Here is a 169,807-nt window from a genome sequence, read left to right as displayed (position 1 = left end):
CACCTGACCCCATGCCGAACTCAGAAGTGAAACGCCGTAGCGCCGATGGTAGTGTGGGGTCTCCCCATGCGAGAGTAGGGAACTGCCAGGCATCAAATTAGAAGTATGGCATTAACTTTCGGGGCAGTTCACTACTCGACAGAGAGTAGGACAAAAGCGAAAGCTTTTGAACGTTGCGAAGCAACGGCCCGAAGGGTGAATCACGAAGTGATTCATAAACTGCCAGGCATCAAATTAAGCAGTAAACTGATGTAAAAATCAGTGGTTGTAAAAGAATTCGGTGGAGCGGTAGTTCAGTTGGTTAGAATACCTGCCTGTCACGCAGGGGGTCGCGGGTTCGAGTCCCGTCCGTTCCGCCACTTATTAAGAGCCCTGAGCATTAGCTCAGGGCTTTTTCTTTGCATGTCATTTAATTATTGCTCAATTCGCAAAAATCCTCTGCATTTCTCGCTCTTTTTCTGCAAAGCGCTGAAGGTCATAATCCCCTCAGTTAACGAACATAGTGATTAAAAAGAGGAATTCTATGACTATCCCTGCATTCGGTTTAGGTACTTTTCGCCTGAAAGACGACGTGGTTATCGCTTCTGTTAAAACGGCGCTTGAACTAGGCTACCGTGCTGTCGACACTGCGCAAATCTATGATAATGAAGCGGCTGTTGGACAGGCGATTGCTGAGAGCGGCGTACCGCGTAATGAGCTGTACATCACCACCAAGATCTGGATTGAAAATCTTAGCAAAGACAAGCTAATCCCAAGCCTGAAAGAGAGCCTGAAAAAACTGCGTACCGATTATGTCGATCTGACGCTGATCCACTGGCCATCTCCGGGTGATGCCGTGCCTGTCGAAGAATTTATGCAGGCATTGCTGGAAGCTAAAAAACAAGGGCTGACTCGCGAAATTGGCATTTCAAACTTCACCATTCCGTTGATGGAAAAGGCTATTGCCGCGGTGGGCGCAGACCATATCGCCACCAACCAGATTGAGCTATCTCCGTATTTGCAGAGTCGTAAGGTGGTTGACTGGGCGAAAGCGCACGGTATCCATATCACCTCTTACATGACGCTGGCATACGGTAAGGCGCTGAAAGATGAAGTGATTGCACGCATTGCGGCTAAACATAATGCGACCCCGGCGCAGGTTATTCTGGCATGGGCTATGGGTGAAGGTTACTCGGTGATCCCTTCATCCACCAGGCGTGAAAACCTGGCAAGCAACCTGCTGGCACTGGAACTGCATCTGGATGCCGAAGATAGAGCAGCGATCGCGGCACTGGACTGCAACGACCGCCTGGTTAGTCCGGAAGGTTTGGCCCCTGAGTGGGATTAATTGCCTGACCCTTTGTACCCTTTACCCCTCTTTCACAGCTCCTGCGGGGGCTGTTCTTATATATTCGCTCAAAAAGTCGATAAATGCCCGAATGCGTGTGCTGACGGCGCGATCGCTGTAGTAAACGGCGCTGAAAGGCATTTCTACCGGCAGACGTTTATCGGCCAGCAGTTCCACCAGTTCTCCCCGCGCGATCTCTTTATCAATCATATAATCTGAAAGACATGCAATGCCGTTACCGTTCAGGCAAAGTTGTTTTAACGTTTCCCCGCTATTGGAAGAAATCCCACATTTGATCTCATGGAGCTGCCCATCGCTACAGGCAATCGGCCAGGTATTGAGCGAGATGGGTTCAGAAAACCCCAGGCACAGATGCCGTTTTAACTCTTCAACGCTCTCAGGCTTGCCAAAGCGGGCAATATAGTCAGGTGAAGCGATAATCTTGCGATAGCTGGTAAATAACGGACGCGCGCGCAGACTTGAATCTGTCAACGTGCCTGCGCGTATCGCAACATCCACTTTTCGTTCAATAAGATTGATGAACGTTTCTGAGGAGACAAGAGACAACGTCATTTCCGGATACCGTTCACGAAAAGGTTTAATCAGCGGCATCAGGAAATGCAGCATTACCGGCGTTGCCGCATCGATACGCAGTAAGCCGCGCGGGGTATTACGCGACTCCATGATTTCCGTTTCTGCGGCGGCCATTTCTTGTAGTATCTGCTGCACGCGCCTGAAGTATCGCTCTCCTTCTTCAGTCAGGCTCAGTTGCCGGGTCGTACGATTAAGTAGACTGACGCCGAGCTTCATCTCCAGCTTTTTAACTGCCCGGCTGACAGCGGAATTGGCCTGTCCAAGCTGCTCTGCCGCCCGGCTGAAGCTGCCGCTTTCCACGACAGCGACAAAAATTGCAAGTTCTTCGGAGGTGGCTTTCATTTTTGCTCCTGAAGCAAAATTAAATTGATATTTTGGCTATTTTTGTCATTAAAACATCCAGGCATACTGCGTGTCATCTGATTACTGCTGTTATGGAGTTATGTATGCCTCTCGCTTTATTTGCACTGACAATAAGTGCTTTCGCTATCGGTACGACTGAGTTTGTGATTGTCGGCCTGGTGCCGACCATTGCTCAACAACTGGCTATCTCGTTACCTTCCGCCGGAATGCTGGTTTCAATCTATGCGCTGGGTGTGGCTATTGGCGCGCCGGTGCTAACCGCGCTGACCGGACGCCTGCCGCGTAAACAGTTACTGGTCGCGCTGATGGTCTTGTTTACGGCGGGGAATTTGCTGGCATGGCAGGCACCGGGCTATATGACATTAATCGTCGCCCGTCTGCTGACGGGCCTGGCGCACGGCGTGTTCTTCTCGATTGGATCTACCATCGCGACAAGTCTGGTGCCAAAAGAGAAAGCGGCTTCTGCTATCGCTATTATGTTTGGTGGCTTAACGGTAGCGCTGGTCACGGGCGTGCCGCTGGGAACATTTATCGGTCAGCATTTTGGCTGGCGTGAGACCTTCCTTGCGGTATCACTGTTAGGCGTGATTGCGCTGATGAGCAGTCAACTGCTGATCCCTGCCAATATTCCCGGTCGGGCGGCCGCCAGCATTCGTGACCAGGTGAAAGTACTGACTCATCCTCGTCTGTTACTGATTTACGCCGTTACGGCGCTGGGCTACGGCGGGGTATTCACGGCATTCACCTTCCTGGCGCCGATGATGCAGGATCTGGCGGGATTCTCCCCGGCAGCAGTAAGCTGGATCCTACTGGGTTATGGCGTATCTGTGGCTATCGGCAATATCTGGGGCGGTAAACTGGCGGATAAGCATGGTGCCGTGCCGGCTCTGAAATTCATTTTCGCCGCGCTGTTTGTTCTGCTGATGGTCTTCCAGGTGACGGCTTCCACGCAGTATGCCGCGCTGGCTACCATTCTGGTGATGGGGATCTTTGCCTTCGGTAACGTACCGGGGTTGCAGGTCTACGTGGTACAGAAAGCGGAACAATTCACGCCTAATGCGGTAGATGTGGCGTCAGGTCTGAACATTGCGGCGTTTAACATTGGTATTGCGCTGGGCTCCGTGATCGGCGGGCAAACGGTGGCGCATTACGGTTTGGCGCAGACGCCGTGGATTGGCGCCCTCATTGTTCTGGTGGCTTTCCTGCTGATGGGTGTCAGCGGACGTCTTGATAAACCTGTACGCATTGCTCTGGAGTAAATTATTGATGTAAGCGCCTACTTACAAAACAAACTGCAATTGTTCGTTGAAAGTGAGTGCTAAAATCCCTATAACAGAAGAACCAGTCCGGTTGAGGACTGGTTGACGTTACAGAGGTTTGAAAGTCAAAAGTGCGAAAAAACACCTATGCGATGCGCTATGTTGCCGGACAGCCCGCCGAGCGGATTTTGCCGCCAGGGTCGTTTGCGAGCATTGGCCAGGCATTGCCCGCCGGGGAACCGCTAAGCAGTGAAGAGCGGATCCGTATCCTCGTGTGGAATATATTCAAGCAGCAGCGAGCCGAATGGTTATCGGTGCTGAAGAACTACGGCAAAGATGCGCATCTGGTCCTGTTGCAGGAGGCACAGACGACGCCTGAACTGGTACAGTTTGCCACCGCTAACTATCTTGCCGCCGACCAGGTCCCCGCTTTTGTATTACCTCAGCATCCGTCTGGCGTCATGACGCTGTCTGCCGCCCATCCTGTTTACTGCTGCCCTTTACGGGAAAGAGAACCAATTTTACGTTTGGCGAAATCAGCCCTGGTGACGGTATATCCCTTGCCGGATACCCGTTTATTAATGGTAGTAAATGTTCATGCGGTAAATTTTAGTCTGGGCGTGGACGTATACAGTAAGCAGTTACTTCCGATCGGCGACCAGATTGCGCACCATAGCGGCCCTGTCATTATGGCGGGTGATTTTAATGCCTGGAGCCGCCCACGTATGAATGCGTTGTACCGCTTTGCACGTGAGATGTCGCTGCGCCAGGTGCGTTTCACTGACGATCAGCGCCGTCGTGCGTTTGGACGACCGCTGGATTTTGTTTTTTATCGTGGGTTAAACGTGAATGAAGCCTCCGTACTGGTGACGCGCGCTTCCGATCACAATCCGCTACTCGTTGAATTCAGTCCCGGCAAACCTGAGCAATAAAGGTGCGTCAGGTCTGCCGTGGGGCAGGCCTCTTCGGGTGCTGCCCTCTATTTTTCTCATAACAGAAGGGCACTACCATGACAACGCATTCCCATCATGACAATGTTGAAAAGCAGTTTGGTTCACAGGCGAACGCCTATTTACATAGCGCCGTTCACGCATCGGGTCGTGACTTAGCGCGGCTGGCGCAAAGGCTGTCTGATTTTTCCCACGCGAACGTACTGGATATGGGATGTGGGGCTGGACACGCGAGTTTTGTCGCTGCGCAACATGCCAACTCGGTCGTGGCATACGATTTATCCGCCAGCATGCTTGAGGTTGTCGCTGGAGCGGCGGAAGAAAGACATTTAAGTAATATTACTCTCCGCCAAGGCTATGCCGAAAAACTGCCCTTTGAAGATGCATCGTTTGAGGTGGTGATTAGCCGCTATTCCGCGCATCACTGGCACGACGTTGGTCAGGCATTGCGTGAGGTTTATCGTGTATTAAAACCCGGCGGCGTGCTGATTATCATGGATGTCATGTCGCCTGGACATCCTGTACGCGATATCTGGCTGCAAACGGTGGAGGCGTTACGCGACACGTCGCATGTCCGTAACTATTCCAGTGGCGAATGGCTGGCGATGGTCAATAATGCGATGCTGGTAACGAATACCGTGATAACCGATCGTTTATCGCTGGAGTTTCGCTCATGGGTAACGCGGATGCGTACGCCAGCGCCGTTGGTTGAGGCGATTCGATTATATCAGGCGAGCGCCCCGGTAGAGGTGAAGCGTTATTTTGAGTTGCAGGATGACGGCTCGTTTAGCAGCGATACTATCATGCTGGAAGCGCATAAAGCGGTATAGCAATTTAAAAGGCGCCGGGGGAAGCGGCGCCTTTTGGCTTTTTCGTCGGACAATATCAGGAGTCTGGCGTGCTATTGTCCTTCACAAACAACGTAAGCTGATCGCCCGGTTGTAGATTATCCGTATCATGGTTCCAGCGCATCACATCTTTGATATTTACCCCGTGACGTCTGGCGATACTGGAAAGCGAATCGCCTTTACGGACACGATAGGTAATGCTATCGCTATTGTTTGCCAGTCGTTGTGCGCTGCTGCCAGCGCCTACGGTCAGGCTTTGCCCGATTTTCAGGCGCGAACCACGCAGGTTGTTCCACTGCTGCAAGTCCTTCGTGCTTACGCCAAGCCGCGAAGCGATACCGGAAAGCGTATCGCCAGAGCGCACCTTATAGCTACGGCTATTCAACGGCGTATTGTCGGCGATCAGTTGGGACTGAACGGCGTCAATCTCACCGGAAGCCAGCGACTCACGCAACTGCTCGGCATGCTTTTTGGGCACCATAACATATTGCGGACCGCTTACGCCTAAGGTAGACCCTTTTACACCGGCATTAAACGTCTTCAGCTTGCTGATAGACATGCCCGCCATATCCGCAACCTGGGCCATTTCAACTGGACTGTTTAAACGAACTCGTGCCAGCGCTCGGCTTTCATCTGTTGTTGGCAGACGTACGCCGTAGCGTTTGCTGTTTTTGAGAATTTCACTCAATGCCAGCATCTTAGGTACGTAGAGTTTCGTTTCTCTGGGCAAAGAAAGCGACCAGAAATCCGTCGGTTTTCCACGCGCTTTGTTTGCTTTAATTGCCCGCATAACACGGCCTTCGCCGCTGTTATACGCTGCAACGGTTAACAGCCAGTCGCCGTCAAACATTTTGTTCAGACGCTGCATCATGTCTAACGCGGCGGTCGTAGAGGCTACAACATCGCGACGCGCGTCATAATTACGGGTCTGCTTTAAACCATAATTGCGCCCTGTGCTCGGTATGATCTGCCAGATGCCTGCGGCATTGGCGCCAGACGTTGCGTGAGGATCAAAAGCGCTCTCCACTATGGGTAGTAGTACCAGCTCCATAGGCATGTTACGTTTCTTAACCTGCCCCGCTATCCAGTACATATACGGCTCTGCCCGTAAAGTTACATCGTGGAGATAGCTCTTATTGCGTAAATACTTCTGTTTCTGTTCGCGAATCCGGCTGTTTTCCGGAATTCCCATCTTTAGCTCGTCGCCAATGAAAGCCCACAAGTCCTGATCTGGCGCGATAGACGTTCCGTCGTCCATCCATCGTGCCTGACTCGTAAACTTTCCTGCTTCCCCTTGACCAGCTGCAGAAAGGCTCTGTGCGTGCTGTTGGACGTTGCCAGTGTTCTGAGACGTCTGGCACCCCACAAGCAGGACAGAGGCGAGTAATATCGCTTTTGCCTTCATGTGTGTGTCAATAGTTGCTTAAAAGACGACCGATCATAACGGCGAAGTTAGCGAATGACAAGTAAGAATTATCAGAACGTGTCTTTCTTTGACCTTAACCATGCAAAACGCGCTTCTGGTTGTTGCAATATTGTTTCTTTGTTTATTTCGTTAATTAAATCAATATCTTCAGTTCTTAAAAAAAGATTAATCTTACGCTCATTTTTAAGAATAACGGGTAATGTCATTTGTTTTTTTACACGTAACTCTTTAACTTTACGATAATATTCATTTATGAACGAATCGTGCGGAAGTATGCTCAATGCGAACTTAATGTTAGCTAAAGTGTATTCGTGAGCGCAGCAAATGAGTGTGTCGTCAGGCAGAGAGTTAATTTTCATAAGTGACTGATACATCTGTGATGGCGTGCCTTCAAACAGTCGACCACAGCCGCCGGAAAACAGCGTGTCGCCGCAGAATAAGTAAGGGTGGCTAAAGTAACAGACGTGTCCTAACGTGTGGCCCGGCGTGGCAAAAAGAGTAAATTTCTCGCCTAAAACGCGAATAGTATCGCCATCGCCAACAAGATGGGTTGCTCCCTTGTCTTGCGTTTCCACCGGTCCATAAACCGTCATTTGCGGGAAGTGTTGCAACAGCTCTTTGACTCCGCCAACATGGTCGTGATGGTGATGCGTCAGAAAAATCGCCTCCGGCATCCACTTATGTTCAGCAATGGCCTTTAAGACGGGGGCCGCTTCGCCGGGATCAACAATCACACAGCGGCCTTCATCATTGGTCAGCACCCAGATGTAATTGTCCTGAAATGCGGGAATACTGTTAAGATTCATATATTACCTCTCAAATAATTAGCGGAAGGTTGCGATGAAACCGGCAAGGCTCTCTCAAACTGTCGTTGCGCCCGGATGTTGGGGTGAGTTGCCCTGGGGCAATTACTACCGTGAGGCGCTGGAACAGCAGCTAAATCCGTGGTTTGCAAAAATGTATGGTTTCCATTTGCTTAAAATCGGTAATTTAAGCGCAGAAATCAATTCCGAAGCGTGCGCGGTCTCTCATCAGGTGAATGTTTCATCGCAGGGCTCACCGATGCAGGTTCTGGCCGATCCGCTACATCTTCCTTTTGCAGATAAATCCGTCGATGTTTGTCTGCTGGCGCATACTTTGCCGTGGTGTACCGACCCGCACCGTTTATTGCGGGAAGCCGACCGCGTATTGATTGATGACGGTTGGCTGGTCATTAGTGGATTTAACCCGCTGAGTTTGATGGGGTTACGTAAACTGGTACCCGTTTTACGTAAAACACCGCCCTATAATAGTCGGATGTTTACCCTTATGCGGCAACTGGACTGGCTGTCTTTACTCAATTTTGAAGTGCTACATTATAGCCGTTTTCATGTCTTACCCTGGAAAAAGCAGGGGGGGCGGCTTTTAAATACGCATATCCCGGCGCTGGGCTGTTTACAGCTTATTGTGGCCCGTAAGCGGACCATCCCGCTTACGCTTAATCCGCTGCGACATAATAAAAGTAAAACCCCTATCCGCCAGACCGTTGGCGCCACCCGGCAATATCGCAAACCGGATGGCTAAGCCTCCGCCTGGTAGCCACTATCTTCCTGCGTGGGGTTCATTGCCGCGGCGCGCGCCAGTTCATCACAACGCTCGTTTTCGGGATGGCCTGCATGGCCTTTGACCCATACCCATTTGATCTGATGCTGACCTAACGCAGCATCGAGACGTTTCCACAGATCGACATTTTTTACGGGTTTCTTTTCCGCTGTTTTCCAGCCGCGTTTCTTCCAGTTATGAATCCATTGGGTAATTCCTTGTCGCACATATTGACTGTCGGTGCTCAATGTCACTTCGCAATGTTCTTTTAACGCTTCAAGCGCGACGATCGCCGCCATCAGTTCCATACGGTTATTGGTGGTCAGCATGTAACCTTCACTAAACGTTTTTTCATGACCGCGATAGCGTAAGATAGCGCCATAACCGCCAGGCCCTGGATTCCCCAGGCAAGAGCCATCGGTGAAAATTTCTACCTGTTTAAGCATCTCTGGTAGACTTCCTGTAATTGAAATCGATAACAAAACGCAAGTCTGACATAAATGACCGATATGAGCACTGCAATTACACGACAGATTGTCCTCGATACCGAAACCACCGGTATGAACCAGATAGGCGCGCACTATGAAGGTCACAAGATTATTGAGATCGGTGCGGTTGAGGTGATAAACCGTCGTCTGACCGGCAACAATTTTCATGTTTACCTGAAGCCGGATCGGCTGGTGGATCCGGAGGCGTTTGGCGTACACGGTATTGCCGATGAGTTTCTGCTGGATAAGCCGGTTTTTGCTGATGTGGTCGATGAGTTTCTTGATTATATCCGCGGCGCGGAGCTGGTCATCCATAACGCATCGTTCGATATCGGCTTTATGGATTATGAGTTTGGTCTGCTTAAACGCGATATTCCTAAAACCAATACTTTCTGCAAAGTTACCGATAGCCTGGCGTTGGCGCGGAAAATGTTCCCCGGCAAGCGTAACAGCCTTGATGCGCTGTGTTCGCGTTATGAGATAGATAATAGCAAACGTACTTTGCACGGCGCATTGCTCGATGCCCAGATCCTTGCCGAAGTGTATCTGGCGATGACGGGCGGACAAACGTCCATGACGTTTGCGATGGAAGGAGAGACGCAACGGCAGCAAGGTGAAGCGACCATTCAGCGAATCGTTCGCCAGGCCAGCCGGTTACGGGTCGTTTTTGCCTCTGAGGAAGAGCTGGCTGCGCATGAATCGCGGCTTGATCTGGTGCAGAAAAAGGGCGGAAGTTGCCTTTGGCGGGCGTAATTTATTCCTTTTTAGGCTATAAAAATCATCCTTCGGGCGATTTTTGCAGCAACTGATTCAAAAGGTGAGAAAAAGCGTTGACGGGCGACACCGCAAACCGTAATATTCGCCTCGTTCCCAGCGGGAACATCACGGAGCGGTAGTTCAGTTGGTTAGAATACCTGCCTGTCACGCAGGGGGTCGCGGGTTCGAGTCCCGTCCGTTCCGCCAGATACAAATCTCAGGGTGTTTTTATACATCCTGTGAAGTAAAAAAACCGTATCACTGTAAAAGGGATGCGGTTTTTTTTTGTCTTCAGCAGTGCCACCGCCTATCGTGGAATCTGACGCAAATGGGCCTACGCCTGGATGACGAACAGGATATTACCGCCACTTCTTTCACTGTCATGGTTATTTTGTCCCACTGACATTTAAGGCGCGGCCTCATGGCGGTGCTTAACCGGGATCGGGACATGTTCAGCGCAGAAGCAGACTGCGTAATGTTGATGTCACTCAGATAATCACGGAGAACCGCCAGACATGCGCATCATCACTCCAGGGCATCCCACTTCTCCAGCAACTCCACCGGGATCTCATTGATCACCTCCGAGAACCGTTTTCCCACCAGTCTTTCAGCCTGGCGTAACAGTGGGATGGTCGGGCTACTGGGTTCACTGCTCTCAAACCAGCGACGAATACACCGCAGGCGTTCCAGCGCATCATTACGATCGCGAATTGGCCCCGGTTCAGCATTGTGTGGGAGGGATATACCGGGTGGCGCGTTGACAGGCGGCACATCCTCTGCCCGTGCCGGAACGGCATTATCCATAACCGTGCCTGCGGGGTCTGGCACTGGCGCTGGCGACGGAGGGATTTCCGGTGTGGTTGTCTGTACCACGTCAGGCAGCAGCGCTAACAACTGCCGCAGGCGTGAAAAATCTGGAGCCAGATCGCCTAATGTCTCACGCGCCCACACTTGCAGGCGTTCTGCGCTTTCCTGCGCTTCGCGAAACGCTGCCAGCGGTAATGCCCCACGGGCTTCGAGGTCGGCCAGTTGCTGGCGGACGGATTCGGGGGCCAGCGCATCAGCCGGGCGAGGGGCGGATAACGCGCGCTCGACATCCCGTACCTGCAGGCGCAGGGCGGCGCTGTTTGACAGCGTGATACCGCGAATGTCTGCCATCACGCCTTCGTGATCCAGCAGCGCCGCCAGGGCATTACTGCGCGCCAGCGCCGCATCTTCAATAGATTCTGCGGATGCGCCTTCGCCGGTAAGCAGCTGTGGATGGAGTGCATCGGACCAGATTACGCTCAGTTCTGCCAGTTGCGTGAGCATTTCCGCCAGTCCCTGTGCGCCAGCCTGCTGGATGCGACTGCGCAGCAGCAGGATCAACACCCGGATATCCTTACTGCGCGTGAGCAGACGGCGCGCATCACGCTCAATTTCCGGCCAGTTCACGGCTTCCGGCGTACTGACAAAATCACCATATTGCGCCTCCGCCTGGGGGGCGGCGCGACTGAACAGCAGCAGGTACTCCGGATCGTACTCCGGATCGGGGCCGCAGGGTTGTTCCGCGCTTACCGGTTTAGTCAGGGACATGTCCATATCATTACTCTCAGTGGGTTAAGCCGTGTTCAGGTTCAAAAATCATGCCTGTCACCGGACGGTCATGCATGGCTTTACCTGCCCAGGCCGTCCAGCCAAGCCGCTGCGCGCCGCCGATCACCGCAGGCGGTGCGGCATGGGGCTTCAACTGCAGCTCAATTTCCCAGCAATATTCAAAACCGATGAACGTACGCACCAGTTCTGTCAGCACGGGCAGATTGTTGCCGCCGGGCAGAAAACGCAGGTAATCCTCCAGCGTGAGCGGGCCGATAATTAGCCGGAATTTGTACTGCATATCCGGTACGGCCTGGCCGATAAGCGCCCCGTTGCCCAGCACCGAAGACTGCGCGGGCGTGCCCAGACGGGTGATTTCATCATCCGCCACCGTTATCCAGTGCAGGGCGAACTCTTTCACCGCAAAAGGCACGCTGAAATAGTGCGCCAGCGTGGCGGCCAGCCCGTCAGGATTGCGCGATTCGCGTACCAGATGGGCGGAGGCCGCCAGGCGAACATGATCTGACAGCGGGCTTTCGGCGCTTTCCCGTAGATCCTGCCCGCTGATACTGGCGATATAAAACGCAAAACGGTCGTGTTCCGGTTTGTCCAGCCCGCCACCAGCGGACTGGGCGCTGCGCCATGCCTGCCAGAACTGCGTCAGCCAGCGGTGGTGAAAAATATTGGAAAAATGAACCAGCGTCGGATCGTGACGACTCTCTGAGCGGTTTAGTGCCAGCTCGGTATAGTGCAGCGGCAACGGGCCGTTTGGCCCCCATAGTCCGAGGCTGTACAGGCTCAGGTGCAGGCGTCCATCCTGCCAGCTGACCTGGGCGATTTCCCGTGGCGCAAAGGTCATCGTCGGCGTCTGTCCCAGACGGAATTTTTCCATCCGTGGCTGCCAGATACTGCCTGCCGGAGTATCACAGAGCTGGGCATCCACGCGCCGCATCAGGTTCAGGAATCCGTAACGCCAGGGGGTTTTCTGCGCCTGGTCGAGAGCGCCGGTCATACGCTCCCCCGTTGCCCGGTTCTGACCGGCCAGGTCATGACATGCCCGCGTTGCATCGAGTGCAGCGTCATCTGCGAGAAGGTATTAATGGAAACATGGCGGGCAATATAGTGTTCCAGCACCAGACCGAACAGGTAAGGACTGATACCGGAAAATCCCTCTTCGTCCACGGTCAGTTCGCAACTGACGCCCCGGCCATAGACTAACAGGCCGGAGCCGGGCAGGCGGCGGGTCACCGGGGTGGTTTTGCAGCCAATCAGGCTGCGCACCTGGCGCGACTGCGGGCTGTCGTGAGCCGGGATAAACAGATTCAGCAGATCGCGCAGCGCCTGGCCGCCGGTGCGGTGATCCAGATCGGCCAGCGGCAGATAATTAAACGACAACTGCCGGATCAGCCGCCAGGCCATTTCGCGTTCAGCCAGCGGCGGCTGCGGCGGGCGCGGCGGTCTGATAAGACCCACGCCCGCCACCGGAATCGCCGCATCTACGGTCAGATCATCCCGGCCATTACGTGGAATAAGGCAGGGCAGATCGCGGTTAGTCACCATTGCCGTGACGGTGATATGGCGCAGATTTTCCGGGTAGGGCGCTTCATGCTGATCAACCAGCGAGAGGAAGACTTCCGAGCCGGTATAGGGGGTTCGGGTGCCATAGCGGCGGGCGCTTTCTGACGATCGGCGCGGCTCACGACGCAGTGAAAAATAACGCCCGTGGTTGCCTTCGTCATTATTACGGGTGTGATACAGCGGACGAAAAATCATCTTCCGTGTGGTTTCCGCTTCCAGGCCTTCGACTTCCTGGACAGAAAACACCTCGTAATCCAGCGGACGGGTACGATCCACCACCAGATGCTGTTCCGTCACGCTGTGAGTGACTTCAATCCGGGTGGTGGTGCGGGGAAACAGGTTGATCACCGGCGTACAGAACAGGCTGAACTGTGCGGCGTCCGTCTGATGAATCAGCCAGTCCGGCGGCAGGCGGTTAAGCAGTATGACAATTTCCGCCACATTGCCCTGCACCTTTTGTAACCCGGCAGACAATCCGGTCGGGGTGAAGAAGTAAAACCGTTCCGGACAGGCGAAAAATTCATGCAGCAGATTATGGCCGTGAAACACGTTCCAGGCGAGCGGCAGCAGCCCCTGCCCTGGCTCCAGCCCTTCGTGCGCCACCGGGTGTTGAAGATTCACATTCAGTTCGCCGTCAAAGTGACCGGGTTCACCGGCCAGTGTGGCGACGGCGCTGGTATGCAGCAGCTCAAACAGGTGTGACGCAATGCGTTCTTCGCCGCAGAGGTAAAAGGGCAGCCGTGCCGGACCGGCCAGCTCGCTGAAAGTCAGTTCCCCGAAGGTTCGCAGGGTGATGCGCAATGCCCCGGCGACATGAATATTAGGCGGCAGATAGCGGTGCAGGGCGGGCATATCCGGCGGCGCGGCGGTCAGGCGTACCTCCTCGATGGAAAGCGGCCACAGCGTGACGTCCTGGCTGCTGCGAAACTGGCAGGCGGTATTTTCGCCTTCCGGGATGGGGGAAACGAACGCGGTATCGCGCGGCACGGTGACCCCTTTCGCCAGGTCGCCTTCCTGCGTATCGGGATACAGCTTTACCACTGCCATCGATGGCGTGGGGGTGACGTAATTGGGGCTGACGACTTCCAGTAACCGCTGTGTGAAGCGGGGAAACTCGGCGTCAATTTTTAGCTGAGTACGGGCGCTCAGAAAGCTGAACGCCTCGATCATGCGTTCCACATACGGGTCGGCAATATCGCTTCCCTGCATCCCCAGTCGGGCGGCAATTTTGGGATGGAGGGTGGCGAACTCAGCACCGGTCTCCCGCAGGTAGCTCAGTTCGCGGTTGTAATACTCCAGTAGCCGTGGATCCATGAATAATGACCTGTATTAAAAGAACGTAATGCGGCTCAGTTCCATATCCAGCGCGCTGCGTACCAGAAACTCCGTGGGATACGGCTGCGTCAGAATTTGTCCGCGAATTTCAAACTGTAGCGTGTTATAGCTACCCTGCCGGGTTTTATCGAGCAAGGGCGTGACCCTGAGTGTGGCGGCGTTCAGCCGGGGTTCGAAACGGATAATGGCGCGCCGGATCGCCTCGCTGATATCGTCCCACTTATGCTCATACATAAAGCTGCCCGCCAGCGGCGGCAGGCCATAGTTGAGCACTGACGCCGCCGCCTGCGGATAGCGCCGGGCGTCGATGTCACCCTCGTGGCTAATGGTATTGAGCAAAAAGGAGAGATCCCGACGAATGATCTCCTTCAGTTGTACCGGCGTGACGCTGATATCCCGGTCAATTTTCTGATACGGAGCATTGTCACACAGCCGATCAAATAGGGTGGGCAGCAGGTGGTTAGCGGGTGTAAAACGAGACGTGCTCATGCGCCATCGTTTTCCTGAGCATGAAAGGTACAATGGGCCATGTCCAGCAGGCTGATATCGCCGTGGCTGGTCAGCCACACTTTCTGCCCCAGCGCCCGCACGGTGGTTTCGCCGGGGCCATCCTGCCAGGCGGTTTCCCGGCACAGACGCAGGGCGTCAGATGCACTTTCCGAACCGCTGTAACGGGTAAAGAGCCAGGCGCCGTGCGTATCGCCATTTATCAGGGTGATATTAACGGGTTTCCACAGCAGATCGGTCAGGCGCGTCGGTTGCGGCGATTCCAGCGAGCGTATTTGCGAAAACGGCAGCCAGATATACACGCCGCCGGTGACCAGCTCAAGTACTGGGCCAAGGCGGGAATCGCTGTCGCTCGCCCAGTCAAATGCGCCGCCGTTCCACTGCCCGCCCGTGTCTGTTATGGCTTCCAGTGCGGTATTACGGTGTTTATCAACCTCACCGGTATCGTCATGACAGGCGAGTGCCGCCAGCAGTGACTCCACCCAAACGGGCTGCGGCAGAAGAAAACCGGGTCGTTGTTCACCCTGAAAAACGGTGCGGCGGAACATTTCGCAGCGAACCAGCTCCCGGTACAGCCGGGCCTCCTGGGTATAATTGGCCTCCATCCTGGCGCATAGCTGAAGCTGGTGTAGCGCCCGCGACCAGTCTCCGGCCACACACAGCAACTGAAACAGGCTGTGGCGGCAGAGCGCTTTCGCCGGATTTTCCCGAACCTGCTGCTCCGCCATCTGAATCCCCTCCGCAATAGAGTATTCCTGTATCAGCGCGGACAGGGTAGCAGGAAGCGTGTCAGTTTTTTTCATGGGCGGTATTTCCATTTTTCTGTGTCGGAGTGATTCGGTAGTGGCTGTCGATGCCAATAATACGATGCTCGCGGCGGGTCAGATCGGGCAGTATCTCGCTATGTGCGGTTTTCCCCGCCTGTTCCGGCGAGAGCAGTTGCAGGATATCGGGCATTGATTCCATCGCCAGCCAGTGCATTTCACCCTCACCGGTCGTGTCCAGCGTATCCAGAATGGCATCAATACCGGGCGCGCCTGCCACCATATCCTGTAACGTGTCGGTGTCGCCCTTTTTATCGTATAACGACGTCAAATCCTGGGTGACAGCGTCTTCATTTCGGGGAAACGGTTTAGGACGGAGGGGCTTTTCCTGCCCGGAGGGCCGCAATGCCTGCTGATATTCCTGGTAAAGCTGGTGTAGCGTGCTATCCGCTTCATGGCCGGTGTAAGAGGGCGCGGTTTCCCGGACGGGAATAATATCGAACGGGTTCTGCGGATTGAGCTGTTGTTGTTTAAACCAGCCCAGATCCAGGTACTCAGCAACGGATTCAGATGACTGAACCAACTGAGGAAACGAAACATCGGGACGGGACTCATCATTGGTGCGGGCAAGGCACCAGGATGACAGACCCCATTCAATCGTATCTCCATCATTCAGCCGCATACGGTGATGAGGTTCCATCACCTGCTCATTGACGGCACAGCACAGTTCAGCAGAGTGATTAACAATCCACCACGCCTCTTCGTGGCGAACAAGACTGAGCGCGATATCGTCTTTCCCATGTTGCTCAAAAAGCGGAATGTAGGGGGCGGCGGCAGTAAATACGATGTATGTCCCTGCGGGATACTGTGCGTTATCCGTTATACCCTGCGACTGTATTTTCCGTAATTCCCACATGTCTTGTTTCATTATGTCCCTTAAATGTATTTATTTTTCTGGAGGAAACGTTTAGGGAGTTTTAATTCATAAATAATTTTAACTAAATTCATAGGGAGTCATTATTGATGACACCCTTTTTATTATTTTCGTCGTGAATGCATTGTTGTATGCATAGATGTCTTTTTTGAAATATTATTCCTTTTAATTCTGCAATTGCGATTTTTATCTTGCTGTTCATTGATTATTTAATATTAACGGCTTAGTTGCTAATTAATCCCTGATCTGTATCATTGTTTTGTTTCGATATTTTTTCGAGGCTATCAATAAAGAATTGTTTATATATTTATATGCATTGATGCATTATTTTTATGAATTTTTATGTCACAAGGCATAACACATGGAAACTCCTGTTTCACGCAGTGCGTTGTATGGAAAACTGGCCGGCCCACTATTCCGGTCGCTGGAATCGGCAACGGCATTTTGCAAACTACGCTCTAATCCCTGGGTTGAGCTGACTCACTGGCTGCACCAGTTAACACAGCAGCCCGATAACGATATTCTCCACGTTCTTCGGCATTACCAGATCCCTCTTTCTGATGTGGAGAAAGCGTTACTCCGGCAACTGGATATGCTGCCCGCCGGGGCCAGCGCCATTAGTGATTTTTCTCACCATATCGATCTCAGCGTTGAAAAGGCCTGGATGCTGGCGAGCGTCCGTTACGGCGATAACAAAATTCGCAGCGGCTGGTTGCTGCTGGCCTTGTTGACCACGCCAGAACTGCGTCGGGTACTGAGCAGTATCTGCGCGCCGCTGGCCACGCTTCCGGTTGATGAACTGACGGAAATACTGCCCTCGTTGATCGAAACATCGCCGGAAGCGCAGGAGCGCCCTTACGACGGCTCCGGCCTGGCATCAGCCATTCCCGGTGAAAGCAGTCAGGCGATTCCCAACGGCGGGCAGGACGGTAAATCCGCGCTGGCAAAATACTGTCAGGACATGACGGCACAGGCGCGCGACGGCAAAATCGACCCGGTGACGGGGCGTGAGCATGAAATCCGCACCATGACGGATATTCTGCTGCGCCGTCGCCAGAATAATCCACTACTGACTGGTGAGGCGGGCGTCGGAAAGACGGCGGTCGTCGAAGGTTTTGCCCTCGCGATTGCGCAGGGGGAAGTGCCGCCCGCGCTGCGGGAAGTACGGCTGCTGGCGCTGGACGTTGGCGCTCTGTTGGCCGGAGCCAGCATGAAAGGCGAGTTTGAATCGCGTCTGAAAGGGTTACTGGAAGAGGCCGGGCGCTCGCCGCAGCCGGTTATTCTGTTTGTCGATGAAGTTCACACTCTGGTGGGCGCGGGCGGCGCATCCGGCACGGGCGATGCCGCTAACCTGCTGAAACCGGCGCTGGCGCGCGGCACCCTGCGGACTATCGGCGCCACCACCTGGAGCGAATACAAGCGCCATATTGAGAAAGATCCGGCGCTGACCCGTCGTTTTCAGGTGTTGCAGATTGCCGAACCGGAAGAGATCCCCGCAATGGAAATGGTGCGTGGTCTGGTGGATACGCTGGAAAAACACCATAACGTACTGATTCTGGATGAGGCGGTACGTGCGGCGGTACAGCTTTCTCACCGCTACATTCCCGCCCGGCAGTTGCCGGATAAGGCTATCAGCCTGCTGGATACCGCCGCGGCCCGCGTGGCGCTGACGCTGCACACGCCGCCTGCCAGCGTACAGTTCCTGCGCCAGCAGCTAAAAGCGGCGGAAATGGAACGGTCGCTGTTGCAGAAGCAGGAAAAAATGGGGATTCAGTCAGATGAGCGGCGCGATGCGCTGACGGCGCGAATTTTCTCGCTCAACAATGAACTGACTGCATCCGAATCTCGCTGGCAGCGGGAGCTGGAACTGGTACATACGTTGCAGGAACTGCGTGTCGCAGAGTCTGATGCTGATGACAAAACCACGCTGCAACAGGCCGAAATGGCGCTAAGGGAGTGGCAGGGCGACGCGCCGGTGGTGTTCCCGGAAGTCAGCGCGGCGGTTGTCGCGGCGATTGTCGCCGACTGGACCGGTATTCCTGCCGGGCGCATGGTGAAAGATGAGGCCAGCCAGGTGCTGGAACTGCCTGCCCGACTGGCGCAACGCGTTACCGGGCAAGACGGCGCGCTGGCGCAGATTGGTGAACGTATTCAGACCGCCAGAGCGGGACTGGGCGATCCACGCAAACCGGTGGGCGTGTTTATGCTGGCCGGGCCGTCCGGTGTCGGTAAAACCGAAACCGCGCTGGCGCTGGCGGAGGCTATCTACGGCGGTGAGCAGAACCTGGTAACCATCAATATGAGCGAGTTCCAGGAGGCTCACACCGTTTCCACGCTGAAAGGCGCGCCCCCCGGCTATGTGGGCTATGGCGAGGGTGGTGTGCTGACGGAAGCAGTGCGTCGCCACCCCTGGAGTGTAGTGCTGCTCGACGAGATCGAAAAAGCGCACCATGACGTCCACGAACTCTTCTATCAGGTGTTTGACAAGGGTGGGATGGAGGACGGCGAGGGTACACATGTCGATTTCAAAAACACCACGCTATTACTCACCACCAACGTGGGTTCCGACCTCATCAGCCAGATGTGTGAAGATCCGGCTTTAATGCCCGACGCTACGGGGCTTAAAGAGGCGCTAATGCCGGAATTACGCAAGCATTTCCCGGCGGCATTTCTGGGCCGCGTGACGGTGATCCCTTACCTGCCGCTGGACGAAACGTCGCGTGGCGTGATTGCCCGTCTGCACCTTGACCGGCTGGTGGCGCGGATGAGTGAACAGCACGGCGTGACGCTGACGTATAGCGAGGAACTGGTCGCACATATTGTGGCGTGCTGTCCAATGCATGAAACGGGCGCGCGGTTGCTGATTGGCTACATCGAACAGCACATCCTGCCGCAACTGTCGCGCTACTGGTTGCAGGCCATGACGGAAAAAGCCGCTATCAGGCAAATTGATATCGGCGTTAATGGTGATGAGCAGATTGTTTTTGAGATCGTTTGCTGAAACCGGCCGTTCGAAGTGTCCGTAGTGCGATTTTAAAAACTGTACCGGTATACCGCTCCCCTTGCGGCAACCAGTTGACTAAAAAGGAAATGAAGGATTATGGCTATCAACAATAGCGCGCAGAAATTCATCGCGCGCAACCGCGCGCCGCGCGTGCAGATTGAATATGACGTAGAGATTTACGGCTCTGAGAAAAAAATCGAGCTGCCGTTCGTGATGGCGGTGCTGGCCGATCTGGCCGGGAAACCGCGTGAAGAACTGCCGCCGGTGACGGATCGCAAATTCCTCGATATTGATATTGATAACTTCAATGAGCGCATGAAAGCCATTGCGCCGCGCGTGGCGTTCGCTGTGCCGAATACGCTGACGGGTGAAGGTCAGTTGATGGTCGATATCACGCTGGAAAATATGGACGACTTTTCGCCGGCACAGATTGCCCGCAAGGTGGACGCCCTGAACCAGTTACTGGAAGCCCGCACCCAACTGGCGAACCTCCAGACCTACATGGATGGCAAGGCCGGGGCGGAAAATCTGGTCAATAAACTGTTGCAGGACCCGACTCTGCTGAAAACGCTGGCGAATGCGCCGAAACCGGCCGCTACCCAGCAAGGTGTGTCAGCGGATAATGAATCAGCGGAATAACGTCGAATTTTTAAGGAATTTTCATGGCAAACAGTAATATGCAGGCAACCGACGCGGTTGCTCAGGATACCGTCTCCGCATCCGGTGAATTTGATGCGTTGCTGAATCAGGCCTTCCGACCCAAGACTACCCAGGCGGCAAAAGCCGTGGAAGCCGCGGTGCAGACGCTGGCGCAACAGGCGCTGGCAAACACGATCACCGTCAGCGATGACGCCTATAAAAGCATCAGCGCTATTATTGCGCAGATCGACTTTAAACTGACCGAACAGATCAAACTGATCCTGCAACATCCCGACTGGCAGAAGCTGGAATCCTCGTGGCGCGGTATGGAGCATCTGGTTTACAACACCGAGACCGACGAAAAGCTGAAAATTCGCTTCATGAATCTGTCAAAAGATGAATTGCGGCGCAACATGAAGCGTTACAAGGGCATCGCCTGGGATCAAAGCCCGATGTTCAAGAAACTGTATGAAGCTGAATACGGCCAGTTAGGCGGCGAACCTTATGGCTGTATCATTGCGGATTACTACTTCGACCATACACCACCCGATGTGGATCTGCTTGGCTCTATCGCCAAAGTCGCCGCGTCGGCCCATGCGCCGTTTATTGCCGGGGCTTCCCCCTCGGTACTGCAAATGGACTCCTGGCAGGAGCTGGCGAATCCCCGCGACCTGACCAAAATCGTCACCCAGAACCTGGAATATGCGCCGTGGAACTCGCTGCGGGCTAGCGAAGACTCCCGTTATATTGGCCTGACGATGCCGCGTTTTCTTGCCCGCCTGCCGTATGGCGCAAAAACCAACCCGGTGGACGAGTTTGATTTTGAAGAAGATGCGGATGGTTCTGACCATACCAAATACGTCTGGAGCAACGCGGCCTACGCGATGGGCGTAAACATCAACCGTTCCTTCAAACACTACGGCTGGTGTACGTTGATTCGCGGTGTGGAATCAGGCGGTGCGGTGGAAAATCTTCCCTGCCATACCTTCCCGACTGACGATGGCGGCGTGGACATGAAATGCCCGACCGAAATCGCCATCTCTGACCGCCGCGAGGCTGAACTGGCGAAAAACGGTTTTATCCCGTTGATCCACCGTAAAAACTCAGACTATGCCGCCTTTATCAGCGCACAATCGCTGCAAAAACCACAGGAATACTACGATCCGGACGCGACGGCCAACGCCAACCTGTCCGCCCGTCTGCCGTACCTGTTCGCCTGCTCGCGCTTCGCTCACTTCCTCAAATGTATCGTCCGCGACAAAATCGGTTCCTTTAAAGAGCGTGAGGATATGCAGCGCTGGCTAAATGAATGGATTATGAATTACGTCGACGCCGATCCGGTGAACTCCTCGCAAGAAACTAAAGCCCGTCGTCCGCTGGCTGCCGCTGAAGTAGTGGTGGAAGAGGTCGAAGGCAATCCAGGTTATTACGACGCGAAATTCTTCCTGCGTCCGCATTTCCAGCTTGAAGGGCTGACGGGATCGCTGCGCCTGGTGACAAAACTGCCGTCAGTGAAGCAGGGCAATGCCTGATGCATTTATTTTGTGAATATATAAATAATATCAGAGGATATTAAGAGAATATATGCCATATGTTTATGCTAATGCAAAGGCTTTACAGGATACAGAAAAGGTAGGAAACCACCATCAGTGTGTTGAACTTATTCAACACTATATACGAGTAGGACAAACGAGTACATGGCAGCAAGGGGCCGCAGTATTTGGAAACAAAAACATTGAAGTCGGGACAGTTATCGCTACTTTTGTGAATGGGCGATATCCGAACCACAATAGTGGCAACCATGCTGCATTTTTTCTGGGGCAAGATGCTGGCGGGATATGGGTGATGGATCAATGGAAAGATGATATCGCAAAACCCCGTGTGTCCAAACGTTATATAAGAAAGTTGCATAATGGAAGTGTTCGTAGTGACGGGACTTATATAAGGATGAGTAATAATGCAGAAGCCTATTTTATCGTTGAATAGCACCTGTATTGTCGGGGGCATTCTGTGGTTACTTCCGGTAATAGTTGTTCATGCCGATGAGATTGTCTGCCCTGCGGTTATTCATTTTTCTCAGGCTCCAATAATTTCCTCAGCGGAAGGATGGAATGTCTCATCCCGTGCAGCGCGTATGTTGAATGATGGTGGTTTTCTTTCGTCTGGCGATCCCAAAGAGCAGGCAGATCTGAAAGGTGAAGATGCAGTCGTTGATGGGAAAAAGGGGCGTCTGTGGGAGATAGACCCGGAGGATAATCGCCGGGGGATCTGGTTCTCATGTAGTTATGGACAGTGGGCTGTTCTGCTTGCCAGAAAAGTTCAGGGAACGGTCGCGACATGCTGGAGCCCGGATGTCTTACCGGCAAAATTGATTTGTAAATAAAATATATAATCTTTATATGAATACTCTGATGCCAGAATACGCATAAAAGATGCCTGTTAATGTTTAAGATTTATTCGTGAAGTAAATACTTCAATAATATTGGCAACGGAAAAAGACAGCCTTCTGTTCTCCTGAAATTACGGGGAAGGGGATTCTGTACGGCAACGGTTTATTTCTGCGCAAATTATCAGGATAAACCAGGTTTATTTTAAGTAAAACTTAATAAGGATATAAAAATGGCTTATGACATTTTTCTGAAAATTGACGGCATCGACGGTGAGTCGATGGATGACAAACACAAAAATGAAATTGAAGTACTGAGCTGGCGCTGGAATATTCATCAGGAATCCACCATGCACGCCGGTAGCGGCCTCGGCTCCGGTAAGGTCTCCGTCACCAACCTGGATTTTGATCACTATATCGACCGCGCCAGCCCGAACCTGTTCAAATACTGCGCCTCCGGCAAGCACATTCCGCAGGCCATTCTGGTTATGCGTAAGGCTGGCGGCAATCCGCTGGAGTACCTCAAGTATACCTTCACCGACCTGATTGTCGCCGTGGTTTCCCCGAGCGGCAGCCACGATGGTGAAATCGCCTCCCGTGAAACGGTCGAGCTTTCTTTCAGCACCGTGAAACAGGAATACGTGGTGCAGAACCAGCAGGGCGGCAGCGGCGGCACTATCACCGCAGGTTACGACTTCAAGGCGAACAAAGAAATTTAACGGCTGTTTTTCCGGCCAGATTTATATCTGGCCGGATTTATTGTTTTGATTTTAAAGGAATTTACAGTGAATAAATGGCGTAACCCCACTCGGCGGTTATGTGCGGTAGCTATGCCTTTTGTACTGCTCCTGCTTTCCGGATGCGGCAGTAGCGATTCGCTACCTGACCCCTAATCGCAGCGGCCTGACTTGAGCGTGAAAGCGTTTTACAAGGTGAATTCTGACAATCAGAAGAAAGCGGCGTCCATGAAGATACGTGTTGAGAATTAATGACCTACACAGAATTTTTAGAGGGTAAGCAAAATGAACAGACCTTCATTCAATGAAGCGTGGTTAGCTTTTAGGAAGGTGAATCATTCCGTCGCTGATGTGGGTAGCATTATTGGTGGAAACGTTGGGAAAAATATAACTGGTGGTTATTTTCAAAATGCCTGCCCTATTCGAATGAGCTATGTTTTGAATGCGACAGGATTCCCAATAGCCCGTAACTCTCCGTATGCAAAGGTTAGTGGTGCCGATAATAAATTCTATATTTATCGCGTGAATGATATGATTGATTATCTTACTCATACTATGGGCAAGCCTGATCTTATTGTTAATAATCCGAAACAGAGTGACTTTATAGGGAAGAAAGGAATTATCGTAGTAAAAGGGCATGGCTGGAGCAATGCCAGAGGACACGTTACATTATGGAATGGCAGTATCTGTTCAGATCAGTGCCACTTATTAAATGATCCAGATAATGGACCATTTGTTCCTGAAGTTGGGACTCTGTGGATACTGCCGTGAAATGGTTAATATTAGTTACTTTCAGCATAAGTGGAATGCTGGTATGGCAGCCATCCTTTGCACAAGAAGCATTGACCACACAATATTCACAGTCGGAACTCTTAAAAAATTGGGCGCTGAGTCATTGTCTGGCATTAGTATACAAAGATGATGTCGTTAAAAACGATGCCAGAGCTACGGCCAGTGCTTACCTTGAATATGGTAAACAATCTGTGGAGATTTACCATGAAATTGATGAGATTGCGAAAAAATATTCAGGGTTGAAATATAACGGTTCGATATCATCAGATTTTAATACCATGAAGTGCATAGATTTTATCCATGACAGGGAATTAAATGAATTAATTAAAAGGCGTGTCGAGAAGTAAAATTCAAAGATATTAAAAGCATACGTTCTCTTGCTCTGATGAATTTATGGGTAAGAAAGAGCTGTACAGGAATAGTTAATCTGTTCACCTAATAAAGCAGATAAATCAGGGCTTAATTTAGGTAGTTAAAAGGATAGTAGATATGTCTTATGACATTTTTCTGAAAATTGACGGCATTGACGGCGAGTCAATGGATGACAAACACAAAAATGAAATTGAAGTACTGAGCTGGCGCTGGAATATTCATCAGGAATCCACCATGCACGCCGGTAGCGGTCTCGGTTCCGGTAAGGTCTCCGTCACTAATCTTTCATTTGAACATTACATCGATCGCGCCAGCCCGAACCTGTTCAAATACTGCTCTTCCGGTAAGCACATTCCGCAGGCCATTCTGGTTATGCGTAAGGCTGGCGGCAATCCGCTGGAGTACCTCAAGTACACTTTCACAGATCTGATTATTGCAATGGTATCGCCCAGCGGAAGCCAGGGAGGGGAAATTGCGTCTCGCGAATCAATTGAACTCTCCTTCAGCACCGTGAAGCAGGAATACGTGGTGCAGAACCAGCAGGGCGGCAGCGGCGGCACCATCACCGCAGGCTACGACTTCAAGGCCAACAAAGAAATTTAACGGCTGTTTTTCCGGCCAGATTTATATCTGGCCGGATTTATTGTTTTGATTTTAAAGGAATTTACAGTGAATAAATGGCGTAACCCCACTCGGCGGTTATGTGCGGTAGCTATGCCTTTTGTACTGCTCCTGCTTTCCGGATGCGGCAGTAGCGATGCGTTACCTGACCTCGAATCACAGCGACTCGACCTGAGCGTGAAAGCCTCCGATAAGGTGAATCCTGACAATCAGAAGAAGGCCGCGCCCATTGAGATTCGTGTTTATGAACTAAAAAATGACGCCGCTTTCACGACAGCCGATTACTGGTCGCTCCATGACAACGACAAATCCGTCCTTACCGACGATTTAGTGCGTCGCGACAGCTTTATTTTGCGTCCCGGCGAAGAGAAAAAACTGCGTCGCCCGCTGAATGCGCAGACCACGGCAATCGGCGTACTGGCCGGATACCGTAACCTGGCCAAATCGGTCTGGCGGGTAACCTACAAAATCCCGGAAGCCCCGGAAAAAGCCTGGTACAGCAGCTTCGTACCGGGGAAAGGAAAAGTGCAGTTGGAGGCGGAACTGGAACAAAGCGCCATTGTAATTACGGAACGGGATAAATGAATTATGAGCTGGAATGACTGCGTAGTCTGGAGTGAAGGACAGTTTTTACTGCCGCAGATGTTTCAGCAGCAAGAGCGTTATCTGGAACACGTCATGCATTACCGCAGCCTGCCGCTGACCCCCTTTTTCTGGGGATTCAGCCACTACAATATTGATGGCGAAGCGCTGAACATCGGTAAACTGATACTGAAAGAGGCATCAGGGATTTTCCCTGACGGCACGCCGTTTAACGCACCGGACCACACCCCGCTGCCGCCGCCGCTGACCATCCTGCCGGAGCACCTGAACCAGCAGATTTGTCTGGCGGTACCGGTACGCGCGCCGAACAGCGAAGAAACCACGTTTGACAATAACCCGGAATCACTGGCGCGTTTCTCGGTACATGAACACGACATCCGCGACGCCAACTCGCTGGGACGTGGCGCGCAGTTATTACAGCTCAGTCACCTGCGCCTGCGGCTGCTGCCGGAAAAAGCGGTGACGGGCGCCTGGATTGGCCTGCCGTTGACCCGCATCACCGGGTTGAACCCTGACGGGCGGATAGATATCGACCACGACCTGATCCCGCCCATCATTAATTATCAGGCCAGTTCACTGATGTGTACCTGGCTGTCGTGGATCAACGATCTCATCCGGATGCGGGCCGATTCGCTGGCGGAACGGCTGACAGGCAGCGACAACCACGGCCATGAAGCAGCGGAGGTCTCCGATTACCTGCTGTTGCAAATTCTCAATCGCTTTGAGCCGCTGTTGACCCACCTGGCGAAAACCCCGCTGGCCCCGGAAGTGTTGTATCGCTACCTGTCCGAACTGGCCGGGGAACTCTCCACCTATGTGCGTCCACAAACGCGACGGCCCGCTGAATACAAAGAGTACAAACACCTGACGCCCTATGCCGGGTTGAAATCGCTGGTTGATGAGGTGCAGTTCCTGCTGAATGCGGTACTGATCCGGGGCGCGCAGCGCATCGAACTGAAAGAGGGGACTTACGGCATCCTGAATGCGGTGGTGGCTCCTTCCGATCTTGCCGATTTCAGCACGCTGGTACTGGCGATAAAGGCTTCAATGCCGACCGATGTGCTACTGCAACATTTTGCCGCCCAGACCAAAATCGGGCCATCCGATCGCCTGCCGGAACTGATCCGCTCGCATCTGCCGGGGCTGGCTTTGCAGGTTCTGCCTGTACCACCGCGCCAAATCCCGTTTCAGGCCGGATACATCTATTACGACATCCGCCGCGAGGGAGCATTGTGGGAACACATTGCCCGTTACGGCGGGATGGCCATGCATACCGCCGGGGAATTTCCGGGGCTGGAGACAGAACTGTGGGGAGTGCGCGATAAATGACAGACAGTACCCTGACGCCGCCAGCGGCGGACATGATGTCCTTTTTGTCCACCACGCCGGAGCATAAGGACAGTGAATATGAAACGCCGGTACACACCAGCCAGCGCACGGAACTCAATGTCATCGTTGAAGACGGTCCGGACAGCAAACTCCGGCTGGCTGAAATCAGCGCGGCGGCTAACCCGTTGCTCGCCGCTGCCCGGCCTTTATTGTGCGCTCTCGCAGCCATGCCCGCTAAACTGGATGCGGCCCTGGTAGAGCCTTACCGTAATCTGTTGGTACGCGAGATGCATCTGTACCAGACATTATGCGATCAGGCGAACCTGCGGCGCGAGCACGTACTGGCGGTACGTTACTGCCTGTGTACGGCGCTTGATGAAGCCGCCAATAACACAACCTGGGGACGGCGCGGCGTCTGGGCCGGAAAAAGCCTGCTGGTAACATTTCATGGTGAAAGCGAAGGCGGGATAAAACTTTTCCAGATCATCGGGCGTCTGGCGGCCAGCTTCCAGGAACATGGCAACGTACTGGAGGTTATCTACCACCTGCTGGGGCTGGGATTTGAAGGCCGCTACAGCGTGCAGCCAGACGGGCGTAAGCAACTGGACAATATTCGTCAGCAATTGCTGACACAGCTTTCACAGCGTCGCGATCCGGTTATGCCCGCGCTCTCGCCTGACTTTCAGGGGGCGATAAGCGGACGACTGCGGCGGATGCGCCGGGTGCCGGTCTGGCTGAGCGCCGGGATAGCCCTGTTGGCGATGCTGACGCTGTTTGGCCTTTACAGCCACCGGATGGATGTGCAGACCGTCACCGTACAACAGCATATTGATGCGATTGGTATAAAACTGCCGCCGCCGCCCGTGCCGGTTCATAAGCTGCGGCTGAAAATCCTGCTGGCAAACGAAATCGCCCGTGGCCTGCTGACCGTGGACGAAGATGACCAGCACAGCCGTGTCGTCTTCCGTGGCGACGCCATGTTTGTGCCGGGACAGAAAACGGTGAGTGACGCAATCCGGCCAGTGATTAACAAAGCGGCGCGGGAAATCGCCCGCGTGGGCGGCGCAGTCACTGTAACGGGTCACACTGACAGCCAGCCCATTCATTCGGCTGAATTCCCATCCAACCTGGTGCTGTCGGAAAAACGGGCGGCGGAAGTTGCGGCGTTGCTGACCTCCGGCGGCGTACCTGCCGGACGGGTACATATCGTCGGCAAGGGCGATACGGTGCCGGTGGCGGATAACGGCAGTAAAGCCGGGCGGGCGAAAAACCGTCGGGTGGAAATTCTGGTAGTGGAGTGAATGAATGATGAAAAAATCAACCTATGATGTGTCTCATCATTCGGCAGTATGTGGCGTGACGGGGGATTATTATCGGATCTCAGCGACATATCACATAAAACGATCTATCCGTGTTTTTTTGATCATTTTATGTTGTTTATTACCCGGTGGCGTTTTTGCCGGGTCCCTGATTAACGCAGGATTCATTTCCCCCGATAATGTCAACCTCAGTATACGGGATTTTCTGGGATTTTATGCCAGTGATAACTTACAGGAAAAAGATAATACACTGATGTATGTGTTGGGGGTAGCGGATGCCACAGAAGGTAAGACGTGGTGTGGATATGGTCAGGTTGACAGTATAACAATAAACCATACTGTGCTGGCCTGGCTTGATCGGTACTCTGTGAAAAAGCCTGATGCAAGAGCTTCGGTGCTGATAGAGGAAGCATTAGTTAAAAATTTCCCCTGTCAGGGGACTGAACCCTCCGTAAAAATTGCTTCCCGGTCATCTCCTGTGTTATCCCTGACGCCGGATGCGCTTAATCTTTCAGGTAATGACTTTTTTAAATTTTGGGTATCTGGTAATCAACGGGATAAACTCAGGGCGGGTATCTATCTGCTTGGCGTGGAGGATGCAACGGAGAAAAAACTATGGTGTGGATACGATTTATTTAAGACGCTAACATTAAATGAAATTGTCTATGTTTTTCTTAAAAATAAAACACATAAAGAACTTAATTCTCGCGCGGCTGAACTTATCATAAATAAATTAATAGAGTATCCCTGTAATATATAAAATCATTCAAGTTGCATCAAGGCGGCAAGGGAGTGAATCCCCAGGAACGTACATTAGTTCGTGACTGGGGTGAGCGAGGAAAGCCAGCGCACATGTAGCCTGAAATGTGACAGGTATACCCTGTGATAATGTTATCGCTGCCAGTTCAGATAAAGTCTTGGTGGTAAAGTCTTGGTAGTAAGGGATTGATATGTTTAAGATAATGGTCTGTCTGTTGGTGGGTATTCCTGCCATTTCTTATGCGCACGATTATGGGTGTGCTACGGTTGGAGCATCAATGGAGTCATCATTATTTGATGCCATAAAAAATGACCTGAATATAGATGTCGCTACTATTATAAAGGATAAAACAAAGGTAGAGATTCTTGATATCTCACCTGTATCTAAGGTCTATGCAGAATCTCTGGCCAGGATGGATTATGAAAAAGATAAGGCCAAAAATAAAGTGGCAATATTAGATAAAAAATCCTATTTCGATAGTTACTATGAAAATCAGGTTAAATCTATCGTGGCAAAATATACCTATATTAACAAAGATAAAGAAAAAGACATTTTCATTGCATCCAGCTTCATGAATGCTGATGAGTGTTCTGTAAGATTTAATGGTTATATTACTTTATCCAGGGAATTTTAAAATATTGATTATTGGGTGGCGAGTCGAAATATAATGCAAAAATTTCTTAGTCTGCTTTTTTCCCGGCGCGCGCTGGCGGTTGTGGGCGTTCTGGTTCTGGCGCTGCTGGTCTGGTTTGTCGGGCCACTGGTGTCATTTGATACCCTGCGCCCGCTGGCCTCCGTGGGTAGCCGGGTAGTGACCATTGCCCTGTTACTGATGCTGCTGGTACTGTGGCTGGTCAACTGGTCGATGAGTATCATCGGCATCAGTGTCCTGTGCCTGGCGATTGGCTTCGTCACACCGCTGCTGGCCCTGGGCGATGTCCATCCGTTTGCACCGCTGTGGGTCCGCCTGACATTAATTGGTTTCATCCTGCTGATGTACGCGCTGTACGGCCTGTACCGGCTGTGGCGTGCGCTGCGTATGGATGAACAACTGCTGCGTCGCTTCCTGCATCCGCGCGGGGAAGAGGTACCGGTGGCAGGCGAGATCAAAGCCGACCTGCGCACCGTCAACCATATTGTCACGCAGGCCATCCGGCAGCTGCGGCAGTTGCGGGTGGATATGCCTGGCTGGCGTAAAATCTTCGAGGGAAAACGCTTTCTGTATGAGCTGCCGTGGTTCATGGTGGTCGGCAGTCCCGGCGACGGCAAAACCACGGCCCTGCTGAACACCGGATTGCAGTTCCCGCTGGCGGAGCAAATGGAGCAGACCTCGCGTATCCTGACAGTACCGGGTGGCGGCACGCTACACTGCGACTGGTGGTTTACCAACGAAGCGGTGTTGATTGACACCGCCGGACGCTACGCCCGCCACGATGACGGCGGAGAAGTGAGCGCCGCGCAGCGTAACGCCGGAGAGTGGCAGGGGTTTCTCGGTCTGCTGCGTAAACATCGCCCCGGCGCGCCGCTTAACGGCGTGATCCTGACGCTAAACGTGGCGGATTTAACCGCACAGTCACCGGCGGAACGCCTGGCGGCCTGCGCCGCTCTGCGGGCGCGACTGGCAGAACTGCGCGAGACCCTGGGGATTCGCTTTCCGGTCTATCTGGTGGTCACCAAAATGGATTTGTTGCCGGGGTTCAGCGAGTATTTTCGCACGCTGACCAGCCATCTTCGCGCACAAATCTGGGGCTTCACGTTGCCGTACAGCCGCAGGCGAAAAGCGGGCGACCCGCAGGCGCTGCACGCCGCCTGCGCGCAGGAGCTGGCGCGCCTGACGCTGCGGCTGGATCAGGGACTGGATACCCGGTTACAGGAAGAGTACGACCTTAAAAGCCGCCAGCGGCTGTATACCTTCCCGCGTGAGTTCGCCGCCCTCGGCGAGCCGTTGCTGGAGGCTATTGAACAGATCTTCCTCGATTCAAAATTCGATGCCACGCAACTGAATAACACGCTGCGCGGGGTGTTTTTCACCAGCGCCGCGCAGGCGCAGGCCGACGCCGTGGCCGACCAGTTGAGTATCTGGCAGCGCTTTGTCCGGGCGATAAAAACCGCCCGTGGCGAATCCTCCGCCTCTCTCCCGCACGCTCTGCCGGACGGCAACCGCAGCTACTTCCTGCATGACCTGCTGACACAGTTTATTTTCCGTGAAGCGCACCTGGTGGAGCCAAACCTCCAGTGGGCCTGGCGTTACCGCCTGCTGCGCCTCGGCGGGCACCTGCTGGTACTGGTGCTGGCATTCCTGTTGTGGCAGGGGATGCAGACCAGCCAGCAGACCAACGGCGACTATCTGAATGAAATCAGCGCCCGCGCGACCCGGCTGGACGGTGATGTGAAAGCCTACACCGGTAAACCGGCGATGGCTCCCGTCCCGGCACTGCTGGACAGCGCAAGGGAACTGTCCGCCTGGCCGGAACTGGACCCGGACGCGCCGCCGCTGACCTGGCGCTACGGCCTGTACAGCGTACCGCCGGTAACCGACAGCGTGGCGTCGCTGTACAACCGCCTGCTGGATCAACTGCTGCTGCCGCCGCTGGTGAAACGGATGGAGTATGTGCTGGCGGACGCCATTGCCCGTCAGGACAGTAAAGCGGCCTACGATGCCCTGCGCATCTATCTGCTACTGAATCTGGATAAAGATCACGAAGATAAATACAACGCGGCGGAGATCCAGTCGTGGGTGATTAACGATCTGGGGAACAGCGACAGCGTGGCCGGGTTCGGCGGGCGCGCCGCCGTGCTGACGCATATCGAAGCGCTGTTTGACGGCAGCCGGGTGGTGCATTCACCGTATGAGAAAAATGAGGCGCTGATCCGTCAGGCGCGGGCATTCCTCGACGGTCACACCAGTACCGAGCGTATCTATGCGCGGGCGCTGGCGGCAATGGAGAGCGAAGCGCCGCAGGAGTTCACGCTGGTACGCGCCGTCGGCGCGGATGCGGGAACGGTGTTTGTGCGTAGCAACGGCGCGCCGCTGGATCGGGGCGTGCCGGGTATTTTTACCCATGAAGGATACCGGGAGCTGTTCGACAAACGATTACCGGAATTTGTGGCGGCGGCGACGGCGAACGATGGCTGGGTGATGGGCCGGGAGAGTACGCCAAAAAAGCTGACTGACAGCCTGCGCAGCCAGATACCGGGGCAGGAGCAGTCTGTCGCCCGCGAAGTCCGCCGTTTGTACCTGACGGAATATGCCCGCCGCTGGCAGGATTTTCTGGACAGTATCCATAGTATCAACAGTGCCGGGGAAGAGGGCAGTTCCGGCCTGGCCTATGATTTACAGGTGCTGCGCACCCTGGCGTCGCCGGACTCACCGCTGATGCGGCTGGGAAAAGCGGTGGTGGAGCAGACCACGCTGGTGCCGCCGCCGGATCCGCAGGCCAGACAGAAACAGCTGGCGCAGCGCGCGTCCGGTAACGCGGGGAAAGTGGTACAGACGGCAAAACTGTTCCAGGATATTCACCCGGAAGAACGGCTGGAAAAAACGCTGGTGGATGATCGTTTCGCCGCGCTGCGCGAGGTCATTGCCGGGCGGACGGACGGCGGACAGAGCGGCGGTGGGACGATGCAGATCGCTTCGCTGCTGACCATGCTCAACGAGTATTACACCCAACTGACCATTGCTGATAGTGCGCTGGCGGCAGGGACGTTGCCAGCGCGCATTACTGCCGCAGACAAGTTGCAACTGGAGGCGGCGAAACTGCCCGCGCCGCTGAAAAACATCCTGCTGGATCTGACGAAGCAGGGAACGCGCAAAATCAACGCCGGGACCGGCGATGTGCTGAACACCCAGATGGAGGCGATGATGGGCGACGACTGCCGTGACGCCATCGACGGGCGCTATCCGTTCGCCGACAGCCCGCAGGAGGTCAGCGCCGAGGACTTTAACCGCATCTTCGCCAGCGGCGGCGTACTGGATGCCTTCTGGAGCAAACAACTGGCTCCGCTGGCGGACACCGCCAGCGACCCGTGGCGCTACAAACCGACCGAAGGCAACATGACATTGCAGGGGCCGGATCTGACGCCGTTTCAGCAGGCGAAGCAGATCCGCAGCGTGTTTTTTAACAGCGAGGGCGGGAAAAAATTTTCCTGGTCGATGCAGATTAGCGTGGTGGATATGGACCCGGCCATCACGGAACTGGTGATTGATATCGACGGTCAGGTGCTGCGCTACGCCCATGGTCCGGACCGGCCCCTGAAAGTGACGTGGCCGGGACCGCGCAACGGCTCGATGGCGGAAATCACCGCCAGCCCGCGTATTCGCCAGGACACCTCAACGCTACTGACCGGCGGGCCGTGGGCGCTGTTTCATCTGCTGGACGCCGGAAAGGTGCAGGAAACGGCGGTGCGGGGGCGACAACTGGTGGAATATGATTTTGACGGTCGCCGGGTGGTGCTGGAAATCACCGCCGGGCGGGATTTTAACCCGGTCAGCCGGGAGCTGTTGCAGAACTTCAGTTGCCCGGCGAGGGCGTTGTAATGCGCCGGCCAGCGGTGGTATCAGCCCCGGCGATGTTCGGCAGGCTGCCGGACCAGCGCGACTATGTGCGCTGGCGGGTGGGCGCTGAAGAGGGACGAATATGGCAGGACTGGCTGAACCGCCAGACGTGGGTGGGCAGCGGGCGGCATATCGTGTTGCCTGAAGGCCAGACGACAGATGAAGAGCGTGACGGCTGGATGCACCTGTCGCCGCGTGGCGAACATGATATGCCCGCGCCGGAACACCATCCGCTGCCGTGGAGCTTTGTGATGTCGCCGGGATTTTTGCCGATGGGTGGGACGACTGACTGGCTGACCGGAGTGCTGATGGCGTCACGGGATAGCGTGGGACGCCCGTGGCCGCTGGTGATTTACCAGCGCTGCGGTCGGGAGTGGCTGGACGAGAGTTTGCAGGAGACGCAGGGCTGGCTGTACTGGCTGGCGAGGCTGGCGGCGCAGCATATCACGCCGGACACGATGCGGCGCGGGCGGCTGACGGAGCAGGTGGACCAGCTATGGGCGATGTGGCAGCCGGGGCCGTGGTGGGCGCAGTGGCTGCGCGGGTTACGACGTACATCGCAACGCAGCCGGGAACTGACCGGGCTGCCGGATGAAGCACCGGTAGTAGAACTGCCGGGCGTGCGTTATCTGCCGTGGCCGGGCTGGCCGGGTAAGACGCTGGGGCAGGCAACACCGGGGCAAGGCTGGTTCTGGCAGCAGAACAGTGAAGGGCGGTATGTGGATGCGCTGCGGCTGGTGGAGAAATAATGAACATGGTGGTTTTAAAAACACCTGCTAAGGAATGAAGAAATGGGTGCTTATGATAAAGCGTGTAATAACACAGAGGCGGTAAGGTTTATTCAAAAATATAAGAATGATTGTGAGATAATCGCTAATCAACTTGAAGTGCCAGTGGAATTTATACTGGCGGTTGCAGCAAAGGAAAGTCTTTATGGGCAGGGAAGGATTGCAACTGAATATAATAATTTTTTTTCAATGCATGGTCCGGCACCATTGCAGTTGAGTAAAGTTCATCCTCAGGGAAGTCACGACGTGTGGGTTGCCACCTATACGTCTTTTTTAAATTGCGCGAAATCATTCGCCATCAGGTTTGGTAGTGCAGTCAGAAAGATAAAGGACCCTAAACAATTTGCACAAGCATTGATTGAGTCACGATTTAATTCAGGTAAAAGTAGTAATGGAGGGCATACCGGATACGCCAGTGAACTGGTGGCTATGATTGGTATGGTTAAGCGGAGAATGGCATGTTCAGTAAAATAGTGTCATTGCTTTTGTTTACTATTTTATCCGTGAGCAGTTATGCCCAGGTTCTTGTATCAAATATCCCGGTGTTTGATTTGACTAAATTAAATGAGGAAGGGCTTACCGAGACACAGGCTCAGGCATTATTGGTTTTATCATTAAAAAATAAAAAATATAATATTACATTGCCTGGCGTTTTTATGGACGAGGCCTTAAAAAATGATCAGGGTAAACCATTTCATTCTGGATATTATAGCTTTGGTGTGGGCTATGACTCTCCTTCTGCCGGTGCTACGGATATCTGGGGATTATTCTCCGTCAGTCCGAAAACAGGAGATATCTGGGAAGAATATTCATGTGAGAGAATATCATTTCCGGCGCTACAAAAAATACAACAAGAAATAATGAAAAAAACTGGCGCGACATTTGCCAGTGAAGTGGTACAGCGCCGGGGGCTGGGCTGTACAGATGAATAGCGGGGTAGTTGGAGCTATCGGGCATACGTTACTTGTCAGGGCAAGGCTGGCGGAGAAATAATGAGCATGGTGGTTTTAAAAACACCTGCTAAGGAATGAAGAAATGGGTAATTATGATAAAGCGTGTAATAACGTGGGCGCGGTAAGATTTGTCCAGGAGCACATGAAGGTTTGTGAGATAATTGCAAAAGAGCTTGACGTACCGGTAGAGAATATACTGGGTCTTGCTGCTGCCGAAAGTCAATATGGTACAGGTCGTATTGCCAGGGAATATAATAATTACTTTTCTCTCCAGGCTCCTGCATCATTTCAGTCAGGTCGGGTTCATCCAAAGGATAGTAACAAAACTTGGGTGGCTATTTTTCTTCGTTTTCAGTTTGTGCGCGATCTTTTGCTGTCAAGTATGGTGACGCTGTTCGGGGGAAAAAAGATGCTCTGGCCTTCTCTGAAGCTCTGGTAGCTGCTGGGTTTAATTCAGGATCTCATATTACTGGTGGTACGGATAATTACGCCAGGATAACTGCTGGAATAATTATTATGGTCGGACGGAGAATAGCATGCCCCGTAAAATAATGCTTGTTTTTTTTCTCTTTATATCTGAGTTCTGTTATGCCCAAGTGGTTGTATCTGAATTTAATTTGTCAGATATAAATCGTGGTGGAATGACGAAAGCACAGGCAGAAAAACTACTCATTATTGCACTTAAATATCAAAAATATGATTTATCGCTGGATGGCGTTTTTGTTGACGGTGATTTGCAGGATAAACACGGAAATCCTCCCCATCCGGGATATTATGATTTTAGCCTTGGCTATGATACACTGACTGCCGGAGCAATAGATTATTGGGGGCTGTTTTCAGTAAGTTCTCAAACTGGTGATATATGGGAAATAAATAAATGTGAGAGAGTTATATTTCCGCAGTTGCAAAAAATACAACAAGAAATAATGAAAAAAACTGGCGCGACATTTGCCAGTGAAGTGGTACAGCGCCGGGGGCTGGGCTGTACAGATGAATAGCGGGATAGTTGGATCTACCGGGCATACGTTACCTGCCAGGGCAAGGCTGGTTCTGGCAGCAGAACAGTGAAGGGCGGTATATGGATGCGCTGCGACTGGTGGAGGAAAACAGGTAAAGGATTTTATATGAGTAAACGTGAAGAAATTAAAGGTAATCAGAAGTTTGATGAACTCAAATTTGGCATTGTATATACCGAAGTGTTGGGTTGGCTTGATATGGGACATGCCGGTGGTGACGATATTTCCTTGCTAAAACAGCAATTTGATGCGGGTGAAAGCTCCGGTAATAAATATTACTCAGTGATATATAAACAGAATATGCGAATCAGAAGTAAAACACTGAGGCAGGAAATGGGGACAGGAAAATTCACTCGCTGGGAAATCCAAAGAGGACGTACTCAGGATGAAATTAATAGCATCATGCTGGCGATGATGATGAATACAGCATTGAAGTTTGAGGCGTATCAAAGCTTGAAAGCATTTTCATGGCATACAGATAGTGGATTTAGTGGTGAAGATTTGGTTTCAGATCTTTTTGGTTTTTATCGTTTTATGATCCCGGGGAAATACAGTAGTTTGGTTCGTCCCGTCAGTTATAATGATGCGGTTAGTCGCTGGGATTTTTACGGACCTGTTGGCAGTTTTAAAAATGATGGGTTTCGACCCATTCTGTTTCCTGATCCGAAGGATCCCTGTGTCAAATATAAACCTTATAAGGTAAATTTGCCACATTTTATGACATGGATCCAACCGTGGAGTGATTTTACATCGGGTAAGATAAGAATCATAACTAATGATGGAACATCATTTTCTTTTTTACCCATATAGGATGTATATAAACATGCAAGGGATGAGAATTTTCAGACGTCTTTTTTTATGGTTTATCCTTGCCGTATTTTCTATGCTTTTTATCGCTTGTATTTTTATATATATGATTTCATCAGGAATGAATGATGGTGGAGTTTATACGGAAAATGATTTTTTAAAATACCACATGCTTACTGATCCTGACATATTAAATAGTCCTAAAGTATCTGAGAAATATTATTTTGAATACCATCCAGGTGATGGTTATCCACTTTCAAACTCCATAGTATTTAGTGGGGGGACAGATGTGGAGCCTTTGAAAAGATATCTCTCAGAACTGGGGTATAAATTACATAAGCGCATTCTCAATAAGAATGAAATTGTATGGGAGAGTCGTTGTTCGATAAATCAGTCATCATCGTTTTATCTTTCAGTTAACTATACAGAAAATAGTGTTCAGCTTGAAAAAGAAATTTGTTATTAGCAGATGACTACATTCTTCAGAAGGATCCATTATGAGTTTTGTATCCACGGGTAATAAAACTGTCGGGAGCGATGGGCCAGCTATCACTACGCCGCCAATTGTCGGAGAAAATAACGGTGTTAGTTCAGGTGCCGCCGTAGCCAGCGTTACTGACGCAGCCGAACAAATGGCAGAACAGGCAGTGGAATTGTTGTTTGGCGAGTTGCCGGAACCATCAGGACTGGTAAAAGCCGCGGTGGCAGCGGCGCAGGCCGCCGCTGTGGCGGCAGGGATATCGGATATAGCTGGTGCCGCACAGGACGTAATGTCATCCCTTATCTCCGGACCGGGAGTGCATAACGTTACGGTAAGCGGCAGTGCCGTGCCGCCGCAGATGTTGTTGTTTGCCAGCCTTAATGGCTCGGAAACACTGGGAGCCTTGTTTACTTATGTGGTACAGCTAAAAACGCCCGACACCCTGAATCTGGGCTATGTCTCCCCGGCGGCCAACCTGCCGCTCAAACCGATGGTGGGCAAAGATCTGTGCGTCAACATCGAACTGGATGGTGGCGGTAAACGACATATCAGCGGGCTGGTCACGGCGGCGCGGGTGGTGGGCCATGAAGGGCGTTCGGTTACCTATGAGCTGCGTATGGAGCCGTGGCTGAAACTGCTGACCCACACCAGCGACTACAAAGCATTCCAGAATAAAACCGTGGTGGATATTCTGGATGAGGTTCTGGCGGAATATCCCTACCCGGTGGAAAAGCGACTGGTGGAAAGCTACCCGGTACGCACCTGGCAGGTGCAGTACGGTGAAACTGATTTTGATTTTCTTCAGCGACTGATGCAGGAGTGGGGCATCTACTGGTGGTTTGAACACAGCGAGGACAGCCACACGCTGGTGCTGGCGGATGCCATCAGCGCCCACAAAGCATGTCCGGACTCGCCGCTGGTCGAGTGGCACCAGGAAGGGCTGAAGCTGGACAAGGAGTTTATCCACACTATCACGGCAAACGAGAGTCTGCGGACTGGCCAGTGGGTGCTGGATGATTTCGATTTTACGAAGCCACGTTCATTGCTGGCAAACACGGTGGCAAACCCGCGTGAAACCGGTCATGCCACCTACGAGCATTATGAGTGGCCGGGAGACTACTTCGACAAGAGTGAAGGCGAGATGCTGACGCGCATTCGTATGGAAGCGCAGCGCAGCCCCGGCAGTCGGGTGCTGGGGGGAGGGAATATCCGCACACTCATGACCGGTTATACCTTCACGCTGGAAAACTATCCCACCGCCGAAGTCAATCAGGAATACCTGCTGATGCAGACCTTGCTGTTTGTACAGGACAACGCGCAGCACAGCGGGCAGGACCAGCACTTTACCTTTTCCACCCGTTTTGAACTGCACCCCACCCGCGAGGTGTTCCGCCCGCAGCGGACGGTGAGCAAACCCCACACCAAAGGGCCGCAGAGCGCCATCGTCACCGGCCCGGCGGGGCAGGAAATCTGGACGGATCAGTACGGGCGGGTAAAGGTACAGTTTGGCTGGGATCGCTACGGCAAAATGGATGAAAACAGCTCCTGCTGGATACGCGTCAGCTACCCATGGGCGGGCAAAGGCTTCGGGATGATCCAGATCCCGCGTATCGGCCAGGAAGTGCTGGTGGATTTCAAAAACGGCGATCCGGATCTGCCGATCATCGTGGGGCGCACCTACAACCAGGACACCATGCCGCCGTGGGGACTGCCGGGAATGGCGTCGCAGAGCGGGATCTTCAGCCACTCGCTGTATGGCGGGCCAACGAACGGCAACATGCTGCGTTTTGATGATAAAACGGGCGCGGAGGAAGTGAAGTTCCACGCGGAAAAAGATCTCAACACCACGGTGAAGAATAATGAAACGCATACGGTTATGGTGGATCGCACTAAAACCATTATTAAAAATGAAACCAACAGTATTGGTGAGGACAGAAACACCACGGTAACGAAGAATGACGGCCTTTCCGTAAAACTGGCGCAGACGATCAATATCGGCACCACTTATCGTTTAGATGTTGGCGATCAATTCACGCTTCGCTGCGGCAATGCGGCGCTTGTTTTACATAAGGACGGCTCCATTGAGTTTTGTGGCAAGCAACTGATGTTACATACCAGCGATGTCATGCAACTGATTGGTAAAGGTATTGATATGAACCCGGATGGCGGCACAGCCGTAACCGCCGATGATATTGCCCCCCTTCCCACCTCTGAGTGATCTGAATTAAACCTGGAGTTCTCATGGATCGACCATACCGCATACAGGAAGGGTGTTTTGTCCTGCCTGAAACATTTACGGATCGCAGCGTTAATATTTTTATCCTGGAGGGCAATGAACGAACATCGCCCAGCCTGAATATTTCCCGCGATACGCTAAAACCTGATGAAGACCTGCCCGCCTATATTGACCGCCAGATTGCACTGATGAAAAAAAATCTCGGTCAGCACCGGGTATTGTCGCGAGCGCCTGCACAGGCAGGAACGGGCAATGATGCCCTTATGGGGGAACAAATTGCCGCCACCCATAAATCCGGGAAAACGGAAGTGTACCAGCGTCAGGCCGGGTTTATTGCAACCCCTGGCAAGGTACTGGTCTTCACCCTGACCAGTCCCCGTCCTTTTGATGATAAAGCAGACCTACTCTGGAACACCTGGCTGGCAGGCTTTCAGCCGGATAAAAACGAATAATCACACGGAGGTGTGACCATGTATGAAGCAGCCCGTGTGGATGACCCTATCTACCACACCAGTGCGCTCGCCGGGTTTCTTATCGGCGCTATCATCGGCATCGCCATTATCGCGCTTGCCGCCTTTGCCTTCTTTAGCTGCGGTTTTCTTGCCGGGCTGATTCTGGGTTTTATGGCCGATCAAATAGCCTCCGGGGTATTGCAACTGGGCGAGGCCATCGGGCGCTCCATCCACCACACGGCAGGAAAAATCCTCACCGGTTCGGAGAATGTCAGCACCAACAGTCGCCCGGCGGCGCGCGCGGTACTGAGTACGGTGAAATGCGATAACCATATCGCAGAAAAACGCATCGCCCAGGGGTCGGAAAATATCTACATCAACAGCCAGCCCGCCGCCCGTAAGGATGACCACACCGAATGCGACGCGGTGATTGAAGACGGTTCGCCGAATGTGTTTCTCGGCGGCGGCACACAGACGGTACTGGAAATCAGTTCTGAAATTCCGGACTGGCTGCGCAAGGTGGTGGATGTATTGTTTGTCGTGGCGAGTCTGCTCGGCGGGCTGGCCGGGGCGTGGCGGCAGGCGGCAAAGCTGGGGACGAAATTTGGCACTAAATGTGCCGCTAAGTTTATCGGCGGGGAGCTTGTCGGGATGGCCGTGGGTGAGGCTATCAGCGGGCTGTTCAGCAATCCGGTGGATGTGACCACCGGGCAGAAAATCCTGCTGCCGGAAACGGACTTCACTCTGCCCGGTCGCCTGCCGGTCATCTGCTCGCGTTTTTACGCCAGCCACCTGGAAACTGTGGGACTGTTGGGACGGGGCTGGCGGTTGAACTGGGAAACCAGCCTGCGCGAGGACGATGAACACATCACGCTGACCGGCGTACAGGGGCGGGAACTGCGTTACCCGAAAACGATGCTGACGCCCGGCCACCAGATATTTGACCCGGAAGAACAGTTATACCTCAGCCGCCTGCATGACGGGCGTTACGTGCTGCATTACACCGATCGCAGCTATTACGTATTTGGTGATTTTGACAGTGACGGCATGGCATACCTGCTGTTTATGGAGACGCCGCACCGCCAGCGCATTGTCTTCGGGCACGAAGGAGGCAGACTGGTACGGATAGCCTCCAGCAGCGGGCATCACCTGTTACTGCACCGCACACAGACCCCGGCAGGGGAGCGGCTGTCGCGAATTGAACTGGTGCAGGGCGGCACCCGTGGCAATCTGGTGGAGTACCGGTATGACGATAACGGTCAACTGACCGGCGTGGTGAACCGGGCGGGAACGCAGGTGCGGCAGTTTGCTTATGAAAACGGGCTGATGACGGCGCACAGCAATGCGGCGGGGTTCACCTGCCGCTACCGCTGGCAGGAACTCGACGGCGCGCCGCGCGTGACGGAGCACGACACCAGTGACGGTGAACATTACCGCTTTGACTATGATTTTGCCGCAGGCACCACCATCGTCACCGGCAGGCAGGGGGAGTCATGGCAGTGGTGGTACGACAGGGAGACGTATATCACCGCGCACCGGACGCCGGGCGGTGGAATGTACCGCTTCACGTACAACGAAGACCACTTCCCTGTCAACATTGAGCTGCCCGGCGGTCGCACGGTGGCGTATGAATATGACATCCAGAACCGGGTGGTGAAGACGACAGATCCGGAAGGCCGGGTGACGCAGACGCAGTGGAACGGCGAGTTCGACGAAATCACGCGCACGGCGCTGGACGATGACGCTGTCTGGAAAACGCAGTACAACGCCCACGGCCAGCCAGTGCAGGAGACGGACCCGGAAGGGCGGGTGACGCAGTACGCTTACGATGAACAGGGGCAGATGTGCAGCCGGACGGATGCGGCGGGCGGCACGGTGGTGACGGCGTTCGACAGCCGGGGGCAGATGACGCGGTACACCGACTGTTCAGGGCGCAGCACAGGATATGACCACGATGAGGACGGCAACCTGACGCGGGTGACGGACGCGGAAGGGAAGGTGGTACGCATCAGCTACAACCGACTTGGGTTGCCGGAGACGGTAAACTCACCGGGGAAACAGCAGGACAGGTATACCTGGAATGCGCTGGGGCTGATGAGCAGCCACCGGCGCATCACGGGGAGCGTGGAGAGCTGGCGGTATACGCCGCGCGGTCTGCTGGCGGCGCACACGGATGAGGAGAAGCGCGAGACGCGCTGGCAGTACACGCCGGAAGGCCGGGTGACCGCGCTGACCAACAGCAACGGGGCGCAGTACCGGTTCAGTCACGATGCGGACGGCAGGCTGGTGCGTGAGGTGCGCCCGGACGGACTGAGCCGTACTTTTATCCTGGACGACAGCGGTTATCTGACGGCGATACAGACCACGGGCACGCAGGGCGGCGTGCGGCGGGAGACGCAGCAGCGGGATGCGCTGGGCCGTCTGTTACGGACGGAGAATGAACACGGCCAGCGGACGTTCAGCTACAACCGGCTGGACCAGATAACGGCAGTGACGCTCACGCCCACGGAGGCGGGGCAACAGCAGCACCGGATGCAGGCCGACACGGTGCGTTTTGAGTATGACCGTAGCGGCTGGCTGACGGCGGAGCACGCGGGGAACGGCAGCATACGTTATCAGCGCGACGCGCTGGGCAACCCGACGGACATCACGCTGCCGGACGGGCAGCACCTGACGCATCTGTATTACGGGAGCGGGCATCTGTTACAGACGGCGCTGGACGGCCTGACGGTGAGCGAGTATGAGCGCGACAGCCTGCACCGTCAGATAATGCGCACGCAGGGGCAGCTTGCGACGTACAGCGGCTATGACGACGACGGGCTGCTGAGCTGGCAGCGCAGCCTGGCGCCCGGCAGTGCCCCTGTTCTTCCCGGCCAGCGCCCGGCGCGGCAGGGCTGCGTGACGTCGAGGGACTATTACTGGAACAACCACGGCGAGGTGGGCACGATTGACGACGGCCTGCGTGGCAGCGTGGTGTACAGCTATGACAGAAGCGGTTACCTGACCGGGCGCTCAGGTCAGATGTATGACCATGACCGTTATTATTACGATAAGGCGGGCAACCTGCTGGATAACGAAGGGCAGGGTCCGGTGATGAACAACCGGCTGCCGGGCTGTGGTCGTGACCGTTACGGTTATAACGAGTGGGGCGAGCTGACCACGCGGCGCGACCAGCAACTGGAGTGGAACGCGCAGGGGCAGCTGACGCGGGTCATCAGCGGCAACACGGAGACGCACTACGGCTACGATGCGCTGGGGAGGCGAATCCGCAAGGCGACGTACGGGCGGCACACGGGCCATACGGCGCGGAGCCGGACGGACTTTGTGTGGGAGGGGGTCAGGCTGTTGCAGGAGAACGTGCAGCAGCAGGGCTGGCGGACATATCTGTACGATGCGGAACAGCCGTACACGCCGGTGGCGAGCGTGACGGGGCGGGGAGAAAACAGGCAGGTGTGGTATTACCACACGGACGTGACGGGCACGCCGCAGGAGGTGACGGCGGCGGACGGAACGCTGGTGTGGGCGGGGTATATCAGGGGGTTTGGAGAGAATGCGGCGGACATCAGCAACAGCGGGGCGTACTTTCACCAGCCGCTGCGGCTGCCGGGGCAGTATTTTGACGACGAGACAGGGCTGCATTACAATCTGTTCAGATATTATGCACCGGAGTGTGGCAGGTTCGTCAGTCAGGATCCGATTGGGCTAAGGGGCGGGATAAACCTTTATCAGTATGCGCCGAATCCGTTAAGTTGGATCGATCCATGGGGATTGACAGGGACATATATTTTCACTGACGGTACTACATATTATATTGGCAAAGGGCCTGAATCCAGAATGTATGATTCGATGGACTATCGTATAGGTGGTAGGGCTAATGCGATACAATTTGCGCATATGGATTTTGGTGATGATAAATTAGGTTTTATGGTCGAGCATCGTTTAATGGAAAAATATAATGCTCGGTATTCTCCTGATTTCGCGAATAGCGAACGTATAAGCTCACCTGGTAAGATATTATATGATGCTGCCGATGCTAAGACACAAAGAAAAGTTAATCGATTAGCTAATAAATTAGATAGTAAATATAGAGCATCTAAGGGTTGTTAAGGAGGTATTATGAATTCAATTTATTATAACGAGAATACAGGCGATCTTGAAATACCGTTGGATATTCTATCCAAGGGAATATCTTATGCTGCAAAAAAGAAATTACATAACATAAAAATAGTCAGCCCAATAAAAAAAAGCAATGACAAACTTGATTTATCGCCATTGACTGAAAATGATAATATTCATTCACTTCATATTATTGATGATATCGATCTAAAAAAAATTGACTTATCGCCATTATATGAAATGAAAAATATAAAAAAAATAACAATGAAGTATTTAAAAGGAAGTATTGATTTTTCTAAATTTCAGAAGTTGGAAACTCTTTATATAACAAAGGCCGATGCCGAAATAGATATTTTAAATATCGATACCCTGGTAGATCTTTTACTGGTTTCAATAAAAAACACTAATTGTGAATTTATATCTTCGCTTAGGAGCTTGAATACGCTGAGAATAAGTAGTGTCAGTATAGAAACTCTATCTGGGATAGAGCTTCTCAGTAATTTAAAGTCATTAAAAATTACCTACTCCCCCAACGTTATTGATATATCAAGTATAAATAAAATAAAAACCTTATCTTATCTGCATGTTGAGAAGTGTAAAAAATTAACTGAATTTTCTTTCCTAAGGGATAACGAATCTATATGTGATCTTTTTTTGTCAGATGTTGATTCACTCTCTTTTATTCCAGAAATGAAAAGTATTAAAAATCTTAAATTTTGGAACTTAAAAGATGGAGATTTAAGCTATTTGCTTAACTCTTCGACACTTAAAACTGTTGATTTTCACCCCGATAAGAAAAGTTATAGTCACAGGAAAGACGAAATAAATAAGAAAATAGGTAAATGAGAGGGGGCAATTATTGATATTTGCCGGGAACCATTGAAATTTGCCCAGCCTTTTTATTACTTAACTTTCAGAGCACCTTCATGGTTCCAGTCGTAACGGGCCCCGGCACCCGCGATGGCGTTTCTCACCCCGGTACGCCGCCTGCGTGGCAGCGTGGTGTACAGCTATGACAGAAGTGGTTACCTGACTGGGCGCTCTGGGCAGATGTACGACCACCACCGTTATTATTACGATAATAATCTGTTCAGATATTATGCACCGGAGTGTGGACGGTTTATAAGCCAGGGCCCCATAGGGTTAGCGGGGGGAATAAACCTCTACCAATATGCGCCGAATCCGTTAAGCTGGGTTGATCCGTGGGGGTTAATTTCCAAAGATGGACGGTATCATGGACCTAAACCAACATACGAGAATCCAGGACATCATGAGCCATCCTCTGGTAAATTCAGAGGCGGCGGTTCTCAAACGTCAATATTACCGAGCAACGCTGAAGAATTGTACAAACATGCAATACCTGATGCAGAAGGCAAACATTGGTATGCGATGGATAAAGATGGCGTTATTCACCGATATGGTAATAGTAATGATGGAAAAGCTCACTGGAACGGTGATACATCCCAAAATAGAGGCGTCCCAGTACCTAAAGAGGTTCAGAGGAGGTTCGAACAGATGAAAAAAGATGGTTTCTTTAAACGCATTTGGGGATGCTAATGAATAATTCCTTTAAAATTAAAACATTCCTTTCGACAGATAAAAAATATTTGTTTTGTAATTGTTGTTTTTCGTTTGGTGATGTAGTTGTTGGTGATTATAATCAAGTTGTGTTAGCCAGCACATTAAGGCTCTCCTTGGAGGATTTACTCTTCAAATTAAGGAGGTATAAATCAATACATATCGATGAGTATAATCTTGCGGAAACCTTTTGTTCTATTTCAGATGACATAAAAAATTCTATTCTACCTACTTTTATTGAATCATTTGATGGGGATTTTGGTATATTGTGCTATGTTAATGGAAAGGAGTTTTTAATATTAAAAAAATGGCAGTGCTCGGATTTAATAAAAATAGAGATAAATAAAGATGCTTACATTAATTTGATTGTTAATGCATTGAAAGAAATTCCGATATAAATTTACTAAATAATTTTCATGCTAGATATGTATTGAGCTACGGGACGCAGGGCGGCGTGCGGCGGGAGACACAGCCGCGTGATGGAGGTGGAGGGTGAGCACAGTAAACGGACGTTCAGTTACAATCGGCTTGACCAACTGACGGAGGTGATACTGACGCCGACGGCGGCGGGGCAGAAACACGGAATGCAGGCGGACAGGGTGCGGCTGGGCTACGACCGCAGCGGCTGGCTGACGGCGGAGCACGCGGGGAACGGCAGCATATGTTATCAGCGCGATGCGCTGGGCAACCCGACGGACATCACGCTGCCGGACGGGCAGCACCTGACGCATCTGTATTACGGGAGCGGGCATCTGTTACAGACGGCGCTGGACGGCCTGACGGTGAGCGAGTACGGGTGCGACAGCCTTGTTGATTGTTGAATTTCTAATAGGTGCTTTTATGGATGAGAAAATCAGAGTTTTAATATGTACCGAAGTTCCACGTATTGACGATAATATTGATATGCGCTCTATATGGATGGAGCTAAACACTTATGTGAAGACTCTTGAGTCTAATATCAACCTTCAAGACTTGGGGGAGTGGAGGATTTTAATTAATGTGCTTGCTCAACGAACGGATGCAATCGGTGTTGCAAAGCGTGTTGCAAGATTTCCTTCCGACAAAGAGTATGTGATTTATATATCAACACCAATTCCAGATAACGAACAGGTAAGTTATGGTATTTCTAATGTAAAAGAAGCATTTTTTAAAGAAAATAACGAAAAATACTCCTACATTCTTGAGTCTGGTTTTGATAGTTACGATAATTTATATAATTATATGTTAGAGACAAGTAAAAAAACAATACATTGGATTCTTACTCGTGGTATTTCATATAATGGAATAAAAATAAAGCTACGGTCGTAACTCCAATCCGTAGATTTATGTAGGAATCCGTGATTCTGGGCAGGGTCTTTGTTGGCTATATTTTTAGTCGGTTTGTGAGCAAACCGTCAATTTGTAGTAACCATTGTAAATCCCGATTTATCACCGGGATCATTCAGTTATCTGCCACGTTTGATCACCGGGATATCCCCGGTATCATTCAGCGCCCCCGGAAAATTTTTCAACCATGCTTTAACGTTTCGCTGATTGATATAGGTCACGCTCATACCTTCAATACAGCCCCACAGTTTACGGGTATTTTGCGGCGTGATCACGACGCAGTCTTTCATCACCCGAATTTTCACAGGCATCCCGTTAATAAATCCGGCCTGCGCCATCCAGTCGCCGCATAAACGAACCGAGCGTCCTTCAACTCGTGAGTAAAACTCACAGTGGCTGAAATTCGGCACGGTATCAGCGCGAGTTTGCGTACGACGACAACGACTGCATGACGATGCACCGGGAGCCGGGCGGCGAACGGTATTACTACACCTGGGCGTGGTTTGAAGGCCCGGACGATGCGGCGTGGCGGGTGGCGGGCCATCATACGGACAGCGGCGAGCAGTACCGTCTGGACAGGAATCTGGCAGAACGTTCGCTGTGCGTGACGGATAGTCTGGGGCGTACGCGCTGCCACTGGTGGGATGCGCAGGGCCTGGTGACGGCGTACCGGGACGAGGCCGGGCAGATGACCACTTTCCGCTGGAGCGATGAAGAGCGGTTACTGCTGGGGATGACGGACGCGCAGGGCGGCAAATGGCGTTATGTCTATGACCGTCTCGGCCACCTGACGGAGACGCATGACCCGCTGGGCCGGGTTGAGCAGACGCAGTGGCATCCGGTGTGGCACCAGCCGGAAACGGAGGTGGATGCCGCGGGGGCGGCGTGGCGTTATGAGTATGATGAGCGGGGCAACCTGCAGGCGGTCAGCGACCCGCTGCACCAGCGCACGGTATACGGGTATGACCGGCACGGCCAGGTGGTGCGGATAACCGACGCGCGGGGCGGAGATAAATACCTGCAGTGGAACGAAGACGGGCAGCTTATGCGCCACACGGACTGTTCTGGCTCGCAGACGGCATGGTTTTATGATGAACGCACGCGGCTGGAAAGGGTGACGGACGCGGAGAGTAACAGTACGCGTTACAGCTATGACGGCAACGGACATCTGACGGAGGTCATGTTCGCGGACGGGCGTACGGAGCGTTACCAGCCGGATGCGGCGGGACGGCTGGTGAAATACACCAGCCCGGCGGGGCAGATAACACGCTGGCAGCGGGACGGCCAGGGGCGGGTGCGCAGGCAGACGGATGCGACGGGGCGCAGGACGGCGTATGAGTACGACGCTTACGGGCGGCTGACCACGCTCACGAACGAGAACGGGGAAAGCTACCGGTTCCGGTACGATGTTCTGGACCGGGTGACGGAACAGACGGACCCCGGCGGCAGCCGCCGGGTATACGGGTATAACGCGCTGAATGCGGTGACGGCAGTGATATACGGCGGGGAGCGCGGGGGCGAAATCCGCCACGGTCTGGAGCGTGATGCGGCGGGGAGGCTGACGGCGAAAACCACGCCGGAGACGCGCACGGAATACCGGTACGACGCGGCGGACCGTCTGCTGGAAATCCGCCGCAGGCAGCATGATGCGGCGGAAGGCGGAGAGCCGGAAGTTATCCGGTTCAGCTACGACAGTGCGGGTAACCTGCTGAGCGAGGAGACGGCGCAGGGCGTGCTGCAGCACCGGTACGATGTTCAGGGCAACCGCACAGAAACGCAGATGCCGGACGGGCGGACGCTGCGGTACCTGTACTACGGGAGCGGCCATCTCCAGCAAATCAACCTGGGGCGTGATGTCATCAGCGAGTTCACGCGCGACCACCTGCACCGTGAGGTGCAGCGGAGCCAGGGGCGGCTGGACACGCGGCGGATGTACGACCGGACGGGCCGGTTAACGCGGAAACTGACCTGTAAAGGAATGCGCGGTGTGGTGCCGGAGACGTTTATTGACCGGGAATATGCGTACAGCGGCCAGGATGAGCTGCTGAAAAAGCGGCACAGCCGGCAGGGGGTGACGGATTATTTTTACGACACGACGGGGCGCATCACGGCGTGCCGGAATGAGGCATACCTGGACAGCTGGCAGTACGACGCGGCGGCGAACCTGCTGGACAGGCGGCAGGGAGAGACCGCGCAGGCGGGTGCAGGCAGCGTGGTGCCGTTCAACCGGATAACGTCATACCGTGGGCTGCATTACCGTTACGATGAATATGGCCGGGTGGTGGAAAAGCGGGGCCGCAACGGCACGCAGCACTACCGCTGGGACGCGGAGCACCGGCTGACGGAAGTGGCGGTCATCCGGGGGAGCACCGTACGGCGTTACGGGTACGTGTACGACGCGCCGGGCAGGCGGGTGGAGAAGCACGAGCTGGATGCGGAAGGAAAGCCGTATAACCGGACGACGTTTTTATGGGACGGAATGCGGCTGGCACAGGAGTGCAGGCTGGGAAGAAGCAGCAGCCTGTATATCTACAGCGACCAGGGGAGCCACGAGCCGCTGGCGCGGGTGGACAGGGCGGCGCCGGGCGAAGCGGATGAGGTGCTGTATTACCATACGGACGTAAACGGCGCGCCGGAGGAGATGACGGACGGCGGGGGCAATATTGTCTGGGAAGCGGGCTATCAGGTATGGGGGAACCTGACGCATGAAAAAGAAACCCGGCCCGTACAGCAGAACCTGCGTTTCCAGGGGCAATATCTGGACAGGGAAACGGGGCTGCATTACAATTTGTACAGATTTTATGATCCGGATATCGGGAAGTTTATATCGGGCGATCCAATCTCGCTGAAGGGTGGAATAAACTTATATGCGTATGCACCGAATCCGTTAAGCTGGATCGATCCGTTAGGTCTTAAATGCTGGGATTCAGCCAGACGTGATTACTGGAAAGCAGAAGCTAAAGCTGCGCCAAAGGGCATGTATTCACCAGTAAATATGTTAAGAATGCGTTTAGGATTGGCTCCAAAAATAAGAGTTAGAGAGTTTCACTTTAAAACTCGAACAGAAAGGGTAAGAAATGTGTCATTGGAGTTGAACCATCGTCATTGGCCTCAACGTGATGGTAAGCATGTGGATATTCCATATAATCTTGAGAAAGTTACGCCCTGGGAACATGCCGCTAAGGATCCCTATAGATATCCGGGTAGTGAGTTACTTGAAATATTACAAGGTATTGGAAACTATAAGGGATTTTAAAATGAAACTAACTGAATTTATGCGATCAGATTTTTATTTGAGTTATCTTGATGATTTAGATAAGAAAATGCCAGTTAAAATTGATCGCGTCTCAATAGTGCAAGATATTATTCTAAAAATAGAACTAGATTCTTTAAATTATGCATCATTGACCTTATGTGATATAAAATGGCTAATTGAAAATTACAGATTTAAAACAATGCATTATATATTGAAAAAACAAGTAAAATATACTGAACCAGATGGCGGCAAGGATAATATTGTCAATCTAGCACCTAAGGTAAATTTTCCTATTGGTCATCTGATTGAATATTATTTATTATCGAAAAGACCGAGTGATTTGCTTGAGTATGTAAAAAAAATTCGGATTCCCGGCCCTAATAAATATGTAAAGGAAATTGAAAAGATATTTTCTGAAATACAAGAATCATAAGTTAAAAAGCCGGAAAGAAAATTAAATCTTCCCGGCTTTTTGTTTATTTAATCCCCGTTCAGTCCACTAAACAATCATGTCCCACATCCCCTTAACTACCTGTTCAGCCTGATAAAGCTGTTCGCACAGCTTCTGCACCTCGTTACCGTCCGCCATTAGCACAATACACCCGTCCGAAATCTTCACCGTCACGCTGCGCCCGGTCTCAAATCCCGCTTCTTCCTGGCAGTCGCCGCTGGGGATTTGTGAGTAACAGGCGGTCATGCAGGTTTCGCTGTTGATGTGGCGGACGCTGACGCCGGAGGCATTCATATTTGCTGACTAAATAAATTCTTATTTATCCGCCGGATGCTGGCTGATTGTGGAGCTCAGGGTGAGTGAGTATGGGCGCGACATCCTGGCACCGCGCCTCCCTCTCCCCGGCCAGTACCGGGCGGTGATGAGCAACCGGCTACCGGGGCCGTATTTTGACGATGAAACGGGCCTGCATTAAAATCTGTTCAGATATTATGCACCGGAGTGTGGCAGGTTCGTCAGTCAGGCCCGACAGGGCTGAAAGGGGGATTAAATCCTTACCACTATCCGTTGAATCCCGTCATAGATATAGATTCGCTGGGATTGTTTACATGTGAAATATGTAGTCGCATGATAGATGAGACTAATAATAGTCTGGATAGTCTTCCATTTAATCCGGCAAAAATGTTAACGGCTAGTTTAAATATAGCTAATTCTGCAAGATTGCACACAAGTGGGGTAGCCAAACTCGGGATAGGTATTGCTGCTGATGGATTTATTACATTGTCTCCAGTGGGCAATGTTTCTCTGGCAGGGGGGAATATCACATTAGCAACTGCTTCATATAACAGGGCAAATTTATGATTATCAGAATCACTTAATGAAACCGACAAGGATAGGTGCTGCAAAAATTTATTAGGTGTATTGCCTTATAGTGAACAGTTTGACGATCCAGATGAGCCATCAATTAGCGATGTGTATAAAGAGAAATTCCATAACATGATGGATTCTCCAATGAATTTCATCAAAAAGATAGGGACATTGATGTTTGATGAATATGATTAATAAAATATCCATGTTGATCTTTATTATTGGAAGTGTAATCGCGATAATATGGATGTTATATGCCACTTTATCGAAAAGAGGGATGTTTAGAGATAATCTTAAAAAAATAATCAAGATAATATGTGATTTATTTTGGGGGATAGGCTGATAACTCTGAGTAAAGAATATCAGAGACTGTACATGAAATTATTAATCCTTCGTTGAATAAAAGCCGGGAAATCATTATGGGCGGATAACCGCATCACGGAAGATATGCAGTAACTGTACCGGTATGACCGTTACGGGAGGCTGACGCCAGAGCAGATGGCGGGGTAACTGGAGCCGGAGTACACACCCCAAAGGAAAGAGAGGTTTGTGCGTATTATTCATTGTGTGATCATAGCGGTACAGGTACTTCTGCTGGTTTGTTATTCACACTATCAGCCCCTGATGCTGATTTATCACCAGGAATATCAGAGTCTGGAGGGGATTCTTATGGGGCACTTCTTGCGGGAGTGGCTTATACAGATGCTCGTAATAAAAATGATAGTTATAAATATACAAAAGGTGTGAGTATGGGACCCGGATTTGGAGACTGGGGGGAACTCACATGCTCCCGGCATTCGAGGTGTCTATCGGAGATTTTCGATCTGATGGATAAGGAATATGATTGGTTATCAGGTGAATTCAAGTGAAAAGAAATAGATTTTTTCTATCGTTACTATTTATGGTGTTGATTGTGTTGTTCGTTATTCTATTTTTTACATGGTTAGGTAGAGAGAATATTAAAAATGATAGCGCTATTCGAGAAGTTGCGAAAGAAGAAGTTGATAAGCTTTTTTCTCTTTATAATAAAGGGGAGTATGCTGAGATATATGATTTGTCATGTGACTCTTTCAAAAATGCCTCTGCGAGAAAAGATTTTTTAACAGTTATGGGAACTAAAATGAAAATACTCGGTGAATTTAAAGGGCGAAAACTTCAATATAGTAATGTCATTAATTCAAAATCCGTGGGGTTATATTATAGAGTGGACTATATTAACTATTCTTTAATTGAAGAATTTAACTATATTAAAAATGATGGACAAAAAATATGCTTGCAAGCAATGTATACGGATGATGCGGGGAAACATGGGGAGGTAATTAAATTACATTAATGTGTGATAACTCCAGTTAGAACCTATCCCAATGCGATGAAGAATTGGGGCTGTATTATAACTAGCGCCGTTTCTATAATCCGGGACTGGGAAGGTATATTACGTAGATCCAATAGGGCTGAAAGGGGGATGGACCGATATTATTATCCTCTGAATCCTATTACAGATAGTGATCTTCTTGGTCTTATTACTTGTGGTACTGATAGAGATGATCCTGGCAAGTTATTAAGATGAAAAATGGTTGAAAATAATTGCGTTAGTGAATGCTCATTTATGTCTTTACCTACAAAAAGTAACGGATTTGCTTGCTGGAATTGTGTTAACGAATGCAAATAAAATCAAGGCTGTTGATGTTTTTACTACAGGAATAAGTATGGTTAACGATAAGGATACAGCTATATTAATTAGTGATTTAATGTTGAGATTCGGTAAGGAACTTGATGAATCTGTTGCTGTTGTTCAGTCCCGTTGTGATGAGGATGAATTTAAGGTATATCGAGAAGCGGTTGGTTTGATCATGGGTGAAATGCTTATTAAAATAATGAATCCATTATATGAAAAACATCCAGAAATAAAACCAAAAGGATTGAAATAAAACATCTGGAACCGGATGAATAATGTGTAAAAGCCGGAGGGGTTATCTTTTCCCGGCTTTTTATTATCAATTACTCATTAACTCCTGTTCCGTTCTTTTGCGTTTAATCACCGGAATATCTCCGGTATTGTTCAGCGCCCCGGAAATGTTTTTAACCACTGTTCTGCACTCCGTTTATTAATGCGGGTTACGCCCATCCCTTCAATACAGCCAAAGAGTCCGTGGGTATGCTGCGGCGTGATCACGATGCAATCCCTCATTACCCGCACCTTGACGGGCATCCCGTTAATAAACCCCGCCTGCGGCATCCATTCACCGTACAAACGAACTGAAAGTCTCTCAATGCGTGAGTATGTAAGTATCCCGCATAATCGAGCCATTCACATTTAGAGATCATCCGACATAATCAATATGCCAACGCAGGAGATCGCTGTGCGTAAAGCCCGTATTACTGCGCACCAGATCATCGCTGTGATTAGATCAGTCGAATCCGGACAGACTGTTAAAGATGTCTACCGGGAGGCCGGTATTTCTGAAGCCACCAGGGACAACTGGAGGTCTGGATACGGCGGCAGGGATACGCGTGGAATCACAAAAGGCTCCACCGTATTTACTGTCTGCTCAAGCTGAATTTTCGCCGTAAGGGTAAACAACGGCTGCCGGTACGCAATCCCTCGCCACTGGTCACGCCGGAAGCGCTGAACCAGAGCTGGTTTATGGGCGTCGTTTTCGCACGTTCAATGTTGTTGATGACTGTAATCGTAAAGCGTTGTCGATAGAAATCGATCTGAATCTGCCAGCTCTGCGAGTGGTCCGTGTACTCGACAGGATTACAGCAACCGCGGTTATCTGGCCATGCTGCGTATGGATAAGGGACCGGAATTTATCTCGCTGGCACTGGCTGAATGGGCAAAGAAACATGCAGTAAAGCTGGCGTTTATCCAGCCGGGTAAGCCGAAGAAAAACGTTTTCATCACGCGCTTTAACCGGACATACCGTACAGAAATACTCAATTCTTATCTGTTCAGAACGCTGAATGAGGTGCGGGAAATTGCGGATAAAGGTTTATCAGAATATAACTGCGAACGTCCATATGAATCGCGGAACAATATGATGCCGGAGGAATACCGCCAATAACGTTATCTGGCCGGAATCTTAAAAATGCATGGAACTAAAACGGGTCTATTTACAGGGGCACCTGCGATGAATTTCGCTGCACTGAAAAGCGATACCGGATGAGAGCTGCTTCAAATTAATGTGCCATGTTCACGGGGAGGTGGTGCGACGTTTGCATAATCCAGCAAGAACTGAAAGGAAGGGGAGAGCTTTTTCATGCCTGTATAATCAGTCTGGCCTGTGTCAGTCAGCTCTTAGTGTTGAGACTCTCGTTGGAGCGTTATAATTGCTTTTCCGTTTCGGAAAACAAGATTTTCCATTAAAGATCTTCCCTGCGAGGAAAAGTTAACTAATAATCTTACCGTCGAGTTAGGAGATGTATGTTTAAATATAAACAATGTTGCAACGATGCCTGATAATTATCCTCTCTTCGAAGATAAGTTTCCCACACCCAGTGTGGTGGGTGTCATTGTAATGTTATCACTTGAATGTAAATGGAAGGTATAGTTGCTTTTTGACTAGTATTCTATTCCACCCTGACAACACGATGTTAACATCAACACTGTTTATATTGGCAATAACGCAATTTTTTTCAGATTAAGAGGTGCTCTGATATATAGATTTTTATAACATTACTTATTTGAATTGGTAACAAACACCAATAAGTACAAGCTGTTATTACCAGCCACGGATCTTTCCATACGGTAAGATTTGTTATTGCATCATAACATTCTGGATGTGCGATTTTAACTTAGTTTTAAAGAGGTTTATTTTCAATGAAAAACGTAAAAAAATTAATTATCGCAAGTGCATTAAGCATTATGGCTGCTAGTTGTTATGCCGGCTCGCTCGTGCCGAATACAAGCACTGGCGTGTCGGCGGATGTAAATTTCAGTAATCCTGGACAACTACAAGCACAGCTTACTCCAGTGTCTGGCTTGGTGGCAGGGCCTCATAAGGGTGATGAGGCTATTGCTATGCTTTCGGTAAGCGGTTCGAGCAAACAATACGCGGTAACGGGAGATTATTCTAAACCTGAAGTAGTGGGCAACGACAGCGATGTGTGGACGGTAACTGGTAAAGGTGGTAATACCATTAAAGTTAACTTTGGGGGGGTAGGCTGTGCCAATAAAGGTTCATTAGTGGATGGTGCTTCGCATAAGTGGTGGGTATATAACATGGCAGATAAAGTCGCTGTGAAATTGTCTGGATCACAAACGGTAAAGGCTGATACTTATCCAGTGACGCTAAACATAGCGGCGTATCAAGCTTAATAGTAAACAACTTTTATTGCGCCTTATTAAGGCGCAATAAATATCAAGTCATACATTTTTTTATAACTTGTAATATGAAAATTATTAGTTTTGGTGTAATGGCGGCTGTTTTATTCGTCTCTAATTCTATAACTCCTCCAGTGTATGCCTCTGAGCAGAAATTAAATTTAAACGCTAAATCATTCAGCGTGAAGCTGGGGGCTACACGGGTGATTTATCACGCTGGTACAGCTGGAGCCACGCTCTCGGTGAGCAACCCGCAGAATTACCCTATTTTGGTTCAGTCTTCAGTCAAAGCAGCAGACAAAAGTTCGCCTGCTCCCTTTTTGGTGATGCCGCCTCTATTTCGTTTAGAAGCGAACCAGCAGAGTCAACTGCGTATTGTCCGTACTGGTGGTGACATGCCAACGGATCGTGAAACTTTACAGTGGGTCTGTGTAAAGGCGGTACCACCCGAAAATGAACCGTCGGATACACAGGCTAAGGGCGCGACCCTTGACCTCAATTTGTCCATCAACGTCTGTGATAAGCTGATTTTCCGCCCGGATGCCGTGAAGGGGACGCCGGAAGATGTTGCAGGAAATTTAAGATGGGTGGAGACGGGCAACAAACTTAAGGTGGAGAACCCCACCCCGTTTTACATGAATTTAGCCTCCGTCACAGTAGGGGGAAAGCCCATTACAGGGCTTGAGTATATCCCCCCCTTTGCTGACAAAACACTAAATATGCCAGGTGGCACTCGTGGTGATATCGAGTGGAGCGTTATTACAGACTTTGGTGGTGAAAGTCATCCGTTCCACTACGTCCTTAAATAAATCTAGGGGCTTAGCGGCAGAATATGAAGTTCAAACATCCTGCCTTGCTACTGTTTATCGCGGGAGTAGTTCACTGCGCAAATGCGCACGCTTACACATTCGATGCATCGATGTTGGGCGATGCAGCGAAAGGGGTTGATATGTCGCTCTTTAACCAGGGGGTACAACAGCCAGGGACTTATCGCGTGGACGTGATGGTGAATGGTAAACGTGTCGACACCCGTGATGTGGTGTTCAAATTGGAAAAGGATGGGCAAGGAACGCCTTTTCTGGCTCCTTGTTTGACGGTCAGTCAGCTTTCACGCTACGGCGTAAAAACGGAAGATTACCCTCAGTTGTGGAAAGCAGCAAAGACCCCAGATGAGTGTGCGGATCTGAGCGCCATTCCACAGGCTAAAGCGGTACTGGATATCAATAATCAGCAACTGCAACTGAGTATTCCTCAGGTGGCGTTGCGTACGAAATTTAAGGGGATCGCTCCTGAAGATCTCTGGGATGATGGTATTCCGGCGTTTCTGATGAACTACAGTGCGAGGACAACGCAGACGGATTACAAAATGGATATGGAGAGGCGTGACAACTCTTCCTGGGTACAACTGCAACCGGGAATCAATATAGGTGCGTGGCGTGTCCGCAATGCGACCAGCTGGCAGCGGAGTAGTCAACTGTCGGGGACGTGGCAGGCAGCATATACCTATGCTGAGCGTGGACTGTACTCACTAAAAAGTCGTCTGACTCTGGGGCAAAAGTCTTCGCAGGGGGAGATATTTGATAGTGTGCCATTTACCGGTGTGATGTTGGCATCGGATGACAACATGGTGCCCTACAGTGAGCGGCAGTTTGCTCCGGTAGTGCGTGGGATTGCCCGCACGCAGGCTCGGGTGGAGGTCAAACAGAATGGTTACACCATTTACAACACCACTGTGGCGCCCGGACCGTTTGCACTGCGGGATCTGTCGGTAACAGACAGTAGTGGTGATCTGCATGTCACCGTGTGGGAGGCCGATGGCAGTACACAAATGTTTGTGGTGCCGTATCAGACCCCGGCGATAGCACTGCACCAGGGATATTTGAAGTACAGCCTGTTGGCGGGCCGATACCGATCGTCAGACTCTGCAACGGATAAGGCGCAGATCGCGCAGGCTACGTTGATGTATGGTCTGCCGTGGAATCTCACTGCATACGGCGGTATACAGAGTGCAACGCACTATCAAGCTGCATTGCTTGGTTTGGGGGGATCTCTCGGGCGGTGGGGGAGTTTATCTGTCGATGGAAGCGACACACACAGTCAGCGTCAGGGGGAGGCGGTACAGCAAGGAGCCTCCTGGCGACTGCGTTACAGCAACCAGCTGACTGCGACGGGGACAAATTTTTTTCTGACGAGATGGCAGTATGCCTCGCAGGGCTATAACACCCTATCCGATGTGCTCGACAGTTATCGACATAATGGCAACCGTCTATGGTCGTGGCGGGAAAATTTGCAGCCGAGCTCGCGTACTACCCTGATGTTGAGTCAGTCATGGGGGAGGCATTTGGGCAATCTGAGTTTAACCGGTTCCCGTACCGACTGGCGTAATCGCCCCGGTCATGATGACAGCTACGGACTGAGTTGGGGAACCTCTATCGGAGGGGGCTCGCTGTCATTGAACTGGAATCAAAACAGGACGCTGTGGCGCAATGGCGCGCACCGTAAAGAGAACATAGCCAGCCTGTGGTTCAGTATGCCATTAAGCCGCTGGACGGGGAATAATGTAAGTGCTAGTTGGCAGATGACTTCACCATCACACGGTGGTCAGACGCAACAAGTGGGGGTCAACGGAGAGGCATTCAGTCAGCAACTGGATTGGGAGGTGCGTCAGAGTTACCGTGCCGATGCCCCGCCAGGTGGTGGTAATAACAGCGCATTGCACTTGGCATGGAATGGGGCTTACGGCCTGTTAGGTGGTGACTATAGCTACAGCCGGGCGATGCGCCAGATGGGAGTCAATATCGCGGGAGGTATAGTTATCCACCATCATGGTGTGACGCTGGGGCAACCTTTGCAAGGCTCAGTGGCGCTGGTTGAAGCGCCAGGGGCCTCGGGGGTGCCAGTTGGCGACTGGCCTGGCGTTAAGACGGATTTTCGTGGCGACACCACAGTGGGCAACCTGAACGTCTATCAGGAGAATACAGTCAGCCTCGATCCGTCGCGACTACCGGATGACGCAGAGGTCACACAAACCGATGTGCGCGTGGTGCCAACCGAAGGGGCGGTGGTGGAAGCGAAGTTTCACACTCGCATCGGGGCCAGGGCACTGATGACGCTGAAACGGGAAGATGGTAGCGCCATTCCTTTCGGGGCGCAGGTTACAGTCAATGGGCAGGATGGCAGTGCTGCTCTGGTGGATACTGATAGCCAGGTTTATCTCACTGGTTTGGCGGATAAGGGCGAACTGACGGTGAAATGGGGAGCACAGCAATGTCGGGTTAACTACCAGCTACCTGCCCACAAGGGAATCGCGGGCTTGTATCAAATGAGCGGTCTCTGCAGATAGCCGATTCTGAAGGAGAGAATAATGTGGATGAAAATACAGCGAGTGAAAACGGTTATCTATAGCGTAAGCTTACTGGTCGCTGCCAGTAGCTTGATGCCGATAGCGAACGCCGCAGAAAAACTTCAGACAACGCTACGTGTAGGGACTTACTTTCGGGCCGGGCACGTGCCAGATGGGATGGTGCTTGCGCAAGGCTGGGTGACTTATCACGGCAGTCACAGCGGGTTTCGGGTATGGAGCGATGAGCAAAAGGCGGGTAACACGCCTACCGTATTGCTGCTGAGCGGGCAACAGGATCCTCGCCATCACATTCAGGTTCGCCTGGAGGGCGAGGGGTGGCAACCAGATACGGTGAGTGGTCGTGGCGCCATTTTAAGAACCGCTGCAGATAACGCCAGTTTCAGTGTGGTCGTTGATGGCAATCAGGAAGTGCCTGCGGACACCTGGACGCTGGATTTTAAGGCCTGTGCATTGGCGCAGGAGGATACGTAGCCGTCTGTTCCACTCATACTTCCTGTATCAGTGAATAAGGCGAATACTGTATATCAGGTTCGAGGATGTATTGAAAATTTACTCAAGGCAAATATGGTTAGCAATCTTCATTGCAGAAAAATCAATTGCTGATTGATTTTAAAATCTGAAATTCATCTTTTTTTGTAGGGAGAGGAATATTATGTTTCGTAAAATAATTTAACGGACACTGATGCCTTTATTATTTTCTGTTTTGTGGATTTGTTTGATTCACTCTTTTGTGAGCGGGGCTTTATAAGCCCTTAGTATAAGGTTTGTTTATCTGTCAGGTATTCATATGTGATATTTAAGATTTTATGTTTAGGGGGCTTTTTCTTGTCCCCTCAGGCGTAAAAATAATTTATTTTTTACATAAAGGAATAAAGCATATGTCTTATGCACGACATTTACCGGTATTAATGTATCACCATGTCAGTGATAAACCCGGACAGATAACCTTATCTCCCCGTACGTTCCGGGCGCAGATGAAATGGCTGGCTGAATCTGGCTGGAAAACCGTTACTGCTGCAGAGGTGGAAGCTTTTTATCATGGTGCAAGATTGCCTCGTAAAAGCGTCATGCTGACCTTTGATGGCGGCTGGCTGGATAACTGGTTGCAGGTTTTTCCGGTGCTGCAGGAGTTTAATCTGCATGCGCATCTCTTTCTTGTGACCAGTTTGATCAGTGACGGACCGGTCCGTATTCCTGCAGGCGAACCGGTGTACTCTCATGATGAGTGTCAGATGCTGGTTAAACAAGGCCGGGCTGATGAGGTCATGCTGCGCTGGTCAGAGGTCCGGGAGATGCACCTCAGTGGCCTTGTTGAGTTTCACTCGCACACGCACACCCACCGACGCTGGGACCAGAAACCTGTGTCCCGTAATCCGTCGGATTTGCTTCGTGTCGATATTCTTCTTAGTCGTAAGCGGATGAGGGAGATGCTGGGTTATTGCAGTCAGCATCTGTGCTGGCCTGAGGGCTGGTATTGTTCTGACTATATTCATGTGGCTGAAGAGCTGGGGTTCACATACCTGTATACCACAGAAAGGCGTATGAACAATCCAGTCATCGGTTCACAGCGTATTGGTCGTATCAACACAAAGGAGCGAAAGAATGTGGGCTGGCTGAAACGTCGTCTGTTTTATCACACCACGCCCGGATTTTCTTCGCTGCTGGCCCGGCATAAGGGGGCACGTCGGATAGCTGACTGAGCCGGAGACCAGGATGAAAGTGCTGCATACCGAATCCTCCCCCATCATCGGCGGGCAGGGATTGTAGGCTATATCCCAAATGATGGTGCTGATTTTGAGCAGAAATAAGATAACACCGGAGGCCGTGATAGACCCGGTTGCGCAGAATCTGGAGGCAGCAGGTCACTGGCGCAGGGCTTCTACCCGCTGGCTTTTGGTCATGGGAGATTTTGAATGTACAGAGGCCCAGCGGGAGTGGTTGTTGTTGCGCCGGAATTATTGCCTTGCGCAGATATCTTCCCCTGGCACCAGTAAAGCTGGATATCAGCGACGTGACGAAATGAGAGGAGCCTGCACATAGGTTTATGTTTTGAGTAAGCGTCTTATTTAAACCGTCTGTTCTGTTTCCTCCACTTTCACAAATAATGTCGAACCGGGTGGGGGGGACTCAAGTAAGAATAATCTGGCGATGTTTTGCTTGTTTCCACGGGATACTTTGTTAGGTGAACGATACAATTAATGCGTTCCAGACTGCGTCACAGAAAAGGACAATGCCTTTGCAGAACGGGCGCATGACAATGAACCACTTTATTATTGGTATCTGGTTCGGCGACAACCTTGACGATCACTTCCGAGATAGGGTATTTACACTGAGTGGTAAACAGGTTCAATTAGTAACCGGAGATGGATGCAAAATCATGATCGATTCAGATGCTATTTTGCAGCCAATAGATTTTTTATTAAGATGATATCAAGGACATTGAGGCACACAATGACGCATCAGTAAGTCGTTGATAGCTCATTTGATATAAGAATTTCTTTTATCAACGGAAGATAATGATGGAACTGATCAATAATCGTGGTATGCGAGACTGGATGATATTTATTAAAGTGGCGGAAGTAGGGAATCTTTCCCGGGCTGCACGGGAATTAGATATTAGCATTTCTGCTGTCAGTAAATCGCTTAGCCGCCTTGAGAATTCTATTGAGGTTACTTTACTTCGGCGCGATTCACATCACTTAGAACTGACTGGAGCTGGTCAGACAGCCTATGCAAGCATGAAAAGGATAACATCTTCCTTTCAGTCCTTGCTGGATGAATTGCGAAATCCGGATAAAATTATCAGAGGAAGTATAAAATTTTCGGCTCCGGCTATTGTCTGTGAGTTTCTTGCCAATAAGTGGATATGGGAATTTACAGCTAGCTATCCGGATACAAAAATCTACCTGGATTCACGAGAGCGTAGCGATTTTTTTAGTAAATCCCTGGAGTTTGATGAGCTGGTTTTTAAAAGTGGCATAATCGAAAGTGAGGATCTCGTGTATCGAAAGATAAGCCCTTTAAAGTTGGTTCTTTGTGCGAGTCCGAAATATATCAGAAAATATGGCAGGATCTCACATCCTGGCGATTTGGAAAATCACATTATTGTGGGTCTTCACAACCATGGTCTTTCCGGACCTCTTACTCTTTTCCGTCAAGATGAATCATACACTATTAGTGGCGCTGTTAATGTTCATTTATCTTCCAATAATCTTTTGAGTGTTCTTAATTTGGTTTTAGAAGGAAAGGGTATCAACCTCATGACTCCGGCTTGGCTTGCCACCAAATACTTAAAAAATAATGAACTTGAAATTATACTTCCTGAATGGAGGGTTCCAGATCTCCCCATTTATCTTGTATGGCGTCATCGTCAGTATTATTCTCCTTTATTTCAACGCTTTCTGTCTTTTATTGAAGATAAATGGAATAATCGCCCACAAATTGATTTTCTGAATGATGATTAACCCGTTTGGAATGGTTTTGATACGTTCCTGACTTAAACCCACATGATGATGACTGAATTGAGGCATCGAGATATGCGACTGGTCAGCCAGTCGTCTTTTGACGATGCCCAATACAAAACATGATGCCGACTGACGGAAATGATAATACCCGGAAACAGGACGGGGCTGTTTTTGGGCAGCCGGAAGTTAAGCCCATACCAGAAACGTTGCAGTGTACTGAAAAATGGCGCCAGGTTGCACCTGTTCAACGATTTTCTGAAGGCGCAGGAGTATTTATTACTGATATCCTCCATTGCGCCTTCGGGAACCCACAGGACCAGCTATTTTACCAATAGTGTTTAAAAGGCGTAAGTAATGCCGAGCATGAAGTCATTGGAGGCAGCCTTTGTGTCTGCATCATAAGCGGTATGTTCATCACCAGCATAGTGATTTTTTGAAATGCTTACTTTGCCAGCATTAATGTATTTATAACTGGCGTCAATCATAATATTATCTGTTACAGCATATTTTGCACCGATACCTGCGCCCCAGGCAAAGTTATTTTTTGAAGCAGACAGAGTTTCATTAATATCAAAACCAACAGGAATGGTGTTATTACTTAGCTTCACATGAGCGAGGCCAACGCCTGCGCTGATATAGGGAGTAAATGCCGTACTATTGTGAAAATCATAATAGCCATTAACCATGTAAGTGGTCATTCGGACCTGATTTTTTACATTTATGTGTACTGGATCACCAAATGCAATAATATCCTGCCCGCCTTTAGCATCCGTCTCACCTCTGAAAGTGGTATCCAGTTCTAAACGTACTGGAAGCTGGAATGGATCATAAAAGTCATAACCGATAGCAACCCCGCCGCCAAAAACGCCTTTGGTACGGTCAGGTAACGTTGCATGACCATTGACTATCTCATCCTGGCTGAAGGTTGAGTTGATTCCATAGACATTGACTACGGATGTCCCCGCTTTCCCGGTGATATAGATCCCTTCTTTTGCTGATGCAGTAGCGGACCAGGCTACCACAAGGGGAATGATGCAGACTGCGAAAAAGTTTTTCATTTCAGAACCTGCCTTAATATTGGGCTAAAAGACAAGTTTCACGGTATAGGGTGTGATATAACGATTACATAAACGAAGCCCAAAAAACGGTCTATTGTAACGCTGGGTTTTCTGTAAGCGGGTAAAAAATGAGATGAAAATATTAAATAACAATACGATAATCGTCGGTATGGAAATCCATCTCCTCGCCAAATTGCCCCACGTATGCCAGCCCCATGTACGGCTTCACTTCTACGTTATGTAACGGGTAGTGTGAGATAGAGCGATGCTGTAAGAAAAAGATGAAGTTGTACCCGACCTGGATAAAGCCCGTTATCCAGGAATAACGGGCAAAAATATTTACTCAAGTGCCTGGGCGAGATCTTGTTGTACCTGTTGACGCTGTTCTGGTGTTAAGACTTTGCTTAAATCAAAATAATATTTAACCCGATAATAGCGAGCCTGTTGTTCTATGTTACTGAAGGCTGCAAGCTGCTGTTTTACGGCGGCGTCATCCCATTTACCGGATTTAATCACCTCTATCAGCGCACCGTCTTTAATTCCCTTCATAGAAATCTGACTGACGTCGGTTTCCAGTTGTTGGTGAAGTTTTTTGATCCGGGTAATCTGATCGTTTGTCAGCTTCAGATGCTGGACAATAGGATCCTGGGCGGGCAGGGGAGGATTGGGGACAGCGGTGGCGAAAGCGCCAAAAGAAACGCCCGCCAGAGTCGCTGCCAGTAAAGTTGTGCGTACAAAGTTTTTCATGAAGATATCCTGATAAGGGAGTGATTAACCGTTTTTATTACCCACGAATGGCGAGCAATTATCTTAGAGCCTATCCCATTAGGGCTATTTTACTTGCCATTTTGGACCTGGGCAGTGCTCAAAATCCTCACGTACTACGTGTACGCTCCGGTTTTTGCGCGCTGTCCGTGTCCAAACTGGCTGCGCCAATAACGCCTGGTGGGATAGGCTCTTAGTCAGAATACGTTGCCTGCCACATTACGCCACGCGAATTTGTTTTACGGAGAGTTACGGAGTGAAACAATCCCGCCGCGGTGAGCGGCAGGTTGCTTACAAGGTGAATGGATCGGCATCGCGCCAGGCTGGAAATTTTTCGCGATAGTCCTGCAAGGCGACGAGAGAAAGATCGGCATCGATACGTGTCGCCTGGTGTGGTTCGGCGGTGGCGATAATGTCGCCCTGGGGATTAATGATCCGGCTATCGCCGCGATAATGTAACCCGTTGCCATCGGTGCCAACCCGGTTGCAGCCTGCGACATAAGCCTGATTTTCAATAGCGCGCGCCGTCAGTAATGTTTGCCAGTGTAGCGAGCGCGGCGCGGGCCAGTTCGCTACATACAGCGCCAGATCGTAATCATTGCGGTTGCGTGACCATATCGGAAAGCGCAGATCGTAACAGATCAGCGGCAGAATGCGCCAACCGCGCCACTGCACGATGATGCGTTTATCGCCTGCGGCATAATGTTGATGTTCATCCGCCATACGAAACAGATGGCGCTTATCATAGAGATGAACCTTGCCTTCCGGTTCAACCAGTAAGAAGCGATTTACGGCGCCGCGCTCAGTTTGTAGCGCCGCGCTGCCGGCAATCAGAGCGTCAGTTTGTCGGGCTTTGGCCTGCATCCACGTAATCACGCTATCTTGCGAAAGTGAGTTATTAGCGGCCTCCATCGCAAAGCCGGTGGTAAACATTTCAGGCAGAACAATCACATCCCGGCCAGATACGAGCTCTAGCTGTCTGTCAAAATGACGCAGGTTTGCCGGGCCGTCCATCCAGACTAAAGGTTGTTGCAACAGAGTAATTTTCAAACCAGACACGATCGGAGCTCCTCATTGAACAGCGTCTTTACACTGTAGCATGAGCAATAATAAAAAAGCGGCAAGAAAAAGCCCCGCGAAAGCGGGGCAGGAAAGAGGCGAGACTGATTATGCGGCTTCGACTTTACGCACTTTCTCCGGCAGCTTTACCGGTTTGGTCGCCAGTGCTTCAGGTTCAAAATCATCAACGTTGATACTGCGCAGGCGGCTCTCTTCCGCTTTCGCCAGAATGGCGGCTTCATCTTTATCTATAAGCCCTTTCGTCAGCGCATTGCGCGCCAGTTCATCCAGACGAGTAAACGGCAGATTTTTACCCAGTTCTTTGCAGATGCGCTGGTGGATAGGGTCGGCAGCGATGACATCACGCAGCGCTTCTTCCAGTAAACCGACCGGATTATGTTCGGCGGGCGTCAGATACTGACCGCGCCCAATGCGTGAACGTGTGGCGTTCGGCACCTGCAGGATCTTCGCCACGGCGTGATCCAGCTTATCAGACGGCGCCAGATAATGACGGCCAGTCGGGAAGATCATCGCGGTGAGCAATCCGGCCACGACGCGGTTCGGGAAGTTCTGCAGCAGATCGTCCATCGCTTGTTCAGCACGATACAGCGCATCCTGTACGCCCCAGTGCACCAGCGGCAGGTCGGCTTCGTGGCGACCTTCGTCGTCGTAACGCTTCAGTACGGCTGAGGCCAGATAAAGCTGACTCAACACATCGCCCAGACGCGCGGAGATACGCTCGCGGCGTTTCAGGCTGCCGCCCAGTACCGCCATTGACACGTCAGACAGCAGCGCCAGGTTTGCGCTCAGTCGGTTCAGATGCTGGTAATAACGCTTCGTGGCGTCGCCGGTTGGCGTATGGCTCGTTAATCCGCGGGTCAGGCCAAGCCAGAAACTGCGAACGGTATTGCTGCCGACATGACCAATATGTTTAAACAACAGTTTATCAAAGGCATTCACATCATTATTCTGCGCTGCGGCCATCTCTTCCAGTACATAAGGATGGCAGCGAATGGCGCCCTGACCAAAGATCATCATGCTACGGGTCAGGATATTCGCGCCTTCCACGGTGATCGCGATAGGCGCGCCCTGGTAAGCACGCGCCAGGAAGTTGCTCTCGCCCAGCATAATGCCTTTACCCCCAGTGATATCCATCGCGTCGATAATGGACTGCTGGCCGCGGTGGGTGCAGTGGTACTTCACGATAGCCGACAGTACCGCCGGTTTTTCGCCCAGCATAATGCCGTAGGTGATTAACGATGCGGCGGCATCCATCACATAAGCGTTACCTGCAATACGCGCCAGCGGTTCTTCAATACCTTCCATCTTGCCGATAGAAATTTTGAACTGACGACGAATGTGAGCATAGGCGCCGGTTGCCAGCGCGACGGATTTCACCCCGCCAGTGGAGTTGGACGGCAGGGTAATACCGCGTCCTACCGACAAACATTCCACCAGCATACGCCAGCCCTGTCCGGCCATTTTGGGGCCGCCGATAATATAATCAATAGGCACGAAAATATCGTTACCGCGGGTTGGGCCATTCTGGAACGGAACGTTAAGCGGGAAGTGACGACGACCAATTTCCACACCCGGCGTTGAGGTGGGGATCAGGGCGCAGGTAATACCCAGCTCTTCTTCTCCGCCTAACAATCTATCCGGATCGGAAAGCTTAAACGCCAGGCCCAACACGGTAGCTATCGGCGCCAGCGTAATGTAACGCTTGTTCCAGGTCAGGCGCATACCCAGCACCTGCTGGCCCTGCCATTCGCCCATGCAAACCACGCCGGTATCCGGAATGGCGCCTGCATCAGAACCTGCTTCCGGGCTGGTCAGCGCAAAGCAGGGGATCTCCTGGCCGCGCGCCAGTCGCGGCAGATAGTGATTCTTCTGCTCTTCCGTACCATAGTGCTGCAACAACTCGCCAGGGCCGAGTGAGTTTGGAACGCCGACGGTGATAGCCAGAATCCCGGAGACGCCGGACAGTTTTTGCAGTACACGGGACTGCGCATAAGCGGAGAACTCCAGCCCGCCGTACTCTTTTTTAATGATCATCGCAAAAAAACGATGCTCTTTCAGATAAGCCCACAGTTCCGGCGGCAGATCCGCCAGTTCATGGGTAATCTGGAAATCGTTCGCCATCCGGCACGCTTCTTCTACCGGACCGTCGAGAAACGCTTGCTCTTCGGCAGTGAGTTGCGGTTGCGGATAGTTGTGCAGTTTTTTCCAGTCTGGCTTGCCCTGGAACAGATCGCCTTCCCACCAGGTTGTACCGGCATCAATCGCTTCTTTCTCAGTGCGCGACATCGGCGGCATGACCTTACGGAAGCCGCGGAACACCGGTGCGGAAATCATTGATTTTCGCATCGGTGTGAGGTTAAACGGCACGAGGATAATGGCCAGAGGAACCAAGAGCCAGATGGACCACAGGCCAGCGACGCCAAGTGCGGCGGTCCAGGCGAGCAGAATCAGGCTGCTGAGAAATAAACTCACGCGGTGATAGAACAATGCGCCGAGCAGAACAACCGTAGCGATAATACTCAAAATCATCATAACGAAAAGCTCCCTTGCTTGTAGGAGGTCTGACCACTTGTGATGATTAGGTTGTAGTGGATGTAAAATCTTTTAGCAATGTGTTTACAAAATAATTACAACAAAGCTCACATTGTTGCCGTTTTTGGGGGCACGAAAAATCAAAAGCGTGAGGCGTTAATTCGGCTTATGCTTCTCGCCTGTACTGCTATCCGGTACACTGCATACTGTCATTTACATTCATGCTGAAGGATATCCTCATGTACCAGGATCTTATTCGTAACGAACTGAACGAAGCGGCGGAAACGCTGGCTAATTTTTTAAAAGATGACGCCAATATTCACGCCATTCAGCGCGCGGCGGTCCTGTTGGCTGACAGTTTTAAAGCGGGTGGTAAGGTACTTTCCTGCGGTAACGGCGGCTCCCATTGCGATGCGATGCACTTTGCTGAAGAGCTGACAGGTCGTTATCGTGAAAATCGTCCGGGCTACCCGGCAATTGCGATTTCTGATGTTAGCCATATATCCTGCGTCAGTAATGATTTTGGCTATGACTATATTTTCTCTCGTTACGTTGAGGCGGTAGGGCGCGAAGGCGATGTCCTGTTAGGGATCTCGACGTCGGGTAACTCTGGTAACGTGATTAAAGCGATTGCCGCGGCCCGTGAAAAAGGCATGAAAGTGATCACGTTGACCGGTAAAGACGGCGGCAAAATGGCGGGAACGGCGGATATTGAAATTCGCGTACCGCACTTCGGTTATGCCGATCGTATTCAGGAAATTCATATCAAAGTAATTCATATTTTGATTCAGTTGATCGAAAAAGAGATGGTTAAATAACTATACCCGTCATACTTCAAGCTGCAGGTGCGTTGGTTGCGCTCAGAAACCCCAGTCACATAGTTATCTATGTTCCTGGGGATTTCCTCCCTTACCGCCTTCCTGCAACTCGAATTATTTAGGGTATAGCATATTGTTTTCTTTGATATTTTGAGATTTGATTGGCTGTAAAAATTACGCCTTCCCGCTTAAGGCGTTTGTGGAGGTGATGTATGTGCGAACTGCTTGGGATGAGCGCCAATGTGCCGACGGATATCTGCTTTAGCTTCACCGGACTGGTGCAGCGTGGCGGCGGAACCGGGCCGCATAAAGACGGCTGGGGAATTACCTTTTACGAAGGAAAGGGCTGTCGCACGTTTAAAGATCCGCAACCGAGCTACCATTCGCCGATTGCGAAACTGGTACAGAATTACCCGATCAAGTCCTGCTCGGTTATCGCTCATATCCGTCAGGCTAATCGCGGTGAAGTGGCGCTGGAAAATACACACCCTTTTACCCGGGAATTATGGGGACGCAACTGGACTTATGCTCATAACGGTCAGCTCAACGGTTATAAGTCGCTGGAAACCGGTAATTTTCGTCCGGTGGGGGAAACCGACAGCGAAAAAGCGTTTTGCTGGCTATTGCATAAATTAACGCAGCGTTATCCCCGCACGCCGGGCAACATGACAGCGGTATTTAAATATATTGCGACACTGGCGACGGTATTACGTGAAAAAGGCGTTTTTAACATGCTGCTGTCAGATGGGCGATATGTGATGGCGTTTTGCTCAACCCATTTGCACTGGATCACTCGCCGGGCGCCGTTTGGCGTAGCCACGCTGGTGGATCAGGATATGGAAATTGATTTCAGTTCACAGACCACGCCAAATGACGTGGTTACCGTGATTGCTACCCAGCCGCTAACGGGGAATGAAACCTGGCAAAAGATTATGCCAGGCGAATGGGCGTTATTTTGCCTCGGAGAGCGTATAATTTGAGGCCAGCTGTGGCTGAACGACTTCGTGACTCAACGGTTTGCTCACGACGTAACGTCCATCAACGATAGAAACAGTTGGCGGCTTATGCGTCTGTTCAAAATAATCGTAGCCGGGTTTTAGCTGCGCCCAGAAATCTTTGTAATATGAATATTTATGACGCTGCATATTGGCGTCGGTCATCCGGAACGGATAAATACTCACCTGCACGCTCGGCTGACCAAAGACCAGCGCGGCGGTGACAAACTGGAAAATCTCATCAATGCCGCTGTCGGTCATGGCATAGCAGCCGACGGAAACACAGGCGCCGTGAATCATCAGATATTTACCATCATAGCCATGCGCGCGATCGTAGGCATTGGGAAAACCAATGTTGATGGCCTTATAAAAACGGCTGTCTGGCTTGAGTTGATTGCGCTGAACGCTGTAAAACCCTTCCGGACTTTTAAAATCGCCCTGACGGCGTTTCGGGCCTAACCCGCCGGAATAGTTGCAAATTTTGTAGCTATCAAGCAACTGGTATTGCTCACCCATTTTGACGTAGAGATCAAGGGTGCGCTCTTCTTTAAAAATCTGAATATAGACCGGTGAGCCCATTAACTGCTGCTTATACTCTTTACTGACCGGCGTGACGGGGCTGCTGCTGCTCAGCAAACCGGCAAATGAGACGCACGGCATCAGAAGCATCGCAAGAAAAAATGCGATTTTACGCATACTGCTTGTTCCTTGATAAAACGGTTACACACGCCAGAACGGCAAAAGAGTCCCCAAATCGGAGTAATCTGGATTTGGAGCGCTCACATTAGCACCACGGCAGTTTTTCGCAAGTCCCCGTGTGTACGTTTACAATTTTCCCGCCGCTTTCGTCGTCATACCTTCGAATATGTCGCATTTTTAACGCGAATGTCTCTTTGCGCGCAATAAAACATACTGTACACTTAAACAGTATTGTGGGGGCGAGCGATGCACAAAATCATACATGTTGATATGGACTGTTTTTTTGCCGCGGTAGAGATGCGTGATAATCCGGCGTTACGCGATATTCCCATTGCCATTGGCGGGAGTCGTGAGCGAAGAGGTGTTATCAGTACCGCCAACTATCCTGCGCGCCAGTTTGGCGTACGTAGCGCGATGCCGACCGCCATGGCGCTAAAGCTGTGCCCCCATCTCACCTTATTGCCTGGCCGCTTTGACGCCTATAAAGAGGCTTCGCGGCATGTACGTGACATCTTTTCCCGCTACACTTCACTGATTGAACCGCTCTCGCTGGATGAAGCCTGGCTGGATGTGACTGACAGCCCGCACTGTTATGGTTCGGCGACGCTGATCGCCAGGGAGATTCGTCAGACTATTTTCAATGAACTGCAACTCACCGCCTCCGCCGGCGTTGCGCCAGTGAAATTTCTGGCGAAGATTGCCTCCGATCTCAATAAACCGAACGGACAATATGTTATTACGCCAGCCGATGTACCCGGCTTTCTTAAAACGTTGCCGTTAGCCAAAATTCCAGGCGTGGGGAAAGTTTCCGCCGCCAAACTGGAAAATATGGGGTTAAGAACCTGCGGGGATATTCAACAGTGCGATCTGGCGATGCTTCTCAAACGCTTCGGTAAATTTGGCCGGGTATTATGGGAGCGTAGTCAGGGTATTGACGAGCGTGATGTTAACAGCGAAAGGCTGCGTAAATCGGTAGGCGTTGAGCGTACTCTGGCGGAGGATATTCATGAGTGGTCGGACTGCGAGGCCATTATTGAACATTTATATCCGGAACTGGAGCGTCGTCTGGCTATAGTAAAGCCCGATTTACTGATTGCCCGACAGGGCGTTAAATTAAAATTTAATGATTTTCAGCAAACCACTCAGGAACATGTCTGGCCGCAATTAAATAAAGAAGACTTAATTACCACCGCCCGTAAAACCTGGAACGAGCGTCGCGGCGAGCGCGGCGTACGGCTGGTGGGGTTACACGTAACGCTGCTCGACCCTCAGTTGGAACGACAGTTGGTGTTAGGGTTATAAGTCAGGCTATTAAGATTTTATCACTATTACGATTGCACCATCTAAATTTCAGTATTACTATACCCGCGTTTTCTCATTCTCAATAACTGCAAAGGAGGTTCATCATGACACTTTATTCTCTGAACGCACTTTGCAGACCTTTCCAGGATTAATTTTCTTTTATTGCTCTGGATTAGTCTGCCATTTCCTGATTTTTTAATTCATATATGGAATGGTATATGGGCAATTATATTCGTCCTTTATCAGATGTGGTATTTTCTATCGCATCGGATAACCTGTGGATCGAAGATTCCGCGATCCAACAATTATATACGACGGCTAAGTTAACCGGTATGAAACGCGTTATCGGGATGCCAGATCTGCATCCGGGGCGCGGCTATCCTATTGGCGCAGCCTTTTTCTCGCGTGGACGCTTTTATCCGGCGCTGGTCGGCAACGATATCGGCTGCGGCATGGCGTTATGGCAAACGGATATTTTAGGGCGTAAATATAACGCCGATAAACTGGAGAAGCGGCTGGCGTCGCTGACTGACGTGGCGGACGCGCAGTGGCTGGAGGAGAATGTCCCCGCCGCAATGCAGCATCATTCGTGGCGCTCTGCGCTGGGTTCCATTGGCGGCGGCAATCATTTTGCCGAGCTGCAACAGGTCGATCGCATCGTCGATGCTGATTCGTTCGCTTTGTCGGGGTTACAAAAAACGCAGTTATTACTGCTGGTACACAGTGGTTCACGCGGTCTGGGGCAAGCTATCCTGCGTCGTCATGTGGAGGCGTTTTCGCATAACGGTTTGCCGGAAGATAGCGACGATGCGCGCCGCTACCTTGCAGAACATGACGATGCGCTGGCATTTGCCCGCAGTAATCGCGCGCTGATTGCCCGCCGGATACTGCAACAGCTCAGGGCTGAGGGCGAACCGCGGCTGGATGTGGCGCATAACTTCGTTGAACCCTGTACTGTCGCGGGTGAGGCGGGGTGGCTGCACCGTAAAGGCGCTACGCCAGATGGGCAGGGACTGGTGATTATCCCCGGCTCGCGCGGCGATTATAGCTGGCTGGTGAAACCCGTCGTCAGCGAGGAGAGCCTCTTCTCCCTGGCGCACGGCGCGGGGCGCAAATGGATGCGTACCGAGTGTAAAGACCGGTTATCGGCAAAATTTACCCCGCGACAGCTCTGCCGTACCGGGATGGGTAGCCGGGTGATTTGCCGCGATCGCCAGCTCATTTATGAAGAAGCGCCGCAGGCGTATAAATCCATCGATAGCGTTGTGGATTGTCTGGCAGACGCCGGACTGATTACGCCAGTTGCCTGCCTGCGTCCGGTGCTGACGCTGAAAACCTCAGGGGAGAAAAGCGCATGATCTTACTGCAACTTTCTTCTGCGCAGGGACCGGACGAGTGTTGTCTGGCGGTAAAAAAAGCGCTGGATTGTCTGACGAAAGAAGCCGCCAGAGAAAAGGTATCGTTGACGCGACTTGAAACAGAGCCGGGACGATTACCAGACACGCTGCGTTCCGCGCTGGTCTCGCTGGACGGCGAAAAAGCCATGGCTTTCAGTGAACGTTGGTGCGGCACGTTACTGTGGATTTGTACCAGCCCGTATCGCCCGCACCATGGGCGAAAAAACTGGTACGTCGGCATTGGGCGCTTTTCCGCCGACGAGCACATACAGTCTGATGAGATTCGTTTCGAGACTCTGCGCTCTTCCGGCCCGGGTGGGCAGCACGTTAATAAAACCGACTCGGCAGTGCGGGCCACGCACCTGGCGAGCGGGATTAGCGTGAAGGTTCAGTCGGAGCGCAGTCAACATGCGAATAAGCGTCTGGCCCGGCTGCTGATTGCCTGGCGGCTGGAACAGCAACGGCAAAATGAGTGTGCGGCGTTGAAGTCTGAAAGGCGTCTGTTCCATCATCAGATTGAGCGCGGCAATCCGCTACGGATATTTAAAGGAATGGCGTTTACGCCACAATAATTCGGTGCTACCAGCGCTGTTATAGGGCTGTCCGGCTATTCGCGTGTAGCCGCAGCGCTATTTCAGCGCATTCAGGAGAGGTTATCTGGCAATGGATACCCGATATTCCATATTGCTAGCCCGTCCAGAAATGGGACGGGCATTTTAGCGCTTTCTTACTTCGCAGGAATCGCTTTCAGCAATTCGGTCAGCAGAGTCCAGTAGTGGCCGACGCTTTCGATATGTACCTGCTCATCCGGAGAGTGAGGTCCGGTAATGGTAGGCCCAATAGAAACCATGTCCATATCCGGATAGGGTTTCTTAAACAGACCGCATTCCAGGCCGGCGTGGATAATCTGGATGTTCGGTGTTTTGTTGAACAGACGCTGATAGGTTTCCCGCACCAGGTGCATGACCGGCGAGTTCGCATCGGGCTGCCAGCCAGGATAGCTGCCTTTTGCTTCGGTTTTCGCGCCAGCCAGCTTGCCCAGCGAATCCAGCATACTCACCACATAATCTTTACCGCTGTCGATAAGAGAGCGAATCAGGCAGTGAATTTCGACATTCGCATCAGACATTGTGACCACGCCAACGTTCAGCGATGTTTCCACTACGCCTTTCGCCACGTCTGAATTGCGGATCACGCCGTTCGGCGTTGCGTTCAGCAGGCGCACAAAGGTATCGCGTGACGGCGCGGTCAATGCGGCTTTATCACTGGCAACCTCATTGAGTTGCAGCGTCAGGTTTTTCTCTTTTTCCGCCAGTTCGTTTTTCAGAATATCCTGGTAAGCGTTCACTAATGTTTTCAGCGCGCCTACGTTGTCTGCGGCAACGGCGAGGGTAGCGAACGCTTCGCGCGGAATCGCGTTACGCAGCGTGCCGCCGTTGAAATCGATCAGACGCAGATCCAGTTCTTCTGCGTGCCCGGCCAGAAAACGCGCCAGCAATTTGTTGGCATTGCCAAGGCCGAGGTGAATTTCACCACCGGAGTGGCCGCCTTTCAGGCCTTTCAGGGTTAGCTTAAAGCATGCAAATCCTGCGGGTACAGCTTCACGGGTCAACGGCAGATTAGAGGTAAAATCGATGCCGCCTGCGCAGCCCATATAGATCTCACCTTCTTCTTCAGAGTCGGTGTTGATCAGGATGTCGGCCTGCAACCAGCCGGACTGGAGGCCGAACGCGCCATCCATGCCGGCTTCTTCGGTCATGGTCAGCAGCACTTCCAGCGGGCCATGGACGACATTATCATCAGCCAGTACCGCTAACGCAGAAGCCATTCCAATACCATTGTCGGCGCCGAGCGTAGTACCGCGCGCTTTAACCCATTCGCCATCAATATAAGGCTGGATAGGATCTGTAGTGAAGTCGTGAACGGTGTCGCTATTTTTTTGCGGCACCATATCCAGATGCGCCTGTAAAACGACCGGCTTACGATTTTCCATACCTGCAGTGGCGGGCTTACGGATCAGAATATTACCGACCTGGTCGCGATCCACGTAAAGGCCTTTCTCTTTGGCCCAACTCACAATATGTTCCGCGAGTTGCTCTTCGTGATAGGACGGGTGAGGAATAGAACAGATTTTGGCAAAAATATCCCACAAAGGTTGTGGTGATAACTGAGACAGTTCAGACACGATAAGTCTCCTTGGCGGTGGTCTGAAAAACGTTCTTACAGGCCACAGGGTTAGCGGAATTGATAACTCTTACGAGATGCGACTGAGAATACCACTTTCTCCGCCTGCGGGTAGTATAAAGCATACAAAAAGAGGCGTGGATTCCGCTAAACACTGGTTTTTAGCGCGTCAGGTCTCTATAATCTCGCGCAACTATTTCCCCCTCGAACACTTTTTAAGCCGTAGATAAACAGGCTGGGACACTTCACATGAGCGAAAAATACGTCGTCACCTGGGACATGTTGCAGATTCACGCACGCAAACTGGCGAGCCGCCTCATGCCTTCAGAACAATGGAAAGGCATTATTGCCGTAAGTCGTGGCGGCCTTGTACCGGGCGCACTACTGGCGCGTGAATTGGGCATTCGTCATGTCGATACCGTATGCATCTCCAGCTACGATCACGATAACCAGCGCGAACTGAAAGTGCTGAAACGTGCAGAAGGCGACGGCGAAGGCTTTATCGTCATCGACGATCTGGTCGATACCGGCGGCACCGCCGTCGCGATTCGCGAAATGTACCCTAAAGCGCATTTCGTCACGATTTTCGCTAAACCGGCGGGCCGTCCGCTGGTTGATGATTATGTTATTGATATTCCTCAGAACACCTGGATTGAGCAGCCCTGGGATATGGGTGTGGTATTTGTACCGCCGATTTCAGGTCGTTAATCAGCAGCTTTTCAGAGCGCCCGGCAATGCCGGGCGCTGTTTTATTGGTTACAATAAGCCTCTATGAGTATCCAAGGAGGCTGCACGAATGACACAGGCTAACCTCAGCGAAACCCTGTTCAAACCCCGCTTTAAACATACTGAAACGTCTACCCTTGTCCGTCGGTTCAATCGTGGGTCGCAGCCGCCCATGCAATCCGCGCTGGACGGTAAGAACGTCCCGCACTGGTACCGCATGATAAACCGCCTGATGTGGATTTGGCGCGGCGTTGATCCACGAGAAATCCTTGATGTGCAGGCGCGCATTGTGATGAGCGACGCAGAGCGAACGGATGATGATTTATACGATACGGTCATCGGTTACCGCGGCGGCAACTGGATTTATGAGTGGGCAAAGCAGGCGATGGACTGGCAGCAGAAAGCCTGTCAGGAACAGGACGCCATGCGCAGCGGACGCTACTGGCTTCATGCTTCAACGCTCTATAACATTGCCGCCTACCCGCATTTGAAGGGCGATGAGCTGGCGGAGCAGGCGCAGGCGCTGGCGAATCGCGCCTATGAAGAGGCCGCGCAGCGGTTGCCCGGCTCGTTACGTGAAATGGAATTTGCCGTTCCTGGCGGTTCGCCTGTCACCGCGTTTTTACATATGCCGAAAGGGGATGGTCCGTTTCCGACGGTGCTCATGTGCGGCGGCCTGGACGCCATGCAAACCGACTATTACACCCTGTATGAACGCTATTTCGCGCCGCGCGGTATTGCGATGTTAACGCTTGATATGCCTTCGGTTGGATTTTCATCAAAGTGGAAATTAACCCAGGATTCCAGCTTGCTCCACCAGCATGTGTTAAAAGCGCTTCCTAATGTCCCCTGGGTGGATCATACCCGTGTTGCGGCGTTTGGTTTCCGTTTTGGCGCCAACGTTGCGGTGCGTCTGGCCTATCTGGAAGCGCCGCGTTTGAAAGCGGTAGCTTGCCTGGGGCCGGTGGTCCATGCGCTACTTAGCGATCCGCAACGACAGATCACGGTGCCGGAGATGTATCTGGATGTGCTGGCCAGCCGTCTGGGTATGCATGATGCTTCGGATGAGGCGCTGCGTGTGGAGCTCAATCGCTATTCGTTGAAAGTACAGGGGCTACTGGGCAGACGTTGTTCTACGCCAATGCTTTCCGGCTTCTGGAAAAACGATCCTTTCAGCCCGGAAGAAGAGTCTCGCTTAATTACAACATCATCTTCAGACGGTAAGCTGATAGAGATCCCTTTTAACCCGGTGTACCGCAATTTTGACCACGCGCTGCAAGAAATTACCGACTGGATTAATCATAGATTGTGTTAATAGATTGATAAATTCTATTGATTTGGTAAAACAGTTGCTTCATTAAAGGAGATCGCAATGACGTTACCGAGTGGACACCCGAAAAGTAGATTGATCAAGAAATTTACCGCGCTTGGCCCCTATATCCGGGAAGGGCAGTGCGAAGACAATCGTTTTTTTTTCGATTGCCTGGCAGTTTGCGTCAACGTGAAGCCCGCGCCAGAGAAGCGTGAATTTTGGGGCTGGTGGATGGAGCTGGAAGCACAAGAGAAACGCTTCACTTATCGTTATCAGTTTGGTTTGTTTGATAAAGAGGGCAACTGGACCGCAGTGCCGATTAACGAAACCGAAGTGGTGGAGCGACTGGAATACACGCTACGCGAGTTTCATGAAAAGCTACGCGACCTGCTGATTTCTATGGAGCTGGCGCTGGAGCCGTCTGACGATTTCAACGACGAGCCGGTAAAACTGTCGGCATAACCCTGCTGCCATGCCTGATGGCGTAGCGCCATCAGGCACAATGCGACTTATCAGAACTGGTAGGTCAACCCTATTGCCACAATATCATCGTCATTAATGCCTAACGTGTTATCGCTATTAAGCTGATTGATTTTGTAATCTACAAACGCGGACATATTTTTGTTGAAGTAATAGGTTGCGCCAACGTCAATGTAATTCACCAAATCCTCACTGCCGACGCCCTCAATATCTTTGCCTTTTGACAGCACATAGCCTAATGACGGACGCAGACCAAAATCAAACTGATACTGGATAACTGCTTCGAAGTTTTGGGTTTTATTGGCAAATCCGCCGGAAACTGGCGTCATGTTGCGGGTTTCTGAATAGAAGGTCGCAATATAAATATCATTCGCGTCATACTTAACACCCGTAGCCCAGGCTTCGGCTTTATCGCCCGTACCGCGGCGCTGCAGATTTTGCTCCCTGGTGCGATCGGAGAGAGTATAAGCGCCGCTGACGGCAAAATCGCTGCCGCCGAAATCATAGCTCACGGATGTGCCGAAGCCGTCGCCGTTTTGCTTTTTCACATCGCGATTTTCGTTTTTCCCCTGATACTGTAAGGTAAGATCCAGTCCATCAACGATGCCGAAGAAATCGGTATTGCGGTAAGTCGCCAGCCCGCTGGCGCGTTTAGTCATAAAATTATCGGTCTGGGCGGAAGAGTCGCCGCCGAATTCGGGAAACATATCCGTCCAGGCCTCAACATCGTACAGCGCGCCCAGGTTACGTCCATAGTCAAAAGAACCGATATCTTTTAATTTCAGGCCAGCAAAGGCCAGGCGGGTTTTTTGCTGGGACGAATCACTTTCGGCTTTATTACCGGCAAACTCAGCTTCCCAGCGCCCGTAGCCGGTCAATTGATCGTTAATTTGCGTTTCGCCTTTAAAACCAAAACGAACGTAGCTTTGATCGCCATCTTTGCTGTCATAATCGCTCATATAGTGCATGGCTTTAACTTTTCCATACACATCAAGCTTATTACCGTTTTTATTGTAAACCTCGGCGGCGTGAACAGATGCTGATGCGATGATACTCACCACTATTGCCAGAGTGCTCTTATTCATTTCCATTCCTGTTTTAATTACGCGCTATGATTTGTCGGGAAACCCGGTAAAAAACAGGAAGGTTTTTAACGTTCGGTAATGAAAGATTTATGACAAAGTGAGAATTTTTTTAAAAAAATATGTTTAATTGTTGCGGTAATAAAATGGTCAAATTCTGCCGCTACGCTTGCTGATCCTGCGCAACAAAATTTCACGCTACGCGTACAGGTTGTTGGCAACCGGAGCCAGTCCTGCTAAAACGTTCATTTGGTCTTTATTTCTTATTTTGAACGGCAGAGAATCATGAGTGACAGCCAGACGCTGGTCGTAAAACTCGGCACCAGCGTGCTAACAGGCGGATCGCGCCGCCTGAACCGTGCCCATATCGTAGAACTTGTCCGCCAGTGCGCGCAGCTACACGCCGCGGGACATCGTATTGTTATTGTTACCTCTGGCGCGATTGCCGCCGGACGTGAACATCTCGGCTATCCGGAACTGCCGGCAACGATCGCCTCTAAACAGCTTCTGGCGGCGGTAGGGCAAAGCCGTCTGATTCAACTGTGGGAGCAGTTGTTTTCAATTTACGGTATCCACATCGGGCAGATGCTGTTGACGCGTGCGGATATGGAAGACAGAGAGCGCTTTCTGAACGCCCGCGATACGCTGCGTGCATTACTGGATAACCATATTGTGCCGGTTATCAATGAAAATGATGCCGTTGCGACAGCGGAAATTAAAGTGGGCGACAACGATAACCTCTCCGCGCTGGCGGCGATCCTGGCAGGCGCGGATAAACTGCTGCTGCTGACCGATCAGCAAGGATTATTTACCGCCGATCCGCGTAGCAATCCGCAGGCGGAGCTTATCAAAGATGTGTATGGCGTTGACGATGCGCTGCGCTCTATCGCGGGAGACAGCGTTTCCGGGCTGGGAACCGGTGGTATGAGCACTAAGCTTCAGGCGGCAGACGTGGCCTGTCGCGCGGGTATTGATACGATTATTGCCTCAGGCAGTAAACCGGGTGTGATCGGCGATGTGATGGAGGGGATTTCCGTCGGCACCCGTTTTCATGCGCAAGCCTCGCCGCTGGAGAACCGCAAACGCTGGATCTTCGGCGCGCCGCCGGCAGGCGAAATTACGGTTGATGAAGGCGCAACCGCGGCAATGCTGGAACGTGGCAGTTCACTTCTGCCAAAAGGCATCAAAAGCGTGACGGGCAATTTCTCGCGGGGGGAGGTCATCAGAATTTGTAACCTGCAAGGGCGTGATATCGCTCATGGCGTCAGCCGTTATAACAGTGATGCTCTGCGGCGGATAGCCGGTCACCACTCTCAACAAATCGATGCGATTCTGGGCTATGAATATGGCCCGGTCGCTGTTCATCGTGATGACATGATTACTCGATAAGGAACAGGCATATGCTGGAACAAATGGGCATTGCTGCTAAAGCGGCGTCGTATAAGCTGGCGCTGCTCTCCAGCGGCGAAAAAAATCGCGTGCTGGAAAAAATAGCCGATGAACTGGAAGCGCAAATGGAAAGTATCCTCAGCGCGAACGTACAAGATGTTGAGCAGGCGCGAGCCAATGGCCTGAGCGAAGCGATGCTGGACCGCCTGGCGCTGACCCCTGCGCGTCTGAAAGCGATTGCTGACGATGTGCGCCAGGTCTGTAATCTTGCCGACCCGGTCGGGCAGGTGATCGACGGCGGTCTGCTGGACAGCGGCCTGCGTCTGGAGCGTCGCCGCGTGCCGTTGGGCGTGGTTGGCGTTATCTATGAGGCGCGTCCGAACGTTACCGTTGATGTGGCTTCTTTGTGTCTGAAAACCGGTAATGCGGTGATTCTACGCGGTGGGAAAGAGACGCATCGCACGAATGCCGCAACCGTTCGTGTCATTCAGAAGGCGCTGAAAGCTTGCGGTTTACCGGAGGCAGCGGTTCAGGCGATTGATAATCCGGACCGTTCGCTGGTCAATGAAATGCTGCGTATGGATAAGTACATCGATATGCTGATCCCGCGCGGCGGCGCAGGCTTGCATAAACTGTGCCGCGAGCAATCCACCATTCCGGTGATTACCGGCGGGATTGGCGTGTGCCATATTTTTGTCGATAGCAGCGCAGACATCGCCCCCGCGCTGAAGATTATTGTCAACGCCAAAACCCAGCGCCCGAGCACCTGTAACACGGTGGAAACCTTGCTGGTGCATCAGGACATCGCAGAACGCTTTTTGCCTGCGCTGAGCAAGCAGATGGCGGAGAGCGGCGTGACGTTGCATGGGGATGAAACCGTCATGCAGGTACTGCATGGCCCTGCCAAACTGGTGCCGCTGAAACCGAAAGAGCTGGATAACGAGTTTCTGTCTCTGGATCTGAACGTTGTGGTGGTCGAAAATATGGATGGCGCTATCGCTCACATTCGCGAACATGGTACTCAGCACTCCGATGCGATTTTGACGAGTGATATGCATAATGCTGCGCGTTTTGTGAACGAAGTGGATTCCGCTGCGGTTTATGTGAACGCCTCTACCCGTTTTACCGACGGCGGGCAGTTTGGGCTTGGCGCAGAAGTGGCGGTCAGCACGCAGAAATTACATGCCCGCGGTCCGATGGGGCTTGAAGCGCTTACCACCTATAAGTGGATAGGCTTTGGCGATGGTACGATTCGTGCGTAATTAATGACGAGCGGTGCAAAAATAGCCGGTTGAGTAGCAAGGCTATTGACGCACCGCCCGGTTAGTTTTAACCTTCTACCCCGTGATTCACCCGCGTGAACACACCCTTCTCAGGGCCGATATAGCTCAGTTGGTAGAGCAGCGCATTCGTAATGCGAAGGTCGTAGGTTCGACTCCTATTATCGGCACCATATCAAGTTCCTCAAACGTCCGTATTCATCCATAAATACACTAATTAATAACGACTTTATTGCTTTTTTGTCCATCACCGTCCGTAACCATCCAGTAGAATCCGACACTGAATGTGTATAGGATTGTGTATATGTTCCTGTTCGGTCTTGGATTCCTATACACATGCCTTTAAACGATATGCAGATTCGCCGCGCTAAGCCTGAAACTAAAGCCTATACACTCGGAGATGGGCAAGGGTTGTCATTGCTAATTGAACCTAATGGAAGCAAGAGCTGGCGGTTCCGTTATCGTTTTGCCGGTAAGCCAAAAATGATCTCGCTGGGTGTGTATCCGACGATCACACTTGCAGATGCCAGTTCTCGTCGTGATGATGCCCGAAAACTTGTGGCAGAAGGAAAGAACTGTGATCCTACCCGCGTAATATGGGCACAACCCTAAGCGAGGTTCTGGTTTTCAAATTGTTCCGGACTGAGACCGCCACAGGCACTGTGACGACGCCACCGATTGTAATCACACTCACTATAATTAAACACTGCTGTCCGCATTATTTCCCGGCTGACAAAGTCCTCTCCGTGGATACATTCCACCCTCAGCGTATGGAAGAAGCTTTCCGCACAGGCATTGTCGTAACAACAACCTCTGGCGCTCATACTTCCCCGCAGATTATGGCGTTTCAGTAAGTTCTGGTAATCCGTTGAACAGTACTGACCGCCTCTGTCTGTATGCACGATGACATTTTCCGGACATTTACGCCGCCACAGCGCCATCTGTAACGCATCGCAGGCAAGCTGTGCTGTCATCCGCGAGGACATCGACCAGCCAATGACTGACCGCGACCACAGATCGATAACCACGGCCAGATAAAGCCAGCCTTCACCAGTGCGAAGATACGTGATGTCACCCACCCACTTCTGATTCGGGCCGCTGGCGTAAAAGTCCTGCTTCAGCAGATTCTCTGAGACTGGCAGACCATGTTTGCGGTAACTGACCGGACGGAACCGGCGCGAGGCTTTCGCCCGCAGCCCCTGCCGACGCAGGCTGGCCGCCACGGTTTTCACGTTGAACTGGTAACCCTGAGCACGAAGCTCATCCGTCAGGCGTGGCGCACCATAGCGTTGTTTTGCGTCACTGAATGCTTCCCGGACGACGTTATCACAGACAAGGCGGAACCGCTGACGCCGGTTTATCTGATGACGACGCTGATGCCAGACGTACCAGCCGCTACGGGCAACCTGATAATACACGGCACATGGCTTTGATATTGAACTCAGCCTGATGGTTTTCGATGAAGACATACTTCATTTCAGGCGCTTCGCGAAGTATGTCGCGGCCTTCTGGAGAATGGCCAGTTCCTCATCCCGTTCTGCCAGTTGACGTTTCAGACGGGCGATCTCAGCGGACATCTCCTGCTCGCGTTCAGAAGAAGAGAGCTGATTTTGCTGTTTGCTTCGCCAGTTGTAGAGCTGTGATTCATACAGGTTAAGTTCGCGGGCGGCAGCGGCCACCCCAATGCGTTCAGCCAGTTTCAGGGCTTCCTGACGAAATTCAGGCGTGTGCTGCTTGCGTGGCTTTTTGGTGGTTGATGCTGGTTTTGTCATGTGAGTCACCTCTTACTTGAGAGTTTACTCACTTAGTCGCATGTCCACTATTGCTGGGTAAGATCAATGGCCTCGCTGACCGGTCATGACATGAACGCCGTGCATATCCAGGATCTTCTGGCGGTGGATACGTTTATTCCCCGCGCGGTGCAGGGTGGCATTGCCGGGGAAGGTTCAATGGAAAACGCCGTTGGCATTGCGGCGATGGTGAAATCCGATCGCTTACAGATGCAGGCTATCGCCAGCGAGCTAAGCGCCCGGTTAAATACCCCAGTTGAAGTCGGTGGTGTGGAAGCCAACATGGCTGTGGCTGGCGCGTTAACGACGCCTGGATGCGCCGCGCCGCTGGCGATCCTCGATTTAGGCGCAGGATCCACCGATGCCGCCATTATCAATAACGATGGCGCAGTCCGGCGTTGTCGCCGGGCAGGGTAATATCCGTGGTACTGAAGGCCCGCGCAATGCGGTGGCGACCGGGCTGGTTTTAGCCGGAGAAGCCAAAAAATAGTGCAGAAAATAGCCGCGAAAGCGTTTAGCTGCGGGGTAAGTCAAAGAAAGGCGATGTTCTCTTTGATATCCCGGCAGAGTTGGGTACATAGTATCAAGGTGTCTCTCACGTGGTTAATTTTAAGGATAAGAGCATGCCAACAGCAATTGAAAAAGCCTTGGATTTTATTGGTGGTATGAATACTTCGGCGTCAGTACCCCATTCAATGGATGAAAGTACCGCTAAGGGAATTTTAAAGTATTTGCATGATTTAGGCGTGCCAGTAAGCCCGGAAGTTGTGGTGGCACGGGGTGAGCAGGAGGGATGGAATCCTGAGTTCACGAAAAAAGTGGCCGGATGGGCAGAAAAAGTCGCCTCCGGTAACCGCATCCTTATCAAAAACCCAGAGTATTTTTCGACCTATATGCAGGAGCAGCTCAAAGAACTCGTGTGAGCTGACTATCGAATAAAACGCTAACGGACGTTTCCATCTAAGGATGGCGGCGTCCAGAAGGGTTGCCAGTGACAGTTTTGGACTGCCGATTCATTTCTTTTCGTCAAATTAATGTCTATATATTTATTGAATAAATATATAGTTCATAACTTACTACGTTGCCATTACCGCGTCATTCTTAGATGATCTACATTTCATAAAACACTTGATTCCATTTTGTCTCTATTAAGAAAAATAAAATGTGAACGCTGTCAATTCTGCAAACGTAAAAGATAAATATTGTATACGCGGATGTTTGTTGGCAAACAGGCAGATGGCAATCAGGATCTTTTACGGAACATTGTGTATGAAAAATAATATTGAAGAGACAATAGGTAAGTACTTGCCTATTTTAATGATATTACCTCTGGCGGGTTTGGCAGAGTTAGCTTCTTTATATTCAATCCAGGCTTTATTACCAAAGTTAAGTGAGGTTTATAATATCCCATTGAATCAGGTAGGGATGATTTTGTCTGCTGAGGTGGGGTTTCTGGCATTAGCCATGTTATTTAGCGGCACGTTATCTGACCGTTTTGGGCGAAAGCCAATCATTTTTTATTCGTTGCTGGCAGGAGGTATTTTAACTCTACTGTGCGCAACTGCATCATCATGGCCGATGCTGGTGGTATACCGCGCTTTGCTCGGCATTGCAGTAAGTGGTATTACGGCGGCCGTTACAGTCTATATCAGTGAAGAAGTCTCTCCTGCTTTGGCAGGGATTATTACTGGATATTTTATTTTTGGCAATTCGCTAGGGAGTATGTCTGGTCGTGTGTTTGCAACTTTGATGATGGAGCATGTATCTATAGATACGATTTTCTTTATCTTCGGTGGCGTTCTGATTGCTATGGCACTCGCGGTGAAGTTGTTTCTCCCGACATCCCGACAGTTTGTTCCTACGCCTTCACTACAGCTTGGTGCAGTGTTGAAAGGCGGGTTGGAACATTTTAAGAATATCCACGTATCATTATGTTTTGTCATTGGATTTATTCTTTTCGGCTCTTTTACGTCCATCTTTAATTTTCTGGCGTTTTACCTGCATCGACCGCCTTATGAGCTGAGCTACACCTGGATAGGTTTGATTCCAGTTAGCTTCTCATTAACTTTTTTTCTTGCGCCATATGCTGCCCGTGTCGCGTTGAATATTGGGTCGATGAATGCGCTCAGTATGCTGATCATCTGTATGATGGTCGGTGCATTTCTTACGCTAATCGCCCCTTCTCTGTGGGTTTTCATTTCAGGTATCGTTTTACTGTCAGTCGCATTTTTCTCTGCTCATTCCACCGTATTAGCCTGGGTCAGTTCACGGAGTCCAAACGCAAAAGGACAGGCGACATCGTTTTATCTGCTTTGCTACTACTCTGGCGGTGCAGTAATGGGGTATTTAAACGGGTATCTTTTCTCCTGGCAGGGATGGAATGCTATTGCGGCATCATGTCTGATGATGCTGGGGATAGGATTATTTATCTGCCGGTTTATTTTCGCAAAATATGAGAAACAACCGCAAATCAAAAAACAGTCAGTTCAGGAGAGTTTCTGATTATAGACACGAAGTGTGTTTTTATACTTTCCATAATGGAATCATCATTTTTTCATTAATGTGTCACTATAGCTAAAAGCTTAAACTGTGAATATTTGGCTACCCGGATATTCGTTGCTCCAGGAATATATATGTCTGCTAAAACGCTGTATGAAAAATTAGTTGAGTCACATACCATTCGTGAACTTGATAACGAAGGACATGTTTTACTTTATATTGATCGTTCAATACTGAATGAATATACCAGCCCGCAGGCATTTAGCGGGTTAAGAGAACGCGGTCGCACCGTTCGGCACCCCGACACGTTTTTATTGAATATTGACCATGTTAATCCCACGCGGTCGCAACGGGATGTCTTAATGACCGATCCGGGAGGACAGCTACAGGTTGATTACTTTCGGGAAAATGCCGCTGACTTTGGCATCACATTATTTGATGTGCTGGATCCGCGTCAGGGGATTGAACACGTGGTTGCTCATGAACAAGGGCTAGTGATGCCTGGCATGGTGATCGCCGCCGGGGATAGTCACACGACAACCTATGGTGCATTTGGCGCGCTGGGCTTTGGTATCGGGACGTCGGAAATTGAACATCTGCTGGCCACGCAGACGCTGGTTTACCGCAAGCTCAAAACCATGCGCGTAAGTGTTCAGGGAGAGCTACCTTTCGCCTGTTCCGCAAAAGATATTGTTCTTGAATTGCTTGAACGTATTGGCGCTGATGGCGCGACCGGATATGCCATTGAATTTGTGGGTGAGGCCATCAGCGCGTTGAGCGTTGAAGGACGAATGACGCTCTGCAACATGGCGGTAGAAGCGGGGGCGCGTGGTGCCATTATTGCGCCGGATAAAAAGGTTTTTGACTATATCTACGGTAAACCGCAAATGCCTGTAGGTGAACTCTGGCAGCAGGCATTGCTGGAATGGTCACAGTTGAGCAGCGATGCAGATGCGGTATTTGATAAGACGGTGGCGATCAACTGCCATGATCTTGAGCCTAAAGTCACCTGGGGAATCAGTCCGGATCAAACAGGTTCCATCACCGGACGTGTGCCTTTCCCGGAACAGGAAACCAATCCGCTTAAGCGCCTGGCGCTTGAGAAGGCCCTTCATTACATGGGATTAACGGCTGGCATGTTGCTGAAAGATATTCGTATCTCTCACGCTTTTATTGGTTCATGCACAAATGGTCGCATTGAGGATTTGCGTGCCGTTGCGAAGGTGCTTGAAGGGCGCAAAATCGCCAGCCATGTTCGCGGGATCATTGTGCCTGGTTCAACAATGGTAAGACGCCAGGCGGAAGAAGAAGGACTGGCGAAAATCTTTATTGCTGCCGGTTTTGAATGGCGGCAGTCGGGTTGCTCAATGTGCCTTGCGATGAATGAAGATGTGTTGTCGCCCGGCGATCGCTGTGCATCAGGTACGAACCGTAATTTCCCTGGACGACAGGGCGCTGGAGCAAGAACGCATTTGATGAGCCCGGCGATGGTTGCAGCGGCGGCGGTAGAGGGGCATCTGGTCGATGTTCGGTCATTACTTCAGGCAGGGGAATAAGATGGATACGTTTAAGCAAATCAGCGGGCGAATTGCGCCGATGCTGGAACCGAATATCGACACTGATGTGATTATGCCAAAACAGTTCCTGAAAGGGATCGATCGCCAGGGGCTGGATAAAGGGGTGTTTTTCGATCGTCGCTTTATGGCTGGCGGCCAACCAAATCCTGATTTTATTCTGAACATGCCGGGCTGGCAGAGCGCGACATTCCTGCTGGTTGGCCCCAATTTTGGCTGTGGATCGAGTCGTGAACACGCCGTATGGGGATTAAAACAACTGGGAGTGCGGGGGCTGATAGGTAGCACATTTGCAGGCATTTTCGATGATAACTGCCAACGCAACGGGATCCTCACGGTCTCATTAGATGAACCTGCTTTGGCGCGCCTGGCGCAGCTTGCCGCGAGTGCTGATACCAATTCTATCACTGTTTCACTCGATCGCTGTGAAATTACGACGGCAGAGGAAACGATCTCCTTTGTGATCAGTGAACTCAAACGGGCGATGCTGGCCGCAGGCGAAGATGCGATAGCCTGGACATTGCAATACTTGCCGGAGATTGAAAATTTTGAGGTTGCGCATTATTCACGGCGGCCGTGGTTAAAACGCCCTGCATCCCCGCGCGGTTAAGGAAGAAGACTGCAATGAAACTGGTTCAATATCTTGTGAACGGTGGCAAACGCTACGGCATTATGCAGGAAACCGGAATAATTGATCTCTCGCAGCGGCTTGGCGACAAATATCCCACTTTGAAATCTCTACTGTGCGCTAATGCGCTGACGGATGCGGCGTTATGGTGTGATGAGCCGGCGGATTATTACTACCAGGAAGTCACTTTTCTGCCGGTGATTGACGATCCGCAGAAGATCATCTGTGTCGGAATGAATTACGCCGATAAGCGTATTGAGTTTAATGAAACCAACCCGGCCCCAACCCTTTTTGTCCGCTTTGCGGATTCTCAGACCGGGCATAATGGCCTGCTGCTGAAGCCTGAAAATACCAATGAGTTCGACTACGAAGGTGAATTAGCCGTAGTGATTGGGGGGCGATGCTCCCGGGTCAGCGCTGAGGATGCTTTAGATTATGTCGCCGGATACAGCTGCTATATGGATGGTTCAGTGAGGGACTGGCAGCATAGCTGGTTTACGGCTGGAAAAAACTGGCCTTCGACAGGATCATTCGGTCCGTGTCTGGTGACCACAGACGACATTCCCGATCCCCAGATGCTACGTTTACTGACACGACTAAACGGGCGGGAGGTGCAGAACGAATCTACGGCAAATATGATCCATCCTATCGCTTCACTCATTGCTTATATAAGCACCTTTACTCTGCTTTCCCCTGGCGACACGATCCTCACAGGGTCGCCTGGTGGAGTGGGCAAAAAACGCGTTCCACCGCTGTTTTTACATGATGGTGATGTTATTGAAGTTGAGATTGAACATATTGGAACCCTGCGCAATGTCGTCCGGGATAGCCGTTATTTAACATCATCTGTTAGCTGGCATGACGGGAGAAAGTGATGAGTACACTGATTGAATGCGGCGCCTCTCCGTTTATTCCGGGGTTTGCGCTCAAGGATGTTCGTCTGGAAAATGGTCTGACGGTAAGAGTGGCTATCGGAGGCAGCGGTTCACCTTTGGTACTGCTACATGGGCATCCGCAGAATCATACAACATGGCGGAAAGTCGCACCGACATTGGCGCAAAATCATACAGTCATTTTGCCGGATTTGCGTGGCTATGGCGACAGCGATAAACCAACGAGCGATCCGGCGCACCGTACCTATTCAAAGCGCACCATGGCGCAGGATATCGTCATGTTAATGGACGCGCTCGGCTTTTCCCGTTTTGCCTTCGTAGGGCACGATCGTGGCGGACGCGTAGGACACAGGCTCGCGCTGGATTATCCGGATCGTGTGACCTGTTGTACTTTTATCGACATTGCTCCAACCGCGACGATGTACGCCTTGACCGATAAATCCTTTGCTACGCGTTACTTTTGGTGGTTTTTCCTGATTCAACCTTTCCCGTTACCCGAAACGATGATTGCGCACGATCCGGCATTTTTTCTGCGTAAGCATATTTCGGGTCAGCTAAAAATAGAGGGCGCGACCTCGCAGGAAGCATTCAATGAATACCTGCGCTGTTACCAGAACCCTGAAATGATCCACGCGATCTGTGAGGACTACCGGGCTGCTGCGACGATTGATTTGGACGATGATGCCGCAGATACGTCGGCGCGTATCCGGTGTCCGTTACAGTTGCTGTGGGGAGGGCTGGGAACGGTAGGGCAACTATATGATGTGGTTGGTACCTGGAAAGAAAAGGCGCTAAACGTTCAGGGGGAAGCATTGCCTTGCGGACACTCCCCGCAGGAAGAGTGTCCTGAGTACTTTATCCAGAAACTTCAGTCCTTTTTACATTCAGTGTTATAACTCGGTCATCCTTTGCAACTTCGCACTGATGCTATGAAAACGACACCTGTAGGAAAAAAACATCGCCAGCCCCTTGAGGGCTGGCCTTCTGTTGAAGATCTTTTCGTTTTTGTCACCGTTGCTCGCAACGGTGGATTTGCCCGGGCAGCGCTGGAGCTGGGGTTATCTCCCTCCTATATCAGCAAACGTATCGCTATCCTTGAAAAATGTCTCAACGCCCGGCTTTTTTTTCGAAATAACAGAGTGATGCGTCTCACACCGGAAGGCGAAAATGCGCTGTGTGGGGCTATGCAGGTCGTCAGTGAAATGGATGGTTTTGTCAGTCGTTTGGATAATCAACGTGGTGTGTTGGCTGGTAATATCACCATCAACTGCTCATTTGGTTTTGGGCATAAATATGTCGCAGAGGCGCTGTCGTCATTTATGATCGCCTATCCTGATATTACGGTAAAACTCACGCTAACGGATCGTGAAGTGGATCTTGTAGAAGAGGGAGTCGATATTGAAATTCGTGTTGGGGATGACATCAACGAATTGTATATCGCACGGCAGTTAGCCACTAATCGACGGATCCTGTGTGCTTCCCCTGAATACCTCGAACGCCACGGCAAGCCAGAGTCTGTTAGTACGCTTGTGCAGCACGATTGCCTAATGATTCAGGAAAAAAACTCGGCATTTGGCAATTGGATATTAACGGACGGTAAGCAGCAGACACATTGCCGACTAAACGGTTTTCATTCTTCCAACAGCGGCAGTGTGGTGCTTATTTGGGCCCTGAAAGGCCATGGCATTACATTGCGGTCGGAATGGGATGTTGCGCAGTATATTGAACGAGGTGAGCTGGTTCGCGTGTTGCCTCAGTGGTATCAGGAAGCGAATATCTGGGCTGTATATACCCGGCGTTCATCAAGTTCTGATCGTATCAAAATCTGTATCGATTTCCTCACGGAGCATCTTGCACAATGCTTGCCAGGCGGTAAAGCACCGGGCGTACTGTGATCAGTCGGCGCCAACTGTCGTGGCGCCAGATGCTCTGACTTACGTTTACTGTTAGGTGTTCTTTTTGCCAGCACCCAGTAGCTTTTAGGGCGTTGCGTTGGTGGCGCGGTTTTGTTTCCGCTATCGTGGCGAAGTTATCTTTTATCCCACCACGCGGCCCAACCTCCACATAGATACCTCCATTATTACCGGATTTCTCACCTGGTTTTAACGTCATATTTTATCTCCTGATTTTTGGGTGACGATTATCGGAGGTTGAGAATTCTATTGGTATCGGCTGGATGGCATTGTAAGTATCACACACTCACTCCATAACAATCAGATTGATTGAGCGACTACTTTAGCTCAATAGATATGTGTTCATCTTAAGCGTATTATCGCAGGTTGGCAATTAAAATTCTTTTAAAAAACAATACCATCCATCAATTCAATATGCTGATTTTTCGAGATTTTCTCAAATTTAGTTATGCTTATGTAATGCTACCTAACTGACTAAAAGTAATGCTCTTTTCACACAAAAGCCTTAACAGAGGAAACGCAATATTACGTGACTTAATGCCTCTGCTCATTCTCATTAGTTATACCAATGTAATGTTTTCTCACAGCAAAAGAGAAGTAGCTACCTGTGCAGCATTATAGGCGGAAAATCCATTGGGGGTATCACCAAAGATGAAATAGAAAATTAATATTATTAATTAAATGAATATGAAATAGGTATTGTTCCTGTTATCGTTACAACCTTTTCTGTCATAACAATCTTCTCATTTTCTTTCTCGCATACTTGCTGAGCATGGTATAAATGTCTATGAGGACGTCAGTTCGGAAAGCATTCGTTCTGCATGGTATGCCTTTCGCTATTCTCAGGGGCGTGAAATGAAAGTTTTCTTTGACGGAGTCTATATAAAAATATGAAATTGATAATAATTCTCCTTCTCGCGCTATTCCCGTTATGTTCATCTGCCAGCAATCATTATGCCCTTGTTTTTGAAAATAACACGATACTGCTTGTTTTAAATCTTAAATGTTCCCCCTGTGATTTAAACTGCGCAAATATTCAATATCAGCTTTTCAATAAAGAGACGGAGTCTGTTATTTCAGGGGCTGCTAAGCCTGTGACAACGGGCATCGAAAATAATTTTCGTGGTTATATGATGCATAATAATAATACGTTCTACACATTAGTTGAATCAGATAATGAAAACGTATGGGATATGTCTGTTGAGGAGAAGGGAACTCAACAGAACAAAGATGCCGTGCAAAAAGTAAAATATCAGCTTAATGCTATTTTTGACAATGGTACATGCTGAATTCTGGCCTGTCTCAGGGATACGATCGTATCCCTGAATATTTCCCATCAAAACTCAGCAATAAAATTACTCTCACTAATATATTTTTCCAGTATGGCGGTATATTGTCGCCAGTTCCCGGAGTCGTTGATTACTGCATAATTTATCGATGCTCCCGGCGTTGGCGAGCGTGTTAGCGGCACATCAAGTGCTGTTTTCGGCGCAACCATGATATCGCCGATACTTTTCTTGTTATCCATCGTTAACGTTAAACTCATATACCACGAGGTGGGGTTAACTATCCGTATAGTATTTTTTTTAGCAATAAAGCGTAATTTTTTCTCCTCCGCTTCCGTGGGCGCTTTTAGCCCAGTCGGGCGAATTAAAATTTTTAGCCTCAAACGAAGCGGTAACACCAGTTTTCGCGGGTGGTTTTTAATGTCCTGGGTGACTGGCGGTATCTGATAAATGTTTAGCCAGAAGAGACTCTCCCGGTCCGTTGCAAGCTGCTGGCGGGAACTCAGGAGCAGGCGAAGCGTTCTCAGTTCTCCTGGCTGCATTTTAAATACCGGCGGCAGCGCCACCAGCGGCGTTTTGCTGTTATCCGGAGAGGCGACAATGTTTCCGGCGTCGGTCCATACCTGTAACAGCATTGGCGTTGTATTATCGTTGGATAATGTCAACGACTGAGCGACATCATCTGAAGCAAAAATAATTCGGGTTCTGTCAATATTAACGGCGGCTTGTGCCGGGCCATGCAATCCCGTTAACCCAAGTAGCGTTAATATGACTTTACTGAAAACTAACCACTGCCTGTAATTGCGCATTCACGCTTCCTGCCGTTACTGTTTGTCCGCCGATCGCCTCAAGCGAGGCAGTAAAATCACCGCTGTAGGTTTCTACTGAACCGGATGATACCCGTGTGGTTAAATCTTTATAGCCATACCAGCCTCGGGCGTTGCCAGTGCCTGTCTTGATCCGATCGGGTAACAGGTTAATCGGCGTACCGGCATCGTTATAGATGCGGATACCCACTCCGGAAGCTACGCCAGGTTCGCCATAATGGGTGTCCAGTAGCCACGACAGACCGCCTGCGGATGTGGTTAGCCCCAGGCGACGCGCCGCCGCCACGGCGGTGGGTTGATTAACGACAAACCCCATTGCGACATTAGCGGCGCTGGTGGACGGGAGGGCACTGGACACGGCGCCGGACTCACATTCCAGGCTGACGTGGAAAGGCGCCTGACTATTGCCTCCGGCGGCTAATATGCCGACGGCGACAGGGGGAATTTTCACGATCGCAGGATAATCTGTGATTTTACATAACGCGCCGCGAACATAGGTGACGCTATTATATGTACTCCATGCCCCGGGCCAATAGCTGGGCCAGCCATAATAATCGCTGGCATGATCCAGTCCCGCTTTGATCCGCTCGGTAATCAAGCCTGGGCCTTTAAACGCGATATAACCCCGAGGCTGCGTCCAGGTATCTCGGTCCATTGGATTCTGGTAGGCAAAATATTTTCTTGAGTCAATTTTAAACATCTCATATAGCACGTTGCTAAACGCGCTGGCAGGAATATAAATATATTTGTCATCCTGAAACCAACTGTCTGCGGTAAGTTGGCGTTCTTTCCAGAAACGGCTGTAATATTCGCCGGTACTGAGGTTTGTCATACGGACAGCAACATTACGCTCCACATCATAATAGGCGCCTTCTACTTCGGGAGTAAAAAATGCCCCCGCAAAAGCGCTATCGCCATTTGTCGAATACATCTCATAGAGCTTCCCGGCATCGGCGGTATCGCAGCGGTAAAGTACCTGTTTACTGGAATAGGGCGTTCCGGTGGCGGCCGTCAGGAAGTTACCGATCCCACTGGCCAATAGTGTGCCGGAGGGTTGAAATGTTTCACTATTACTGACGCTAATCACCGTTGGCAAACCGATATTACCGGTATTCGTGTCAGTTGCGCCGATCCAGTTTTGCGCCGTGTAGCCCGCTTTTATCGCCGCGTCAGAGAGCGCGCTCTTATCGGTGACTTTGATACAGGACGACCATGTTCCGGCGCTGACGAACAGGCTGGTGATAAACAATAGCGTTCGGAAACTAAAAAGCATTGTGCTATTCCTTCTCGCAGATTTTGTTCAGATAGAGAAACGGTTCTTTGGTGTGAAGATCGAGTTGGTAGGCAACCCGGCAACGCTGGTTTGCCCCTGTTCCCCAGCGTACCAGTAGAGAACCCGACGGATGGGCGATACGGGCATAAATCTGCCCACTCTGGCCGACCATGCCGATGTTTGTGCCTTCACCGTTGAAAACATCAGCGCCCATTGGCGGTATGCCGCCATCCGGCATCTTCACGGAGATCAGCACCGCTTTGCCGCTGATAGTGGCGAAATTGACACGCGCGATGGCGCCGGCATAGGGCACAATCTGCTGACTTCCTCCCGTCAGTTCGGCATCGCTGCGCATCTTACGGGTATCGAGCGTAACGTTATTGACGCGGTAAGGAGATAACGAAGGCAGAATGGCGTAACCAAAGCGATCAACCACAGCGCCCTGGCCATTTTGTACGATCGCGCCCTGCGCGCCATCGGCATGAATAAGCGCAAAGGTATCGCTGGTATAGGGGCCAGCCGTCAGACCGCCAGGGTGGAGTACCAGGGTGCCGGACGCGCCCAGCCCTTCCTGACGATAGTTATCACCCTGGTCATAGTTGGTGCGAAGTGCGCCAAACCGGGTGTTCTGTTGTAGATTACCGCCAAACGTCGTTGGCGCGCTGCTATCGCTATTACTATTGCGATAACGCTCGTAGCCGCCATAAACCGACCATGACAGGTCGCTGTTTTCACCGCTACTGCCGGTCATGGATACGGTTGAGGAACGGCTTTGACTGGACTGGTTATAATTCATGGCGACAGACGTTCTGTTTTCGCCCCAATCCAGCGGTATAGAGACATTAAACGACATTGTGGTTTCGGTATATTTTTGTCGGCTACTCACGTCCAGTGGTTCGTTAACGCCGTGATAAAAGCGATCGTAATCCCAGGTGGTGCGCTGTCGTGCGATATTCACCCCGTAGCTTATATTCCGCCACTGGTTGCTATACCCCATTTGTAGCTGTGTTATACGCGATTGGTTATTGTAGTAGTCTGCGGTGCTGGCGCTGAGGTTAAGCGTGCCAAGCCGTCCTAACGGCTGGCTTACCGTCGCGGACAGGCGATTGCGCTGATGCAGCGTGTCGGAGTAGTAATCAATCCCCGTTTTTGCTTCCCGGCGTACGCCGAGCACGTCCTGAAGATCGCGAAAGCCGTTGGTTGAATAACGATAAGCCGCCAGTACCAGGTTAGTGCCGGTGGTAAACGTTTTGCTGTAACTGAGTTCCGCGCGCCAGCCTTGCTGGCGATCGTTATGCTCTGCGCGCGCATTCGACCAGGTGGCGTTAAGGCCGAACGCGCCCATACCGGTGGCCCAGACGCCGCCCGCCAGCCATGCCTGGTAACGCTGCGCAATTCGTGAACCGAGGTTGAGGGTAATGGTGTTATTAACGCCGTGCTGGAACGTTCCCTCAAAGAAACGATTTTCAATATCGTAGTACTGACGAACCCTGCCGAAGGCCAGCGAATAGTGCCAGTTACCGGGACGTACCGAATCCGGCACGGAAGAATAAGGCACGGTGAAACGTGAGGTTTTACCGCTGGCCTCGATAACCTCTACCTCCAGATCGCCTTGATAACGGGTGTTGTACAGATCGTCAATATAAAATGGGCCCGGCGGAACGTTGGTTTCATAAATCACTTTCCCCAGTTGTTTTACTACCACGTGCGCGCTACTGGCCGCTACGCCCCGAACTTCCGGCGCATAACCGCGTTTGCCCTGCGGGCGCATCCGCTCGTCGGTGACAAGTTTAGCTCCGTTAAAAGACAGACTGCCGAATAAGCTGGAGTCCGTATAGCTATCGCCCAGCGACAGAATACTGTTAATAGACGCGACAGGTCTTTGCACCCAGGTTCGAACGCTATTATAGCGCCAGGCGCTTCCGCTCTGGTTGCTATTGGCATAGCGCAGATTACTTTGATGACGGACCTGCCAAAGTCCGAGGTTAACGCCCATGTTTAAACCGCTCCATAAGTATTGGTAGCGATAATGGCTGTCGGTATTTTCGGTGTGGGTCCAGTTTGTGTTATGGCGTAAAAACAGCGCCAGCGCGCCGCTATCCCACTCTGAAGGGGAGATATAACCGCGCGGTTTGTGCGTAAGTTCGGTCATTGGAATCGTCAGCAACAGGCGAAGCGTGGCGCTATCAAATTGCCAGCCGGCATGAGGCACCCACTCCCTGAGCGGGCGACACTCGGTCGCAGCGTCGGTCGCGGGGAGTGATTTTATCTGTGCCGCTTTCATCACCGATAAGGGCAGACAGGGTTCAGTCTGTTGACCCTCTTTTACAGCATTAAATCGAATATTAGTGCTCGAGGTTACCAGCGTGCCATTAACGTAAACGTCGGCAAGATAGTCTCTGGAAGGCGTTTGCTGTTCATTAAAACGGGCAATATTTTGTCCGTAAGTGGCCCCCTGAAGTAGCGCAGGATCAAAATAATACTCTTCACCCTGCGCGGAGCCTGAGCAAACTATGGCGATCAATAGCGCAAGGCTTTTGCGGTTCAAATTAATGGTGGGGGACATCGTAGCTCTCGCTTATCCTTGCGCCCAGGTCGTTAACCAAAGTAACGGTGACTGTACCGGAGAAGGATTTGAGTGACCGTTTGCCCGGCAGCCACCAGGTTTGACTGGAGAAAGGGGCAATCATGTCAGCATCCAGGTTATACGAAGCGCCGTTCACTTTTACATTCAGGTTACTTAAAGAGGCAAACCAGGGCTGCGGATTAACAATAACAATACCGCTTTTTCCGGAACCCTTATTTACCGTTTTAATCTGTAGTTTTTTCGCCAGATTATCAGGTTTACCTAGCCCGTCAGGACGATAGAAAAGTTTTATTCTTGAGCGCAGCATCACCAACATTTTATTTTGCCCGCTGTCGCTGCCAATATTCGTTGGTGGTACCTGTAATACGTTAAACCAGAATACTGACTCACGATCCTGCGGCAATTTTTTCGTGTTGTTATAAATTACGCGTACCACCTGGCCTGCTTTGGGTTGAATACGAAATACCGGCGGCGTGGCAATGAACGGCATCGCGCTGCTATTTTCCGGGCTGGTATTCATATCGCCATCGTCAAACCAGGTTTGTACGATATAAGGTATTGCATCATTATTTTTTAACTGCACATCTACGGAGGAGGCTGTTGATGGGTAAATTATTCGGCTACCCAAAATAGTAACGCTCGCCCACGATGCTGTGGCGGGTAGGGCCAGCAATAGAAAAACTATTAAGTAATATAATGCGGAATGTCGGGTATCCATTTTCATCTCAACAACTCCCTGGCGATTGAAAATGGTCTGGCGTTTCAACGCCAGACCGTAGCGACAATTATTTATACGAAACGGCGTATTGTAGGGTGGCAGCGACTGTCCCAGCCTCTGCTTTCCCGGTAGAGTAATACCGCGCGGTATAAGTCGCGCTCGCTTCAGAAGCATTTGGTTCCAGCTGTAGGTCGCCGTCGCCAGTAAAGCCGCCGGTCAGATTGATTGGCTCCCCTGAAGTGTCGAGTAATTGGACTTCAACATTTTTCGCGCTGCCAGTATTACCCAGGTTACCGTTACTGGTGACCTGATTACCGACAAAGACAGTGGAAATTTTTGTTGTTTTGTCCTTAGAGCCGGTACACCCGGACAGCCCAATATCAAACGTTATTGGCCCCGCAGTTTTCCCTTGTTCTGATAAGTCTTTAGTACTTACTGTTGGCAATAACACGACGGGTTTAGCCTGATTACCATTAATCACGACAGAGCACGTTTCATCAGAGACTTCCCCTTGAAAGGTGATGGTGTTATCAGAAACAGCCATCGCGCTGCTGGAGACAAGAAGCGAGCCTGTGATCATTGCTAAATATTTTTTCATAGACATATGATAATGTTCCTGTATTAATCTTTACTTTTTCAGGACGAGTGCAATTCGCCCGAATGTTTCGTGCTTATGGAGGAGTGGTAAAAATAACGATCATTAACTCTATTTTTGGATGTGAGCTATACCCTCCTGACTATTGATAATGCGATATAAAACAAACAGACTTATTTCTCTTATCATGAAATAGAGCGATAAGCGCTTTCGTCCATACATCTCATTAGTACAACTGATAGTGTTATCATTTAATTGAGTGTAATCCGATAACAATTCTCTCCGCGTCTGAATAGATAGACTATGTTGCAATACAAACCTGCACATTTTTGCTATGTAAAATCCGTATCAGTTAAACCTCCCGATGGATAATACGATGGTGAGATTAAGGTAAATTTTCTGAAATGTGCTTCTGAAACAGTATAATTAGTCTTACTTTTTTCTTACTTTTGGCCTTTCAGAAGTTTCCTGAGTTTGCGTTAAGGTAAAGAAAAGTGTTCAGATTTACCTATAACTGTTTGATTTGTAATGTGCAGGTAATACTTGTGTCAATTATTGTTTACTATAAGTGATACTTATAAGTTAAACTCAGGTTAATTAGGGGGCTGAATTCTTTTTTGAGCATGATAATATGTCGTCTGAATGATGGATGCAGTTACCTTTAGGATTGTCATGAATGAAAGTATATTTTTACTTGATAAGCGTGTTGTATTTGATAGTACGAAGATGACCTTATCGCATGGTAATGAGATAATCAGAATATCAGAAGCTGAGACCCATCTGCTTCTTGCTTTTTGGCATGGTCTTTACAAAAAAGAAGATATTATTCATTTTGTTTGGGAAAATCGTGGAGGCTGCGTCTCAGAATCAAGTTACTATAAACTCATTAATCAAATGAGAAATGATTTTAGTAGCATCGGTCTACAGTCATCTGACATCGTAACTCGCCCTCGGGTGGGGGTGTCGCTGTCTGTTGCCATTGAACCTATAAAAAAAATCACCTCCCTAAAGGTGAGTGATGAAAACGTTAAAGGCACCCCGACTCGGGAGAACATATTTTACAAAATTAAACGTCACAGCGTATTTGTGGTATTAACAGGAGCCATTCTTCTGGCATTGCTCTATGGTGTATTTACTATATATAAAGCGCCTGTTCGTAACAGCCCTGATAGTTTTTTTACATATCTTGGCGAATATAACGATTATGCAATCTATAAAACAAAAGAGGATAAGGTCACATTAAGTGAAGTAGTTTTTGCTTTTAACTCTCTAAAAATTAAAATTTACCGGCAAAATGGACGCCATCTTTATTATATCAGGGAGCCTAATATGAATATTTTTCTGCAATGCTTAAATCCTGTTGAAATGGCGGTGCCAAAATGTATTACAGTAAAAGAACGTTACTGATTATATTTGTAATATTTATCGCCATTGTCGCAATCGGATCGATAATAGCGCTTGAGTGGGTAAACCGTGACTCTTATAGAACCAATAATCTTATATGCACGACAAAATCAGAAGCGTATATTGAACCACGAAAATTGTACATGGATGGTGGACTTGTGCTGGATCTTAAATCCGGCAGGATTACCCTACACTACGATGTTACTACCGATACGAAAGAGAAACGGCTTTTTTTTCGTGATATCTGCATCAGCAAACTGCGCAGAACGGGTATGAAAACATTTACTTTTAAAGTCAATTCAGTTAAGACTTTTGAGTCTGATACTGCTGGCGATTTGTTTTCCTGGTTGAGACTGTTACAGCCTGGTACGATTAATGAGTTAAAGATGGTCAAAATTGGGAAAAATACCTACATGTTTTCGCTTAATCGGCATTTGTATAATGTGTGTACCACCAGTAGTAACGTTGAGTTGTAGCTAATAATCACTGTATTGATGGGAATTCGTTCCGTGATGGTTATGCCTCATCAGGCAGCGAACCTGGTATCAGGCTAACATATTGAATTTAGATATCTGCTATCGCTTATTTTAACGATAGTATCCTGCACCTGTTGGGTATTGATATTTTCTTGTCTATTTTCGGCACAGGGAGTGCCATCTTGCTATCATTAAGAACGTATAACCTATCTCTCAATATTGCTTTTCTATATTAATGTTACTTTAGTTATCCTATAAAAGCGTACAGTGGCAAAAGGAAGGCCGGTAAGAGGGCAATGATTTGAAAGTAAGAAAGCTATTTCTGATGTTGTTTATTGCCGTTCCACTGATCGTAATGATATTGGTGGGGTTACTCGCGGGTATCTTCCAGCTAAAACGAGATATCGCCGTCAGCGCCAATACGCTGCTGCGGTTTAGCGCGGATATATCTGCCGCCTCCTGGCAAGTCGCCGGAAAAGCCGCCAGACTGGCTGAGAGTTCCTGTACTGATACGCTGAAAGAACTGTCCAGAACGCGGGCCTTCACTCCTTATGTCCGTGACATTGGGTTTCTGGAAAATGGTGATATCACTTGCTCCTTTGTCACAGGAACCGAACGCTATCATTTTTCCCGGCTGGCAGGGCTTTCTTTACCTGCTTCTTATCCGGAACGGTGGTTGCGATCTATCGGTAGTATGGCCGAAGGACCCGATCGCCTTGTTGTGGTTTATGTGAAAAAAGTAGCAGCGAATAAAGCGGCTTTCGTCATTGTGGATTCGCAGTATGTCCAGGAGCTCATAGAGATATTGGCTGCAGAGAGAGCATCAGCCTTTAGCCTGACATTCGGCGCAGGGGAGGCGATTACCAGCGCTGCGACGTTGCGCGGTAAGGCGTTTTTAACGCAGCGGTTCACCTCAACCGATCACACTATCTAGCTGATGGTGCGAACCCCTTTCTCAACGTTATCGGCATACTGGTTACAAAACCTTTTTATTTTTGTTCCGCTGTCATTGTGTCTTTCTGTAGGGATGATGTTGTTCTACAGGCGCTGGTATTTAAAACGTTTATCTCTGGCCCGGGAGATTGCCAGGGGGATAACGCACAATGAGTTTACGGTACATTATCAACCTGTTTTTAACGTTAAACACGCTAGTTGCGGCGGCGTGGAGGCGCTAATGCGCTGGCCGCAACCGGATGGCCGTTTTATAACTCCCGATATTTTTATTACCGCCGCAGAAAATGAAGGCATGATTATTCCTCTCTCTCGTCATCTGTTCGAACTGATTGCTCATGACGCGATAAACTGGACTGTACCGGATGATTTCTATATCAGCGTAAATATATCGCCTGCGCATCTTATGGATGACGGTTTTATACAAGATATAGAGGCGCTCAGGACTCGTTTGGGAACGATAACGCTTATGTTGGAGCTCACCGAACGTAGCCTGATTGTAGAACCTTCACAGGTCGCGGAAAAACTTTCAACGCTCCGTGAAAAAGGCGTGTTAATAGCGATTGATGATTTTGGGACCGGCTATTGCTCACTCTCCTATCTCCAACAATTACCTGTAGACTATCTTAAAATAGACAGAACGTTTATCGATACCATTGATACCAGCAGCGATGATGTTCCTGTCCTGAATACTATCATTACGCTGAGTCAGCGACTGGGACTCAATGTGGTTGCCGAAGGGGTCAGTACCCAGCACCAATTGCGTTACATCTTAAGCCACGGGGTAGGATTCGTTCAGGGATTTCTTTATGCCAGGCCGATGGGGGCTAATGACTTTATGAGCTGGCTTGGCAAGTCGGCCCAGAGGCAAAATGGTTTGCTCAAGGGGGAAAACGAATCTGCGAGTGGCCTGGTGGCTGAATAATACAGGAGCTCGCTACGGAAAAAAATTCAATAGCGCGATATATCCTGGTAATATGTTTATGCCGTGAAGAAACGTGATAGCACTGGGGCGGATATTTTTATGAGTCAGAACAATTATCTGATTGACAAAAGAGTTATTCTTGATTGTGAACGAATGACGCTTTCCTGCGCCGGAGAGTCGATAACGATATCTGAATCGGAACGCAGTTTGCTTATCGCTTTTTATGAAGGCCTTTTTAAAAAAGATGATTTAATTAACTATGTCTGGGGGCGCAAGGGTGTCGTGGTCTCTGATGCCAGTTATTATAAACTGATTAACCAGCTACGAGGATCATTTGATAAAATTGGTCTTAAGGGGGCGTCTGTTGTGACTCGTCCTCGCGTGGGTGTTTTACTCTCAGTTTCCATTGAACCGTTGAGTGATGAGGCGCAAAATACGCCGTTGCCTGCTGTTGCTGAAACAGAAGTATCGACGGTTGAAGTGCGGCACGATGACACTATTATTACCCCAATACCGGGCGCTGTGAATAAAAAAGATTGGCTCTACTTTTGCCTGGCCGCGCTTCTGATGTTTTTTATGATGTATAAAGTTAAGGGTGAAAATATTGATTACTTTACCCTTCAGGGTTCGTATGATGGATACACTTTTTATAGTGTCGGGCATGATAAAACCCATCTGACGGATATCGTTGAAGCGTACTCTGAGATGAGTAATGAAATACATAAACAAAACGGAAAAATCATTTATTACATTCGCGTTCCTAATACAAATATTTTTGTCCAGTGTCTTAACCAACTTGATATAGCGGAGCCGAAATGCATTTCCATAAAAGAACGTTATTAAGCGTGGCGACGCTTGGTATGCTGGCTGTTTCAGTCGTACTGATGGTAGTTTGGGTACGAAACAGTAACCATAGTTCTATTAATACTAATGAATTTTTATGTACGACAAGAACAGTAACGACGATACAGCCTAAAGATATCCATGCCGATGGCAGTCTTGTTCTTGATTTTAAGATGAAGAGAATTACGCTTCAATATGAAATAAAAACAAAAGATAACGGTGTAAAAATATTATACCGGGACGTGTATATGAAAAATTTACATCGAACAGAGCCTGGTGTTTATACGTTCGAAGTATCCCAGGTAAAAGTCTTTGCCACGGACACGGCTGGCGATCTGTTATCATATTTACGGGTTCTGCATCCGGAAGCGGCTAATGAGATTCGAATATCTAAAGTGGGTGAGAAAACCTTTTTTTATTCTCTTAATCGGCAGCTTTATAACGTTTGTACCGCGCAGTAGATCTGAATGTTGTCTGAATGCGTCAGAAAGCGAGTTGCGAAATTGCCCTCCGCAAGGGTAAAGGTTAACTCAATAATCAATAAAATACATGAAAAACAATGAGTTATGAATTTTTTGCTCTTCATGGAGGTAACTGATACTCGCTGATAACCTCTCGCAGTCCGCCTGACGGATGCGATGCCAGGATCGGGTCTGAAGCAACTATGAATCCGCTATTAATAAAAAAGTAAGAACTCTGTAAGACTGATTTCATATCCATTATCGAATATATCAGGTTATATTACCTCCGCAGTTGGCATGACTGGTAATAAGCGCATTAGGTGCTGTTAATCTAAATGCTATTTGTGTGCCATAAGTTCCGGTACCGCCTTAATTATATATCAAAAATGGAGTGGTTTTAATGAAAAGACGGTCTTCGTTCCTTGTTTTTTTAGGTTTATTATTAGCGTCACCTTTAGCTTTGGCTAACGATCAGCACACCGTATCGTTTGGTTATGCACAAACTCATCTCAGTTCATTGAAAAATAGCGATAGCAAAGATCTGCGAGGCTTTAATTTTAAATATCGTTACGAGTTCAATGAGACCTGGGGGATGTTAGGCTCATTCACCGCGACGCGCAATGAAATGGAGAACTACACCTGGAAAGAGGGGAAATTGCATAAAAATGGTTCCGATTCTGTAGACTATGGTTCTTTGATGTTTGGACCAACATATCGTTTTAATGACTATGTGAGCCTGTACGGCAATGCGGGTATAGCGACGATGAAATTTAATAAACACTCAAAAGAAGACTCCTTTGCCTACGGCGCTGGCGTAATATTTAATCCAGTTAAGAGTATATCTATCGATGCATCATGGGAAGCCAGTCGTTTCTTCGCTGTGGATACCAATACATTTGGTGTCAGCGTAGGTTATCGCTTCTGACATTAAAATTATAAGCGTTACGTTTATGGCAAGGAATTAAAAATAATATGGCGCTGCTACAGAATAGGGATGGTTATGAGCGCTCAGGTAATCTTAAGAGGAAGATAAAACACTCACCGTAGCGTTATTCTATTGATGAAATTATGATAAATTCACTATCGGAACAACTTCCGTTAAAAACGATAGGTATAGTTTTAACGGATGATTATTATACTTATTTAGGCATCGCTTCACTCTTTGAGGATGGGAAGTGCTTTATGTTCCCACTCAATGGAGAATATAATTCGTGTCAGATATCAGCTAGCGAAGATATCATAATTATTATTGATGGACGAGTTTTGATTCAGGGGGTCTGGAAAGGTTTTAAGGCGCTCATGCAGCATTATCCACATGCTCGTCGAATCTGGCTCACGCGCAGAGATATTGGAAAACTTTATCCACATGGCTGCGATAGAGATCCTGATATCGATCCCGATTTGGCAAAGCCTGTTTTTATTGAGCATTTCATTAAATACGCTTGTGCAAACGAAGTAGCGGTCGGTGAACTTGCGCCGTTGACAAAAAAGGAGGAGGAGTTGTTATGGCACTTTTTATATAAAAAGTCGATGAGTCAGATCGCCAGTAGCTATGGCATGAGTCGTAAGACTTTGTACATTCATAGATTGCGTATCTGTCGTAAATATGGCTTCAAACGCTTTTTCCATTTGCTATTTATTTACCAAAGAAGTCGCCATATCTTCGCATCTAAAATTTGCCGTGTAGACAAAAACGCCGATCAGGCTTGAAGCAAAAAAGATGAAAAAGTTAACGATGAGAGAGTGTGAAAGCATCAATCCTACTATGCTGCTTGCCATTAAGATACTTATCTCGGCGCTTGACGAAAAAACAAAAATAAGGCTCAGAGAGCATATTGAAAAAACTGAACAAGAAATAGCCTCAAGCATACATGATAGCATCATGACAGAGACTTTTCTTCAGCAAATGAAAGACATTCGTTACATCTTAAATATAGTTCCTTGACGGCGTTCAGAAGCAAGAACGCGTTATTATTTAATGATTAATAGACCAGGTATTAGTATGAAAAAGATCTTAGTATGTTTCGTCGGCTTGGCTTTAACCGCATGTAGCGCTAATTCGTTGAATTATGGCGCTGAACAGGTACGGGTGATGACCAGCGAGCCAGGTAAGGAATGCAGCTACTTAGGGGATATCACGGGCAGCCAGGGGAATTTCTTTACCGGTGGCTGGACTTCCAACAGTAACCTGGAAACGGGTGCCCGTAACGATCTGAAAAACAAAGCTTATAAAATGGGCGGAAATACGGTAGTCCTGTTAACCCAGCGTGCAGGCCAGACAGGAAGTTCATGGCACGGTTCGGGCTCAAGCAAACAAACCAATGTCACGTTAAGCGGGAACGTTTATCGTTGCCCTCGTTAACCTTATTTTGCAGGCAATATATGCCTGTTTAGCGCGCGCGCCGCACTGGCGACGCGCGCGCTATTTGGGCTAACCTTGCTTTTTCTCGCTGTATTCCCGCCAACCGCCGCCTAATGCTTTATACAGATTAATGATATTCAGCTGTTGCATGAGCCGTGTGCGTACCAGGCGCTGTTGCGCGCCATAAAGCATACGATGGGTATCAAGCAGCGTAAGGTAGTCATCGACGCCTTCCTGAAAACGGAGTCCGGCCAGCTCATAGGCGATTTGACTGGCTTCAACCGCGCGTTGTTCTGATTGCACCTGGTCATTCAGCGTACGCTGTCCCGCCAGACCATCCGCCACGTCGCGAAAGGCTTGCTGAATAACGTTTTCATACCTGGCGATTTCAATCTGTTTTTGGACATGCGCCCTATCCAGGTCAGCGCGTAATGCGCCGCCGTGAAAGAGAGGCAAGGTGATTTGCGGTAGAAAACGCCAGCTTCCCGATCCCGGTTCAAAGAGTCCGCTAAGAGACGCGCTGGCCGTTCCCGCCGCGCCTGTCAGGCTGATGGTCGGGAAGAAGGCGGCGCGCGCTGCGCCTATCCGGGCGTTTGCGCCACGCAGCCTGTACTCGGCGGCGCGAATATCCGGGCGGCGTACCAGCAGATCTGACGGTAATCCGCCTGGCAGAGTGGTCGGGATCGCGCCTTCCGTAAGCGTGACCGCCTCGTTTAGTCGACGCGACAGTTCAGGCGTGAGCGGCTGGCCCAACAGCAATTCCAGCGCGTTACGATCCCGCGCCAACTGTCGCGTATACGCCGCGCGATTGATTTCCGCAGAACGCAGCGCGATCTCCGCCATACGCAGATCGAGCTGTGTGGCGTTGCCTGTCCGGGCAAGCTGGGTTGTCAATGTGTATGAACTTTTTTGCGCGGCCAGCGTATCTTCGGTTAAGCGCAGCAGCTCCCGGTCAGCCCGTAGCGTCAGCCAGGCGCTGGCGACTTCGGAAACCAGGCTCATTCGCGCCGCAATGTACGTCTCATCAAGCGCCATATAGGCGGCTAATGCCTGGTCGCTAAGGCTTCGCACTCGCCCCCAGAGATCCAGTTCCCAGGCCGTCGTCGCCCCAGCCATCTCGTAGCGTCGGTTAATCTCAGGCTCGTCCGTGACGCTGAGATCGGCGGGAGTGCGACCGGCGTCCATGGCGGTGGCGATGCCGAGCGTCGGCAGCATCTCCGCGCGCTGAATACGGTATAACGCCCGGGCGGCTTCAACATTGAGCCCTGCCTTGCGTAAATCCCGATTATTGCGTAACGCGATCGCAATCAGTTCCTGTAGAAGCGGATCGTGGAAGAAATCACGCCAGCCAATGTCAGCGGCATCCGGCGCGCCAGAAACGGTTGACGTTGCGTAGGGATAGACCATCGCAGTCGGCGATGCGGGGCGTTCGTGCTTCGGCGCCATCGTACAGCCAGCAAGCGTGGTGACGAAAGCAAGCGTCGCCAGCGTGGCGGTCTGCCGATAGCCTGTAAAAGTGATCTTCATTATGCCATTCCCATCATTATGCTTGCTGATCATGTGAATCAACGCGGTTCTCACGCTTTAATGCCATCCTGCGAACCACCACGTAAAACACAGGCGTCAATAACAGGCCGAAGAGCGTGACGCCCAACATGCCGGCAAACACGGCGATGCCCATCGCATGTCGCATTTCAGCGCCGGCACCCGTCGCGAGTACCAGCGGTACTACGCCTGCGATAAAGGCGAATGAGGTCATCAGGATAGGACGCAGACGCAGGCGGGACGCTTCCAGTACGGCGGTCAGCGGGTCTGCGCCGTCGTGTTCTTTGGCGCGGGCAAACTCGACAATCAAAATGGCGTTCTTGGCCGCCAGGCCGACCAGCACCACGAAACCAATCTGCGTAAAGATATTGTTATCTCCGCCAGATACCCACACGCCGACAATGGCTGAGAGTAATGACATAGGCGCAATAAGCAGGACGGCGAAGGGCAGCGACCAACTGTTGTACTGCGCCGCCAGGATCAGGAAGGCCAACAGCACCGCCAGCGCAAAGATAGCAAGCGCGGAGTTGCCGGCCTGTTTTTCCTGATAAACCAGATCGGTCCATTCGAAGACCATCCCTTCCGGCAACGTTTCACGCACGATCTTTTCAATCGCATCCGTCGCCTGTCCGGAGGAGAAGCCCGGAGCCGGTCCACCGCTAATATCTACCGAGGGGAAGCCGTTGTAATGGATGATTCTGTCCGGCCCCGACTGGCGCATAATCGTGACGAAAGCGCTAAGCGGGATCATCTCGCCCTTCGCATTGCGGACTTTAAGCAGGCCGATATCCTCTTGTTGCATACGGAATGGCGCATCGGCCTGCGCCATCACCCGCCAGGTACGGCCAAATCGGTTGAAATCGTTGACGTAAAGCGAGCCGAGGTTAATTTGCAACGTTTCAAAGATGTCGGTGAGCGATACCCCCATTGATTTCGCCTTTACCCGGTCGATATCCACCTGTAATTGCGGGGCGTTCGTCTGGAAACTGGCCAGCATATTGGCCAGTTCGGGCGTCTGCATCGCCTTAGACATAATCTCGCTTTGCACCTTTGTCATCGCTTCAAATCCCAGTTCCGCACGATCTTCAATCTGCAATTTAAAGCCGCCCGTCGCGCCAAGCCCTGGAACCGGCGGTGGCGGGAAGATGCCAATAAATCCGTCGGGAATGTGGCTAAATTTGTGCATTAGCTTTCCGGCGATAGCGTTAGCGGAAAGCGAAGGATCTTCACGCTCGTCAAAGGGTTTCAGCATGGCGAACATTAGCGCCGAATTTGGCACATTTACCGGGCCGTTAACCGACAGGCCGGGGAAGACGACGACGCTTTCAACGCCGGGTTCCGCCAGCGCGATAGCGGACATCTGTTTCACGACCGCCTCTGTGCGATCCAACGATGCGCCGCTTGGGAGCTGGGCGATGCCGACGAGATAGTATTTATCCTGCGCAGGCACAAACCCGTTCGGCACCTGATGGAAGCCAAGCCAGGTCAGCCCCACAAAGCCAGCATAGAGCACCATCACAATGACGCTGCCGCGCACGGCCCGACGGACGGCGCTAACATAGCGGTTCGACGCGCTGTCGAAGAAACGGTTAAAGCGATGGAAAAAACCGCCAGTGAACGTGCCCATCAACCGCGTTAGCCAGTCAGCCTTCGCAGTATCGTGGTGCGGTCTTAGCAAAATGGCGGCCAGCGCAGGGGAGAGCGTCAGCGAGTTAATGGCCGAAAGGATGGTCGAAATAGCGATGGTCAACGCGAACTGACGATAAAACTCACCCTGCAGGCCCGCCAGGAATGCGGAAGGGATAAAGACCGCCGTTAGCACCGAGGTAATAGAAAGAATGGGACCAGTGACTTCATCCATCGCCTTCTTTGCCGCCTCTCCGGGACTTTTGCCCTGCGAGATATGTCGTTCCACGTTTTCGACCACAACGATGGCGTCATCGACAACGATACCTATCGACAGGACCAAACCAAACAGCGAAAGCGTATTCAGCGAAAAGCCAAACAGGTGCATCAAGGCAAAGGTGCCGACCAGCGAAACGGGAACCGCCACCAGAGGAATAATGGACGCCCGCCAGGTTTGCAGGAACAGCACCACGACAAGGACGACCAGCACGAGGGCTTCCAGCAACGTAATCGCCACCGATTGTAGCGATGCGCGCACGAAGACCGTAGGATCATAGGCAATCCGGTATTCGATATCCTGCGGGAAGTTTCGCTGCAACTCATCCATTTTGCCGCGAATCGCGTTAGAAACGTCAATCGCATTAGCGCCCGGACTTTGAATAATCTGTAACGCTGGCGCCGCTTCGCCATTCAGTAAACTGCGCAGCGTATAGGCATCTGCGCCCAGCGTGACGCGGGCGACATCACGCAGACGCGTCACCTCGCCGTCAGCGCCGATTTTTACCACAATCTCGCCGAACTGTTCTTCGCTGGTCAGGCGGCCCAGCGTGTTCACCGTCATCTGAAAAGCGGCGGAGGCCTCCGGCTGTTGCCCGACGGAACCGGCGGCGACCTGTACGTTTTGTTCCCGCAACGCCGTAACGATATCACTGGCGGTAAGACCGCGGTTGGCGATTTTCGCCGGGTCCAGCCAGACGCGCATGGCGTACTCGCCCGCGCCCCAGACGAGAACATCGCCGACGCCGGGTAAACGGGCCAGCTCGTCGCGAACCTGCCGGATGGCGAAGTTAGACAGGTAAAGCGAGTCATAGCGTTTTTGCGGCGAGACAAGATGGACCACCATCAACATATCGGGTGACGTTTTCTCCGTTACAACGCCAATTCGCTGGACTTCTTCGGGCAGGCGAGGCAGCGCGCGGGATACCCGGTTTTGCACCTGAATTTGCGCCATATCAGGATCGGTTCCCTGTTCGAAGGCGATAGAGATAACCATGCGGCCATCAATGGCCATCTGGGTATTCATATACAACATGCCGTCAACGCCGTTGATCACCTGTTCCAGCGGCGCGGCTACCGTATCGGCAATCACTTGCGGGTTAGCGCCGGGGTAGCTGGCGCTAACCTGTACCGTGGGCGGCGTAACGGCCGGATATTCACTCAGCGGCAGTTTTAAAAAGGCGATAGCGCCAGCCAGCAGCATTAACAGCGACAGGACGATGGCGAAGATGGGTCGTGCGATGAAAAAGTGGGTGAATTTCATTGGCGCACCGCCTTCGACGCGCTGTCGCCGTCCGCTTTAGTCAATGTCGCGGTCTGTTTCTCGGGCATATTCTGCCGCATCGGCACCAGACGCGGCGCAACGGTCATGCCAGGACGCACCAGCCCCTTGAGGATGATTTTTTCTCCCGGCTGTACCCCCTGTGTAACGACGCGGAGTCCATCGACCATTTGTCCCAGCTCAACCGGACGATACTCCACCTGATTCTCCTTGCCGACGATCAGCACATAGTTTTTGCCCTGATCGGCGCTCACCGCCAGATCGTCAATTAGCACGGTTTCCCGCGGCTCGCCGATGGGCAAACTGATTCGGGCAAACAGGCCGGGAGAAAGCATTCCGTCGGGGTCAGGAATCACGGCGCGCGCCCGGATAGTGCCGGTGCTGCGGTTCATCTGATTGCCCATAAAGTCGAGTACGCCCTGATAAGGCAGCCCGTTATCGGTGGTTAACCCCATGTTGACTACCGGTGGATTTTTGTCGGAGCGGGTATGTCGTAACGCCTTCAGCCAGGTGGCTTCGTCAATATCGAAATACACATACATGGGATTGTGAGACACGATAGTCGTCAGAAGCGTGGCGTTACCCGCTACGCCGCCGCTGACCAGATTGCCACGGGTCACCAGTATGCGGTCAACGCGTCCGGCAATGGGCGCGGTAATACGGGTCCAGGAGAGTTCAAGGCGCGCTGCGGCGACGGCGGCTTTGGCCGATTGCATCTGCGCCTGTCGCGCATTACGCGTGGCGGTGACATCGTCAGCGTTTTTACGTGATACGGCGCCGCTGGCGACCAGTCGTTGAATGCGATCGAAATCCGCCTGCGCCTGGCGGGCCAGTACTTCAGCCTGACGTAATTGCGCGACGGCGGTGTCGAGGGCGACCTCGAACGGGCGCGGATCGATCTGGAACAGCAGTTGTCCGCGGCTTACCAGACGTCCTTCCGGAACGCTGACGGCGTCAAGGGTTCCTCCCACGCGCGAACGCAGCTCCACGGTCTCCGGCGCGGCCAGAAAACCGGTGAATTCCGCCGTAGGCGCGAGTGTACGGCTAAGGGCTTTAGCAACCGGTACCGACGGTGGAGGCGGCGCGCTGGCCGGTGGTCCGACGGCGTTGTCTTTATCCCATAGTGCTTCGCCGGCCATGTAAATCACGCCCCCGATGGCGGCGATGACGCCGGCTATCAACATAATTTTGAATGTTCTACGCATGTCGTTTCCCTCTTTACCGCAGCGTGTCGGCCATTCCGCAACGCTGCCGCAGAATTTTTGGCAAAGGCTAGGCGTTACAACGAAGGAAAGGTCAAGCGTTCCTGGCGGGTTTTTACGGGACGTAGGTCGGCATCGTGGCGTAAATGTCTCGCATCATCCTCTTTTATGAGCCATCTCACATTCTCGCTGAACCGTGCAGCCTGAATACGCTTGACCTTCCCACAATGGCAAGCTTTAGGCTTTCTGATACCGAATAGTCAGGATGGGGAAGTCGTCATGAGTCAGTCAGAAAATCGTCACGACACGATAAGCTTACTTATTGAAGGTATGACCTGCGCGTCGTGCGTCGCTCGCGTTGAAAAAGGTATTAAGGCTGTGCCTGGCGTAACGGACGCTACGGTGAATCTGGCGACGGAGCGCGCCACCGTCCGCGGGACGGCGTCGGCGGAGGCGGTGATCGCGGCGATTGAAAAAACGGGGTATGAGGCGCGACCGGTAGAGACGGTGGGGCAGGGCGGAGACGACTCTGAAGAGAAAAAAGAGGCCGAGCGCGTCAGGCTGAAGCGCGATCTGATTCTCGCCAGCGTGCTGGCGCTCCCCGTTTTTGTGCTTGAAATGGGCTCGCACCTTATTCCTGGTATGCACGAGTGGGTAATAAAAACGATTGGCCTGCAACAAAGCTGGTACTGGCAATTTGCACTGACCCTGTTGGTGCTGACGATCCCCGGTCGCCGTTTTTACCTTAAAGGGTTCCCGGCGCTGGCGCGTCTGGCGCCGGACATGAACTCGCTGGTCGCCGTAGGAACCGCAGCGGCATTCGGCTACTCGCTGGTGGCGACCTTTACGCCAGACCTGTTGCCTGAAGGGACGGTAAACGTCTATTACGAGGCCGCCGCAGTGATTGTCGCGCTTATTCTGCTGGGGCGCTTTCTGGAGGCAAGGGCGAAGGGGCGGACTTCCGAAGCGATTAAACGTCTGGTGGGGCTACAGGCGCGGGTCGCGCATGTGTTACGCGAGGGCCGCATCGTGGATATCCCTGTCGACGAGGTTGTGCTGGACGACTGTGTGGAGGTTCGGCCAGGCGAGCGGATACCGGTTGACGGCGAAGTGACCGAAGGCCGCAGCTTCGTTGACGAGTCGATGATTACCGGCGAACCGATACCGGTAGAGAAATCCGCAGGAAGCGCGGTGGTGGGCGGTACCGTAAACCAAAAAGGCGCGCTCACGCTGCGGGCGACCGCCGTCGGCGGACAGACCATGCTGGCGCAAATCATTCGTCTGGTGGAACAGGCGCAGGGTTCAAAACTGCCGATTCAGGCCGTCGTGGATAAAGTGACGCTGTGGTTTGTCCCGATGGTGATGCTTATTGCTGCGCTGACCTTTGTGGTATGGCTGGCGTTTGGGCCGTCGCCTGCGCTGACTTTCGCTCTGATCAATGGCGTTGCGGTTCTGATTATCGCCTGTCCTTGCGCGATGGGCCTGGCGACGCCGACCTCCATTATGGTGGGAACCGGTCGTGGGGCGGAAATGGGCGTGATTTTCCGTAAGGGGGAGGCGTTACAGCTACTCAAAGACGCTAAGGTGGTGGCCGTAGACAAAACCGGGACGCTTACCGAAGGCCGCCCGGTACTGACCGATCTCGACGTGGCCAGCGGCTTTGAGCGCCGTGAGGTGCTGGCGAAAGTCGCGGCGGTAGAATCGCGTTCAGAGCATCCGATTGCCCGTGCGATTGTCGTGTCGGCAGAAGAGGAAGGGATCGCGCTACCAGGCATGAGCGGCTTCGAATCGGTGACCGGGATGGGCGTATACGCTACCGTTGACGGTACGCGTGTTGACGTGGGGGCCGATCGCTATATGCGCGAAATTGGCGTGGATATTAGCGGCTTCGCCACCACCGCCGAACGGTTAGGGCAGGAAGGGAAATCGCCGCTCTATGCGGCTATTGACGGTCAACTGGCGGCGATTATCGCCGTGGCCGATCCGATCAAACCCAGCACACCCGCCGCAATTAACGCTTTACATCAGCTCGGGATTAAGGTCGCCATGATCACTGGCGATAATGCCCGCACGGCACAGGCTATCGCCAGACAGTTAGGAATTGATGACGTGGTCGCCGAGGTATTGCCAGAAGGGAAAGTCGAGGCGATACGGCGCCTGAAAGCGGCGTATGGGCAGGTGGCGTTTGTCGGCGATGGCATCAACGATGCGCCAGCGCTGGCGGAGTCCGACGTGGGGCTGGCGATTGGCACCGGCACCGATGTGGCGGTGGAATCCGCCGACGTTGTACTAATGTCCGGCAACCTGCAAGGCGTGCCGAATGCTATCGCGCTGTCTAAAGCGACCATCCGCAATATCCACCAGAATCTGTTCTGGGCCTTTGCTTACAATACGGCGCTGATTCCTGTCGCGGCAGGCGCGCTATTTCCGGTCTGGGGCATATTATTGTCCCCGGTATTCGCCGCAGGGGCGATGGCGATGTCGAGCGTGTTCGTGCTGGGCAACGCTTTGCGGCTGCGCCGTTTCCGGGCGCCGATGGCAACCCCATCCGACACATCCACGACATGAGGAGGAGCGTCATGAACATCGGTAAAGCAGCTAAAGCATCGAAAGTTTCGGCCAAAATGATTCGCTACTATGAACAGATTGGTCTGATTCCCGCGGCAAGTCGGACGGATTCCGGCTATCGGGCCTATACCCAGGCTGATGTTAATCAATTGCATTTTATACGCCGCGCGCGCGACCTCGGTTTTTCAGTTGCTGAAATCAGCGACTTACTGAATCTTTGGAATAACCAGTCGCGGCAAAGCGCTGACGTCAAACGCCTGGCGCAGACGCACATTGATGAACTGGACAGACGTATCCAGAACATGCAGCACATGGCGCAAACCCTCAAAGCGCTGATTCACTGCTGCGCCGGCGACGCGCTGCCAGATTGCCCCATTCTGCATACGCTTGGACAACCTGACGATAGCGAGCCGGAGGCGCGTACCGGAGCGGTATTGCGCCGTCCTCGTCGCCACGGACTGGCAAAGCGTCTGTAAGTACTGAGATTACGCTTGACCTTCCAACACTGGCAAGGCCCAGACTGGCAACAGTTCCCACACAAAAGGAGTTCACCATGCAGTTCCATATTGATGACATGACCTGCGGCGGCTGCGCCAGTACGGTAAAAAAGACGATTCTGACTCTCGATGCTAATGCGACGGTGAGAACTGACCCGGCGACGCGTCTGGTTGACGTTGAAACGTCGCTATCCGCGGAGCAGATTGCCGCCGCCCTGCAAAAGGCCGGTTTCCCGCCGCGCGAGAGGTAATCGTCAATGGCGATCGGTCTGGCGACAGGCCGGTCGCGATACGCTAGCCACGCTTCGCTTTCCTTTGCATGAGATAATCCCCATAAAAACTGTGACAAATCATGTGCCAGTAAGCTTTGTTAATAATATGTAATGATTTGTCTATTTTTGCTAACATTTTACCTGCTATATACAAAAAGATAACAAATAAGTAGCGCAACGCTACCTTGTTACGTCGCTTTGACGACGGGTGCGCTCCAGCGTTTCGCCGCTTCAAAGCTTGATGTTATTTTTTGATGCAGGACACTACCTATGTACACCCCCCTGAACTGGACGACGACACAACGACATGTGGCGTTTGCCAGCTTTACCAGTTGGATGCTGGATGCGTTTGATTTCTTTATCCTTGTCTTTGTACTTAGCGATCTCGCCGAATGGTTTCACGCTTCCGTATCGGACGTTTCCATTGCGATTATGCTGACCCTGGCGGTACGTCCCATTGGCGCGCTACTATTTGGCCGAATGGCGGAAAAGTACGGACGTCGACCGATACTGATGCTCAATATTCTGTTCTTCACGGTGTTTGAACTGCTTTCCGCCTGGTCGCCCACCTTCATGGCATTTCTGATTTTTCGGGTCATGTACGGCGTGGCGATGGGCGGGATATGGGGCGTCGCGTCATCACTGGCGATGGAAACCATTCCCGATCGTTCGCGTGGCCTGATGTCGGGCATTTTTCAGGCGGGCTATCCCTGCGGCTATCTGTTCGCCTCGGTTATTTTTGGCCTCTTCTACAGTATGGTAGGCTGGCGCGGCATGTTCCTGATTGGCGCCCTGCCTGTTGTCTTGCTGCCTTATATCTGGTTTAAAGTGCCGGAATCCCCCGTCTGGCTGGCGGCCAGAGCGCGTAAAGAGAATACCGCGCTGCTTCCTGTTCTGCGCAAACAGTGGAAGTTGTGTCTGTATCTGGTGCTGGTCATGGCGTTCTTTAACTTTTTCAGTCACGGCACGCAGGATCTCTATCCTACCTTCCTGAAGATGCAGCATGGTTTTGATCCGCATCTGATCAGTATCATTGCGATTTTTTATAACATTGCCGCCATGCTCGGCGGTATTTTCTACGGTACGCTATCGGAACGTATTGGGCGTAAAAAAGCGATCATGATCGCCGCCTTTCTTGCGCTTCCGGTACTCCCGCTATGGGCATTTTCCAGCGGATCATTCACGATTGGCCTGGGCGCGTTCCTGATGCAGTTTATGGTGCAGGGCGCCTGGGGTGTCGTGCCGACCTGGCTAAACGAGCTGGTTCCGGCGAATGCGCGCGCCGTGCTGCCAGGGTTTGTTTACCAACTCGGTAATTTACTGGCGTCGGTTAATGCGACGTTACAGGCCCGCATCGCGGAAACGCATGGTGGAAATTACGGGTTGGCAATGGCGATCGTGGCTGGCGCGGTGGCTATTTTAATCTGTGTATTTGTGGCATTTGGTCGCGAGACCCGGGGAGTCGTCATCTCCGGTACAGATAGCGACGCCCTCCCGGAGTCGGCCATCGGTCATCGCACGTAAACACTACGCTCCTGGCGCATACTGTCGCCGGGAGCACGCCTTCCCCCCGTCGTTTTCACGCCCTTTCAACGAACAACAAAGGTTAATGATGGCATCTGCCTTTCGTGACCATTACAATCATCGCTTACTTTTTTCTTTATAAGAAATTGATTGTTGGACCTTAAAATTGTCAACGGAGCGAAGATATCATGTTGAAAGATAACCAAAAACACAACGAGTCTGTTGCCCCGAATAGCGCCTTTCTGTCTGAGTTACAACGTGCATTACCGGAATTTTTTACCGCCGATCGCTATAACGAGCAGGGCGAACTGATCGCGAAAGGCGGATTTGATCTCGCCAAATTTGAGCGCGCGCTGAAAGCGCGTAATATTGATGAGCTGACTAGCGGTTATCAGATTGATTTTATTGGTAAAGATTACGCAAAAAAACAGGCGGGTGAAAAATCCGTTACCGTTATCGTTCCTGACGTGGAACACAATACTCTGGCAGAAAATAAAAACAGCCATAATCTTTTTCTGACCGGAGATAATCTGGATGTGTTACGCCATCTGCAAAATAATTACGCCGATACCGTCGATATGATCTATATCGATCCCCCTTATAACACCGGATCGGACGGGTTTGTCTATCCCGATCATTTTGAATATAGCGATCGGGCGTTGCAGGATATGTTTGGTCTTAATGATACTGAACTGGCACGTTTAAAATCCATTCAGGGTAAATCGACGCACTCCGCGTGGTTATCTTTCATGTATCCGCGTCTTTTCCTGGCCAGGAAGCTCCTGAAAGATACCGGGTTTATTTTTATCTCTATCGACGATAATGAGTACGCCAATCTTAAATTAATGATGGATGAGATTTTTGGCGAAGGCGGATTTGTCACCAATGTGATGTGGAAGCGCAAAAAAGAGATTTCTAACGACTCTGATAACGTTTCCATCCAGGGGGAATACATTCTTGTTTATGCCAAAACCGGTCAGGGCGCTTTACGTTTAGAACCGCTTTCTAAAGAGTATATTCAGAAATCCTATAAAGAACCGACCGAACAGTTTCCAGAAGGGAAATGGCGCCCGGTGCCGTTAACGGTGTCAAAAGGGCTGAGCGGCGGCGGCTATACCTATAAAATTACCACACCGAACGGTACGGTACACGAAAGACTATGGGCTTATCCTGAAGCCAGTTACCAAAAACTGGTGGCCGATAATCTGGTCTATTTTGGCAAAGATAACGGCGGTATTCCCCAGCGAGTCATGTACGCGCATCACAGTAAAGGGCAGCCAACGACCAATTACTGGGATAACGTAGCGTCGAATAAAGAGGGGAAAAAGGAGATTCTGGATCTCTTCGGCGACAACGTTTTTGATACGCCGAAACCGACCGCATTATTGAAGAAAATCATCAAGCTCGCTATCGATAAAGACGGCGTCGTTCTGGACTTTTTTGCCGGTTCCGGCACCACGGCCCATGCGGTGATGGCGCTGAATGAAGAAGATGGGGGGCAGCGCACGTTTATTCTGTGTACTATCGATCAGGCATTAAGCAATAACACTATCGCGAAAAAAGCAGGTTATAACACTATTGATGAAATCAGCCGCGAGCGAATTACACGCGTTGCGGCGAAGATCCGCGCCAACAATCCCGCGGCCAATAGCGACCTCGGTTTTAAACATTATCGTTTTGCCACTCCGACACAGCAGACGCTGGACGATCTGGATAGCTTCGATATTGCTACCGGCCATTTTATCAATACCAGCGGTCAACTGGCCGCTTTTACCGAGTCAGGATTTACCGACATGATCAATCCTTTTTCCGCCAGAGGATTGGGCGTGCCGGGCGGCGCAAGCGGCGAAGAGACCTTATTAACGACATGGCTGGTCGCCGATGGTTATAAAATGGATATTGACGTACAGGCCGTTGATTTTTCCGGCTATTGCGCCAGGTATGTTGATAATACGCGCCTGTATCTGATTGATGAACGATGGGGAACAGAGCAGACCCGCGATCTTCTCAACCACATTGGTACGCACCAGCTTCCGGTTCAGACTATTGTCATTTACGGCTACTCTTTCGACCTTGAATCCATTCGTGAACTGGAAATCGGCTTAAAACAGCTTGATCAAAAAGTGAACCTGGTGAAGCGTTATTAAGAGGGGATGATGATGAATATTTTACTGGAAGAACTTCCCCATCAGGAACAGGCGTTAGCGGCGATTCTGGCGAGTTTCACCGGTATCGATCACGCGCAGGCCGATCATAATCACTATGCTAATCCGCTGATTAAGGAACGTTACGACGATAAGGCCAATATTGACGTTAAAATGGAGACCGGGACGGGCAAAACCTATGTCTATACCCGATTGATGTATGAACTGCATCAGAACTACGGCCTCTTCAAATTTGTGCTGGTGGTGCCGACGCCAGCCATTAAAGAAGGCGCGCGGAACTTTATCACCAGCGATTACGCCAGACAGCATTTTTCACAGTTCTACGAAAATACGCGGATGGAACTTTGCACCATTAACGCCGGTGATTTTAAAGTAAAGTCGGGGCGTAAAAATTTTCCGGCCCAGTTATTAAGTTTTACTGATGCCAGCCGTCGTGATAGCCATACGATTCAGGTTTTGCTGATCAATGCGCAAATGCTCAATTCCGCCAGTATGACGCGAGACGATTACGATCAAACGCTACTGGGCGGGCTGACGTCGCCTGTTAAAGGGCTGCAAATGACGCGACCGGTGGTCATTATTGATGAACCGCATCGTTTTGCGCGAGATAACAAATTTTATCGAGCGATTCAGGCTATTCAGCCGCAAATGATCGTCCGCTTTGGCGCTACCTTCCCGGATATTGTCGAAGGTAAGGGTAAAAATAAATGTGTACGTAAAGATTACTATCGCCGGCAACCGCAGTTTGATCTCAACGCGGTGGACAGTTTTAACGATGGTTTGGTGAAAGGTATTGATATTTATTACCCGAATCTCCCCGAAGAACAGGCCAACAATCGTTATATCGTTGACAGCGTCACGGCAAAGAAATTAATCCTCCGACGGGGGAGCAAAATTGCCGAGGTTGGCGTGGGCGAAAATCTCGCCGATGTCGATGCAGGATTTGAAGGCAGTATCGAATATGCCGGCAGTAAAATGTTGTCGAACGATCTGGAGCTGGAGGCAGGGATGGCGCTGGTGCCAGGAACCTTTGGCGCGAGCTACCAGGAACTGATTATTCAGGACGCCATTGATAAGCATTTTGACACCGAGCAGGCAAATTTCTTACGCAGCAATGAGCCAGAAAATAATGCCCCGCGTATTAAGACCTTAAGCCTTTTCTTTATTGACAGTATTAAAAGCTATCGTGATGACGAAGGCTGGTTGAAAGTCACTTTTGAGCGTTTGCTGAAAAAGAAACTGACGCAACTGATTGACGATTATCAGCGCAAGACCCTGCCGCGAGAAGTGGAGTATCTGTCGTTTCTGCAGGCCACGCTCGCCAGCCTGCACTCGGATAACCAAAACGTCCACGCTGGTTACTTTGGCGAAGACCGTGGAAGCGGCGATGAGGCGATCCAGGCTGAGGTAGATGATATTCTGAAAAATAAAGAGAAGTTGCTCAGTTTTTCAGACCATCACGGCAACTGGGAAACGCGCCGCTTTCTGTTTTCAAAATGGACGCTTCGCGAAGGCTGGGATAACCCGAATGTTTTTGTCATTGCTAAATTACGTTCTTCCGGTAGCGAGTCGAGCAAAATTCAGGAAGTGGGGCGCGGCCTGCGGCTACCGGTAGATGAAAACGGCCATCGCGTTCATCAGGAAGAGTGGCCGTCCCGACTGTCGTTTCTGATTGGTTATGATGAAAAAGCGTTTGCCAGTATGCTGGTTGATGAGATTAATCGCGACAGCAAAGTTCAGCTTAACGAGCAGAAACTGGATGAGGCGATGATCACTCTCATCGTCACCGAGCGGCAAAAAGTCGATCCTGCGTTTACGGAGCTTCGTTTGCTGGAAGATCTGGATGATAAAAAACTGATCAACCGGAGTAATGAGTTTAAACCCAGCGTCACGCTTAACGGGGAAACCAAAAGTGGTTTTGCGTGGCTACTGGAGTTCTACCCTGAGCTGACGCAGGCGCGGGTGCGAGCGGATCGCATTCGTGACAATAAGCCCGCCTCCCGGCTGCGAGTCAGGTTACGCAAAGAGAATTGGGAACAACTTAGCAGTATCTGGGAGCAGTTTTCCCGCCGTTATATGCTGCAATTCGAGCGTAGCGGCGCTTCTCTGGAACAAATTGCCGCCGAGGTGCTGCGCGATCCGGCGCTGTATATTCGCCAGAAGCCAAGCCAGGTGCAACAACGGCTGGTATCGAATGAAGATAATGGCCGTTTTGAAGTGGCGCAGCGGGAAGGCGAATTAGCCGCCAGCGAATTTATGGCGGGCATGAAATATGGCCATTTTCTTAAGCAACTGGCGTTACGCACCAGTCTGCCGGTTAACGTCCTGCACCCGGTGTTAATGGCGATGCTGCGTGATGTTTTGCACGGAGATTCACGCTATTTAAGCGAGATCTCGTTGGACAATATGACCCGCGCATTACAGACGCGGATTAATGCGCATTTTGCGCAGCGCCACGATTATCTGCCTCTCGATTTTCAGGCTTCAACGTCGGTATTTGATTCCACGGCACGGCAGTTCAGAGAGGAGATTAGCGCTGAAATTGTGGGGAAAAATGTGGACGAGAATGCGATAGACGATCCCCGTTCTCTCTATCAAATACCGCCGTTGCGTTATGACAGCGTCGATCCAGAATTGCCGCTATTAAAATACGATTATCCGCAACAGGTTTCTGTGTTTGGCAAACTGCCTAAGCGGGCCATTCAGATCCCCAAATATACGGGAGGCTCTACTACGCCGGATTTTGTGTACCGTATTGAGCGTCAGGACGCCGACAGCGTTTATTTACTGGTTGAAACTAAAGCAGAAAATATGCGCGTAGGCGATCAGGTTATTCTTGATGCGCAACGTAAATTCTTCGATATGCTGCGTCGGCAAAATATCAATGTCGAGTTTGCGGAAGCGACCAGCGCGCCGGCGGTATTTTCTACGATCAATGGCTTGATTGAGGGGAAGGCAAACTAACGGATTTGAATGAACCTTAACGGTTATCTTTTTGATAGACCATATAAAATGGCCGCCGCGCAGCGAGCGTTGCGGTCATTCTCCCTGTGCTAATCCCCCGTCCCGTAAACCGCGTTGACTTGAAGGTTATCGTTTTACGTCTATTCTTAACTTTCAGCTAAGCGTATTTTGCTGAAATTGCAAATAGTCTTGAGGACGCTGTTTTTTTGTTTTGCCGTTATTTTTATAACGGCCAGGTAGATATTGCCAAGTGAATGTAACTAAGGGAGACATGTTATGCTAAATAGATACTACCGTTTCGCTGTCGAAAAAGACGACCCCTCCGAAGCGCCAGAGTCGGGCGATAAGCCTGACAGCCAGCCGCAAAAAAAATCGTAATTTATCTGGATATTCCCCGACGTTTATACGTTTGGGGAAAATAACCGTTTCGTTTCAACCTGGTTGCGAACAGTGAATATTTTACACGAAGTGACTATATATAAACGGGAGGGAACATGGAGTTTGATGCCTTCTTTTTAGCGAGACTCCAGTTTGCCTTTACCGTCTCTTTTCATATTATTTTCCCCGCGATTACGATTGGCTTAGCCAGTTACCTGGTGGTACTGGAAGGTCTATGGCTAAAAACGCGTAATCCTGTCTGGCGCTCGCTCTATCAGTTCTGGCTCAAAATTTTTGCCGTCAACTTCGGGATGGGCGTGGTCTCCGGTCTGGTCATGGCTTACCAGTTCGGAACGAACTGGAGCGGTTTCTCCCAGTTCGCCGGCAGTATCACCGGGCCTTTATTAACCTATGAAGTGCTCACCGCATTCTTCCTGGAAGCGGGATTCTTAGGCGTGATGCTTTTTGGCTGGAACAAAGTCGGGCCGGGCCTGCATTTCTTGTCTACCTGTATGGTGGCGTTGGGTACGTTAATGTCGACGTTCTGGATTCTGGCGTCTAATAGCTGGATGCATACCCCGCAGGGATTTGAAATTCACAACGGTCAGGTGGTCCCGGTGGACTGGTTCGCGGTGATTTTCAACCCGTCGTTCCCGTATCGCCTGTTGCATATGTCCGTTGCGGCGTTTTTAAGTAGCGCGATGTTTGTCGGCGCGTCCGCAGCCTGGCATTTACTGAAAGGTAACGATACGCCGGCTATCCGCCGTATGTTCTCGATGGCGTTATGGATGGCGGTCGTGGTGGCGCCCGTTCAGGCATTGATTGGCGATATGCATGGCCTTAATACTCTGAAGCATCAGCCGGTCAAAATTGCCGCGATTGAGGGGCACTGGGAAAATACGCCCGGCGAGCCAACGCCGCTTACGCTGGTAGGCTGGCCGGATATGGAGGCGGAACGGACCCGCTATGCGCTTGAGATCCCGGCGTTGGGCAGTCTGATCCTGACGCATAGCCTGGACAAACAGGTGCCTGCGCTAAAAGATTATCCCAAAGAGGATCGCCCCAACTCTACCGTGGTGTTCTGGTCTTTCCGTCTGATGGTGGGCATGGGCGTACTGATGATCTTCCTGGGGCTGGCCAGCCTGTGGCTACGCTACCGACGCCGACTGTATCATTCGCGGCCCTTTATGCACTTTGCGCTGTGGATGGGGCCGTCCGGGCTTATCGCCATCCTTGCCGGATGGGTGACGACTGAAGTAGGACGTCAGCCGTGGGTGGTCTATGGCCTGCTGCGAACGCGTGATGCGGTTTCCGCGCACAGCACCTTGCAGATGAGCATCAGTTTGCTGGCCTTCTTTGTGGTCTATTCCCTGGTCTTTGGGGTTGGCTATATTTATATGATTCGCCTTATCCAGAAAGGGCCGCAGCCGGCGGAGACACCGACCGCTGAAACCGATGGCAGACCCGCGCGTCCTATCTCTGCCGTGGGAGAATCGCTTGAGCAGGAGAAACGCGAATGACCATCGATCTTCCGGTTATCTGGTTTGCTATTATCGTGTTCGCCACGCTGATGTATATCGTGATGGATGGTTTCGATCTGGGTGTCGGTATCCTGTTTCCGTTTATTCGCGATAAACACGATCGCGATGTTATGGTGAACTCGGTCGCGCCGGTATGGGACGGGAACGAAACCTGGCTGGTGCTGGGCGGGGCCGGGCTTTTTGGCGCGTTCCCGTTGGCCTATGCCGTCATCACCGACGCGCTGACTATCCCGCTGGTGGTTATGCTGCTTGGTCTTATCTTTCGCGGCGTCGCTTTTGAATTCCGTTTTAAAGCCACCGAGTCGCATCGCGCGTTCTGGGATAAATCCTTTATCGTCGGGTCAATCCTGGCGACCTTTGCCCAGGGGGTTGTGGTGGGCGCGGTGGTGAGCGGTTTTCAGGTGGAAGGGCGAACCTTTAGCGGTTCGCAGCTTGACTGGCTGACGCCGTTTAACCTGTTCTGCGGCGTCGGTCTGGTTGTCACCTACGCGCTGCTGGGCGCTACCTGGCTGATTATGAAAAGCGAAGATCCGCTGCATAGCCGGATGTGCGCACTGTCGCGCCCGTTGTTGATCGTCTTGTTGCTGGTGATGGGAGGCGTCAGCGTGTGGACGCCGCTCACCCACGACGACATCGCCGAGCGCTGGTTCACGCTGCCCAATTTATACTACTTCCTGCCGGTGCCTGTGCTGGTGCTGGCTTTTAGCGTCTGGCTATGGCGCAGCGTGAAAAAACCAGAATCCCATGCGCGTCCATTTATTCTCACGCTAGGGTTGATTTTTCTGGGGTTCAGCGGGTTAGGCATCAGTATTTGGCCGAATATTATTCCACCGGATATTTCGCTGTATGCCGCCGCCGCGCCGCCGCAAAGTCAAAGCTTTATGCTGGTTGGGGCGCTGATAATCATCCCGATTATTCTGGCTTATACCTTCTGGAGCTACTACGTCTTCCGTGGAAAAGTGCGACATGGAGAGGGATATCACTGATGGTTAAAGTGAAAAAATGGTCGCGGCGAGTCGTATGGATGGTCGCGATATGGTGCGCCAGCGTGCTTCTGCTGGCGGGCGTCGGAATGTTATTCAGACTGCTCATGACCTCCGCAGGATTTCGCTCCTGACTGATACCCCCCGGACGCGCTTTCATCTCTCGCGAAAGCGCGTTTTTATCGACAGATCGGCGTTTATCGATCACCTTTGCTCGCCTTATCTCTTCCCTCAATAGCGGTTGATAATTATTCTCATCTTTATTGTCGTTCCCGGGCCGCAGTGATATGGTTACACAGTGGCTAACGCTCTGGTATAACGCAGATAAACGGTATTGATAATGTCTCCGATCTCCTGTCACTCTTCCGCCGCCCCGGCGATGAAAAAGATCTTTTCCGTCAGCGATTTCATCGCGTTTGGCGAGCGTTATGGCATTGATTACCGCTTCCCTGCGTTACCGCAGTATACGCAGAGTAGTCCCGTACTTCATGGCGATATCGAAGAGATAGCGCTTCCCGGCGGGATTTGCATTACACGCTCGGATGTTCACGTGTTACAACCTTATGAAACCACCTCTCGCCATAGCAGTCCGCTGTATATGCTGGTGGTGTTGGAAGGTAACGTCGCGCTGGCTGTCAATGAGCAGACCTTTTTGTTGAGCGCGGGGATGGCGTTTTGCTCGCAACTGAGTGAGCAGCAGACGATACGCGCCCATCACGGCGCAGACAGTAAATTGCGCACCTTGTCGCTGGGAATGTACCCGGACGGCGGATGGCGGGAGCGTTTGCCTGTCTCGCTGGCAGACGAGTGGGAAAATAGCGCGGCCTCGGCGAGGGTCTGGCAGGTGCCGGAGTTTCTGCTTTCGGGGCTACGTTATGCGCAGCAGCCCGGACCTCATGCGGCGTCACGCCAGTTAATGCTGGAAGGCATCATGCTGCAATTACTGGGCTATGCGCTAAATCTATGTCAGCCCGCAACGCAAAAACGCGGACTTCCCGTCACCGGTGAATATCAGCGGCTGGAGCTCATTCGGCGTTTACTGGAGCAGACGCCGGAAAAAGCCTACACGCTGAACGAACTGGCGCGTCGGGCGGCAATGAGTCCAAGTAGCCTGCGGTGCAAGTTTCGCCATGCCTATGGGTGTACCGTGTTTGATTATCTGCGCGATTGCCGCCTGGCGCGCGCGCGTCGTTATCTGATGGAGGGATACAGCGTGCAGCAGGCCGCCTGGATGTCAGGTTATCAACATGCCACAAACTTTGCGACGGCATTTCGTCGGCGTTATGGCTGCTCGCCCGGCGAGCTGCGTGACGCGTCTCTGACGGCGTCCCGACACTGTGCGTAACGCGCCCCGCCAGAACGGTAATATCCGCTACTAACCCGGTTTTCTGCCGCTTTGGGTGATTTTTTATCATTGCGCATAGGCAATCTGGCGTTACGCATAGTGGTCCGTTATCTCTAAAAGGTAATAATTCTTATTTACAATAAAGATGCCTTTGGAGATGTTCATGTTTGCGACAACGCGTATGGCGCTATTGATAGGCGGAGCTATCGGCGGCGCGACTTTTCCTCTTTCTGCCCAGGAAACCACAAAAAATGATACCGTCATTGTCACCTCGACCGTTCAGAGTGGCGCGACCAAGCTGGCGACGCCAGATATTGAAACGCCGCAGTCGGTATCCATTATTACCCGCCAGCAGTTTGAAGAGCAGGGCGCAACCAGCGTGCGTCAGGCGGTCAGCTACACCCCAGGCGTATACAGTAATCAGATAGGCGCCTCTAACCGCTTTGATTACATCGTATTGCGTGGTTTTTCGGACGGTAGTCTGGATAACGTCTATCTCGACGGGTTAAAAATGATGGGCGACACCAATTCGCACAGTTCGTTGGTGGTTGACCCCTGGTTTCTGGAAGATATCGAGGTGGTACGCGGCCCGGCGTCCGTTCTGTATGGACGTTCATCGCCAGGCGGCATTGTCGCGCTGACGTCGCGAAAACCGGCGTTTGATGCCGGGGGAGAGGTGAAGCTGTTTGCCGGCAATCACAACCAGCGCGGGGCGGCTTTTGATGTGACCGGCCCACTGGATGACAATGAACGTGTGGCGGCGCGTCTTAGCGGCATGACACGTTACGCCGATTCGCAGTTTACCCCCTTGAAAGAGGAACGTTATGCGCTGATGCCGAGCCTGACCTGGCGAATTACCGATCGGACGCGTCTTGATCTTATGGCCTATCTGCACCGTGATCCGGAAGGCGGTAGCCACTCCGGACTGCCTTATCAAGGCACGGTTGTACCTTATAACGGCGGAAAAATTTCTAACACTTTCTTTGAAGGTGAAGATGACTACGACAAATACGATCGCCGTGAAAATATGGTGGGTTATAACATTGAGCATCTGTTCGATAACGGCTGGTCGGTACGGCAAAAATTGCGCTATTTGCATACCAAAGTGACGTTGAATCAGGTCTATGCCGCAGGTTGGTTGAATGAAACGGCGCTGAATCGCGGCTATTCCGGCTCCGGGGAGAAAATGTCGGCTATCGCGCTGGATAATCAGCTCGACGGCAGTGTGGATACCGGGGCGATTAATCATCGTCTGCTGGTGGGGATCGATTATCAGGATCGCAGTAATCATACTACTGGCTATTATGGCGCGTTTCCGCCGATTGACGCTTTCAACCCTGTTTATGGCGCTCAGCCGGATTACATTACGTTGTATAGCCGTGAAAAACATAAGCTGCGGCAGACCGGATACTATTTACAGGATCAGATGTCATGGGATCGCTGGCGTTTTACGTTGGGTGGTCGTTACGATCGGGTCAGCGTGTCTAACATCGACAAACTTCATGATTCACGCAGCGATCTCGATAAAAACAACGTCAGTACCCGTGCCGCGTTGCTTTATCTGTTCGACAATGGCGTCGCCCCCTATCTCAGTTATTCTACCGCGTTTACGCCGACCAGCTTCGCCGACGAAAACGGCAATGTGCTGGAACCGATGAAAGGCAAGCAGTGGGAGGCGGGGGTAAAATACGAACCGCTGGGGGGGAACAGCCAGTTTAGCGCCGCCGTGTATCGTATTAACCAGACCAATATCGCGACCAAAGAAGAACCTACCGATCCGTACCGCTCGATTGGTGAAATTGAGTCTAAAGGGGTTGAACTGGAGGCCATTAGCCATTTGTCGGATAGCGTCCGTTTGCAGGCGGCGTATACCTATACTGATATCCGTTATAAGAAAAGTAGCCCGCAAGAGCAGGGGAAGCGCGCGGTTTATGCTCCACGGAACCAGGCCAGCGCCTGGCTAAGCTACGATGTGAAAAGCGGTCTGTTAGAGGGGCTGACTTTGGGCTCCGGCATCCGGTACGTCAACGGCGTGACCAGCGATCGCCTGAATACCCACACCTTGCCGTCCTATACACTGGTCGACATGGTGGTTGGGTATGATTTATCCAGCATTGGGTTAAATGGCTTGAGCGCCCAGCTCAACGTAAATAACCTGACGGACAAACGCTATGTCGCTGCCTGTAATTCGCTCTCTTATTGTTATTTTGGCGCCGAGCGTAGCATTGTAGGCAGCGTGTCATGGGCGTTTTGATAACGCTTATCGTCCGGTAGCAAAGGCTACCGGGCAAACATTAGCGGTGCGTCACGCCTTCATAGAGAAGTCTGAGCGCAAACATCCCGATAATGGCGCCGATAACACGGCTGGCAATGCGCTGTATACGCCCATAAGCGCGGCGGACTGCGGGAAGCGAAAAGGCCTGGCTGAGAAAAATACGCCAGATAACGGATGACAGCACAATTCCGGCCCAGGCCATTAACCTTGCCCATGTGGGCGTTTCTGCGCTAAGCGTTACGGAAAAAATACTGATAAAAAACAGTACGGTTTGCGGATTGGATAAATCGGTCATTAATCCCCGGCGAAAGAAAATCGTCCACGGGGCGGCAATCGGCGTCTGGAGCGTGCTCATTTGCGGCGTCGCCTGGTGGCGAATACTGTTCCAGGCGAACCATAATAAATAGGCGCCGCCGACAATTTTGATAAGAGAAAATACCGCTTCGCATTGCGTAATGAGCGTCGCCAGACCGAAAAGCCCCAGCCCGGAATAAAAGGCGTCTCCCGTGGCGACGCCCAGGCCGGTGATGACTCCCGCCCGGCGTCCTGATGCGAGGCTGGTTTGCACCACCACAAACAGATTCGCGCCGGGATTAAAAAAGGTTAACACAAACAGACTGACGGTAAGCACAACGGCATGAAACGGCTCCATAGGCAACTCTTCTCTTAGCCTCAAGAAATAACCTTCATCTTATTAATAGTCAAACCAGATGATTGCGAGTGAGATCACAAAGCAGGGGCGTTTTAATCCGCGTTGTTACGCCGACAGAGCGGGGGCTGACTGGATTTTTCCAGCAATCTAAACTACTTATTTAATCAGTCCGAACGGCCTTTTTGTTCTGATAAAGCGATGATGGCGTAATAATAAAACGAGGGTTTTGCTATGAAAACTGGCTACAAGGTTATGCTTGGCGCATTAGCGTTTGTCGTGACAAACGTTTATGCCGCAGAAATCATGAAAAAAACGGACTTTGATAAAGTCGCCTCCGAATACACGAAAATTGGCACGATTTCCACCACCGGGGAAATGTCGCCGCTGGACGCCAGAGAAGATTTAATCAAAAAGGCGGATGAAAAAGGGGCGGATGTGGTGGTGCTGACGTCCGGGCAGACAGAAAATAAAATTCATGGTACGGCTGATATTTATAAAAAGAAATAAAAGCGTTGCATCATAAAAATACCCGCCTGGGTTTCCGGCGGGTATATTTATTCCTGGCAACCGGCATCCGTTTTGCCGGATGACGGCCTGCAGTAAACGTAGCGCCATCAGGCATTCAGGACGCGGTCATTTGTCTTAATTACCCGACTGGTCTTTGGCACCTGCTTTTAAACGACGCCACAGAGTGGTGCGGCTAATCCCCAGATAACGCGCCGCCGCGGTCTTATCGCCCTTAAAGCGCGCCAGTACATCCTGTAACGTGTGCGCATCCACAGTTGAAGGCGTCAGTTCTGCTGTGTTCACCATAAGCTCAGGTAATAACTGCCGCATAAATTGCCTGTCCAGCGTTGGCGCGGGATCGACGCTTAAAAAAAGCGCCAGGCGCTCCATCATATTACGCAGTTCGCGAATATTACCGGGCCAGCGCCAGGCCAGCAAAAGCGGCTGACACTGTGTCAATCCATGACGTATCGATTCGGTAAACGGAATTTCCATCGCTGCCAGCGACTGTTTTAAAAAGCTTTCCGCCAGCGGTAAAATATCAGCCTGCCGCTCGCGCAAAGGAGGAAGCGTCAGACGCAGAATACTCAGGCGGTAAAAGAGATCGGGGCGAAAACGTCCTTGCATTATCTCCCGATCCAGATCGCAATGCGTAGCGCTGATCACCCGGACATCCACCGGGATCGGCTGGTGTCCGCCGACGCGAGTGACGGCTTTTTCCTCCAGTACGCGCAAAAGTCGGGTTTGTAAGGGCAAGGGCATTTCGCCGATTTCATCCAGAAACAGCGTGCCGCCGTGTGCGATTTCAAACAGCCCCGCCCGGCCTCCTCGTCGTGAACCGGTAAACGCGCCCTCTTCATAACCAAACAGTTCCGCTTCCAGCAACGACTCGGTAATCGCGCCGCAATTGACGGCGACAAAGGGAGGGGATGGCTTATTCTGACGGTGAGGCTGGCGGTGAAAAAACGTCTGGTGAATCGCCTGCGCCGCCAGCTCTTTTCCGGTCCCTGTTTCCCCCTGAATCAGCACTGCCGCACGGGAGCGAGCATAGAGCGTAATCGTCTGGCGGAGCTGCTCCATTTGCGGCGACTGGCCGCGTATATCGCCCAGTTCATACCGGGTTTGTAATCCCTTGCCGGATGGGTAATCCACGCGCTGGCGCCGTGTCAGACGGGTCATATCCAGCGCATCATGGAAAGCCTGACGAACGGTCGCCGCGGAATAAATAAAGATGGCGGTCATTCCCGCTTCTTCCGCCAGATCGGTAATTAATCCCGCGCCGACGACGGCTTCAATACCGTTGGCCTTAAGTTCGTTAATTTGCCCGCGCGCGTCCTCTTCGGTGACATAGCTTCGCTGTTCAAGACGGAGGTGAAACGTTTTCTGAAAGGCAAGTAAAGCCGGAATGGTCTCCTGATAGGTCACGATACCGATAGACGAGGTGAGCTTTCCCGCTTTCGCCAGCGCCTGTAATACATCGAATCCGCTGGGCTTGATGAGGATCACCGGTATTGACAGGCGACTTTTTAAATAGGCCCCGTTCGAACCCGCCGCGATAATCGCGTCGCAGCGCTCGGTCGCCAGTTTTTTGCGAATGTAGGTCACCGCCTTTTCAAAGCCGAGTTGAATAGGCGTGATGGTCGCCAGATGATCGAATTCCAGGCTGATATCCCGAAACAGTTCGAACAGACGCGTTACGGAGACCGTCCAGATCACCGGTTTATCGCTATTATCGCGCGGAGCGCTGTGGGCAGTCGTCATCGCAGTAGGTTCATCTTTAAGGGGCGATTTTTTGTTTTAAAAGTGTTTCATAAATGTTGCAATGAAACGGAACGATTCGTTTCATGAAACGTTAGCTGACACGTTTTTCTTTTCCCTTAATCGCGCTTATTCATAACAGAAATGACTGTAATCACCTGTTTTTAAATCTCATTGTATTTAATTTTCTCGCTGCCTCTTTGCCTGGCATAGCCTTTGCTTTGGTGAATACATCTTGAGTAACAATTTACTAATATGAGGACGAGATATGTCTTTACATTCGCCGGGGCAGGCATTTCGCGCCGCGCTCGCTAAAGAGAATCCATTACAAATTGTCGGCGCTATTAATGCCAACCATGCTCTGTTGGCCCAACGGGCCGGGTATCAGGCTATCTATCTTTCTGGCGGCGGCGTAGCGGCAGGCTCGCTTGGACTGCCGGACCTGGGGATTTCGACGCTGGATGATGTGTTAACCGATATCCGGCGCATCACGGATGTTTGCCCGCTGCCGCTGTTGGTGGATGCGGATATTGGCTTTGGCTCCTCCGCCTTTAATGTCGCGCGGACGGTAAAGTCCATAGCCAAAGCGGGCGCCGCCGCGCTGCATATTGAAGACCAGGTTGGCGCTAAGCGCTGTGGACACCGTCCAAACAAAGCGATCGTCTCGAAAGAGGAGATGGTAGACAGAATTCGGGCGGCAGTGGATGCGCGCACCGATCCGAACTTTGTGATCATGGCGCGTACCGATGCGCTGGCGGTGGAAGGGCTGGAGGCGGCTCTCGATCGCGCGCAGGCTTACGTGGACGCGGGGGCTGACATGCTGTTCCCGGAGGCGATCACCGAACTGTCGATGTACCGCCAGTTCGCCGACGTGGCGCAGGTGCCGATCCTCGCCAACATCACTGAGTTTGGCGCGACGCCGCTGTTTACGACCGACGAGTTGCGCAGTGCACACGTGGCGATGGCGCTCTATCCGCTGTCGGCGTTTCGCGCCATGAACCGCGCCGCAGAAAAAGTCTATACCGTGCTGCGCCAGGAAGGGACGCAAAAGAACGTGATCGACATCATGCAGACCCGCAACGAGCTATACGAAAGCATCAATTACTACCAGTTCGAAGAGAAGCTGGACGCGCTGTACAGGAATAAAAAATCGTAGCCTGTAGGCCTGATAAGGCGAAGCCGCCATCAGGCAATGCCGGATGGCACTACGTTTATCCGGCTTACACGCCTCAATACCCTACACATTACAATAATGACGAGGACAATATGACAGACACGACGATCCTGCAAAACAACACGCATGTCATTAAGCCTAAAAAATCGGTCGCGCTTTCCGGCGTACCTGCCGGAAATACCGCTCTGTGTACCGTGGGAAAAAGCGGTAACGATCTGCACTATCGCGGTTACGACATTCTCGATCTGGCGGAGCACTGCGAATTTGAAGAAGTCGCGCATTTACTGATCCACGGAAAATTACCGACCCGCGACGAGCTGAACGCGTATAAAAGCAAGTTAAAAGCGCTGCGCGGATTACCCGCCAATGTCCGTACCGTTCTGGAAGCGTTACCGGCGGCCTCGCACCCGATGGACGTGATGCGTACCGGCGTTTCCGCGCTGGGCTGCACCCTGCCGGAAAAAGAGGGACATACCGTCTCCGGCGCGCGCGATATTGCCGATAAGCTGTTGGCCTCGCTCAGCTCTATCCTTCTTTACTGGTATCACTACAGCCACAACGGCGAACGTATTCAGCCGGAAACCGACGATGATTCCATCGGCGGCCATTTCCTGCATCTGCTGCACGGTGAAAAGCCAACCCAAAGCTGGGAAAAGGCGATGCATATTTCGCTGGTGCTGTATGCCGAGCATGAGTTCAACGCCTCGACGTTTACCAGCCGGGTGATTGCCGGAACCGGCTCGGATGTCTACTCCGCGATTATCGGCGCGATTGGCGCGCTGCGCGGCCCGAAACACGGCGGGGCGAATGAGGTGTCGCTGGAAATTCAACAGCGTTATGAAACGCCGGACGAGGCAGAGGCGGATATCCGTAAACGCGTGGAAAACAAAGAGGTGGTGATTGGCTTTGGACATCCGGTTTACACCATCGCCGACCCGCGCCACCAGGTGATCAAACGGGTGGCGAAACAGCTTTCAGAAGAAGGCGGCTCGCTGAAGATGTACCACATCGCCGACCGTCTGGAAACGGTGATGTGGGAGACCAAAAAGATGTTCCCGAATCTCGACTGGTTTTCGGCGGTCTCCTACAACATGATGGGCGTCCCTACCGAAATGTTCACCCCGCTGTTTGTCATCGCCCGCGTTACCGGCTGGGCGGCGCACATTATTGAACAGCGTCAGGACAACAAAATTATTCGTCCCTCTGCCAACTATACCGGGCCGGAAGATCGTCCGTTTGTCTCGATAGACGATCGTTGCTAACTCACTCTTATTAAAAATAAAACGCAGGAAACGTACCCTATGTCTACCCAAGAACTGAACATCCGCCCAGACTTTGACCGTGAAATCGTTGATATCGTTGATTACGTTATGAATTACGAGATCACCTCAAAGGTGGCGTACGACACCGCGCATTATTGCCTGCTCGACACGCTCGGCTGTGGTCTGGAAGCGCTGGAATACCCGGCCTGTAAAAAATTGCTTGGGCCGATCGTGCCAGGCACGGTGGTGCCCAACGGCGCACGCGTGCCGGGCACTCAGTTCCAGCTCGATCCGGTACAGGCAGCCTTTAACATTGGCGCGATGATCCGCTGGCTCGATTTTAACGATACCTGGCTTGCCGCCGAGTGGGGCCATCCTTCCGACAACCTCGGCGGTATTCTGGCGACGGCTGACTGGCTGTCACGCAACGCCGTCGCCGCCGGCAAAGCGCCGCTGACCATGAAACAGGTATTGAGCGGGATGATCAAAGCCCATGAAATTCAGGGCTGCATCGCGCTGGAAAACGCCTTCAACCGTGTCGGGCTTGACCATGTGCTGCTGGTGAAAGTGGCCTCGACCGCGGTGGTCGCTGAAATGCTGGGGCTGACGCGCGATGAGATCCTCAACGCGGTATCGCTGGCGTGGGTGGATGGGCAGTCGTTGCGCACTTATCGTCATGCGCCGAATACCGGTACGCGCAAATCCTGGGCGGCGGGCGATGCGACTTCGCGCGCGGTACGTCTGGCGCTGATGGCGAAAACCGGCGAGATGGGCTATCCCTCGGCGCTCACCGCCAAAACCTGGGGCTTCTACGACGTTTCATTCAAAGGTGAAACGTTCCGTTTCCAGCGTCCTTACGGCTCCTACGTGATGGAAAACGTGCTGTTCAAAATTTCTTTCCCGGCAGAATTCCACTCGCAAACCGCCGTCGAAGCGGCGATGACGCTGTATGAGCAGATGCAGGCCGCGGGCAAAACGGCAGCGGATATCGAGAAAGTGACCATCCGCACCCACGAAGCCTGTCTCCGCATTATCGATAAAAAAGGTCCGCTCAATAACCCGGCGGACCGCGATCACTGTATCCAGTATATGGTCGCCGTGCCGCTGCTGTTCGGACGGTTAACCGCGGCGGATTATGAAGACGAGGTGGCGCAGGACAAGCGTATTGACGCCCTGCGCGAGAAAATCGTGTGTTATGAGGACCCGGCTTTTACCGCCGACTATCACGACCCGGAAAAACGTGCTATCGGCAATGCGATCACCGTGGAGTTTACTGATGGCTCACGCTTTGGCGAGGTTGTCGTGGAGTATCCGATTGGTCATGCGCGTCGCCGCGCCGACGGTATTCCGAAGCTTATCGAAAAATTTAAAATTAACCTGGCGCGTCAGTTCCCGACTCGCCAGCAGCAACGCATTCTGGATGTCTCCCTGGACAGAGCCCGCCTGGAGCAGATGCCGGTTAACGAATACCTCGATTTATATGTCATCTGAGCCAGCCAGCAGTAAGGCGTAAGTTCAACAGGAGAGCGTGATGTCTTTTAGCGAATTTTATCAGCGTTCCATTAACGAACCGGAGGCGTTCTGGGCCGAGCAGGCCCGGCGTATCGACTGGCGACAGCCGTTTACGCAGACGCTGGATCATAGCCGTCCACCGTTTGCCCGCTGGTTTTGCGGCGGCACCACTAACTTATGTCATAACGCCGTCGACCGCTGGCTGGATAAACAGCCGGAGGCGCTGGCGCTGATTGCCGTCTCATCAGAGACCGATGAAGAGCGCACATTTACCTTCAGCCAGTTGCATGACGAGGTCAACATTGTGGCTGCTATGCTGCTGTCGCTGGGCGTGCAGCGTGGCGATCGCGTATTGGTCTATATGCCGATGATTGCCGAAGCGCAGATAACCCTGCTGGCCTGCGCGCGTATTGGCGCGATCCATTCGGTGGTCTTTGGCGGTTTTGCCTCGCACAGCGTGGCGGCGCGCATTGACGATGCCAGACCGGCGCTGATTGTGTCGGCGGATGCCGGAGCGCGGGGCGGTAAAATTCTGCCGTATAAAAAGCTGCTCGATGACGCTATTGCGCAGGCGCAGCATCAGCCGAAACACGTTCTGCTGGTGGACAGAGGGCTGGCGAAAATGGCGTGGGTGGATGGGCGCGATCTGGATTTTGCCACGTTGCGCCAGCAGCATCTCGGCGCGAGCGTGCCGGTGGCGTGGCTGGAATCCAATGAAACCTCGTGCATTCTTTACACCTCCGGCACTACCGGCAAACCGAAAGGCGTCCAGCGCGACGTCGGCGGCTATGCGGTGGCGCTGGCAACCTCAATGGACACCATTTTTGGCGGCAAGGCGGGCGGCGTATTCTTTTGCGCATCGGATATCGGCTGGGTCGTCGGCCACTCCTATATCGTTTACGCGCCGTTGCTGGCAGGCATGGCGACTATTGTTTACGAAGGACTGCCGACGTACCCGGACTGCGGGGTCTGGTGGAAAATTGTCGAGAAATACCAGGTTAACCAGATGTTTTCCGCCCCGACCGCGATTCGCGTGCTGAAAAAATTCCCGACGGCGCAAATCCGCAATCACGATCTCTCCTCGCTGGAGGCGCTTTATCTGGCCGGTGAGCCGCTGGACGAGCCGACGGCCAGTTGGGTGACGGAGACGCTGGGTGTGCCGGTTATCGACAATTATTGGCAGACGGAGTCCGGCTGGCCGATCATGGCGCTGGCCCGCGCGCTGGACGACAGGCCGTCGCGTCTGGGAAGTCCCGGGGTGCCGATGTACGGTTATAACGTCCAGCTACTCAATGAAGTCACCGGCGAGCCCTGCGGCATAAATGAAAAGGGGATGCTGGTGATCGAAGGGCCGCTGCCGCCAGGCTGTATTCAGACTATTTGGGGCGACGATGCGCGTTTTGTGAAGACTTACTGGTCGCTGTTTAACCGTCAGGTTTATGCCACTTTCGACTGGGGAATCCGCGACGCCGAGGGGTATTACTTTATTCTGGGCCGTACCGATGATGTGATTAATATTGCGGGTCATCGGCTGGGGACGCGAGAAATAGAAGAAAGTATCTCCAGCTACCCGAACGTAGCGGAAGTGGCGGTGGTGGGGATAAAAGACGCTCTGAAAGGGCAGGTGGCGGTGGCGTTTGTCATTCCGAAGCAGAGCGATACGCTGGCGGATCGCGAGGCGGCGTGCGACGAGGAAAAAGCGATTATGGCGCTGGTGGACAACCAGATCGGTCACTTTGGTCGTCCGGCGCATGTCTGGTTTGTTTCGCAGCTCCCCAAAACGCGTTCCGGAAAGATGCTTCGCCGCACGATCCAGGCGATCTGTGAAGGCCGCGATCCGGGTGATCTGACAACCATTGACGATCCCGCGTCGTTGCAGCAAATTCGCCAGGCGATCGAGGAATAGCCGTAAGCCGGATAAGCCGCGTCCGGCAACGGGTTAGACTCAGCGACTGAATAGTGGGGGGTAACGTCGGGAAAGGGCGGCAGCGCGCCGCCCGGTAACAGAATTAACGCAGAATATTTTTCTCAGCCAGATCCAGCGCGAAGTAGCTGAAAATCAAATCGGCGCCGGCGCGTTTAATCGAGCCCAGACTTTCCAGCACGACCTTTTCTTCATCAATGGCGCCAGCCATAGCAGCAAATTTAATCATGGCGTATTCACCGCTCACCTGGTAAGCGCCAAGCGGCAACTCTGTGCGTTCGCGGATTTCACGCAGCACGTCCAGATACGCGCCGGCCGGTTTCACCATTAAGCAATCCGCGCCCTGGGCTTCGTCGAGCAGTGATTCGCGAATCGCTTCACGGCGGTTCATCGGATTCATTTGATACGTCTTGCGGTCGCCTTTTAACGCGGTACCCGCTGCTTCACGGAAGGGGCCGTAGAAAGAAGAGGCGAACTTGGTGGAGTAGGACATTATTGCCGTATCGGTAAAACCGGCGGCATCCAGCGCCTGGCGGATAGCCTGGACTTGTCCATCCATGGCTGCGGAGGGCGCTATAAAATCTGCTCCAGCCGCCGCCGCGATAACGGCCTGCTTGCCGAGGTTGGTCAGCGTCGCATCGTTATCCACACCGTGTTCGCACAACACGCCGCAGTGGCCGTGCGAGGTGTATTCGCAGAAGCAGGTGTCGGACATGACGATCATCTCCGGCACGGTTTGCTTACAGATGCGGGACATTCTTGCCACCAGGCCGTCTTCTTTCCAGGTATCGCTGCCGGTGTCATCAGTATGGTGGGAAATGCCGAAGGTCATAACGGAACGAATGCCAGCATTTGCGATACGTTCAATCTCTCGCGCCAGCTGCTTTTCCGGGATACGCATTACGCCGGGCATGGCATCAATAGCTTTGTAATCGTCGAGTTCTTCTTCAACAAAGATCGGCAACACCAGGTCGTTCAGGCTAAGTGTTGTCTCTTCAAACATAGCGCGCAGCGCAGCGGATTTGCGCAGGCGGCGAGGGCGATGGATAAGGTCTGTCATGGTCTGCCTGATGTTTGTGGAATCGAAGGCCCAGTATACCTGAATCTGCAGGCAGATGTTTTACGAAAACGGTCCTTAACGTAGCAGGCGCAGCCCCAGCGGCGGCAGAACATGGCGCTTCTTTTATATACCGAAGATTAATACCTCAGGCACTATATCATTTTAAATAAGAATTAGTTTTACGTTGTTTTTAGTTTTATTTCATCGTCATTTAAGTAAATGAGGGTTTTAACATTATTCATGTTTATTTTGTTTTTCTTTAATTCATATTTATCTTATATGTATTTTGTTTTTTTTATTTTCTTGTAAAGCCATGAAAAAGAATGCTTTTCAATTATAAAACTTCCTTTTATTACGTCTTTTTAATTCATGTCCGAATCCGGACTGAGGATAAAGAATAATTGAACCTTTTAGCAATGACGCCGCATAATCCTTCTTGCTAAACATCTGTATGTTTTTATGCATTGATAATTGATGGATCAACTATATTACGTCCCTGAGGAGGGATGACAAATGCACTCCTGGAAAAAGAAACTTGTAGTCTCACAATTAGCATTGGCTTGCACTCTGGCAATCACTTCTCAGGCGAATGCTACTACTTACGATACCTGGACTTATTACGACAATCCTACCACCGCGCTTGACTGGACCAATATGGACAATCCAGGTACTGTGGATGGCAACTATGTAAACTATAGTGGTTTTGTTTATTACAACAACACCAATGGCGATTTCGATCAGTCATTTAATGGTGACACTGTTAACGGTACCATTTCTACATACTACCTGAATCACGATTACACTGACGGTACAAATGGTAATGCGAACCAGTTGGATATTGCTAATTCAGTGATTCATGGTTCGATCACTTCCATACTTCCGGGTGGATATCTGGCTCATAATGGTGCTTATGATATGGGCTATGGATATCGTCAACCTGGTGACGCGGTTATCGACACAACATGGCATGATGGCGATGTGTTCACTCTGAACATTGCTAACTCTACCATTGATGATGATTATGAAGCCCTTTACTTCACTGATTACTATAAAGATGGTGATGTAACTAAATCCACTAATGGATTGTTTGATGTCAGCGAAGGTGTTGCTGTTAATCTTGATGTAGAAAGTAACATCAATATTTCCAATAACTCTCGTGTCGCGGGTATTGCTCTATCTCAAGGGAATACTTACAACGAAGCCTATACCACGGAATCCCACACCTGGGATAACAACATTAACGTCTCTAACTCTACTGTGACCTCCGGCTCAAATACCATTCTGGAAAGTTCTGGTTATGGTCACTTCGGCAATTCCGACGAGCCGAGCGACTATACTGGCCCAGGTGATGTTGCGTTATCTTTCCAGGATAGCAGCAGCTCCGATTATGCAATGAAGAACAATGCATACTTCAGCAATTCAACGCTGATGGGGGATGTTGCATTTACCAGTACTTGGAATGCTAATTTTGATCCGATTGGTCATGATTCCAATGGTGACAACGTACCTGACACCAACGGTGGTTGGGCTGATGATGGCCTTAACGTTGATGAATTGAATCTGACTCTTGATAATGGTAGTAAGTGGGTTGGTCAGGCTACTATTGATGCTAAAACTATTTACCCAGCCAATATGTATGATGTTGCTGTAAACAGTCTTGACCCAGCTGGAACAGCTGAAGCTAATGGTTGGAATCGAATTGTTGACAATAAAGTATTCCAGAGCGGCGTGTTTAATGTAACGTTAAACAATGGTTCTGAATGGGATACTACAGGTGATTCTCTGATTGATACCTTGGCCGTTAATAATGGTTCTCAGGTTAATATTTCTAATTCTGATTTAACATCAGACACCATTGATTTGACTAATGGTTCTTCACTGAATATTGGTGAAGGTGGTTATGTTGACACCGATCACCTGACAATTGACTCCTATAGTACTGTTGATTTGACCGAATCTACTGGCTGGAGTACTTACTCAAACCTGTATGCTAATACCATCACCGTAACTAACGGTGGTGTGTTGGATGTGAATGTTGGTCAGTTTGATACCGAAGTATTCAGCACTGATAAACTGGAACTGACCAGCGGCAATACTGCTGATCACAACGGTAATGTTGTTTCTGGTGTGTTCAATATCCATAGCAGCGATTATGTTCTGAACGCTGACCTGGTGAACGACCGTACCTGGGATACCACTCAGGCTAACTATGGTTACGGTACTATCGCGATGAACTCTGACGGTCACCTGACCATCAACGGTAATGGCGATATCAACAACGGCGACGAACTGGATAACAGCTCTGTTGACAATGTTGTAGCGGCTACCGGTAACTATAAAGTTCGCATCGACAACGCTACTGGTGCCGGTTCTGTTGCAGATTACAAAGGCAACGAGCTGATTTATGTCAATGACGTAAACACCGACGCAACCTTCTCTGCAGCAAACAAAGCTGACCTGGGTGCTTACACCTATCAGGCTAAGCAGGAAGGCAACACTGTCGTGCTGGAACAGATGGAACTGACCGACTACGCTAACATGGCGCTGAGCATTCCTTCTGCGAACACCAATATCTGGAACCTGGAACAAGACACCGTTGGTACTCGTCTGACCAACGCTCGTCATGGCCTGGCGGATAACGGCGGCGCATGGGTAAGCTACTTCGGCGGTAACTTCAACGGCGACAACGGCACCATTAACTACGATCAGGATGTTAATGGCATCATGGTCGGTGTTGATACCAAAGTTGACGGTAACAACGCTAAGTGGATCGTTGGTGCGGCAGCAGGCTTCGCGAAAGGCGACCTGAGCGATCGTACCGGTCAGGTGGATCAGGACAGCCAGTCTGCCTACATCTACTCTTCCGCTCGTTTCGCAAACAACATCTTTGTTGACGGTAACTTGAGCTACTCTCACTTCAACAACGATTTGTCTGCTAACATGAGCGACGGTACTTACGTTGACGGCAACACCTCTTCTGACGCCTGGGGCTTCGGCTTGAAACTGGGTTATGATCTGAAGCTGGGTGATGCAGGCTACGTAACGCCTTACGGCAGCGTATCCGGTCTGTTCCAGTCTGGCGACGACTACCAGCTGAGCAACGACATGAAAGTTGACGGTCAGTCTTACGACAGCATGCGTTATGAACTCGGTGTAGATGCAGGTTATACCTTCACTTACAGCGAAGATCAGGCGCTGACCCCGTACTTCAAACTGGCTTACGTTTACGACGACTCCAACAACGATGCTGACGTAAACGGCGACTCTATCGACAACGGCGTAGAAGGTTCTGCGGTACGTGTTGGTCTGGGTACTCAGTTCAGCTTCACGAAGAACTTCAGCGCCTACACCGATGCTAACTACCTCGGCGGCGGTGATGTTGATCAAGACTGGTCTGCAAACGTTGGTGTTAAATATACCTGGTAATCATTTTCTCTCAGGAGAAATAAAGGTAATTTAAACTGAAAAATGCCCGTCAAGGACTTGACGGGCATTATTGCAAGGAATGCATATGTTATCTTTAAGCAAGCCACTACAGGAATTCTACAGACTCGATAAATGCCTTTCTAAGCATGGTACGCGTTTCGAGTTTGTTAATGATAAAGAGATTATCTGTTCACCTGATGAAAGTAATACCCATACCTTTGTTATTTTAGAGGGGGTTGTTTCGTTAGTTCGGGGTGATAAAGTTCTTATTGGTATTGTGCAGGCCCCCTTTATTTTCGGTTTAGCCGATGGTGTGGCGAAAAAAGAGGCACAATATAAATTAATTGCGGAGAGCGGTTGCATCGGTTATCGCCTCTCATCATCACAAACTCTTGCCATCATTGAGCAGAACCAACTGTGGCGTGAAGCCTTCTGTTGGATAGTATGGAAAAGTCAGGTACTGGAACTTCGTGACAAGCAGCTCATTGGTAATAATTCTTACGACCAAATTCGTGCGACGTTAATGACAATGATTGAGTGGGATGAAGAACTTCGCTCACGTATTGGTGTTATGAATTATATTCATCAACGAACGCGCGTATCGCGATCGGTGGTGGCGGAAGTTCTCGCGGCCCTGCGTAAGGGTAATTACATTGAAATGAATAAAGGCAAACTGATCAGTATTAACCGTTTGCCCTCCGAATATTAACAAAAATGCTGCGCCTCGTCTGATATAGCGCGAGGCGCGACGACTCAGGATGCAGGAATAGCAATCGGTTTATTGCCGCTTAGCTCAGTAACCAAATCGTTAATCCCGTCGCTCATATTGGTAAAACGCGTGAGGGGGGAACGGGTTACGACCACAAAAGCGCCAATATTATATTGTGGGATCATCGCCATATAGGTAATAAAACCGCCGCCGCCTCCTGTTTTCTGGATAATGCCAGGACGTCCGTCTTTTGGCGCCATATAGACCCAGCCCAGACCGAGCGCGTCGGCTTTACCCGGTACGTCCATCCCAATGATTTTCTTTAACTGTGTGCGCTGATAAATCAACGTTTGCATACGATCGGCCTGTTGGCTACGGTGATAGAAATCTGACGACAGATACTGTTGCATCCAGCGCATCATATCTCCTGGCGTAGAATAGACCCCGCCGCTGCCAATGGCAGCCAGCGTATTATTACAGGGGCTTGCGCCTTTTTCTGCCACCATCAGACGCTTACACTGATCGGGAGAAGGGGTAAACGTGGTGTCTTTCATTCCCAGCGGGCGGGTAATCTTTTCTTCAAACAGTTGCGTATAAGGTTTGCCGGAGGCGGTCGCCAGCGCGTCGGCTAACAGGTCGAACGCCAGATTGGAATAGGCCGCCTGCGAGCCTGGCGCGACTTTTAACGTTGCTGTGGAGAGCCAGTTCCAGCGTTGTTCGCGGGTTGGCCAGACAAATACCGGACGATGCGCCGCGCCGCCTGGCTGTTCTCGCGGAAGCGCGCTGGTATGGGTTGCTAAGTTGACCAACGTAATCGGCGTGCCTTGATACGTCGGGACATGCGCGCCGGGAGGCGCATATTTGCTGAGAGGGTCGTTTAATTTTACCGTTCCCTGATCGAGCAATTTTACCAACATTTCACTGGTCATTAGCTTGGTGAGCGAAGCGATACGAATGACCGAATCAAGCTGTGGACGAACATTATTGCCCGGTCTGGTGTCACCGAAACTACGAAACACGCGTTGATTGCCGTCGATCACCACCAGCGCCATGCCCGTGGCGCCGCTACCATAAAAGATATGCTCGGCATAACGATCAACGATATCAGAGGCAAAAACCGGATCGGCAATCGGCTGAGCCGCCTGGACAGAAGTAAGTGATGCCGCAAACAGCATGGCAGTAAAAAGCAGACTACGTTTCAACGGTGATGTCCATAAGTGAAATAACGGTGGTTATGCGTATTTATACTACCCGGCGGCACATTGCAAAACGTTAAAGAGAAAAAAGTGGGTGAAAAAACGTAACGGCGGGTTTTCGTGATGGAGAATGTTTACTTTTGTGATAGAGCGCTTGTGATAACCTGATAGCGTCAGCGTGCCTGCTGTGTATGAAACTCGTCGAAACAATTCTGTTGAGCAGAAGTGCGAACTAAGCGTCACAACGTAGGTCACAATGCCTGGTTTAGCCCTTTCATTTGCGTGGGCATGGCGTGCTATTGCCGCCGTCACAGCAGCCGTAATAAAGATAAGAAGTTAGCAGGAGAGCATGATGTTTAAATCTTTTTTCCCAAAGCCAGGGCCGTTTTTCATGTCGGCGTTTGTTTGGGCGCTGATCGCCGTCATTTTCTGGCAGGCGGGAGGAGGAGATTGGGTGGCGCGACTTGTGGGGGCATCCGATGAAGTGCCTATCAGCGCAGCGCGCTTCTGGTCGCTGGACTATCTGATTTTTTATGCTTATTACCTGATTTGCGTGGGATTATTTGCAACGTTCTGGTTCATCTATAGCCCGCACCGCTGGCAGTACTGGTCGATACTTGGCACCTCGCTCATTATTTTTGTCACCTGGTTTTTGGTGGAGGTTGGCGTTGCGGTTAACGCCTGGTACGCACCATTCTATGATTTGATTCAAACGGCGCTCAGCTCGCCGCACAAGGTCACTCTTGGTCAATTTTATCATGAAGTGGGGGTGTTTCTCGGTATTGCGCTTATCGCCGTGGTGATCGGCGTGCTGAACAACTTCTTTGTCAGCCACTATGTATTTCGCTGGCGTACCGCAATGAATGAGCACTATATGGCGCACTGGCAGTACCTGCGCCATATCGAAGGGGCCGCCCAGCGTGTGCAGGAAGACACCATGCGTTTTGCCTCTACACTGGAGAATATGGGCGTGAGTTTTATCAATGCCATTATGACGCTCATAGCCTTTCTGCCGGTGTTGGTCACCCTGTCAGCGCATGTGCCGGATTTACCCATCGTAGGACATATCCCTTACGGCCTGGTCATTGCCGCTATAGTCTGGTCATTAATGGGGACGGGCCTGCTGGCGGTCGTCGGGATCAAATTGCCGGGGCTGGAATTTAAAAATCAGCGAGTGGAAGCCGCTTATCGTAAGGAGCTGGTCTACGGTGAAGATGACGCCAGCCGCGCCACGCCGCCAACCGTCCGTGAACTGTTTAGCGCGGTGCGCCATAACTACTTCCGTCTCTACTTTCACTATATGTATTTCAACATCGCGCGCATTCTCTATTTGCAGGTCGATAACGTTTTCGGTTTGTTCCTGCTGTTTCCTTCCATTGTTGCCGGTACGATTACGCTGGGGCTGATGACGCAAATCACCAACGTGTTTGGTCAGGTGCGCGGTTCGTTCCAGTATTTGATTAACTCCTGGACGACTCTAGTGGAGCTGATGTCTATTTATAAACGTTTACGTAGCTTTGAACGCCAGTTGGATGGTCAGCCAGTTCAGGAAGTGACCCACTCTTTTAGCTAACAGAAGGAAACGTTATGTCGGCGGCGTCCCGTCTTTATCCTCTGCCTTTTCTGGCGGTCGCCATATTGGCTGGCTGTAGTAGTCAATCCGGGCAGCCGGTGAGCAAGGGCGAGAAGCCTGTCGACGTGGCAAGCGTAGTACGTCAGAAAATGCCGGCCAGTGTCAAAGACAGAGAGGCCTGGGCGAAAGATATCGCGACAACGTTTAAGAGCCAGGGGCTGGCGCCGACGGTAGAAAATATCTGTTCGGTGCTGGCTGTCGCCCAGCAGGAGTCCGGTTATCAGGCGGATCCTGTCGTGCCGGGGCTAAGTAAAATCGCCTGGCAGGAGATTGATCGCCGCGCTGAACGACTACACATTCCGCTGTTTCTGGTGCACACCGCGCTGAAAATTAACTCCCCCAACGGCAAGAGCTATAGCGAACGCCTGGACACGGTAAAAACCGAAAAACAGCTTAGCGCTATTTTTGACGATTTTATCAATATGGTTCCTATGGGGCAGACGCTATTTGGCTCATATAACCCGGTGCATACGGGCGGCCCGATGCAGGTCAGCATTGCCTTTGCCGAACAGCACGCGAAAGACTATCCGTGGAAGATGACGGGTACGGTACGTCAGGAGGTCTTTACGCGCCGTGGCGGGTTGTGGTTTGGAACCTACCATTTGCTGAATTACCCGGCGAACTACAGCGCGCCTGTTTTCCGCTTCGCCGACTTCAACGCGGGATGGTACGCCAGCCGTAACGCTGCGTTCCAGAATGCCGTCAGTAAAGCCAGTGGGGTAAAACTGGCGCTGGATGGCGATCTGATTCGTTATAACAGCAAGGAACCGGGCAAAACAGAGTTAGCGGTGCGCAAACTGGCAGGGCAGTTGGGAATGAGTGAGCGTGAAATTCGCAGCCAACTGGAGAAAGGCGATAGCCTGGCGTTTGAAAAAACGGCGCTCTACAAGAAAGTCTATAAACTGGCCGAGGCCAAAACGGGTAAGACGCTTGCGCGGGAAATGTTGCCCGGTATTCAACTGGAAAGTCCGAAGATCACGCGTAAGCTGACGACCGCCTGGTTTGCTAAACGAGTTGATGAGCGGCGGGCGCGGTGTATGGGGCGATAAATTTCGCGCTGGGATACTTTCTCCAGCGCGCTAAGGTTTATTGGTGACGGTGACGCCAGCGTAAAAACGCGGCGATAACGGCGAAAATGAGGCAGCCCGTGAGGAAGGGCACCAGGCCAAAAATCGTCCCGACGCCCAGCCCAATCTCTACCCGCGGTCGACCTGTATCCTGTACCTGCATCAGATGCTCATAGATGCCCGGCGCATGAACCAGCAGGTTTAAGAGTTGCGCTCCGGCCCAGAAGCAAAACAGTACAAATATGGCGTAAGCAATATTTCCGGGCGTAGAGGAGGTTTCTCGATGCTTCCCGCTGAACAGCGATTTTGAGAGAGTGAAATCAGCCATAAAGACCTCCAGGATGATCGGCTACGATCTGGCGTTATGCCATCGGCTTACTGTGAAGTCTGACAGGTCATTGTGTTTGTCAATATCAGAATCATGGTAATTTCACATACGGAATGTATCCATCGCGTAAATTTTTGTTAGTTGTCACAAAACGATCACTTTTATCAAAATCAATTAACATTTAAGAAATTCCGTATCCCCCACAGACTCGCTCGCCAGAAGTATGCAAAAATACGTTTTTGTTGCTGTTAATACGTCGGAGTCGTTATGCGTTTGCCTGTAAAAATTCGTCGTGACTGGCACTACTATGCCTTCTCTATTGGCCTTATCTTTATTTTGAATGGTGTCGTAGGATTGCTGGGTTTTGAGGCGAAAGGATGGCAAACCTATGGCGTTGGGCTGGTAACGTGGATTATTAGCTTCTGGCTGGCGGGGTTCATTATTCGTCGGCGCGAAGATGGTGAGGTAAAAGACGCCCGATAAACGTTGCGCTATCGGGCGTGCGGTATTACATCGTGGTTTTTAAGGCGTTATTCGCCGTATGGCGTTCCAGCGCCAGCTCAATCAGACGGCTGATCAAATCGGTATAGCCCAATCCGCTCGCCTGCCAGAGTTTTGGATACATACTGATATTGGTAAAACCTGGCAGCGTATTAATCTCGTTAATCACGACCTCATTGTCTGCCGTTAAGAAGACATCGACACGCGCCATACCCGCGCACCCCAGCGTCTGATAAGCCTGGATCGCGATCGCGCGGATCTTGTCATTCACCTCGGAAGGGATCTGCGCAGGCACGACAACTTGTGCGCCGTTATCATCAATATACTTAGTATCGTAGGCGTAAAATTCGCTATTCAGTACGATTTCGCCGCAGGTACTGGCCTGTGGGTTATCGTTACCTAATACGGCGCATTCGATCTCGCGCCCTTTGATCCCTTGCTCCACCACCACTTTATGATCGAATTCGAAAGCCAGCGCGACCGCCTGCTGATATTGCGCTTCGTTAGCGACTTTACTGACGCCGACCGAAGAGCCCTGATTGGCGGGCTTAACGAACAGCGGCAGTCCCAGACGGGATTCAACCTCGGCAAAACTAAACGCGTGACGATTCGTTCGGGTGAGTGTAATAAACGGGGCGATATTCAGTCCTGCATCGCGTAGCAGTCGTTTGGCGACGTCTTTATCCATGCAGGCTGCGGAGCTCAGCACGTCTGAACCGACAAACGGTAAGTTTGCGACGCGCAGCATCCCCTGCAATGAGCCGTCTTCGCCCAGCGTACCGTGGACGATAGGAAAAATAACATCTACCGTCGGTAGCGGCTGCCCGTTCTGGGCGTTAATCAATTGGTGTTGATGTTTGCCAGGCACCTGGGCCAGACTGATTGCCGAAGGACGTAGCGCGATATGTGCCGGATCGTCTGCATTCTGCAAATAATTTTCCGCATCGTTAACATGCCATTGTCCTGCCTTATCTATCCCTAACAGCACCACGTCGAAGCGGGTTTTATCGATCGCATCAACGATATTTTTCGCTGATTGCAAAGACACTTCATGTTCCGCCGACTTACCGCCAAATACTATTCCTACCCGCAATTTCGCCATCTTAAAAACCCATTCCATCGAATGCAAAGCGTATACATTACCACGACAAAACGCGGGTTTCGCGGGCTTCTGCCATAATGTTTATGGGATGTGAGAACGGAGGCCGCGTGAGAGGTAAGGGTTTTCTGATTATTGTGCTGTTGGGCGGCATTGGCGGGCTGGGATATCGTTATCTTCCCTCTTATTATAATCCTTTTGCTCCGCTACAACTTGCCGATCCGCCAGGCTGGATCACGACCTTCAAACTACAGCGCCTTACGCCGTCGCAGTGCCGGGAGCTGTTGACGGCGGCCAATCAACAGGGATTAATTTCATCACAACCTGTTGCGGATAGCGCTGGTGAATGTCCCTTGTCCCATGTTGTGCGCGTCAGAGATTTTGGTCAGGTCAAACTGAGCAGCAGTTTTTTAGCCTCCTGCCCGCTGGCGCTGCGCTCCGCGCTGTTTGTCGAACAGCAGGCAAAACCTTTAACAGAAACGTGGATGAAGCGCCGCCTGACCCGCATCGAACATCTGGGCAGCTATGCCTGCCGTAATATTTATCACCGCCCGGATGCGCGTCGCAGTGAACATGCCAGCGCAGAAGCGCTGGATGTCAGCGGGTTTCAGCTATCAGATGGCCGAAAAATCACTGTTCTGCGCGGCTGGGGGCGTCAGGAGACGGGGCCCTGGTTACGCGCTATGTTAAACGCCAGTTGCCATTATTATGGCAATGGGCTCGGGCCTGACTATAACGCTGCTCATGCTAACCATTTTCATCTTGGAATGCGGGGCTACGGCGTGTGTCGTTAAAGCATAAACGTCTGCCTTGCGTGGCTATATAATGTGACATGTTTCACAAAAATGATGAACGGGGAGACAAAATAGCAAAGTGTGACGTATCGCACCTCTGGAACCACCAGGAAAAAGAGAACTTGCTAAGCTAACGCGTATTTTCAGCTACTTACCGTTACGAGTCTTATGGAATCCTGGAAAGTTAATCTAATTTCCGTTTGGTTTGGATGTTTTTTTACCGGGCTGGCAATCAGCCAAATCCTGCCATTCTTACCCCTTTATATTTCCCAGCTTGGCGTCTCTTCCCATGAAGCGTTATCAATGTGGTCCGGGTTAACGTTTAGCATCACGTTTCTTATTTCCGCCATTGTGTCGCCGATGTGGGGCAGTCTCGCCGATCGTAAAGGGCGTAAACTGATGCTATTGCGCGCGTCGCTCGGGATGGCGATAGCTATTCTACTGCAGGCATTTGCGACCCATGTCTGGCAACTTTTCCTGCTGCGCGGAATCATGGGGTTAACGTCAGGCTATATCCCCAATGCCATGGCGCTGGTAGCCTCTCAGGTACCGCGCGAACGTAGCGGCTGGGCGCTCAGTACGCTTTCTACCGCGCAGATTAGCGGCGTTATCGGCGGGCCGTTAATGGGCGGCTTTGTCGCGGATCATATCGGGCTGCGGGCGGTATTTCTGATTACCGCCATGCTGTTGGTGGTGAGCTTTCTGGTCACGCTATTTTTAATTAAAGAAGGCGTGCGTCCGGTCATCAGGAAAAGCGAACGCCTGAGCGGTAAAGCCGTTTTTGCATCGTTACCTTATCCTGCGCTGGTGATCAGTTTGTTTTTTACCACGATGGTCATTCAACTCTGTAATGGTTCCATCAGTCCAATTCTGGCGCTGTTTATCAAATCAATGATGCCGGACAGTAATAACATCGCCTTTCTTAGCGGGTTAATTGCCTCGGTGCCCGGTATCTCCGCGCTTATCTCCGCGCCGCGCCTGGGAAAACTTGGCGACAGAATCGGCACGGAAAGAATTCTGATGGCCACGCTTATCTGCGCAGTGCTGCTTTTCTTCGCGATGTCCTGGGTCACCACGCCGTTCCAGTTGGGACTGTTGCGTTTCTTGTTGGGCTTTGCCGATGGCGCGATGTTACCCGCCGTACAAACGTTATTGGTGAAATACTCCAGCGACCAAATTACCGGACGTATTTTTGGCTACAACCAGTCATTTATGTACCTGGGCAACGTGGTTGGGCCGTTGATGGGCGCGACGGTATCGGCGATGGCCGGTTTCCGCTGGGTTTTTATCGCTACGGCGGCGATCGTGTTGATCAATATTGGACAACTGACCCTGGCGTTACGTCGTCGGCGTAACGCGCAAAAAGCGAAAGGCCAATAGCGGTGCATCGTAACGGCGCTTCTGCCGTTACGATATGATTTAAATTAAAAGATATATTCTTTATCCGTGAAGTTTTTCTATAGATGGCATAACCTTAAATTATGATATAGCGTGATTATTGTTTTTTGATGGTTTATTATCGTCTCGTTTTCGGTCTGAGAAACGTTTCGCTGCGGCGACAGTGATAATTATTTGTGTAAAGTTCTTCCTGTATCATAAAAATAGTACTTTCAGCCTCTAGGCAGTGGTTCTTCATAGTGATAACGTCCCCCTGGAACTAATAAGGAAATATGGTCATGAAAAATCTCATAGCAGAGTTGTTGCTTAAGCTAGCCCAAAAAGAAGAAGAGTCGAAAGAACTGGTTGCTCAGGTAGAAGCGTTAGAGATTATCGTCACAGCAATGTTACGTAACATGGCGCAAAACGAGCAGGAGATGTTGATACGTCAGGTAGAGGGGGCACTTGAAGGCGTAAAGCCGGATGCCAGCGTTCCTGATCACGATACGGAATTGCTGCGCCAATATGTAAAAAAGTTGCTGAGACACCCCCGGCACTAATCGTATTTTAAAACAACACAGTTGTTATAACGTTACTTTTATGAAATAACATAGCCGCTTCGTTTTTATTTTCTTCTGGGTAATACAGAGCAAAATAAAAACGAAGCGGCTATGGTAATAACAGTGTAACGTTATGCGCTGTTCTTCTGCATCCTGCCAGTGTAACTGTGGATAATCGAATTGCACATTAGCCTACGGTTTGTCAATCAATAAAACATCTATTGCTAACGGTAAGTAATACTTTTACAGCCGGGTGGTATTTTTGCCAGTAACAGCCAGACTTATATAAAGTCCCTGGGATATTTCCCAAAGGGACAACGTGTAATGTGTACACTGACAAAAGGATGGTGCTATGAAAATAACATTACTGGTGACTTTACTTTTTGGCCTGGTCTTTTTAACCGCCGTCGGCGCAACCGAGAAACCGTTAACGCCGCAACAGCAGCGCATGACGGCCTGTAATCAGCAGGCGACAGCGCAAGCGTTGAAAGGCGATGCGCGTAAAACCTACCTTAGCGACTGCCTGAAAAACAGCCAGTCAGCCCCTGGCGAGAAAAGCCTGACGCCGCAACAGCAGAAAATGCGTGAATGCAATGTTCAGGCGACGGAACAATCACTGAAAGGCGATGACCGTAGCAAGTTTATGAGCGCCTGCCTGAAAAAAGCGGCGTAGTGCTATCGGGTGAGCCCTGAAAAACACTCACCCGAAATTTCATACTCCCTCCATGCGCTCTGTTTCTATAATTTGGGAAAATTGTTTCTAAATGTTCCCAAAAATAATGAATGATGAAAATTTTTACCGAAAAGCGGTTGAACAGGCGGTAGCGCCGCCTGACCCTCCTGATGATCGTCAGCGCTCCGGGTTGCGCTTCGCCCGGCGCATCAGGCTACCGCGCGCGGTGGGGTTAGGGGGGATGTTTTTACCGGTGGCCGCCGTGTTAGTGTCGCAACCTGTCTTTGGCGGCTGGTGGCTATTGCTGGTCGGCTGGTCTTTTGTCTGGCCGCATCTGGCGTGGCAGTGGGCGGCGAAAGCCCTTGATCCGCTACGCCAGGAAATTTACAACCTGAAAGTGGATGCGATCCTCTCCGGTATGTGGATTGCGCTGATGGGCGTCAATATGTTGCCTGCCGCCGCGCTGTTTATGATGATGAGCATGAATCTGATGGGCGCTGGCGGGCGGCGGCTATTCACTGCCGGAATGGGGCTTTTGCTGGCGTCATGTCTGGTGACGTTGCAGCTTACCGGGCTACCCGTCGCGATGCGAAGCTCGTCGCTGGAAGTCACGCTCTCTTTGCCCGTCATTATGTTGTATCCGCTTCTGTTCGCCTGGGTAAGTTATCAAACGGCCATTAAATTAGCGGAACATAAGCGACGCTTGCAGGCGATGAGTTCGCGGGATGGCATGACCGGCGTCTATAACCGACGCCACTGGGAAATTTTATTACGTAATGAATTCGATCACAGCCGGCGCCACCATCGGGAGGCGACATTGTTGATTATCGACATCGATCATTTTAAGAGCATTAACGATACCTGGGGGCATGATGTTGGGGATGAGGCTATTATCGCCCTGACGCGTCAATTACAGATAACGCTACGCGGGAGTGATATTATCGGGCGCTTTGGCGGCGACGAATTTGCGGTGATTATGTGCGGAACGCCGGCAGACAGCGCGATTACCGCCATGTCGCGAGTGCATGAACGGCTAAATACCTTACGCTTACCGGGCGCGCCGCAGGTCATGTTACGTATCAGCGTGGGCGTGGCGCCGTTAACGCCACAAATCGGTCATTATCGGGAATGGTTAAAGTCTGCGGATATGGCGCTTTACAAAGCAAAGAATGCCGGACGTAACCGCACCGAAGTGGCGGCATGACGTCCAGCCGGGCTTCAGGATTTACTGAGCGCCTCTGATTTTTCCATACACTTCGTCATCGCTTCTATTACCGCAGCGCGGAAGCCACGTTCTTCCAGAACGCGTACGGCTTCAATCGTCGTTCCGCCAGGCGAGCACACCATATCTTTCAGTTCGCCGGGATGCTTTCCGGTTTCGAGTACCATTTTCGCCGACCCCATGACGGCCTGCGCGGCGAATTTATAAGCCTGAGCGCGAGGCATACCGCCCAGAACGGCAGCGTCCGCCATCGCCTCGATAAACATAAAGACATAGGCCGGCGAAGATCCGCTCACGCCAACCACCGGATGGATCATCGGCTCAGCAATTACTTCCGCCTCGCCAAAGCAGCGGAAAATATTCAGCACATCAGCCGTATCTTCCGGTGTGACCAGCGCGTTGGGCGTGACGGAGGTCATTCCTGCGTTGACCAGCGACGGCGTATTCGGCATAGCGCGAATGATTTTACGGTCGTGTCCCAGCGCGCGCGCAAGCTGATCAAGCGTTACGCCTGCGGCGATAGAGACCACCAGCGAGTCTTTGTTCAGGCTGGAGGAGATTTCACTGAGCACTTTCACCATAATGCCCGGTTTTACCGCGCCGAAAACGATATCCGCGACCTGAGCGACTTCCTGCGCGCTTTGCGCCGCATTAATGCCGTACTGGTCATGCAGGGCGGCAACTTTATCGGGGGAGGGGGTGTAGACCCAGATCTGGCCGGGAAGTACCTGACCGCTGGCAATCAGTCCGCCAAGAATAGCCTTGCCCATATTACCGCAGCCAATAAAACCGATTTTCTTCTCCATCTCGTCACTCCCTATGTTTGTGTGTTATGGGGAATGGTTAGCTTAACGCGGATTGAAAACGGGCAGAAGGAGAAACAGCACTTTGATGAAAGGCAAAAGCGCGAGACAATAAAAGATTGTATATCGTACGGGAGACATTATGACCATCTGGGTGGATGCGGATGCGTGTCCGAATGTCATTAAAGAAATTTTGTACCGCGCCGCCGAGCGGATGCAGTTACCGCTTATTCTGGTTGCCAATCAGGCCTTGCGCGTGCCGCCTTCGCGTTTTATCCGCACGCTCCGCGTGGCCGCCGGGTTTGACGTGGCGGATAACGAAATCGTCCGTCAATGCGAAGCGGGCGATCTGGTGATTACCGCAGATATTCCGCTGGCGGCTGAAGTGCTGGAAAAAGGTGCTGCGGCTCTTAATCCCCGGGGAGAACGCTATAGCGACGCCACGATTCGCGAACGTCTGACGATGCGTGACTTTATGGACACGCTACGCGCCAGCGGCGTACAAACGGGGGGACCAAACAGTCTCTCGCCGCGCGATCGTCAGCATTTTGCCGCCGAGCTGGATAAGTGGTGGCTGGAAAGCCAGCGTAAAAAATAAATCCTGTAATGAAAAATTTACAGTTTATTCATTTCTGATTCTTGCTATAGTACTAATATTGTGACTTTAGTATCTTTGTGTAAATTATTATTTACATTTATGCGTTGTACTAGTTAGATGATATGATTATAACATTGCTGATATCAAATCCTGCGTATGCGCAGTTCCTGGGGGAACGCCTGCTATGATGCAACCTCTTTATCTTGTTGGCCCGCGGGGCTGTGGGAAAACCACCATCGGTATGGCGCTGGCGCAGGCAACCGGTTTTCGGTTTGCAGATACCGACCGCTGGCTGCAATCGCACGTGCAGATGAGCGTCGCTGATATCGTTGAAAAAGAAGGCTGGGGAGGGTTCCGCGCCCGGGAAACCGCGGCCCTGGAGGCGGTAAGCGCGCCTTCGACTGTCGTGGCGACGGGAGGCGGTATTATTCTCACGGAGTATAACCGACGTTATATGCACCGTGTTGGCGTAGTGATTTATCTGTGCGCGCCGGTATCCACGCTGGTTAACCGGCTTGAGGCTGAACCTGAAGCGGATCTGCGCCCGACCCTCACCGGCAAGCCGTTGAGCGAAGAGGTTCGGGAAGTGCTTGAGCAGCGTGACGCGTTGTATCGCGAAACGGCGCATTACATTATTGACGCGACGAAAGCGCCGGCCCAGGTCGTTTCTGAAATTATTGCGGCGCTGCCGCCGTCGACGCAACGGTTACAGGGAGATGTCTATACTTAACGCTCACCCAGAATAAAGGAAACGCTATGCCAACCAGACCACCTTATCCGCGGGAAGCTTATATCGTCACCATTGAAAAAGGCACGCCGGGCCAGACGGTGACGTGGTATCAGCTACGGGCTGACCATCCGAAACCTGATTCGCTCATCAGCGAGCATCCGACCGCAGAAGAAGCGATGGATGCGAAAAAACGTTACGAAGATCCGGATAAATCATAGACGCATGAACCACTCGGAAGGGATTCTGAGTACCCCTAAATTGTATCTCCATCACATTCTTGAAACATTTATACTGGCAACTAAAACCGTAAATTAAGCGATAACAATACAATATTGGAGTTATTTGGAATCTTTACACAATACGTTGCTCATCTGCTGCTACGCTTTCTGAGATTTGTAGGGCAGGTAGCGCGGTGAGCGTGTGAATATTTGCCCGGGAATTACGACGAAGTAATAAGGTGGAATAAAAATGAGTGCGTCGTTGGCAATCCTCACAATCGGCGTTGTGCCAATGAGCGAAGTGTTACCGCTTCTGACGGAATACATCGACGAACAACACATCACCCATCATAGCCTGCTGGGAAAAATGAGCCGGGAAGACGTTATGGCGGATTACGCTGTAGAGCCTGGCGACGATCCGCTTTTGACGTTGCTGAATGATAACCAGATAGCCCATGTTTCCCGCCAGAAAGTGGAGCGAGATTTACAGAGCGTTGTCGAGGTGCTGGATAACCAGGGTTACGATGTCATTATACTGATGAGCACCGCGGCGATTAAAAGTATGGCAGCCCGTAATTCTATTTTGCTTGAACCGCTGCGTATTATTCCACCGCTTGTCGCCTCTATTGTGGATGGGCATCAGGTGGGCGTGATTGTGCCTGTTGCAGAACTTCTGGCGGCCCAGGAGAAAAAATGGCAGGTATTGCAAATGCCGCCGGTGTATTCGCTGGCGAATCCGGTTCACGGTTCTGAGCAACAGTTAATTGATGCCGGGCAGGCGCTATTGGATCAAGGCGCGGACGTCATTATGCTGGATTGTCTGGGTTTTCATCAGCGTCATCGGGATATTTTACAGCAGGCGCTGGATGTGCCGGTTTTACTCTCTAACGTTTTGATTGCGCGGTTAGCTTCAGAACTGCTTGTCTAATTTTACGTGACAGGCCGAACGTCAGGACTCTATATTGGGTGTTAATTTAATAATGAGACGGGGCCTGATTATGCTACAAAGCAATGAATACTTTTCCGGGAAAGTGAAGTCTATTGGATTTACCAGCAGTAGCACCGGCCGGGCCAGCGTCGGTGTGATGGCGGAAGGGGAGTATACCTTTGGCACTGCCGAACCCGAAGAGATGACGGTTGTGAGCGGCGCGTTGAAGGTACTGTTGCCAGGAACTGTCGAATGGAAAGTGTATACAGCCGGTGAGGTGTTTAACGTGCCTGGCCACAGCGAGTTTCATCTCCAGGTTGCTGAGCCCACCTCGTATCTGTGCCGCTATTTGTAACGGTGAGTCCCCTCTCCGGCGGAGAGGGACCCTCTGGTTAGCGCTGCGCTTCGCCGCCTAATCCTTCCACCAGGCTTTGAATCAGCGCCGCCAGCTCGCCGGTCATCAGGATAAAGTCCGCGTCAAAACGTTGGGCAAAATCTTCCCGGTCGATATCTTCGTTCTGATCGCGCAGCTCATCGCAGAATTTCAGACGCTTAATGGAGCCGTCGTCGCACATGACGAATTGAATGCGCTGCTGCCAGTCGAGCGCCAGCTTCGTGACCACTTTACCCGCTTCAATATGAACGGCGATCTCGTCGCTGACCAGATCCTGCTTTTTCGCGCGGATCACGCCGCCATCTTCCAGCATCGCTTTCAATTCGGCTTCGTCCAGCAACTGGAAACCCTGAGCGACCGTACCGGAGCGCACCCACTCTGTGAGCGTCAGCTCAATCGGATTTTCCAGCGCCAGCGGGACGACCGGCAGCGAGCCAAGACTTTTACGCAGTAGCGCCAAAGTATCTTCCGCTTTTTTCGCGCTGGCGCAGTCAACCATAATCAGGCCGTTAACGGTATCAATCCACATCATTGTCTGACTGAAGCGGCTAAACGCGCGCGGCAGCAACGAATGCAACACTTCATCCTTCAGGGAATCTTTTTCCGTCTTCTTCAGCTTGCGTCCCTGATCGGCTTCCAGTTTCTGGATTTTCGCCTCCAGTGCCTGTTTGATCACTGGCGATGGCAGGATTTTCTCTTCTTTGCGCGCGCAAATAATAATTTGGCCATTGGCGGTGTGCGTTAACGCATCGCTGTGAGAGCCCATCGGCGGAACCCAGCCCATTTTGGCCATATCCTGGCTACCGCATGGGGTAAACGTCATTGAGGCGAGCTGTTTCTCCATCTCTTCGGCGCGTAATGTAATATCGCGGCTAAGACGGTAAACCATTAAATTTTTGAACCACAGCATGATAATTTCCACGGCCTTGTCGTTAAATCCAGGCGGTATAGTAACGAATTGTCGGCAGGCTTGCATTGCCAATCAGAACGGTGAATTCTACCCTGTTGATATTCCCAAAAAATGAGGAGCGGTATGTGCGTATTGGTATCGATTTAGGCGGCACAAAAACGGAAGTCATTGCGCTTGATGATGCAGGAGAGCAGCGGTTTCGCCATCGTCTGCCTACGCCGCGGGAGGATTATCAGCAAACGATAGAAACCATCGCTACGCTGGTCGACATGGCGGAACAGGCGACCGGCCAGACCGGTAGCGTCGGCATTGGCATTCCCGGTTCTCTCTCGCCTTACACCGGCGTGGTGAAAAACGCTAACTCTACGTGGCTTAACGGCCAGCCGTTCGATAGCGATGTGAGCCGTCGTCTGAAGCGTGAAGTGCGGTTAGCCAACGATGCCAATTGCCTGGCGGTATCAGAGGCGGTAGATGGCGCGGCGGCGGGGGCGCAAACGGTATTTGCGGTGATTATCGGTACCGGGTGCGGCGCGGGCGTAGCGCTAAATGGCCGGGCGCACATCGGCGGCAACGGTACGGCAGGCGAATGGGGCCACAATCCGTTGCCGTGGATGGATGACGATGAGTTGTGTTACCGCGAAGAAATTCCCTGTTATTGCGGTAAACAAGGCTGTATCGAAACCTTTATTTCCGGTACGGGATTTGCCATGGATTACCAGCGTTTGAGCGGTAAAGCGCTAAAAGGCGATGAGATTATTCGTCTGGTCGACGCGCAGGACGCCGTGGCGGAACTGGCGTTAAGCCGTTATGAGCTACGGCTGGCGAAAGCATTATCTCATGTCGTGAATATTCTGGATCCGGATGTCATTGTGCTGGGCGGCGGTATGAGCAATGTTGAACGCCTGTACAAGACGGTTCCGTCGCTGATGAAATCGTTTGTTTTTGGCGGCGAGTGCGAGACGCCGGTACGTAAGGCGCGGCATGGCGATTCAAGCGGCGTGCGCGGCGCGGCCTGGCTGTGGCCGCTGGCGTAACGTTTTTAGCCGGATGGCGTCATCCGGCAACCGGCGTGACCGATGGCTGCTTGTGTTTTAGACGTCCGTATACCAGCAACGACGACATGGCGGAAAACGAGAGCAGGGCGGCGGGAAGCGCCACGTAGTGGTACGCAAAACCTAGTGTCAGCATCAGCCCGCCGCACCAGGCGCCAATCGCGCTACCGAGATTAAACGCGATTTGCCCTCCCGCCGCGCCCAGCAGTTCGCCGCCTTTGGCGTTTTGCAGTAGCAGGATTTGCAGCGGCGCAGAGAGCGCAAACAGACCAGCGCAGCAGATAAACGCGAAAGTCAGCGATGTCGTTTTGTATCCGCTGAAGAAAAAGAGCGCCATGAGAGAGAGCACGATAACGAGGTCAGTCACTACCGCGATGCGCAGCGGAGTATATCTGCCGGAGAGTTTGCCGCTTAACAGATTGCCTAACACCATCCCCAGCCCGACCAGCATCATAATAAACGTCATGCTCGTCTCCGAAAAACCGGAGATGTACATCATAAATGGCTTGATATAGCTGAACCAGGCAAAAACGCCCGCATTGCCGAACATCGTGGCGGCGAAAATGAGCCACGGCGCGGGACTACGCAAGAAGTGGAACTGCTCGCGCAGGCTGCCTTGGGCTTTGTCATGAATATCCGGCACCCAGAAGAAAATTGCGGTGAGCACAGCGATGTTGAAAACCGCGATCAATAAAAAGGTGTAGCGCCAGCTAAATTCCTGGCTCAGGTAAGTGCCGACCGGAATGCCCACCAGATTCGCCACCGTCATTCCTGAAACCATACCCGCGACGGCGGCGGTGACTTTCCCGGGGCGGATAATCTTTGACAGGACAATGGCGCCGACGCCAAAAAAGGCGCCGTGCGGAAAGCCGGAAACCAGTCTGCCGACGGCGAGCATCAGATATGACGAGGAAAAGGTAAATATGGCATTGCCCATCACGCACAGCGTGACCAGAAACAGCAGTATATGTTTAAGCGAAAAGCGGCTGGAAAAGAGCGCCATAACAGGCGCGCCCAGCACGACGCCGAAGGCGTAAAACGAGATCATATGCCCGGCGGCGGGAATCGTTATCCCGACATCGCGTGCCAGCTCCGTCAGCACGCCCATAATGCCAAACTCGGCCATCCCCAGTCCGAACGTACCCAGCGCCAAAGAAAAAATAACTTTTTTCATACCACCTGCCGAAAATAAAGGCGCATGTTGCGCGCTGTGGCTGTGAATTGTCACAGCCAATCAACGTATAGCTTGCGGATAAGCGCGAGGTAATACCATTCCTTATCCGTCTTTGTGTATTCATTATTATGCTATGTCATGACAGTATGCTGTGCGCAGGATGACACTCGCGTTACGCCACAGCAAACGCTTTGTCCAGTTTGCTATAACCAAGCCCATTGATTTTTTTCACTTTTATCTGCACGGGGATACGTTCTTTCATGGCTTCCACATGGCTAATCACACCGATGGTCTTCCCGCTGGCATTCAGCGCGTCGAGCGCATCCAGCGCGGCGTCCAGCGTTTCGCTATCAAGCGTGCCGAAGCCTTCGTCGAGGAACAAAGAATCAATGCGCGTTTTATGGCTGACCAAATCTGATAACGCCAGCGCCAGCGCCAGGCTGACCAGGAAACTTTCGCCGCCTGATAACGTTCGCGTATCGCGCACGGCGTCGGCCTGCCAGGTATCGACAACCTCCAGTTCCAGCGCGTCGCTGGCTTTGCGCTGCAATAAATAGCGGCCATGCAGGCGGGTGAGCTGATGATTCGCCAGCCAGATCAGATTATCCAGCGTCAGTCCCTGGGCGAATTTGCGGAACTTATCACCTTCTTTAGAGCCGATCAGCGCATTGAGATAGCCCCAGTCTTCCACTTGCTGAGAGGCTTGTTTCATTTCCGCCATCAGCGCGCGTTGGCGCTGCCGATTATCTGCATCCTGTTTAATTTGCTGGCGGATTTCCCCCTGGCGTGTCGTGTTTTCACGCAGTTGTTGCGCCAACTGCGTCAGCCGCTGCGCGAGCTGCTCCGCCGTACACGTTGGGTCCAGACCGGCGGGCGGCTGTTGCTGATGGTCAGCCAGCGCCTGCGTGGACTGCGCGCTTAACGCCTTCGCTTGTTGTAGCTGACTTTCCAGCGTTTGTTGTTGTTTTTCCAGACGGGTCACGGTCTCTTCATCCAGCAACGCCGCCAGGAACGTTGCCTGGCTGTCAAACGGGCTATTTTTTAACGCCGCATCAAAGTGCGCTATCGCCTCGGCGGCGCGCTGCTGTTCCTGCGTCGTCTGTTCCTGCAGGGTTTGCAACTGGCTTTGTAATGACACGCACTCATCATGCGCCTGCCGCCAGTTATCCAGCGGCACGTCGTCGTCGGAATCCGCGGTATCCGTTTGCGGTAGCGTCTCCAGCAACGGGGCAAGCCTGTCGATCTGCGTTTGCAAATCCGCGAACTCAGTCTGACGCTGTTGCCATATTTTCGCTTCGTCGGCGCGCTCATTCAGCCATGAGGCTTCGTCTTCTGGGGCAGGAAGGGAAAGCGTATACTGCGCCAAATCAGCCGTCAGCGACGCCTGACGCTGCGCAATCTGCGCGGTAAAGCGCGCTACCTGTTCAGTATGCGCCGCGATTTGCGTTTGTAGAGCATGACGATGGCTGAGCTGATCCAACTGTTGCTCATGCTCTTCCGCGGCGGTCAGCCAGCCCGCGAGGTCTTCTTGCGGCTGGAGCTGAACGCCCAGCGTAGCGCACAGCGTTTGCCATTCCTCAGTAAGCGCTTGCTCCTCCTGCAACAACGACTGCGCCTCGCTTTCATCCCGCTGTAATTGTTGCGTTAAGGCATCTAACTGTCCTCGCAGCGCCGCGCCTTCTTCCGCCAGCGTTTTGACCTCTTTTTCCAGCGCGTCGCGGCGGGTTTGATTCGCGCTCAGTTCCAGCGCCTGATAGGCGGCGATGGCGGGGTGCGTCGTCGAGCCGCAAAGCGGACACGGCTGGCCGGACTGTAAGTGCGCCCGCTGGCTTTCCAGATCTTTGATGCGCGCCTCCTGCTCGCAAATAGTGCGAACGTCCGCAAGCTCCTGCGCTTTAGTCTTATAACTCAGACGCTTATCCGCCAGACGTTGGGTGTATTGCGCCTGCTCCTGATGATGACGCGCGATAGCTGCCTGTAGCTGCGCCTGACGCTTTTGTTTCGGGAGAATTTGCCCCTGAAGCGCGGCGAGACGATGGCGTAGCGGACGCTGCCGAGTATGCAATGCTCTGGCTTCCGCCAGCGCCTGTGGCGTGAGGTCGAGCGTGAGCGGCGGTAGCGCATCACGCTGACGCGTATCGCTCAGCAACTGCTGTTGCCATTGGCTCAGTTGCGCCCGATCGTGGGATTGTTGTGTTAATAATGCTCGCCACCCCGCCAGTTCGCTGCGCCAGACGCGGATGCCGTCGTGTTCCGCCAGCCATGTCTTCAATCGCTGCCCTGTGGCGTTCAGTTGCGTGAATTGTCGATGCGCGCAGGCGCGGATACGCTGGCGCAGGCGATACGCGCTTTGTAAGCGAGCATTCACTTCATCACTGTGCTGGCGAACACGCTCAACGGCGCGGGTTTGTTCCTGAATGCGCTCCCAATGCGGACGCAACTGGCGAGCAGGTTGCGCCAGAGTCAGCGCCGCGAGCTGCGGCTGCGCTTTTTCTCGCGCCTCTTGCGCTGCGTACAGCGCCTGCTGCCGGGCGTGTAATTCAGTGTGGAGCTCGTTTTTTCGGGTCAGCCAGTGAAGGTGCTGCTGCTGTACCTGCTGGTCGGCCAGCAGGCGTTTCTCTTCGTCAGTAAGCGCCTGCAAACTAGCTTCCAGTTGCTGTAACTGTTCGTCCGCCAATAGGGCGACGCCGCTGGCCTGCGCTTGTAACTTTTCCAGTTCGAGACGGGCTGATTTATGTTTTTCAAATACCTGTGCGGAGATCTGCCCGTAAATCTCAGTGCCGGTGAGCTCCTCCAGAAGCTCTGCGCGCTCTTTCGCTTTGGCGTTAAGAAAGGCGGCGAACTGCCCCTGTGATAACAACATCGAACGGGTGAAGCGCCCGTAGTCCAGCCCGGTCAACGTGGCGATCATCTCCAGTTTATCCTTTACCTTATCGGCAAAGATCTTTCCGTCTGAACACCGCGCCAGCTCCACGCGTGGGGCCTGGAGATTGCCGTCAGGCTGATTTCGGGCTCGGTTCTGGCTCCAGAACGCGCGCCAGGCTTCGCCTTTTACCTCAAACTCCACTTCGGCCAGACATTCCGCCGTATCGCGCGTCATCAAATCGTTTTGCGACTGCGATACCGTATTCAGGCGCGGCGTTTCGTGGTACAGCGCCAGGCAGATGGCGTCAAGCAAGGTGGTTTTTCCCGCGCCGGTCGGGCCGGTAATGGCGAATAACCCGTTACTGGCAAACGGTTCGGCGGTAAAGTCGACCTTCCATTCTCCTTTCAGCGAGTTCAGGTTTTTCAGACGCAAACTGAGAATTTTCATGCCTCATGCTCCTCATTCAACGCGTAGAGCGTGCTGGAAAAGAGCTGATTCAGGCGCTCGCGCTGCGGGGGATCTAACGCTTCCAGCGCCAGACGCCGCGCAAAAACCTCCTCCACGCTAAGCTCGCTTAATGTTTCCCGCCGCTCGTTCGCCAGCGAGCGCTCGCGCTGTTCGCGGCTACGGCGCACCAGTAATACCTCTACGGGGAGTGACTCCGTTAATGTCTGTATTCTGCGTTGGATATCGTGCAGATAGTCATCGGTTGTGATTTCAATATCCAGCCAGACGGGGGGCGATTGCTCAACGCCGCGCCACTGCTCAAGCTGTTCGGTAATTGATGCCAGGTCGCCTTTTAAAACCGCCAACGGTTGAGTCACGGGGACAGCCAGACTTTCGGTGCTTTGCCATTTTCCCTGCTCGAAGGTCACCAGATGCACGCATTTGCTTTTGCCGCACTCATCAAAGCTGAGGGCGATGGGCGAGCCGCAATAGCGGATATGCTCCGTGCCGCCGACACATTGCGCGCGGTGAATGTGTCCTAATGCGATATAATCCGCTGGGGGGAAATGCTGCGCCGGAAAGGCATCCAGCGTACCGATATAAATGTCGCGAACCGCATCGCTTTTGCTGGCGCCGACGGTGGTTAAATGCCCCGTCGCGATAACCGGCAGCTTTCGTTCGCCGCGTAGCTGGCATGCTTCCCGATACTGCTGTTGATAATAATCGGCAATCGCATGAAGAAGTTGCTGCTGTTTCTCGCTGCCGGATAATCCCGCCTGACTGGTAAGAATGTCGCGCGGGCGCAAAAAGGGAATGGGGCACAGTACGGCGCCCGGAGAACCGTCGCGACGATGAAGTAGCCGCGGCGCATAGCCCGCGCTGGCGATCACGGTTGTATTGAGAAACGCCAGAATGTCGCGCGACTCGTTTAGCGTGGCGACGGAATCATGATTACCGGCCAGCACCACCAGATGACAACCCGTTTGCTGTAAATTAACGACGAAACGGTTATAAAGTTCTCGGGCATAGCTTGGCGGCGAACCGGTATCAAAAATATCGCCAGCGACAATAATGGCATCCACCTGATGGGCCTGCGCGGTCTCCAGCAGCCAGTCCAGAAAAGCCTGATGCTCCGCGGCGCGGCTTTTACTGTAGAAATTTTGTCCCAGATGCCAGTCAGAGGTGTGGAGGATGCGCATAATTGTTCCATGCAAAAAAAGCGTGAACGGGATTATACACGTCATCCCTTCCATTTTTGGGCGCAATTTACCGCCGGTACACGGTAATGCACGGTTTCACCGGTGTCATAAATCATCAACATGCTATCAATGCCGCCTTTTTTTTTCATAAATCTGTCATAAATCTGACGCATAATGGCGCGGCATTGATAACTAACGACTAACAGGGCAAATTATGGCGAGACGTATTCTGGTCGTAGAAGATGAGGCGCCGATCCGTGAAATGGTGTGCTTCGTGCTCGAACAAAATGGCTTTCAGCCCGTAGAAGCCGAAGATTATGACAGTGCGGTGAATAAACTTAATGAACCCTGGCCGGATCTCATCCTTCTTGACTGGATGTTGCCCGGCGGGTCAGGGTTACAGTTTATTAAACATCTCAAACGTGAAGCCATGACCCGGGATATTCCTGTGGTTATGCTGACCGCAAGAGGTGAGGAAGAAGATCGTGTGCGCGGGCTGGAAACCGGCGCTGACGATTACATTACCAAGCCGTTTTCCCCCAAGGAGTTGGTGGCGCGCATTAAAGCCGTTATGCGGCGTATCTCGCCGATGGCGGTCGAAGAGGTGATCGAGATGCAGGGACTGAGCCTTGATCCTGGCTCTCACCGCGTGATGACCGGCGACAGCCCGCTGGATATGGGGCCGACCGAATTTAAATTACTCCATTTCTTTATGACGCACCCGGAACGGGTTTACAGCCGCGAACAGCTACTCAATCATGTCTGGGGCACCAATGTGTACGTTGAAGACCGGACGGTCGACGTGCATATTCGCCGTTTGCGTAAGGCGCTGGAGCACAGCGGCCACGACCGGATGGTGCAAACGGTACGCGGGACAGGGTATCGTTTTTCGACCCGCTTTTAATGCCTTTTCCGCCAGTAGAACACAGGTTTCTGGCGGAGAAGGCTTTCCATTCTTGAGGGAGTATGACGCGTGCTGGAACGGCTGTCATGGAAAAGGCTGGTGCTGGAGCTGGTGCTCTGTTGCATCCCCGCGCTTATCCTTAGCGCTTTTTTTGGTTATCTGCCGTGGTTTTTACTGGCGGCGGTGACGGGACTGCTTATCTGGCATTTCTGGAATTTATTACGCCTCTCCTGGTGGCTTTGGGTCGACAGAAGTATGACGCCGCCGCCGGGACGGGGAAGTTGGGAACCGCTGTTATACGGTTTACACCAGATGCAGTTGCGAAATAAGAAGCGTCGCCGCGAGCTGGGGAACCTGATTAAACGTTTTCGCAGCGGCGCGGAGTCGCTGCCTGATGCCGTGGTACTGACCACAGAAGAGGGCGGCATTTTTTGGTGTAACGGTTTGGCGCAACAGATACTGGGGCTACGCTGGCCGGATGACAACGGGCAGAATATTCTCAATCTACTGCGTTATCCGGAGTTTACCCAGTATTTAAAAACGCGTGATTTCACCCGTCCGCTTCATTTGGTGCTCAATACCGGGCGGCACCTGGAGATCCGCGTCATGCCTTATACCGATAAACAACTCCTGATGGTGGCGCGCGATGTGACGCAAATGCATCAGCTTGAAGGCGCCAGACGTAACTTTTTCGCCAACGTTAGCCATGAATTGCGTACGCCATTGACGGTATTGCAAGGCTATCTGGAAATGATGCAGGAACAGGCGCTGGAGGGGGCGACGCGAGAGAAAGCGCTGCATACGATGCGCGAGCAAACGTATCGTATGGAAGGGCTGGTAAAACAACTGCTTACGCTGTCTAAAATTGAGGCGGCCCCGGCGCTGTTATTAAATGAAAAAGTGGATGTACCGATGATGCTGCGGGTCGTGGAGCGTGAAGCGCAGACGCTCAGCCAGCAGAAACATACCTTTACGTTTGAGGTCGACGATAGTCTTAGCGTTCTGGGCAATGAAGAGCAGCTACGTAGCGCGATCTCAAACCTGGTGTATAACGCGGTAAACCATACGCCGGCGGGAACGCATATTACGGTGAGCTGGCGACGTGCCGCGCATGGCGCTGAATTTTGCATTCAAGATAACGGTCCGGGGATTGCTGCCGAGCATATTCCTCGTCTGACCGAACGCTTCTACCGTGTCGATAAAGCGCGTTCGCGGCAAACGGGCGGCAGCGGCCTGGGATTGGCGATTGTGAAACATGCGTTGAATCACCATGAAAGCCGCCTTGAAATCGACAGTTCGCCTGGCAAAGGAACGCGATTTAGCTTTGTGCTGCCGGAACGTTTAATTGCCAAAAATAGCGATTAATTGCCTTTCGTAAGTATAACTTTCCATAAGCCAGCGGATGCTGGCTTATTTTCTTTGCAGTTAAGACGGGCTCGTTGAAACATTCAACGTTTGGTGATTTTTTGTTCGCATGATTAGCCATAACTTTTTCATGAGAATGGTGTTTTATTCTGGTTGTAAATTTCATATCGCTATATTCATCTGGTTTTTAGATCCCACCTTGCTTTAAAACGTTATAAGCGTTTAAATTGCGCTTCAGGTGCTGTCATTACGACTGCATTTGCGCGGTAAATCGAAAAACAATTCTTCGCCGCATCGGTCCGGGAGCTTTTCCCGCTGAAATTGATAAAAAACGCCGCTTTATAATCCTCCGGGAAAGGCAAAAATTTTAATGTTTACAACATCACCATCCACAGGCAGTAAGACTTTATGACCCATCAGTTAAAATCGCGCGATATCATCGCCCTGGGCTTTATGACATTTGCGCTGTTCGTTGGCGCAGGCAATATTATCTTTCCTCCTATGGTCGGTTTGCAGGCGGGTGAACACGTCTGGACAGCCGCTATTGGCTTTCTGATTACCGCCGTAGGGCTACCGGTTCTTACTGTTGTGGCGCTGGCGAAAGTCGGCGGCGGCGTAGACAGCCTCAGTACGCCGATTGGCAAAGTGGCGGGACTCCTGCTGGCGACCGTTTGCTATCTGGCCGTCGGGCCGTTATTTGCGACGCCGCGTACCGCGACGGTGTCGTTTGAGGTCGGTATCGCTCCGTTGACCGGCGATTCTGCAATGCCGTTGCTGATTTACAGCGTGGTCTATTTCGCTATCGTTATTCTGGTTTCCCTCTATCCGGGGAAGCTGCTGGATACGGTGGGGAATTTCCTGGCGCCGTTGAAAATTATTGCGCTGGTCATCCTTTCCGTCGCGGCTATCGTTTGGCCTGCCGGTCCAATCAGCAACGCCCTGGACGCTTATCAGAATGCGGCCTTTTCTAACGGATTTGTGAACGGCTATCTGACGATGGATACGCTGGGCGCGATGGTGTTTGGTATCGTTATTGTGAACGCGGCGCGTTCTCGCGGCGTTACCGAAGCGCGCCTGTTGACGCGTTACACGGTCTGGGCCGGCCTGATGGCGGGTGTGGGGCTGACGCTGCTTTACCTTGCCTTGTTCCGCTTAGGTTCTGATAGCGCGACGCTGGTCGATCAGTCAGCGAACGGCGCGGCAATTCTTCATGCCTACGTTCAGCATACCTTTGGCGGCGCGGGAAGCTTCCTGCTGGCGGCGCTGATCTTTATCGCGTGTCTGGTGACGGCGGTGGGGCTGACCTGCGCCTGCGCTGAGTTTTTCGCGCAGTATATTCCGCTGTCTTACCGCACGCTGGTCTTTATTCTCGGCGGCTTCTCTATGGTGGTGTCAAACCTTGGACTGAGCCATCTGATTCAAATCTCCATTCCGGTGCTGACGGCTATCTATCCGCCGTGTATCGCACTGGTTGTATTAAGTTTTACCCGCTCATGGTGGCATAATTCCACCCGTATCATCGCGCCGGCCATGTTTATCAGTCTGCTTTTTGGTATCCTTGACGGCATCAAAGCATCTGCCTTTGGCGATATGCTGCCAGCCTGGAGTCAGCGTTTACCGCTGGCGGAACAGGGACTGGCGTGGTTGATGCCAACGGTGGTGATGGTGATCCTGGCGATTATCTGGGATCGCGCGGCGGGTCGGCAGGTGACCTCCAGCGCTCACTAAAATCGCTGACATATGTGTACACCACGGGGCTTAACGCCCCGTGGTTTTTTATTGTGTTGATAGGTCAGAAATTGATGGAAAGCAATAATAAGCTAAAGCGTGGGCTGAGCACCCGGCACATTCGCTTTATGGCATTAGGTTCGGCAATCGGCACCGGCCTGTTTTACGGCTCGGCGGACGCCATCAAAATGGCGGGGCCGAGCGTGCTGTTGGCCTATATTATTGGCGGGGTCGCGGCATATATCATTATGCGCGCATTGGGGGAAATGTCCGTTCACAACCCTGCCGCCAGCTCATTTTCGCGCTATGCGCAGGAAAACCTCGGCCCGCTTGCGGGCTACATTACCGGCTGGACCTACTGTTTTGAGATCCTGATCGTCGCCATTGCCGACGTGACCGCGTTCGGCATTTACATGGGAGTCTGGTTCCCCGCCGTGCCGCACTGGATTTGGGTACTTAGCGTGGTGCTGATCATTTGCGCCATCAACCTGATGAGCGTCAAGGTGTTCGGCGAGCTGGAGTTTTGGTTCTCCTTCTTCAAAGTCGCCACCATTATTATCATGATTGTCGCGGGTATCGGCATCATTGTGTGGGGAATTGGCAACGGCGGGCAGCCGACCGGCATTCATAACCTGTGGAGCAACGGCGGCTTCTTCAGCAATGGCTGGCTGGGAATGATCATGTCGCTGCAAATGGTGATGTTCGCTTACGGCGGGATTGAGATTATCGGTATCACCGCTGGGGAAGCGAAAGACCCGGAGAAATCCATTCCGCGCGCCATTAACTCAGTACCGATGCGTATCCTGGTATTTTATGTCGGCACGCTGTTCGTCATTATGTCTATCTATCCGTGGAATCAGGTCGGCACAAACGGCAGCCCATTTGTGCTGACGTTCCAGCATATGGGGATTACCTTTGCCGCCAGCATTCTGAACTTTGTGGTATTGACCGCCTCGCTTTCCGCTATCAACTCCGATGTGTTTGGCGTAGGCCGTATGCTGCATGGTATGGCGGAGCAGGGGAGCGCGCCGAAAATTTTTGCCAAAACGTCACGCCGTGGTATTCCGTGGGTCACTGTACTGGTGATGACGATTGCGCTACTGTTTGCGGTTTACCTGAACTACATCATGCCGGAAAACGTCTTCCTGGTGATTGCCTCGCTGGCGACGTTTGCGACGGTATGGGTATGGATTATGATCCTGCTGTCGCAAATCGCCTTCCGTCGTCGTTTACCGCCGGAAGAGGTAAAAGCGCTGAAATTTAAGGTGCCGGGCGGTGTCGTCACGACGATAGCGGGTCTGATTTTCCTGGTCTTCATTATTGCGCTTATCGGCTACCATCCGGATACCCGCATCTCACTGTATGTGGGCTTCGCCTGGATAGTTCTGCTGTTGATTGGCTGGATGTTTAAACGCCGTCGCGACCGTCAATTGGCGCAGGCGTAGTCGTTTTTCTCTGCCTTATCCGGTCTGCAGGCAACGGTAGGCCGGATAAGCGGAGCCGCTTCTCCTCCTGGAGTCTCCTCCCCTAATAAACCCCTGGATGATGAGTTATCCTTTAAATCTCTATGGCAAGGTGGCCCCATTTTCAGTAGAGGGGATACGAGATGTTGAATGCCTGGCACCTACC

151 protein-coding genes, 3 tRNA genes, 1 rRNA gene and 14 pseudogenes (1 of these 169 running past the window's edge) are annotated in these 169,807 nt (G+C 51.5%); 127 read left to right on the top strand and 42 right to left on the bottom strand.

The window, feature by feature from the left end:
* The 3 genes from rrf to dkgB all read left to right on the top strand — a co-directional run.
* Window positions 1-91 (top strand): 5S ribosomal RNA (rrf, locus tag ACLJR2_RS10220); the annotation flags it as partial.
* 191 nt (window positions 92-282) lie between these two features.
* Window positions 283-359: transfer RNA gene (locus ACLJR2_RS10215), tRNA-Asp, on the top strand.
* A gap of 164 nt (window positions 360-523) precedes the next feature.
* Window positions 524-1,327 carry a 2,5-didehydrogluconate reductase DkgB gene (gene dkgB / locus ACLJR2_RS10210; RefSeq protein ID WP_000154864.1) on the top strand — a complete coding sequence of 268 codons (804 nt, stop codon included), beginning with the start codon at window positions 524-526 and terminating at the stop codon, window positions 1,325-1,327.
* A 21-nt stretch (window positions 1,328-1,348) separates the two neighbouring features.
* Here the strand turns inward: dkgB and yafC are convergent, their stop codons facing one another.
* Window positions 1,349-2,263, bottom strand: a complete 915-nt coding sequence (gene yafC, locus ACLJR2_RS10205) for a DNA-binding transcriptional regulator YafC (protein ID WP_000648541.1) — start codon at window positions 2,261-2,263, stop codon at window positions 1,349-1,351.
* A 104-nt stretch (window positions 2,264-2,367) separates the two neighbouring features.
* On the opposite strand from yafC, the gene ACLJR2_RS10200 reads away from it, so the two are divergent.
* From ACLJR2_RS10200 to ACLJR2_RS10190, 3 genes are all read left to right on the top strand, one after another.
* Complete coding sequence (locus ACLJR2_RS10200) at window positions 2,368-3,543, top strand: MFS transporter (RefSeq protein WP_001127535.1); 1,176 nt, start codon at window positions 2,368-2,370, stop codon at window positions 3,541-3,543.
* A gap of 131 nt (window positions 3,544-3,674) precedes the next feature.
* Window positions 3,675-4,475: an endonuclease/exonuclease/phosphatase family protein gene (locus tag ACLJR2_RS10195; RefSeq protein ID WP_001230970.1), complete on the top strand. Its 801-nt coding sequence runs from the start codon at window positions 3,675-3,677 to the stop codon at window positions 4,473-4,475.
* 77 nt (window positions 4,476-4,552) lie between these two features.
* Window positions 4,553-5,323: a class I SAM-dependent methyltransferase gene (locus ACLJR2_RS10190; protein ID WP_000207236.1), complete on the top strand. Its 771-nt coding sequence runs from the start codon at window positions 4,553-4,555 to the stop codon at window positions 5,321-5,323.
* A 55-nt stretch (window positions 5,324-5,378) separates the two neighbouring features.
* Here the strand turns inward: ACLJR2_RS10190 and mltD are convergent, their stop codons facing one another.
* Both mltD and gloB read right to left on the bottom strand, forming a co-directional pair.
* Entirely contained in the window at window positions 5,379-6,746 is a 1,368-nt protein-coding gene (gene mltD / locus ACLJR2_RS10185) for a murein transglycosylase D (RefSeq protein WP_000644706.1), read from the bottom strand.
* A gap of 71 nt (window positions 6,747-6,817) precedes the next feature.
* Window positions 6,818-7,573: a hydroxyacylglutathione hydrolase gene (gene gloB, locus ACLJR2_RS10180; protein ID WP_001052779.1), complete on the bottom strand. Its 756-nt coding sequence runs from the start codon at window positions 7,571-7,573 to the stop codon at window positions 6,818-6,820.
* A gap of 34 nt (window positions 7,574-7,607) precedes the next feature.
* Between gloB and ACLJR2_RS10175 the strand changes: the two genes are divergently transcribed.
* Window positions 7,608-8,330 (top strand): class I SAM-dependent methyltransferase, encoded by a 723-nt coding sequence (locus ACLJR2_RS10175; RefSeq protein ID WP_000801238.1) that lies wholly within the window; start codon window positions 7,608-7,610, stop codon window positions 8,328-8,330.
* Here ACLJR2_RS10175 and rnhA read toward each other — a convergent pair.
* Complete coding sequence (gene rnhA, locus ACLJR2_RS10170) at window positions 8,327-8,794, bottom strand: ribonuclease HI (RefSeq protein WP_000917868.1); 468 nt, start codon at window positions 8,792-8,794, stop codon at window positions 8,327-8,329. The genes ACLJR2_RS10175 and rnhA overlap by 4 nt on opposite strands.
* Before the next feature lie 63 nt (window positions 8,795-8,857).
* Here rnhA and dnaQ point away from each other — a divergent pair, with 63 nt between their 5' ends.
* Window positions 8,858-9,589 (top strand): DNA polymerase III subunit epsilon, encoded by a 732-nt coding sequence (dnaQ, locus tag ACLJR2_RS10165; RefSeq protein WP_001670675.1) that lies wholly within the window; start codon window positions 8,858-8,860, stop codon window positions 9,587-9,589.
* A 133-nt stretch (window positions 9,590-9,722) separates the two neighbouring features.
* A tRNA-Asp gene (locus tag ACLJR2_RS10160) sits at window positions 9,723-9,799 on the top strand.
* Window positions 9,800-10,117: 318 nt separating this feature from the next.
* On the opposite strand, the gene ACLJR2_RS10155 is transcribed toward ACLJR2_RS10160, so the two are convergent.
* The 6 genes from ACLJR2_RS10155 to tagK are packed head-to-tail and all read right to left on the bottom strand — an operon-like array spanning window position 10,118 to window position 16,279.
* Entirely contained in the window at window positions 10,118-11,173 is a 1,056-nt protein-coding gene (locus ACLJR2_RS10155; protein WP_000367619.1) for an ImpA family type VI secretion system protein, read from the bottom strand.
* Window positions 11,174-11,183: 10 nt separating this feature from the next.
* Window positions 11,184-12,179, bottom strand: coding sequence for a type VI secretion system baseplate subunit TssG (gene tssG / locus ACLJR2_RS10150; RefSeq protein ID WP_000145235.1), 996 nt, complete (start codon window positions 12,177-12,179; stop codon window positions 11,184-11,186).
* Window positions 12,176-14,059, bottom strand: a complete 1,884-nt coding sequence (gene tssF, locus ACLJR2_RS10145) for a type VI secretion system baseplate subunit TssF (protein ID WP_000371487.1) — start codon at window positions 14,057-14,059, stop codon at window positions 12,176-12,178. Before tssF ends, tssG begins: the two co-directional genes overlap by 4 nt.
* A gap of 15 nt (window positions 14,060-14,074) precedes the next feature.
* A complete protein-coding gene (gene tssE, locus ACLJR2_RS10140; RefSeq protein WP_000108007.1) occupies window positions 14,075-14,569 on the bottom strand; it encodes a type VI secretion system baseplate subunit TssE in 495 nt (164 codons plus the stop codon).
* Window positions 14,566-15,390, bottom strand: a complete 825-nt coding sequence (locus ACLJR2_RS10135; RefSeq protein ID WP_000750539.1) for a type VI secretion system accessory protein TagJ — start codon at window positions 15,388-15,390, stop codon at window positions 14,566-14,568. The genes tssE and ACLJR2_RS10135 overlap by 4 nt, the downstream gene beginning before the upstream one ends.
* Window positions 15,377-16,279: a type VI secretion system-associated protein TagK gene (tagK, locus tag ACLJR2_RS10130; protein ID WP_000806671.1), complete on the bottom strand. Its 903-nt coding sequence runs from the start codon at window positions 16,277-16,279 to the stop codon at window positions 15,377-15,379. Before tagK ends, ACLJR2_RS10135 begins: the two co-directional genes overlap by 14 nt.
* A gap of 367 nt (window positions 16,280-16,646) precedes the next feature.
* On the opposite strand from tagK, the gene tssH reads away from it, so the two are divergent.
* The 32 genes and pseudogenes from tssH (at window position 16,647) to imm9 (ending at window position 47,137) form a co-directional block, all read left to right on the top strand.
* Window positions 16,647-19,286 (top strand): type VI secretion system ATPase TssH, encoded by a 2,640-nt coding sequence (tssH, locus tag ACLJR2_RS10125; protein ID WP_000449781.1) that lies wholly within the window; start codon window positions 16,647-16,649, stop codon window positions 19,284-19,286.
* Between the two features lie 99 nt (window positions 19,287-19,385).
* Window positions 19,386-19,928 carry a type VI secretion system contractile sheath small subunit gene (tssB, locus tag ACLJR2_RS10120; protein WP_000996815.1) on the top strand — a complete coding sequence of 181 codons (543 nt, stop codon included), beginning with the start codon at window positions 19,386-19,388 and terminating at the stop codon, window positions 19,926-19,928.
* A gap of 23 nt (window positions 19,929-19,951) precedes the next feature.
* Complete coding sequence (tssC, locus tag ACLJR2_RS10115; RefSeq protein WP_000013886.1) at window positions 19,952-21,460, top strand: type VI secretion system contractile sheath large subunit; 1,509 nt, start codon at window positions 19,952-19,954, stop codon at window positions 21,458-21,460.
* A gap of 52 nt (window positions 21,461-21,512) precedes the next feature.
* The gene (locus tag ACLJR2_RS10110; RefSeq protein ID WP_001147175.1) at window positions 21,513-21,914 is read left to right on the top strand and encodes a BPSL0067 family protein; all 402 of its coding nucleotides are present in this window, start codon (window positions 21,513-21,515) and stop codon (window positions 21,912-21,914) included.
* Window positions 21,886-22,311 carry an STY0301 family protein gene (locus ACLJR2_RS10105; protein ID WP_001171576.1) on the top strand — a complete coding sequence of 142 codons (426 nt, stop codon included), beginning with the start codon at window positions 21,886-21,888 and terminating at the stop codon, window positions 22,309-22,311. The genes ACLJR2_RS10110 and ACLJR2_RS10105 overlap by 29 nt, the downstream gene beginning before the upstream one ends.
* A 236-nt stretch (window positions 22,312-22,547) precedes the next feature.
* Entirely contained in the window at window positions 22,548-23,033 is a 486-nt protein-coding gene (locus ACLJR2_RS10100) for an Hcp family type VI secretion system effector (RefSeq protein ID WP_000312802.1), read from the top strand.
* Window positions 23,034-23,099: 66 nt separating this feature from the next.
* A pseudogene (locus ACLJR2_RS10095) lies at window positions 23,100-23,294 on the top strand (type VI secretion system lipoprotein TssJ); the annotation flags it as partial.
* 42 nt (window positions 23,295-23,336) lie between these two features.
* Complete coding sequence (locus tag ACLJR2_RS10090) at window positions 23,337-23,822, top strand: type VI secretion system amidase effector protein Tae4 (RefSeq protein WP_001081550.1); 486 nt, start codon at window positions 23,337-23,339, stop codon at window positions 23,820-23,822.
* The gene (locus ACLJR2_RS10085; protein ID WP_000379146.1) at window positions 23,807-24,190 is read left to right on the top strand and encodes a type VI secretion system amidase immunity protein Tai4; all 384 of its coding nucleotides are present in this window, start codon (window positions 23,807-23,809) and stop codon (window positions 24,188-24,190) included. The genes ACLJR2_RS10090 and ACLJR2_RS10085 overlap by 16 nt, the downstream gene beginning before the upstream one ends.
* 142 nt (window positions 24,191-24,332) lie before the next feature.
* Window positions 24,333-24,818: an Hcp family type VI secretion system effector gene (locus ACLJR2_RS10080; RefSeq protein ID WP_000119443.1), complete on the top strand. Its 486-nt coding sequence runs from the start codon at window positions 24,333-24,335 to the stop codon at window positions 24,816-24,818.
* Window positions 24,819-24,884: 66 nt separating this feature from the next.
* Complete coding sequence (gene tssJ / locus ACLJR2_RS10075) at window positions 24,885-25,421, top strand: type VI secretion system lipoprotein TssJ (protein WP_001045936.1); 537 nt, start codon at window positions 24,885-24,887, stop codon at window positions 25,419-25,421.
* 3 nt (window positions 25,422-25,424) lie between these two features.
* Entirely contained in the window at window positions 25,425-26,768 is a 1,344-nt protein-coding gene (tssK, locus tag ACLJR2_RS10070) for a type VI secretion system baseplate subunit TssK (protein ID WP_000118722.1), read from the top strand.
* A complete protein-coding gene (gene tssL / locus ACLJR2_RS10065; protein ID WP_000132483.1) occupies window positions 26,765-28,069 on the top strand; it encodes a type VI secretion system protein TssL, long form in 1,305 nt (434 codons plus the stop codon). Before tssK ends, tssL begins: the two co-directional genes overlap by 4 nt.
* 4 nt (window positions 28,070-28,073) lie before the next feature.
* Window positions 28,074-28,847, top strand: a complete 774-nt coding sequence (locus tag ACLJR2_RS10060; protein WP_000976546.1) for a Rap1a/Tai family immunity protein — start codon at window positions 28,074-28,076, stop codon at window positions 28,845-28,847.
* Between the two features lie 202 nt (window positions 28,848-29,049).
* Window positions 29,050-29,481, top strand: a complete 432-nt coding sequence (sciR, locus tag ACLJR2_RS10055) for a Shiga-like toxin A subunit SciR (RefSeq protein ID WP_023166851.1) — start codon at window positions 29,050-29,052, stop codon at window positions 29,479-29,481.
* Window positions 29,482-29,514: 33 nt separating this feature from the next.
* A complete protein-coding gene (gene icmF / locus ACLJR2_RS10050) occupies window positions 29,515-33,384 on the top strand; it encodes a Type VI secretion protein IcmF (protein WP_001168965.1) in 3,870 nt (1,289 codons plus the stop codon).
* Entirely contained in the window at window positions 33,384-34,151 is a 768-nt protein-coding gene (locus ACLJR2_RS10045; protein ID WP_001254130.1) for a TagF domain-containing protein, read from the top strand. Before icmF ends, ACLJR2_RS10045 begins: the two co-directional genes overlap by 1 nt.
* A 42-nt stretch (window positions 34,152-34,193) precedes the next feature.
* Window positions 34,194-34,664 (top strand): glucosaminidase domain-containing protein, encoded by a 471-nt coding sequence (locus ACLJR2_RS10040; RefSeq protein ID WP_000501511.1) that lies wholly within the window; start codon window positions 34,194-34,196, stop codon window positions 34,662-34,664.
* Window positions 34,649-35,122: a hypothetical protein gene (locus ACLJR2_RS10035; protein ID WP_000491746.1), complete on the top strand. Its 474-nt coding sequence runs from the start codon at window positions 34,649-34,651 to the stop codon at window positions 35,120-35,122. Before ACLJR2_RS10040 ends, ACLJR2_RS10035 begins: the two co-directional genes overlap by 16 nt.
* Window positions 35,123-35,225: 103 nt before the next feature.
* Window positions 35,226-35,695: pseudogene (locus ACLJR2_RS10030) on the top strand (glucosaminidase domain-containing protein).
* Complete coding sequence (locus ACLJR2_RS10025) at window positions 35,680-36,141, top strand: hypothetical protein (RefSeq protein ID WP_001533986.1); 462 nt, start codon at window positions 35,680-35,682, stop codon at window positions 36,139-36,141. The pseudogene ACLJR2_RS10030 and the gene ACLJR2_RS10025 overlap by 16 nt, the downstream one beginning before the upstream one ends.
* Window positions 36,142-36,149: 8 nt before the next feature.
* Window positions 36,150-36,257: pseudogene (locus ACLJR2_RS10020) on the top strand (cytoplasmic protein); the annotation flags it as partial.
* Between the two features lie 10 nt (window positions 36,258-36,267).
* Window positions 36,268-36,969: a hypothetical protein gene (locus tag ACLJR2_RS10015; RefSeq protein ID WP_000043959.1), complete on the top strand. Its 702-nt coding sequence runs from the start codon at window positions 36,268-36,270 to the stop codon at window positions 36,967-36,969.
* Window positions 36,970-36,982: 13 nt separating this feature from the next.
* On the top strand, window positions 36,983-37,432 hold the full coding sequence (locus ACLJR2_RS10010; RefSeq protein ID WP_223152164.1) for a hypothetical protein: 450 nt from the start codon (window positions 36,983-36,985) through the stop codon (window positions 37,430-37,432).
* Between the two features lie 31 nt (window positions 37,433-37,463).
* Window positions 37,464-39,665, top strand: a complete 2,202-nt coding sequence (locus tag ACLJR2_RS10005; protein ID WP_000011509.1) for a type VI secretion system Vgr family protein — start codon at window positions 37,464-37,466, stop codon at window positions 39,663-39,665.
* Window positions 39,666-39,688: 23 nt separating this feature from the next.
* Window positions 39,689-40,135, top strand: a complete 447-nt coding sequence (locus ACLJR2_RS10000) for a DcrB-related protein (RefSeq protein ID WP_000375832.1) — start codon at window positions 39,689-39,691, stop codon at window positions 40,133-40,135.
* An 18-nt stretch (window positions 40,136-40,153) separates the two neighbouring features.
* Window positions 40,154-44,242: an RHS repeat-associated core domain-containing protein gene (locus ACLJR2_RS09995; protein WP_000272652.1), complete on the top strand. Its 4,089-nt coding sequence runs from the start codon at window positions 40,154-40,156 to the stop codon at window positions 44,240-44,242.
* 9 nt (window positions 44,243-44,251) lie between these two features.
* On the top strand, window positions 44,252-45,097 hold the full coding sequence (locus tag ACLJR2_RS09990) for a hypothetical protein (protein ID WP_001084940.1): 846 nt from the start codon (window positions 44,252-44,254) through the stop codon (window positions 45,095-45,097).
* A 141-nt stretch (window positions 45,098-45,238) separates the two neighbouring features.
* Window positions 45,239-45,493 (top strand): annotated as a pseudogene (locus ACLJR2_RS09985) (RHS repeat-associated core domain-containing protein); the annotation flags it as partial.
* A gap of 314 nt (window positions 45,494-45,807) precedes the next feature.
* On the top strand, window positions 45,808-46,227 hold the full coding sequence (locus ACLJR2_RS09980; protein WP_057521536.1) for a hypothetical protein: 420 nt from the start codon (window positions 45,808-45,810) through the stop codon (window positions 46,225-46,227).
* Window positions 46,228-46,268: 41 nt separating this feature from the next.
* A pseudogene (locus ACLJR2_RS09975) lies at window positions 46,269-46,638 on the top strand (hypothetical protein); the annotation flags it as partial.
* A gap of 31 nt (window positions 46,639-46,669) precedes the next feature.
* A complete protein-coding gene (imm9, locus tag ACLJR2_RS09970; protein ID WP_000343595.1) occupies window positions 46,670-47,137 on the top strand; it encodes an Imm9 family immunity protein in 468 nt (155 codons plus the stop codon).
* 137 nt (window positions 47,138-47,274) lie between these two features.
* Here imm9 and ACLJR2_RS09965 read toward each other — a convergent pair whose 3' ends face one another.
* Window positions 47,275-47,565 (bottom strand): SymE family type I addiction module toxin, encoded by a 291-nt coding sequence (locus ACLJR2_RS09965; protein WP_015632802.1) that lies wholly within the window; start codon window positions 47,563-47,565, stop codon window positions 47,275-47,277.
* On the opposite strand from ACLJR2_RS09965, the pseudogene ACLJR2_RS09960 reads away from it, so the two are divergent.
* Together ACLJR2_RS09960 and ACLJR2_RS09955 are read left to right on the top strand one after the other, a co-directional pair.
* Window positions 47,556-50,411 (top strand): annotated as a pseudogene (locus ACLJR2_RS09960) (RHS repeat-associated core domain-containing protein); the annotation flags it as partial. The gene ACLJR2_RS09965 and the pseudogene ACLJR2_RS09960 overlap by 10 nt on opposite strands.
* 1 nt (window position 50,412) lies before the next feature.
* Window positions 50,413-50,844: a hypothetical protein gene (locus tag ACLJR2_RS09955; protein ID WP_000778607.1), complete on the top strand. Its 432-nt coding sequence runs from the start codon at window positions 50,413-50,415 to the stop codon at window positions 50,842-50,844.
* Between the two features lie 66 nt (window positions 50,845-50,910).
* Here ACLJR2_RS09955 and ACLJR2_RS09950 read toward each other — a convergent pair whose 3' ends face one another.
* Window positions 50,911-51,156 carry a hypothetical protein gene (locus ACLJR2_RS09950; RefSeq protein WP_000994222.1) on the bottom strand — a complete coding sequence of 82 codons (246 nt, stop codon included), beginning with the start codon at window positions 51,154-51,156 and terminating at the stop codon, window positions 50,911-50,913.
* Window positions 51,157-51,292: 136 nt separating this feature from the next.
* On the opposite strand from ACLJR2_RS09950, the pseudogene ACLJR2_RS09945 reads away from it, so the two are divergent.
* The 4 genes and pseudogenes from ACLJR2_RS09945 to ACLJR2_RS09930 all read left to right on the top strand — a co-directional run.
* Window positions 51,293-51,465 (top strand): annotated as a pseudogene (locus tag ACLJR2_RS09945) (RHS repeat-associated core domain-containing protein); the annotation flags it as partial.
* Window positions 51,466-51,489: 24 nt separating this feature from the next.
* A complete protein-coding gene (locus tag ACLJR2_RS09940) occupies window positions 51,490-51,723 on the top strand; it encodes a hypothetical protein (RefSeq protein WP_124084119.1) in 234 nt (77 codons plus the stop codon).
* Between the two features lie 871 nt (window positions 51,724-52,594).
* Window positions 52,595-53,062, top strand: coding sequence for a sugar tyrosine-protein kinase (locus tag ACLJR2_RS09935; protein ID WP_000828179.1), 468 nt, complete (start codon window positions 52,595-52,597; stop codon window positions 53,060-53,062).
* Window positions 53,063-53,378: 316 nt separating this feature from the next.
* Window positions 53,379-53,657 (top strand): hypothetical protein, encoded by a 279-nt coding sequence (locus tag ACLJR2_RS09930; protein WP_077677834.1) that lies wholly within the window; start codon window positions 53,379-53,381, stop codon window positions 53,655-53,657.
* Window positions 53,658-53,788: 131 nt separating this feature from the next.
* Here the strand turns inward: ACLJR2_RS09930 and ACLJR2_RS09925 are convergent, their stop codons facing one another.
* A complete protein-coding gene (locus ACLJR2_RS09925) occupies window positions 53,789-54,037 on the bottom strand; it encodes a SymE family type I addiction module toxin (protein WP_023165496.1) in 249 nt (82 codons plus the stop codon).
* A gap of 31 nt (window positions 54,038-54,068) precedes the next feature.
* Between ACLJR2_RS09925 and ACLJR2_RS09920 the strand changes: the two genes are divergently transcribed.
* From ACLJR2_RS09920 to ACLJR2_RS09875, 10 genes and pseudogenes are all read left to right on the top strand, one after another.
* Window positions 54,069-54,287, top strand: a complete 219-nt coding sequence (locus tag ACLJR2_RS09920) for a transposase (protein ID WP_086011246.1) — start codon at window positions 54,069-54,071, stop codon at window positions 54,285-54,287.
* Window positions 54,221-54,832 (top strand): annotated as a pseudogene (locus ACLJR2_RS09915) (integrase core domain-containing protein); the annotation flags it as partial. The gene ACLJR2_RS09920 and the pseudogene ACLJR2_RS09915, both read left to right, overlap by 67 nt.
* 717 nt (window positions 54,833-55,549) lie before the next feature.
* The gene (locus tag ACLJR2_RS09910) at window positions 55,550-56,047 is read left to right on the top strand and encodes a hypothetical protein (protein WP_000800123.1); all 498 of its coding nucleotides are present in this window, start codon (window positions 55,550-55,552) and stop codon (window positions 56,045-56,047) included.
* A gap of 74 nt (window positions 56,048-56,121) precedes the next feature.
* Window positions 56,122-56,862 carry a pili assembly chaperone SafB gene (gene safB, locus ACLJR2_RS09905; protein WP_000691916.1) on the top strand — a complete coding sequence of 247 codons (741 nt, stop codon included), beginning with the start codon at window positions 56,122-56,124 and terminating at the stop codon, window positions 56,860-56,862.
* A 23-nt stretch (window positions 56,863-56,885) separates the two neighbouring features.
* Window positions 56,886-59,396 (top strand): fimbrial biogenesis outer membrane usher protein, encoded by a 2,511-nt coding sequence (locus tag ACLJR2_RS09900; RefSeq protein WP_000669314.1) that lies wholly within the window; start codon window positions 56,886-56,888, stop codon window positions 59,394-59,396.
* 21 nt (window positions 59,397-59,417) lie between these two features.
* Window positions 59,418-59,888: an AfaD family invasin gene (gene afaD / locus ACLJR2_RS09895; RefSeq protein ID WP_000266937.1), complete on the top strand. Its 471-nt coding sequence runs from the start codon at window positions 59,418-59,420 to the stop codon at window positions 59,886-59,888.
* Between the two features lie 407 nt (window positions 59,889-60,295).
* Window positions 60,296-61,117, top strand: coding sequence for a polysaccharide deacetylase family protein (locus ACLJR2_RS09890; protein ID WP_000119391.1), 822 nt, complete (start codon window positions 60,296-60,298; stop codon window positions 61,115-61,117).
* An 82-nt stretch (window positions 61,118-61,199) separates the two neighbouring features.
* Window positions 61,200-61,437, top strand: a pseudogene (locus ACLJR2_RS09885) (PerC family transcriptional regulator); the annotation flags it as partial.
* Between the two features lie 496 nt (window positions 61,438-61,933).
* Window positions 61,934-62,881, top strand: coding sequence for a LysR family transcriptional regulator (locus tag ACLJR2_RS09880; RefSeq protein WP_000970302.1), 948 nt, complete (start codon window positions 61,934-61,936; stop codon window positions 62,879-62,881).
* A gap of 119 nt (window positions 62,882-63,000) precedes the next feature.
* Window positions 63,001-63,216 carry a hypothetical protein gene (locus tag ACLJR2_RS09875; RefSeq protein WP_001622792.1) on the top strand — a complete coding sequence of 72 codons (216 nt, stop codon included), beginning with the start codon at window positions 63,001-63,003 and terminating at the stop codon, window positions 63,214-63,216.
* A gap of 3 nt (window positions 63,217-63,219) precedes the next feature.
* On the opposite strand, the gene pagN is transcribed toward ACLJR2_RS09875, so the two are convergent.
* From pagN to fadE, 4 genes are all read right to left on the bottom strand, one after another.
* Window positions 63,220-63,939 (bottom strand): adhesin/invasin protein PagN, encoded by a 720-nt coding sequence (pagN, locus tag ACLJR2_RS09870; RefSeq protein ID WP_000787602.1) that lies wholly within the window; start codon window positions 63,937-63,939, stop codon window positions 63,220-63,222.
* A gap of 339 nt (window positions 63,940-64,278) precedes the next feature.
* Complete coding sequence (locus tag ACLJR2_RS09865) at window positions 64,279-64,686, bottom strand: Spy/CpxP family protein refolding chaperone (protein ID WP_000788200.1); 408 nt, start codon at window positions 64,684-64,686, stop codon at window positions 64,279-64,281.
* Window positions 64,687-64,995: 309 nt separating this feature from the next.
* Entirely contained in the window at window positions 64,996-65,763 is a 768-nt protein-coding gene (locus ACLJR2_RS09860; protein ID WP_000015789.1) for an amidohydrolase, read from the bottom strand.
* 108 nt (window positions 65,764-65,871) lie between these two features.
* The gene (fadE, locus tag ACLJR2_RS09855; protein ID WP_000973044.1) at window positions 65,872-68,316 is read right to left on the bottom strand and encodes an acyl-CoA dehydrogenase FadE; all 2,445 of its coding nucleotides are present in this window, start codon (window positions 68,314-68,316) and stop codon (window positions 65,872-65,874) included.
* A 239-nt stretch (window positions 68,317-68,555) separates the two neighbouring features.
* Between fadE and lpcA the strand changes: the two genes are divergently transcribed.
* Together lpcA and ACLJR2_RS09845 are read left to right on the top strand one after the other, a co-directional pair.
* The gene (lpcA, locus tag ACLJR2_RS09850) at window positions 68,556-69,134 is read left to right on the top strand and encodes a D-sedoheptulose 7-phosphate isomerase (RefSeq protein WP_000284051.1); all 579 of its coding nucleotides are present in this window, start codon (window positions 68,556-68,558) and stop codon (window positions 69,132-69,134) included.
* Between the two features lie 212 nt (window positions 69,135-69,346).
* Window positions 69,347-70,114, top strand: a complete 768-nt coding sequence (locus ACLJR2_RS09845) for a class II glutamine amidotransferase (protein ID WP_000333387.1) — start codon at window positions 69,347-69,349, stop codon at window positions 70,112-70,114.
* Here the strand turns inward: ACLJR2_RS09845 and dpaA are convergent.
* Complete coding sequence (gene dpaA / locus ACLJR2_RS09840) at window positions 70,085-70,825, bottom strand: peptidoglycan meso-diaminopimelic acid protein amidase (RefSeq protein WP_001225658.1); 741 nt, start codon at window positions 70,823-70,825, stop codon at window positions 70,085-70,087. The two genes, ACLJR2_RS09845 and dpaA, sit on opposite strands and share 30 nt — an antisense overlap.
* Window positions 70,826-71,074: 249 nt before the next feature.
* Between dpaA and dinB the strand changes: the two genes are divergently transcribed.
* The 3 genes from dinB (at window position 71,075) to prfH (ending at window position 74,099) form a co-directional block, all read left to right on the top strand.
* On the top strand, window positions 71,075-72,130 hold the full coding sequence (gene dinB, locus ACLJR2_RS09835; protein ID WP_000548942.1) for a DNA polymerase IV: 1,056 nt from the start codon (window positions 71,075-71,077) through the stop codon (window positions 72,128-72,130).
* Window positions 72,131-72,348: 218 nt separating this feature from the next.
* Window positions 72,349-73,488 (top strand): RNA ligase RtcB family protein, encoded by a 1,140-nt coding sequence (locus ACLJR2_RS09830; protein WP_000528901.1) that lies wholly within the window; start codon window positions 72,349-72,351, stop codon window positions 73,486-73,488.
* The gene (prfH, locus tag ACLJR2_RS09825) at window positions 73,485-74,099 is read left to right on the top strand and encodes a peptide chain release factor H (protein ID WP_000602086.1); all 615 of its coding nucleotides are present in this window, start codon (window positions 73,485-73,487) and stop codon (window positions 74,097-74,099) included. Before ACLJR2_RS09830 ends, prfH begins: the two co-directional genes overlap by 4 nt.
* 155 nt (window positions 74,100-74,254) lie before the next feature.
* On the opposite strand, the gene pepD is transcribed toward prfH, so the two are convergent.
* Entirely contained in the window at window positions 74,255-75,712 is a 1,458-nt protein-coding gene (gene pepD / locus ACLJR2_RS09820; RefSeq protein WP_001292977.1) for a cytosol nonspecific dipeptidase, read from the bottom strand.
* A 248-nt stretch (window positions 75,713-75,960) separates the two neighbouring features.
* On the opposite strand from pepD, the gene gpt reads away from it, so the two are divergent.
* The 3 genes from gpt (at window position 75,961) to crl (ending at window position 78,211) form a co-directional block, all read left to right on the top strand.
* Window positions 75,961-76,419, top strand: coding sequence for a xanthine phosphoribosyltransferase (gene gpt / locus ACLJR2_RS09815; RefSeq protein ID WP_001292018.1), 459 nt, complete (start codon window positions 75,961-75,963; stop codon window positions 76,417-76,419).
* An 88-nt stretch (window positions 76,420-76,507) separates the two neighbouring features.
* Complete coding sequence (gene frsA, locus ACLJR2_RS09810; protein WP_000189585.1) at window positions 76,508-77,752, top strand: esterase FrsA; 1,245 nt, start codon at window positions 76,508-76,510, stop codon at window positions 77,750-77,752.
* A 57-nt stretch (window positions 77,753-77,809) separates the two neighbouring features.
* Window positions 77,810-78,211, top strand: coding sequence for a sigma factor-binding protein Crl (gene crl / locus ACLJR2_RS09805; RefSeq protein WP_000174693.1), 402 nt, complete (start codon window positions 77,810-77,812; stop codon window positions 78,209-78,211).
* Window positions 78,212-78,261: 50 nt separating this feature from the next.
* On the opposite strand, the gene phoE is transcribed toward crl, so the two are convergent.
* The gene (gene phoE / locus ACLJR2_RS09800; protein WP_001043673.1) at window positions 78,262-79,314 is read right to left on the bottom strand and encodes a phosphoporin PhoE; all 1,053 of its coding nucleotides are present in this window, start codon (window positions 79,312-79,314) and stop codon (window positions 78,262-78,264) included.
* Between the two features lie 282 nt (window positions 79,315-79,596).
* On the opposite strand from phoE, the gene proB reads away from it, so the two are divergent.
* From proB to ACLJR2_RS09780, 4 genes and pseudogenes are all read left to right on the top strand, one after another.
* On the top strand, window positions 79,597-80,700 hold the full coding sequence (gene proB / locus ACLJR2_RS09795) for a glutamate 5-kinase (protein ID WP_001285275.1): 1,104 nt from the start codon (window positions 79,597-79,599) through the stop codon (window positions 80,698-80,700).
* 11 nt (window positions 80,701-80,711) lie between these two features.
* Window positions 80,712-81,962 (top strand): glutamate-5-semialdehyde dehydrogenase, encoded by a 1,251-nt coding sequence (gene proA, locus ACLJR2_RS09790; RefSeq protein ID WP_000893227.1) that lies wholly within the window; start codon window positions 80,712-80,714, stop codon window positions 81,960-81,962.
* Window positions 81,963-82,077: 115 nt separating this feature from the next.
* Window positions 82,078-82,153 (top strand) — tRNA-Thr (locus ACLJR2_RS09785).
* 163 nt (window positions 82,154-82,316) lie between these two features.
* Window positions 82,317-82,571, top strand: a pseudogene (locus tag ACLJR2_RS09780) (Arm DNA-binding domain-containing protein); the annotation flags it as partial.
* A 17-nt stretch (window positions 82,572-82,588) separates the two neighbouring features.
* Here ACLJR2_RS09780 and ACLJR2_RS09775 read toward each other — a convergent pair.
* Together ACLJR2_RS09775 and ACLJR2_RS09770 are read right to left on the bottom strand one after the other, a co-directional pair.
* Window positions 82,589-83,449: an IS3 family transposase gene (locus ACLJR2_RS09775; RefSeq protein WP_057515918.1), complete on the bottom strand. Its 861-nt coding sequence runs from the start codon at window positions 83,447-83,449 to the stop codon at window positions 82,589-82,591.
* A 3-nt stretch (window positions 83,450-83,452) separates the two neighbouring features.
* Window positions 83,453-83,752 carry an IS3 family transposase gene (locus ACLJR2_RS09770; RefSeq protein WP_000165390.1) on the bottom strand — a complete coding sequence of 100 codons (300 nt, stop codon included), beginning with the start codon at window positions 83,750-83,752 and terminating at the stop codon, window positions 83,453-83,455.
* A 66-nt stretch (window positions 83,753-83,818) separates the two neighbouring features.
* Here ACLJR2_RS09770 and ACLJR2_RS09765 point away from each other — a divergent pair.
* The 9 genes and pseudogenes from ACLJR2_RS09765 to ACLJR2_RS09725 all read left to right on the top strand — a co-directional run.
* Window positions 83,819-84,184, top strand: a pseudogene (locus ACLJR2_RS09765) (diol dehydratase reactivase ATPase-like domain-containing protein); the annotation flags it as partial.
* Window positions 84,132-84,260: a diol dehydratase reactivase ATPase-like domain-containing protein gene (locus tag ACLJR2_RS09760; RefSeq protein ID WP_077905095.1), complete on the top strand. Its 129-nt coding sequence runs from the start codon at window positions 84,132-84,134 to the stop codon at window positions 84,258-84,260. The pseudogene ACLJR2_RS09765 and the gene ACLJR2_RS09760, both read left to right, overlap by 53 nt.
* A 109-nt stretch (window positions 84,261-84,369) precedes the next feature.
* The gene (locus ACLJR2_RS09755; RefSeq protein ID WP_001539227.1) at window positions 84,370-84,693 is read left to right on the top strand and encodes a DUF1889 family protein; all 324 of its coding nucleotides are present in this window, start codon (window positions 84,370-84,372) and stop codon (window positions 84,691-84,693) included.
* A 340-nt stretch (window positions 84,694-85,033) separates the two neighbouring features.
* On the top strand, window positions 85,034-86,272 hold the full coding sequence (locus ACLJR2_RS09750; RefSeq protein WP_077905097.1) for an MFS transporter: 1,239 nt from the start codon (window positions 85,034-85,036) through the stop codon (window positions 86,270-86,272).
* 131 nt (window positions 86,273-86,403) lie between these two features.
* Window positions 86,404-87,825 (top strand): 3-isopropylmalate dehydratase large subunit, encoded by a 1,422-nt coding sequence (leuC, locus tag ACLJR2_RS09745; protein WP_001274862.1) that lies wholly within the window; start codon window positions 86,404-86,406, stop codon window positions 87,823-87,825.
* A gap of 1 nt (window position 87,826) precedes the next feature.
* On the top strand, window positions 87,827-88,453 hold the full coding sequence (gene leuD / locus ACLJR2_RS09740; RefSeq protein WP_000379343.1) for a 3-isopropylmalate dehydratase small subunit: 627 nt from the start codon (window positions 87,827-87,829) through the stop codon (window positions 88,451-88,453).
* 14 nt (window positions 88,454-88,467) lie between these two features.
* A complete protein-coding gene (locus ACLJR2_RS09735) occupies window positions 88,468-89,346 on the top strand; it encodes a fumarylacetoacetate hydrolase family protein (protein WP_000780206.1) in 879 nt (292 codons plus the stop codon).
* Window positions 89,346-90,260, top strand: coding sequence for an alpha/beta fold hydrolase (locus ACLJR2_RS09730; protein ID WP_000105592.1), 915 nt, complete (start codon window positions 89,346-89,348; stop codon window positions 90,258-90,260). The genes ACLJR2_RS09735 and ACLJR2_RS09730 overlap by 1 nt, the downstream gene beginning before the upstream one ends.
* 33 nt (window positions 90,261-90,293) lie before the next feature.
* Window positions 90,294-91,259, top strand: coding sequence for a LysR family transcriptional regulator (locus tag ACLJR2_RS09725; protein WP_000859021.1), 966 nt, complete (start codon window positions 90,294-90,296; stop codon window positions 91,257-91,259).
* Here the strand turns inward: ACLJR2_RS09725 and ACLJR2_RS09720 are convergent.
* Window positions 91,204-91,476, bottom strand: coding sequence for a hypothetical protein (locus tag ACLJR2_RS09720; protein ID WP_001675688.1), 273 nt, complete (start codon window positions 91,474-91,476; stop codon window positions 91,204-91,206). The genes ACLJR2_RS09725 and ACLJR2_RS09720 overlap by 56 nt on opposite strands.
* Before the next feature lie 691 nt (window positions 91,477-92,167).
* On the opposite strand from ACLJR2_RS09720, the gene ACLJR2_RS09715 reads away from it, so the two are divergent.
* Window positions 92,168-92,566 carry a hypothetical protein gene (locus ACLJR2_RS09715; protein ID WP_000766838.1) on the top strand — a complete coding sequence of 133 codons (399 nt, stop codon included), beginning with the start codon at window positions 92,168-92,170 and terminating at the stop codon, window positions 92,564-92,566.
* 47 nt (window positions 92,567-92,613) lie between these two features.
* Here ACLJR2_RS09715 and stbE read toward each other — a convergent pair whose 3' ends face one another.
* The 5 genes from stbE to ACLJR2_RS09690 all read right to left on the bottom strand — a co-directional run bounded on the left by stbE (window position 92,614) and on the right by ACLJR2_RS09690 (window position 98,572).
* On the bottom strand, window positions 92,614-93,372 hold the full coding sequence (gene stbE, locus ACLJR2_RS09710; protein WP_001247018.1) for a fimbrial biogenesis chaperone StbE: 759 nt from the start codon (window positions 93,370-93,372) through the stop codon (window positions 92,614-92,616).
* Window positions 93,338-94,663 carry a fimbrial usher protein StbD gene (gene stbD / locus ACLJR2_RS09705; protein WP_000899100.1) on the bottom strand — a complete coding sequence of 442 codons (1,326 nt, stop codon included), beginning with the start codon at window positions 94,661-94,663 and terminating at the stop codon, window positions 93,338-93,340. Before stbD ends, stbE begins: the two co-directional genes overlap by 35 nt.
* A gap of 4 nt (window positions 94,664-94,667) precedes the next feature.
* Entirely contained in the window at window positions 94,668-97,229 is a 2,562-nt protein-coding gene (locus ACLJR2_RS09700) for a fimbrial outer membrane usher protein (protein WP_000075337.1), read from the bottom strand.
* On the bottom strand, window positions 97,213-97,974 hold the full coding sequence (gene stbB, locus ACLJR2_RS09695; RefSeq protein ID WP_000781492.1) for a fimbrial biogenesis chaperone StbB: 762 nt from the start codon (window positions 97,972-97,974) through the stop codon (window positions 97,213-97,215). The genes ACLJR2_RS09700 and stbB overlap by 17 nt, the downstream gene beginning before the upstream one ends.
* A 61-nt stretch (window positions 97,975-98,035) precedes the next feature.
* The gene (locus ACLJR2_RS09690; RefSeq protein WP_000062033.1) at window positions 98,036-98,572 is read right to left on the bottom strand and encodes a fimbrial protein; all 537 of its coding nucleotides are present in this window, start codon (window positions 98,570-98,572) and stop codon (window positions 98,036-98,038) included.
* A 663-nt stretch (window positions 98,573-99,235) separates the two neighbouring features.
* Between ACLJR2_RS09690 and ACLJR2_RS09685 the strand changes: the two genes are divergently transcribed.
* The 9 genes and pseudogenes from ACLJR2_RS09685 (at window position 99,236) to ACLJR2_RS09645 (ending at window position 105,985) form a co-directional block, all read left to right on the top strand.
* Complete coding sequence (locus ACLJR2_RS09685; RefSeq protein WP_001005866.1) at window positions 99,236-99,970, top strand: transcriptional regulator; 735 nt, start codon at window positions 99,236-99,238, stop codon at window positions 99,968-99,970.
* Window positions 99,943-100,243, top strand: a pseudogene (locus tag ACLJR2_RS09680) (hypothetical protein). Before ACLJR2_RS09685 ends, ACLJR2_RS09680 begins: the two are co-directional and overlap by 28 nt.
* Before the next feature lie 501 nt (window positions 100,244-100,744).
* A pseudogene (locus ACLJR2_RS09675) lies at window positions 100,745-102,319 on the top strand (EAL domain-containing protein).
* 99 nt (window positions 102,320-102,418) lie between these two features.
* Complete coding sequence (locus tag ACLJR2_RS09670; RefSeq protein ID WP_000081377.1) at window positions 102,419-103,162, top strand: transcriptional regulator; 744 nt, start codon at window positions 102,419-102,421, stop codon at window positions 103,160-103,162.
* The gene (locus ACLJR2_RS09665; protein ID WP_000545423.1) at window positions 103,135-103,623 is read left to right on the top strand and encodes a hypothetical protein; all 489 of its coding nucleotides are present in this window, start codon (window positions 103,135-103,137) and stop codon (window positions 103,621-103,623) included. Before ACLJR2_RS09670 ends, ACLJR2_RS09665 begins: the two co-directional genes overlap by 28 nt.
* 400 nt (window positions 103,624-104,023) lie before the next feature.
* Window positions 104,024-104,548: an Ail/Lom family outer membrane beta-barrel protein gene (locus ACLJR2_RS09660; protein WP_000830237.1), complete on the top strand. Its 525-nt coding sequence runs from the start codon at window positions 104,024-104,026 to the stop codon at window positions 104,546-104,548.
* Window positions 104,549-104,691: 143 nt separating this feature from the next.
* Window positions 104,692-105,333: a helix-turn-helix transcriptional regulator gene (locus ACLJR2_RS09655; protein WP_000610827.1), complete on the top strand. Its 642-nt coding sequence runs from the start codon at window positions 104,692-104,694 to the stop codon at window positions 105,331-105,333.
* Between the two features lie 10 nt (window positions 105,334-105,343).
* Window positions 105,344-105,568, top strand: a complete 225-nt coding sequence (locus ACLJR2_RS09650) for a membrane protein (protein WP_000737127.1) — start codon at window positions 105,344-105,346, stop codon at window positions 105,566-105,568.
* A gap of 57 nt (window positions 105,569-105,625) precedes the next feature.
* A complete protein-coding gene (locus ACLJR2_RS09645; RefSeq protein WP_000722978.1) occupies window positions 105,626-105,985 on the top strand; it encodes a DUF4156 domain-containing protein in 360 nt (119 codons plus the stop codon).
* Window positions 105,986-106,054: 69 nt separating this feature from the next.
* Here the strand turns inward: ACLJR2_RS09645 and mdsC are convergent, their stop codons facing one another.
* Genes mdsC through mdsA form a run of 3 tightly spaced genes read right to left on the bottom strand, consistent with a single transcriptional unit; the run spans window position 106,055 to window position 111,919 of the window.
* Window positions 106,055-107,512, bottom strand: a complete 1,458-nt coding sequence (mdsC, locus tag ACLJR2_RS09640; RefSeq protein ID WP_001533995.1) for a multidrug efflux transporter outer membrane subunit MdsC — start codon at window positions 107,510-107,512, stop codon at window positions 106,055-106,057.
* A 16-nt stretch (window positions 107,513-107,528) separates the two neighbouring features.
* The gene (gene mdsB, locus ACLJR2_RS09635; protein ID WP_000673162.1) at window positions 107,529-110,696 is read right to left on the bottom strand and encodes a multidrug efflux RND transporter permease subunit MdsB; all 3,168 of its coding nucleotides are present in this window, start codon (window positions 110,694-110,696) and stop codon (window positions 107,529-107,531) included.
* On the bottom strand, window positions 110,693-111,919 hold the full coding sequence (mdsA, locus tag ACLJR2_RS09630) for a multidrug efflux RND transporter periplasmic adaptor subunit MdsA (RefSeq protein WP_001254850.1): 1,227 nt from the start codon (window positions 111,917-111,919) through the stop codon (window positions 110,693-110,695). Before mdsA ends, mdsB begins: the two co-directional genes overlap by 4 nt.
* Before the next feature lie 276 nt (window positions 111,920-112,195).
* Between mdsA and golT the strand changes: the two genes are divergently transcribed.
* The 13 genes and pseudogenes from golT (at window position 112,196) to foxA (ending at window position 128,407) form a co-directional block, all read left to right on the top strand.
* Entirely contained in the window at window positions 112,196-114,484 is a 2,289-nt protein-coding gene (golT, locus tag ACLJR2_RS09625) for a gold/copper-translocating P-type ATPase GolT (RefSeq protein WP_000083317.1), read from the top strand.
* A gap of 11 nt (window positions 114,485-114,495) precedes the next feature.
* On the top strand, window positions 114,496-114,960 hold the full coding sequence (golS, locus tag ACLJR2_RS09620) for an Au(I) sensor transcriptional regulator GolS (RefSeq protein WP_001020583.1): 465 nt from the start codon (window positions 114,496-114,498) through the stop codon (window positions 114,958-114,960).
* Between the two features lie 77 nt (window positions 114,961-115,037).
* Window positions 115,038-115,232 (top strand): gold resistance metallochaperone GolB, encoded by a 195-nt coding sequence (golB, locus tag ACLJR2_RS09615; protein WP_001159470.1) that lies wholly within the window; start codon window positions 115,038-115,040, stop codon window positions 115,230-115,232.
* 291 nt (window positions 115,233-115,523) lie between these two features.
* Complete coding sequence (locus ACLJR2_RS09610) at window positions 115,524-116,777, top strand: MFS transporter (RefSeq protein WP_000288502.1); 1,254 nt, start codon at window positions 115,524-115,526, stop codon at window positions 116,775-116,777.
* A 188-nt stretch (window positions 116,778-116,965) separates the two neighbouring features.
* Window positions 116,966-118,924: a site-specific DNA-methyltransferase gene (locus ACLJR2_RS09605; RefSeq protein WP_000910358.1), complete on the top strand. Its 1,959-nt coding sequence runs from the start codon at window positions 116,966-116,968 to the stop codon at window positions 118,922-118,924.
* 9 nt (window positions 118,925-118,933) lie between these two features.
* Window positions 118,934-121,906, top strand: coding sequence for a type III restriction-modification system endonuclease (locus ACLJR2_RS09600; protein WP_077684068.1), 2,973 nt, complete (start codon window positions 118,934-118,936; stop codon window positions 121,904-121,906).
* A gap of 276 nt (window positions 121,907-122,182) precedes the next feature.
* Entirely contained in the window at window positions 122,183-122,284 is a 102-nt protein-coding gene (gene ssaA / locus ACLJR2_RS09595) for a small effector SsaA (RefSeq protein ID WP_000934834.1), read from the top strand.
* 116 nt (window positions 122,285-122,400) lie between these two features.
* A complete protein-coding gene (locus tag ACLJR2_RS09590; protein WP_000393711.1) occupies window positions 122,401-123,804 on the top strand; it encodes a cytochrome ubiquinol oxidase subunit I in 1,404 nt (467 codons plus the stop codon).
* On the top strand, window positions 123,801-124,811 hold the full coding sequence (gene cydB, locus ACLJR2_RS09585) for a cytochrome d ubiquinol oxidase subunit II (RefSeq protein WP_000151047.1): 1,011 nt from the start codon (window positions 123,801-123,803) through the stop codon (window positions 124,809-124,811). Before ACLJR2_RS09590 ends, cydB begins: the two co-directional genes overlap by 4 nt.
* Window positions 124,757-124,942: a DUF2474 domain-containing protein gene (locus ACLJR2_RS09580; RefSeq protein WP_305954967.1), complete on the top strand. Its 186-nt coding sequence runs from the start codon at window positions 124,757-124,759 to the stop codon at window positions 124,940-124,942. Before cydB ends, ACLJR2_RS09580 begins: the two co-directional genes overlap by 55 nt.
* Window positions 124,861-125,053, top strand: a pseudogene (locus tag ACLJR2_RS09575) (hypothetical protein). The gene ACLJR2_RS09580 and the pseudogene ACLJR2_RS09575 overlap by 82 nt, the downstream one beginning before the upstream one ends.
* 95 nt (window positions 125,054-125,148) lie before the next feature.
* Window positions 125,149-126,153, top strand: a complete 1,005-nt coding sequence (gene foxR, locus ACLJR2_RS09570; RefSeq protein ID WP_000074601.1) for a ferrioxamine uptake transcriptional regulator FoxR — start codon at window positions 125,149-125,151, stop codon at window positions 126,151-126,153.
* Window positions 126,154-126,298: 145 nt separating this feature from the next.
* Window positions 126,299-128,407, top strand: a complete 2,109-nt coding sequence (gene foxA, locus ACLJR2_RS09565) for a ferrioxamine B receptor FoxA (protein WP_001127741.1) — start codon at window positions 126,299-126,301, stop codon at window positions 128,405-128,407.
* A gap of 40 nt (window positions 128,408-128,447) precedes the next feature.
* Here foxA and ACLJR2_RS09560 read toward each other — a convergent pair whose 3' ends face one another.
* The gene (locus ACLJR2_RS09560; protein WP_000433131.1) at window positions 128,448-129,080 is read right to left on the bottom strand and encodes a LysE family transporter; all 633 of its coding nucleotides are present in this window, start codon (window positions 129,078-129,080) and stop codon (window positions 128,448-128,450) included.
* A gap of 231 nt (window positions 129,081-129,311) precedes the next feature.
* Between ACLJR2_RS09560 and yahO the strand changes: the two genes are divergently transcribed.
* Complete coding sequence (gene yahO, locus ACLJR2_RS09555; protein WP_000848026.1) at window positions 129,312-129,587, top strand: DUF1471 family periplasmic protein YahO; 276 nt, start codon at window positions 129,312-129,314, stop codon at window positions 129,585-129,587.
* 135 nt (window positions 129,588-129,722) lie between these two features.
* On the opposite strand, the gene prpR is transcribed toward yahO, so the two are convergent.
* Entirely contained in the window at window positions 129,723-131,348 is a 1,626-nt protein-coding gene (gene prpR, locus ACLJR2_RS09550; RefSeq protein ID WP_000205276.1) for a propionate catabolism operon regulatory protein PrpR, read from the bottom strand.
* 265 nt (window positions 131,349-131,613) lie between these two features.
* On the opposite strand from prpR, the gene prpB reads away from it, so the two are divergent.
* The 4 genes from prpB to prpE all read left to right on the top strand — a co-directional run bounded on the left by prpB (window position 131,614) and on the right by prpE (window position 137,199).
* Complete coding sequence (gene prpB / locus ACLJR2_RS09545) at window positions 131,614-132,501, top strand: methylisocitrate lyase (RefSeq protein WP_000052221.1); 888 nt, start codon at window positions 131,614-131,616, stop codon at window positions 132,499-132,501.
* A 110-nt stretch (window positions 132,502-132,611) separates the two neighbouring features.
* The gene (gene prpC / locus ACLJR2_RS09540) at window positions 132,612-133,781 is read left to right on the top strand and encodes a 2-methylcitrate synthase (RefSeq protein WP_000132749.1); all 1,170 of its coding nucleotides are present in this window, start codon (window positions 132,612-132,614) and stop codon (window positions 133,779-133,781) included.
* 39 nt (window positions 133,782-133,820) lie between these two features.
* Window positions 133,821-135,272: a bifunctional 2-methylcitrate dehydratase/aconitate hydratase gene (locus ACLJR2_RS09535; protein WP_000107071.1), complete on the top strand. Its 1,452-nt coding sequence runs from the start codon at window positions 133,821-133,823 to the stop codon at window positions 135,270-135,272.
* A gap of 40 nt (window positions 135,273-135,312) precedes the next feature.
* Entirely contained in the window at window positions 135,313-137,199 is a 1,887-nt protein-coding gene (gene prpE / locus ACLJR2_RS09530) for a propionate--CoA ligase (RefSeq protein ID WP_000010211.1), read from the top strand.
* Between the two features lie 103 nt (window positions 137,200-137,302).
* Here the strand turns inward: prpE and hemB are convergent, their stop codons facing one another.
* Entirely contained in the window at window positions 137,303-138,277 is a 975-nt protein-coding gene (gene hemB, locus ACLJR2_RS09525; RefSeq protein ID WP_000130729.1) for a porphobilinogen synthase, read from the bottom strand.
* Between the two features lie 513 nt (window positions 138,278-138,790).
* Between hemB and ACLJR2_RS09520 the strand changes: the two genes are divergently transcribed.
* Together ACLJR2_RS09520 and iprA are read left to right on the top strand one after the other, a co-directional pair.
* Window positions 138,791-141,703 (top strand): autotransporter outer membrane beta-barrel domain-containing protein, encoded by a 2,913-nt coding sequence (locus ACLJR2_RS09520; RefSeq protein WP_001534024.1) that lies wholly within the window; start codon window positions 138,791-138,793, stop codon window positions 141,701-141,703.
* 85 nt (window positions 141,704-141,788) lie between these two features.
* Window positions 141,789-142,412, top strand: a complete 624-nt coding sequence (gene iprA, locus ACLJR2_RS09515) for a hydrogen peroxide resistance inhibitor IprA (protein ID WP_000950242.1) — start codon at window positions 141,789-141,791, stop codon at window positions 142,410-142,412.
* Between the two features lie 44 nt (window positions 142,413-142,456).
* Here the strand turns inward: iprA and ampH are convergent, their stop codons facing one another.
* On the bottom strand, window positions 142,457-143,614 hold the full coding sequence (gene ampH, locus ACLJR2_RS09510) for a D-alanyl-D-alanine-carboxypeptidase/endopeptidase AmpH (RefSeq protein ID WP_000830777.1): 1,158 nt from the start codon (window positions 143,612-143,614) through the stop codon (window positions 142,457-142,459).
* A gap of 346 nt (window positions 143,615-143,960) precedes the next feature.
* Here ampH and sbmA point away from each other — a divergent pair, with 346 nt between their 5' ends.
* Together sbmA and yaiW are read left to right on the top strand one after the other, a co-directional pair.
* Complete coding sequence (gene sbmA, locus ACLJR2_RS09505; protein WP_000477023.1) at window positions 143,961-145,181, top strand: peptide antibiotic transporter SbmA; 1,221 nt, start codon at window positions 143,961-143,963, stop codon at window positions 145,179-145,181.
* A gap of 14 nt (window positions 145,182-145,195) precedes the next feature.
* On the top strand, window positions 145,196-146,290 hold the full coding sequence (gene yaiW / locus ACLJR2_RS09500; RefSeq protein ID WP_001271417.1) for a surface-exposed outer membrane lipoprotein YaiW: 1,095 nt from the start codon (window positions 145,196-145,198) through the stop codon (window positions 146,288-146,290).
* A gap of 37 nt (window positions 146,291-146,327) precedes the next feature.
* Here yaiW and ACLJR2_RS09495 read toward each other — a convergent pair whose 3' ends face one another.
* Window positions 146,328-146,636, bottom strand: a complete 309-nt coding sequence (locus ACLJR2_RS09495) for a YaiY family protein (RefSeq protein WP_000763139.1) — start codon at window positions 146,634-146,636, stop codon at window positions 146,328-146,330.
* Between the two features lie 267 nt (window positions 146,637-146,903).
* Here ACLJR2_RS09495 and ACLJR2_RS09490 point away from each other — a divergent pair, with 267 nt between their 5' ends.
* A complete protein-coding gene (locus ACLJR2_RS09490) occupies window positions 146,904-147,119 on the top strand; it encodes a DUF2754 family protein (protein ID WP_001239242.1) in 216 nt (71 codons plus the stop codon).
* A 25-nt stretch (window positions 147,120-147,144) separates the two neighbouring features.
* Here ACLJR2_RS09490 and ddlA read toward each other — a convergent pair whose 3' ends face one another.
* Window positions 147,145-148,239 carry a D-alanine--D-alanine ligase gene (gene ddlA, locus ACLJR2_RS09485; RefSeq protein WP_001096588.1) on the bottom strand — a complete coding sequence of 365 codons (1,095 nt, stop codon included), beginning with the start codon at window positions 148,237-148,239 and terminating at the stop codon, window positions 147,145-147,147.
* 77 nt (window positions 148,240-148,316) lie between these two features.
* Here ddlA and ACLJR2_RS09480 point away from each other — a divergent pair, with 77 nt between their 5' ends.
* From ACLJR2_RS09480 to adrA, 5 genes are all read left to right on the top strand, one after another.
* Window positions 148,317-149,030 carry an extensin family protein gene (locus ACLJR2_RS09480; protein WP_000480794.1) on the top strand — a complete coding sequence of 238 codons (714 nt, stop codon included), beginning with the start codon at window positions 148,317-148,319 and terminating at the stop codon, window positions 149,028-149,030.
* A gap of 168 nt (window positions 149,031-149,198) precedes the next feature.
* Window positions 149,199-150,410: a multidrug efflux MFS transporter gene (locus ACLJR2_RS09475; protein ID WP_000446772.1), complete on the top strand. Its 1,212-nt coding sequence runs from the start codon at window positions 149,199-149,201 to the stop codon at window positions 150,408-150,410.
* A gap of 296 nt (window positions 150,411-150,706) precedes the next feature.
* Window positions 150,707-150,967, top strand: a complete 261-nt coding sequence (gene iraP / locus ACLJR2_RS09470; protein ID WP_001518423.1) for an anti-adapter protein IraP — start codon at window positions 150,707-150,709, stop codon at window positions 150,965-150,967.
* 352 nt (window positions 150,968-151,319) lie between these two features.
* The gene (gene psiF / locus ACLJR2_RS09465) at window positions 151,320-151,640 is read left to right on the top strand and encodes a phosphate starvation-inducible protein PsiF (protein WP_000705161.1); all 321 of its coding nucleotides are present in this window, start codon (window positions 151,320-151,322) and stop codon (window positions 151,638-151,640) included.
* A 91-nt stretch (window positions 151,641-151,731) separates the two neighbouring features.
* Window positions 151,732-152,844 (top strand): diguanylate cyclase AdrA, encoded by a 1,113-nt coding sequence (gene adrA, locus ACLJR2_RS09460; RefSeq protein ID WP_000484081.1) that lies wholly within the window; start codon window positions 151,732-151,734, stop codon window positions 152,842-152,844.
* 14 nt (window positions 152,845-152,858) lie between these two features.
* Here the strand turns inward: adrA and proC are convergent, their stop codons facing one another.
* On the bottom strand, window positions 152,859-153,668 hold the full coding sequence (gene proC / locus ACLJR2_RS09455) for a pyrroline-5-carboxylate reductase (RefSeq protein ID WP_000412193.1): 810 nt from the start codon (window positions 153,666-153,668) through the stop codon (window positions 152,859-152,861).
* A 139-nt stretch (window positions 153,669-153,807) separates the two neighbouring features.
* On the opposite strand from proC, the gene ACLJR2_RS09450 reads away from it, so the two are divergent.
* The 5 genes from ACLJR2_RS09450 (at window position 153,808) to ppnP (ending at window position 156,494) form a co-directional block, all read left to right on the top strand.
* Window positions 153,808-154,263: a YaiI/YqxD family protein gene (locus ACLJR2_RS09450; protein WP_000158134.1), complete on the top strand. Its 456-nt coding sequence runs from the start codon at window positions 153,808-153,810 to the stop codon at window positions 154,261-154,263.
* 184 nt (window positions 154,264-154,447) lie between these two features.
* A complete protein-coding gene (gene aroL / locus ACLJR2_RS09445; RefSeq protein WP_000983569.1) occupies window positions 154,448-154,993 on the top strand; it encodes a shikimate kinase AroL in 546 nt (181 codons plus the stop codon).
* A gap of 26 nt (window positions 154,994-155,019) precedes the next feature.
* A complete protein-coding gene (yaiA, locus tag ACLJR2_RS09440) occupies window positions 155,020-155,211 on the top strand; it encodes a protein YaiA (RefSeq protein WP_001143161.1) in 192 nt (63 codons plus the stop codon).
* Between the two features lie 250 nt (window positions 155,212-155,461).
* The gene (locus ACLJR2_RS09435; RefSeq protein ID WP_001276437.1) at window positions 155,462-156,139 is read left to right on the top strand and encodes an AroM family protein; all 678 of its coding nucleotides are present in this window, start codon (window positions 155,462-155,464) and stop codon (window positions 156,137-156,139) included.
* 70 nt (window positions 156,140-156,209) lie between these two features.
* A complete protein-coding gene (ppnP, locus tag ACLJR2_RS09430) occupies window positions 156,210-156,494 on the top strand; it encodes a pyrimidine/purine nucleoside phosphorylase (RefSeq protein WP_000941953.1) in 285 nt (94 codons plus the stop codon).
* Between the two features lie 37 nt (window positions 156,495-156,531).
* On the opposite strand, the gene rdgC is transcribed toward ppnP, so the two are convergent.
* Window positions 156,532-157,443: a recombination-associated protein RdgC gene (gene rdgC / locus ACLJR2_RS09425; protein WP_000964305.1), complete on the bottom strand. Its 912-nt coding sequence runs from the start codon at window positions 157,441-157,443 to the stop codon at window positions 156,532-156,534.
* 125 nt (window positions 157,444-157,568) lie between these two features.
* Between rdgC and mak the strand changes: the two genes are divergently transcribed.
* The gene (mak, locus tag ACLJR2_RS09420; protein WP_001219264.1) at window positions 157,569-158,477 is read left to right on the top strand and encodes a fructokinase; all 909 of its coding nucleotides are present in this window, start codon (window positions 157,569-157,571) and stop codon (window positions 158,475-158,477) included.
* A gap of 19 nt (window positions 158,478-158,496) precedes the next feature.
* Here the strand turns inward: mak and araJ are convergent, their stop codons facing one another.
* From araJ to sbcD, 3 genes are all read right to left on the bottom strand, one after another.
* Entirely contained in the window at window positions 158,497-159,669 is a 1,173-nt protein-coding gene (gene araJ, locus ACLJR2_RS09415) for an MFS transporter AraJ (RefSeq protein WP_000755627.1), read from the bottom strand.
* 172 nt (window positions 159,670-159,841) lie between these two features.
* A complete protein-coding gene (gene sbcC, locus ACLJR2_RS09410; RefSeq protein ID WP_001534028.1) occupies window positions 159,842-162,982 on the bottom strand; it encodes an exonuclease subunit SbcC in 3,141 nt (1,046 codons plus the stop codon).
* Window positions 162,979-164,181: an exonuclease subunit SbcD gene (gene sbcD / locus ACLJR2_RS09405; protein ID WP_001221266.1), complete on the bottom strand. Its 1,203-nt coding sequence runs from the start codon at window positions 164,179-164,181 to the stop codon at window positions 162,979-162,981. The genes sbcC and sbcD overlap by 4 nt, the downstream gene beginning before the upstream one ends.
* 214 nt (window positions 164,182-164,395) lie before the next feature.
* On the opposite strand from sbcD, the gene phoB reads away from it, so the two are divergent.
* The 5 genes from phoB to malZ form a co-directional block, all read left to right on the top strand.
* Entirely contained in the window at window positions 164,396-165,085 is a 690-nt protein-coding gene (gene phoB, locus ACLJR2_RS09400) for a phosphate response regulator transcription factor PhoB (protein WP_000113921.1), read from the top strand.
* A gap of 69 nt (window positions 165,086-165,154) precedes the next feature.
* The gene (gene phoR / locus ACLJR2_RS09395) at window positions 165,155-166,450 is read left to right on the top strand and encodes a phosphate regulon sensor histidine kinase PhoR (protein WP_000893633.1); all 1,296 of its coding nucleotides are present in this window, start codon (window positions 165,155-165,157) and stop codon (window positions 166,448-166,450) included.
* 408 nt (window positions 166,451-166,858) lie between these two features.
* On the top strand, window positions 166,859-168,178 hold the full coding sequence (gene brnQ, locus ACLJR2_RS09390; protein ID WP_000149625.1) for a branched-chain amino acid transporter carrier protein BrnQ: 1,320 nt from the start codon (window positions 166,859-166,861) through the stop codon (window positions 168,176-168,178).
* A gap of 74 nt (window positions 168,179-168,252) precedes the next feature.
* Window positions 168,253-169,623 (top strand): proline-specific permease ProY, encoded by a 1,371-nt coding sequence (gene proY, locus ACLJR2_RS09385; RefSeq protein WP_001727981.1) that lies wholly within the window; start codon window positions 168,253-168,255, stop codon window positions 169,621-169,623.
* A gap of 161 nt (window positions 169,624-169,784) precedes the next feature.
* Window positions 169,785-169,807, top strand: the start of a protein-coding gene (gene malZ, locus ACLJR2_RS09380; RefSeq protein WP_000930718.1) for a maltodextrin glucosidase. It continues 1,795 nt past the right edge of the window; 23 of the gene's 1,818 nt are visible here — the first part of the coding sequence; the start codon lies at window positions 169,785-169,787; its stop codon lies beyond the right edge, outside the window.

The sequence above is a fragment of the Salmonella sp. SAL03688 genome (genome assembly GCF_046551895.1).
In the GTDB taxonomy this organism is placed as follows: Bacteria; Pseudomonadota; Gammaproteobacteria; order Enterobacterales; family Enterobacteriaceae; genus Salmonella; species Salmonella enterica.
The sequence above is the reverse complement of the archived record's forward strand: the minus strand, read 5'-3'. Positions and strand labels throughout refer to the sequence as shown.

Bases quoted from the DNA above. Each gene is read 5' to 3' on its own strand.
- ACLJR2_RS10045 (WP_001254130.1), top strand. From the start codon at position 33,384: ATGCGCCGGCCAGCGGTGGTATCAGCCCCGGCGATGTTCGGCAGGCTG.
- ACLJR2_RS09830 (WP_000528901.1), top strand. From the start codon at position 72,349: ATGGGCAATTATATTCGTCCTTTATCAGATGTGGTATTTTCTATCGCA.
- iprA (WP_000950242.1), top strand. From the start codon at position 141,789: ATGTTATCTTTAAGCAAGCCACTACAGGAATTCTACAGACTCGATAAA.
- brnQ (WP_000149625.1), top strand. From the start codon at position 166,859: ATGACCCATCAGTTAAAATCGCGCGATATCATCGCCCTGGGCTTTATG.
- ACLJR2_RS09560 (WP_000433131.1), bottom strand. From the start codon at position 129,080: ATGGAGCCGTTTCATGCCGTTGTGCTTACCGTCAGTCTGTTTGTGTTA.
- ACLJR2_RS10035 (WP_000491746.1), top strand. From the start codon at position 34,649: ATGTTCAGTAAAATAGTGTCATTGCTTTTGTTTACTATTTTATCCGTG.
- ACLJR2_RS09845 (WP_000333387.1), top strand. From the start codon at position 69,347: ATGTGCGAACTGCTTGGGATGAGCGCCAATGTGCCGACGGATATCTGC.
- ACLJR2_RS09735 (WP_000780206.1), top strand. From the start codon at position 88,468: ATGAAACTGGTTCAATATCTTGTGAACGGTGGCAAACGCTACGGCATT.
- ACLJR2_RS09610 (WP_000288502.1), top strand. From the start codon at position 115,524: ATGTACACCCCCCTGAACTGGACGACGACACAACGACATGTGGCGTTT.
- ACLJR2_RS09600 (WP_077684068.1), top strand. From the start codon at position 118,934: ATGATGAATATTTTACTGGAAGAACTTCCCCATCAGGAACAGGCGTTA.
- mdsC (WP_001533995.1), bottom strand. From the start codon at position 107,512: ATGAAGATCACTTTTACAGGCTATCGGCAGACCGCCACGCTGGCGACG.
- tssH (WP_000449781.1), top strand. From the start codon at position 16,647: ATGGAAACTCCTGTTTCACGCAGTGCGTTGTATGGAAAACTGGCCGGC.
- rdgC (WP_000964305.1), bottom strand. From the start codon at position 157,443: ATGCTGTGGTTCAAAAATTTAATGGTTTACCGTCTTAGCCGCGATATT.
- prpR (WP_000205276.1), bottom strand. From the start codon at position 131,348: ATGACGACTGCCCACAGCGCTCCGCGCGATAATAGCGATAAACCGGTG.
- golS (WP_001020583.1), top strand. From the start codon at position 114,496: ATGAACATCGGTAAAGCAGCTAAAGCATCGAAAGTTTCGGCCAAAATG.
- tssE (WP_000108007.1), bottom strand. From the start codon at position 14,569: ATGAGCACGTCTCGTTTTACACCCGCTAACCACCTGCTGCCCACCCTA.
- safB (WP_000691916.1), top strand. From the start codon at position 56,122: ATGAAAATTATTAGTTTTGGTGTAATGGCGGCTGTTTTATTCGTCTCT.
- ACLJR2_RS09535 (WP_000107071.1), top strand. From the start codon at position 133,821: ATGTCTACCCAAGAACTGAACATCCGCCCAGACTTTGACCGTGAAATC.
- frsA (WP_000189585.1), top strand. From the start codon at position 76,508: ATGACACAGGCTAACCTCAGCGAAACCCTGTTCAAACCCCGCTTTAAA.
- ACLJR2_RS09770 (WP_000165390.1), bottom strand. From the start codon at position 83,752: ATGACAAAACCAGCATCAACCACCAAAAAGCCACGCAAGCAGCACACG.
- golT (WP_000083317.1), top strand. From the start codon at position 112,196: ATGAGTCAGTCAGAAAATCGTCACGACACGATAAGCTTACTTATTGAA.
- ACLJR2_RS09665 (WP_000545423.1), top strand. From the start codon at position 103,135: ATGCATTTCCATAAAAGAACGTTATTAAGCGTGGCGACGCTTGGTATG.
- ACLJR2_RS09910 (WP_000800123.1), top strand. From the start codon at position 55,550: ATGAAAAACGTAAAAAAATTAATTATCGCAAGTGCATTAAGCATTATG.
- ACLJR2_RS09865 (WP_000788200.1), bottom strand. From the start codon at position 64,686: ATGAAAAACTTTGTACGCACAACTTTACTGGCAGCGACTCTGGCGGGC.
- prpE (WP_000010211.1), top strand. From the start codon at position 135,313: ATGTCTTTTAGCGAATTTTATCAGCGTTCCATTAACGAACCGGAGGCG.
- ACLJR2_RS10200 (WP_001127535.1), top strand. From the start codon at position 2,368: ATGCCTCTCGCTTTATTTGCACTGACAATAAGTGCTTTCGCTATCGGT.
- ppnP (WP_000941953.1), top strand. From the start codon at position 156,210: ATGCTACAAAGCAATGAATACTTTTCCGGGAAAGTGAAGTCTATTGGA.
- leuC (WP_001274862.1), top strand. From the start codon at position 86,404: ATGTCTGCTAAAACGCTGTATGAAAAATTAGTTGAGTCACATACCATT.
- ssaA (WP_000934834.1), top strand. From the start codon at position 122,183: ATGCTAAATAGATACTACCGTTTCGCTGTCGAAAAAGACGACCCCTCC.
- ACLJR2_RS10040 (WP_000501511.1), top strand. From the start codon at position 34,194: ATGGGTGCTTATGATAAAGCGTGTAATAACACAGAGGCGGTAAGGTTT.
- ACLJR2_RS09605 (WP_000910358.1), top strand. From the start codon at position 116,966: ATGTTGAAAGATAACCAAAAACACAACGAGTCTGTTGCCCCGAATAGC.
- ACLJR2_RS09490 (WP_001239242.1), top strand. From the start codon at position 146,904: ATGCGTTTGCCTGTAAAAATTCGTCGTGACTGGCACTACTATGCCTTC.
- ACLJR2_RS09495 (WP_000763139.1), bottom strand. From the start codon at position 146,636: ATGGCTGATTTCACTCTCTCAAAATCGCTGTTCAGCGGGAAGCATCGA.
- ACLJR2_RS09900 (WP_000669314.1), top strand. From the start codon at position 56,886: ATGAAGTTCAAACATCCTGCCTTGCTACTGTTTATCGCGGGAGTAGTT.
- ACLJR2_RS09450 (WP_000158134.1), top strand. From the start codon at position 153,808: ATGACCATCTGGGTGGATGCGGATGCGTGTCCGAATGTCATTAAAGAA.
- ACLJR2_RS09925 (WP_023165496.1), bottom strand. From the start codon at position 54,037: ATGGCTCGATTATGCGGGATACTTACATACTCACGCATTGAGAGACTT.
- ACLJR2_RS09660 (WP_000830237.1), top strand. From the start codon at position 104,024: ATGAAAAGACGGTCTTCGTTCCTTGTTTTTTTAGGTTTATTATTAGCG.
- ACLJR2_RS09730 (WP_000105592.1), top strand. From the start codon at position 89,346: ATGAGTACACTGATTGAATGCGGCGCCTCTCCGTTTATTCCGGGGTTT.
- sciR (WP_023166851.1), top strand. From the start codon at position 29,050: ATGGTCTGTCTGTTGGTGGGTATTCCTGCCATTTCTTATGCGCACGAT.
- adrA (WP_000484081.1), top strand. From the start codon at position 151,732: ATGTTCCCAAAAATAATGAATGATGAAAATTTTTACCGAAAAGCGGTT.
- proA (WP_000893227.1), top strand. From the start codon at position 80,712: ATGCTGGAACAAATGGGCATTGCTGCTAAAGCGGCGTCGTATAAGCTG.
- ACLJR2_RS10135 (WP_000750539.1), bottom strand. From the start codon at position 15,390: ATGAAAAAAACTGACACGCTTCCTGCTACCCTGTCCGCGCTGATACAG.
- ACLJR2_RS09890 (WP_000119391.1), top strand. From the start codon at position 60,296: ATGTCTTATGCACGACATTTACCGGTATTAATGTATCACCATGTCAGT.
- ACLJR2_RS10025 (WP_001533986.1), top strand. From the start codon at position 35,680: ATGCCCCGTAAAATAATGCTTGTTTTTTTTCTCTTTATATCTGAGTTC.
- foxA (WP_001127741.1), top strand. From the start codon at position 126,299: ATGCCTTTGGAGATGTTCATGTTTGCGACAACGCGTATGGCGCTATTG.
- prpC (WP_000132749.1), top strand. From the start codon at position 132,612: ATGACAGACACGACGATCCTGCAAAACAACACGCATGTCATTAAGCCT.
- dkgB (WP_000154864.1), top strand. From the start codon at position 524: ATGACTATCCCTGCATTCGGTTTAGGTACTTTTCGCCTGAAAGACGAC.
- proY (WP_001727981.1), top strand. From the start codon at position 168,253: ATGGAAAGCAATAATAAGCTAAAGCGTGGGCTGAGCACCCGGCACATT.
- tssL (WP_000132483.1), top strand. From the start codon at position 26,765: ATGACAGACAGTACCCTGACGCCGCCAGCGGCGGACATGATGTCCTTT.
- ACLJR2_RS09520 (WP_001534024.1), top strand. From the start codon at position 138,791: ATGCACTCCTGGAAAAAGAAACTTGTAGTCTCACAATTAGCATTGGCT.
- fadE (WP_000973044.1), bottom strand. From the start codon at position 68,316: ATGATGATTTTGAGTATTATCGCTACGGTTGTTCTGCTCGGCGCATTG.
- dpaA (WP_001225658.1), bottom strand. From the start codon at position 70,825: ATGCGTAAAATCGCATTTTTTCTTGCGATGCTTCTGATGCCGTGCGTC.
- ACLJR2_RS10010 (WP_223152164.1), top strand. From the start codon at position 36,983: ATGCAAGGGATGAGAATTTTCAGACGTCTTTTTTTATGGTTTATCCTT.
- icmF (WP_001168965.1), top strand. From the start codon at position 29,515: ATGCAAAAATTTCTTAGTCTGCTTTTTTCCCGGCGCGCGCTGGCGGTT.
- tssC (WP_000013886.1), top strand. From the start codon at position 19,952: ATGGCAAACAGTAATATGCAGGCAACCGACGCGGTTGCTCAGGATACC.
- imm9 (WP_000343595.1), top strand. From the start codon at position 46,670: ATGGATGAGAAAATCAGAGTTTTAATATGTACCGAAGTTCCACGTATT.
- phoB (WP_000113921.1), top strand. From the start codon at position 164,396: ATGGCGAGACGTATTCTGGTCGTAGAAGATGAGGCGCCGATCCGTGAA.
- ACLJR2_RS10110 (WP_001147175.1), top strand. From the start codon at position 21,513: ATGCCATATGTTTATGCTAATGCAAAGGCTTTACAGGATACAGAAAAG.
- rnhA (WP_000917868.1), bottom strand. From the start codon at position 8,794: ATGCTTAAACAGGTAGAAATTTTCACCGATGGCTCTTGCCTGGGGAAT.
- dinB (WP_000548942.1), top strand. From the start codon at position 71,075: ATGCACAAAATCATACATGTTGATATGGACTGTTTTTTTGCCGCGGTA.
- ACLJR2_RS09690 (WP_000062033.1), bottom strand. From the start codon at position 98,572: ATGTCTATGAAAAAATATTTAGCAATGATCACAGGCTCGCTTCTTGTC.
- proB (WP_001285275.1), top strand. From the start codon at position 79,597: ATGAGTGACAGCCAGACGCTGGTCGTAAAACTCGGCACCAGCGTGCTA.
- tssF (WP_000371487.1), bottom strand. From the start codon at position 14,059: ATGGATCCACGGCTACTGGAGTATTACAACCGCGAACTGAGCTACCTG.
- pagN (WP_000787602.1), bottom strand. From the start codon at position 63,939: ATGAAAAACTTTTTCGCAGTCTGCATCATTCCCCTTGTGGTAGCCTGG.
- ACLJR2_RS09950 (WP_000994222.1), bottom strand. From the start codon at position 51,156: ATGAATGCCTCCGGCGTCAGCGTCCGCCACATCAACAGCGAAACCTGC.
- sbcD (WP_001221266.1), bottom strand. From the start codon at position 164,181: ATGCGCATCCTCCACACCTCTGACTGGCATCTGGGACAAAATTTCTAC.
- ACLJR2_RS09980 (WP_057521536.1), top strand. From the start codon at position 45,808: ATGAATAATTCCTTTAAAATTAAAACATTCCTTTCGACAGATAAAAAA.
- tssK (WP_000118722.1), top strand. From the start codon at position 25,425: ATGAGCTGGAATGACTGCGTAGTCTGGAGTGAAGGACAGTTTTTACTG.
- ACLJR2_RS10190 (WP_000207236.1), top strand. From the start codon at position 4,553: ATGACAACGCATTCCCATCATGACAATGTTGAAAAGCAGTTTGGTTCA.
- sbcC (WP_001534028.1), bottom strand. From the start codon at position 162,982: ATGAAAATTCTCAGTTTGCGTCTGAAAAACCTGAACTCGCTGAAAGGA.
- ACLJR2_RS09650 (WP_000737127.1), top strand. From the start codon at position 105,344: ATGAAAAAGTTAACGATGAGAGAGTGTGAAAGCATCAATCCTACTATG.
- ACLJR2_RS09700 (WP_000075337.1), bottom strand. From the start codon at position 97,229: ATGTCCCCCACCATTAATTTGAACCGCAAAAGCCTTGCGCTATTGATC.
- stbE (WP_001247018.1), bottom strand. From the start codon at position 93,372: ATGCGCAATTACAGGCAGTGGTTAGTTTTCAGTAAAGTCATATTAACG.
- ACLJR2_RS10015 (WP_000043959.1), top strand. From the start codon at position 36,268: ATGAGTAAACGTGAAGAAATTAAAGGTAATCAGAAGTTTGATGAACTC.
- yahO (WP_000848026.1), top strand. From the start codon at position 129,312: ATGAAAACTGGCTACAAGGTTATGCTTGGCGCATTAGCGTTTGTCGTG.
- ACLJR2_RS10105 (WP_001171576.1), top strand. From the start codon at position 21,886: ATGCAGAAGCCTATTTTATCGTTGAATAGCACCTGTATTGTCGGGGGC.
- araJ (WP_000755627.1), bottom strand. From the start codon at position 159,669: ATGAAAAAAGTTATTTTTTCTTTGGCGCTGGGTACGTTCGGACTGGGG.
- dnaQ (WP_001670675.1), top strand. From the start codon at position 8,858: ATGAGCACTGCAATTACACGACAGATTGTCCTCGATACCGAAACCACC.
- prfH (WP_000602086.1), top strand. From the start codon at position 73,485: ATGATCTTACTGCAACTTTCTTCTGCGCAGGGACCGGACGAGTGTTGT.
- ACLJR2_RS09590 (WP_000393711.1), top strand. From the start codon at position 122,401: ATGGAGTTTGATGCCTTCTTTTTAGCGAGACTCCAGTTTGCCTTTACC.
- phoE (WP_001043673.1), bottom strand. From the start codon at position 79,314: ATGAATAAGAGCACTCTGGCAATAGTGGTGAGTATCATCGCATCAGCA.
- ACLJR2_RS10175 (WP_000801238.1), top strand. From the start codon at position 7,608: ATGAAACCGGCAAGGCTCTCTCAAACTGTCGTTGCGCCCGGATGTTGG.
- tagK (WP_000806671.1), bottom strand. From the start codon at position 16,279: ATGAAACAAGACATGTGGGAATTACGGAAAATACAGTCGCAGGGTATA.
- psiF (WP_000705161.1), top strand. From the start codon at position 151,320: ATGAAAATAACATTACTGGTGACTTTACTTTTTGGCCTGGTCTTTTTA.
- tssG (WP_000145235.1), bottom strand. From the start codon at position 12,179: ATGACCGGCGCTCTCGACCAGGCGCAGAAAACCCCCTGGCGTTACGGA.
- stbB (WP_000781492.1), bottom strand. From the start codon at position 97,974: ATGAAAATGGATACCCGACATTCCGCATTATATTACTTAATAGTTTTT.
- lpcA (WP_000284051.1), top strand. From the start codon at position 68,556: ATGTACCAGGATCTTATTCGTAACGAACTGAACGAAGCGGCGGAAACG.
- gpt (WP_001292018.1), top strand. From the start codon at position 75,961: ATGAGCGAAAAATACGTCGTCACCTGGGACATGTTGCAGATTCACGCA.
- tssB (WP_000996815.1), top strand. From the start codon at position 19,386: ATGGCTATCAACAATAGCGCGCAGAAATTCATCGCGCGCAACCGCGCG.
- gloB (WP_001052779.1), bottom strand. From the start codon at position 7,573: ATGAATCTTAACAGTATTCCCGCATTTCAGGACAATTACATCTGGGTG.
- ACLJR2_RS09940 (WP_124084119.1), top strand. From the start codon at position 51,490: ATGATAGATGAGACTAATAATAGTCTGGATAGTCTTCCATTTAATCCG.
- sbmA (WP_000477023.1), top strand. From the start codon at position 143,961: ATGTTTAAATCTTTTTTCCCAAAGCCAGGGCCGTTTTTCATGTCGGCG.
- ACLJR2_RS09880 (WP_000970302.1), top strand. From the start codon at position 61,934: ATGATGGAACTGATCAATAATCGTGGTATGCGAGACTGGATGATATTT.
- ACLJR2_RS09725 (WP_000859021.1), top strand. From the start codon at position 90,294: ATGAAAACGACACCTGTAGGAAAAAAACATCGCCAGCCCCTTGAGGGC.
- ACLJR2_RS09955 (WP_000778607.1), top strand. From the start codon at position 50,413: ATGAAACTAACTGAATTTATGCGATCAGATTTTTATTTGAGTTATCTT.
- ACLJR2_RS09670 (WP_000081377.1), top strand. From the start codon at position 102,419: ATGAGTCAGAACAATTATCTGATTGACAAAAGAGTTATTCTTGATTGT.
- ACLJR2_RS09875 (WP_001622792.1), top strand. From the start codon at position 63,001: ATGATGCCGACTGACGGAAATGATAATACCCGGAAACAGGACGGGGCT.
- foxR (WP_000074601.1), top strand. From the start codon at position 125,149: ATGTCTCCGATCTCCTGTCACTCTTCCGCCGCCCCGGCGATGAAAAAG.
- stbD (WP_000899100.1), bottom strand. From the start codon at position 94,663: ATGCTTTTTAGTTTCCGAACGCTATTGTTTATCACCAGCCTGTTCGTC.
- ACLJR2_RS09920 (WP_086011246.1), top strand. From the start codon at position 54,069: ATGCCAACGCAGGAGATCGCTGTGCGTAAAGCCCGTATTACTGCGCAC.
- aroL (WP_000983569.1), top strand. From the start codon at position 154,448: ATGATGCAACCTCTTTATCTTGTTGGCCCGCGGGGCTGTGGGAAAACC.
- ACLJR2_RS10005 (WP_000011509.1), top strand. From the start codon at position 37,464: ATGAGTTTTGTATCCACGGGTAATAAAACTGTCGGGAGCGATGGGCCA.
- ACLJR2_RS09480 (WP_000480794.1), top strand. From the start codon at position 148,317: ATGTTTATGGGATGTGAGAACGGAGGCCGCGTGAGAGGTAAGGGTTTT.
- mdsB (WP_000673162.1), bottom strand. From the start codon at position 110,696: ATGAAATTCACCCACTTTTTCATCGCACGACCCATCTTCGCCATCGTC.
- ACLJR2_RS09720 (WP_001675688.1), bottom strand. From the start codon at position 91,476: ATGACGTTAAAACCAGGTGAGAAATCCGGTAATAATGGAGGTATCTAT.
- hemB (WP_000130729.1), bottom strand. From the start codon at position 138,277: ATGACAGACCTTATCCATCGCCCTCGCCGCCTGCGCAAATCCGCTGCG.
- ACLJR2_RS09475 (WP_000446772.1), top strand. From the start codon at position 149,199: ATGGAATCCTGGAAAGTTAATCTAATTTCCGTTTGGTTTGGATGTTTT.
- golB (WP_001159470.1), top strand. From the start codon at position 115,038: ATGCAGTTCCATATTGATGACATGACCTGCGGCGGCTGCGCCAGTACG.
- yafC (WP_000648541.1), bottom strand. From the start codon at position 2,263: ATGAAAGCCACCTCCGAAGAACTTGCAATTTTTGTCGCTGTCGTGGAA.
- ACLJR2_RS09760 (WP_077905095.1), top strand. From the start codon at position 84,132: ATGCCGCCATTATCAATAACGATGGCGCAGTCCGGCGTTGTCGCCGGG.
- ACLJR2_RS09995 (WP_000272652.1), top strand. From the start codon at position 40,154: ATGTATGAAGCAGCCCGTGTGGATGACCCTATCTACCACACCAGTGCG.
- iraP (WP_001518423.1), top strand. From the start codon at position 150,707: ATGAAAAATCTCATAGCAGAGTTGTTGCTTAAGCTAGCCCAAAAAGAA.
- ACLJR2_RS09645 (WP_000722978.1), top strand. From the start codon at position 105,626: ATGAAAAAGATCTTAGTATGTTTCGTCGGCTTGGCTTTAACCGCATGT.
- ACLJR2_RS10155 (WP_000367619.1), bottom strand. From the start codon at position 11,173: ATGGACATGTCCCTGACTAAACCGGTAAGCGCGGAACAACCCTGCGGC.
- prpB (WP_000052221.1), top strand. From the start codon at position 131,614: ATGTCTTTACATTCGCCGGGGCAGGCATTTCGCGCCGCGCTCGCTAAA.
- crl (WP_000174693.1), top strand. From the start codon at position 77,810: ATGACGTTACCGAGTGGACACCCGAAAAGTAGATTGATCAAGAAATTT.
- cydB (WP_000151047.1), top strand. From the start codon at position 123,801: ATGACCATCGATCTTCCGGTTATCTGGTTTGCTATTATCGTGTTCGCC.
- leuD (WP_000379343.1), top strand. From the start codon at position 87,827: ATGGATACGTTTAAGCAAATCAGCGGGCGAATTGCGCCGATGCTGGAA.
- ACLJR2_RS09435 (WP_001276437.1), top strand. From the start codon at position 155,462: ATGAGTGCGTCGTTGGCAATCCTCACAATCGGCGTTGTGCCAATGAGC.
- ACLJR2_RS09655 (WP_000610827.1), top strand. From the start codon at position 104,692: ATGATAAATTCACTATCGGAACAACTTCCGTTAAAAACGATAGGTATA.
- ACLJR2_RS09775 (WP_057515918.1), bottom strand. From the start codon at position 83,449: ATGTCTTCATCGAAAACCATCAGGCTGAGTTCAATATCAAAGCCATGT.
- ACLJR2_RS09715 (WP_000766838.1), top strand. From the start codon at position 92,168: ATGAAATTGATAATAATTCTCCTTCTCGCGCTATTCCCGTTATGTTCA.
- ACLJR2_RS09990 (WP_001084940.1), top strand. From the start codon at position 44,252: ATGAATTCAATTTATTATAACGAGAATACAGGCGATCTTGAAATACCG.
- mdsA (WP_001254850.1), bottom strand. From the start codon at position 111,919: ATGCGTAGAACATTCAAAATTATGTTGATAGCCGGCGTCATCGCCGCC.
- ddlA (WP_001096588.1), bottom strand. From the start codon at position 148,239: ATGGCGAAATTGCGGGTAGGAATAGTATTTGGCGGTAAGTCGGCGGAA.
- yaiW (WP_001271417.1), top strand. From the start codon at position 145,196: ATGTCGGCGGCGTCCCGTCTTTATCCTCTGCCTTTTCTGGCGGTCGCC.
- proC (WP_000412193.1), bottom strand. From the start codon at position 153,668: ATGGAGAAGAAAATCGGTTTTATTGGCTGCGGTAATATGGGCAAGGCT.
- ACLJR2_RS10000 (WP_000375832.1), top strand. From the start codon at position 39,689: ATGGATCGACCATACCGCATACAGGAAGGGTGTTTTGTCCTGCCTGAA.
- mltD (WP_000644706.1), bottom strand. From the start codon at position 6,746: ATGAAGGCAAAAGCGATATTACTCGCCTCTGTCCTGCTTGTGGGGTGC.
- ACLJR2_RS10060 (WP_000976546.1), top strand. From the start codon at position 28,074: ATGATGAAAAAATCAACCTATGATGTGTCTCATCATTCGGCAGTATGT.
- yaiA (WP_001143161.1), top strand. From the start codon at position 155,020: ATGCCAACCAGACCACCTTATCCGCGGGAAGCTTATATCGTCACCATT.
- ACLJR2_RS10100 (WP_000312802.1), top strand. From the start codon at position 22,548: ATGGCTTATGACATTTTTCTGAAAATTGACGGCATCGACGGTGAGTCG.
- ACLJR2_RS10090 (WP_001081550.1), top strand. From the start codon at position 23,337: ATGAACAGACCTTCATTCAATGAAGCGTGGTTAGCTTTTAGGAAGGTG.
- afaD (WP_000266937.1), top strand. From the start codon at position 59,418: ATGTGGATGAAAATACAGCGAGTGAAAACGGTTATCTATAGCGTAAGC.
- ACLJR2_RS09685 (WP_001005866.1), top strand. From the start codon at position 99,236: ATGAATGAAAGTATATTTTTACTTGATAAGCGTGTTGTATTTGATAGT.
- ACLJR2_RS10080 (WP_000119443.1), top strand. From the start codon at position 24,333: ATGTCTTATGACATTTTTCTGAAAATTGACGGCATTGACGGCGAGTCA.